The following is a 230,686-nucleotide window of genomic DNA, read 5'->3' on the forward strand; positions in this document are numbered from 1 at the left end:
GCGGAACGGAAACTCACTTTCGTAAACCTGCCCGATATCATCAATCAGGTGAGCTTTGATACGTAAAGGTAACATCGCTGGCGGGGGTGTCTTGACCACCACGGTATAGCGTTTTTCGCCGTAGGGCGACACCATCATGTCTGGCTGTTGCTCAACGGCGTAGACCTTATCTCCTGCCATTAACGACAAACCCGCAAACGAGACATACCAGGGTGATGCATTCCGGCAAATAATCTCGATTTTTTCGCCGTTGCTTACCCGGCTGAAGCTGATTTTTTTGCTGATATCTTCTGGTTCGCCAAGATTTTTCGGACGCCAGAAGATTTTCATTTGCGTATTCATCGTCAGGGTCACGCTCTGCATATGTGGCTCAGGCGTAGTGGACTTGGGCGGGATCTCATACAAATTAAGCCAGAACACGGATTCACGATCTTCCGGCAATGCTTGCTGGTTATACACCAGCCGCAGCCCCTGCATCTGCTGCGGTTCCAGTGAAAATAGCGTGGGAATAGAGACAAATGGTGTTTTGATGCGACTGGGTGACGCGACATCAATATCACCGTGATCGACCCAGGTTTGTACCATCACCGGCCAGCTATTGGTGTTTACTAACATTAGACTCTGTTGTGTCTGGCCTTCTTTAAAAATTACGCGCGTTGAGGCTGCAATCAGCCCCGCGTGAGTGGAAAAGGCGGTCGTGAATAAGACCGCCATCAGTAACGCAGCAAAACGAAACGTCATTGTACTTTCACCAGCACTTGCGCACTGGCGTCCACTTTACCGGCGGTAACCGTTTGACCAGCAATACGTGTCAGATAAGCATTGAAATTGACGACATACTCGCTAATCCCTTGCGAACCGCCGTTAGTGATCATTGTTGCCCCATCTCTTACCGCATACCAACCGCCGTTATTGCCCGGCAGACAAGTACCTGTCTGGCAATGATTCCAGCCAAGAAAATTGCGCAGCGTACCGCTGTTGGCGTTCGCAATCCGTATGCCAACGCCACCCGCCACGCCTGGCTGACCGTAATTGGGAGGAAGCAGATAGCTCACACCGCCCGACGCGTTCACCAGATTCAGTCTGTTTGCGGCCAGATAACTGTCGTACGGTACCTGGAGACCCAGCGCCGTCGTCCCTTGAACCGTGTGGCTAACTGAACGGCCCTCACAGAGAATACGCACGTCAAAATTGCTTTGAACACTTTGGCCATTGTTCAGGTCGGTAATGGAAATTGTGGGAAATAACACCACGGGTGTAACACTTTTTGCTACGCACGTTGGCGTCGCCACCAGCGTTGCCCCCGGGACAGTGGCGTTCCCCATATTGACTGCCATCCAGTTATCCATTAACCAACCGTTCCAGTCATAGGCAGAATCTCCAGCATCACAATAGGCTTGCGTACTACCGGGCGAGCAGAAGGAGACATACGCATTGGGCTGGACACAGGTATAGGTACCGGTTGTTATTTGGTATCTTTTGGCGCACCAATCAGTAGGTGCGACCCCATAAGGTGATTCAGAGCTCAAACGAATGAGATCGGCACGTATGGGGCTAAAATCCTTAACGCGAATATAAATCTGCGTGCCATCGGGTGAAACGAGATAGTTTTTCATCGGGATACGCTGGAAGTAGCGTGTAAAGGGCGTGCCTGAATTAACATGTATCAGACGTATCCCTACGTGGCTAAACAGCGTGCCATAGTAGTTGGGATAACCATCGGCGGCGCCTAAATCAAAGAAACCCCCGTTACGATCATCACCATTGGTGGCAATAATCTCAAAAATGTTGTTTTTATCTGCAATGTCACAGACCCATAAAACACTGTCCGGGCCTTTGTAACGCGGGTTATTTGCAAAAGTCACAACACTTGCGCCCAGCGGAGTGCCCACCGGATGTATCGCCAGACTGGAGACGTTAACGGTGCCCAGCCCTAGCCCAACACCCCATGCATCTAATTCTGTCCGGACAAAATCCGGCCCTTTTTTGCACAGTGCGCCAACGGGCAAGCTAATCAACAAAATCAAGTTCAGCAAAATGATGCGTATAAGTGTCATAAATAACTTCATTTATTAGCGACAAAGCAGATCCATCAGAAGTAACGGTTTGCGGGGTGGCGTAATAAGCCATGCAATCTGGCAACTTTCTTCAGTGCTATCACCCCACTGAACCCGTAGCTCCCCTTTTTTGTCGTTAGTACGCAGATAGATTTGATTGGCTTGCCCTACCATGCCGGTATAGTTGCCATAGCCGTCATATACGGCAGTGCCCATTGGAATGTTTTTTGGGTGCTTCGCGGTAATGAGCATTGCTTGCCCACTCAAGGTGTTAAAACGCAGCCGTACTGTCGCCCCGGCATAAGGCGCGATGCGCTGTTGAGAGGTTTGCAGTTCAGCATCATCATTCATATTGCGGGGATCCAGACCAATGCTGTTGAATTGATACGCACCCAGTGACGGCGCAATCGCATAGCCAAACGCGTCAACGCGCGTCCCCTGACCTCCGATGATTTCCGCCCCGCTGGCACCTGGCGCATCAATCAAGGCAAAGCTGTCACCTACCCAGTGTCCGAGCGTCACGCCGCCTTTATGGGCGACCAATGAGCCCTGTAGTGAACCGGAGGCTTGCCAGTAATTTTTCGACGTGGACCAGGACATTCCGCCATTGGCATAAGAGAAACTTTTTTGCAGACCACCGCCAAATACCGACTGCTCTCCTCTGTTATCCGTTGAGTAGTTCAGGTTATAGCTCAGAGGATTATGCTCGCCATACACACCGCTAAGCGTCGTCTGATAGCCACCGTCGCGGCTGTTGCTGTCGCTCGAACGATGCGCGCTGGTCGATAGAATAGGCGAGTAACGCTGGCTACCGAGCGGTATGGAGACTGAGAGCGACCACATGGTTTGCATCCGGTTGCGCAAAGAGAAAGTGGGCAGGGAACCGCTGCCTTGCCACGAATGATCACCCATACCACTTGGCACAACGTTATAGGTACGCGCGATACCAAGTGTTAGCGCAATGCCGTGCTTGAAGGTTTTACTCCAGTTGAATTGAAGCTGTTTATCGCGCTTTTTACTGTCGCGATAATCTTGTGATGATGCAGAGAGATTAATATCCCCAAATTCCCCTAAGGTTTGGCCGGCAGAGATCTCTATGCGATTGCGCTGTCTCCAACTGCGTGACTGCCACTGTGCGCCGTGCTTGAACGCTTCGCGCGAACCTAAAGCATCATAAAGTTCGGCATAGCCCTCCGTTGAATAGCGGTAGCCTGCCAACGTAACTGAGGTACCTGTTCGCGGAATAAATTTGCTGTAGTTCGCACGCAACGTCCAGCCACTCTGGTAGCCTCGATTCGTCGTCTTCGCACGAGAAAACATGGTGTTCAGACCGAATGCCCCGGCGACGGTACTGTATACGCCCCCCAGCGAATAACTCATGTAACCTTTAGCGAGTTGGTTACCCATATTGAGGGTAAGCGAATTTGTCAGCCCTTGCCGCCAGGCGATTTCGCTGAACAGATCGTTATCGCCAACGTCGCGCGCGCGGCCAAGGGTATAAACATAGCCAAAAGCGCCGGGACGCATGGATTCTGCCAACGCGGAGAAAGGCACGTTAAATGTGCTTTCGCTACCGTCAGCCTCACTGACAAGAACCGTTAAATCCCCCGCAAAACTTGTCGGGAACAGACTATCAATGGCAAATGGACCCGGCGCAACGGTCGTTTCATACAAGGTAGTGTTGCCCTGCATGATAGTGACTTTTGCGTTGGTTTTAGCGATCCCCCGGACAACCGGCGCATAGCCACGCCGGGAGTTCGGTAACATTCGGCTATCTGATGAGAGCTGCAAACCGCGAAAACCCATACTGGAAAAAAACTGCCCATCCGTATAGCCTTCGCCAAGCAATAGCTCGCTGCGTAATGGGTAGATGGCACGTTGAACATAACGCCGGACGGTGCTCCAACGGCTGCCTTCATGCTTGCTATAACTGAGGTTGGATTGCTGCCGATAGCGCCACATTCCCAGGTTGATACCGCCATTAAGATTCAGCCAGCTTGAATCCATACTGCCTGCGTGGCCTTGTCGAGATTTAACGTGATATTGGTTGGCAATGTAGTTGAGAAATAACATGCTTTCCCCGGCATCAAGACTCGCCTCGCTTACGCTGCCCGGAGGAACAGTTGTTAATAATGCCTGCGGCACAATAAAATCCATGCGCAGTTGCGCAAAATCGTCTTTGTGTTTAACGCCGTTCAGCACCACGTCACCGATCCAATAACACGACGATTTCGCTTCCGGTGGCAGTGATTTAAGACCTAACGTTGTTAATAATTCATGGGATAAGCAGGGTTCAACTTTCTCACCCCGGCGGGAATATTCTATATCGCTGTGAGTAATGAATTTTCCATTAAGAAAAATATCCAGAGAGTGTAGTCCTGGAGGAATCAGTTGATCCTTATTTAAACGCTTCAGGTCTTCAGCGGATAATCCGCTCTCTCTCAATAATGAAGAATCAAAATAGAAATCATGATTTTCTGCCGACGCCGCCCATGAAAAAACAGAAACCAGCCCTATAAATGTACGAAAACGAGGAAAAAAGAAATGCATGATAATCATCCATGTTGATTAATATTTCCGTATTATCAAGCGGGGATTTTTATTGAACCAAAGTGTAGGTTTTACTAAATACCCCGCCATAATCATTTATTGCATTAATTGTTAATTTTTTGCCTGCGCCAGAAGGCATCACCCATTGCGCAGTAGAATACGGCTTGATGACCTCCGAAGATTTAACGGTGTTTTTACGCTGGCCTTCCTCAATGAAAGCGTTAGCAACGGAAATAAACCAGGGACTTGCATTCTTGACTTCTATGTTTTTGCCATTCAGGCTAACTTTCACATCATCAAGCGACTTATTTGCATTCCCTGCAAGGCCTGAAGGGCGATATAAAATCTTTACCCGACTTTTGATCATGAGAATTAGACTATTTTTACCTTTATCGGACTCTTTTTTTGCCGGATATTGAAGAAAATTCAACCAAAAAAGAGATTCACGATCTTGTGGTAAATCGGCTCCGGTAAACTTCAGCCGCAAGTTATGCTTAACGGTGGGATTGATACGGAAAATCGGCGGCATCACAAGGAAAGGCGCGTCAGCCGTTTCTGCCGTTGAATCTGGATTATTAATATCCGTCCAAACCTGTAACAAAACAGGATCATTGCCCGTATTAGTAAAAACTAATGACTTTTCTTTTACATCAGCAGGATAAATAACACGAGTTCCCAGCATCATCACACTTGCAGATGCATTGCTGAACGTAAATGAAAGCAGAAAAAGCGAAAGCAGAGCGGAAAGTAATTTATATTTTGGCATATTGATTTAAACCGCATATAAGCGCTGCACAAGGCAGCGCTTTTAATAAAATTACATGTAGGTAACGGCGAAATGCGCTTGTGCTTCAACGTTACCTGAAGTAACAACACCGGTCGCAACATAACGCGCGGTCAGGTCAAAAGCAGCAGAAGTATTGCTACCACCGACAGACTGCTTAGCGGTTTCAGCTTTATTGTTAACAAAGTCTAATACCGTCGGACCTTCTAACAACTGGATCGCGACATTAGTTGCCGGAGCCGTTGCAGCAGTATTTTTCAAATTCACCCCTTCAGTATGGTTAGAAATAAACACGATACCGGCATTTGCTACTTGCGGGCCACAACCAGAAAGGGTCACGGTGAAAGGAGTTTCCCCAGCAGTTGCACCAACGCTGGTAAGTTGGCTATTACTTACGGTAGGTAAAAGTACAACCGGAGAGGTAGTGCTACCATTAAGGTCAATATTACAAGTTTGCTCGCTCACTTCACCCATAAAACGCACGGTATTACTTGCGTTTGCTGCAAAAGCTGAACTACTTACGCCAAGAGCAAAAATAGTTGCTGCGGCACAAATGCTTTTCATCCTGAACATAAATCACCTCATAGTTTATTATTTACAGCCGAAAAATAGATTGACTTAATATCAATCATCATAACCCTCAAATAAAGTACAACGAGACAAAGCATGATGTAAATACGCCAATATCCGCCTAAAAAATGAAATATCTTTATTAATATAGCAATAACGAATAACACATTTGAGAATATTTGAGGAAACAATAGGAAAAATAGTTAACTCGTTGAAAAAACATAGAATTAATGAAGCAAGCAGAAAATCTATAAAAATAAAGGGAATATTTTGAAAACATTATTAATCAGAGTTTTAATCAGAAATGAGACCATTATTAATTGCGAAAGTATAGATTTTGAAAATAGTAGAAGCAGGAAAGATTAAGTATTATTAATACGACTTAACTTTCCCGAAACTCTGCGATGTGGAAAGTGCCTGAATACGCTTAATTTTGTTCCGCCACCAGAATGGCTTGCGTATCCGGCTCCAGTGCTTTGAAGATGTGTTCCCGATCCCCGGGGTAACAGATGTAATCCCCTTCGTTTAATTCCTCCGGTGCTTCTGTCAGCCCAACCAGCGCACGACCTTGTGTCACAATTATATGCTCGACTGAACCTGTCGGGTGGGGCTGTGAAATACGATCCGCGCCGGGTTGCGTCAGCAGAAAGTAGATATCGCGCCGCGCGCCGGGCGGGCACGATGCCAGTAAAATGGCCTGGTAATGCGCCAGCTCGGCAACCACCTTGGTACCTTCTCCCCGGCGGATCACCTGGGTTTTAGGCTTTTGTGGCTCCAACAGGCGCGCGAAGGGAATATCCAGTGCGACACACAGCGCCCAGAGTGTTTCCAGACTAGGATTACCGTTTCCGGCTTCCAGCTGTGATAGCGTCGATTTCGCGATACCGGCACGGCGAGCGATTTCGGCCAATGATAGCCCGGTTCGCTGACGTTCACGCACCAGGCTTTTGGCGATGATGCTGATGGGTTGTGTCATACACGACCTCAGTGTTCATTTAATCGAACATTACGTTCGTCTTGAAAAACGGTTTTGATGTGTTCATTATAATGGATACACGTTCGATATGGCTAAAAAACGATGTTTACACGACACTTTGCGTCCCTTGAAGGCGACACCATAAAAGCAATTATCCTTGTTTGTCTGGCAGTCGGCGTTGTTGCTGTCTCGTATGGATCGCTGGCGATGGCGTACGGTTTTCCGCTGTGGGTTCCCCTTGCGCTCTCAACGCTGGTGCTGGCCGGTGCATCCGAATTTATGTTTATAGGTATTGTCGCCAGCGGCGGCAATCCGCTGGCTGCGGCGGTTGCGGGATTACTGGTGAACGCCCGCCATGTGCCTTTCGGTGTAACAGTGCGTGAGCTGGTCGGCAAACGTGCGGTAGGTTTAGTGGGTTGTCACATTATGAATGATGAAAGTGTGGTCTTCGGCTTATCGCAAAAGACGCCGGAGCAGCGCAAAGCCGCTTACTGGCTGTGCGGGCTGGGAGTTGCGCTGCTGTGGCCCGCTGGTGTGCTGATTGGCGCATCGCTCGGCAAATTACTTCCCGCACCGGAGACCATCGGGCTGGATGCGGTTTTCCCGGCCATCTTGCTGGCGCTGGTGTTACCGGCGTTGAAAAAGCGAACCACGCTGGTGCGCGCCTCCAGTGGCGCGGCATTATCGCTGGCCGCAGTCCCATTTGCTCCGGTCGGGTTACCGGTGTTGCTCTCTTTGCTGGGCTTACTGACGAGGAAGAAATAATGGCCAGTGTTGCGCTTACCCTCGGCGGCATCGCCATTCTTTCCATCGGTACTTATTTGATGCGCCTTGGCGGTGCAAAACTTGGCGGTCGGCTTGCCCTTTCTGAGCGCGCCCAGGCGCTACTGTCCGATGCAGCCACAACGCTGCTGTTCGCTGTTGCCCTGGCGTCGATGTTATACGAAGGCGACCATTTTGCCGGCATGGCGCGCGTATCAGGCGTGTTGTTCGCGCTATTTCTCGCCTGGCGCAAAATGCCGTTGATTGTGGTTATCCTCTCAGCGGCGGTGGTGACAGCATTGCTGCGTCTGGCGGGGCTGCATTAAGGCATAAAAAACGCCCTACAGTCCCTTAAGACGCTGCGGATGGGTATAGATTGTCGCCCTGCCCGGCTTGCAAAAACCCACCAGCGTCAGGTTACAACGCTGCGCCACTTCCACCGCCAGAGTAGTCGCCGCAGAAACCGCAAACAGGATCTCCACGCCGCACATGGCCGATTTCTGCACCATCTCATAGCTGGCCCGGCTGGAAACCAGCACTGCGCCAGACGACCAGCGATCCTCTTCACGGGCACGGTGACCAAGCAACTTGTCCAGCGCCACATGACGCCCGACATCTTCATGGCCGCCAATCAGATCACCAGATGGCAGCATCCACGCGGCGGCGTGTGTGCAACCGGTAAGCTGGCCAACAGGCTGAACGTCGGTTAAGCGCGCCAGGCCATTATCCAGCGCGGCTAAATCAAAAGTCTGGCTGAACGGCAGCGGGACAATAGGTTTGCCAATATCATTCAGTTGCTCAACGCCGCAAACGCCGCAACCGGTGCGCCCGGCCAACGCACGGCGGCGCTCTTTCAGCCCCATAAAACGGCGGCTGGAGAGTTCAATCTGCACCTCAAGACCATTACAGGATGGCACCACATCCATGCCATAAATTTCTGAGTGGCTTTCGATAATCCCTTCGGATAACGAGAAGCCAAGAGCAAAAAATTCGAGATCTTTTGGCGAGGCCATCATCACCACGTGGGAAATACCGTTGTACACCAGCGCAACGGGCACCTCTTCCGCCAGCATATCGGGTTGGGCATGTTGCAAGTCATCACGCTTCCAAAGCGAAACCTGGCGTGCGCCTGTGACTGATGTTGCATTTTCGTGCTTTTTAGTATGCAAATTGTTCACTTTGTATTAACTACCCTCGAACAAGCGTACCAACATTGTGGTATCCTCCGCGCATATCCTTCTGGAGCAGAGGGATAAACAGCGATTCTGAACCTTTGTGAAAATCACCGCAAAGAAAAAACGATAAGAGTAATGTCAACCCAGGAGTAAACCATGCAGGTCAGCAGAAGGCAGTTCTTTAAGATCTGCGCTGGCGGTATGGCAGGTACAACGGCAGCAGCACTGGGCTTCGCCCCAAATATCGCGCTTGCGGAGACACGGCAATATAAGCTGTTACGCACCCGCGAAACCCGTAATACTTGCACATATTGCTCCGTTGGCTGCGGGCTATTGATGTATAGCCTCGGCGACGGTGCAAAAAACGCCAAAGCGTCAATTTTTCATATCGAAGGGGATCCGGATCACCCGGTAAACCGTGGGGCGCTCTGCCCGAAAGGTGCAGGCCTGGTGGATTTCATCCACTCCGAAAGCCGCCTGAAATACCCAGAATACCGCGCACCAGGCTCCGATAAATGGCAACGCATCACCTGGGAAGATGCTTTTGAACGCATCGCCAAACTGATGAAAGCCGATCGCGACGCCAACTATATTGCGCAAAACGCCCAGGGTACCACCGTCAACCGCTGGCTGAGCACCGGGATGCTGTGCGCATCCGCCTCCAGTAACGAAACCGGTTATTTAACGCAAAAATTTACCCGCGCACTCGGCATGTTAGCCGTCGACAACCAGGCGCGTGTCTGACACGGACCAACGGTAGCAAGTCTTGCTCCAACATTTGGTCGCGGTGCGATGACCAACCACTGGGTCGACATAAAAAACGCCAACCTTGTCGTTGTGATGGGGGGGAACGCGGCAGAAGCGCATCCGGTGGGATTCCGCTGGGCGATGGAAGCCAAGATCCACAATGGCGCGACGACATAAAAAACGCCAACCTTGTCGTTGTGATGGGGGGGAACGCGGCAGAAGCGCATCCGGTGGGATTCCGCTGGGCGATGGAAGCCAAGATCCACAATGGCGCGAAGCTGATTGTTATCGATCCGCGCTTTACGCGTACCGCCTCTGTTGCGGATTTTTATACGCCGATTCGTTCCGGTACTGACATCGCTTTCCTGTCAGGCGTGTTGCTGTACCTGATGACCAACGAAAAATACAACCGCGAATATACCGAAGCCTATACCAACGCCAGCCTGATCGTGCGTGAAGATTTTGGTTTCGAAGATGGCCTGTTCACCGGCTACGACGCGGACAAGCGTAAGTACGACAAAACCACCTGGAACTACGAACTGGATGAGAAAGGTTTCGCCAAACGCGATAAAACCCTCAGCCATCCGCGCTGCGTGTGGAATTTGCTGAAACAGCACGTTTCCCGCTATACGCCGGAGGTAGTGGAAAACATCTGCGGGACGCCAAAAGCGGACTTCCTGAAGGTGTGCGAATATATCGCCGAAACCAGCGTACACGATAAAACCGCCTCGTTCCTTTATGCCCTGGGCTGGACGCAGCACTCTGTGGGTGCGCAAAACATTCGCACCATGGCGATGATCCAGTTGCTGCTTGGCAATATGGGGATGGCGGGCGGCGGCGTGAACGCCCTGCGCGGTCACTCCAACATCCAGGGTCTGACGGATCTCGGCCTGCTGTCACAAAGCCTGCCGGGCTATATGACACTGCCAAGCGAACAACAGACCGATCTCCAGACTTACCTGACCGTCAACACGCCAAAACCGCTGCTGGAAGGCCAGGTGAACTACTGGAGCAACTACCCGAAATTCTTCGTCTCGATGATGAAAGCCTTCTTTGGCGACAAAGCGACAGCGGAGAACAGTTGGGGCTTTGACTGGCTGCCGAAGTGGGATAAAGGTTACGACGTTCTGCAATACTTCGAAATGATGAGTCAGGGCAAGGTCAATGGCTATCTCTGCCAGGGCTTTAACCCGGTCGCGTCGTTCCCGAACAAGAACAAGGTTGTGGCTTCCCTGTCGAAACTGAAGTTCCTGGTCACCATCGATCCGCTGAATACGGAAACGTCGACGTTCTGGCAGAACCACGGCGAGTCAAACGATGTCGATCCGTCGACTATCCAGACCGAAGTGTTCCGCCTGCCGTCAACCTGCTTCGCGGAAGAGAACGGCTCTATCGTTAACTCCGGTCGCTGGTTGCAGTGGCACTGGAAAGGCGCGGACGCCCCGGGTGAAGCGCTGAACGATGGTGAAATTCTGGCCGGTATCTTCTTACGTCTGCGTAAGATGTACGCGCAAGAAGGCGGCGCGAATCCGGAGCCGGTTCTGAACATGACCTGGAACTACTCCACGCCGGAAAATCCGTCAGCGGAAGAAGTGGCGATGGAGAGCAACGGTAAGGCGCTGGCGGATATCATTGATCCGGTGACTGGCGATGTGCTGGCGAAAAAAGGCAATCAGTTGGGTACCTTCGCGCATCTGCGTGATGACGGTACGACATCAAGCGGTTGCTGGATCTTTGCCGGAAGCTGGACGCCAGACGGTAACCAGATGGCGCGCCGCGATAACGCCGATCCGTCGGGTCTCGGCAATACGCTGGGCTGGGCATGGGCGTGGCCGCTGAACCGCCGCATTCTGTACAACCGTGCATCTGCCGACCCACAGGGAAATCCGTGGGATCCGAAACGCAAACTGCTCAGCTATGCAAATGGCAAATGGGTCGGGGCGGATATTCCGGACTACAGTACCGCCGCACCAGGCAGCGAAGTCGGGCCATTTATTATGCAGCCCGAAGGTATGGGTCGTCTGTTCGCCCTCGATAAGATGGCAGAAGGGCCGTTCCCGGAACATTACGAGCCGTTTGAAACACCGCTCGGCACTAACCCGCTGCACCCGAAGGTGGTCTCTAACCCGGCCGCCCGCGTCTTTAAAGACGACCTGGATGCGATGGGTAAAGCCGATAAGTTCCCGTATGTCGGTACAACGTACCGTCTGACCGAGCACTTCCACTACTGGACCAAGCACGCGTTGCTGAACGCTATCGCGCAGCCGGAACAGTTTGTGGAGATCGGTGAAAAACTGGCGGGCAAGCTGGGCATTACTCAGGGCGATACTGTGCGCGTCTCCTCCAACCGTGGCTATATCAAAGCCAAAGCGGTAGTGACCAAACGTATTCGCACTCTGAAGGTGGACGGCAAAGACGTCGATACTATCGGTATTCCTATTCACTGGGGTTATGAAGGTGTGGCGAAGAAAGGTTTTATCGCTAACACGCTGACGCCGTTCGTTGGCGATGCAAATACCCAAACGCCGGAATTTAAGGCGTTCCTGGTGAATGTGGAAAAGGTGTAACGGAGACGACTTATGGCTTATCAATCGCAAGACATCATCCGTCGTTCCGCGACTAACGGTTTCACCCCCGCGCCCCAGGCGCGGGATCACCAGCAGGAAGTGGCGAAGCTTATCGACGTCACCACCTGTATCGGCTGTAAAGCCTGTCAGGTGGCCTGTTCCGAGTGGAATGACCTTCGTGATGAAGTGGGAAACAACGTCGGGGTGTATGACAACCCGGCGGATCTGACTGCCAAATCATGGACGGTGATGCGCTTCTCGGAAGTGGAGCAGAACGACAAACTGGAGTGGCTGATTCGTAAAGACGGCTGCATGCACTGCGCCGATCCTGGCTGTCTGAAAGCATGTCCGTCAGAAGGGGCTATCATTCAGTATGCTAACGGCATTGTCGACTTCCAGTCTGAGCAGTGCATTGGCTGCGGTTACTGCATCGCCGGTTGTCCGTTCGATGTGCCGCGTCTGAACCCGGAAGACAACCGCGTCTACAAATGTACGCTGTGTGTTGACCGTGTGACTGTGGGCCAGGAACCGGCCTGTGTGAAAACCTGCCCGACCGGCGCTATCCACTTTGGCTCCAAAGAGGATATGAAAACCCTGGCGGGCGAACGCGTGGCAGAGCTGAAAACCCGCGGTTACGATAACGCAGGCCTGTACGATCCGGCCGGTGTGGGCGGTACGCACGTGATGTACGTGCTGCACCACGCTGATAATCCGAATCTGTACCATGGCTTGCCGGAAAACCCGCAGATCAGCGAAACCGTGAAGTTCTGGAAAGGTATCTGGAAACCTCTTGCGGCGGTCGGCTTTGCCGCGACCTTCGCAGCCAGCATCTTCCACTATGTCGGTGTCGGTCCGAACCGTGCAGAAGAGGAAGACGATAACCTGCATGAAGAGAAAGACGAGGTGCGCAAATGAAAAGACGTGACACCATCGTGCGCTACACGGCTCCCGAGCGCATCAACCACTGGGTCACCGCCTTCTGCTTCGTGCTGGCGGCGGTGAGCGGACTGGGGTTTTTCTTCCCGTCCTTCAATTGGTTGATGAATATTCTGGGGACACCGCAGCTGGCGCGCATTCTTCATCCGTTTGTCGGCGTGGTGATGTTTGCGTCCTTTATAATCATGTTTTTCCGTTATTGGCACCATAACCTCATCAATCGGGATGATATCTTTTGGGCGAAGAATATTCGTAAGATCGTCGTCAATGAGGAAGTGGGTGACACCGGGCGCTATAATTTCGGTCAGAAGTGTGTGTTCTGGGCGGCGATTATATTCCTGGTGTTGCTGTTGGTAAGTGGCGTGGCTATCTGGCGTCCTTACTTTGCACCCGCGTTTCCCATCCCGGTGATCCGTTTGGCGTTGATGGTGCATTCATTTGCCGCAGTCGCGTTAATTGTGGTTATCATGGTGCACATTTATGCCGCCTTGTGGGTTAAAGGCACCATAACCGCAATGGTGGAAGGCTGGGTTACCAGCACGTGGGCGAAGAAACATCACCCGCGCTGGTACCGGGAAGTTCGCAAGACAACGGAAAAATCGACTGAATGAGTATTCGCATAATCCCGCAAGATGAGCTGGAGAAGAGCGACAAACGCACGGCGGAAGTTATTCCGCCGTTGTTATTCCCCAGACTGAAAAATCTCTATAACCGTCGCGCGGAACGTCTGCGCGAGCTTGCAGAGAGCAATCCACTGGGTGATTACCTGCGTTTCGCTGCGCTTATCGCCCATGCGCAAGAAGTGGTGCTGTATGACCACCCTTTGCATCTCGACCTGACGGCGCGTATTAAAGAAGCCGCCGCGCAGGGCAAACCACCGCTGGACATTCACGTGCTGCCGCGCGATACGCACTGGCACAAGCTGCTGCATTCGCTGATCGCCGAACTGAAGCCGGAGATGAGCGGCCCGGCGCTGGCGGTGATCGAAAACCTGGAAAAAGCCTCTGCGCAAGAGCTGGAAGCAATGGCAAGCGCCCTGTTTGCCGCGGATTTCACCTCCGTCAGCAGTGATAAAGCGCCCTTTATCTGGGCAGCGTTGTCGCTTTACTGGGCGCAAATGGCCAGCCTGATCCCCGGAAAAGCCCGCGCTGAATATGGTGAGCAACGCCAGTTCTGTCCGGTGTGCGGCTCAATGCCGGTCTCCAGTATGGTCCACATTGGTAGCAGCCAGGGGCTACGCTATCTGCACTGCAATCTGTGTGAAACCGAATGGCACGTCGTGCGCGTGAAATGCAGCAACTGCGAGCAAACGCGCGATCTGCACTATTGGTCACTGGATAACGAGCAGGCGGCAATCAAAGCGGAAAGCTGCGGCGACTGCGGCACTTACCTGAAAATTCTTTATCAGGAAAAAGACCCGAATGTCGAACCCGTGGCCGATGATTTGGCTTCGCTGATTCTGGATGCCCGCATGGAGCAGGAAGGTTTCGCCCGTAGCTCCATCAACCCGTTCTTATTCCCTGGCGAAGGGGAATAACACCGCCCAACCCTTGCCGCTTTTGGCAAGGGCTATTCCGCTCACGCACCTCATCTATTCTGCTTCCCATGGTTTTTTGCCGCGCACATTATTACCCCCCGACGTTCACATTTAACAAAAACCAGGCTATAAGAACTGGATATTTATCCAGACAAGGGAATGAAAAATGGCACTGGAAAAAGGTATCGCCGGACTGGTGAACGACTTTATCGCCGCAGGGCGCCCATCCTCTCGCGCAATGAGTATTGATGACCGGCGCGCGAGTTACCTCTCCAGCACGGTGCTGGCCGGGGAAACGGAAACCCGCGTTGAGGTGGCGGATTTTACACTGGAAGACAGGGTGTTTCGTCTCTTCTCACCGCAAAACGCCAGCGGTAATCTGCCCGCTTTGATTTACTATCACGGCGGCTGCTTTGTGAGCGGCGGTTTCGAAACCCATGATAACCCATTGCGTCAGCTCGCTTTTTTAAGCGGGTGCCGGGTAATCGCCGTGCAGTACCGGCTCGCACCAGAGCACCGCTGGCCCGCCGCACATGATGACGCACAAACAGGTGCTGATCTGGTGTGGAAGAACGCAGAAAAGTTCGGTATTGACAGAAATCGCATCACGCTGGCAGGCGATAGCGCGGGTGGACATCTGGCGTTAGTTACCGCGCTACGATTAAAAGCAGCGGCGGCCTGGCAACCCGCGCAACTGATGTTGATCTACCCGATGCTCGACGCAACGGCTTATTTCGACAGCTATACCCTTAACGGCGTGCATTATGTCATCACCCGCGACACGCTGTTATCCGGCTATGAAATGTATCTTGGGGATACCGATCGTTTGCTGCCGGATGTCAGCCCACTGTGGCGCGATGATTTTGCTGGCCTGCCGCCGGTGCACATTATCACCGCCGAGTTTGATCCGCTTTGTGACGAAGGTGAGGCGCTGTATCAGCATATGACCGAACAGGGCGTTGCCTGTACCTGTTCGCGCTATCTCGGTGTGATACACGGTTTCTTCCAGCTTGCTGGCATCAGCCGGACAGCGCAGAACGTGATTAAAGATGTCGCGGCGCGCGTTGCCTGCGCATGAAAAGAGGAGAGCCGGCGCGTAGTCGGCTACTCTTCTTCGTTGCCGCCCTCTTCAAACGAACCGAAGGGTTTTGCTGGCAGAACAATATAGATGCCTTCGAAAATCGCGCCATGCTTATCATCGCCAAACAGCTCGACCTGAAGCTGTACGCGCGCTTTTCGCCCACGCGCCAGGCGATCGAGATCGCCACTTAGCGAACCAAGATCGGCAATCGCGCTCGGTTTACCCGTGATTGGCGTGCTATAGCGGATATGTGCGTCGGCAAGAATAATGGTGCCGCCAAGATGGCGTTCGCGCAGCATCAACCAGATAAGGCCCCAGCCTGTCAGCGTCGCCAGTGAAAACAGGCTACCGGCAAACAGCGTGTGGTGCGGATTCTGGTTGCCAGTCTCCGGCATGGTGGTAATAAATTTCTGCCCGGTGTACTGCTGAATACGCACGCCCATCTTTTCGCTCAGCGGAATATGCTGATACCAGGCCTGCTGCAACTGCCCGCACCAGTCGCCGCGATGGAGAATGTCATCCAGCGAGGCAATAGGTTTGATCATCAAAAAATGGCGTATCGGCGTGGTTTGCGGCGCGGTGATTTCGCCTTCATTGATAAACCCAAGCTTGGCGAAAAAGGCCACGGCGTCTTCGCGGGCGCTACAGGTCACGCGTTTCACCCCTTCCTGGCGCGCAACGGATTCCAGCGTCATCGCCATTAATGTGCCCAGACCTTTATCCTGCACAGAAGGGTGCACCGCCATAAAACGGATCGAGCCTTCGTTATCGGCATTGATATAGAGCCGCCCCACGGCCACGAGATTTCCCTCTTCATCGACAACCATCTGGTGATGCGCCATGGCATCCCAGGCATCGCGCTCGGAACCTTGTGGTTGGTGCAGCGGTTTACGCAGCATTTCCCAGCGGAACTGGTAATAGAGTTCTAACTCTTCTTCCGTTTGCGGTACGCGAAGGTGATACATAGCTGCACTCTCTCTTGTAACCCGGGGCCACGTCGCAAGCTGGCTCATACCTGCAACCAGAAGGTGACAGGACCGTCATTGACCAGCGAAACCTGCATATCAGCGGCGAAGCGCCCGGTTTGTGTTTCCATCTGCTGGCTGCGGCATCGTTCGACAAAATAGTCGTACAGCGCTTCGGCTTTTTCCGGGGCGGCTCCTCGTGAGAACCCCGGACGCATGCCGCGCTCTGTATCCGCCGCCAGCGTAAACTGCGATACCACCAGCACGCTCCCACCGGCTTGCTGGACGTTAAGATTCATCTTTCCATCGGCATCACTAAAAATACGGTACCCCAGCACGCGTTCGCACAGGCGGTTCGCTTTTTGTTCATCGTCATCCTTTTCGACCCCTAACAACACCAAAAGTCCCGGGCCGATTTCACCCGTCACGTCCCCCGCCACGCTAACGCTCGCACGGGCAACGCGTTGAATTAATGCAATCATGGTTGGCTTACTTCTTCTTGTTGTGCTGCTTCTTTGAGTTTGCGGTAGTCACCGAGAGTGACAGTAATTTCCGCGCCAAGCAAGACGATACACCAGGTCCAGTAGACCCAGAGAAACAGAATCGGGATGACAGCCAGCACGCCATAAATCAACTGATAAGAAGGAAAGGTGGTGATATATAAAGCAAAACCTTTTTTACCGAGTTCGAAAAGCACCGCCGCCACAAACGCGCCGAGGATAGCATCCCGGTTCGGCACTCGCGTGGTGGGGACGATACTGTACAGCAACCAAAACGAGAGCCAGGAGAGGATCAGCGGGAATATCCGCAGCACATCATCAATCATGCTATTCAATTCGCTGGCCCAGCGCAGCGACAGCAAATAGGAGCTGATCGCCAGGCTCGCCCCGGCCAGCAACGGACCAAGCGTGAGGATCATCCAGTAAACCGCAAACGAGTAAACATGGGGACGCACGCGGGTACTGCGCCAGATGGTATTCAGCGCGCTATCGATGGAGTACATCAGCAGGAGCGAGGTCACAATCAGCCCGCACGCGCCGACCGCCGTCATTTTGGTGGAGTTGGCGACGAACTGCTCAATGTAGTTCTGGATAACATCCCCGGTGGTGGGAATGAAATTGGCGAAAATGAAGTGACGCAGCTGAACGCTAATATCAGAAAACATCGGAAAAACGGCGAATAGCGCAAATACCACGGCGATCAGCGGCACCAGCGAGAGCAATGAGACGTAGGCGAGGTTACCCGCCAGCGTCGTCATATTGTCTTCGTTAATATGCCGCCAGAGCAATTTCAGCCACGCCCGTAACGGACGTGTATGTTGCTGCGCGGTATGTTTTACGTTTTTTAGCATAACTGCTTCGAAAAATAGTCCGGGATGGTCGCCTTGCTTGTCACTAGAATGGCGGTGATCCCTAACTGGTTTGCACCCGCGATATTGTCGGCATTGTCGTCGAAAAAGACGGCATCTGCGGCTGAAAACCCTTCCTGCGCCAGAACTTGCTGATAAATACGCGCTTCCGGTTTACGCATTCCCATATCTTGTGAAAGATAAATATGGTCAGCGGCAGCACGGATTTCCGGGTATTGTTCCGGCCAGAACGTAGTGTGCAGGCGGTTGGTATTCGATAGCACCACTACACGATGTCCTTGCTCGCGCAGTTTATGCATGATGTCGATAACGTCCGGGCGCAGCGCAACAAATACCGCCTGCCAGCCCGTGGAGAATTGCTCATAGCTCAGCGGCAATTCCAACTCTTCACACAGGGCTTTAGCGAACTCTTCATCGCTGATTTCTCCGCGCTCATGCAGGTGAAACGGCTCGCCCATCGCGAAATTCTGTTTTAAGGTCGCCAACGGCACACGACTGAAATCGCTCCAGGCACCCAACACCCGGTTAAAGTCGATGTCGATAATCACGTTACCTAAATCAAAGATATAGAGCATTTCCCTCTCCTTGCCTGCCATGGAGAGTTAACTGTAGCGGGAAAGTGCTGAATTGAATAGCTGACCGCCTCACGCGCAGAAGCGACAGCCATAAAAAAAGCCGCTGATAATCAGCGGCTTTTTCATAGATTGAAAGAATATATTATTCTTCTTTCGCACCACGCATTGCGCGTTTACGGTCGTTCTCGGTCAGATAACGTTTACGAATACGAATGGACTGAGGCGTTACCTCTACCAGTTCGTCATCATCAATGAACTCCAGCGCTTGTTCCAGCGTCATCTTGATCGGCGGAACCAGAACCGTTGCTTCGTCCGTACCGGACGCACGCATGTTGGTCAGTTTTTTACCGGTCAGGCAGTTTACTGTCAGGTCGTTAGAACGGCTGTGAATACCGATGATCTGGCCTTCATAAACTTCCGCACCGTGACCCAAGAACAGCTTACCGCGATCCTGCAAACCGAACAGCGCGAACGCAACCGCTTTACCCTGACCGTTGGAGATCAGTACGCCGTTGTTACGCTGGCCCACTTCGCCCGGACGGATATCGTCGTAGTGGCTGAAGGTGGAGTACAGCAGGCCGGTACCGGAGGTCATGGTCATGAACTCAGAACGGAAGCCGATCAGGCCACGGCTTGGGATCACGTAGTCAAGACGTACGCGGCCTTTGCCGTCCGGATTCATGTTTTTCAGGTCGCCTTTACGCTCGCCCAGCGCCTGCATCACAGAACCCTGGTGCTGCTCTTCAACGTCCAGCGTTACGTTCTCAAACGGCTCTTGTTTGCGGCCGTCGATTTCGCGGAAGATAACTTTCGGACGGGAAACCGCCATTTCGAAACCTTCACGACGCATGTTCTCAATCAGAACAGACAGGTGCAGTTCACCACGACCAGACACGCGGAAGGCATCAGCGTCTTCGGTTTCTTCAACGCGCAGCGCAACGTTGTGCACCAGCTCTTTGTTCAGGCGGTCAAGGATCTGACGAGAGGTAACGTATTTACCTTCTTTGCCACAGAACGGAGAGGTGTTGACGTTGAAGAACATAGTTACGGTCGGTTCATCAACAGAGAGTGCCGGCAGCGCTTCAACATTCTGCGGATCGCAGATGGTGTCGGAGATGTTCAGCTCGCCAAGACCGGTGATAGCGATGATATCACCCGCTTCTGCGATGTCGCTCTCGATACGCTCCAGCCCCAGGTGCGTCAGTACTTTACCGACTTTACCGTTACGGGTTTTGCCTTCGCTATCGATGATAGTAACCTGCTGGTTCGGCTTCACTTTACCGCGCTTGATACGACCAATGCCGATTACGCCAACGTAGTTGTTGTAATCAAGCTGGGAGACCTGCATTTGCAGCGTCCCGTCGAGATCAACATTTGGCGCCGGTACATGGTCAACAATCGCCTGATACAGCGGGGTCATGTCTTCCGCCATATCTTCGTGGTCCAGACCCGCGATACCGTTCAGCGCAGAAGCGTAAACGATCGGGAAGTCCAGCTGCTCGTCGGTCGCGTCGAGGTTAACGAACAGGTCGAACACCTGATCAACAACCCAGTCAGGACGCGCGCCAGGACGGTCAACTTTGTTGATTACCACAATCGGTTTCAGGCCATGGGCAAATGCTTTTTTGGTCACGAAGCGCGTCTGCGGCATCGGGCCGTCAAATGCGTCAACCACCAGCAGCACGGAATCGACCATGGACATTACACGCTCAACTTCACCACCGAAGTCGGCGTGCCCTGGGGTATCAACGATGTTGATACGGTAATCATTCCATTTGATAGCGGTGTTTTTCGCGAGGATGGTAATCCCACGCTCTTTCTCCAAATCGTTGGAGTCCATCACACGCTCTTGTGTTTCAGCACGTTCGTCGAACGTACCGGATTGCTGTAGCAGCTTGTCAACCAGGGTCGTTTTACCATGGTCAACGTGAGCAATGATGGCGATGTTACGCAGATTTTCGATCACAACTTTGCCTCAGGCATTAGAAATAGCGCGTTATTGTACACGTATTAATCGAAGGACTAAACAGGATCACAAACATCCTCCGCAAACAAGTATTGCAGAGTTGCTTTGTGATCGCTTTCACGGAGCGTGAAAAGGGGCAATTAACGAAAATTGCACCAATACGGTGCTCTATGTTCACATAAGAGCACTATATTGGTGCAACATAACCATCATGGTGCAGCCCTTTTGCACTATGCCGAGCATAATAACGCCTTTTTAGGGTGATTTAAAAGTTGGCATAGATTTCGCTTATCCATTGTACGGCAACTACGCCACGTTTACGTAGTAATTAGAAGACCTCGTTACCACGACGACAATGACCATTCCGGGAGAGTTTAAGTATGTCCGCTGAACACGTTTTGACGATGCTGAATGAGCACGAAGTGAAGTTTGTTGATTTGCGCTTCACAGATACCAAAGGTAAAGAACAGCACGTCACTATCCCAGCCCATCAGGTAAACGCCGACTTCTTCGAAGAAGGTAAAATGTTTGATGGTTCTTCGATTGGTGGCTGGAAAGGCATCAACGAATCCGACATGGTGCTGATGCCGGACGCAACTACCGCTGTCATTGACCCGTTCTACGAAGAGTCTACGCTGATTATCCGCTGCGATATCCTCGAACCAGGTACCATGCAGGGCTACGATCGTGACCCGCGTTCCATCGCCAAACGTGCTGAAGAGTATCTGCGCTCTACCGGTCTTGCAGACACCGTTCTGTTTGGGCCAGAGCCGGAATTCTTCCTGTTTGACGACGTGCGTTTCGGCAGCTCCATTTCCGGTTCCAGCGTGGCTATCGACGATATCGAAGGCGCATGGAACACCACCACCAAATACGAAGGTGGTAACAAAGGTCACCGTCCGGCAGTAAAAGGCGGTTACTTCCCGGTTCCGCCGGTTGATTCCTCCCAGGATCTGCGTTCCACCATGTGTCTGGTGATGGAAGAGATGGGCCTGGTTGTTGAAGCTCACCACCACGAAGTGGCAACTGCGGGTCAGAACGAAGTGGCAACCCGCTTCAACACCATGACCAAAAAAGCGGACGAAATTCAGATTTACAAATATGTGGTACATAACGTTGCGCACCGCTTCGGCAAAACCGCGACCTTTATGCCGAAACCGATGTTCGGTGATAACGGTTCCGGTATGCACTGCCATATGTCTCTGTCCAAGAACGGTACCAACCTGTTCTCTGGCGACAAATATGCTGGCCTGTCTGAAATGGCGCTGTACTACATTGGCGGCGTAATCAAACACGCTAAAGCGATCAACGCCCTGTCTAACCCGACCACCAACTCTTATAAGCGTCTGGTCCCGGGTTACGAAGCGCCGGTCATGCTGGCTTACTCTGCACGTAACCGTTCTGCTTCTATTCGTATCCCGGTTGTGGCTTCTCCGAAAGCACGTCGTATCGAAGTGCGTTTCCCGGACCCGGCCGCTAACCCGTACCTGTGCTTTGCTGCGCTGATGATGGCTGGTCTGGATGGTATTAAGAACAAAATCCACCCGGGCGAAGCAATGGACAAAAACCTGTATGACCTGCCGGCTGAAGAAGCGAAAGAGATCCCGCAGGTTGCAGGCTCTCTGGAAGAAGCGCTTAACGCGCTGGACGCTGACCGCGAGTTCCTGACCGCAGGTGGCGTATTCACCAATGACGCTATCGATGCTTACATCGCCCTGCGTATTGAAGAAAACGACCGCGTTCGCATGACGCCGCACCCGGTAGAGTTCGAACTGTATTACAGCGTTTAATAAATTTAATACTCGGCGGATTTCTTGTCGTAGCAAGGCGGCAACTGAGCGAATCCCCGGGAGCATAGATAACTATGTGACCGGGGTGAGCGAAGGCAGCCAACGTAGCGACGGCGAGAAAGAGGCCAGAGGATTTGTTGTCGTGGAATTTTGGCCCGTCGAAAGATGGGCTTTTTTCTCCACCAACAACCTGATCTAACGCGCTTTTTCCTTATAAAAAGCTATACTGCACTAAATTGGTGCATATCTCCGGGAGACTGCTAAATGGCAAGCGGCGCGCTGCCCGATGCTGGGCAGATCCTCAATTCTTTGATCAACAGCATCTTGCTGGTTGATGATGACCTGGCGGTACATTACGCCAACCCTGCGGCACAACAACTGCTGGCACAAAGCTCACGCAAACTGTTCGGCACACCGCTGCCCGAACTCCTGAGCTATTTTTCGCTGAACATCGATTTACTGCGTGAAAGCCTGCACGCCGGACAAGGGTTTACCGATAACGAAGTGACGCTGGTCATCGACGGACGTTCACACATTCTTTCACTGACCGCGCAACGCTTGCCGGACGGGTTAGTGCTGCTGGAAATGGCTCCGATGGATAATCAGCGGCGTCTGAGCCAGGAGCAACTGCAACACGCCCAGCAAGTGGCGGCGCGTGATCTGGTGCGCGGTCTGGCTCATGAAATTAAAAACCCGCTTGGCGGTTTGCGCGGTGCGGCGCAGTTATTGAGTAAAGCGCTGCCCGATCCGGCACTTATGGAATACACCAAAGTGATCATTGAGCAGGCCGATCGCCTGCGCAATCTGGTGGATCGCCTGTTAGGCCCGCAACAACCGGGAATGCACGTTACCGAAAGCATTCATAAAGTTGCCGAGCGTGTGGTGAATCTGGTGTCGATGGAATTGCCGGATAACGTCACGTTAACCCGCGATTACGACCCAAGCTTGCCGGAATTCGCACATGATCCCGACCAAATCGAGCAAGTTTTATTAAATATCGTTCGCAATGCCTTGCAGGCGCTGGGTCCGGAAGGGGGCGAGATCATTCTGCGTACCCGTACGGCTTTCCAGTTGACACTGCACGGTGTGCGCTATCGTCTGACGGCGAGAATTGATGTAGAAGATAACGGCCCGGGTATCCCGCAAAATCTCCAGGATACGCTGTTCTATCCCATGGTAAGTGGCCGTGAAGGCGGCACCGGACTTGGGTTATCTATCGCGCGCAGCTTGATTGATCAACATTCGGGCAAAATTGAATTTACCAGTTGGCCAGGCCATACCGAGTTCTCGGTATTCCTGCCTATTCGGAAGTAGAGGTGTTTATGCAACGAGGGATAGTCTGGATCGTTGATGACGATAGCTCCATCCGTTGGGTGCTGGAACGCGCGCTCACCGGGGCAGGTTTAAGTTGTACAACGTTTGAAAGTGCCAATGAAGTACTGGATGCGCTCACCACCAAAACCCCGGATGTACTGCTTTCGGATATTCGTATGCCAGGCATGGACGGGCTTGCGTTACTAAAACAGATTAAGCAGCGCCATCCGATGCTTCCGGTCATCATAATGACGGCACACTCCGATCTGGATGCGGCAGTCAGCGCTTATCAGCAAGGGGCATTCGATTACCTGCCCAAACCGTTTGATATTGATGAAGCTGTTGCGTTAGTCGAACGCGCTATCAGCCACTATCAGGAACAGCAGCAGCCACGCAACGTGCAGGCCAGCGGCCCAACCACCGACATTATCGGCGAAGCACCGGCAATGCAGGATGTGTTTCGCATTATTGGTCGTTTGTCGCGCTCATCAATAAGCGTGCTGATTAATGGCGAATCCGGGACGGGTAAAGAGCTGGTCGCGCATGCGCTACATCGCCACAGCCCACGGGTAAAAGCGCCGTTTATTGCTCTAAATATGGCGGCCATTCCAAAAGATTTGATCGAATCGGAACTGTTTGGTCACGAGAAAGGGGCGTTTACCGGCGCGAATACCATTCGTCAGGGCCGTTTTGAACAGGCCGACGGCGGAACGCTATTCCTTGATGAAATTGGCGATATGCCGCTCGATGTGCAAACACGTTTACTGCGCGTACTGGCTGACGGCCAGTTCTATCGCGTCGGTGGTTATGCGCCGGTGAAGGTTGATGTGCGCATTATTGCCGCAACGCACCAGAACCTGGAGTTGCGCGTGCAGGAAGGCAAATTCCGCGAGGATTTGTTCCATCGCCTGAACGTTATTCGCGTACATTTGCCACCGCTGCGTGAACGTCGGGAAGACATTCCGCGTCTGGCGCGCCACTTTTTGCAAGTCGCCGCCCGGGAACTGGGCGTGGAAGCGAAGCTGTTGCACCCGGAAACGGAAGCCGCATTAACCCGTCTGGCATGGCCGGGAAACGTGCGCCAACTGGAAAACACCTGTCGCTGGTTAACGGTGATGGCAGCAGGCCAGGAAGTGCTGATTCAGGATTTACCGGGCGAACTGTTTGAAGCCACCGTGCCGGATAGCCCGTCGCAAAGCCTGCCAGATAGCTGGGCAACGCTGTTAGCGCAATGGGCCGATCGCGCACTGCGTTCCGGTCATCAAAACCTGCTCTCTGAAGCGCAACCGGAGATGGAGCGTACCCTGCTGACCACTGCGCTGCGTCACACTCAGGGGCATAAACAGGAAGCGGCTCGCCTGCTCGGCTGGGGCCGTAACACCCTGACGCGCAAGTTGAAAGAGCTGGGAATGGAGTAAGCGCAGGCAATATGTAAAGATTGATTCGCGGGTGCAAATTGCTGTTATTTTGCGCTTTACTGTTACCCGCAGTGCAGTATGATCTTGCCGGTTCATGGGGGGTTATCATGCTGGAATCATTAATTCATATGGCCACGGCTGGCGCCTCAGCCAGCCACACGCCGCAAACCGCCATCGCAGCTGTACTTTGTGCTGCGCTGGTTGGGCTGTTTAGCTAGCCCGCTGCGCTTAGCAGGCCTACGATGTTTTGTAGGCCTGCTAAATCACCCTTGAGAACTGCTGCAATCGTGCTTTCTGGCGTAAATAGGCGTCGAAACACATGCAGATATTGCGAATCAACAAACGCCCTTTGGGAGTTACCTGTAATCCCTGCTCATTCATCGCCACCAGCCCATCGTTCACCAACGGCGCTAACAGGCGTAAATCTTCGGCGAAGTAATCGCGAAAATCGAGATCCCAGGCGCTTTCCACCGCATTAAAATCCAGCCGGAAATTACAGATAAGCCCTTTAATCACATCGCGGCGAATACAGTCATCACGGGTTAACGCAATACCGCGCCACAGGGCATCACCACGTTCATCCACTTGATGGTAATAGTGTTTTAGCTCTTTTTGGTTTTGCGCGTAACTATCGCCAATCATGCTGATCGCAGAAACACCGAGGCCAAGCAGGTCGCTGTCACCCTGCGTGGTGTAGCCCTGAAAGTTGCGGTGCAGCACACCGTTACGCTGCGCCACTGCCAGTTCGTCATCCGGGCGGGCAAAGTGATCCATACCGATAAACTGATAACCAGAACCGGTCAGGGAAGTGATGGTTTGCTGCAAGATATCGAGCTTTTGCTGCGCCGAGGGCAGATCCGCGTCTTTAATTTTGCGCTGGGCGGCAAACAGCGTGGGTAAATGGGCATAGTTGAAAACGCTCAAGCGATCGGGGTTGAGCGCCGCGACGCGTTGCAGCGTAAAGGCAAAACTTTCTGGCGTCTGTTTTGGCAGGCCATAAATCAGATCGATATTGGTCGAGGTAAAACCAATTTCACGGGCATGATTGAGAAGCGCGAAGATAAACTCTTCATCCTGCTCACGGTTGACCAGCCGCTGCACCTCTTTATTGAAATCCTGCACGCCCATGCTCAGGCGGTTAAAACCTTCACCGCGTAAATGATCGAGCACATCCAGTTCGATTTCACGGGGATCGACTTCGATGGAGATTTCCGCATCAGCGTTAAACTCAAAATGGCTGCGTAACAGCGCCATTAAACGGCTGATTTGCGCTTTATTCAGGTAGGTTGGCGTACCGCCACCCCAGTGTAACTGGCTGACATGGCGGCCCTGAAATAGCGGTGCACGATGCGCTATCTCTTGCTCCAGCGAATCCAGATATTGGTCAGCTTTATGCTGCTGGCGGGTGACAATTTTATTGCAGCCGCAGAAATAGCAGAGCTTATGGCAAAACGGGATATGAACGTACAGCGACAGTGGACGTTCAGGATAACGCGCGACCGCACGGCGAAAATCGTCTTCACCGTAGGCATCGGAAAACTCCAGCGCGGTAGGATAGGACGTGTAACGCGGCCCGGAATAGTTATATTTCTGGATCAGGGCCAGGTCCCAGTCGATAACATGCTCAGACATTACTTACTCCTTCCGATGACACCGCCGGCGTCGCTGGCGGCCCGGCCTGACCCCATTTTTGGTCATAAGCCGGTTGCGCAGCCACAGTTTGCGCCGCGACAACCGTTGTAGTTTAACGAATAACCACACCAGATAACATATAACCGGAAGGGTTATAAGCAGGACGGGAAGCCCCATAAGAAGGGATTAATTGCCGCCTTTCAGCAGGCGCATCATATCTTCCTTACCTTCTTCTTCCTCTTCTTCGTCATCATCGTAAGAGAGGCCGAGTTTCTGCATCAGCTCATCAATGCGGTCGAGTTTGGCATCAACCCACGCCTGATCTTCAGCGCTCAGGGTTTCGCCCTCTTCCAGACGTTCCAGTAGCGCATCCAGGCGCTCATCCGTTTCCAGCATCTCCAACTCAGCCTGCGGTGAAAGCATAGGTTTCTCGCTCTTAGGTTTGTGCTGCTTGTTGACTGGCTTGTCTGCGACAGCCAGCGGAATCGGTTTTTTACTGCCAATACGCGGGTCTTTTTGCGATTTGCCCTTTCCGGAGCCAGATGCATCACCGCCACCGTTCGCGCGGCTACCTGAAGCATTACCACGATGCTTTTTCTCACGCTTGCGCTCGCGGCCTTCCTGATTCATCTCTTCACGTGTTTTACGGTGCACTTTGCTGCGCGGACTGGTGGCTGGTTTTTTCATAATAGGAGTCTTACGTCGTTTTTCATCAGTATAGAATTGCGGCGGAATCTAGCAGAAAGCAAGCAAAGAAAAAAGGCGACAGTGCAAACTGTCGCCTTTTTTCTTGACCCTAACCCGTAATGGGTTCTACGTTCCGTGTTAGCTGTCAACGTGCCCTGTTTTTCCTTTAGCGTAAACGCTCCTTGTTACGGTCCTTTTTTCCCTTTGCAACGTCTCCTGACGTTATCGTCCTGTCTTCGCCTCCTGGCGCTCCCGACTCCTCTATCCTTGAGTCATCCTTTCCTGAAAAGCTTCCGGCCTTGAGGAATTACTCTACCGATCTGTATAAACCTGACAAGTGCGAATAGTCTTAAGATCCATAAATTAGGACAATTCTATAATTTCAACTTATTGATTTTAGATGATTTAGCTATTTTTTAACCTGCAACTTCTCTGAAATTTCGCAAGGCATAAAGGGCAAATATCTTACAAGACTGAAGGTAATGGCTTACAGCGGAGTTAATTGCGAGAAAAACAGCCTTTTGCGTGGGTTCAGGTATAATCGCCGCATGCTTTGATGATGGAGACGACCGTTTTGACTAACCTGAATTACCAACAGACGCACTTTGTCACCAGTGCGCCTGATATTCGCCACTTACCCGCCGATACCGGCATCGAAGTGGCATTTGCTGGCCGCTCCAACGCAGGAAAATCGAGCGCACTCAATACGCTAACGAATCAAAAGAACCTGGCGCGCACATCGAAAACACCTGGCCGTACGCAGTTGATTAACCTTTTTGAAGTCGCCGATGGCAAGCGCCTTGTCGACCTGCCGGGCTACGGTTATGCGGAAGTGCCGGAAGAGATGAAAATCAAATGGCAGCGCGCGCTGGGTGAATATCTTGAAAAACGCCAATGCTTGCAGGGCCTGGTTGTGCTGATGGATATTCGCCATCCGCTGAAAGATCTCGATCAACAAATGATCCATTGGGCAGTGGAAAGCAATATTCCGGTGCTGGTGTTGCTGACGAAAGCCGACAAACTCGCCAGCGGCGCGCGGAAAGCACAACTTAATATGGTGCGGGAAGCGGCGCTCGCTTTTAACGGTGACGTGCAGGTTGAAGCGTTTTCATCGTTGAAAAAACAGGGCGTGGACAAATTGCGCGAGAAACTGGATAGCTGGTTCACTTCTCTTCCGCCGGTTGTAGAAGCCGAAGAATAACCCTTCTGGCGCGGCATTCGCTGCGCTTTTTATTTCTTTCGCGCAATAAAAAACGCCCCAGTCATTTCTGACTGGGGCGGCTAAATATTCAGCCAAATCCGATTACGTGAAGTAAAAGGTCTGAAAGATAGAACATCTTACCTCTGTACCCTACGCGAATAACTCTACTCCCTTTTTGGATCCGGACAAAGCACTTTTTGTAATTTCTTTTCACTTTTTACATAGGGAATTCTAATGATCGTCACAAAATAGTGCCGATATGTTGCTTACTTACAGAAAACTCCCTTGCCCGCCACACACTTAGTGCGCCTGATCCCAGTTTGGCCCGGTTCCCACTTCAACCAGCAGCGGCACATCAAGTTTGGTGCTGCTTTCCATGAGCTCATGGATCTTTTTCGACACCGCCTCGACATCATCTTTATGCACTTCAAACACCAGTTCATCGTGCACCTGCATGATCATACGTACGCGGGGTTTTTCGGTTTGCAGCCATTTATCAACCGCGATCATTGCGCGTTTAATAATGTCTGCCGCCGTTCCCTGCATCGGGGCGTTGATCGCCGCGCGTTCAGCGCCTGCACGCCTGGCCGCATTGCTGGATTTGATGTCCGGCAGATAAAGACGACGCCCGTCCAGCGTTTCAACGTAGCCGCTCTCTTTCGCCTGCGCCCGGGTTCGCTCCATATATGCCAGCACACCAGGGTAGCGCTCAAAGTAGAGATCCATGTACTTTTGCGACTCTTTACGCGGAATATTAAGCTGGCGCGATAACCCAAATGCGCTCATGCCGTAGATGAGACCAAAGTTAATGGCTTTCGCGCTGCGGCGCTGCTCGTTGCTCACGCTCTCCAGCGGCAGGCCAAACACTTCCGCTGCCGTCGCCCGGTGAATGTCTTTGCCTTCAGCAAACGCGGTCAGCAAGCCTTTATCACGCGAAAGGTGCGCCATAATACGCAGTTCAATTTGCGAGTAGTCTGCGGAGACGATCACATAATCTTTCGGCGCGATAAATGCCTGGCGAATACGACGGCCTTCCTCATTACGCACCGGAATATTTTGCAGGTTCGGATCGGTAGAAGATAAACGCCCGGTCGCCGTGACTGCCTGGTGATAAGAGGTGTGAACACGCCCGGTTTTCGGGTTGATCATCAACGGCAGCTTGTCTGTGTAGGTTGATTTCAGCTTCGCTAACCCGCGGTGCTCCAGAATCACTTTCGGTAATGGATAATCCAGCGCCAGCTCTTCCAGCACCTCTTCCGACGTGGACGGCGCACCGCCCGGCGTTTTCTTCAGCGGCTTAATACCCTGTTTTTCAAACAGAATAGTTTGCAATTGCTTGGTGGAAGCGAGGTTAAACGCCTCACCCGCGATCTCGTGTGCTTTTTTCTCCAGCTCCGCCAGACGCAACGTCAGCTCTTCAGAGTGTTTGTGCAGCACGGCGGGATCGATATTGACCCCGTTACGTTCAATGCGCGAAATCACCGGCACCAGCGGCATTTCAATATGCTGGAATACATTGAGCGGCCCGGCGTTTTTTTGCAGCTCTGGCCACATTGCCAGATGCAATTGCAGCGTGACATCCGCATCTTCCGCCGCGTAAGGCCCGGCTTGCTCCATAGCTATCTGGTTGAAGGTAAGCTGATTTTTTCCTTTGCCGGCAATTTCTTCAAAGGTAATGGTTTTGTGCTTCAGCCAGCGCTCAGAGAGGCTGTCCATATCATGGCGGCCAACCACGCTATTCAACGTGTAGGACTCCAGCATGGTATCAAACGCAATTCCACGCAGTTCAATACCGTAATTTTCCAACACGCCACGATCGTATTTCAGGTTCTGGCCGACTTTAAGCGCCTTTTCGTCTTCCAGAAGCGGTTTCAACAACTCAAGGGCACGATCGCGCGGGATTTGCTCCGGCGCGTCAAGGTAATCATGCGCCACCGGTACATATGCCGCGACACCGGGCTCCGTCGCAAAGGAAAGCCCAACCAGGTTAGCACTAATATTGTCGAGGCTGTCCGTTTCGGTATCAAACGCAAACAGCGGCGCGTTTTTCAATTTGCCAATCCATGCTTGCAGGGTCTCTTCATCAAGAATGGTGACGTAATTTTCCGCAGAGAGCGTAGCAGCGGGAATATCGGCCTCGGCTTCGATCACAATGGTTTCTTGCGGTTTCGCGGCGGGTTTGCTTCCTTTCGCTTGCAGCCATTTACCGGCTTCTACATCCGCCGTCCAGCGCTTAAATTCGTATCGCTTAAACAGCTCAAGCAACTCTTGCGTCGCGGGCTGCTGCACTTCCAGTTGCTCACACGTCAGATCCAGCGGGACATCAGTTTTGATGGTCGCCAGTTGATAAGAGAGATACGCGACTTCTTTATTCTGCTCCAGCTTTGCCGCCATAGTTTTGGCACCGCGGAAAGTTAACCCGGCGATTTTTTCTGGCTCGGCATACAACGCATCCAGCCCGCCCAACCCTTGTAGCAGCGCCTGTGCTGTCTTTTCGCCAACGCCAGGTACGCCGGGGATGTTATCCGAAGAGTCGCCCATCAGTGCGAGGAAATCGATGATCAGTTCTGGTGGCACGCCATATTTGATGGCAACTTCTGCCGGACCAAGAATGGTGTTGGTCATGGTATTGATCAACGTGATATTTGGCGTCACTAACTGCGCCATATCTTTATCACCGGTGCTGATCAGCACCGGGCGGCCATTTTTGTCTGCTTCACGCGCCAGCGTACCGATCACGTCATCTGCTTCTACGCCAGAAACCGCCAGCAGCGGCAAGCCCATTGCTTTAACCATGGCGTGTAACGGTTCGATTTGCGCACGCAAATCATCCGGCATCGGCGGTCGATGAGATTTGTAATGTTCAAATAGTTCATCACGGAACGTCTTGCCCTTCGCATCGAACACCACGGCGACATGCGTCGGCTGATACTGCAACAACAGGCTGCGCAGCATATTCAACACACCGTACATTGCGCCGGTAGGTTCCCCGACGCTGTTGGTCAGAGGAGGAAACGCATGGTAAGCGCGATAAAGGTAAGACGAGCCGTCAACAAGAATGAGTGGGTTTTCTGGGATCTGAACCATGATATCCATGCCTGTTTATCAATTTATGGCTAAAGGATGCCACAGACAGGGGGGAAAACATGAGTTTTTCCCGGTAAATGCCGGAAAAGATTTCGTGATCGACGGGATCGCTCGCACTTTCATCCTGTGGATAAGTTTGTGAATAGTTTCTTATGGGCTGGATTTTTGTGGCTTGTCGTTGATCGTAAAATTATACAAACCCTTTAAATTCAAAAAGTTAAAATCGTCAGAAAGATCGTTATTGCCCTTTGGTGACAATTTGCTCTATGTGGATATAAGAAAAGATGATTTGCCTTTGCCCTCATCTTGTCCCGGCAGCTTTGCAAGGTTTACACATTGCTGTGAAGCGTTTTCTGGTAAAATCAGCGCCTTGCGCTTTCTTTAGTGTGCTTTAAGCAGCTAACTTTCTGAATACTATTATCATGTCGAGATTGCTTGCAGTAACCACTCTGATTTTGAGTGTCCTGCTTACCATACTGATTACTATTGTTTGCTCCGTGCCGATTATCATTGCCGGGATAATAAAATTATTGCTCCCTATCCCGGCGCTGTGGCGCGTGATTTCTGCCTTTTGTAATTTTACGATGTATTGCTGGTGTGAAGGGCTTTGCTGGCTGCTATATCTCAATCCACATCTGAAATGGGACATTCAAGGTCTGGAAGGGCTGAATAAAAAGAACTGGTATTTGCTGATCTGCAATCACCATAGCTGGTCAGATATCGTGGTGTTATGTGTCCTGTTTCGCAAACATATTCCAATGAATAAATATTTCCTCAAACAGCAATTGGCCTGGGTTCCATTTATTGGGCTGGCGTGTTGGGCGCTGGATATGCCGTTTATGCGCCGCTATTCCAGAAATTACCTTATTCGCCATCCGGAACGACGCGGCAAAGATGTCGAAACAACACGTCGTTCATGCGAGAAATTTCGCCTTCACCCCACCACAATTGTGAATTTTGTTGAAGGCTCACGCTTTACTGAAGAAAAACGTCGTCAAACACGTTCCTCCTTTAAGAATTTGTTGCCGCCCAAAGCAGCGGGCATTGCTATGGCGCTAAATGTGTTAGGTAAACAATTCGATAAATTGCTGGATGTCACGCTGTGCTACCCCGAAAACGACCGGACGCCATTTTTGGATATGCTCAGCGGCAAACTGACACGTATTGTCGTGCGTATTGATTTGCTGCCGATAAATAAAGAACTGCATGGGGATTATGTCAATGATAAAAACTTTAAGCGTGGCTTTCAGCAATGGCTGAATAAGCTATGGCTCGCTAAAGACGAACGCATCGATGCTATTAAAAACGCCGGTCATTAACCGGCGTTATTTTTACTTCTTCTCAATCAGATACTTCACCGTATCCGCGTAACTTTTCACGAAGGCATCCAGGCTGCTGCCATCCATACCTTGTTGATTAACCTGGTATTTACCATTCACGAACATGGCCGGAACGCCCTGAAGCTGCAAATCAGCAGCGGCTTTCTCTTGCTGAGCAACCAGCGATTTCACCACAAAGCTGTTCCACGCCGCGTCATACTCTTCGCCTTTCACACCCGCACTGATGAATACGTCACGAATATCAGCAACGGACTGTACCGTCTGGGTTTTTTGTACCGCTTCGAACATCGGAGAAGTAATTTTATCTTCCACACCAAGCGCCATCGCAACGGCCCAGGCTTGAGTCAGCTCTTTACCCAGCGGCCCGAGGAACTCAACGTGGTATTTGGTCATTTTTGTACCCTGTGGCAACTTTTGCTTAACCGCATCAGAAACGTGCCATACCTGTTCAAAATCGTAGCAGTGCGGGCAATAGAACGAGAAAAACTCCAGAACCTGCGGCTCACCCGCAACAGGTTTATCCAGAGTTATGAACTGCTTGCCGTCAGTAATATCTGCCGCTGAGGCGCTAAAAGCCAGAATCATTCCTGCCAGCGCCAGCCAAATCTTCTTCATGGTTAACTCTCTCCGTTTAATACATGGGTGTTAATGCTAAAGGTGGTTCTTGCAGAACGTTCACCTGTTCAAGAAAAATCAGCGTCTGCCTGCGCCAGTGATCTTCACTGTTCAACCAGGGGAAATTTTTAGGAAAGGCAGGATCATCCCAACGACGGATAAGCCACGCCAGATAATAAACCAGGCGCATAGCACGCAGTGGCTCAATCAGGCCAAGCTCAGCGGTATTGAATTCGCAAAACTCTTCGTAAGCCTCGACGATCATCTCCAGCTGCATGCGCTGCTCGGCTTTATCGCCATGCAGCAACATCCATAAATCCTGAACCGCAGGGCCGTTACGCGCATCGTCCAGGTCAACGAACATGGGTCCGTCACGCCAGAGAATATTCCCGGCATGGCAATCCCCGTGCAGACGCAGGTGGTTAAAGCGACTGTGCCATTGCGCCATTACTGCATCAATAAGTTTATCTACCGCACGCAGAAACGCGTCTTTTAATCCTGCCGGGATAAGCGTGGTTGTTTCGAAAAGCTGTCGCGGTTCAATCAGATACTCTTTTACGCCAATATCCGGGCGGCTAGAAAAGCGTTTTTTGCTGCCGGTTTGGTGCAGGCGACCAAGATAGCGCCCGACCCATTCCATTTGATCAAGGTTGTCCGCTTCAAACTGGCGGCCGCCAACGCTTGGGAAAACGGCAAAATAGAAATCCTGATGGGTGAGCAAAGTTTGATGATTAAAGGCGAGCGGTGCAGCGACCGGAACATCATCTTGTTGCAACTCAAGGGCAAATTCATGCTCTTCACGAATCTGGTCTGCTGACCAACGTTGCGGGCGATAAAACTTCACCACAAAGCGACGTCGGTCTTCGTCCTGGAATTGATAGACACGATTTTCGTAACTATTGAGCGGTGTGAGACCGGAGTCGACCCGGATCCCCTGCTCAAACAGCGCATCCATAATGGTATCCGGGTGAAGTGTCTGGAAAGTGAAGGCGTTGCAGGTCATCCTGGGATCCGAAAATTCGACGAATGATTCAGGATATCATTTCATGACGTTTCCGGTGGCACCGCTTACAAGCTTTTACTCTTTAATTACGCCACGGGCGCGCAGTAGCGCGGTTTTGAAATCTTCTTCGTAATCTTTTTGAATGCCCGGGATCACCGCGTCTTTTGAAGAATCACGCATTTTTAGATGATAGATCAGGATGTCATCACTTAAATCCGCCAGTTCGCCGTCATAACCTGACTCTTGCGCCAGTTTCTGTAAAAATTGCACTAAATTAAGCTCAGGCTCTTTCTGCCATGCGGGCTGTAGAAGTTCGATAACTTCATTCAGGCGTTTACATTTCATCGTCGTGCTCCTTTCTTTTGGAACAGACACGTTAGCAGGCTCAAACCCACAATAAAAGAGGCGATATTAGTGGCTGATAGTGGTGCAGTAACTGGCGTGATACTGGCGGGCGGGAAAGCGTCACGTATGGGGGGAAAAGACAAAGGATTGCTGGAACTTAACGGCAAGCCGCTCTGGCAATATGTTGCCCAAAGGCTGAAACCGCAGGTCGACAGTGTAGTGATTAGCGCCAATCGCAATCTCGACATTTATCGTGTCAGCGGTCTGCCTGTTGTAACAGACATGATGAATGGTTTTCCTGGCCCACTGGCGGGCATATCGTCTGTTTTACAGCACTATCCGGGGGAATGGTTTCTCTTTTGCCCATGCGATACACCACATGTGCCCGAGGATCTTTTGGCGCGCTTATGGAAGGGATGTTTGCAGGTTCCAGCTGTATGGGTGCACGATGGCGAACGCGATCATCCAGCGATTGCGCTGGTGCATCGTGATGTTTTGCCACCTTTACAGGCGTATCTGGCACAGGGTGAGCGTCGGGTAATGGTATTTTTGCGTCAGGTAGGTGGCCATTCGGTGGATTTTAGTGATGTCAAAACTGCGTTTGCCAATGTGAATACGCCTGAAGATCTCGCTCATTGGCAGGAGAAACCATGATTCCATTGCTTGCTGTTGCCGCCTGGAGCGGAACAGGTAAAACGACACTGCTGAAAAAACTAATCCCAGCGCTGTGTGTTCGCGGCATTCGTCCAGGATTAATTAAACATACTCATCATGATATGGATGTCGATAAACCCGGCAAGGACAGCTACGAGTTACGTAAAGCAGGAGCCGCACAAACGCTGGTTGCCAGCTCACAACGCTGGGCATTGATGACGGAAATGCCAGAAGAAACAGAGCTGGATCTCGCCTGGCTGGTCAGCAGGATGGATGAGACAACGCTGGATGTGGTGCTTGTGGAAGGTTTTAAACATGAGCAGGTGCCAAAGATCATGCTCTGGCGGCAGGACTGTGGGCATCACCTGGAAGAACTGACGCTGGATGATCACGTTATCGCCATTGCCAGTGATGTTGAACTGACACTGGATGTTCCGCTGCTCGATTTAAATGACATTGATCAGATTGCGGAATTTGTACTGCTCTGGCTTCACCAAACCCGTTAGTTTGACGGCTTTTTCTGGCGCTAAAAAGCAAAAAACCCCAACCTTTCGGTCGGGGTTCTTCTTATTTGATGCCTGGCAGTTCCCTACTCTCGCATGGGGAGACGCAGGGGGTCGCGGGTTCGAGTCCCGTCCGTTCCGCCACCCTAATTAGGGGCGTAGTTCAATTGGTAGAGCACCGGTCTCCAAAACCGGGTGTTGGGGGTTCGAGTCCCTCCGCCCCTGCCAGAAATAATCCTTAGCATCTGCTAAGGATTTTTTTTTGCCTTTTTCCAGACTTTCCTTCACTAATAAAGGTGCGCACAGCGTCCTTGCTATGCGCATTTAATCAATCACGTTGATTTTCAAAAGATCTCTGATCTGATTCTGTTTGTCGCTATTTTGTAACCAAATAGCGTAAAGCGGACGGGAAAGGGTTTCGGTGTCAGCAACAAGGTGCAGTTTCTCTTTTTGCTCTGCCCACGAGACGGGCAACCATGTGCAACCGTTCAACTGAGGTAATTGTTGATGCGCTACTTCTGCTGAACTGGTCGTTAACGTTGGCACATCATCAGTAGCGATCAGCTCAGATTCATGCTGCTGAAAATCAGGCCCCCATTCCAGGCGCAGGTAGTTTAATTCAGCTTTATTCTTTTCAGGCGCGGCGCAGTAGAGCGCGAGTGTGAAATGCCCCAACAATTGGCTGCTGAACTCATCCATTTTAGGCGTTTCAGTAGTTATCAGTAGATCCAGTTGTCTCTCATGTAGCTGTTTAACTAGCGATTGTCGTTGAGCAATACGTGCTTCAAATTGTAAATTCCCCTGCCGATCGTAGAGGCGGCTAAGCCAGTCACTTAGCATGCACTCCCAAAGCGACGCGCTGGCACCAATCGAAAACTGATGATGCCGTGAAGTATGCGCCACCTCTTTTCGCGCCGCCTGCCAGGTGCTCATTAGCGTCTCTGCATAGGGGAGAAGCTTCTCTCCTGCTGCTGTCAGGCGGATGTTATTACGATGGCGGGTAAAAAGATTGACCCCAAGTTGGTTCTCTAATTGGCGAATACGAAAACTCACCGCGGACTGTGTCAGATAGAGTGCTTCGGCTGCACGCCCGAAGTGACGAGTCCTGCTTACTTCGAGGAAAGTTTTTAATAATTCCGTATCCAAGGTTTTCTCCACAAAAAAATTTGTCGTAATGATTTAAATGTTTTGTTTTACACTCTGTCAAGCGTAACTAATACTCCGCGCCATAATTAGCTCGGCCAAAGAATTAGGAGCGTGCAGGATGGCGGAAAGCTTTACGACGACGAATCGTTTTTTCGACAACAAAAATTATCCACGCGGGTTCTCTCGCCACGGTGATTTCACCATCAAAGAGGCGCAGCTGCTTGAACGCCATGGTTATGCATTTAACGAGCTGGAACTCGGTAAACGCGAACCGGTGACTGAAGAAGAGAACCAGTTCGTCGCAGTATGTCGTGGTGAGCGTGAGCCCAACACAGAAGCTGAACGCGTGTGGATCAAGTATATGGCACGTATTAAGCGTCCGAAGCGTTTTCACACTCTGTCAGGTGGTAAACCCCAGATGGAAGGCACTGAAGACTACACGGATTCTGACGATTAAAGGGAAAAAGGGGCGATGGCCCCTTTTTTTACGCCAGCATTTTTTGCAGGTGGATGAGTAACCTATCCATAGCGCGATAGCTTAGCGCTTCCTGCAAATGCGTTCGATGGATGTTCTCCTGCTGTTCCAGATCTGCAATAGTTCGCGCTACCTTCAACAGCCTTTGCCAGGCGCGGGCAGACAAACCCAGCCGCGATAAAGTTTCTTCCAGCCAGCGTCCATCCTCTCTACTCAGTAAACAAAACTGCTTCGTTTCACTGCTCTCAAGCCGCGCATTCAATTTCTTCTGGCGATTATGTTGTCGCGCCTGTGCTGTCATCACGCGCGCCCTTACGGTTTCACTACTTTCACCTTTTTGTTGTGGTTCACTCATCAGACCCCGTGCGGGCAACGGTACTTCCAGCGAAAGGTCGAAACGGTCGAGAAAGGGGCCGGATAACTTCCCAAGGTAACGTAACGTTTGTTCCGGTGAACAGCGGTTATGGTTGCCCTGGTAATGCCCGGTTGGGCTGGGGTTCATCGCGGCAATTAATTGGAAACGCGCGGGGTAAGTGACCTTCGCTCTTGTCCGTGAGATATGAATTTGTCCAGATTCAATCGGCTCACGCAGTGCATCCAGAACGCGGCGTTCAAATTCCGGTAACTCATCCAGAAAGAGTACCCCATTGTGTGCCAGCGAAATTTCACCAGGACCGGGTATTGAACCACCGCCCACCATTGCGGTTAATGAGGCGCTATGATGGGGAGCCCGAAACGGGCGGCGCTTCCAGTGGTGGGTGAGTGCTGTGGTATTCACCACGCTCATTACAGCTGCGCTTTCCAACGCTTCACGATTATTTAATGGAGGCAGCAAACCGCCCATCCGGCTGGCCAGCATAGTTTTGCCCGTACCCGGCGGCCCAATGAGCAGCAGGTTGTGACCTCCTGCTGCGGTTATCTCTAATGCCCGTTTCCCTTGCTCCTGCCCGATAATGTCACTTAAATCCTCACTATGTACTTCTTCGCAGAACGTTAAAGGTTCCGGAGGAGATAACGTCTTTTTACCTTCAAGAAATGCGCATACTTCCAGCAAATGGTTTGCCACCAGGCACGCCGGTGTTTCGGCCAGGCTCGCTTCCGCTTCGTTCTCTTTTGCAATAATGATTTGCCTGCTTGCATTCACTGCATCAATAACACATGAGATAGCGCCGGGAACTCCCCGCAAAGCGCCTGTAAGAGCAAGCTCGCCGACGAACTCGTAATGACTGAGTTCTGATACGTTTATCTGTTCAGAGGCCGCCAGAAGCGCGATAGCGATAGGTAAATCGTATCTTCCTCCTTCTTTTGGCAAATCGGCTGGCGCGAGATTAATGGTGATCCGCTTCGCCGGAAACTCATAGCCGCTGTTGATCACGGCACTACGGACCCGGTCGCGCGCTTCTTTAACGGTGGTTTCTGGCAGACCAACAATGGTCAGCCCCGGAAGCCCATTGCTGATATGCACCTCAACTGTTACCAGTGGTGCCGTCACGCCCAGAACCGCCCTTGTATAAATTACAGACAACGCCATAAGCCCTCCTTGTCTTTCGTATTATCTGTTTTGAGCTTGATCATTTCATGGCTGAAATGGCAGATTTACGTGAAACTTCGCAACTTTTAGCAGCAAGATTTAGCCATTTTCATTTCATTGGAAGCGTGTTCGCATCACGTGTATTGCCCGGTAAAGCGTGAAATATTTTCACCATACTTTTTTGTCATATAAAACAACGGTTTTTTTGCAAATTTTCAGACCAGCCATAAAACCCGGCATAATTTTTTCTTGTGTCATGTCGCAAATCTGTGTTACCTCTTTAGGCATTCCTTCGAACATGAAGCCAGAACGAACAAATATGAAAACCCTTCTACGAGTGATTAGCCTTGTCGTGATTAGCGTGGTGGTGATTATTATCCCACCGTGCGGGGCTGCACTTGGACGAGGAAAGGCTTAAAAAACAAGCCTTAACGAACTAAGACCCCCGCACCGAAAGGTCCGGGGGTTTTTTTATGACTTAAAAACATATAGGGAGAACAGAGAATGGCTGGTAGCACAAAATTCTGTTTCTCCAGTTATACAACGGGGAAGTAGCTATGAATGGAGCACAATGGGTTGTACATGCGTTGCGGGCACAAAAAGTCGATGCTGTTTTCGGCTATCCGGGTGGCGCAATCATGCCGGTTTACGATGCACTGTATGACGGCGGCGTGGAACACCTATTGTGCCGACATGAGCAAGGCGCAGCGATGGCGGCTATTGGCTATGCCCGTTCTACCGGTAAAACTGGCGTGTGCATTGCCACCTCTGGACCTGGCGCGACCAACTTAATCACAGGTCTTGCCGATGCGCTGCTGGATTCCGTTCCGGTTGTGGCGATCACCGGTCAGGTTGCTGCCCCGCTTATCGGTACCGACGCGTTTCAGGAAGTGGATATATTAGGTTTATCCCTGGCGTGCACGAAACACAGTTTTCTCGTCGAATCACTGGAAGAATTGCCGCGCGTGATGGCTGAAGCTTTCCACGTGGCTAATTCCGGGCGTCCTGGCCCGGTTCTGGTTGATATTCCAAAAGATATCCAACTGGCCGTTGGCGATCTGGAACCGCATTTCGCCATGGTCGCTGAGGACATATCTTTTCCTCAGACCGAAGCGAATCAAGCATTTCAAATGCTCGCTCAGGCTAACAAACCGATGCTATATGTCGGCGGCGGCGTTGGCATGGCGCAAGCCGTTCCTGTGTTGCGTGAATTCTTGGCTGTAACGCAAATGCCCGTAGCCTGCACGTTGAAAGGGTTGGGCGCCGTTGAACCTGATTATGCGTATTACCTCGGTATGTTGGGCATGCACGGGACGAAAGCGGCAAACTTTGCCGTGCAAGAATGCGATTTGCTGATTGCTGTTGGCGCACGTTTTGACGATCGCGTTACGGGCAAGCTGAATACCTTTGCCCCGCATGCCAGCGTTATCCATATGGATATCGACCCGGCGGAAATGGGCAAGCTGCGCCAGGCGCACATTGCCCTGCAAGGTGATTTAAATACGCTGCTGCCCGCATTGCAGCAGGCACTGGCCATTGACGAATGGCGTCAATACAACGCAGATCTGCGCTGCGAGCATGCCTGGCGTTACGACCATCCTGGCGAGTCTATCTACGCGCCGCTGTTGTTAAAGCAGCTTTCCGAGCGCAAGCCGGAAAACAGTGTTATCACGACCGATGTGGGTCAGCATCAGATGTGGTCTGCCCAGCATTTGAGTTTTAATCGCCCGGAAAATTTCATCACATCCAGTGGGTTAGGCACGATGGGCTTTGGGTTGCCTGCCGCCGTGGGGGCGCAAGTCGCGCGCCCGGACGATACGGTTATCTGTATCTCCGGTGACGGCTCCTTCATGATGAATGTTCAGGAGTTGGGCACCGTAAAACGCAAACAATTACCGCTGAAGATCGTTTTATTGGATAACCAGCGCTTAGGAATGGTTCGTCAATGGCAGCAACTGTTTTTCAACGAGCGTTACAGTGAAACCACCCTGACCGATAACCCCGATTTTCTCATGCTGGCCAGCGCCTTCGGCATCCCAGGCCAGCACATTACCCGTAAAGACCAGGTTGAAGCGGCACTCGACACGATGCTTTCGAGCACTGGGCCTTACCTGCTTCATGTCTCAATCGACGAACTTGAGAATGTCTGGCCACTGGTACCACCGGGTGCCAGTAACTCACAAATGCTGGAGAAATTATCATGAAGCAACATCAAGTCGCTGTTGAAGCTCGCTTTAATCCGGAAACATTAGAACGCGTATTGCGCGTGGTACGCCATCGTGGTTTTCAGGTATGCGCCATGAATATGGAAACCGCCAGCGATGCGCAGAATATAAATATCGAATTGACCGTTGCCAGCCCGCGGCCTGTCGAATTACTGTTTAGCCAGTTGAGCAAACTTGTCGATGTTGCCAGGGTTGATATCCGGCAACGCGCCACATCATCACAAACACAACAAATCCGCGCGTAAGCGCAAAAGGAAGAACAATGACGACGAAAAAAGCAGACTACATTTGGTCCAATGGCGAGATGGTACGTTGGGAAGACGCAAAAGTTCACGTGATGTCTCACGCCTTGCACTACGGTACGTCTGTGTTTGAAGGTATCCGTTGCTACGACTCGCACAAAGGCCCGGTTGTTTTCCGCCATCGCGAGCATATGCAGCGCCTGCGCGATTCCGCAAAAATTTACCGTTTCCCGGTATCCCAAAGCGTTGATGAGCTGATGGAAGCTTGCCGCGCAGTTATCCGCAAAAACAATCTGACCAGCGCTTACATTCGTCCGCTGATCTTCGTTGGTGATGTTGGCATGGGTGTTAACCCGCCGGCTGGCTATACCACCGACGTGATTATCGCTGCGTTCCCGTGGGGGGCGTACCTGGGCGCAGAAGCGCTGGATCAGGGGATCGACGCGATGGTTTCTTCCTGGAACCGCGTTGCGCCAAATACCATTCCGACTGCCGCTAAAGCGGGCGGTAACTACCTCTCCTCGCTGCTGGTCGGTAGCGAAGCGCGCCGTCACGGTTATCAGGAAGGGATCGCGCTGGACGTGAACGGTTATATTTCAGAAGGTGCAGGTGAAAACCTGTTCGAAGTGAAAGACGGCATTCTGTTTACCCCGCCGTTCACCTCTTCTGCGCTGCCGGGCATTACCCGCGACGCCATCATCAAGCTGGCAAAAGATCTGGATATCGAAGTTCGCGAACAGGTACTGTCCCGTGAATCCCTCTACCTGGCGGATGAAGTATTTATGTCCGGCACGGCGGCGGAAATCACCCCGGTACGCAGTGTTGATGGTATCCAGGTGGGCGAAGGTCGCTGCGGCCCGGTCACCAAACGTATTCAGCAAGCATTCTTTGGCCTCTTCACCGGTGAAACGGAAGATAAGTGGGGCTGGTTGGATCAAGTTAATCCATAAATACTCGTCATACTTCAGGTTGTAGGTGTGTTGGCTGTACGCGTTCACCCCAGTCACTTACTTATGTAAGCTCCTGGGGATTCGCTCGCTTGCCGCCTTCCTGCAACCCGAATTATTTAGGGTATAGCAAATAAATATGGGATGGCACGCACCACCCCATCGACAAGACAGACGGGAGTAAAAGAGCATGCCTAAGTACCGTTCCGCCACCACCACCCACGGGCGCAATATGGCGGGTGCCCGCGCGCTGTGGCGCGCAACCGGGATGACCGACGCCGATTTCGGCAAACCGATTATTGCCGTCGTGAACTCGTTTACCCAGTTCGTGCCTGGTCACGTTCACCTGCGCGATCTCGGTAAACTGGTTGCGGAGCAAATCGAAGCCGCAGGCGGCGTGGCGAAAGAGTTCAATACCATCGCCGTCGATGACGGCATCGCCATGGGCCACGGCGGCATGCTTTACTCATTGCCTTCCCGCGAGCTGATCGCCGACTCCGTTGAATATATGGTCAATGCCCACTGCGCTGACGCGATGGTGTGCATTTCCAACTGCGACAAAATCACCCCGGGGATGCTGATGGCTTCCCTGCGCCTGAACATTCCGGTGATTTTCGTTTCTGGCGGCCCGATGGAAGCCGGGAAAACCAAACTTTCTAATCAGATAATCAAACTCGATCTGGTCGATGCGATGATTCAGGGCGCGGACCCGAAAGTGTCTGACGATCAGAGCGAGCAGGTTGAACGTTCCGCGTGCCCGACCTGCGGTTCCTGTTCCGGCATGTTTACCGCCAACTCAATGAACTGCCTGACCGAAGCGCTGGGCTTGTCGCAGCCGGGTAACGGTTCGCTGCTGGCGACGCACGCCGACCGCAAGGATCTGTTTATCAACGCGGGCAAACGCATCGTTGAACTGACCAAGCGCTATTACGAACAGGACGATGACTCAGCATTGCCGCGCGCAATCGCCTGTAAAGCCGCGTTCGAAAACGCCATGACGCTGGATATCGCCATGGGCGGTTCCACCAATACTGTTCTGCACCTGTTGGCCGCCGCGCAGGAAGCGGAAATTGATTTCACCATGAGTGATATCGACAAGCTTTCCCGCAACGTACCGCAACTGTGCAAAGTTGCCCCGAGTACGCAGAAATACCATATGGAAGATGTTCACCGCGCCGGTGGTGTACTGGGTATTTTGGGTGAGTTAGATCGCGCAGGCTTGCTGAACCGCGACGTGAAAAACGTGCTCGGTCTGACCCTGCCGCAAACTTTGCAAAAATACGATGTGATGCTGACGGAAGATGAGTCGGTGAAAAAGATGTTCCGTGCCGGTCCGGCGGGCATTCGCACCACACAAGCGTTCTCGCAGGATTGCCGTTGGGACACACTGGATGACGATCGCGCCGAAGGCTGTATTCGTTCGCTGGAACACGCTTACAGCCAGGACGGTGGTTTGGCCGTGCTGTACGGAAACTTTGCGGAAAACGGCTGTATCGTTAAAACCGCCGGCGTGGATGACAGCAACCTGACCTTTACCGGCCCGGCAAAAGTGTATGAAAGCCAGGACGCCGCGGTTGAAGCGATCCTCGGTGGCAAAGTTGTCGCTGGCGACGTGGTAGTGATTCGTTACGAAGGGCCAAAAGGCGGGCCAGGTATGCAGGAGATGCTCTATCCGACCAGCTTCCTGAAATCGATGGGGCTGGGCAAAGCCTGTGCACTGATCACCGATGGTCGTTTCTCTGGCGGTACGTCTGGCCTTTCCATTGGTCACGTTTCCCCGGAAGCGGCCAGCGGTGGCAACATTGGTCTTATTGAAGATGGCGATATCATCGCGATTGATATCCCGAACCGTGGTATTCAGCTGCAACTGAGCGATCGTGAACTGGCTGCGCGCCGCGAAGCGCAGGAAGCCCGTGGCGATAAAGCCTGGACACCGGTTGATCGCGAACGTCAGGTTTCCTTTGCGCTGCGCGCTTACGCCAGCCTCGCGACCAGTGCGGATAAAGGCGCGGTACGCGACAAATCCAAACTGGGAGGTTGATGATGGCCGAATCCCAACCCCTTTCCGCCGCCCCCGAAGGGGCGGAATATCTTCGGGCGGTGCTGCGCGCACCGGTCTACGAAGCGGCGCAAGTCACGCCGCTGCAAAAAATGGAAAAGCTCTCGTCGCGTCTCGATAACGTCATTCTGGTGAAGCGCGAAGACAGACAACCCGTGCACAGTTTCAAACTGCGCGGCGCGTACGCAATGATTGCCGGGCTGACCGCCGAGCAAAAAGCGCACGGCGTGATAACTGCCTCGGCGGGAAACCACGCGCAGGGCGTGGCGATGTCTTCAACGCGCCTTGGTATTAAATCGCTGATCGTGATGCCGGTGGCGACGGCGGATATCAAAGTCGATGCCGTGCGCGGTTTTGGCGGTGAGGTGCTGCTGCACGGCGCGAACTTTGACGAAGCGAAAGCGAAAGCCATTGAGCTCTCTGAACAGCAGGGTTTCACATTTGTCCCGCCGTTCGATCACCCGATGGTGATCGCCGGGCAGGGCACGCTGGCGCTGGAGTTGCTGCAACAGGACGCGCATCTCGATCGCGTTTTCGTGCCGGTAGGCGGCGGCGGTCTGGCAGCGGGCGTTGCGGTGTTGATCAAACAATTAATGCCACAAATCAAAGTGATTGCCGTCGAAGCGGAAGATTCTGCCTGCCTGAAAGCGGCGCTGGATGCCGGGTATCCGGTGGATCTGCCGCGCGTTGGGCTATTTGCCGAAGGCGTGGCGGTAAAACGCATTGGCGATGAAACCTTCCGTCTTTGCCAGACGTATCTCGACGACATTATCACCGTCGATAGCGATGCGATTTGCGCGGCGATGAAAGATCTGTTCGAAGATGTCCGCGCGGTGGCGGAACCGTCCGGCGCGCTGGCGCTGGCGGGAATGAAAAAATACATCGCCAAACACAATATTCGCGGCGAGCGGCTGGCCCATGTGCTCTCCGGTGCGAACGTTAATTTCCACGGCCTGCGTTATGTCTCCGAGCGTTGCGAGCTGGGTGAACAGCGCGAAGCGCTACTGGCAGTGACTATTCCCGAAGAGAAAGGCAGCTTCCTGAAGTTCTGCCAGTTGCTTGGCGGACGCTCGGTAACGGAATTTAACTACCGCTTTGCCGATGCCAAAGATGCCTGCATCTTTGTGGGTGTGCGCCTGAGCCGCGGGCTGGAAGAGCGCAGAGAGATCCTCGACCTGTTGCACGACGGTGGCTACAGCGTGGTGGACCTCTCCGATGATGAGATGGCGAAACTGCATGTGCGCTATATGGTTGGCGGGCGGCCATCGAAACCGTTACAGGAGCGCCTGTACAGTTTTGAGTTTCCGGAATCACCGGGCGCGCTGCTGAAGTTCCTGCATACGCTCGGCACGCACTGGAATATCTCGCTGTTTCATTACCGTAGCCACGGCACTGATTATGGCCGCGTACTGGCCGCGTTCGAACTGGGCGAGCATGAGCCGGATTTTGAAACCCGGCTCAATGAGTTGGGCTACGATTGCCACGACGAAACCCATAACCCGGCGTTCCGCTTTTTTCTTGCGGGTTAATGGCCTGGCAGGATCTGCCAGAACGCACTGACAAGCGGCTCATGCAGCCGCTTTTTTTGCGCACAAACGCCAAGTTCGAACGGCGTTTTCTCATCGCTACGCTCAAGGATCATAACGCGATTGCGCACCGGCTCCGGGCTATTTTCCAGCACGACTTCCGGAATAAGCGCCACGCCGCAGCCCAGCGCCACCATCGACACCATCGCTTCATGCCCGCCCACGGTGGCGTAAATTGCGGGGTTACTGATTTTATGGCGACGGAACCACAGCTCAATGCGGCGCCGTACCGGGCCTTGATCCGGCATGATAAACGGCACGGTTGACCAGTCCGGCTCGGGCTGCGAAACCTGGTTACGCACCGGACAGGGTAGCGCCGGGGCGATCAGCACGACCGTCAGGTTTTCCAGCATGGAAAACGCGACTGCGCCAGGGAGTGTTTCCGGCTTGCCGGCAATCGCCAGATCCGCTTCACCGGTCACCACTTTTTCCATTGCGTCGGCGGCATCCCCAGTGGTGAGTTTAATCTCAACCGAAGGGTGCTCGGCGCGAAAACGGTCAAGGATCGGCGGCAAATGGCTGTATGCGGCGGTCACCGAACAAAACAGATGCAACTCGCCGGAGAGCGACGGGCCTTGTTGATCGATGGTGTGGCGAAGTTGTTGGTACTGCAATAACGTCTGTTGCGCGAAAACGCGTAACTCTTCCCCCGCTTCGGTCAGGGTGACGGTGCGGTTATCGCGGACAAACAGCGGTTGCCCGAGGTCTTCTTCCAGCCGCTGGATTTGACGCGAAAGTGTGGAAGGGCTGACGTGCATGGCGCGTGCGCTGCGGCCAAAATGACGGCTTTCCGCCAGGTGCAGGAATGTTTTTAGATCGCGTAAATCCATGAGACAAGCTCCACAAATTTACATTGCAATAATTGCAATGTCACATTGTTAATATATCAATTTAAGCAACGCATTTCCTGTCATATAGTGGATTCAATCTCGCGCATTAGCGAACCGAACAATAAGCACGACAACACAACATCATGAGGTTTCACCATGGCTAACTACTTTAATACACTGAACCTGCGCCAGCAGCTGGCACAGCTGGGCAAATGCCGCTTTATGGCGCGTGAAGAATTTGCTGATGGCGCGAGCTACCTTCAGGGTAAAAAAGTGGTCATCGTCGGCTGTGGCGCGCAGGGCCTGAACCAGGGTTTGAACATGCGCGATTCCGGTCTGGATATTTCTTATACCTTGCGTGCAGAAGCGATCGCGGAAAAACGCGCTTCCTGGCGTAAAGCGACCGAAAACGGCTTTAAAGTTGGCACTTATGAAGAGCTGGTCCCGCAAGCCGATCTGGTGGTTAACCTGACGCCGGACAAACAGCACACTGACGTTGTACGTGCTGTGCAACCGCTGATGAAAGAAGGCGCGGCGCTGGGTTATTCTCACGGTTTCAACATTGTCGAAGTGGGCGAGCAAATCCGCAAAGATATCACTGTCGTGATGGTGGCGCCGAAATGTCCGGGTACGGAAGTGCGCGAAGAGTACAAACGCGGTTTCGGCGTACCGACCCTGATTGCGGTTCATCCGGAAAACGATCCGAAAGGTGAAGGTATGGCAATCGCTAAAGCCTGGGCAGCGGCGACCGGCGGCCATCGCGCAGGTGTGCTGGAATCCTCTTTTGTTGCCGAAGTGAAATCTGACTTGATGGGTGAGCAGACCATTCTCTGCGGCATGTTGCAGGCCGGTTCCCTGCTGTGCTTTGACAAACTGGTGGCAGAAGGTACCGATCCGGCTTATGCGGAAAAACTGATTCAGTTTGGCTGGGAAACCATTACCGAAGCACTGAAGCAGGGCGGTATTACGCTGATGATGGATAGATTGTCTAACCCGGCGAAACTGCGTGCTTACGCGCTGTCCGAGCAACTGAAAGGCATTATGGCTCCGCTGTTCCAGAAACATATGGACGATATTATTTCCGGTGAGTTCTCTTCCGGCATGATGGCTGACTGGGCTAATGACGATAAAAAACTGCTGACCTGGCGTGAAGAAACCGGTAAAACCGCGTTTGAAACCGCACCGCAGTACGACGGTAAAATCGGCGAGCAAGAGTATTTCGATAAAGGCGTATTGATGATTGCGATGGTGAAAGCGGGCGTTGAGCTGGCATTCGAAACCATGGTCGCTTCCGGCATCATCGAAGAGTCTGCTTATTATGAGTCTCTGCACGAGTTGCCGCTGATCGCAAACACTATCGCTCGTAAACGTCTGTACGAAATGAACGTGGTGATTTCCGATACCGCCGAGTATGGCAACTATCTGTTCTCTTACGCTTGCGTGCCGCTGCTGAAAGAGTTTATGACCACGCTGCAAACCGGTGATCTGGGTAAAGCGATCGCCGAAGGCGCAGTCGACAACGCGCAACTGCGTGATGTGAACGAAGCGATTCGCAGCCACGAAATCGAGAAAGTGGGTCAGAAACTGCGCGGTTATATGACGGATATGAAGCGTATCGCCGTCGCGAGCTAATTCCTCGTCGTCTTTCGACCTGCGGATGCGTTGGCCGAAACCCATAGGGGAATGGAAAGTAGCACGAACGTAGGCCCGGTAAGTGTTAACGCTACCGGGCTTTTTTATTAGTTGCGGTACAGCACTTTAATGATGTGGTAACCGAACTGGGTGTGCAGCGGGCCGGTAGGCTCCAGCACCGGGCAGGAGAACACTACTTTATCGAACGCCGGAACCATCTGGCCCTGGCGGAATTCGCCTAAGTGACCGCCTTTTTTGCCCGACGGGCATGTAGAGTGTTTTTTAGCCAGCTTTTCGAAGTCGGCGCCATTTTTAATCTGTTCCAGCAGATCCAGTGCCAGTTTTTCTTCTTTAACAAGGATATGCAGTGCCGCTGCGGTTTTTGCCATGATCGTGCCTTGAGTGAAGTCAATAAGGCTGGCTATACTACCACGCCTTTATACACTTCGGCCTTCAATCCGCCTCTTTGTTGGCTGCGTCTGTTCACCCCAGTCACTTACTTTTGTAAGCTCCCGGGGATTCACAGTCTTGCCGCCTCGACGCGAATTGAATGACTCGTGTATATTTTTTTCAGCCTTCCATTGAGTAATTTCCTATGCGTTTGAACCCCGGACAACAACAAGCTGTCGAATTCGTCACCGGACCTTGCCTGGTGCTGGCGGGTGCGGGATCCGGTAAAACGCGCGTGATCACCAACAAAATCGCCCATTTGATACGCGGCTGCGGATACCAGGCGAAGCATATCGCGGCGGTCACCTTTACCAACAAAGCCGCGCGGGAAATGAAAGAGCGCGTCGCACAGACGCTGGGGCGCAAAGAGGCTCGCGGGCTGATGATCTCCACCTTTCACACGCTGGGGCTGAACATCATCAAGCGTGAGTTTGCCGCGCTGGGAATGAAATCCAACTTTTCACTGTTCGACGATACCGATCAGATAGCCCTGCTTAAAGAGTTGACCGAAGGGCTGATCGAAGACGACAAAATTGTGCTGCAACAGCTGATCTCGACGATCTCAAACTGGAAAAACGATCTGTTGACGCCACCGCAGGCCGCCGCGCGGGCGATCGGCGAGCGGGATCGTATCTTCGCGCACTGCTATGGCCTGTATGACGCGCACATGAAGGCGTGTAATGTTCTCGACTTCGACGACCTGATTTTACTGCCCACCCTTTTATTGCAGCGCAATCAGGAAGTGCTTGAGCGCTGGCAAAATAAAATCCGCTACCTGCTGGTGGATGAATACCAGGACACCAACACCAGCCAATATGAGCTGGTAAAACTGCTGGTTGGTCAACGCGCGCGCTTTACGGTGGTGGGCGACGACGATCAGTCTATTTACTCGTGGCGCGGTGCCCGCCCGCAAAACCTTGTGCTGCTGAGCCAGGATTTTCCCGCCTTGCAGGTGATTAAGCTGGAACAGAATTATCGCTCCTCCGGGCGAATTTTGAAGGCCGCCAACATTCTCATCGCCAATAATCCACACGTTTTTGAGAAACGCCTGTTCTCGGAGCTGGGCTATGGGCCGGAGCTAAAAATCCTCAGTGCAAATCATGAAGAGCACGAGGCCGAGCGCGTAACCGGTGAATTGATTGCTCATCACTTCATCAATAAGACGCAATATAAGGATTATGCAATCCTCTATCGCGGGAACCATCAGTCGCGCGTGTTCGAAAAATTCCTGATGCAGAACCGCATTCCGTACAAAATTTCCGGCGGTACATCCTTTTTCTCCCGCCCGGAAATCAAAGACTTGTTAGCCTATTTGCGCGTGTTAACCAATACCGACGACGACAGCGCTTTTTTGCGCATCGTGAATACGCCGAAACGTGAAATTGGCTCAGCAACGCTGCAAAAGCTGGGCGAGTGGGCGACGTTGCGTAATAAAAGCCTGTTCGCTGCCAGCTTCGATGTTGGTCTGAACCAGACGCTCAGCGGGCGCGGTTACGATGCATTGACGCGTTTTACCCACTGGCTCGGCGACGTTCAGCGCTTATCGGAGCGTGAGCCGATTGCGGCGGTGCGGGATCTGATCCACGGCATTGATTACGAATCCTGGCTATTTGAAACCTCTCCCAGCCCAAAAGCCGCTGAAATGCGCATGAAAAACGTCAATACCTTGTTTGGCTGGATGACGGAAATGCTCGAAGGCAATGAGCTGGATGAGCCAATGACGCTGGCGGAAGTGGTTACGCGCTTTACCCTGCGCGACATGATGGAGCGCGGTGAAAGCGATGATGAGTCCGATCAGGTGCAGCTAATGACGCTGCACGCCTCTAAGGGTCTGGAATTCCCGTATGTTTTCCTGGTCGGCATGGAGGAGGGACTTTTGCCTCATCAGAGTAGCATTGATGAGGACAATGTTGATGAAGAGCGCCGCCTGGCGTACGTTGGCATTACGCGCGCGCAGAAAGAGCTGATTTTTACGCTGTGCAAAGAGCGTCGTCAGTATGGTGAACTGGTGCGCCCGGAACCGAGCCGTTTCTTGCTTGAGTTGCCGCAGGACGATCTTATCTGGGAACAAGAACGCAAAGTTATCAGCGCTGAAGAGCGCATGCACAAAGGTCAGGCGAATGTCGCGAACATTCGCGCCATGCTGGCGAAAGCAAAGAATCAATAAAATAAACGGAAGCTGGCTAATAAATAATATTGAGAAGCTTCTGTTTTTTCTTACTTTATTCTTATTCGGAATTTTGTTGTGCATTGCAGTATATATATTGCATGCGAATCTTCTGTCTGGTTTTTATCTCGTAATGTACCTCTCATCTTCTTCACTATAAGAAATTTTCCCGTCACTATTCTTTGACATTCAATTGTGCCACTTGTAGCTTTATCTAAGAGTTATCCTGTAGCGTATATTATTTATTTCTACCACTCTGCACATGTTTATAAGGATATAGATATGAACAATGATCTCGATAATTTTCTGAAAACGTTAATTGATAAGTTGACCGATTATGATATTGAGCAACTTAATAGCAACACGCCAATTGAAGCGTTAGATCTCGTAAGCCTCGATTTTGTCACTATTAAAGTGGAAGCAAAAAAAACATTAGATATCGATATTGACTTAAATTCTCTTGCTGATGCGCAACCAGAAACTTATGGCGAATTAGTTGCTTATTTGAAAAGTAAATACGTTGAGGGGAAATAATATGAACACATCTATGCACCACTCTCACCGAGTCGTTATTACTGGCTATGGCGCTATTTGTTCTCTCGGTGAAGATAGCGAGAAAATATGGCAATCCGTCCGCGATAAAAAAATGGGATATGAAGAATGGGATGATCCCGGGAAAGGTATTTCAGCTAAATTTTTTGGTAGAGTTACATATCCTCTTAAACTTGAAAAGTTCTCCAGAAAGATCCTCAAAAATACACCGCGATTCGCTGAATTCGGTTTATTGGCAACTGACGAAGCCCTGACAATGGCATTTGGCGATGAGCAAGATATTTTCTCTTATTATGATTCTCGCGACTGCGGTGTTATTTTTGGCACCGGCTGGGCCGGGTTTGATAGCTCGACTATCAATTATTACGCTTATGCCGATCCCGAATCCCTTTCTGCTTCTGCGCACAGTTGTTTTCACTCGATGCCGAGCATCGGTACGTCTGTCATCTCGGTGAACTGGAAACTCAGGGGCTATCAAAACTCGCCTGTTGCCGCCTGTGCCACCGGGAATATCGCGATTGGCGATGCGTATGAAGTCATTAAAAGCGGTAAAGCGCGGATGATGCTTGCAGGCGGTGGCGAAAGCTTGATGCAGCCATTCACCATCTGGTCAGTGGATATTCTGGGGGCGTTATCGAAGGAGCAGCAGGAAGCCGCAAAAGCATGCTGCCCTTTTAGCCTCGACAGAAGCGGGTTTATTCTTTCCGAAGGCGCTGCAACGGTTTGTCTTGAAAGGCTTGAAGACGCGTTGGCGCGCAACGCAACCATTTACGGCGAAGTTATTGGCTATGCAAATCACAGCGATGCATATGCCAATCTCACTGCCCCGGCACCGGATCTGGTTGGCCGGACAACCACCATTCAACGCGCTATTGAGTATGCACAGCTTGAGATTGACGATATCGACTATATCAATGCCCACGGCACTTCAACGCCGATGAATGATTACAATGAAACGTTGGTATTAAAAGAGGTTTTCGGTTCGCGGATATACGATATTCCTGTCTCCAGTACCAAATCCTACACTGGTCATCTTATTGCCGCGGCGGGAAGCATGGAAACTATCTTCTGCTTAAAAAGCATTACAGATAATATGATTCCGGCAACCATTAATCTTAATAATCCAGACCCCAAATGCGATCTTAATTATGTGCCGAACAACCATCTCTTTGGTCAGCGATTGAATCACGTTGTTAATATCAATTACGGGTTTGGCGGTGCAAATAGCTGTCTGGTTATTAAGAGGTATGAAGAATGATCAGGCGCTATTCTGCACAGGATATAGAGCAGTGGGCGCATTATTCAGGTGACCGAAATCGAGTGCACTTCGATAAAGCCTTTGCCCTGAAAAACGGTCTTAAAGACATTATTGTCCAGGGGATGCTTTCGTTACTCGACGCGAAGTTAATGGTGTCCCCCTGGTTAAACTCTGACTCCAGCCTTAATTTTTATATTAAGAAACCCGTTCTGATTAACACCGATATTCGATTGAGTATTAAAGACGGACGAAGTAAACAGATATTAACCGTTGCGGAATCCCGTGATCCTGAAGATATATGTACGACGGCAACAATCTTGCCGTACCAGCCCCCTGACTCACTAGATAATGCAACCAGGATCCCGGTGTCAGATATTATTATTCAGACTCACCTGCAAACTTTAAAAAGCTATTATCCACACATCGGCTGTCATTGGATAATTCTGGATACGCTATTATTTTCACTTTGCTTTAATCAACGTAAAGATGATTATTTTCATCAGCAGGCCCTGAAAATAGCCAGACATCACCGCTACGATAGCATCACGACTTACCATGTCGCGCATAAACTTTTTGTTTCGCAACGGCTACTAACAAGTGGCGATATTGATTTCCAACATTTCGATTATTTGATTGAAGATAAAGATATCTATATCGATAACGATTCCGCTTATAACACCTTTAATATTCATGTGGTTGAGGGTGATGCAATTATTTTCCAATCTTCTATCGGTTGTTTAACCAAAGCATCCGAATAAAAATTGGAAAAATGAAGGAGATATCAATGGATGATAAAAAATGGGTTTTAGTCACGGCAGGTAGCCGTGGAATTGGTTCGGCGATTGTTAAAGAATTGGTTCGACAAAATTATAACGTGATCTTTACCTATAAAAATAACAGCGCGCAGGCTGCTGTATTAATGCACTCACTTAATGTGGATGGCGAAGTTTGCTGGTGCTATCCCTGCGATGTCGCGAATGTTGAATCGGTAAAAACATTATGTGAAACGATACAGGAAAAACATGGTTCACCTTACGCCGTCATTAATAATGCTGGTATTACCAAAGATGCACTCAGTTTCGCGATGAGCCTGGATGACTGGCTTGAAGTTATTAATACGAATCTCAATTCGCTTTTTTATTTAAACCATTACTTGCTCAACGACATGTTGATGCAGAGAGACGGTTGCATCATCAACATTAATTCCATTGCTGGCTTACGAGGCAATGTTGGACAGGCAAACTATTCGGCATCGAAGTCTGCGCAATATGGCTTTACCAAAACGCTGGCGCGGGAAGTCGGGAATTTCAATATCCGTGTTAACTGTATCGCTCCCGGCCCCGTTATGACCGATATGCTCGCTTCGGTGCCGGAAAAAACGGTGTCTCAGCTCACCAAAATGACCCCTCTGAGGAAAATAGGTGAACCCGAGGATATCGCTCTAATGGTCGCTTTCCTGCTGGGTAAGGGTGGGCGTCATATTACCGGACAGACCTTTGTTATCGACGGTGGGTTGTCCATTTGATCAGAATGTTCAAATGAAAAGGAAAAGTGTATGGATCTGAAATTAAGAGCAGTACCCCAGGAAGTTTATGGCGTGATGGAATTGAATGAGAATTTCAACTTCCAATGGAATCCCGATCCCGTTTCATCGCTTATTGGCTTAGGCACTTCTTATGTTCTTGAATTTTTCGAGTTCTATGGGGAACGCATCGGCGATTATTATGATGAGTTTATCGATGAGTCGCCGCAAAAAGATGAACGCTTCGCTGTGTTTGTTACGCAAGAGAAACGACACGCGGCCGCGCATCGTAAATTAAATAACTTTATTACCAAGGGAATTACCCCACCGGCCAGAGAACAATATCACCCGCGCGTTTATGATTTTCTGTACGGTGCTTATAAAGAGCTGGCAGAACCCGTGATTGGTGGGATTGAGCGGGAAAAGGCCGCCGGTAAAAAAGCCGATGGTGCTTCTTTCAAGGAAGCCGTCCGTAGTATCGGAATATTTGAAAGCCAGGTGTGCATGACCGGTCTCTCCTTCTTCGACAATCTCTTTGATAATGGCCGTTTTGATCTGGTAACCGGTATGTCCGGTAATCTCGGCGTGCTTTATTTACTGGGCTATCACTATACCGAAGAGATGGAACATTGCTGCGTCTCTATCGAAGCCTACGAAACCATTTATCAGGAGAAGCTGTGGACCAAAGAACTCGTTGAGAAGCATATCCATAACCGCGATTTGCTCTCCAGCCAGGTTCTTCTCTCTACGCTCCATGTTGCCAAAATGCTCAATCAGGATCTTACCGTTGAGCAGATAACCAACAGCATTGGCTACCAGTACCGCGATCGGGTGGCGAAGAAATATATCGTCGAAGGCTTTAACGCCCGAGAACCTGAAATTTTGGCGCGTCGTAAAGCCCTGGTAGAGCGTTGGGATAACGAATGGGAGCCGTTGCTGCTGGACAAAATAAAGCAGCGCATCCGTACAGGGGCGTAATTGCTCAGTTCCCACTATCGCTGATGCTCAATGGCCGTTTTGCATCAGCGGATTACACGGAAGAATCACTATGCCGCAGACAGATCAGATGCACCACTTTGTCAGCCATGACAGCCAGCAAATCACTTACCGCTATTTTCCGGCGCGTTCACAAAATGGGCCTTCACACGCCATCATTCTGTTTTACCGTGAAAGAGACTTTTGTGAAGACGTCGTTGCGTTTGTCGGGACGCTGGGTCTGGCGGATTGCGCTGTATTTGTTATTGATTTTGATAGCAATGACATCATGCCCGGGACGGCAGATGGTTCGTCTGCTATCTCCCATGAGGGCTATTATTTTCAGCAATTTATCGATCACATCACGACGCACTATTCCATTCGAGCCCAGGATATTGCCCTTATTTCCCATGGCGATCGCGCCGTGGTGATCGCCGCCTGGATGACCGATTACGCCCTTGATATCCGGTCGGTGGTTTTTTACTCGCCGAAATTTTTCTTTCGAAAAAGGGACGCGCTTTTGTACCGGTTGAAAGGTGTCGCCAAACGCCAGTTGCCCCCTTATCCCGCCATTAACGATCTTCTCTATTCCAGCCAGCGAGTTTTCAGAAGCGCATTTGCATGGTCAACGCCAACGCAGTTCGTTCTGACGAAAGACGATCGCAAAACGAGACTCGCCCCGCTGATGACGTTTTATGCCAATCTGGGTAGTCGTATAAAAGCGCTTCTGATGATGCCGGACACTGGATTTGGTTGCCCGGAGCAGGAGTGGAATACAGAGAAAATGGCGCAAACCCGGTCATTTTTAGCGGCGCATTTTTTACAGACGACGCCGGCTCCTTCATTATTCGACTCTCATCTGCGCGGGGCCACGCAGGATGAGTATGAAAAGCTGCGCTTGCCTGAGCAAAATGTATTCAAGCGCCTGTACTGGATGCTCGCCGCGTTTGCACTGCGACGGGTGGGAAAGCTATCGACAGGCGTTCAACTGGGTCTGGAAACTGGCTTTGATTCCGGTGCTTCACTGGAATATGTCTATGAAAATCAGCCCAGCGGCAAAAATGCACTGGGGACGACCCTTGACCGCTATTATTTGAACAATATTGGCTGGCACTGCACAAGGATGAGAGAGAAACATGTTGAAGAACTTATCTCTCTCGCTGCGACCAGGCTAGCGGAGCAGGAGCAGACTGTGCGGATTCTGGATGTTGCCGCCGGTCATGGCCGATATGTGCTTAACGCTATTGAAAAAATCCAGCAGCCGATTACCCATATTTTGATGCGTGATTTTGAGCTTTCTAATGTTCAGGAAGGGGAAAAATTGCTGATGCAGAGGGGATTGATGGATATTGCGCGGTTTGAACAGGGCGATGCGTTTTCTCCTGACGATTTAGCGACGTTGCCAGGCGATCGCACCTTGTCTGTCGTCTCAGGCTTTTATGAACTGTTCAGTGATAACAACCTGGTGCTGACATCCCTGAATGGGATTGCCAACGCAACGAAAAAAGGGGGTTATCTTGTTTATACGACCAAGTTCTGGAATCCAAAACTGGCATTGATGGCTCGTGTACTTCCCAGCCATAAAAAAGGGGAACACTGGCTGCTGCGTCGGCGAACTCAGCGTGAAATCGATCAGCTCGTAAAGCGCGCAGGCTTTGCCAAAATCACGCAGCGTGTCGATCCGTGGGGGATGTTTAGCGTGACGCTAGCGAAAAAAGTCAGGTGATAGCGGGTGATTTTCTGACAAGAGGCGGGTCGGTTGCTGCGATAAGGCCAATCTCAGCAATGTTCCTGGCGGATTTCCAGCGGCCAGTGGACATAACTTTGCCACTGACTTTCCTGTTCGATCAACTCCGCGCCAAGCGGATGGCTTGCCAGCCAGTCCTGCGGCAGTGCCAGCGTTAACGTCTCGCCTTCTGCCGAGACGGTAATATCTGGCAGCAGATCGTCACGACGGCGGCTGGCAAAAATAATCGCCAGACGTAACAGGCGGCACAAATGTTCCGCGACGCGCGGCGGCACGGCGTTTTGCTGATGCAAAGAGGAGAGATCAACAGCGTTAGTCTGGTTAAGCAGCAACGTCGCGAGCAGTTTCTTTTGCGCGGGAGTGAAACCCGGCAGATCGAGATTGCGTACCAGCCAGGCCGCATGCAGTGGCGCTTGTTTAAATTCGATACTTAAACCAATTTCATGCAGTTCGCAGGCAACATGCAGGATTTCACTACTGTAAGCATCCAGTTCCCACTCTTTCGCCACATTTTGAGTAAAACGTTGCGCCAGCGTGGAGACTCGTCTGGACTGGTCAATATCAATCATAAAGCGGCGTTGAATATTGCGCAGTGTGCGACTGCGGATATCCTGGTCAACCGCCAGATGAAGCATGCCGTAGACCAGGCCTTCACGCAGTGCGCCACCGGCCAGTGTCATGCTTTCAATATTCATTTCGGTGAAAATGGCGATCAGGATCGCTAAACCGCTGGGGAAGACCAGTGCGCGCTCCAGCGTCAGGCCTTCGATTTCCAGCTCTTCAAGCCGCCCGCACTGGATCGCGCGCTGCTTGAGTTGCTGCAATTTAGCGAGGGTAATGCGCTCATCCATCCCCTGCGCCATCATGATCTCTTGCAGGGCTTGCACCGTGCCGGATGCGCCAACGCAGACTTTCCAGCCGTGATGACGTAGCTCATCGGCGACCGGGCGCAGTACGTCACGCGCGGCCAGTTCTGCGGTATCGAAGTTTTCCTGGCCGAGATTGCGGTCGGTAAAAAAACGTTCAAGCCAGGTGACACAGCCCATCGACAGGCTGAATAACGAGGTGGTTTGTGCTCCTGTGCCGGTGACAAGTTCCGTGCTCGCTCCGCCAATATCCACCACCAGACGCTGATCCGCGCCGCCGGTTGTATGGGCAACGCCCTGATAAATCAGGCGCGCTTCTTCTTCGCCGCTAATAACCTGCACTGGGCAGCCGAGAATTTCTCGCGCTTTGTCGAGGAAGTCCTGCGCATTAACGGCCAGACGCAGCGTGGCGGTTGCCACTACGCGGATTTGTTCCGGGGGGATATCTTGCAGACGCTCGGAAAAGAGGCGCAGACATTGCCAGCCGCGCTCCATCGCTTCCTCAGAGAGGCGATTTTCAGGGCTCAGGCCCGCCGCCAGGCGGACCTTGCGCTTAATGCGGGAGAGGGTTTGAATACTTCCCGCCACCTCGCGCACAACCAGCATATGAAAACTATTGGAACCGAGATCAATGGCTGCATAGAGCGAGGCGGAACCGAGCATATTTTTAACCTGAACGACGACGATTACGTGGAGCACCACCGCTACGACGCGGACCATTACCGGAGCGCGAGCGCGTCAGACGCTTCGGCGGCGGCAGTTCGCTGAGCAACGCTTCCGGATCGTATTTACTGACCGGAATGGAGTGACCAATATAGCTTTCAATCGCTGGCAGGTTCAGCGCGTACTCTTCACAGGCCAGGCTGATGGAGCTACCACTGGCACCGGCGCGACCAGTACGGCCAATACGGTGAACGTAATCTTCACAATCGTCCGGCAGATCGTAGTTAAAAACGTGCGTGACAGCGGGAATGTGCAAACCGCGCGCGGCAACATCTGTCGCCACCAGAATATCGAGATCGCCACGGGTGAATTCATCAAGAATGCGCAGGCGTTTTTTCTGCGCCACATCACCCGTCAACAACCCTACACGGTGACCATCTGCGGCAAGGCTTCCCCAGATATCTTCACAGCGGTGTTTAGTATTAGCGAAAATAATGGCGCGATCGGGCCACTCTTCTTCGATCAGGGTTTGCAGTAAGCGCATTTTCTCGTCATTAGACGGATAGAAAAGCTCTTCTTTAATGCGGTGGCCGGTTTTCTGTTCCGGTTCCACTTCAACATATTCCGCGTTGTTCATCTGCTCAAATGCCAGTTCACGCACCCGATAAGAGAGGGTGGCAGAGAACAGCATATTCAGGCGCTGATCTGTTGCTGGCATACGGCGGAACAGCCAGCGAATATCTTTAATAAAACCCAGATCGTACATGCGATCGGCTTCGTCCAGCACCACGACCTGAATCGCGCCCAGGTTAATGTGGTTCTGCTTGGTGTAATCGATCATACGACCCGTGGTGCCGATAAGAATATCGACGCCGCTTTCCAGCACTTTCAGCTGTTTGTCGTAGCCATCACCGCCATAAGCCAGCCCCAGCTTCAGGCCAGTTGCCTGCGCCAGCGGCTCTGCATCAGCGTGAATTTGCACCGCCAGTTCACGCGTCGGAGCCATAATAATGGCGCGCGGCTGGTTAACTTTGCGGTCTTCGATTGCCGGGTGAGAGAGGAGATAATGGAACGTTGACGTTAAAAACGCCATCGTTTTACCGGTACCGGTTTGCGCCTGACCTGCAACGTCACGGCCCGCCAGCGTCAGCGGAAGAGCCAGAGCCTGTATAGGCGTGCAATTATGAAACCCTTTATTTTCAAGGGCTTCAATAACTTTTGGGTGCAGGGCGAAGTCGGAAAACTTCTGTTCTGTCAAATGTGTTTTGCTCATAGTGTGGTAGAATATCAGCTTACTATTGCTTTACGAAAGCGTATCCGGTGAAATAAAGTCAACCTTTAGTTGGTTATTGCGGCATCAACACGTTGCTGTTTTATGCTACACCAACATACCAGGCTTATTCCTGTGGAGTTATATATGAGCGATAAAATTATTCACCTGACTGACGATAGTTTTGACACGGATGTACTCAAAGCGAACGGGCTTGTACTCGTTGATTTCTGGGCAGAGTGGTGTGGACCGTGCAAAATGATCGCCCCGATTCTGGATGAGATCGCTAATGAGTACGAAGGCAAGTTGACCATTGCGAAACTGAACATCGACCAGAATCCAGGCACTGCGCCGAAATATGGCATTCGTGGTATCCCGACCCTGCTGCTGTTTAAAAATGGCGAAGTGGCGGCAACCAAAGTGGGTGCACTGTCTAAAGGCCAGTTGAAAGAGTTCCTGGACGCCAACCTGGCGTAATTCCAGACTCCGTCGGTGCGGTCAGCGATCCTAAATTCTTAGGATCGCTGGACGCCCGCCTCCAGCCGTGCTAATTTAGTTTTGACTTCGTTTTGAACATCCTTTAGTTGTTTGAATCTTGCATTACCCCGATACTTCCCGCTGAGCGATACCGCTGCGTAGAGAAGTAGACAGATTCCGGGCTTGTCACTCATTCCGTCTCATCGTTTCAGTTCTGCGTACTTTCCTGTGACCAGGCACCGATCAGACATGAGTTGATGGCCGTTAACAGGCATGGATGACCCTGCCATACCATTCACAACATTAAGTTCGAGTATCACCCCGAGTTTAAGAACCCACACCATTATGAATCTTACCGAATTAAAGAATACGCCGGTTTCTGAGCTGATCACTCTCGGCGAAAATATGGGGCTGGAAAACCTGGCCCGTATGCGCAAACAGGACATCATTTTCGCCATCCTGAAGCAGCACGCGAAGAGTGGCGAAGATATCTTTGGCGACGGTGTGCTGGAGATTTTGCAGGATGGATTTGGTTTCCTCCGTTCCGCAGACAGCTCCTACCTCGCCGGCCCTGACGACATCTACGTATCCCCCAGCCAAATCCGCCGTTTCAACCTCCGCACCGGTGACACCATTTCAGGTAAGATTCGCCCGCCTAAAGAAGGTGAACGTTACTTTGCCCTGCTGAAAGTTAACGAGGTGAACTACGATAAACCGGAAAACGCGCGTAATAAGATTCTGTTCGAGAACTTAACGCCGCTGCACGCGAACTCTCGCCTGCGTATGGAACGTGGTAATGGCTCCACCGAAGACTTAACCGCTCGCGTACTGGATCTGGCGTCGCCAATCGGCCGCGGCCAGCGTGGTCTGATCGTGGCACCGCCGAAAGCCGGTAAAACCATGCTGCTGCAAAACATCGCGCAGAGCATCGCATACAACCATCCTGACTGTGTGCTGATGGTGCTGCTGATTGATGAACGTCCGGAAGAAGTAACAGAAATGCAGCGCCTGGTGAAAGGCGAAGTGGTTGCGTCAACCTTCGATGAACCTGCTTCCCGCCACGTGCAGGTTGCTGAAATGGTTATTGAAAAAGCCAAACGCCTGGTTGAGCACAAGAAAGACGTTATCATTCTGCTCGACTCCATCACCCGTCTGGCTCGCGCTTACAACACCGTCGTTCCGGCGTCCGGTAAAGTGTTGACCGGTGGTGTGGATGCCAACGCCCTGCATCGTCCGAAGCGTTTCTTCGGTGCTGCGCGTAACGTGGAAGAGGGCGGTAGCCTGACCATTATCGCGACCGCGCTTATCGATACCGGTTCGAAAATGGACGAAGTGATTTACGAAGAGTTTAAAGGCACCGGTAACATGGAGCTGCATCTCTCGCGTAAAATCGCTGAAAAACGCGTCTTCCCGGCGATTGATTACAACCGCTCCGGTACCCGTAAAGAAGAGCTGCTTACCACTCAGGAAGAACTGCAAAAAATGTGGATCCTGCGCAAAATCATTCACCCAATGGGTGAGATCGATGCGATGGAGTTCCTCATCAACAAGCTGGCTATGACGAAGACTAATGACGAGTTCTTCGACATGATGAAGCGCTCTTAATTTAAATAAACCTCAGAAGCGCCACGTTTTTACGTGGCGTTTTTCATTTATGGGCTATACGCTATATGCACTGAGACAGGTATTGTCCGACGCTGGCGTCACCCGATAGGTTATTAATCAGCTGAATATCCTACCTGGTTGAAAAGTAAACAATAATACCCGCGTAAGACCTGCATTCTCCTTTTATGGGGCATGGCAACGTCGTTATACTGTCAGGATAAACATTAGCTGAGAGCATGCATTGTGAATCTACTCACTGCTTTTACTGAATTATTCAGTATTTTTTTGTTTACTACGCTTTTCTTATTTATTGCCCGTAAAGTGGCAAAACGGATTGGTCTGGTAGACAAACCCAACTTTCGCAAACGCCATCAGGGACTGATTCCGTTAGTTGGGGGCATTTCAGTCTATGCCGGGATTTGTTTTACCTTTGGCATTACCAATTATTATATTCCGCACGCCGCCCTCTATCTTCTTTGCGCTGGTGCGCTGGTGTTCATCGGTGCGCTGGACGATCGTTTTGATATTAGCGTTAAATTCCGCGCGTCTGTTCAGGCGCTTGTCGCTGTCGTGATGATGGTGGTCGGCAAACTTTATCTGAGTAGTCTGGGGTACATCTTCGGCTCGTGGGAGATGGTGCTCGGCCCCTTTGGTTATCTGCTCACGTTGTTTGCCGTTTGGGCTGCCATCAACGCTTTCAATATGGTCGATGGTATCGATGGCCTGCTGGGCGGACTCTCTTGCGTTTCATTCGCCGCTATCGGTTTTATTTTATGGTTCGACGGGCAATCAAGCCTCGCGCTCTGGTGTTTTGCCATGATCGCCGCAATCCTGCCGTACATTTTGCTAAACCTTGGCGTGCTGGGACGCCGCTACAAAGTCTTTATGGGTGACGCTGGCAGTACGCTCATCGGCTTTACTGTGATCTGGATTTTACTGGAAACGACTCAGGGCAAAACTCATCCCATCAGCCCGGTGACTGCATTGTGGATTATTGCCATTCCGCTGATGGATATGGTCGCGATTATGTATCGTCGCCTGCGTAAAGGCATGAGTCCTTTCTCACCCGATCGCCAGCACATTCATCATCTCATCATGCGTGCAGGTTTTACTTCCCGTCAGGCATTCGTGCTGATCACGCTGGCTGCGGCTCTGCTTGCCAGCATCGGTGTGGTGACGGAGTATCTCCGCCTCATCCCAGAATGGGTAATGTTGGCATTATTCTTGCTAGCGTTCTTTTTGTATGGCTACTGTATTAAACGTGCGTGGAAAGTGGCGCGTTTTATCAAACGGGTAAAACGCAGAATGCGCCGTAACAGAGGTCAAAAATCAACACTAACCAAGTAAAATCGGGAAAGCGATGATTCAACAAGCGTCGGAAACACCTTCAGCGGTTACAGAAAATGAACTGGATATTCGGGGTTTGTTTCGTACTTTGTGGGCTGGAAAATTTTGGATCGCAGGCGTCGCGCTGCTCTTCGCCTTGCTCGCGCTGGTCTGGACCTTCTTTGCCCCTCAGCAATGGGGAGCTACCGCCGTTACCGACCGTCCAACCGTCAACATGCTTGGCGGATACTATTCCCAGCAGCAGTTTTTACGCAATCTGGATGTGAAAGCGAACCTTGCGCCCGCCGATCAAATTTCGGTCATGGATGAAGCGTACAAAGAGTTCATCATGCAGCTTGCCGCCTGGGATACGCGTCGCGATTTCTGGTCGCAAACGGATTACTACAAGCAGCGACAAGTCGGCAACAGCAAAGCCGATGCCGCCATGCTTGATGAGTTAATCAACAATATCCAGTACACGCCCGCAGATATCGTTCGCAACCAGAACGATAACGTGAAGCTGATTGCCGAAACCGCCCCGGACGCGAATAACCTGCTGCGTCAGTATGTTGCTTTCGCCAGCCAGCGCGCCGCCAGCCATCTTAATGACGAACTGAAAGGTGCATGGGCAGCACGGACTATCCAGATGAAAGCGCAGGTGAAGCGTCAGGAAGAGGTGGCAAAAGCGATTTACAACCGGCGTCTGCACAATGTTGAGCAAGCGTTGAGAGTCGCTGAGCAACATAATATCTCGCGCAATGAGACTGAGGTTCCGCCGGACGAGCTGCCGGATTCAGAGCTGTTTATGCTTGGCCGCCCGATGCTCCAGGCACGCCTGGAAAACCTGCAAGCGGTGGGGCCACAGTTCGATCTGGACTATGATCAAAACCGGGCAATGCTAAATACTCTTAACGTTGGCCCAACGCTGGATCCGCGTTTTCAGACTTATCGTTATTTGCGTACACCGGAAGAGCCGGTAAAACGCGACAGCCCGCGTCGTGCTTTCCTGATGATCATGTGGGGTATTGTCGGTGCGTTAACCGGAGCTGGAGTGGCATTAGCGCGCCGCCGTTCGAACTAAACGCCGTCTGAGATGAAGGCGCTGCGCCTTCATCTTCTAACCAAAGAGAATCGTTGTGAAAGTACTGACCGTATTTGGCACACGCCCAGAAGCCATAAAAATGGCTCCTCTGGTACATGCGCTGGCAAAGGATCCTGACTTTGAGGCAAGAGTTTGCGTCACGGCACAGCATCGGGAGATGCTCGATCAGGTGCTAAACCTCTTTTCTATCGTCCCGGATTACGACCTGAATATTATGCGCCCCGGGCAAGGGTTGACGGAAATTACCTGCGGTATCCTCGAAGGTCTGAAACCTATTCTTGAATCATTTCACCCGGATGTGGTGTTAGTTCATGGCGATACGACAACCACTATTGCCGCGAGCCTTGCCGCGTTTTACCAGCGTATTCCCGTTGGTCATGTCGAAGCGGGCCTGCGTACCGGGGATCTCTCTTCCCCCTGGCCTGAAGAAGCTAACCGTACTCTGACGGGTCACCTGGCGATGTACCATTTTGCGCCAACGGAGAACTCTCGTCACAATCTGCGGCGTGAAAATGTCGCCGACAATCGCATTTTCGTTACTGGTAATACGGTCATTGATGCACTCTTCTGGGTGCGCGATAGCGTGATGAACGATCCCTCACGTTACGAAGAGCTGGCGGCGCGTTACCCGTTTCTCGACAATGATAAGAAACTTATTCTGGTCACCGGTCATCGCCGCGAAAGCTTTGGGCGCGGGTTTGAGGATATTTGTCATGCCCTGGCTGACATCGCCGCCGGGCATCAAGATGTGCAAATCATCTACCCGGTGCATCTCAACCCCAACGTTAGCGAGCCGGTAAACCGCATTCTGGGCCATGTTGAAAATGTCTTTTTGATTGAACCACAGGATTACTTGCCGTTCCTGTGGTTGATGAATCACGCCTGGCTGATCCTCACTGATTCCGGCGGCATTCAGGAAGAAGCGCCTTCGCTGGGTAAACCGGTGCTGGTGATGCGTGATACCACCGAGCGTCCGGAAGCTGTGGATGCCGGTACCGTTAAACTTGTCGGCACGGATCGCCAGCGCATTGTGGAAGAGGTGACACGCCTGCTTTATGACAACGATGCCTGGCAGGCCATGAGTCACGCGCACAATCCGTATGGAGACGGGCAGGCATGTGGTCGCATTTTGCACGCACTCAAAAACAATCGGGTAACACTATGAGCTTTACAACCATTTCCGTCATTGGCCTTGGCTATATTGGTCTGCCTACCGCTGCGGCGTTTGCCTCCAGACAAAAGCAGGTGGTTGGCATTGATATCAACGCGCGCGCCGTGGAAACCATTAACCGGGGTGAAATCCACATTGTCGAGCCGGAACTGGATAACGTCGTTAAAGCGGCCGTGGAGGGCGGTTATCTGCGCGCCAGCACCACGCCTGTGGCGGCAGATGCTTACCTGATTGCTGTACCGACGCCGTTCAAAGGCGATCATGAGCCTGACATGGCCTATGTTGAAGCGGCGGCAAAATCCATCGCGCCCGTGCTGAGCAAAGGGGCGCTGGTCATTCTTGAATCCACTTCTCCGGTAGGCGCGACGGAAAAAATGGCCCAGTGGCTTGCCGACGCGCGCCCGGATCTCTCTTTCCCGCAGCAAGCGGGCGAAAACGCTGACGTCAATATCGCCTACTGCCCGGAGCGTGTCTTGCCGGGGCAGGTGATGGTCGAACTGATTAAAAACGATCGGGTGATTGGCGGTATGACGCCGGTTTGTTCCGCCCGTGCCAGCGAGCTGTACAAGATCTTTCTCGAAGGCGAATGTGTGGTGACCAACTCCCGCACGGCGGAAATGTGCAAACTCACCGAAAACAGCTTCCGCGACGTGAACATCGCTTTTGCCAATGAACTGTCGCTGATTTGTGCCGATCAGGGGATTAACGTGTGGGAATTGATTCGCCTGGCGAACCGCCATCCGCGCGTTAATATCCTGCAACCTGGTCCTGGCGTCGGCGGTCACTGCATCGCGGTCGATCCGTGGTTTATTGTGGCGCAAAACCCGCAGCAGGCGCGGCTGATCCGTACCGCGCGGGAAGTGAACGATCACAAACCACATTGGGTGCTGAATCAGGTGAAAGCGACCGTTGCCGATTGCCTGACGGCGAGCGGCAAGCGCGCCAGCGAGGTTAAAATTGCCTGCTTCGGGCTGGCATTTAAACCGAATATCGACGATCTGCGTGAAAGCCCGGCGATGGAAATTGCCCATGACATCGCGCAGTGGCACAGCGGACAAACGCTGGTGGTCGAACCGAATATCAACGAACTGCCGGCGAAACTGGCCGGGCACAGCACGCTGGTCAATACCCTTGATGCGCTGGATCAGGCCGATGTGCTGGTGATGCTGGTCGATCATAAACAATTCAAAGCGGTCGATGCTGCCAGCATCACGCAACCCTGGGTTGTGGATACCAAAGGCGTCTGGCGCTAATACGCGAAGGAAACGGCATGGCTGTTCACGGCACGGTAGAAGAACTGGCATGGGAAAGCGCCTTTTTTGGCCTGCGCAGCGCCATTATTCGCCTCAACCCTGCGGCTCCCACGCTGAGTGGTGCGGATTTTGCACCCTGGGATCGGGTACAGGTAAAACTGGCAGCCGCACACACCCCGCAACTCGACGCCCTGCAACAGCTTGGTTTTCAACTGGTGGAAGGGGAAATCGATCTCGCTTTGCCCGTGCCTGAACAGGGCATCGATCCTGCCGCCAGTGTTGCCACCATTGAGGATATTCCCGCGCTTCGTCAGATGGCGGCGGAGATCTTTGTGCAGAGCCGTTTTCGTACGCCCTGGTATGCGCCCGACGCGAGCGGTCGCTTCTACGCGCAGTGGATAGAAAACGCCGTGAAAGGGGTTTTTGACCACCAGTGCTTACTTTTTCGCGCAGAAAACAGCGACATCAGCGGTTTTGTCTCGCTTCGCCAACTTAATGAGCAAGAAGCACGTATCGGCCTGTTGGCCGGGCGCGGTGAGGGGAAAAAATTAATGCAGGCGGCGTGCCAGTGGGCGCGGCAGCGGCAGTTAACGCTTGTGCGTGTGGCAACCCAGCTTGGGAACACCGCCGCACTTAAACGATACATTCAGAGCGGTGCGAATGTGGAAAGCACTGCCTTTTGGCTATACAGGTGACTCTATGATCCCTTTCAACGCACCACCGGTGGTGGGAACGGAACTCGACTATATACAGTCGGCGATGGGCAGCGGAAAGTTGTGCGGTGATGGCGGTTTTACCCGACGCTGCCAGCAATGGATGGAGCAGCGTTTTCACAGCGCGAAAGTGTTGTTAACCCCATCCTGCACCGCCTCGCTGGAGATGGCCGCGCTGTTGCTGGATATCCAGCCCGGCGACGAAGTGATCATGCCGAGTTATACCTTCGTTTCCACCGCCAATGCCTTTGTGCTGCGCGGTGCGAAAATCGTCTTTGTCGATATCCGCCCGGATACGATGAACATGGATGAAACGCTGATTGAAGCGGCAATCACCGACAAAACCCGCGTTATTGTGCCGGTGCATTACGCGGGTGTTGCCTGCGAGATGGACACCATCATGGCGATCGCCAAAAAGCATAATCTGTTTGTGGTGGAAGATGCCGCGCAGGGCGTGATGTCCACCTACAAAGGGCGGGCGCTGGGCACTATCGGGCATATTGGCTGTTTCAGTTTCCACGAAACGAAAAACTACACCGCTGGCGGCGAAGGCGGCGCGACGCTGATTAACGATCGCGCACTGGTTGAACGCGCTGAGATCATTCGCGAAAAAGGCACTAATCGCAGTCAATTTTTCCGTGGACAGGTCGATAAATACACCTGGCGGGATATCGGTTCGAGTTATTTAATGGCGGACTTGCAGGCGGCTTACTTGTGGGCACAACTGGAATCGGCAGAGCGCATTAACCAGCAGCGTCTGGCGCTCTGGCAAACTTATTACGATGCCCTGACGCCGCTTGCGCGCAGTGGTCGCATTGAGTTGCCATCCATTCCGGCGGATTGCAGCCATAACGCGCACATGTTTTACATCAAGCTGCGCGATGAAGCGGATCGCAGCAAACTGATCGCCTTCCTGAAAGAGGCGGAAATCCTTGCGGTGTTCCACTACATTCCGCTGCATGCTTCACCGGCAGGCGAAAAGTTCGGCGAGTTCCACGGCGAAGACCGCTACACCAGCAAAGAGAGTGAGCGTTTGCTTCGCCTGCCGCTGTTCTACAATCTGGCACCGGTTAATCAGCGTACGGTTATCAGCACTCTGCTGAGTTATTTCAACTGACATGTCGCTGGCAAAAGCATCGGTATGGACTGCCGCAAGCACGCTGGTCAAAATTGGCGCGGGCTTGCTGGTGGTCAAACTCCTTGCGGTGGCTTTCGGGCCATCCGGTGTTGGGCAGGCAGGTAACTTTCGCCAGTTAATTACCGTGCTGGGCGTGCTGGCCGGCGCCGGGATCTTTAACGGCGTTACGAAGTTTGTCGCGCAACATCATGACGATCCCGCGCGCTTACGCGTGGTTGTTGGCACCTCTTCCGCCATGGTGTTGGGGTTCTCAACGCTGCTGGCGCTGGTGTTTCTCTTCGCCGCCGCGCCCATCAGCCAGGGGTTATTCGGCCATACGCAGTATCAGGGGCTGGTGCGGTTAGTCGCGCTGGTTCAAATGGGGATTGCGTGGGCGAACCTGCTGTTGGCAGTGATGAAAGGCTTTCGCGATGCGGCGAGTAACGCGCTGTCGCTGATTATCGGCAGCGTGATTGGCGTGCTGGCGTGGTATCTCTGCTTTAAAGTCGGCGGTTATCAGGGCGCACTGCTGGGGATGGCGCTGGTGCCCGCGCTGGTGGTGATCCCGGCGATGTTGATGCTGATCCGGCGCGGCGCAGTACCGGTGAATTTTTTCAAACCGCAGTGGGATGGCGCACTGGCCGGGCAGCTCAGCAAATTCACCGTGATGGCGTTGATTACTTCGGTGACGCTGCCGCTGGCGTATGTGATGATGCGAAACCAACTGGCGGCGCATTATAGCTGGGATGAAGTTGGTATCTGGCAAGGGGTAAGCACCATTTCCGATGCTTATCTGCAATTTATTACCGCCTCGTTTAGCGTTTATCTGCTGCCTACATTGTCACGGCTGGCGACAAAGCAGGCTATTTCGCGCGAAATTATCAAGTCACTGAGCTTTGTGTTACCGGCGGTGGCAGCCGTGAGTCTCGGTGTCTGGCTGTTGCGCGATGTGGCGATTTGGCTGCTGTTTTCCGATAAATTCGCCGCCATGCGCGATCTGTTCGCCTGGCAGCTGGTCGGGGATGTATTGAAAGTAGGTGCTTACGTATTTGGTTATCTGGTGATAGCCAAAGCGTCGCTGCGCTTTTATATTCTGGCGGAGATTAGCCAGTTCGCGCTGCTAACGCTGTTTTCGCGCGCCTTGATCCCGGTGCACGGCGCGGCAGGCGCGGCGCAGGCGTATATGGCCACTTACATTATTTATTTCGCCCTCTGTTGCGGCGTTTTTTTGATTTGGCGTAAAAAGGCATGACTGCACTGATTCACGTACTGGGATCGGATATCCCACACCATAACCAAACTGTGCTGCGCTTCTTTAACGACACACTTGCGGCCTCGGGAGAGCATGCCCGCGAGTTTATGGTCGTCGGGCGCGATGACGAGCAGCGTGCGGCGTATCCCGCGCTGACGCTGCATTTTTACCCGGATAAAAAAACGCTGGCGAAAGCGCTTATCGCACAGGCGAAAGCCCAGCGTCAGCAGCGATTCTTCTTCCACGGCCAGTTTAATTTTGATCTCTGGCTGGCCTTGCTGCGGGGCGCCATCAAGCGCGATCAGTTTTACTGGCACGCCTGGGGCGCCGATCTGTATGAAGTCTCCCGCAGCCTCAAATTCCGCCTCTTTTATCCGCTGCGCCGCCTGGCCCAGCGCCGCGTTGGTTGCATTTTTGCCACGCGCGGCGATCTGGCGTGGTTCGGCCAGCGCAATCCTTTGGTTCGCGGTGAACTGCTCTATTTCCCGACGCGGATGGATCCGGCGCTGAACACCCTGGCGCATGATGTGCAGCGGGACGGCAAACTGACGATTCTGGTGGGTAACTCCGGCGATCCAAGCAATGAACATATAGCCGCTTTGCAGGCTGTCCATCGCCAGTTTGGCGATACGGTGAATGTGATTGTGCCCATGGGTTACCCGGCCAATAACGGCAGCTATATCGATGCGGTGCGCAGTGCCGGGCTGGCGTTATTCAGCGCGGAAAACTTACGCATCCTGCACGAGAAAATGGCCTTTGATGACTATCTCGATCTGCTGGGGCAGTGCGATGTGGGCTATTTCATCTTTGCCCGCCAGCAGGGGATCGGCACGATGTGTTTGCTGATTCAGGCGGGGGTTCCGTGTGTGTTAAATCGCGAAAATCCGTTCTGGCGTGATATGGTGGCCGAAGGTATTCCGGTGCTGTTTACCGGCGATGAACTGAACGATGCGGTGATCCGCGAAGCCCGCCGCCAACTGGTGGCGGTGGATAAAAACGCCATCACCTTCTTTAGCCCAAATTACGAAACGCTCTGGCATAAAGCGCTGCGTACTGCTGCGGGGATCACCGGATGAGCCCACTCGAATTTTGCGGATTGTTTATTCTCTGGCTGGTGGCGACGCTGTTTATCGCCACGCTGACCTGGTTTGAATTTCGCCGCGTGCGGTTTAACTTTAACGTCTTTTTCTCGCTGCTCTTTTTACTGACCTTCTTCTTCGGCTTCCCGCTCACCAGTATCCTGGTGTTCCGCTTCAACGTGGGCGTTGCACCGCCCGGCGTGCTGATGCAGACGTTGCTGGCGGCGATGTGCTTCTACGGCATCTATTACGTGACCTACAAAACCAGGCTGCGAACCCCGTCGTCGCTTACGCCGCGTCGGCCGCTGTTCACCATCAACCGGGTCGAAGCGCATCTGACGTGGGTAATGCTGATGGCAATCGCGTTGGTAAGCGTCGGTATCTTCTTTATGAACAACGGTTTTCTGCTGTTTCGCTTACAGTCTTATAGCCAGATTTTCTCCAGTGAAGTCTCCGGCGTGGCGCTTAAGCGCTTCTTCTACTTCTTTATTCCGGCGATGCTGGTGGTTTATTTTCTGCGCCAGAACGCGCAGGCGTGGCTCTTCTTCCTGGTGAGCACCGTGGCGTTTGGTCTGCTGACCTATATGATCGTTGGCGGCACGCGCGCCAATATTATTATCGCCTTTGCGATCTTCTTGTTCATCGGCATTATTCGCGGCTGGATTTCGCTGTGGATGCTGGCGGCGGCGGGCGTGCTCGGTATTGTCGGCATGTTCTGGCTGGCGCTGAAACGCTACGGGTTGAATGTCAGCGGCGATGAAGCGTTCTATACCTTTTTGTACCTGACGCGCGACACCTTTTCGCCGTGGGAAAACCTCGCGCTGCTGCTGCAAAACTACGACAAGATTGAGTTCCAGGGCCTTGCGCCTATCGTACGGGATTTCTATGTTTTTATTCCGTCCTGGCTGTGGCCTTCGCGCCCTGGCATCGTGCTTAACACGGCAAACTACTTTACGTGGGAAGTGCTGAATAACCACTCCGGGCTGGCTATTTCACCGACGCTTATCGGCTCATTACTGGTAATGGGCGGCGTCTGGTTTATTCCGCTTGGCGCGGTGGTGGTTGGGCTTATCATCAAATGGTTCGACTGGTTGTATACGCTGGGCAACCGGGAGACGAATCGCTATAAAGCGGCAATTCTGCATAGCTTCTGCTTTGGCGCGATTTTCAACATGATTGTGCTGGCGCGTGAAGGGCTGGATTCGTTCGCTTCCCGGGTGGTGTTTTTCCTCGCCATCTTTGGCTTCTGCCTGCTGGTGGCGAAATTGCTGTACTGGCTGTTTGATAGTGCGGGTCTGATACAACGCCGCGAGGCGCGTGCAGTAAAACCTCTCTCCCAGGTGTGAAAAGGATGAAACATGACGGATAAGACGGCGGCGGCGCTGTACGACCTGCGCGGCCTGAAGTTGATCGGCTGGCGTGATATGCAACACGCGCTGGATCACCTCTATGCGGGCGGCAGACTTAAGCAGGGTACGCTGGTGGCGATCAACGCCGAAAAGATGCTGACCATTGAGGATGACGCGCAGGTGCGTGCGCTTATCGAGGCGGCGGAATTTAAATATGCCGACGGCATTAGCGTGGTGCGCTCCGTGCGTAAAAAGTTCCCGCAGGCGCAGGTCTCGCGCGTTGCCGGGGCTGATTTATGGGAAGCGTTAATGGCGCGGGCAGGAGAGACGGGCACGCCGGTGTTCCTTGTCGGCGGCAAGCCCGAGGTGCTGGCGCAAACCGAGCAGAAACTGCGTACGCAGTGGCAGGTCAATATCGTTGGCCGCCAGGATGGTTACTTTAAACCGGAGCAGCAACAGGCGTTGTTTGAGGCAATCCGCGACAGCGGCGCAAAAATCGTGACGGTAGCGATGGGGTCGCCGCGCCAGGAGATTTTTATGCGTGATTGCCGCGCCGTTTACCCGGATGCGCTCTATATGGGCGTGGGCGGCACTTACGATGTTTTTACCGGGCACGTAAAGCGCGCCCCGAAAGTCTGGCAGCATTTGGGGCTGGAGTGGCTATACCGCTTGCTGTCGCAGCCTTCCCGCCTGAAACGCCAGCTGCGCCTGCTGCGTTATTTGCGTTGGCACTACAGCGGAAAACTCTGAACATCCCCGGCGGCGTAATGCGCTGCCTTTTCCCTTCTTATTGTTGCTTTATTGTGCATCATGCCGTTTTTTTTGATACATCGTTTGCCATTTTCCTCAATTTAAGAAACCATTCGCTCACTCATTGCAACGCCGTAGTGTTTTTTGCGCCACCCCTTTTCGGGTCGGTGCAGCATGGCCTGTTATGAGCCGAGGAAAACTCATAACAATAACCCGCAGAGCGGGGAGAAAGAAGCAAACACAACAGAGGATTTATGGCCGAAAAACAACCAGAACTTCAGCGTGGACTGGAGTCTCGTCATATCGAATTAATCGCCCTGGGCGGCACTATCGGCGTTGGTCTGTTTATGGGCGCTGCCAGCACGTTGAAATGGGCGGGCCCGTCAGTACTGCTGGCCTATATCATTGCCGGTCTTTTCGTCTTCTTTATTATGCGTTCGATGGGCGAAATGCTGTTTCTTGAGCCGGTAGCCGGTTCGTTCGCTGTCTACGCACACCGTTATATGAGCCCGTTCTTTGGCTATCTCACCGCCTGGTCCTACTGGTTTATGTGGATGGCGGTGGGGATTTCGGAAATTACCGCCATTGGCGTTTACGTCCAGTTCTGGTTCCCGGATCTTGCTCAGTGGATACCCGCGCTTATTGCGGTGGGGCTGGTGGCGCTGGCGAACCTGGCGGCCGTGCGGCTGTACGGTGAGATTGAGTTCTGGTTCGCGATGATCAAAGTCACCACCATTATCGTGATGATTGTGGTGGGTCTGGGCGTTATCTTCTTTGGTTTCGGCAACGGCGGGCATTCCATTGGTTTCAGCAATCTGACTGAACACGGCGGCTTCTTTGCCGGTGGCTGGAAAGGTTTTTTGACTGCGCTCTGTATTGTTGTCGCCTCTTACCAGGGCGTTGAGCTGATCGGTATTACCGCCGGTGAAGCGAAAAACCCGCAGGTCACTTTGCGCAGCGCAGTAAGCAAAGTGCTGTGGCGCATCCTGATTTTCTATGTGGGCGCGATTTTCGTTATCGTGACTATCTTCCCGTGGAACCAAATCGGTACCCATGGCAGCCCGTTTGTGCTGACCTTCGCGAAGATCGGCATTGCCGCTGCGGCAGGGATCATCAACTTTGTGGTACTGACGGCGGCGCTTTCCGGTTGTAACAGCGGGATGTATAGCTGCGGGCGTATGCTTTATGCGCTGGCGAAGAACCGCCAGTTGCCGGCTGCGGTGGCAAAAGTGTCCAAAAGCGGCGTTCCGGCGATGGGCGTGACGATTTCCATCATTATTCTGCTGGTCGGCTCGTGCCTGAACTACATCATTCCTAACCCGCAACAGGTGTTTGTTTATGTTTATAGCGCCAGCGTATTGCCGGGCATGGTGCCGTGGTTCGTGATCCTGATTAGCCAACTGCGTTTTCGTAAAGTGCATAAAGCCGCAATTGCCAGCCATCCGTTCCGCTCAATACTGTTCCCGTGGGCGAACTGGCTCACCATGGCGTTCCTGGTGTGCGTGTTGATCGGCATGGGTTTCAATGAAGATACCCGTATGTCACTGTTTGTTGGTGTTATCTTCCTTGCTGCGGTGACCCTTGCGTATAAGGTGTTTGGCCTCAATCGGCATGCGGTAACACAGCGGGTGGGTGAATAAGAGGCAAAGTGCGCAAAGCATAACCAAACGCGCATTTTCTTCAAAAAAGCACTAGACAGCCGCGCCCGAAGTCCGTACTATCCACCCCCGCAACGGCGCTACGCGCCCGTAGCTCAGCTGGATAGAGCGCTGCCCTCCGGAGGCAGAGGTCTCAGGTTCGAATCCTGTCGGGCGCGCCATTTTAACCCGGCGCTTGAGCTGCGGTGGTTCGTGAATTTACGATACCGCGTGAACAGATTTACAGTGGTGGCTATAGCTCAGTTGGTAGAGCCCTGGATTGTGATTCCAGTTGTCGTGGGTTCGAGTCCCATTAGCCACCCCATTATTTTGCAGTAAAAGTTTCGTGGAAATGCGAAGGTGGCGGAATTGGTAGACGCGCTAGCTTCAGGTGTTAGTGTCCTTACGGACGTGGGGGTTCAAGTCCCCCCCCTCGCACCACAACTTTGATTGAACAAAAAAGTCAAAAAGCAGTAAAAACGGCGAGTAGCGCAGCTTGGTAGCGCAACTGGTTTGGGACCAGTGGGTCGGAGGTTCCAACTTTGATTGAACAAAAAAGTCAAAAAGCAGTAAAAACGGCGAGTAGCGCAGCTTGGTAGCGCAACTGGTTTGGGACCAGTGGGTCGGAGGTTCGAATCCTCTCTCGCCGACCAATTTTGAACCCCGCGCAAGCGGGGTTTTTTGTTTTCTGTTATCCGCCATCTCCCCTTTTGCTTTCTGTTGCTTATATACGACACATCTCGTTTATCTTGTCTCTTATCAGAGACATTTAACTTCCTGATTTATAAATATTTATATAATTACCCTGGTATATGTCGTTCTGTGGCGACAAATTAACGGGTGGAAAGCGGGAGAAGGTCTCTCCAGGGGAATTAGAAGGCCTGAATTTCCTGATTTCTTAAAAGATTGCATGATGCACGGTTTGTTAATGCGATGTTGGCACGGTATATGCAATAATACAGGCGTAGATGCTCATTCCATCTCTTATGTTCGCCATCTGGCCTCATAAACTCAGGAATGATGCAGAGCCGTTTACGGTGCTTATCGTCCAAAGAGAGATGTCGCTTCGGCCTCATCAAACACCATGGGCATAACGTTGAGTGAAGCACCATTTAGTTGTCACAAGACCTGTTTTAACGCCTGTCAGTGAATACCGACAGGCGTTTTTTTATATCAGGAAGGCGGGTTGTTTTGCAGGGTCAACAGCAAGCCATCACGACGCATAATTGCGGCTTCTTCGGGTTGACGTAAACGGTCGAGGCAATCGGCGAGCCATGCGTAATCGAACGGGTCAGGACGCTGTTTCAGCGCGGCGCGAAAAGCCAACGTTGCTTCCTGCCACTCTCCATGTTTCATCAGCGATTGACCGAGTGTGCTCCACAGCAGCGGGCGATCGCCCTGGGTTTTGATCTGCTGGCGCAGCACTTTTTCGATCTGTTCCGGGTTATTGGTTTTGAGACGCGGGATCACCATCACCAGACGATCGTCATACTGACGTTTCAGGCCGTCGAGAATAATTCCCTGCGCGGTATCGTGATCGTCGCATTCAATCAGATGCTCTGCCATCGCTACCTGCAACACCACCTGCTGGCGGGTTTTGCGGCTCTGGTTTTTCCACCAGCTTTTCAGCCCTTCACTGCCCTGATCGGCGCGCGCCTGATCCATAATGCCAATCCACGCCTGCTGTTGTAGCGCATCGCGATGATCATCATCACCGACATTGGCTTTGGCCATCGACGGAATGATGTCCAGCAGCGACGTCCAGGCTCCGGTACGAATGTAGGCCTGCTCAGCCAAACGCAGCACTTCTGGATGGCGCGGCGCGACTTCCAGCAGCTTATCTACGCCATGGCGCGCAGCATGGTTTTCATTGCGTGCCAGTTGCAGGCGTACGCGGGTGATCTCCACCGGAATCGGATCGCTTTCCGCCAATTCTGCCGCACGCTGTAAATGTTGATTAGCCCGCATTTCATCGCCGCGCTGCTGGGCCGCTTCCGCTGCCAGCAAATAGTTCACCACCGGTTGCTCAGCGTGATCGGCATTTTTCGACATCAGCTTCTCAACCTGCTGATAATCGCCCTCTGCCAGTTTCAGCAAAGCTTGCTCCGTTTGCTTACGGGCGCGGCGACGCTTACGGCCAACAAACCAGCCGCGGGTATGCGCACCGGTACGAAAAATGCGACGCAGCAGCCATTCAAGAGCAAACATCACCACCAGCGTCAGCACCAGAATGATCACAAGTCCCGTGACGCTGGTTTCAATGTTGTAATTATCGGTCTGGATCAGCACATAGCCCTGATGCCCGGCGAGCATCGGGCCGAGCACAATCCCGGCCATTAACAGTGCAAAGAGTAACAGTACTTTCAACATGCTTATTCTCCCTGCGCTGCATCGGCGGGCGCGGCCGGTGCCTGTTCAGACGCCGCTGCTGGCTGCGCAAGCAGGTTGCGTACGCGGGTCTGCATCAGTTTTTCCAGAATGGGCTGGCTTTGCAGCGACTCCGGCAAATCCATGGCGATGGTTTGCTGGCTCAGCTTGTCCACTTCTTCAAGAAACGCTTTGGTCGCGGCATCATCGGTGTCGTAGTAAGCGCGCACCCAGGTAGAAACATTATCCAGCGCCTGTTTGTAGGTCTCTTCCTGGTGGCGCGGTACCGCCTGCGCGGCCACCAGCAGTCGGGAGCGAATATTCTCGCGCAGATAGATGTCCTGATTCGGGGCTAACAACGGCACGGCGGTTTCATCACGGCGGCGAATGGTAATAAAGCTGTCCATAAAGTTCTGCCAGCTTTTTTGCAGGTTCACACGCCATTCGCTGATAGAACTGGACAGCTCATCACTGTCGGCGTCCATCGGCGAATCATCATCGTTATTATCGGCAAGGCGCAGGTTATCAATCTGGTTGGAGAGCTGATTCAGCTTGAGGATTGCGCCGTCGTAATCCACCTGCGAAATGGTTGACAGGCTGGCGATATCATCGGTAATGGCGCGACGTGCGGTAATCAGGCTCGGGTCGTTCATATCCGCCAGGCTGGCATCGGCGCTTTTCAGCAGTGCCGCTGCGGTAGTGACATCTTGATCGCTCCACAATTTACGGCCAGCCAGTTTCACCAGGAAATCGGCCTGCGCAAGCTGCCAGGTTTTGGCGTCGGAGCCAGAAATGGTGGCGACTTTCTGCTGAACTTCATCCAGTTGCTTCGCCAGCGCATCGTTCTGGCGCTTTGCCGCTTCAAGCTCAGTGGCCTGCTGTTTGATAACGCCTTCCAGCTCGCTGCGCTGCTTATCCTGCGCCTGCTGTAGAGCGATAACCTGGTCGGCTATCTCACCATTATTGGTATGCAGGGCTGCTGTTTGCTGTTTTACCCAGCCATAAAGCCCAGCGCCCGATGCCAGCGCAATGGCGATGGCAATCGCGCTTAGCGCAAGGCTGGTCCTGTTAGCGCGTGTATTCTTCTCTGCTTTCTCCGGCGGCGGCGTTGCGCCGTCAGCCGCTTTGGTCTCTTCAACCACGGCGGAGGAGTTTTCGTGTTCCGTCATTATGGCTTCCCATTATGAGAGTTATTGTAATGCGCGAAGCAGCGCATCGTTGTCGGCATTGTCAGCGACCCGAATGTCTTGCCAGCCCAGTTCCCGGGCGAGGTGCGCCAGACGTTCGCTTACCACAACCAGGCGGCAGCGAAGTAACCAGTTCTCCCGATACCAGGGAGGAATAAGTGAAAACAGTTGCCGCATCATTTCGCCGCTGGTGACCACAAGTGTCGTCACACCGCGGGTATGCCAGCGCATCGCTTCTTCTGCACCGTCATATAATTTCGCACTGCGTTGATAACATTCGCAAAATTCAACCTGCGCACCGCGCTCTGCCAGGGTTTCCGCCAGCAATTCGCGCCCGCCGTTTCCCCGTAAGATTAGCGCATGCTTGCCATGAATACTTTGCAATTCAGGTAATTGTAGCAACACTTCACTGATTTCCCGATCGTGCGGGTAGCGCACATTAATGCCGCTTACCGTATGCTGCGCCAGCGCTGTGCTGCGGCCAATGGCGAAATAGTGCGGTTCGGCTGGAAAACGCAGGCCCGCCTGTTGCAGATACGCATGGGCGAAAGCCACCGCATGCTGCGACAGAACAAAAACCATATCGTCTGCGCGTAATGCGATGAGCCGTTCAGGCAGGGAAGGTAATTCACGGCCCGGCGTGAATTCAATCAACGGAAAGCTCCAGGCCACCAGCCCCAGTGTGCGCAGTCGGCTCACTAATTCTTCCCCGGCGGGGGATGGGCGGGTGACCAGGATACTCATGCGGGGGCATCTCCGTTGTAAATTTCAGCGAGAATAGCGCGCGCGCCATTATCCAGTAACTCTTCCGCCAGCGAGATACCCAGCTTTTCGGCATCCTCCGGGCGGCCACGACGCTCGCCGCGTACCATGATGGTGCCATCCGGCGCGCCGACCAGACCGCGCAGCCAGATCTCGTCACCAACAAGTTCAGCATAGCTGCCGATCGGCACCTGGCAGCCGCCTTCAAGCCGGGTGTTCATTGCCCGCTCGGCTTTAACGCGAATGGCCGTGTCATCGTGATTCAGCGGCTGAAGCAGTGCGCGTGTCCGCGCATCATCAAGGCGACATTCAACGCCGACCGCGCCCTGGCCCACCGCGGGCAGCGAGATTTCAGGCGGCAGCGCCCAACGTACGCGAGCGTTCAGGCCCAGGCGGTTGAGACCTGCGACCGCAAGAATAATGGCGTCGTATTCACCGTTATCCAGTTTGCTCAGCCGGGTCCCGACGTTACCGCGCAGAGAGCGGATCACCAGATCCGGGCGCAGCTCCGCTAATTGACACTGGCGGCGTAAACTCGACGTGCCAACGATGCTGCCAGCGGGCAGTTCGTCCAGCGAGTTATAGCGGTTTGACACAAACGCATCGCGCGGATCGTCGCGCTCACAGATGGTGACCAGACCAAGCCCTTCGGGGAAATCGACCGGGACATCTTTCATGGAATGCACGGCGATATCGGCGCGGTTTTCAAGCAGTGCCAGCTCGAGTTCTTTCACGAACAGTCCTTTGCCGCCTACTTTCGCCAGCGGTGTATCGAGGATCACGTCACCGCGCGTGACCATGGGCACCAGTTCAACCGTTAATCCCGGATGGCTCGCTTCGAGGCGCTCTTTAACGTAATGTGCCTGCCAAAGCGCAAGAGGGCTTTGCCGTGTGGCAATTCTTAAAACATTGTCTAACATGCTTGGTACCGTCGTTATCGTCCGTTGACCATCCTAACATTGTTGCATTAGGGTGTCAGTGCTCACGGTTGATTGCTGGCGGCACCCCGCCAAACAAGCGCAGCGCGGGCTGTAATTCGGAATTTACAGAATGCATTTAATGCTACACTGGTTTGTAGCGCATCTTTCTTTACGGTCAATGAGCAAGGTGTTAGATTGATCACGTTTTAGACCATTTTTTCGTCTGTCCTCACATAACGATAAAGTCGAAAAAATGGCAACGGCTACTTTGGATTTTCTGTATACACAACGTTATTCAAGCTACAGCCTACAAAACATCAGCTTGAAAGACGTGTATAAACATCAGGCGATATGTCTTGTACCTCTATATTGAGACTCTAAAACAGCGACTGGATGCCATTAATCAACTGCGTGTGGATCGCGCGCTTGCTGCCATGGGCCCTGCCTTTCAGCAGGTATACAGTCTGCTGCCGACATTACTGCACTATCACCATCCGCTGATGCCGGGCTACCTCGAAGGTAACGTTCCCCAGGGCATTTGCCTTTACACGCCTGATGAAAACCAACTTCACTACCTGAACGAACTTGAGCTGAACCGTGGCCTGCCCGCGCAGGAGTCGCCGCAAGGCGAACTGCCGATTACGGGCGTTTACTCCATGGGCAGCACCTCTTCGGTTGGGCAAAGCTGTTCTTCTGACCTGGATATCTGGGTCTGTCATCAATCCTGGCTCGATAACGAAGAGCGCCAACTGTTACAGCGCAAATGCAGCCTGCTGGAAAGCTGGGCTGCCTCGCTGGGCGTTGAAGTCAGTTTCTTCCTGATTGATGAAAACCGTTTCCGCCATAACGAAAGTGGCAGTCTCGGCGGCGAAGATTGCGGCTCAACGCAGCATATCTTATTGCTGGACGAGTTTTACCGCACCGCCGTGCGCCTGGCCGGTAAACGTATTCTGTGGAATATGGTGCCGGGCGACGAAGAAGAGCATTACGACGATTATGTGATGACGCTTTACGCGCAGGGCGTGCTGACGCCGAATGAATGGCTGGACCTGGGCGGCTTAAGCTCGCTCTCTGCGGAAGAGTATTTCGGTGCCAGCCTGTGGCAGCTCTATAAAAGTATCGATTCACCGTACAAAGCGGTGTTGAAAACCCTGCTGCTCGAAGCCTATTCCTGGGAATATCCCAATACGCGCCTGCTGGCGAAAGACATCAAACAGCGCCTGCATGATGGCGAGATCGTCTCGTTCGGTCTCGATCACTACTGCATGATGCTGGAACGCGTAACTCATTACCTGGAAGCCATTGAAGACACCACGCGTCTCGACCTGGTGCGTCGATGTTTCTATTTAAAAGTGTGCGAGAAACTGAGCCGCGAGCGCGCCTGCGTTGGCTGGCGTCGTGAAGTAATCACGCAATTGGTGAGAGAGTGGGGTTGGGACGACGCGCGCGTTGCAATGCTTGATAACCGCGCAAACTGGAAAATCGATCAGGTACGCGAAGCGCACAACGAACTGCTCGATGCGATGATGCAGAGCTACCGTAACCTGATCCGCTTCGCCCGCCGCAATAACCTGAGCGTTTCCGCCAGTCCGCAGGATATCGGGGTGTTGACCCGTAAACTGTACGCGGCGTTTGAAGCTCTGCCGGGGAAAGTCACGCTGGTGAACCCGCAAATTTCACCGGATCTTTCCGAACCGAATTTGACCTTTATTCATGTGCCGCCGGGTCGTGCCAACCGTACGGGTTGGTATCTCTACAACCGCGCGCCGAACATGGACTCCATCGTCAGCCACCAGCCGCTGGAATATAACCGCTACCTGAACAAACTGGTGGCCTGGGCCTGGTTCAACGGCCTGCTGACATCGCGTACGCATCTGTTTATTAAAGGCAACGGCATTGTTGATTTGCCGAAGTTGCAGGAAATGGTGGCGGATGTTTCCCATCACTTCCCGCTGCGTTTGCCCGCGCCGACGCCGAAAGCACTCTATAGCCCCTGCGAAATTCGCCATCTGGCGATCATTGTTAACCTGGAATACGACCCGACTGCGGCGTTCCGTAACCAGGTGGTGCATTTTGATTTCCGCAAGCTTGATGTCTTTAGCTTCGGTGAGCAGCAAAACTGCCTGGTGGGCAGCGTGGATCTGCTGTATCGCAACTCGTGGAATGAAGTGCGAACCCTGCACTTCAACGGCGAGCAGGCGATGATCGAAGCGCTGAAAACGATTCTGGGCAAAATGCACCAGGACGCTGCGCCGCCGGATAGCGTCGAAGTGTTCTGCTATAGCCAGCATTTGCGCGGCCTTATCCGCACGCGCGTACAGCAACTCGTTTCCGAATGTATTGAACTGCGCCTTTCCAGTACGCGCCAGGAAACGGGGCGCTTCAAAGCCCTGCGCGTAGCCGGTCAGACCTGGGGCCTGTTCTTTGAGCGCCTGAATGTTTCGGTACAAAAACTGGAAAACGCCATCGAATTTTACGGCGCGATTTCCCACAACAAGCTGCACGGGCTGTCGGTACAGGTGGAAACCAATCACGTCAAATTACCGGCGGTGGTAGACGGTTTTGCCAGCGAAGGGATTATTCAGTTCTTCTTTGAAGAGGCGGGCGAAGAGGGCTTTAACATCTATATTCTGGATGAGAGCAATCGCGCGGAAGTCTATCACCACTGCGAAGGCAGCAAAGAGGAACTGGTGCGTGACGTGAGCCGCTTCTTCTCGTCTTCCCATGACCGTTTCACCTACGGCTCAAGCTTTATCAACTTCAACCTGCCGCAGTTCTACCAGATTGTGAATGTTGAAGGGCGTGCGCAGGTGATCCCATTCCGCAATCAAACGATCAGCACCGCGTCTCCGGCAAATCAGGATAACGACGCGCCACTGTTGCAGCAGTACTTCTCTTAAAAATCTTAAAAAGATGCCCGGACACCCGGGCATGCGTGATTAACGGAACGTTACTGTTTCGCCCGCTTGCTGGCTTGCTGCCTGCTCCAGTAGATCCCAGAACGTTTCGCCACTGCGGTCGCACACCCATTCGTCACCTTGCAGATCAAAATGGTAACCGCCCTGTTTGGTTGCCAGCCACACCTGGTGCAGCGGCTCCTGGCGGTTAATGATGATTTTACTGCCATTTTCAAAGCTGATGGTTAACACGCCGCCATTGATTTCGCAGTCGATATCGCTATCGCCGTCCCAGTCATCCAGGCGTTCTTCAATGGTGAGCCACAGGCCGTCGGCGAGGCGATGAAATTCACTGTCGTTCATTCTGATTTCCCGTTTTTTTACGTTGGCAGCAGTATAACGCGAAACATTTCCCGGTGTCCTGAACGCGCAAACTCTTGCTTTTGTGTCTTCTCCTGCGATGATAGAGCGCAGAAAGAACGAACTTACAGGCAACGATAATGAAAGATGTGTTCCGCACGCTGGCCGTCCTGCTGACTCTGTTCAGCTTAACGGGTTGTGGTCTGAAAGGGCCGCTTTACTTCCCTCCGGCAGATAAAAACGCGCCGCCGCCCACCAAAAATCAGGAAAGCACCATCGAGACGACGATCCCGGATAGCAACGATCGGGGCGATACCGGCTCGCCGACCCAGGTGAATTATTGACGTTACCGTTCTGTATCCGCGTAAATGGAGTAGATGATGCAGTTCTCAAAAATGCATGGCCTTGGCAACGATTTTATGGTCGTCGACGCGGTGACGCAGAATGTCTTTTTCTCCCCGGAGTTGATCCGTCGTCTGGCGGATCGTCACCTTGGCGTAGGGTTTGATCAACTGCTGGTAGTTGAACCCCCTTATGATCCTGAACTTGATTTTCACTACCGCATTTTCAACGCCGATGGCAGCGAAGTATCGCAGTGCGGCAATGGCGCGCGCTGTTTCGCTCGTTTTGTTCGTCTGAAAGGCTTAACCAATAAACGTGATATTCGCGTCAGTACGGCGAACGGGCGTATGGTATTGAGCGTAACGGAAGATGAACTAGTGCGCGTGAATATGGGCGAGCCCAATTTCGAGCCGTCGCAGGTGCCGTTTCGCGCGAACAAAGCGGAAAAGACCTATATCATGCGCGCGGCGGAGCAAACCGTGCTGTGCGGCGTTGTATCAATGGGCAATCCGCACTGCGTACTTCAGGTGGACGACGTGGATACTGCACCGGTGGAAACGCTGGGGCCAGTGCTGGAAAGCCATGAGCGTTTTCCAGAACGTGCCAATATCGGTTTTATGCAGGTCGTCAACCCAGATCATATCCGCCTGCGCGTCTTTGAGCGCGGCGCGGGTGAAACACAGGCCTGCGGAAGCGGGGCCTGCGCCGCTGTTGCCATCGGCATTCAGCAGGGTTTACTGGCGGAAAACGTTCGCGTGGAATTACCAGGCGGTCGACTTGATATCGCATGGAAAGGCCCGGGCCAACCGTTGTTTATGACTGGCCCGGCGGCACATGTCTATGACGGGTTTATTCATCTATGAAGCAACCAGGGGAAGAATTGCAGGAGGCGCTGACGGAGCTGGAAGAGCAGGCCGTTGCGGAGTACTTACGGCATAATCCTGACTTCTTTATCCGTAATTCGCGGCTGGTGGAACAGATGCGCGTGCCGCATGCGGTGCGCGACACGGTTTCTCTGGTGGAATGGCACATGGCGCGCTCGCGTAACCACATCAATGTGCTGGAAGAGAACATGACGCTGCTGATGGAACAAGCCAGCGCAAACGAAGGCCTGTTCTATCGCCTGCTACGTCTGCAAGGGCGACTGGCGTCCGCCACGAGCCTTGATGAGATGCTTAGCCGCTTTCATCGCTGGGCGCGTGATTTGGGGCTGGCAGGCGCAACGATTCGTCTGTTCCCGGACCGCTGGCGTCTGGGCGCGCCCTCAAGCTATACCCATCTCGCTCTCTCGCGTCAGGCCTTTGAGCCGCTGCGTATCCAGCGTTTGGGCCATCAACATCACTATCTCGGGTCGCTAAACGGGCCGGAACTGTTGCTACTGTTGCCCGAGGCAAAAGCCATTGGATCGGTGGCGATGTCATTGATGGGGCCGGACGGCTCGCTTGGCGTCGTGCTGTTCAGTAGCCGGGACATACACCACTATCAACCAGGCCAGGGCACCCAGTTGCTGGAGGAGATCGCGCAGATGCTGCCGGATCTGCTGGAGCGCTGGATCGAACGCGTATGACCGGTTCCCCGCTGCTTTTGCCCGTTAGCCGTTTTCTGCGCTATCTCGGCGTCGAACGCCAGCTTAGCCCTGTCACTTTGCTCAATTATCAGCGTCAGCTTGATGCCATCATCGCGCTGGCCGACGACATCGGCCTGAAAAGCTGGCAACACTGTGACGCTGCGATGGTGCGATCGATTGCCACCCGCAGTCGGCGTAAAGGCCTGGGCGCGGCAAGCCTCGCATTGCGCCTCTCGGCGCTGCGCAGCTTCTTCGACTGGATGGTGAGCCAGGGCGAGCTGTCTGCAAACCCGGCGAAAGGCGTTTCAGCGCCGAAAGCGCCGCGTCATCTGCCGAAAAACATTGATGTCGATGATGTGAACCGGCTGCTGGATATTGATATTAACGATCCGCTGGCGGTGCGTGACCGCGCAATGCTGGAAGTGATGTACGGCGCGGGCCTGCGTTTATCGGAACTGGTCAATCTGGATATTAAGCATCTGGATCTGGAAAGCGGTGAAGTGTGGGTGCTGGGCAAAGGCAGCAAAGAGCGCCGTTTACCGATTGGTCGTAGTGCTGTCACCTGGATTGAGCACTGGCTGGATCTCCGCGAACTGTTTGGCGCAGACGACGACGCCCTGTTCCTGTCGAAACTCGGCAAGCGTATCTCGGCGCGCAATGTGCAAAAACGCTTCGCCGAGTGGGGCATCAAACAGGGGCTGAACAGCCATGTGCACCCGCACAAGCTGCGCCACTCTTTTGCTACCCATATGCTGGAATCGAGCGGCGATCTGCGCGGCGTGCAGGAGCTGCTCGGCCACGCCAATCTGACCACCACCCAAATTTATACCCACCTTGATTTTCAACACCTTGCTTCGGTCTACGATGCGGCGCATCCGCGCGCAAAACGGGGGAAATAATGCGTTTTTACCGCCCATTAGGTCACATCGCTGCGATGACGTTTGACCTGGACGACACTCTTTATGACAACCGGCTGGTTATTCAGCGAACAGAGCAAGAGGCGCTGGCGTTTGTGCGGGGTTACCATCCGGCGCTGAGCAGCCTGGAAAACAGTGAGTTTCAGCGCCTGCGCCAGTCGCTGCGTGAAACCGAACCGGACATTTATCACGATGTGACGGAGTGGCGGCGACGCGCGGTTGAGCGTGCAATGCTCGACGCCGGGCTGAGCGCTGAAGACGCCGCAGCGGGCGCGGAAGCCTCAATGGTCAACTTTGCTAAATGGCGCAGCCGCATTGATGTCCCGGATGAAACCCACGAAACACTGGCAAAGCTGGCAGAAAAATGGCCGCTGGTGGCGATCACCAATGGCAACGCGCAGCCGGCGCTTTTCGGCCTGGGTGAATACTTCAAATTTGTGCTGCGCGCCGGGCCGGACGGGCGTTCAAAACCGTTTCGCGATATGTATCACCTGGCCGCGGAGCGTCTTGGCGTGGCGCCTGGGGATATTCTGCATGTCGGCGACGATCTGACGACCGATGTTGCCGGGGCGATCCGCTGCGGTATGCAGGCCTGCTGGATCAAACCCGAAGGGGCCGATCTGCTGCAAGCCAGCGACAGCCGCCTGTTACCGCATGTGGAAATTTCGCGGTTGGCATCCCTCACGACGCTGATATAATCACCAATTGTTCTGTATAAAATACCAGGGTTTTTGGCGGATGGCGCTACGCTTATCCGCCCTGCGGTAACGTAGGCCCGGTAAGCGAAGCGCCACCGGGCGTTTCGTTCAATTCCTGATGACTACGCGACGGTACCTATGGACGTTTCTTATCTGCTCGACAGCCTCAATGACAAACAGCGCGACGCCGTAGCGGCGACACGCAGCAATATGCTGGTGCTGGCGGGCGCGGGGAGCGGCAAGACGCGCGTGCTGGTGCACCGCATCGCATGGCTGATGACCGTCGAAAACTGTTCGCCATTCTCAATTATGGCGGTCACCTTTACCAACAAAGCGGCGGCGGAAATGCGCCACCGCATCGGTCAGTTAATGGGTACCACCCAGGGCGGCATGTGGGTCGGTACTTTCCACGGCCTGGCGCACCGCCTGCTGCGTGCGCACCATATGGACGCTAACCTGCCGCAGGATTTCCAGATCCTCGACAGCGAAGATCAGTTGCGCTTGCTCAAGCGCTTGATCAAAGCCATGAATCTCGACGAGAAGCAGTGGCCGCCGCGTCAGGCGATGTGGTACATCAACGGCCAGAAAGATGAAGGTATCCGCCCGCATCATATTCAAAGCTTCGGTAATCCGGTGGAGCAAACCTGGCAGAAAGTCTACCAGGCCTACCAGGAAGCCTGCGATCGCGCCGGGCTGGTGGATTTTGCCGAGCTGCTGCTGCGCGCGCATGAGCTGTGGCTGAACAAGCCGCATATTTTGCAGCACTACCGCGAACGCTTTACCAATATCCTGGTGGACGAATTCCAGGATACCAACAACATTCAATACGCGTGGATCCGCCTGTTGGCGGGCGATACCGGCAAAGTGATGATCGTCGGCGATGACGATCAGTCCATTTACGGCTGGCGCGGCGCGCAGGTGGAGAACATCCAGCGCTTCCTCAATGATTTTCCCGGTGCACAAACCATCCGCCTGGAGCAGAACTACCGCTCCACCAGCAATATTCTGAGCGCCGCTAACGCCCTGATTGAAAATAACAACGGGCGTCTGGGTAAAAAGCTGTGGACCGAAGGTGTTGATGGCGAACCGATTTCGCTCTACTGCGCCTTTAACGAGCTGGATGAAGCGCGCTTTGTGGTTAACCGTATCAAAGCCTGGCAGGACAATGGCGGGCAACTGACGCAGTGCGCCATTCTCTATCGCAGCAACGCCCAGTCGCGCGTGCTGGAAGAGGCGTTATTGCAGGCGAGTATGCCGTACCGCATTTATGGCGGTATGCGCTTCTTCGAGCGTCAGGAAATCAAAGACGCGCTCTCCTATCTGCGTCTGATTGCCAACCGCAATGACGATGCCGCGTTTGAACGCGTGGTGAATACGCCGACGCGCGGGATTGGCGATCGCACGCTGGATGTGGTGCGTCAGACGTCCCGTGAACGACAGTTGACGATGTGGCAGGCAACGCGTGAGCTACTGCAAGAAAAGGCGCTGGCGGGCCGCGCAGCCAGCGCGCTGCAACGGTTCCTGGAATTGATTGATGCGCTGGCGCAAGAGACAGCCGATATGCCGCTGCACGTGCAGACCGACCGGGTTATCAGTGATTCCGGCTTGCGGTCAATGTACGAGCAGGAAAAGGGCGAGAAAGGCCAGACGCGTATTGAGAACTTAGAGGAACTGGTTACCGCGACGCGCCAGTTCAGCTACAACGAAGAAGATGAAGATTTAATGCCGCTACAAGCGTTCCTCTCTCACGCTGCGCTGGAAGCGGGCGAAGGGCAGGCGGACACCTGGCAGGACGCGGTGCAATTAATGACAATGCACTCGGCAAAAGGCCTTGAGTTCCCGCAGGTGTTTATCGTCGGTATGGAAGAGGGAATGTTCCCGAGCCAGATGTCGCTGGATGAAGGCGGGCGTCTGGAAGAGGAGCGTCGCCTGGCTTACGTCGGCGTGACGCGCGCGATGCAAAAACTGACCTTAACCTACGCGGAAACGCGCCGACTGTACGGCAAAGAGGTGTATCACCGCCCGTCGCGCTTTATCGGCGAGCTGCCGGAAGCGTGTATTGAGGAGGTGCGTTTGCGCGCCAGCGTCAGCCGCCCGGTAAGCCATCAGCGTATGGGAACCCCGATTGTGGCGAGCGATACCGGCTATAAACTCGGCCAGCGTGTGCGTCATGCGAAATTTGGCGAAGGCACGGTGGTGAATATGGAAGGCAGCGGCGAACACAGCCGCTTACAGGTGGCGTTCCAGGGGCAGGGCATCAAGTGGCTGGTCGCCGCTTACGCGAAGCTGGAAACCGTGTAACTTTCAGAAAAATATCATTATTTTGTAATGTTCTGCTAGCCTTATACGTTGAAGGGCAAATATTGTTCTTTAGCGTTTCGTTGCGTGTTGACGCCTTATGAGTGCTGGCGTAACATGCGCGCACGATCACGCTAAGAGGACATTCGCCTTGGACACACCCAGTAGATGCTGGCTCAATTTCCTGGATTTCAGGAACAACTCCTAAGGCTTTCTCCTCACGCTGATGGCCTTAGAGGTTGTCAGCGACCCGCTTTATCCCCGTCGCGCTGAGTCAGACTGTTTAATGGTCTGAAACCCAATTCGTTTCTTGTGTGCCCTGCGAACTGTCCGATATTTTTTGCATTGGGAGTCCCGGCCATGCTGAGCGCATTTCAACTGGAAAATAATCGTTTAACCCGCCTTGAGGCTGACGAAATCAAACACCTCGCCAGCTCTGTTTGGGTTGATTTGGTCGAGCCGGACGATGAAGAACGTACCCGCGTGCAAACGGATTTGGGCCAGAACCTGGCCACGCGACCTGAACTGGAAGACATCGAAGCATCGGCGCGTTTTTTTGAAGACGAAGACGGCCTGCACATCCACTCCTTCTTTTTTTATGAAGATGCGGACGATCACGCAGGTAACTCAACGGTAGCATTCACCATCCGCGAAGGCCGCCTGTTTACCCTGCGCGAGCGCGAGTTGCCCGCGTTTCGCCTGTACCGTATGCGCGCCCGCAGCCAGGAAATGGTGGACGGCAACGCGTATGAACTGCTGCTTGATCTGTTCGAAACCAAAATCGAACAGCTGGCAGATGAAATCGAAAACATTTACAGCGATCTGGAAAAGCTGAGCCGCGTCATTATGGAAGGCCAGCAGGGCGACGAGTACGACGACGCGCTGTCAAAACTGGCAGAGCAGGAAGACGTTGGCTGGAAAGTCCGTTTGTGTTTGATGGATACCCAGCGCGCGCTGAACTTCCTTGTGCGTAAGGCGCGTTTACCGGCAGGTCAGCTTGAGCAAGCGCGTGAGATCCTGCGCGATATCGAATCCCTGTTGCCGCACAACGAATCCCTGTTCCAGAAAGTGAACTTCCTGATGCAGGCGGCAATGGGCTTTATCAATATCGAGCAGAACCGCATTATCAAAATCTTCTCGGTGGTTTCGGTGGTGTTCCTGCCGCCAACGCTGGTGGCTTCCAGCTACGGTATGAACTTTGAGTTTATGCCCGAGCTGCACTGGAGCTTCGGCTACCCCGGCGCGATTATCTTTATGATCCTCGCGGGCCTTGCGCCCTATCTCTACTTCAAACGCCGTAACTGGCTGTAATAGTAAAAGACCACCTCCTGAGGAGGTGGTCTTTTATTTGACGTGTAAAGAAAATTAGCGGCTTTTGCGCAAACCGCGCTGGGTATAAATTGCATCCAGGATAAAAATGGCCAGCGCCAGCCAGATAAAGCCAAAGGTCACCATTTTGTCCGGGCCAGGATGCTCACCATAGAAAGCGACCGCCAGCAGGAACATCAGCGTCGGGCCAATATACTGGAAGAAACCGAGCGTCGAGAGGCGCAGACGCGTTGCCGCACCGGTAAAGCACAGCAGCGGAATGGTCGTCACCACGCCTGCCGCCATCAGCAGCAGGTTCAGCGACAGACTGTTTTGTCCCATATGGCTGGTCGGGCTGTCGGTAATGCCGAACAGCCAAATTGCCGCGACCGGCAGTAGCCACAACGTTTCCACCAACATGCCGGTTTGTGCATCCACCGCAATCTTCTTACGCAGCAGGCCGTAAAAGGCGAAGCTAAACGCCAGACCAAGCGCGATGATAGGCAGCGAACCGAATGTCCAGAGTTGAACCAGCACGCCGATCGCCGCCAGCAACACCGCCAGCCACTGCATACGGCGAAAACGCTCACCCAAAAACAGCATCCCCAGCAGAATATTCACCAGCGGGTTAATAAAGTAACCGAGGCTGGCTTCCAGCATATGGTTATGGTTAACCGCCCAGATAAACAGCAACCAGTTGCCGCCCACCAGTACCGCCGAGAGCGCCAACAGCAGGATCTTTTTCGGTTTTTGCAGCAGGGCTTTTACGCTTTTCCACTGACGGCTGACGCTAATCAGGGCCAGCATAAAGAAGAATGACCAGATAACGCGATGGGTCAGGATTTCATCGGCCGGAACGTACCAGATCAGTTTGAAATAGGCCGGGGCAACGCCCCAAATAAAATAAGCGGCGAGGGCGAGTAACACGCCGAGCCGCGTCTGTTTAGCATCCATCAGGAACACTCTTTGCTGAAAAGTAAACGCATGTTACCTGAATTCTCAGGCCCACTCACCCCACCATATAGGTAGCCGTTGCGCTGGCGATATGGACTTGCTCTTCGTTATGCAGCTCTACACGGGCGACGGCGACTTTATTGCCTGCGCGCAACAAACTGCTGCTGGCGGTAAAGCGCGTGCCGCGTCCGGGGCGCAGGTAATCGACGCGCAAATCAATAGTTCCCATGCGCGACAAACGCTGGCGCAGCTCATCTTCGCTAATGGTTTCATGGCGGGTTAAGGTGCTGCCAACGCAGACCAGGCCTGCGGCGACATCCAGCGCGGAGGCGATAACACCGCCGTGGAGAATACTTTGCGCCCAGTTGCCGACCATCATAGGTTGGTTATTAAAATTCAACTGCGCGTACTCTTTTTCATACCGCTCCAGCTCAAGGCCTAACGCACGGTTAAAAGGCATGTGATAGACAAAAATCTCGCCCACCAGTTGTAGGGCTTGCTCGGCTGTGAGAACCGCTGACATAACGATCTGATCCGATGAGTTAAAAGAGTGTTAATTTTATGCTCATTGTTTGTTGATTTCTACTCAAACAATCGATTCATGAGCAGTGACTCAATAAATATGTAGAATACGTGCGGAGAAATTCTTTAATTCAACAATAATCCGGGAGCATAAAACCGATGCGGACATGGCTGGGTTGGTTTTGCGCAGTGCTTGCACTGCCGTTTATGGCATACGCACAAGAAGCGACAGTTAAGGAAGTGCACGACGCGCCTGCCGTGCGCGGCAGCATCATCGCCAATTTATTGCAGGAGCATGACAATCCGTTCACGCTCTATCCCTATGAATCGAATTACCTTCTCTATAGCTATACCAGCGATCTGAACAAAGAGGCGATTCGCACCTACAACTGGTCTGATAACGCGCGTAAAGATGAAGTGAAGTTCCAGCTCAGCCTGGCGTTCCCGTTCTGGCGCGGCATTCTCGGGCCAAACTCGGTTCTGGGGGCGTCCTATACGCAAAAATCCTGGTGGCAGCTCTCCAATAGCGGCGAATCTTCCCCGTTCCGTGAAACCAACTATGAACCGCAACTGTTCCTCGGTTTCGCGACAGATTATGAACTGGCGGGCTGGACGCTGCGCGATGTGGAGTTTGGCTATAACCACGACTCAAACGGCCGCTCCGATCCAACTTCCCGTAGCTGGAACCGCGTTTACAGCCGTTTAATGGCGCAAAACGGTAGCTGGCTGGTGGAAGTGAAGCCCTGGTATGTTGTCGGCTCGACCGATGACAACCCGGATATCACCAAGTACATGGGCTATTACCAACTCAAAATCGGTTATGAAATTGGTGATGCTATTCTCAGCGCCAAAGGCCAGTACAACTGGAACACCGGCTACGGCGGCGCGGAAATCGGCCTGAGCTACCCGGTCTCTAAACACGTTCGCCTCTATACTCAGGTTTATAGCGGCTATGGCGAATCGCTGATTGACTACAATTTCAATCAGACGCGCGTCGGCGTAGGCGTGATGCTCAACGATCTGTTTTAAGCATTGCAGTTTCCATCGCAGGCGCTGAAAATAGCGCCTGTTTTTATTTCAGGCAAATGGGGTCATTGTGGCGCAGGCGGAAGTATTAAATCAGGAATCGCTGGCTAAACAGGTTTTGCAAGAGACCTTTGGCTACCAGCAATTCCGCCCTGGCCAACAGGATATTATCGACACCGTACTCGGCGGTCGCGATTGCCTGGTGGTAATGCCAACCGGCGGCGGCAAATCGCTGTGCTATCAAATTCCGGCGCTGGTGCTGGATGGCCTGACGGTGGTCGTTTCCCCGCTTATTTCATTGATGAAAGATCAGGTCGACCAGTTGCTCGCCAACGGCGTGGCGGCGGCTTGTCTGAACTCCAGCCAAAGCCGTGAACAGCAGTTTGACGTGATTAACGGCTGTCGTAACGGGCAGATTCGTCTGCTTTATATCGCCCCCGAGCGCCTGATGCTCGACAACTTCCTTGACCAGTTGCGCCAGTGGAACCCGGTCCTGCTCGCCGTGGACGAAGCGCACTGTATCTCGCAGTGGGGCCACGATTTCCGCCCGGAATATGCCGCGCTCGGTCAACTGCGCCAGATGCTGCCGTCTGTGCCGTTTATGGCCTTGACCGCCACTGCCGATGACACCACGCGTCGCGATATCGAACGTCTGCTGGGCCTCAACGATCCGCTGATTCAGGTCAGCAGCTTCGACCGCCCGAACATCCGCTACATGCTGATGGAAAAATTTAAGCCGCTCGATCAACTGCTGCGTTACGTGCAGGAGCAGCGCGGCAAATGCGGCATCATTTATTGCAACAGTCGGGCGAAAGTGGAAGACACCGCCGCGCGCCTGCAAAGCCGGGGTTTTAGCGCGGCGGCCTATCACGCCGGGCTTGAGAATACCGTGCGCGCGCGGGTGCAGGAGCAGTTCCAGCGCGACGATTTGCAAATCGTGGTGGCAACTGTCGCCTTCGGCATGGGCATCAACAAGCCCAACGTGCGCTTCGTGGTGCATTTCGACATTCCGCGCAATATCGAATCCTATTACCAGGAAACGGGCCGCGCCGGGCGCGATGGCCTGCCAGCGGAAGCGATGCTGTTTTACGATCCGGCAGATATGGCCTGGCTGCGCCGCTGCCTGGAAGAGAAAGCCGCCGGGCCGCTTCAGGATATCGAACGTCATAAACTCAACGCGATGGGGGCGTTTGCCGAAGCGCAAACCTGCCGCCGTCTGGTGTTGCTCAACTATTTTGGTGAAGGGCGTCAGGAGCCGTGCGGCAACTGCGATATCTGTCTCGATCCGCCGCGCCAGTACGATGGTTTGCAGGATGCGCAAAAAGCGCTGTCGGCCATTTATCGCGTTAACCAGCGCTTCGGCATGGGTTACGTGGTGGAAGTGCTGCGCGGGGCGAATAATCAGCGTATCCGTGAGATGGGCCACGACAAACTGCCGGTGTACGGGATTGGGCGCGATCAAAGCCACGAACATTGGGTAAGTGTGATCCGCCAGTTGATCCATTTAGGTTTCGCCACGCAAAACATCGCTCAATATTCAGCGCTACAGCTTACGGAAGCCGCGCGTCCGCTACTACGTGGTGAAGTGCCGCTAAAGCTGGCGGTACCGCGCATGGTCGCGCTGAAATCAAAAGTGATGCAGAAAGCGGCGGTCGGCAACTATGACCGCAAGCTGTTTGCCAAGCTGCGCAAATTGCGCAAAGCGATTGCTGACGAAGAAAACATCCCGCCTTACGTGGTGTTTAACGATGCAACGCTGATTGAAATGGCGGAGCAGATGCCGTTGTCACCAGGCGAAATGCTCAGCGTGAACGGCGTGGGAATGCGCAAACTCGAGCGTTTCGGCCAGGAGTTTATGGCGCTGATCCGCACGCATGTGGACGGCGAAGAAGAGTAGTCAGCCCCAGGGAAAAGTGCCAGGATAGTGGCTCACTGAATCATTCCCCGCGAGTTATTTATGTTAATGCTATTTCTCACCGTGGCGCTGGTGCATTTCGTTGCGCTGATGAGCCCCGGACCGGATTTTTTCTTTGTCTCTCAAACCGCCGTGAGCCGCTCGCGCAAAGAAGCGATGATGGGCGTGCTCGGCATTACCACCGGTGTGATGGTGTGGGCCGCCGTCGCGCTGCTTGGCCTGAACCTGATCCTCGCAAAAATGGCGTGGCTGCATAACATCATTATGGTTGGCGGCGGGCTTTATCTGTGCTGGATGGGCTACCAGATGCTGCGTGGCGCGCTGCAGAAAGAAGAGAGCAGCAGCGATGCGCCGCAGGTTGAACTGGCGGCGGGTGGCCGTAGCTTTGTGAAAGGCTTGCTGACCAATCTCGCCAACCCGAAAGCGATTATCTATTTTGGCTCGGTGTTCTCGTTGTTTGTCGGCGATAGCGTTGGTGCCAGCGCGCGTTGGGGTATTTTTGTGCTGATTGCGCTCGAAACGTTCGCCTGGTTCGCCATTGTTGCCAGCCTGTTTGCCTTACCGCAAATTCGCCGCGGCTACCAGCGCCTGGCGAAGTGGATCGACGGCTTTGCGGGCGCGCTGTTCGCTGGGTTCGGCATTCATTTGATTATTTCGCGTTAATCTTCCCTAAGAGGTTCGCTCTGGCAGGACATGAGAAAAGAGCGATCTGTTGCAGGTCGCTCCGCTTTGCCCCTCGCACGAAGCTCCACTAAAACTCATACTTCACGCTACCCTCACGGGTGCGCCAAATCATCATGAGGATGTTCTTATCGATGCAATTCCGGGGTGGTTTTACATCATGAAAACATAGCCTGTCTTCCTTCCCCTCCTCTTTGTACCCATCCCCGAAAGCGTAGACAGTGATCAGAAATGGGCCCGTATCGCCGGAAGGAATATGGTATTTACCTCGAATTTGATCCTCGTTGCTCCTCCACCAGGCAATCTTTTTCGATTTAGTGAAAGGCAATCCATCAACGATGACCTGCGCCGTACTTCCGTCATAATGCGCATCGATAACAGTAACTGCCCGCTCCCCAAGAAAGAGTGAGTAAAAAAAGCCCAGTAAAGCGACCAGAACTGCGATAACGAATATGCGCATCAAAGCTTTCTTACTTTATCCGAATAATTAAAGAACGTAATTTACCATAGCCATAGCATTGTGCCGTCTCCCGTCCCAGACACCCTCGCCGCGCCGATGCGTTTTCGGATTTCAACAATCCACTCTCATGCATGCCTTGCCGACGCCAGCAGTGCGCCGACCAGCATAAACAACGACCCAAATACTTTGTTTAATGCCTTCATCTGGTGCGGGCCTTTGATCCATCCCGCAATGCGCTGCGCCAGCGTTGCATAACCAATCATCACGATAATATCGACCACAATGGTGGTCACGCCGAGCACGACGTACTGCATCACCTGGGGCTGATGCGGCACGATAAACTGCGGGAACAGGGCGGCGAGAAAGACAATACTCTTCGGGTTGGTCAGGTTGACAAACACCGCGCGTTTAAACAGTCGCCCGCGCGATTGGGTCTGCGCCAGGGTATGCAGATCGATAGCGCCCGCCGCGCGCCACTGTTGAATGCCGAGCCAAATCAGATACGCTGCGCCCGCCCATTTCAGCACTTCAAACGCCAGCACCGAACGCGAAAACAGCGTTCCGAGACCGACACCTACCAGCACAATATGCAGACCTAGCCCGGTTTGCAGCCCGGCAATCGATGCCGCCGCGCCGCGATAGCCGTGGCTGATGGAGGTGGTCATGGTGTTAATCGCGCCGGAGCCGGGAGAGAGGCTCAAAATTAAAGATGTCAGCAGATAGGCGAACCACCATTCGAAAGTCATGAGAAATTCCTGATTGGTTGAATTTGTGCCACAATACGCCATTGTCTGTGGAATTTGCTATTGGTCACAAAAAAACGATTTTACATGGCTAAAAGGGGCAAAATCCCGATGTATCGGCAAAAGAAGGCCTGGGAAACCAGAGAAAAAGCGTTCGCCGCTTTTACCATGGGCCCGCTGATGGATTTCTGGCGCTCGCGTGAAGAAGCGGTTTTTACTGGCGTGGACGATGTGCCGGTCAGCTTTGTCCGCTTTCGCGCGCAAAGTAACGATCGCGTGATTGTGATTTGCCCTGGCCGTATCGAAAGCTACGTCAAATACGCCGAACTGGCCTATGACCTGTTCCACCTCGGTTATGACGTGCTGATTATCGATCACCGGGGGCAGGGGCGCTCCGGGCGCATTTTACCCGACGCGCATCGCGGCCATGTCGTAAATTTCAGTGATTATGTCGACGATTTGGCGGCGTTCTGGGATCAAGAAGTGGCCAACGGGCCGTGGCGAAAACGCTATATTCTTGCCCATTCGATGGGCGGCGCGATCTCAACACTGTTCTTACAGCGCTATCCGCATGCTTGCGACGCGATTGCGCTGTGTGCGCCGATGTTCGGCATTATCATCCATCTGCCGGATTGGGTCGTACGCCCCTTGCTTGACTGGGCCGAAAGCTACCCGCGCATTCGCGACGGTTATGCCATCGGCACCGGAAGCTGGCGTGCGCTGCCTTTTGCCATTAATGTGCTGACCCACAGCCGCGAACGTTACCGCCGTAATTTGCGTTTTTATGCCGATGAACCCACACTGCGCCTCGGCGGGCCGACCTGGCACTGGGTGCGGGAAGGGATTCTGGCCGGTGAACACGCGCTGGCGGGCGCAGAAAAAGATGCCACGCCAACATTGATTATTCAGGCAGAAGAGGAGCACGTGGTGGATAACCGCATGCATCAACGCTTCTGCGAACGCCGCGCCGCAGCCGGTCACCCTTGTGAAGGGGGTAAACCGCTTGTCATAGAGGGCGCGTACCATGAGATCCTTTTCGAAAAGGACGCCATGCGCTCGGTCGCGCTTAACGCCATCGTCGATTTTTTCGATCGGCATAACTGATGAATTATTGAGGTTAAATTTTCTTATGTACCAGGTTGTTGCGTCTGATTTAGACGGTACGTTGCTTTCTCCCGATCACACACTGTCGCCTTTCGCCAAAGAAACGTTAAAACTGCTGACCGCGCGCGGCATCAATTTTGTTTTTGCCACCGGCCGCCATCACGTCGATGTCGGGCAGATCCGCGATAATCTTGGCATCAAGGCTTATATGATCACCTCTAACGGTGCGCGCGTGCACGATACGGATGGCAATCTGGTCTTTACGCATAATCTGGATCGCGATATCGCCGCCGATCTGTTTGGCATCATGCATAACGAGCCTGGCATCGTTACCAATGTCTACCGCGATGATGAGTGGTTTATGAACCGCCACCGCCCGGACGAGATGCGTTTCTTCAAAGAAGCGGTGTTCCAGTATTCGCTGTATGAGCCGGGTCTGTTGGAGCCGGAAGGGATCAGCAAAGTCTTTTTCACCTGCGAAAGCCACGAAAAATTGCTGCCGCTGGAGCAGGCGATCAACGCCCGCTGGGGCGATCGCGTTAACGTCAGTTTCTCGACCTTAACCTGCCTGGAAGTGATGGCGGGCGGCGTGTCGAAAGGCCATGCCCTGGAAGCGGTAGCCGGTGCGTTGGGTTACAGCCTGAACGAGTGCATCGCCTTTGGCGACGGCATGAACGATGCGGAAATGCTGTCGATGGCGGGCAAAGGGTGCATTATGGCTAACGCTCATCAGCGTCTGAAAGAACTCCACCCGGAACTGGAAGTGATTGGCACCAACGCCGACAACGCCGTGCCGAAATATTTGCGTAAGTTGTTCCTGGAATAAGATTGACATCTGTTTATAAAACAAACAGACGTCAACCAAATACTCAAACTTTGCGCAACCGAGTCCGCTACAATGCGTGTTCTTTCCCCTGAGAGACATTCATTGTGGCGTTACTGATCATCACCACTATTCTGTGGGCCTTCTCGTTTAGCCTGATTGGCGAATACCTTGCCGGTCACGTCGACAGCTACTTTTCCGTGCTGATGCGCGTGGGGCTGGCGGCGCTGGTCTTTATTCCTTTCCTGCGTACGCGCGGGCATAGCCTGAAAACCATCGGCTTGTATATGTTGGTGGGCGCGCTGCAACTGGGCATCATGTATCTGCTCAGCTTCCAGGCTTATCTCTATTTAACGGTGTCGGAATTCCTGCTGTTTACGGTGTTCACGCCGCTCTATATCACCCTGATTTACGATCTGCTGAGCAAGCGCGGCCTGCGCTGGAGCTACGCCCTGAGCGCCGGGCTGGCGGTGATTGGCGCGGCGATTATCCGCTACGACAAAGTGAGCGATCACTTCTGGATTGGCCTGATTCTGGTGCAACTGGCGAACATCAGCTTCGCCATCGGCATGGTGGGCTATAAGCGCCTGATGGAGACGCGCCCGATGCCGCAGCACAACGCGTTTGCCTGGTTTTACCTTGGCGCATTTGTGGTGGCCGCTATCGCATGGTTTGCCATGGGCAACCCGCAGAAACTGCCAACCACCACGTTGCAGTGGGGCATTTTGGTCTGGCTGGGCGTGGTGGCTTCCGGGCTGGGTTACTTTATGTGGAATTACGGCGCCACGCAGGTGGATGCGGGTACGCTCGGCATTATGAACAATGTGCACGTGCCTGCCGGATTGCTGGTTAACCTCGCTATCTGGCAGGAACAGCCGCACTGGCCGAGTTTTATTATTGGTGGGGCGGTGATAATGGCCTCGTTATGGGTACATCGGCGTTGGGTCGCTCCGCGCTCCGCACAAACGGCAGATGATCGCACGCGTGATTCCGCGTTGAGCGAATAAACGCTTCCGTCACCGGCTGACGCTGTTCGCCATCGCGCACGGCGGCGTACAGCCGGCTCCACAATCCTTCGCCCAGGGTTTTGGTGACTACCAGACCCTGGCGCTCAAAACTCTCCACCACCCAGTGCGGCAGCGCCGCAATCCCCATGCGGGCCGCGACCATCTGAATCAGCAGCAGGGTGTTATCGACGCTTTTCAGCGACGGGCTGACGCCAGCCGGTTGTAAAAAGTGACGCCAGATATCCAGCCGACTGCGCTGCACCGGGTAGATCAGCAGCGTTTCGCTGGCGATATCTTCCGGCGTGATGCGCGCTTTTGCCGCCAGCGGATGATCCGGAGCCAGCACGAGTCGCACTTCAAAATCAAACATCGGTGAATAGTGCAGACCGCTGCGCGGCAGAATGTCGGAGGTCATCACCAGATCCAGCTCGCCCTGTTGCAGCGCAGGCTGTGGGTCAAATGTCACACCGGATTTGAAATCCATCTCCACTTGCGGCCAGCCCTGGCGGAAGTTTTCAAGCGCGGGTGTCAGCCACTGAATGCAGCTATGGCACTCAATGGCGATACGTAATGAGGTTTGCTGCGGCTCGTTGCAGGCTTGCAATGCGCGGCTGATTTGCGGCAGCACCTGGTTTGCCAGTTGCAGCAGGATCTCGCCCTGCGGCGTAAAACGCAGCGGCTGGCTTTTACGCACAAATAACCGGAAACCGAGGCGCTGTTCCAGATCGCTGAACTGATGGGAAAGCGCGGATTGCGTTTGATGCAGCGTGGCAGCCGCCGCAGCGAGCGATCCGCTGTTTCGTAACGCTTGTAGCGTTTTCAGGTGTTTAATCTCGATCATGAAAGTCCTTCACTCCGGCATGAACATTTTGCGCTTGAGGTATACACAGTACCTTCACATTATGGATGTGTAAACATCTGGACGTCCAAAACTCGTCGTATTTCAACTTGCAGGTGCGTTGGCTGCCTCGCTTACCCTGGTCACTTACTTCAGTAAGCTCCCAGGGATGCGCTGCGTTGCCGCCTTCCTGCCAGCTGAACTACTTAGAGTTTTGCCTTCAGAATCAGATAAATAAAAGAGGAAGGAACATGACAATTATTAATCACACCCTCGGTTTTCCTCGCGTTGGCCTGCGTCGCGAGCTGAAAAAAGCGCAAGAAAGTTACTGGGCGGCTAATTCTTCCCGTGAAGAACTGCTGGCGGTTGGCCGCGACCTGCGTGCCCGCCACTGGGATCAGCAAAAACAGGCCGGGATTGATCTGCTGCCGGTCGGCGACTTTGCCTGGTACGACCATGTTCTGACCACCAGCCTGCTGCTTGGCAATGTTCCGGCTCGTCATCAGAACAACGACGGCTCTGTGGATATCGACACTCTTTTCCGCATTGGTCGCGGTCGCGCACCGACCGGTGAACCGGCTGCCGCAGCGGAAATGACCAAATGGTTCAACACCAACTATCACTACATGGTTCCCGAGTTCAGCAAAGGCCAGCAGTTCAAACTGACCTGGACCCAACTGCTGGATGAAGTGGACGAAGCGCTGGCGCTCGGTCACAACGTCAAACCTGTACTGCTCGGCCCGGTAACGTACCTGTGGCTGGGTAAAGTCAAAGGCGAACAGTTCGACCGTTTAAGCCTGCTGAACGATATTCTGCCGGTTTACCAACAGGTGCTGGCCGAACTGGCAAAACGCGGTATCGAGTGGGTGCAAATCGACGAACCCGCGCTGGTGCTGGAGTTGCCACAAGCGTGGCTGAACGCCTTCAAACCGGCGTACGACGCGCTGAACGGCCAGGTAAAGCTGCTGCTGACCACCTATTTCGAAGGCGTAACGCCAAACCTGGATACCATCACCGCGCTGCCGGTGCAGGGTCTGCATATCGATCTGGTACACGGTAAAGATAACGTTGCCGAACTGCATCAGAGCCTGCCTGCCGACTGGCTGCTCTCCGCCGGGCTTGTCAATGGCCGTAACGTCTGGCGCGCCGATCTGACAGAAAAATATGCGCAAATCAAAGATGTGGTTGGCAAACGCCCACTGTGGGTCGCTTCTTCCTGCTCGCTGCTGCACAGCCCGATCGATTTAAGCGTCGAAACCCGTCTTGATGAAGAAGTAAAAAGTTGGTTTGCCTTCGCCCTGCAAAAATGCCAGGAACTGGCGCTGCTGCGCGATGCGCTGAACAGCGGCAACACCGAAAAACTCACCGAGTGGAGCGCCCCGATTCAGGCGCGTCGCCACTCGACACGCGTGCATAACTCGGCGGTAGCACAGCGCCTGGCGGCAATCACCGCACAGGATAGCCAGCGTCAAAGCCCTTATGCAGAACGCGCTCAGACGCAGCGCGCACGCTTTAATCTGCCGGCCTGGCCGACCACCACTATCGGTTCATTCCCGCAGACCACCGAAATCCGCGGCCTGCGCCTGGAGTTCAAAAAAGGCAATCTGGATGCGGCGAACTACCGCACCGGTATCGCGGAACATATCAAACAAGCGATTGCCGAGCAGGAACGCCTGGGGCTGGACGTGCTGGTGCACGGCGAAGCCGAGCGTAACGACATGGTGGAGTACTTCGGGGAAAATCTTGACGGTTTCGTCTTTACGCAAAACGGCTGGGTGCAGAGCTACGGTTCCCGCTGCGTGAAGCCGCCGGTGGTGATCGGCGATGTCAGCCGCCCGCAGCCGATCACAGTGGAGTGGGCGAAGTACGCGCAATCCCTGACCGACAAACCGGTGAAAGGCATGCTGACCGGCCCGGTGACCATTCTCTGCTGGTCCTTCCCGCGTGAAGATGTCAGCCGCGAAACCATCGCCAAACAGATTGCGCTGGCGTTGCGTGATGAAGTGGCGGATCTGGAAGCGGCAGGAATTGGCATCATTCAGATTGATGAACCGGCCTTGCGTGAAGGTTTACCCCTGCGTCGTAGCGACTGGGATGCGTACCTGGCGTGGGGCGTGGAAGCGTTTCGCATTAACGCCGCCGTGGCGAAAGATGACACGCAGATCCATACCCACATGTGCTACTGCGAGTTCAATGACATCATGGATTCCATCGCCGCGCTGGATGCCGACGTGATCACTATTGAAACTTCGCGTTCGGATATGGAACTGCTGGAGTCGTTCGAAGAGTTCGAATACCCGAACGAAATTGGGCCGGGCGTGTATGACATTCACTCGCCAAACGTGCCGAGCGTCGAATGGATCGAAGCGCTGTTGCAGAAAGCGGCGCAGCGCATCCCGGCAGAGCGCCTGTGGGTAAACCCGGACTGCGGCCTGAAAACCCGCGGCTGGCCGGAAACGCGCAGTGCGCTTGCGAACATGGTGAAAGCCGCGCAGAACCTGCGTCAGCAGTAATCGCTTTACCGCGCCGCCCGTTGCCAAACCGGCGGCGCATCTTCCCTTCGGTAACATTTTTGTCAAATTCCCTTGTTTTAATCGACGCAACGAAAACACAGGGGAGTGAACCATGAGTAAAAAAAGTGCGCTGGCGGCGGTACTGCTGGCAATAATGAGCACCTCGGCATTCGCAAAATCGACACTGACGCTTTACACCAGCCAGCCCAATGAAGATGCACAGATGACCGTCAGCGCGTTTGAAAAAGCGCACCCGGACGTAGAAGTGAAATGGATCCGCGACGGCACCACCAAACTGACCGCCCGTTTACAGGCGGAATTAGCCGCTGGTGGCGCTGCGCCGGATGTGCTGCTGATTGCCGACAGCGTGACCATGGAATCTCTCAAACAACAAAACCTGCTGGCAGCTTACAAATCACCACAAGCCGCGCGTTTCGATGCACAACTGTATGACAAAGACGGGTATTACTACGGCACCAAACTGATCACCACCGGCATTGCGTACCACAGCAAAGCGCCGGTCAAACCTACCTCCTGGCAAGATCTGCTCAAACCAGAACTGAAAAACATGACCACCTTGCCAAGCCCGTTGTACTCCGGCGCGGCGCAGATCCATCAAGCAACATTGATGAATGACCCGGCGCTCGGCTGGCGCTATTACGAGAAGCTAAAAGAGAACGGCGCGATGCCGCAAAGCGGTAACGGCGCGGTGATGAGCGCGATTGCGTCTGGCAGCAAAGCTTATGGCGTGCTGGTGGATTACATGGCGATCCGCGAAAAAGCCAAAGGCGCGCCGATTGAATTTGTGTTCCCGAAAGAGGGTGTCAGCATCGTGACCGAACCGGTGGCGATGATGAAGAGTGCGAAAAACCCCCAAGCGGCAAAAGAATTCATCGACTTTGCGCTGTCGCAAGAGGGGCAAAAACTGGTGCTGCAACAAGGTTATCTGCCTGCGGATGCCAAACTGCCAGTGCCGAAAGGCTTCCCACCGCGCGACAGCATCAAGCTGATGCCGTTCGATGCGGCGAAAGCCCTGGCCGATACCGAGGCCAATAAAAAGCGCTTTGCCGACCTGTTCGGAAACCGCTAATTGATGACCAGTATGTCACTGCGTCAAACCGCCAGCGGCGGCCCGACAAAAGGGCTGCTCTGGTTATTGTTGTGCCTCGTGGCGCTGCTTAGCCTGTTGCCCAGCCTGCGGTTGCTGGTTTCCGCACTGATTGACTGGCGACAGGGTTGCGACAGCAGTTTATGGCGTGTGCTGAGCAATGCATCTACCTGGACCGCGCTCTGGCACAGCCTGTATACCAGCGGGTTGGGCACACTGCTTTCCCTGCTCCTGGGCAGCCTGTTCGCCTTTTGCCTTGCGCTGACCAACATCCGCATGAAACACGTCTGGGTGTTCCTGTTTATGCTGCCGATGATGATCCCGCCGCAGGTTACCGCGCTGAGCTGGCTGCAACTCTTCGGCCCGAGCAGCATTTTGCTCAATAGCATTGGCCTTGCGCCGGGGTTCGGCAGTATAAATCCGCTCTATTCGGCTGAAGGCATCGCGCTGTTGCTTGGCATTCAACATGCGCCGTTGGTGTTTCTCGCGCTGCGCACTCAGCTTCAGTGCCTGCCAAAAGAGCATATTGAAGCCGCAAGACTGAACGGCGCGTCATTGTGGCGGGTGTTTTTCGATATTGTGCTGCCGCTGTGCCGCACCGCGCTATGGGCGGGCGCAGCCATCGCCTTTGTCTCCGCGCTTGGCAACTTCGGCATTCCGGCAATGCTCGGCATTCCCATTTCCTATTTCGTTTTGCCGATCCATATCTACCAGACGCTCTCCAGCTTTGGCCCGTCGATGCTCAATGAAGTGGCGGCGCTGTCGGTGCTGATGGGCGTGCTGGCGATTGGCATTGTGACGTTACAAGGTCGGATGCAGCGGCGATACGCACTGCCGCTGATCGGCATGGCGGGGCGCACGCTGGGCTTTACACTTGGCAAATGGCGTCTGGCGACCGAACTGCTGCTCGGTGCGGTGCTGTGCGCCATTCTGCTTGCGCCGCTATTGGCCCTGGTTGCGACGTCGCTGGTTCCCACACTCGGCGTGCCGCTAAATAGCGAAACGCTCACGTTCGCGGCCTGGCGGGGAATTTTTGATGCGCAGAGCGCCACGCTACGGGCGTTAAGTAATAGCCTGTTTTTATCGATCTCCGCCGCCGTGGTGCTGATGCTATTAAGCCTGCCGCTGGCGTGGTTGCTGGTGCGTTACCCAAGCCGACCGCTGCGCTGGCTGCACAGTATGATCGACATTCCTTATACCTTGCCTGGCGTGGTGCTGGCGATCGCCTGCATTCTGCTGTTTGCTCGCCCGTTGCCGCTGGTGGACATAAGCCTTAGCGGCACGCTGACAATTATTTTCTTCGCCTACCTGGCGCGCTTTTTGACGGTCTGCCTGAAGCCGGTGCACAGCAGCATGCTGCAACTGGATCCGGCAATGGAAGAGGCCGCCAGCCTGGCGGGTGCGAATTTCTCCCAGCGGTTACGCCATATTGTGCTGCCGCTGCTGGCTCCCGCCGCGTTTGCCGGTGCGTTGTTGGTGTTCCTGACCGCCGTCAATGAACTGACCGTCTCGGCGCTGCTATGGAGCGCCGGGAAAGAGACCATTGGCGTGGTGATTTTTAACCTTGATGAGAGCGGCAACAAAGTGCTGGCATCGGCTCTTTCTGTGCTGGTAGTGGCACTGGTCGCGCTGGTCATGTTGCTGCTCAGCGCACTTGGGCGCTATTTACCGAAAGGAGTTATTCCGTGGCAGAACTGAGACTCGAACGGCTAAGCAAAGCCTTTGACGAGCAAACGGTGGTGCGGGATCTCACCTTAACCATCCCGCAAGGTGCATTCACTGCACTGCTGGGGCCAAGCGGCTGCGGCAAAACCACCACGCTGCGCATTCTTGCCGGGCTGGAGCAATTGAGCGACGGGCGTTTGCTGCTGGGCAATCGTTTACTGGCCGATAAAACCACACATATGCCGCCGGAGCAGCGTGATATGGGCATGGTATTTCAGTCCTACGCACTGTGGCCGCATATGACGGTGGCGGAGAACGTCGGTTACCCACTGAAATTGCGCAAAATAAACGGCGCGGCGCGACAAAAGCAGGTGATGGCCGCGCTGGACGTGGTTGAACTTGGCGCTTACGCCGCACGTTCGCCGCAAGCGCTGAGCGGTGGGCAACGCCAGCGAGTCGCACTGGCGCGCTGTCTGGTCTCTGAACCGCAAGTCGTGCTGCTGGATGAGCCACTGGCAAATCTCGATCGCCATCTGCGCGCCACCATGGAGCAGACATTTCGTGAGTTTCATCGCCGCACCGGCGCGACGTTTGTTTATGTCACCCACGATCAGGCAGAAGCAATGGCGCTGGCGAGCCATATCGCGGTAATGCATCAGGGTGAATTAATGCAGTGGGGCGCGCCGCAGGAACTTTACCAGCATCCGCAAAATGGCTGGGTTGCGCGCTTTATTGGTAAAGGCAGCGTGCTGACGCTGGCAACGCCCGCTGGCATTCAACATCTTGATTATGCATTGCTGCATGACGGCTTTACATGCGTCGGTAGCCGCCCTCAACAGCCGGTGTTGGTGCGCCCGGAGCATGTTCAGGTGGCAGAAAAGGGGATAGGTGCCCTCGTTGAAAGCTGCATCTATCAGGGCGAACGCTACTTGCTGGCGTTGCGCTTGCTGGATGGGCAAACGCTTACCGCGTTTCACCATTCACCGGTGCAATTGCAACAAACGGTGTATGTGCGTTTGACGCAGGGCTGGAGTCTGGAGGCAGCGTAACGTGCCGCCTCCGGCGCAAAACTTTACTTTTTACCGTACTGCGCAAACCAGGCCAGCATCCGATGCCAGCCATCTGCGGCCGATTCGGGGTGATAGCTTGGCCGGTAATCGGCGTTAAACGCATGTCCCGCTTCGGGATAGACAATAATCTCCGCGTTGGCATTCGCCGCCCGCAGCGCCTGGCGCATGGTTTCCACGCTCTCCTGCGAAATACCGGTATCCTGCGCACCGTATAAACCCAGCACTGGCGCGGTCAAATCCGTGGCGATATCTACCGGATGCTTCGGCGAATTTAGCGTTTTTTCTCCCGTCAGTTTGCCGTACCAGGCGATGGCCGCTTTCAGTTGCGGGTTATGCGCGGCATACAGCCACGCGATGCGGCCGCCCCAGCAAAAACCAGTCACCATCAGCTGATGTGCGTTGCCACCGTTTCGCGCCGCCCAGTTGGCAACGTGATCGAGGTCGGCAAGGACCTGCGCATCCGGCACTTTACTCACCAGAGCGCTGAACAACGTAGGAACATCGGCAAAATCATTCGGATCGCCCTGGCGGAAATAGAGTTCCGGTGCGACGGCAAGATAGCCTTCCAGGGCAAGGCGGCGACAGATATCGCGAATATGTTCATGCACGCCGAAAATTTCCTGTATGACGATCACTATCGGTAGCGGGCCATCCGCATTTTTTGGGCGTGCGTGAAAAGCGGGCATATTGTCGCCCTGCGTTGGAATCGTGGTTTCGCCGGCGATTAAGGCATCTTCCGGCGTGTGGACAATCGTTGAAGCATGAGGTGAAGCCGCAGGTGCAAAGCCCGGCTGGTCGTTGGTTGTCATGGCATTCTCCCTACCCTTTATTAGCGCTTCAATAACTATAGTCGGGAAGACCTGGCCGTGCGCAACTCCCCGTTTTCCAGGCTATCTTTGCTGCTGAGTTGATGGATACAACCTGTTAATGTGATTCGCGTCACTATTTTATGGAACTAGAGTGCAACCATTTTCATTCATGGTGATTTCTATCACGAAATCAAGCGCGTGGCTTCTGTAAAGTACCTCTTTACCTCTCCTGATAAAACCGACCACAAGGAGTCTGTTATGTCCAAGTCTGATGTTTTTCATCTCGGCCTCACCAAAAACGATTTACAAGGGGCTACGCTGGCTATCGTCCCTGGCGATCCTGAGCGTGTGGAAAAGATCGCCGCGCTGATGGATAAGCCGGTCAAACTGGCCTCTCACCGTGAATTTACCAGCTGGCGTGCAGAGCTTGATGGCAAATCAGTGATTGTTTGTTCCACCGGTATCGGCGGGCCGTCCACTTCTATTGCGGTGGAAGAGCTGGCTCAACTCGGTATCCGTACCTTCCTGCGTGTCGGCACAACCGGCGCGATTCAGCCACATATCAACGTTGGCGACGTGCTGATCACTACCGCTTCCGTGCGCCTCGACGGCGCCAGCCTGCACTTTGCGCCGATGGAATATCCGGCCGTTGCTGATTTCGCCTGTACCACTGCGCTGGTTGCTGCGTCAGATGCGATTGGCGCGACCAAACACATCGGCGTCACCGCCTCTTCCGACACCTTCTATCCGGGCCAGGAGCGTTACGACACCTTCTCTGGCCGCGTGGTGAACCGCTTTAAAGGCTCCATGGAGGAGTGGCAGTCGATGGGCGTGATGAACTACGAAATGGAGTCCGCAACGCTGCTGACCATGTGTTCAAGCCAGGGTCTGCGCGCCGGGATGGTTGCCGGGGTGATCGTTAACCGCACCCAGCAGGAGATCCCGAACGCCGAAACCATGAAGCAAACCGAAAGCCACGCGGTGAAAATCGTCGTTGAAGCCGCGCGTCGGCTTTTGTAATTCTTAATCGCGTCATACCTTGACGGCTCCCATCCGGGAGCCGTTTTTTATTCTGGCTTTTATTGACTCTGTTTATGTGAAGTTCATACTATCTCAAAATCAAATAAAATTGAGATAGTATGCGATGGGTATCAAACGGCCACCTGCTTTAACGCCTCTTGCCGCTATCAGCGGTGAGCAAATGGAGAAATACCATGCCTGGGCGCGCGTGCTTGATGATAAAGGACGGTATTTGCCCTGGGATGAGTTCCAGTTTCGGGTTAAAGGAGCGGATCCCGTCCTGGCATGGAGTTTTACCCGGCGGGCGCGCAGTTCTGCCATGCAATTTATTGACTATGCCAATGAACAGGGACAACAGGCCGGCTTCAATAAAACCAGCAGAATCGATGCGCTCTGTGAACAAGTAGATAAATACACCACAGCGCAAGCGCTAAATCAGCAACATGAACGTTTACAAGGTATCGGCGTGGCGCTTAGCCAACTCCAGTTTGACGAGGCGATCACAAGTAGCCAACTGGAAGGGGCAAATACCACCACGCTCATTGCGCGCAACATGCTGGCAACCGGACGTAAGCCACGCACTGAAAGCGAACAAATGATTGTGGGGAATGCCCGTTTGATGGCTGAGATTTCTGCACATTTAGCGGAGCCGTTAACCCCCGCTCTGATTCGCCATTTTCATGCTGTCGGCATGGCGGGTATTGATGATGCAAAATATACGCCGGGGGACTATCGCATCACGGATGACATTGTTATTGCCGATTACGATGGCAATATCGTGCATCAGCCTCCCGCAGCCTCGCAGATTGCTATGCGTCTGGAAAAAGTGTGCCACTGGGTTAACAACCGCGATGTGTATGTTCACCCGCTTATCCGCGCATGTAGCCTGCATTTTATGATTGCCCATGAGCACCCGTTTCGTGATGGGAATGGTCGCACCAGCCGCGCACTATTTTACTGGTACATGCTGAAATCGGGTTACGACGTGTTCCGCTATATCTCGATCAGCCGCTTGCTTTATGCCGCGCCAGTGAAATATGCGCACAGTTATCAGCACACCGAAACCGACAACATGGATTTGACCTACTTTCTGGATTATCAGGCCGACATTATCAGCCGGGCGATAAATCATTTTTACAAATATATTGAATCACTTATTAGACGGCGTGTGGAGATGGATCAGCGTCTTTTCGCCTCCGGTGCAATATCGCGCTTGAGTCAGCGTCAGGTGACGCTATTCAATATCATGCTTGCTCAGCCCGGTATGGCGATTACTGCCGCGCGGGTTTGTGAAAGCCTTGGGGTCTCGGATAATACAGCGCGTAATGATTTGCGTGCGCTGGTGCGGGAAGGCCTTGTCGAAGAGCGCAAGATTAATGGCCAACTGACCGAGTATGTCGCCAGAGGCTATTCATAGCCTTAAGCTTCTCGTTCTGCGTACTTCTTCGCAGAAAATCCCCTTTCAAACTGGACGTTTATACAGCACAATCCCGACTGGTATGCGTTATGAAGAGGGAGCGGGATGGAGACTTCAATCATCGTCTTGGCAGCGGTTGCGCTGGCAGGATTACTGGTCGGCTGGCTGGCCGCAAGCTGGCGCGGGGCGCAACAGCAGGCGGAATTGCTCGCTGAGCAGCGCGACGTCTTTAGTGAGTTGAGTGCCGCACGCCAGCAAATCAGCCAGAACGAACACTGGCGCGAGGAGTGCGAACTGCTCAATAACGAGCTGCGCAGCCTGCAACATATCAACAGTTCACTGGAAGCGGATCTGCGCGAAGTCACCACCCGGCTGGAATCCACTCAGCTTCATGCCGAAGAAAAATTGCGTCAGATGCACAGCAGCGAGCAGCGTCTGAGTGAGCAGTTTGAAAACCTTGCCAACCGTATTTTTGAGCAGAGCAATCGCCGCGTTGATGAACAGAATCGCCAAAGCCTTAATGGCTTGTTAATGCCACTGCGCGAGCAACTCGACGGTTTTCGCCGCCAGGTGCAGGAGAGCTTTGGCCAGGAAGCGCGTGAACGCCACACGCTGGCCCATGAAATCCGCAACTTGCAGCAATTGAACGCCCAAATGGCGCAAGAAGCCATTAACCTCACCCGCGCGCTGAAAGGCGATAACAAAACCCAGGGTAACTGGGGCGAAGTGGTTCTCACCCGCGTGCTTGAAGCCTCTGGCCTGCGCGAAGGCTATGAATACAAAACCCAGGTCAGCATAGAAAATGAGAGCCGCGCCCGCATGCAGCCGGACGTTATCGTGCGTCTTCCGCAGGGCAAAGACGTGGTGATTGATGCCAAAATGACGCTGGTGGCCTATGAGCGTTACTTCAATGCCGACGATGAGTTCACCCGCGAAAGCGCGGTACAAGAGCACGTCGCCTCTGTGCGCAACCATATACGCTTGCTGGGCAGGAAGGATTACCAGCAGTTGCCCGGTCTGCGTAGCCTGGATTATGTACTGATGTTTATTCCGGTCGAACCGGCTTTCTTAATCGCCCTCGACAAACAGCCAGAACTGATCACCGAAGCTCTGAAAAATAACATTATGCTGGTCAGCCCGACCACGTTACTGGTGGCGCTACGCACCATTGCCAACCTGTGGCGCTACGAGCACCAGAGCCGCAACGCCCAGCAAATTGCGGAGCGGGCGAGTCGCCTGTATGACAAGATGCGCCTGTTTGTCGACGACATGACAGCCATTGGGCAGGGGCTTGATAAAGCGCAGGATAATTACCGCCAGGCGATGAAAAAACTCAGTTCCGGGCGCGGTAACTTGCTGGCGCAGACTGAAGCATTCCGCGGGCTTGGCGTCGAGATCAAACGCGAGATTAATCCGGAATTAGCCGCAGAAGCGCAGGCGCAGGACGAAGAATTTCGTCTGCGGGCAGGACAAGATGCGTTTAACGATCATAATGAAGACAACGCATTAGACACCGCACTGCCGGGCGATGAACCTGCGGCGAAGGCCTCGTCGGGTGGTTGAAACGTAGGGCAAACGCGTCCAATCTGATACACTTCATCAACAAATTCTTCAATAGCAGGCACTAAGATGGCGGAAGATTCAAAAGATACGACACACTTTGGTTTTCAGACCGTCGCCAAGGAAAATAAAGCCGATATGGTGGCGCATGTTTTCCATTCGGTTGCGTCAAAATACGATGTCATGAACGACTTAATGTCGATGGGTATTCACCGTTTATGGAAGCGGTTCACCATCGATTGCAGCGGTGTTCGTCGTGGGCAAAAAGTCCTCGATCTGGCTGGCGGTACAGGCGATCTCACCGCTAAGTTTTCCCGCCTGGTCGGGGAAACTGGTCAGGTTGTGCTGGCCGATATCAACGATTCAATGCTGAAAATGGGGCGCGAAAAACTGCGCAATCTCGGCGTGATTGGCAATGTTGAATATGTTCAGGCAAATGCCGAAGCGCTGCCTTTCCCGGATAACACTTTCGACTGCATCACCATCTCTTTTGGTTTGCGTAACGTCACCGACAAAGAGAAAGCGCTGCGCTCTATGTTTCGCGTGTTGAAACCGGGCGGTCGACTGCTGGTGCTGGAGTTTTCCAAACCGGTTATCGAGCCGCTGAGCAAAGCCTACGACGCATACTCTTTCCATGTCCTGCCGCGTATTGGCCAGATGGTTGCAAACGATGCGGAAAGCTATCGCTATCTTGCTGAATCCATCCGTATGCATCCCGATCAGGACACCCTGAAAGCCATGATGCAGGACGCAGGTTTCGAAAACGTTGACTACTACAATCTGACTGCCGGTATCGTTGCTCTGCACCGTGGCTATAAGTTCTGACAGGAGTGCGTATGCCCTTTAAGCCGATGGTGGCCGCGGGAATCGAACGCGTGCTGAATACGTTTTTATACCGCGAAGGTGCGCTGAAACCGGCGCGTCAGCGTCTGCATGGCAAAGTTTTGCGTGTTGTCCTGCAAGAGTTCGCTTCACCGTTTGTGCTGGTGTTCAGCGAACGGCAAGTTGATGTGCTGGGGGAATGGGAAGGCGAAGCCGACTGTTCCGTCATCACGCAACTGCGGGTGTTGCCGAAACTGCGCGACCGCCAGCAGCTCACTGCGCTAATTCGCAGTGGCGAGCTGGAAGTGCAGGGGGATATTCAGGTGGTGCAAAACCTGGTCTCGTTGATGGATCTGGCTGAATTCGACCCCGCAGAAGTGCTCGCGCCGTGGACCGGTGACATCGCCGCTGAAGGCATTAGCAAGTTCCTGCGCGGCGGCGCACGCCTTTTTCGTCACGGCTTTCAGCGCCAGCAACGCTATGTTTCTGAAGTTATAACGGAAGAGTGGCGTCTCGCACCTGGCGCGCTGGAAGTTGCCTGGTTCGCAGAGGAGACGGCAGCCGTGGAACGTGCTGCGGATGCCTTAGCCAAACGCCTGGATAAACTGGAGGGCAAATGACGCCTGGAGAACTACGGCGGCTCTATTTCATCATCCAGACTTTTTTGAGTTACGGGCTTGATGAGCTCATTCCTAAAATGCGTATCACCCTGCCGCTGCGACTCTGGCGCAGGACGCTGTTCTGGATGCCCAACCGGCATAAAGAGAAGCAGCTTGGTGAACGTCTGCGGCTTGCGTTGCAGGAGCTGGGTCCGGTATGGATTAAATTCGGGCAAATGCTGTCAACCCGTCGTGATTTATTCCCCCCGCTTATCGCCGATCAACTGGCTATGTTGCAGGATCGCGTTGCGCCTTTTGATGGTCATCTGGCCAAAAAACAGATTGAAAAAGCGATGGGCGATCAACCGGTTGAAACCTGGTTTGACGATTTTGACATCACACCGTTGGCTTCTGCGTCCATTGCGCAGGTACATACCGCGCGGCTGAAAGAGAACGGCAAAGAAGTGGTGATCAAAGTGATCCGCCCGGACATTTTGCCGATCATCAAAGCGGATTTGCGCCTTATTTATCGTCTGGCTGGCTGGGTTCCGCGCCTGTTGCCGGATGGTCGCCGTCTGCGCCCGCGTGAAGTAGTGCATGAATATGAAAAGACGCTGATCGATGAACTCGATTTGCTGCGCGAATCAGCAAACGCTATCCAGCTGCGTCGCAATTTTGAAAACAGCCCAATGCTCTACGTCCCGGAAGTTTATTCTGACTATTGCAGCCAGGACATGATGGTGATGGAGCGCATCTACGGCATTCCGGTTTCCGATGTTCCGGCGCTGGAGAAGAACGGCACCAACCTCAAGCTGCTGGCGGAGCGCGGCGTGCAGGTGTTTTTCACCCAGGTCTTTCGCGACAGCTTCTTTCATGCCGACATGCACCCGGGCAATATCTTTGTCAGCTACGATCACCCGGAAGATCCGCAATACATCGGGATTGACTGCGGCATTGTTGGCTCGTTGAACAAAGAAGATAAACGCTATCTGGCGGAAAACTTTATCGCCTTCTTTAACCGCGACTACCGCAAAGTGGCGGAACTGCATGTGGATTCTGGCTGGGTACCGCCAGACACCAACGTTGAAGAGTTCGAATTTGCCATCCGCACGGTCTGCGAGCCTATCTTTGAAAAGCCTCTGGCGGAAATCTCCTTCGGCCATGTTCTGCTTAACCTGTTCAATACGGCGCGTCGCTTCAATATGGAAGTGCAGCCGCAACTGGTGCTGCTGCAAAAAACACTGCTCTACATTGAAGGCGTTGGTCGCCAGCTTTATCCGCAGCTCGATTTATGGAAAACGGCGAAACCTTTCCTTGAAACATGGATCAAAGATCAAGTCGGCATTCCTGCGCTGGTCAGGGCTATCAAAGAGAAAGGCCCGTTCTGGATTGAAAAAATGCCGGACGTACCTGAACTGATCTTCAACGGATTGCAGCAAGGAAAACATTTGCAGCAAAGCGTTGATAAAATCGCCCATGAGTTAGAAGTCAACCGTGTCCGGCAGGGGCAGTCTCGTTATCTGTTTGGTATTGGCGCAACACTGCTGTTAAGCGGCACGCTATTGCTGATTAGCCGACCAGAGTTGGGCAATAATCCCTTATGGCTGATGGTGGGTGGTCTTGCCGTATGGCTGCTGGGCTGGCGCAAGACGCGTTGAGCGAATGTCGCTTGCGCAATGCCGGGTCGACACATGCAGCCTGAGGGATAACGTGTATACTGGGGCCTGTTTTTAAACCTTATCTCTTTCAGGGGAATCTCTATGGGTGGTATCAGTATTTGGCAGTTGGTGATTATTGCGGTTATCGTCGTGCTGCTGTTCGGTACAAAAAAACTCGGTTCAATTGGATCCGATTTAGGTGCATCGATCAAAGGCTTTAAAAAAGCCATGAGCGACGATGATAAAAAAGAGAGTCAGGATAAATCGGCAGAAGCAGAAGATGCAGATTTTACCGCGAAAACGCTCTCTGATAGCCGTAGCCCCGACGATGCTAAAAAAGACGAAAAACGTCACGACAAAGAGCAGGTGTAATTCGTGTTCGATATAGGTTTTGGCGAACTGTTACTCGTTTTTGTGATAGGCCTCGTAGTGCTCGGGCCGCAACGCTTGCCCGTGGCTGTGCGTACGGTTGCTGGCTGGGTTCGCGCGTTGCGCTCGCTGGCAACCACCGTGCAAAACGAATTGACGCAGGAACTTAAGCTACAGGAATTTCAGGACAGCCTGAAAAAGGTTGAGAAAGCGAGCCTGGATAACCTGTCGCCAGAGTTAAAAGAGTCAATGGACGAATTGCGTCACGCGGCGGAATCGATGAAGCGCTCATACAGCGCCAACGATGCAGAAAAAGCGAGTGACGAAGCACATACCATCCATAATCCGGTGGTGAAAGATAGCGAAGCGCAGCACGAAGGCGTCACGCCTACCGCGGCTGAACATCAGGCGAGTTCCCCCGATCAGGTTCCCGACGTCGTGGCTGAGAAAAAAGCGCCGGTAGTGAACCCAGCAGTAAAAGAGGCCGCGCCGGTTTCCGACTCCACACCTTCTGCAAGTGATAAATCCTGAACATGGCTGTAGACGATACTCAACCGCTGATCGCACATCTTATCGAGCTGCGTAAGCGTCTGCTGAACTGCATTATCGCGGTGATGGTGATTTTCCTCGCGCTGGTCTACTTCGCGAATGATATTTACCAACTGGTCTCCGCGCCGCTGATTAAACAGATGCCGCTGGGCGCGACGATGATCGCCACCGATGTGGCATCGCCGTTTTTCACACCGATCAAGCTGACCTTTATGGTGTCGTTGATCCTCTCCGCCCCGGTAGTTCTGTACCAGGTGTGGGCCTTTGTCGCCCCGGCACTGTATAAGCACGAGCGCCGCCTGGTGGTGCCGCTGCTGGTTTCCAGTTCGCTGCTGTTTTACATCGGCATGGCATTCGCCTATTTCGTGGTCTTCCCGCTGGCGTTTGGTTTTCTGACGCACACAGCGCCGGAAGGCGTGCAGGTTTCCACGGATATCGCCAGTTATCTCAACTTCGTGATGGCGTTGTTTATGGCTTTTGGCGTGTCGTTCGAAGTGCCGGTCGCCATCGTTTTGCTGTGCTGGATGGGCGTCACGACGCCTGCCGATCTGCGGCAAAAACGCCCGTACGTATTAGTTGGCGCGTTTGTCGTCGGCATGCTGCTAACGCCGCCGGATATTTTCTCTCAGACGCTGCTGGCGATCCCAATGTACTGCCTGTTTGAGGTCGGGATATTTTTCGCCCGCTTCTATGTAGGTAAACACCGCGTCCCGGACGACGAGAACGAAACAGAGACCAGCGAAGAGTAATATTCAGCCGCCCGACAGGGCGGTTGTTGTATGGGGAAAAGCATGTTTGATATTGGCGTGAATTTAACCAGTTCCCAGTTCGCTAAAGACCGCGATGAAATCGTTGCACGAGCCCAGGCGGCAGGCGTGACGGGGATGTTGATAACCGGCACCAACCTGCATGAAAGCCGACAGGCGCAGCAACTGACGCAACGCTATTCAGACAGTTGGTCTACCGCCGGGGTACATCCTCATGACAGCAGTAGCTGGACGGAGGAAACCGCGCAGGCCATTCGTGCGTTAGCGGCGATGCCAAATGTTGTGGCGATCGGCGAATGCGGGCTGGATTTCAACCGTAATTTCTCCACGCCACAGGCGCAGGAAGTCGCGTTCAGCGCGCAGCTGGCGCTGGCTGCGGAATTGAATATGCCGGTTTTTCTGCACTGCCGTGATGCGCATGAGCGTTTCCTGGCGCTGCTGGATCCGTGGCTGGATAAACTGCCCGGCGCGGTATTGCACTGTTTTACCGGGCCGGCGCAGGAAGCAAGAGAGTGCATCGAGCGTGGGCTTTATCTTGGGGTGACCGGTTGGGTTTGCGATGAGCGTCGCGGGCAGGAACTGCGTGAAGTGGTACCGTTGATCCCCGCTGAGCGCTTATTGATTGAAACCGACGCGCCGTACTTATTACCGCGCGATCTCAACCCAAAACCTGAATCCCGGCGTAATGAACCCGCCTGGCTTGGCCATATTCTCGCCACTGTTGCCGGGCTGCGCGGTGAAGAACCTTACTGGCTGGGCACGGTGACGGACCAGAATGTGCAGCAGCTTTTTGGCATTGATTTTTAAGCCGGCGTCAGGCTTTGCGGAAATCGGTATTTTTAACGCTTTGCAGCACCTGTTTATTAAGCAGATGTAGCAGAAGCATTGAACGCGCTTCGCCATCCGGCTCTTTAAAGATGGCCTGCAATCCTTCAAGCGCCCCTTCCGTAATGACCACGTCATCGCCGGGGTAGGGTGTTTGCGGATCGGTGATGCCTTCCGGTTGCCAGGCTTCGAGCTGTTGGATAACGGCGTAAGGGACACTTGCCGGATGCATGCCAAAACGCACGAAGTGGCTGACGCCGCGCGTCGCGTTAATCGTAGTGGTATGAATGACCTCGGGATCGAATTCCACAAACAGATAGTTCGGGAAGAGCGGCTCCCTCACCGTTGTTCGTTTACCGCGAACGATTTTTTCCAGGGCGATCATCGGCGTCAGGCAGGCGACTGACTGGCGCTCCAGATGTTCCTGGGCACGCTGAAGTTGGCCTCGTTTGCAGTAGAGTAGATACCAGGATTGCATAATGACTCTTTTCCGTAAGTTCGGGCGCAAGAATACCAAAACCACCGCATGATGGCTAAGTTGATTATAACGCTCACTTACCAACGTCGTTGTATTTCACGCAGATTTAACAAAAATACAGCAACCTCAGGACGAACACCGTATAATAAAGCGCTTATCTGGAGGCGATAATACACCGCATGAAATACAACGATCTTCGCGACTTTCTGACACTACTCGAACAACAAGGCGAGCTGAAACGCATCGCTCTTCCGGTTGATCCTCACCTGGAAATGACGGAAATCGCCGATCGCACGCTGCGTGCGGGTGGCCCGGCGCTGTTGTTTGAGAATCCGAAAGGGTATGCGATGCCGGTGCTGTGTAACTTGTTTGGCACGCCGCGTCGTGTTGCGTTAGGCATGGGCCAGGACGACGTCAGCGCTCTGCGGGAAGTGGGTAAACTGCTGGCGTTCCTGAAAGAGCCAGAGCCGCCAAAAGGTTTCCGCGATCTCTTCGATAAACTGCCGCAGTTTAAGCAAGTACTGAATATGCCAACCAAACGGCTGCGCGGCGCACCTTGCCAGCAGAAAGTAGTGCAGGGTGATGATGTCGATCTGACGACAATCCCGATTATGCAGTGCTGGCCGGAAGATGCCGCGCCGCTGATTACCTGGGGGCTGACGGTAACACGCGGGCCGCATAAAGAGCGGCAGAATCTGGGGATTTACCGTCAGCAATTGATTGGCAAAAACAAACTGATTATGCGCTGGCTCTCTCATCGTGGCGGTGCACTTGATTTTCAGGAGTGGCAAGCCGCTCACCCTGGTGAACGTTTTCCCGTTGCCGTGGCGCTGGGAGCCGATCCGGCGACCATTCTTGGCGCGGTCACGCCGGTGCCGGACACGCTTTCTGAATACGCATTTGCCGGGCTTTTACGCGGGACCAAAACCGAAGTCGTGAAGTGCGTGTCGAACGATCTGGAAGTGCCCGCCAGCGCCGAAATTGTGCTGGAAGGTTATCTTGAACCCGGCGAGATGGCGCCGGAAGGGCCGTACGGCGATCACACCGGTTATTACAATGAAATCGATAATTTCCCGGTGTTTACCGTTACCCATATTACCCAGCGCGAAGATGCGATTTATCACTCCACGTATACCGGGCGGCCGCCGGATGAACCCGCGGTGCTGGGCGTGGCGTTGAACGAAGTGTTCGTGCCGATCCTGCAAAAGCAGTTCCCGGAAATCGTTGATTTTTATCTGCCGCCGGAAGGCTGTTCTTACCGCCTGGCGGTGGTCACCATTAAGAAGCAGTACGCAGGCCACGCCAAACGCGTGATGATGGGCGTCTGGTCTTTCCTGCGCCAGTTTATGTACACCAAATTTGTGATCGTGTGCGATGACGATGTTAACGCCCGCGACTGGAATGATGTGATTTGGGCGATTACCACCCGGATGGATCCCGCCAGGGACACGGTTCTGGTGGAAAATACGCCGATCGATTATCTGGATTTTGCCTCGCCAGTTTCCGGGCTGGGTTCAAAAATGGGACTGGATGCCACCAATAAATGGCCTGGCGAAACCCAGCGTGAATGGGGACGACCAATCAAGAAGGATCCCGATGTAACGGCGAGAATCGACGCTATTTGGGATGAACTGGCCATACTGGATACCGAAAAATAGACCCGACAGAGAGAGCGCATGACAACCTTAAGCTGTAAAGTGACCTCGGTAGATGCCATCACTGATACCGTATATCGTGTCCGTTTAGTGCCGGAGGCGGCTTTTTCTTTTCGCGCTGGCCAGTACTTGATGGTGGTGATGGATGAGCGAGATAAGCGCCCCTTCTCAATGGCCTCCACGCCGGACCAGCATGACTTTATTGAGTTGCACATCGGCGCATCTGAACTGAATCTTTACGCGATGGCGGTGATGGATCGCATTCTGAAAGACAGAGAAATCGTGATTGATATTCCCCATGGCGATGCCTGGCTGCGCGAAGACGAAGAACGTCCAATGATGCTGATTGCGGGCGGGACCGGTTTCTCTTATGCGCGCTCGATCCTGCTAACATCCCTTGCGAAAAACCCGAACCGCGACATCACTATTTATTGGGGGGGTCGTGAAGAGAAGCATCTTTATGATTTGGCCGAGCTGGAAGCGTTGTCAGTTGATCACCCAAATTTGCGGGTGGTGCCGGTAGTCGAACAGCCGGAAGCCGACTGGCGTGGTCGCTCAGGCACTGTGCTGGCAGCGGTGTTGCAGGATTTCGGTTCCCTTGCCGAGCATGACATCTACATTGCTGGCCGTTTTGAGATGGCGAAAATCGCCCGTGACCTGTTCTGCAATGAGCGCGGCGCGCGTGAAGACCGCCTGTTTGGCGATGCGTTTGCGTTTATCTAAGCAATAAAAAGCCCGCCCCTGACAGGCGGGAAGAACGGCAACTAAATCCTCTCTCTTCGCATTTCGTAGGCCGGGCAAGCGAAGCGCCCCCGGCAAACATGCCGGATGGCGGCGCAAGCGCCTTATCCTGCCTACGGTTACGTTTAAAGCGTTAAACGCGCTCAAACACCGTGGCGATCCCCTGACCTAAACCGATACACATGGTCGCCAGACCTAGCTGCGCATCGTTGCGCTCCATCAGATTCAGCAGCGTGGTGCTGATACGCGTACCGGAGCAGCCCAGCGGGTGACCAAGGGCGATCGCGCCGCCGTTGAGGTTGATCTTCTCGTCAATCTGCTCCATCAGCCCCAGATCCTTAATGCATGGCAGGATCTGCGCGGCAAACGCTTCATTCATCTCAAACAGATCGATATCGCTGGCGGTCAGACCGGCCTTTTTCAGCGCCAGTTGCGACGCCGGAACCGGGCCATAGCCCATGATCGACGGATCGCAGCCAACCACGGCCATCGAACGAATGCGCGCGCGCGGCGTTAAACCCAGCTCGCGGGCGCGGCTGGCGCTCATTATCAGCATTGCCGACGCGCCATCCGACAGCGCCGACGACGTCCCGGCGGTGACGGTGCCGCTCACCGGATCAAACGCCGGACGCAGCGCTGACAACGCTTCTACCGTGGTTTCCGGGCGGATCACTTCGTCATAGTTAAACTGTTTCAACACGCCATCGGCGTCGTGGCCACCCGTTGGAATGATTTCGTTTTTAAATGCGCCCGACTGTGTGGCAGCCCAGGCGCGGGCATGAGAGCGGGCGGCGAAAGCATCCTGCATTTCACGGCTGATACCGTGCATGCGCGACAGCATTTCGGCGGTCAGCCCCATCATTCCCGCCGCTTTGGCGACGTTACGGCTCATGCCTGGGTGGAAATCAACACCGTGGCTCATTGGCACATGGCCCATATGCTCCACGCCGCCCACCAGGCAGACCTGCGCATCGCCAGTCATGATCATGCGTGCCGCGTCGTGTAACGCTTGCATCGACGAACCGCACAAGCGGTTAACGGTCACCGCCGGTACAGAGTGCGGGATCTCCGCCAGCAGCGCGGCGTTACGGGCGATATTGAAACCCTGCTCCAGCGTTTGCTGCACGCAGCCCCAATAAATGTCGTCGATGGCGCTCGCTTCCAGCGCCGGGTTACGCGCCAGCAGGCTACGCATCAAATGGGCGGAGAGATCTTCTGCACGTACATGGCGAAAGGCGCCGCCTTTTGAACGGCCCATCGGGGTACGCACTGCATCGACAATGACAACCTGTTCCATTGTGACTCCTTAAGCCGTTTTTAAATCGCCCACCGGGCGCGCAGGTTCAACCGCAGGATAGTAAGGCTCGTTGTGTTGCGCCTTTTCACGTAACCCGGCCGGGACTTCATACAGCGGCCCAAGGTGCTGGTACTGCTGCGCCATATCGAGGTATTTCGCGCTGCCGATGGTGTCCAGCCAGCGGAACGCGCCGCCGTGGAACGGCGGGAAGCCCAGGCCATAGACCAGCGCCATATCTGCTTCGGCAGGGCTGGCGATAATGCCTTCTTCCAGGCAGCGCACCACTTCATTGACCATCGGGATCATCATGCGGGCGATAATCTCGTCGTCAGAGAAATCATGTTTGCCCTGGCTGACTTCGCTTAACAGGCCATCGACGGCGCTGTCTTCCTCTTTCTTCGGTTTGCCTTTGCTGTCTTCTTTATAGCGCCAGAAACCGAGGCCGTTTTTCTGCCCAAAACGATTAGCGTCGAACAGCGCGTCGATCGCATCACGATAATCTTTCTGCATACGCTGCGGGAAACCGGCTGCCATCACCGCCTGGGCGTGGTGCGCGGTATCGATGCCGACAACATCGAGCAGATAGGCCGGGCCCATCGGCCAGCCAAACTGCTTCTCCATCACTTTGTCGATTTTGCGAAAGTCCGCGCCGTCGCGCAGCAACTGGCTGAACCCGGCAAAATAGGGGAACAGGACGCGGTTAACAAAGAAACCGGGGCAGTCATTGACCACAATCGGCGTTTTGCCCATTTTGCTCGCCCAGGCCACCACTTTGGCGATGGTCTGGTCTGAGGTTTTCTCACCGCGGATCACTTCAACCAGCGGCATCCGGTGCACCGGGTTAAAGAAGTGCATACCGCAGAAGTTTTCCGGGCGCTTCAGCACGCTGGCGAGTTCGCTGATAGGAATAGTCGAGGTGTTCGATGCCAGCACGGTATCCGGGCGAACTTTCGCTTCCGTTTCTGCCAGCACCGCTTTTTTCACTTTCGGGTTTTCGACCACCGCTTCGACGACAACATCGACGCGATCAAAACCGGCATATTCCAGCGTCGGTTGAATGGTCGCAATCACGCTCGCCAGTTTCAGGCCATCGATCTTGCCGCGCTCAAGCTGTTTATTCAGCAACTTGCTCGCTTCATTGATGCCAAGGCTGAGTGACTTCTCATTAATATCCTTCATGAGTACCGGCACGCCCTTCCAGGCAGACTGGTAGGCAATGCCGCCGCCCATAATGCCCGCGCCGAGCACCGCAGCTTGTTTCGGCGTTTCACTATCTTTGGTGAGTTTCTTCGCCTTACCTTTTACGTACTGGTCATTGAGGAAGATCCCAACCAGTGCGCGGGCTTCATTGGTATGCGCCAGCGGGACAAAGCTCTGATTTTCCAGCTTCAGCGCCTCATCGCGGCCAAACTTCGCGGCGGCTTCGATGGTTTTCACTGCCGTGATCGGTGCCGGGTAATGTTTACCGGCGGTTTGCATCACCATGCCTTTAGCGATGGTAAAACTCATGGCGGCTTCAATTTTGCTGAGCTTCAATGGCTCCAGCTTCGGCTGGCGCTTCGCTTTCCAGTCGAGATCGCCATTAATCGCCTGGCGCAGAACGGCGAGTGCGCCTTCGCGCAGTTTTTCCGGCTTCACGATGCCATCGATCAAACCTATTTTCAGCGCCTGATCGGCATCAACGTCTTTTCCGGCGGCGATAATTTCCAGCGCGCTGTCCGCCCCGAGCAGGCGCGGCATACGCACCGAACCGCCAAAACCCGGCATGATGCCGAGTTTTGTTTCCGGCAGGCCAATGCGCAGATCCGGTGTCGCCAGGCGGTAATCTGTAGCCAGCACACATTCACACCCGCCGCCGAGGGCATAACCGTTAACGGCGGAAAGGGTCGGCACCGGTAAATCTTCCAGACGGTTAAACACGCTATTGGCGAAATGCAGCCACTGGCTCAGTTGTTCTTCCGGCACCAGGAAGAGGGAAAGGAATTCGGTGATATCGGCACCGACGATAAAGGCCGCTTTTTCTGAGCGCAGCAGCAGCCCTTTTAAATCTGTTTGCTTTTCCAGCACGCCCAGCGCCTCGCCGAGGCTGGCGACCGTAGCGGTATCAAGCTTGTTAACTGAGCCAGGCGCATCGAACACCAGTTCGGCTATGCCATCTTCCAGCCAGTCGAGGTACAGGTTATTGCCTTTGTAAAGCATGTCAGTCTCCTGAATCCAGCAGTGATCTGGTCGTACCAGATGAAGCGGAGTGTGGTTTTTATGTTAATAAAATGCAAATGACACATTAAAAAATTGCAGCGCCGATCACGCTCGGCGGAAATCACTCAGTTATTGGCAGGTGTGCTAAGATGCGAAAACTTGAGGTCGCAAAAAACAGAAGGAAAAATGATGGACTCGCTGGCAGCACTTTATAAAAATCATATTGTTACGTTGCAAGAACGCACCCGCGATGTGCTGGCGCGTTTTAAGCTCGACGCGTTACTTATTCACTCTGGTGAGCTGTTTAATGTCTTTCTTGATGACCATCCCTATCCGTTTAAAGTGAACCCGCAATTCAAAGCCTGGGTACCGGTGACGCAAGTCCCGAACTGTTGGTTGCTGGTCGATGGCGTGAATAAACCGAAGCTGTGGTTCTACCTGCCAGTCGATTACTGGCACAACGTCGAACCGCTTCCGACCTCCTTCTGGACCGAAGAGGTGGAAGTGATTGCGCTGCCGAAAGCCGATGGCATCGGCAGCCAGTTGCCCGCCGCGCGCGGCAATATTGCCTATATTGGGCCGGTCGCGGAACGTGCGCTGGGCCTTGATATCGCCGCCAGCAACATCAACCCGAAAGGTGTTATCGATTACCTGCATTACTACCGCGCCTATAAAACCGATTATGAACTGGCCTGTATGCGTGAAGCGCAGAAGACTGCCGTTATTGGTCATCGCGCGGCGCATGAGGCTTTCCAGTCCGGCATGAGCGAGTTCGATATCAACCTGGCGTATCTGACCGCCACCGGCCACCGCGATACGGATGTGCCGTATGGCAATATTGTGGCGCTCAACGAACATGCCGCCGTGCTGCATTACACCAGGCTCGATCACCGCGCCCCTGCCGAAATGCGCAGCTTCCTGCTGGATGCCGGTGCGGAATATAACGGTTATGCCGCCGATCTGACGCGCACCTGGGCGGCGAACAGCGACACCGATTACGCGCAGTTAGTGAAAGATGTGAATGAAGAGCAGTTAGCGCTGATTGCCACCATGAAAGCGGGCGTGAACTACGTCGAGTACCATATTCAATTCCATCAGCGCATCGCCAAACTGCTGCGTCGCCACCAAATCATCACCGATATCAGCGAAGAGGCGATGGTGGAGCAGGACATCACCGGGCCATTTATGCCGCACGGTATTGGTCACCCGCTCGGTTTGCAGGTGCATGATGTCGCAGGCTTTATGCAGGACGACACCGGTACGCATCTGGCGGCTCCGTCGAAATACCCGTACTTGCGCTGCACGCGTGTGATGCAGCCGCGCATGGTAGTGACCATTGAGCCGGGCATTTATTTTATCGAATCGTTGCTGGCACCGTGGCGCGACGGCCCGCTCGGCAAACACTTTAACTGGCAGAAAATCGAGGCGCTGAAACCGTTTGGCGGGATTCGTATTGAAGATAACGTCGTCATTCATGAACATGGCACTGAGAACATGACGCGGGATCTGAAGCTGGCGTAATGGAAAGTTGGTTAATTCCGGCGGCTCCGGTCACCTTTAGCGAGGAGATCAAAAAGAGCCGTTTTATTACGTTACTGGCCCATACGGATGGCGTGGACGCAGCAAAAGCGTTTGTTGATTCTGTACGGGCGGAACATCCGGATGCGCGCCATCACTGCGTGGCATGGGTTGCCGGGCCGCCGGATGATTCGCAGCAGTTGGGCTTTTCTGACGATGGCGAACCCGCAGGTACGGCGGGCAAACCGATCCTCGCTCAGTTGATGGGCAGCGGCGTTGGCGAAATCACGGCGGTAGTGGTGCGTTATTATGGCGGCGTGCTCCTTGGAACCGGCGGGCTGGTTAAAGCCTATGGCGGTGGTGTGCAGCAGGCGTTAACGCGGCTTACCACAACCCGCAAAATGCCATTAACCGAATATACTTTGTGTTGCGATTATGCACAGCTTGCCGGTGTCGAAGCCTTACTTGGGCAATTTGAGGGGAAGATTGTCACAAGCGACTATCAGGCAGCCGTGCAGTTACGCGTGGCGCTTCCTCACAGCAAACTGGATGCATTTTCGGCAAGACTGGCAGATTTTAGCCGTGGCGCATTGCAATTGTTAAAAACTGAAGAATAATCCCCACCTGATTTTCTGAACACCTAAGGAAGCGGCAGAGATGCATTTTCGCGCCATAACCCGAATCGTTGGACTGCTGGTCATCCTCTTTTCCGGAACGATGATCTTACCTGGACTGGTAGCCCTTATTTACCGTGATGGCGCGGGGCGTGCATTTACCCAGACCTTCCTCGCTGCGCTGGTGATTGGCTCTGTATTGTGGTGGCCAAACCGTCGTGAAAAAGGGGAGCTGAAATCCCGCGAAGGCTTTTTAATTGTGGTGCTGTTCTGGACAGTGCTGGGAAGCGTGGGTGCGCTGCCGTTTATCTTTTCCGAAAGCCCCAACCTGACAGTAACGGACGCCTTTTTTGAATCCTTTTCCGGCTTGACGACGACAGGCGCCACCACGCTGGTGGGTCTGGATTCGCTGCCGCACGCTATCCTTTTCTATCGCCAGATGTTGCAGTGGTTCGGCGGGATGGGGATCATCGTGCTGGCCGTTGCTATCCTGCCGATTCTCGGCGTCGGTGGTATGCAGCTTTATCGCGCGGAGATGCCGGGTCCGCTGAAAGATAACAAGATGCGCCCGCGTATCGCGGAAACGGCAAAAACGCTGTGGCTTATCTATGTTTTGCTAACGGTGGCCTGCGCGCTGGCGCTGTGGTTCGCCGGGATGCCGGCTTTTGATGCCATTGGTCACAGTTTCTCGACTATCGCCATCGGCGGCTTCTCGACCCATGATGCCAGTGTGGGCTATTTTGACAGCCCGACCATCAACACCATTATTGCTATTTTCTTACTGATCTCCGGTTGTAACTACGGTCTGCACTTCTCTTTGCTGAGCGGGCGCAGCCTGAAAGTGTACTGGCGCGATCCTGAGTTTCGTATGTTTATCGGCGTGCAACTGACGCTGGTGGTGATCTGCACCGTAGTGCTCTGGTTCCACGATGTTTACAACTCGGCGTTGACGACCCTAAACCAGGCCTTCTTTCAGGTGGTGTCGATGGCAACCACTGCCGGGTTCACCACCGATAGCATTGCCCGCTGGCCGCTCTTTTTGCCGGTGCTTTTGCTCTGTTCAGCTTTTATTGGCGGTTGTGCCGGGTCGACCGGTGGTGGCCTGAAAGTGATCCGTATTTTGCTGCTGTTCAAACAGGGGAACCGCGAGTTGAAACGCCTGGTGCACCCGAACGCGGTATATAGCATCAAGCTGGGCCATCGCGCGCTGCCGGAACGTATCCTCGAAGCGGTGTGGGGTTTCTTCTCTGCCTATGCGCTAGTGTTTATTGTCAGCATGCTGGCGATTATCGCCACCGGCGTGGATGATTTTTCGGCTTTCGCCTCGGTCGTGGCTACGCTCAATAACCTGGGGCCAGGGCTGGGCGTTGTGGCGGACAACTTCGCGAGCATGAATCCGGTTGCGAAGTGGGTTCTCATCGCCAATATGCTGTTTGGTCGTCTGGAGGTCTTCACCCTACTGGTGTTGTTTACCCCCACTTTCTGGCGCGAGTAAGGGAGCGTTACGTGAAAACATTGATTCTATTTTCTACCCGGGATGGGCAAACGCGGGAAATCGCCTCTTATCTGGCTTCCGAGCTTAACGAGATGGGAGTGTATGCCGATGTGGTGAATCTGAACCGCACGCCAGATATTGACTGGGAAAAATATGATCGGGTGGTGATCGGTGCATCTATTCGCTACGGGCATTTCCACCCGGCGCTGGCGAGTTTTGTGAAAAAACATCTGCAAAAGCTGAACGCCCTGCCGAGCGCCTTCTATTCCGTCAATCTGGTGGCGCGCAAGCCAGAGAAGAGTACCCCGCAAACCAACAGTTATACGCGCAAGTTTCTGCTTTCGTCGCCATGGCAACCCGATCAGTGCGCGGTGTTCGCCGGCGCGCTGCGCTACCCGCGCTATCGCTGGTATGACCGCTTGATGATTCAACTCATCATGAAGATGACCGGGGGAGAAACGAACCCCAGCCAGGAAGTTGTCTACACCGACTGGCAGCAGGTAGCGCATTTCGCCCGTGAAATCGCTCAGTTAAAGAGCAAATCGGCTGTTTAACGGGCATCGCGGCCGAAAATTAAGCGAACGAAAACTTTTTTGAAATTAGGGGTTGTCAGCGGAAATTAACCACTGCGGTTGTCCACAGGGCACTAATTTTCTCATCGCGCCCGGCACCGTTGAAGTTAATACCCCTTCTTGGACTATAGCGCCAGTAGAGCCAGTGCAGCACGCCCAAGTAGCGAAGAAGCAAAACAGCTTTGCTGACACCTGCAAGCCAGAAGATAACCAGCTATTGAACGGCGTTTACATCTGGACAGAAATCACCGATGCAGGACACGCTTTCGTTTCAGTGCATGAAAACAACTCAATTTATGTTTACACCTACGGACGCTTTGGTCGAAGAGGTCCAGCTAACTTTACAGGCGATGGAATACTTAACTTCTTTACCGGAGAGGATGCTCGTAGCTACTACCGTGAAGAACTTTATAAAGTTAATGCTCGGGTATTCAAGATTGATGATGCATCCATAGCTGAGACACGCTCATTGTTTGAAAACCTTTGGAACTCAGGAGCAAAGCCAATCCCTACAGAGAAAATGGGTGAAAGAACCAAACGCAGGGGGAGAGTAATTGACGTCTATGATCTGACTGGTAGCAACTGTACAACGCATACTGTTCAGGTAATTCGTAAATCAGGCTCAAACATTTTCGAAACAAGCTACACATCGACTACAACGCAATTACCGATTGAAAGCGAGGAAGATTTTGCAGTGCCTTTGTCTCTACAAAATTATCTTATTCGCAAAAGCAGTAGCCTAAGTTCGATGCAAGTAACTGAAGTTACCAACGAATTCAAAGAACAGTATCCAAACATAGACAATTACACTGCTGGTGAAGAAAACGCTATGGAGAAAAACCTTGCAGCGGGAGCCTCAAAATTAGGTTCAGCTTCTGGTTATTCTGGCGGTACGGTTGGTGGCTTCTTGGGTGGTTCATATGACCTTGACGAGTAGAACAAAATTTATCATCCGATGGGGAAGCATAATCACGATTTCTTTCATTTACATAGCATCCATTTTGGTCATTGTTTTAGATTATGGGATAACGAGAAAATACACAGACATACTCAACGAAAAGACGATCACGACTGAAGCCTGTAATGCTGTGGTTGCTGAATTTGATCAGTATTACGACAGACTGATTGATGTTTCGCTCTTCGGTTACGTTGTTTCTACCGTGTTGATTCTGCTCATTTTCAAGAAAGTGAGATGACCGCCAAGGCTGGATCTCTCCAGCCTTGCCCCATTCTCCCTGATTTTAGGCATAACAAGCCTAATGCCCGATTGGTGATACAGCATCAAGCGGAGCGGCGCGACATCATCAGGGTTATGTCATTACAGCGAGATTTATCAGGGCGCTCGTGTATCGCTTAGGAACCGTGAGCCAGACGGAGACAGAGCCTGCATATCGTGTGCAGGTACGAATATCACCATAAACCTGTTTATTCCCTGCAACGTCATCTCGACGTGTGGCATAAGGGAGCATCGGGCGGAATGCGCCTCGCTGTAAGTTTCAGGGAATCATGCCGGGTGTGCGGCTTTCTGTTCATGTTGGGCTATCGCGGTATGACAAGTGGAACGACCGCCAGCGCTTTGCTAAACTCCCTGTTCACCGTTCAACAAATCGCGGCAACTTTCAGGGTAAATAGCGGTACTTTGGTCACATTACCTTATAGTTAACTCATTGAGTTATAAGGATTTTAAAGGGCTGGAGCGGGCGAAGGGAATCGAACCCTCGTATAGAGCTTGGGAAGCTCTCGTTCTACCATTGAACTACGCCCGCCTTGGAGTGCGTTACGCATTATAGACTTTACATTGCGTCTGACAACCCACCGAAACGCTAACAGGTTAATTTATGGCCTGTTAGCGCCGAAATTAACACTTCGGTGCGCTGCCCTGCGGCGGCAAATAGCGCAGCGGATCAATTGCCGTCGCCCGGTAACGCAGCTGGAAGTGCAGGCGCACGGAGTCGGCGTCGCTGCTGCCCATGGTGGCAATTTTCTGCCCGGACTTCACGCTCTGCCCATTATTTACCAGCAACGTATCGTTATGCGCGTAAGCGGTGATGTAATCTTCGCTGTGCTTAATCATGATCAGATTGCCGTAGCCGCGCAGTTGGCTACCAACATAGACCACTTTGCCCGCGCCGGCGGCGTAAATCGGCTGTCCGCGCGAACCGGCAATATCAATGCCTTTATTACCGCCATCAGATGTGGAATAGGTCAGGATCACTTTCCCGGTAGTCGGCCAGCGCCAGCAACGTTGGCCGACCGGCGGCCATGACGATTGCGGAACGGCGGAAGACGGCCTGGCTTTGGCTAATTTCCCGGAAGATGACGACGCTTTCGTCGAACCTTTCACTTTCAGCCGCTGCCCCACTTCAATGGTGTACGGCGGTGAAATACCGTTCATGCTCGCCAGCTCTTTCACACTGGTGCCGGTCATGCGAGAAATGCGGTACAGCGTATCGCCGCGCTTCACCGTATAGGTAGAGCCGGAATAGCTGCCGGAGGATTTATTCCCGGCGCAGCCCGCCAATAGCAAAGCTATTACCAGGCAAATGACCATATGAAATGGATTTCTCATCAGGCGTCCTGCGCGCAAAACAGATCCTCGAATGAAATAAAGGGCGTCATATGATAACAGCCATAAGTTTGATGCCAACCCTTTCACGCCGCCTGACGCGCAATCAGATAACCCTGGGCAATATTTCCCATAAATTGATGCCATTTTCCGCTCTGTAAGCAAAATTTTTCGCCGGAGACCTGGATATAATTATGACCACACGGTGGCGCTGCGCCTGCCGGGCCTGCACAGATGTTTATGCCACGGGCCGGGTAAACGTAGCGCCATCGGCATTTTCAGTACGGGAGTCGTTATGGACACACAAGAACATGTCTTATTAGTTAACGACGAAGGAACCGTCATCGGCAGACAGGAAAAATACGCCGCGCACACATCACAAACACCGCTACATCTGGCCTTCTCCTGCTGGCTTTTTAATGCGTCGGGCGAATGCCTGGTTACGCGGCGCGCCATGAGCAAAAAGGCCTGGCCGGGCGTCTGGACTAACTCCGTTTGCGGTCATCCGCAAACAGGCGAAACCACCGGGCAGGCAATTATCCGCCGCTGCCGTCATGAAGTCGGTGCCGAAATCACCCGCATCACACCGATCGCCACCGATTTTCGCTATCGCGAAACCGACCCGTCCGGCATTGTCGAAAACGAGATTTGCCCGGTTTCAGCCGCACAGGTTATTACGCCGGTGAAGATCAACTACGATGAAGTAATGCAATATCAATGGGTTGAACTGGAAGCGCTGCTGCGTGCGCTGGAGGCGACGCCTTGGGCGTTCAGCCCGTGGATGGCGGCAGAAGCCGCGAGCGCAAAAGAGAAACTGCGGCAATTTGTTGCCGAATTACAGCCATAAAAAAGCCCCGGCGCGTAAACGTCGGGGCTTTTAGCGCGTTGTGATTATTTCACCGGACGCATCGCCGGGAACAGGATCACGTCACGAATGGTGTGGCTGTTGGTAAACAGCATCACCATACGGTCGATGCCAATGCCCAGACCGGCAGTCGGCGGCAAACCGTGTTCCAGCGCGGTAACATAATCTTCGTCGAAGAACATCGCTTCGTCATCACCTGCGTCTTTCGCCGCGACCTGGTCAGCAAAGCGCTGCGCCTGGTCTTCGGCATCATTCAGTTCGCTAAAGCCGTTACCGATTTCACGACCGCCGATAAAGAACTCGAAGCGATCGGTGATTTCCGGGTTCTCGTCATTACGGCGCGCCAGCGGCGAAACTTCTGCCGGGTATTCCGTAATAAAGGTCGGCTGGATCAGGTGCGCTTCCGCCACTTCTTCGAAGATCTCGGTCACGATGCGCCCCAGACCCCAGCTTTTTTCTACCTTGATACCGATGCTTCCAGCAATGGCTTTTGCGCTGTCGAAGTTATCCAACTCCGTCATCTCGGTTTCCGGACGGTATTTTTTGATGGCTTCGCGCATGGTCAGTTTTTCAAACGGCTTGCCGAAGTCGAAAACCTGATCGCCATACGGCACTTCTGTGGTGCCGAGAATGTCCTGTGCCAGGGTACGGAACAGGGATTCGGTCAGTTCGATCAAGTCTTTGTAATCCGCGTACGCCATGTAGAGTTCCATCATGGTGAACTCAGGGTTATGACGCACGGAGATGCCTTCGTTACGGAAGTTGCGATTGATTTCGAACACACGCTCAAAACCGCCAACCACCAGACGCTTAAGGTACAGTTCCGGCGCGATACGCAAGTACATGTCGAGGTCGAGCGCGTTGTGATGGGTGATAAACGGACGCGCGGACGCCCCGCCTGGGATCACCTGCATCATTGGGGTTTCCACTTCCATAAAGTCGCGGCCAACCATGAACTGGCGGATACCGGCCATGATACGGGAGCGAATTTTGAAGGTGTTGCGCGACTCTTCGTTGGCAATCAGATCGAGATAGCGCTGACGATAACGCGCTTCCTGATCCTGCAAGCCGTGGAATTTATCCGGCAGCGGGCGCAGGGCTTTGGTCAGCAGACGCAGCTCGGTGCAGTGGATGGAGAGTTCACCGGTCTTGGTTTTGAACAGCTTGCCGCGCGCGCCGAGGATGTCGCCGAGATCCCATTTTTTGAACTGCTCGTTGTAAACGCCTTCCGCCAGATCGTCGCGGGAAACATATAACTGGATGCGACCACCCACGTCCTGCAAGGTAACGAAAGAGGCTTTACCCATAATGCGGCGCGTCATCATACGACCCGCAACGGAAACCTCAATGCCGAGCGCTTCCAGCTCTTCGTTCTCTTTGGCATCGAATTCGGCGTGCAGCTTGTCAGAGGTCTGGTCACGACGAAAATCGTTCGGGAACGGAACGCCCTGCTCGCGCAGCAGCGCCAGCTTCTCGCGGCGGTTTTTCAGTTCATTATTAAGTTCAACTGCCGCGTCAGCGCCCTGTGCTTGTTGTTCAGACATGTTGGTTCCTCATAACCCTGCTTTCAAACTTGCTTCAATAAATTGATCCAGGCTGCCGTCCAGCACCGCCTGCGTATTGCGGGTTTCAACCCCGGTGCGCAGATCTTTGATGCGGGAATCATCCAGGACATAAGAACGGATCTGGCTACCCCAGCCGATGTCGGACTTGGTATCTTCCATCGCCTGCTTCTCGGCATTTTTCTTTTGCATCTCCAGTTCATAAAGCTTCGCTTTCATCTGCTTCATGGCCTGGTCTTTGTTTTTATGCTGAGAGCGGTCATTCTGGCACTGTGTCACCAGCCCGGTCGGAATATGGGTAATACGTACTGCGGATTCAGTACGGTTAACGTGCTGACCGCCCGCGCCGGACGCGCGATAAACGTCGATACGCAGATCCGCCGGGTTGATTTCGATATCGATATCGTCTTCCACTTCCGGGTAAACAAACGCGGAGCTAAAAGAGGTATGACGGCGACCGCCGGAATCGAACGGGCTCTTACGCACCAGGCGGTGCACGCCGGTTTCGGTACGCAGCCAGCCGTAAGCGTAATCGCCAATAATCTTGATGGTGACGGATTTGATACCCGCAACTTCGCCTTCAGACTCTTCGATAATTTCCGTCTTGAAGCCGCGCGCTTCCGCCCAACGCAGGTACATACGCATCAGCATGCTGGCCCAGTCTTGCGCTTCGGTGCCGCCAGAACCAGCCTGGATGTCCAGGTAGCAATCGGCGCTGTCGTACTCGCCAGAGAACATGCGACGGAACTCAAGCTGCGCCAGTTTCTCTTCCAGCACATCTAATTCGGCGACGGCTTCGTTGAAAGTCTCTTCGTCGTCGGCTTCAACGGCCAGCTCCAGCAGGCCTGCCACATCTTCCAGGCCCTGGCGCATCTGATCCAGCGTATCAACGATGGCTTCGAGTGATGAACGTTCTTTGCCCAGCGCCTGTGCGCGCTCTGGCTCATTCCATACGTCCGGCTGTTCCAGCTCGGCGTTTACTTCTTCCAGACGCTCTTTCTTGGCGTCATAGTCAAAGATACCCCCTAAGAACGTCGGAGCGCTCCGTGAGGTCCTGAATGCGATTTTTTACCGGGTTAATTTCAAACATGGTCTGATTTCTTTTAATTGACTTGTCAAAAAGCGGTGATAAGGGCGTGAGTCTACCGGATCTACGCCCTTATTTGTAGCGAATACTGGCGCTAAAGTGGCCAGAGATTTTCGATGATCAGCTGCACGCTACGGTTGCCGCGAAACTCGTTTACATCAAGTTTATAAGCAATATTCACCTGCCGCACGCCGTTGTCTGGCCAGCAGGTGGTATCGACATTAAACGCGATACCGTCGAGCAGCGGCCCGCCACCGACCGGCTCGAGCATCACCTTCAAATGGCGCTCGCCCACCAGCCGCTGCTGCAACAGACGAAACTCGCCGTCGAACAGCGGTTCCGGGAACATCTGCCCCCAGGGGCCGGCTTCGCGCAGCATCTCTGCGACGTCAAGGGTCATCTCCTGTGCCGTGAGCGGCCCATCAGAGATAATTTCACCCTGCAACAGCGCCGGATCCAGCCACTCGGTGACCAGTTCGCCAAAGCGCTGCTGGAACACGTCAAAATGCACTTCTTCCAGCGTCAGCCCTGCTGCCATCGCATGACCGCCGAACTTCAGCATCATACCGGGATAAAGGGTATCGAGCCGCTCCAGTGCATCGCGCATATGCAGCCCCTGCACAGAACGGCCAGAGCCTTTCAGCACCCCCTCTCCGGCAGGTGCAAAGGCGATTACCGGGCGGTGAAAACGCTCTTTGATACGCGAAGCGAGAATACCGACCACGCCCTGATGCCACTCGGGATGGTACATCGCAAGACCGCCAGGCAACGTTTCACTGCTGCGTTCAAGCTGTTCGCACAGGGTCAGCGCTTCCGCCTGCATGCCCTGCTCAATCTCTTTGCGCGTCTGGTTGAGGGCATCGAGATCGCTGGCAAGCTGGCGCGCTTCGCCGAGGTTATCGCACAGCAATAGCGCGACACCAACAGACATATCGTCCAGCCGGCCTGCGGCGTTGAGACGCGGGCCGAGCGCAAAACCTAAGTCACTGGCCGCCAGTTTTTGCGCGTCGCGATTGGCAATCTCCAGCAGGGCTTTAATACCGGGGCGGCAGCGCCCGGCGCGAATACGGCTCAGCCCCTGCCAGGTCAGAATGCGGTTGTTGGCATCCAGCGGCACCACATCCGCCACCGTGCCAAGCGCCACCAAATCGAGCAGTTCGGCCAGGTTTGGCATGGCTAAACCGCGTGATTCAAACCAGCCGTTGTCGCGCAGAAATGCGCGCAGCGCCAGCATCAAATAGAACGCCACGCCAACGCCTGCCAGCGATTTCGATGGGAAATCGCAGTCGCGCAGGTTCGGGTTAACGATGGCTTCCGCATCCGGTAGCGTATCGCCCGGCAGGTGGTGATCGGTCACGACCACCGGAATGCCCAGCGCATGTGCCCGCGCAACCCCCGCGTGGGACGAAATGCCGTTATCCACCGTGAGGATCAGCTGTGCACCACGAGCATGGGCCTGATCGACCACTTCCGGGCTCAGGCCATAGCCATCATCAAAACGGTTCGGCACCAGGTAACTGACGTTTTCACAACCCAGCGAGCGCAACGCCAGCACGCTGAGTGCAGTGCTGGTTGCGCCATCGGCATCGAAATCACCGACCACAATAATGCGCAACCCTTCGCGTAGCGCGTTATAGAGGTGCGTTACCGCATCATCAATGCCGGTCAGTTGCTGCCACGGCAGCATGCCTTTTACGCTACGCTCCAGTTCGCTGGCATTACGCACACCACGGCTGGCGTATAAGCGGCGCAGCAGCGGCGGTAACGAATCCGCCAGTTCTACGGAGTCATCCACCTCACGGCGGCGAAGTTGTATCTGAGCTTTCACGCGAATTATTTACCGCCAGTGGCTTTTTGATGTTGATCGAGGAAGGCTTTCATTTCAGAAGGAGCCTGATAACCCGGAACGAGGTAGCCATCGTTCAGCACGATAGCCGGGGTGCCGTTAACGCCAAACTGCACGCCGAGCGCGTAGTGGTTAGCGATATCGATATCGCAGCTGGCAGGTTTCACGCCTTTGCCGGCCATCGCATCATCGAAGGCTTGCTTCGGATCTTTCGCACACCAGATAGCCTTCATCTGTTTTTCCACTTCACTCGGTACGCCCTGACGCGGGAAAGCAAGGTAGCGCACGGTGATACCCAGCGCGTTGTAGTCCGCCATTTCGCTATGCAGCTTCTGGCAGTAACCGCAGGTGATATCGGTAAAGACGGTAATAACATGTTTTTCTTGCGGCGCTTTGTAAACAATCATCTCTTTTTCCAGCGCATTGAGATGCGGCAGCAGCATTTTGGTGGTGACGTTGACCGGGTGCGCGCCGCTGACATCGTACATCGGCCCCTGGATGATATGTTTGCCATCTTCGGTGACATACAGCACGCCGCTATTAGTCAATACGGCTTTCATTCCGGTAACGGGAGCGGGCAGAATTTCGGAACTCTGAACACCCAGTTTCGCCAGCGACTGCTTGATAGAGGCGTCGTCGGCCTGCGCTGCACCGGTAAAGGCGGCGGCCAGGAGGGTGAAGAGGATTAAACCATTTTTCATAACACATCCTTAGATTGTCAGCATTCACGCCCGCGGGTGATGCTGTTGATGAAGCTTGCGCAGTCGCTCGGTGGCGACATGCGTATAAATTTGCGTAGTGGAAAGATCCTGATGCCCCAATAACATCTGCACCACGCGCAGATCCGCGCCGTGGTTGAGCAGATGGGTGGCAAAAGCATGGCGCAAAACGTGGGGTGATAACTTTTCGCTGTCGATCCCCGCAAGTGTTGCGTAGTGCTTGATACGATGCCAGAAAGTCTGGCGCGTCATCTGCTGCGCGCGCTGGCTGGGGAAAAGCACATCGATTGACGCCCCGTTAAGCAGCCACGGACGACCATATTCCAGAAACTGTTCCACCCAGTAAACCGCTTCTTCTCCCAGCGGCACCAGACGCTCTTTATTACCTTTACCGATCACCCGCAACACGCCCTGGCGCAGGCTGATATCACTCATCGTCAAACTCACCAGTTCCGTGACGCGTAACCCGGTGGCATATAACACCTCAAGCATCGCTTTATCGCGTAACTCCAGCGGCTGGTCAACCGTGGGGGCTTGTAAAAGCCTGCCCACCTGCGCTTCGCTTAAGTCTTTCGGCAGACGCTGGGGCAGCTTGGGGGAGGCCAGCGACGCGCTGGGATCGTCACTGCGAATTTTTTCCCGGTAGAGATACTGAAAAAACCGCCGCACGGCGCTCAGCAAACGCGCGGAGCTGGTGGCTTTATAACCGCCGTCGACGCGCTCGGCCAGAAGCGTTTGCAGATCATCGGGCTGCGCGCGCTCAAGGCTGCTTTCCCGGTGATGTAGCCATTCCACAACGCTCTTCAAATCGCGGCGATAGGCGCTGAGCGTATTTTCCGCCAGATTGTTCTCAAGCCAGAGCGCATCAAGAAATTGTTCGATACGTGCGAGATCCTGTTCCATCCGCTCTCTCCTTCTCTCAATCGCTGCATTATGCCTGATTGACGGACGATTCTGGTACACTGCGTGAAAAGACACATCAAGAATCGAGATGTTTACGTTATGAATATTGGTCTGTTTTATGGTTCCAGCACGTGTTACACCGAGATGGCAGCGGAAAAAATCCGCGACATTATCGGGCCGGAACTGGTGACGCTACACAACCTGAAAGACGATGCCCCCGCCCTGATGGAACAGTATGATGCGCTGATCCTCGGCATTCCAACCTGGGATTTTGGCGAACTACAGGAAGACTGGGAAGCCATCTGGGAGCAGCTCGACACCCTTAATCTTGAGGGCAAAATTGTTGCTTTATATGGCATGGGCGATCAGCTCGGTTATGGCGAGTGGTTCCTCGACGCGCTGGGTATGCTGCATGACAAACTGGCACCGAAAGGCGTCAACTTCATTGGCTATTGGCCAACCGAAGGCTACGAGTTCACCAGCAACAAGCCGGTTATTGCCGATGGGCAACTGTTTGTCGGCCTGGCACTGGATGAAACCAATCAGTACGATCTGAGCGAGGCGCGCATTGAGTCCTGGTGCGAGCAAATCCTGACGGAGATGGCAGAACGCTTTGCCTGAACCGCAGCCGTTATTAATGCAGCCCCTGTGCCGGTTTTTGCAAAATCATCCGGCGCAGATCGCGCCACTCCTGCGCATCCATACTGTCTGCGGCCAGCCATAAATGCTGGCGACGCCCGTCTTCTTCGCGGCGTAAACGCAGCATCATTCCGCTGCGCACCATCCAGGGCGTGCCGACAATATCCCATTCAACACCCTGCCAGCGCAGACGGGAGTCCATCAACAATTTGATCTCACCGTGGCAAGCGTTAATCCGCCGCTGGCTGCGTACGCAGTCAAACACCACCAGCGACAGTAACAAAAGCCACAGCGGCGTATAGCTCAGCGGCCAGGGCATCAACAAAACAAGCGCGGCCACCAGACCGTGCAGCAGTAAGGAAAGCCATTGTGCGCGCCACGAGACGCGTAACTCAGATTGCCACAGGACCACGATCCCGATTCCGTGTCTGGATTAACAGCACCATTCTTTGCAACTCCGCATCCTGGGGTTTGCCATGATTCATTAGCCAGTTGAATAAGTCCGGGTCGTCGCTTTCCAGCAAACGGACAAAAAGATGCTTGTCGTCATCGCTCAGCGAGTCGTACTCATGTTCGAAAAAAGGCATGATGGAAATATCGAGCTCGCGCATTCCGCGACGGCAAGCCCAGTGAATACGGGCTTTGTTATTAATATCCATGTGTTTCTCCCTGTATCGGCATGATGGCCACATTGTAACGTGTTTTTAATATTCCTTTTGTGGAATATTTCGCTTCACGAGCCCGCTTCCAGAATAAGTCGCATGGTTTGCAAAAATATCATTCATCTGCGTAACGTTTCGCAAGAAACGCACAATGGCACAAATCGCATGCTTTAGCGCTTGCAATGAACAACGGCTCTTTTACCATTAAGTACCCACACAGCGTTAAGCTAATCAGGACATTATTATGGCTTTTACTCCATTTCCTCCGCGCCAGCCGACCGCCTCGGCTCGTCTGCCGCTGACGCTTATGACCCTTGATGACTGGGCCCTGGCGACCATCACCGGTGCTGACAGTGAGAAATACCTGCAAGGCCAGGTAACAGCAGATGTCTCAACGATGGCGGCTGAACAGCACCTGCTGGCGGCGCACTGTGATTCTAAAGGCAAAATGTGGAGCAATATGCGGTTGTTCCACTATAAAGACGGGTTCGCATGGATTTTGCGCCGCAGCGTGCGTGACATGCAGCTTCGCGAACTGAAAAAATATGCCGTCTTCTCCAAAGTCGCCATTGCGCCTGACGACGAGCATGTCCTGCTCGGTGTGGCCGGTTTTCAGGCTCGCGCCGCGCTGGCAAACCTGTTTACAACGCTGCCGGACAGCGAAAAGCAGGTTGTTCAGGAGGGTGAAACGACCCTGCTGTGGTTTGCGCATCCCGCCGAGCGCTTCCTGCTGGTCACCGATGTAGCCAGCGCAGAAGCGGTCACCGAGAAACTGCGCGGCGAAGCACAGCTCAACAATAGCCAGCAGTGGCTGGCGTTGAATATCGAAGCGGGTTTGCCGGTAATTGATGAGCCGAACAGCGCGCAGTTTATCCCGCAGGCAACCAACCTTCAGGCGCTGGGCGGAATTAGCTTTAAAAAAGGGTGCTATACCGGGCAGGAAATGGTCGCTCGCGCGAAATTCCGCGGTGCCAATAAACGTGCGCTGTGGTATCTGGCAGGAGCCGCCAGCCGTGCGCCGGAGGCGGGTGAAGATCTGGAGCTGAAGATGGGCGAAAATTGGCGTCGTACCGGAACCGTGCTGGCTTCGGCACAACTGGATGACGGGCGAGTGATCGTTCAGGTGGTGATGAACAACGATATGGAGCCAGGCAGCGTATTTCGCGTACGCGATGATGCCAATACCTTAAGCATCGAACCGCTGCCCTATTCGTTGGAAGAGTAAGTCGCTGGAAGCATAAATACGTCTGAGCCGGGCTGGCAAAAAGCGTCACCCGGCATGTTTGCTTAAATCTGCCCCACGTACAAATAAATGGCCAGGAAATGGCAGACACTGCCGCCGAGCACAAAACCGTGCCAGATGGCATGGTTATAAGGGATGCGCTTGCAGACGTAAAAAATCACGCCGAGCGAATAAACCAGACCACCCACCGCTAGCAGCGTTACGCCGCCAACTGACAGCCGCGTAGCAAGTTGATAAATCACAATCAGTGACAGCCAGCCCATCATCAGGTAAGTCACCAGTGACAGCACTTTGAAACGGTGAGCAATGGTGAGCTTAAACAGGATCCCCACCAGAGCGAGGCTCCAGATAACAATCATCAGCCCGCGCGCCAGCGGCGAATCCAGCCCGACCAGTAAAAACGGAGTGTAGGTTCCGGCAATCAACAGATAGATGGCGCAGTGGTCAAATTTCTTCAGCCAGGCTTTGGCCCGCTGATGCGGAATGGCGTGGTAAAGCGTCGAGGCCAGAAACAGCAGGATCATGCTGCCGCCATAAAGTGCATAACTGGTAATGGCTATGGTACTGGCATTGCTGTCTACCGCCTGCACCAGCAGCAGCACCAGACCCACAATCCCGAACACCAGCCCGATACCGTGACTGATGCTGTTGGCAATCTCCTCTGCCAGTGTATATCCCTGTGCGATTAATGGTTGCTTAACCATAAATTAACTCCAGGAGAACTCAAAAAATGTCGCGATACCAGCTTAGCTGAGAATGATTCCAGTGCACACCTGTACGCTAAAAAATATCATGTCCAAATGTGCAATTGCCTGTACAACGCAAAAGACGGGGCAAGCCAGCCAGAGTTATGGCAGCATGTGGGCACATTTGCATGCCACGCTTCGCAGGGCGGGCTACGTTATCTGAAAGCAAAGGACACCGCCGTGACGATGTTTACTCACTCTGCCATTGCCAGCCTCAACAACCTGGAGATGATGGTTTATAACTTTGTGGTCAAAAATCGCGACAAAGTGATGTATATGACGATCCGCGAGCTGGCCGACGCAGCAGGTGTCTCCACAACCACGGTGCTGCGCTTTTGCCGCAAGCTGAGTTGCGAAGGGTACTCGGAATTTCGCGTGCGCTTTAAATTGTATTTAGAGCAGAACGAGCCGCCGCAAGCTAATTTTGGGGCCAGCGAAGTGATGAGCTTTTTTAAAAGCGTGAATAACGATGAATTTGACACATTATTAGATAACACCGTCGACATCATATTATCTTCCGAACGCATTATATTTGTCGGTGCAGGAACATCTGGTGCACTGGCGAAATATGGCGCACGCTTCTTTTCTAATATTGGTAAATTCAGTAACCATATCGATGATCCTTATTTTCCGGTCACCAATGATATGGCGAAAAACGCGCTGGCAATTGTCCTTTCTGTCTCTGGCGAGACCGAAGAGATCCTGCGTTTCGCCAGCCAGTTCAGCCTGCACCACTGCAAAGTGCTCTCCATTACCAGCCATGAACATTCGCGCCTGGCAAAACTGGCCGACTTTAATATTTCCTGGCATGTGCCACAAATGCGTATTTCCGGTGGTTACGATATTACAACGCAAATACCGGTGGTTTATATTCTGGAGTCTCTGGGGCGTAAACTGGCGAAGAAAATAGCATAAAAAAACAGGATGTTTTTTCGCGGTAACAAATTACCACAGCGGCAATTTGTTATATCGTGACATTCATTTCGCCTTTGCTAGACTCGTTCACAGCCAATATGACGAGAAGAGCAACGATGAAAAAATTGACCTTACCGAAAGATTTTTTATGGGGCGGCGCTGTCGCCGCGCATCAGGTTGAAGGCGGCTGGAATAAAGGCGGCAAAGGCCCAGGCATTTGCGATGTGCTGACCGGTGGCGCACATGGCGTACCGCGAGAAATCACCCAGCAAGTGGAAGCCGGAAAATACTACCCGAACCACGAAGCCATCGATTTTCATGGTCATTATAAAGAAGACATCAAGCTGTTCGCCGAGATGGGCTTCAAATGCTTCCGGACTTCTATCGCCTGGACCCGCATCTTCCCGAAAGGTGACGAGCAACAGCCTAACGAAGAAGGGCTGAAATTCTACGACGACATGTTTGATGAATTGCTGAAATACAACATCGAACCGGTAATCACCCTTTCTCACTTCGAAATGCCGTTGCACCTCGTGCAGGAATATGGCGGCTGGACCAACCGCAAAGTGGTTGATTGCTTTGTGCGTTTCGCCGAAGTCGTGTTCGAGCGCTATAAAAACAAGGTCAAATACTGGATGACCTTCAACGAAATTAATAACCAACGTAACTGGCGCGCACCGCTATTTGGCTACTGCTGTTCCGGTGTGGTCTATACCGACCATGAAAACCCGGAAGAGACCATGTATCAGGTGCTCCATCACCAGTTTATTGCCAGCGCGATGGCGGTGAAAATCGGTCACCGTATCAACCCGGCGATGAAAATTGGCTGCATGCTGGCAATGGTGCCGCTCTATCCCTTCTCCTGTAAGCCAGAAGATGTGATGTATGCGCAGGAATCCATGCGCGAGCGCTATGTGTTCACCGACGTGCAACTGCGCGGTTACTATCCATCTTATGTGCTGAACGAATGGGAACGCCGCGGCTTCGATATCAAAATGGAAGCGGGCGATGAAGCGATCCTGCGCGAAGGCTGCTGTGATTACCTTGGTTTCAGCTATTACATGACCAACGCGGTGAAAGCCGAAGGCGGCTCCGGCGATGCGCTGTCAGGTTTCCAGGGCAGCGTGCCGAACCCGCATGTGAAAGCTTCCGACTGGGGCTGGCAGATTGACCCGGTTGGCCTGCGCTACGCCCTGTGCGAGCTGTATGAGCGTTATCAGAAGCCGCTGTTTATCGTGGAAAACGGTTTTGGCGCTTACGATAAAGTCGAAGAGGACGGCAGCATCAACGATGATTACCGTATCGACTACTTGCGCGCACACGTCGAGGAGATGATGAAAGCGGTCACCTGGGACGGCGTAGATCTGATGGGTTATACACCGTGGGGCTGTATCGATTGCGTCTCTTTCACCACCGGTCAGTACAGCAAGCGTTACGGTTTTATCTACGTGAACAAACACGATGACGGCACCGGCGATATGTCGCGCTCCCGTAAGAAGAGCTTTAACTGGTACAAAGAAGTGATCGCCAGCAATGGCAAAAACCTCTGATGTGACAGGGCTTTTTGCCAGATCGAGAAAGCTACCCGCAATAAAGGACGCCGAAGCGTCCTTAAAAGATAGCTGAATCAGGGGATTACTGATATTCGCTCATCGGCACACAGGAGCAGAACAGGTTACGGTCGCCGTAAACATCATCCAGACGTTTCACGGTCGGCCAGTATTTGTTGGCTGCGCCTGCCGGGAACACCGCCAGTTCGCGGGTATACGCGTGTTGCCACTCGCTGACCAGCTCATTCTGGGTGTGCGGCGCGTTAACCAGCGGGTTATCCTCCAGCGTCCATTCGCCCTGCTTCACACGATCGATTTCACCGCGGATCGCCAGCATCGCATCAATAAAGCGATCCAGTTCCACTTTGCTTTCTGATTCCGTCGGTTCAACCATCAGCGTGCCCGCTACCGGGAACGACATGGTCGGCGCATGGAAGCCGTAGTCGATCAGGCGCTTGGCAATATCCAGTTCGCTGATGCCGGTTTCCTCTTTCAGTGGGCGAATATCGAGGATGCATTCGTGCGCCACGCGGCCATCGCGGCCGGTATAGAGCACCGGGAACGCGTCTTTCAGGCGGCTGGCAATATAGTTGGCATTGAGGATCGCCACCTGGCTGGCTTTTTTCAGCCCTTCAGCCCCCATCATGCGGATATACATCCAGCTGATCGGCAGGATCGACGCGCTACCAAACGGTGCCGCAGAGACTGCGCCCTGGCGCGTCAGCATACCTTCGATTTGCACCACGCTGTGCCCCGGCACAAACGGTGCAAGGTGCGCTTTCACGCCGATTGGCCCCATACCAGGGCCGCCACCGCCGTGCGGGATGCAGAAGGTTTTGTGCAGGTTGAGGTGTGATACATCCGCGCCGATAAAGCCCGGCGAGGTAATACCCACCTGCGCGTTCATGTTTGCGCCATCCAGATAAACCTGGCCGCCAAACTGATGCACTACTTCGCACACTTCGCGGATCGTCTCTTCATATACGCCATGCGTTGACGGGTAAGTCACCATGATGCAGGAGAGGTTGTCGCCCGCCTGCTCAGCTTTCGCGCGCAGGTCGGCCAAATCAATGTTGCCGTTTTTATCACAGGCCACTACGATCACCTGCATACCGGCCATCTGCGCCGATGCCGGGTTGGTGCCGTGGGCGGAGCCTGGGATCAGGCAGATATCGCGATGCCCTTCATTGCGGCTTTCGTGGTAGTGGCGAATCGCCAGCAGCCCGGCGTATTCACCCTGCGCACCGGAATTTGGCTGCATACAGAGTGCGTCGTAACCGGTCAGTTTCACCAGCCAGTCGGAAAGCTGGGCGATCATCTGATGGTAGCCTTCCGCCTGTTCTGGCGGGCAGAACGGATGCAGTTCTGCAAATTCCGGCCAGGTGATCGGGATCATCTCTGCCGCCGCGTTCAGTTTCATGGTGCAGGAGCCGAGCGGGATCATCGCCTGGTTCAGCGCCAGATCTTTGCGCTCCAGCGAGTGCATATAGCGCATCATCTCGGTTTCGCTGTGGTAGCGGTTGAACACCGGATGAGTCAGGAAATCATCTTCACGCAGCATCTCTTGCGGAATCGAACGGCTATCGAGCGCGACATCTTTATCCAGCGCGTCAATATCCAGCCCGTGGTTCTCGCCCAGCAGCACATCAAACAGCGCCAGCACATCGTCACGGGTGGTGGTTTCATCAAGAGTAATGCCTACCGCGTTCAGAATGTCGCTACGCAGGTTGATTTCATGGGCTTCGGCACGCGCCAGCACCGCCGCTTTATCCGCCACGTCAACGCACAGCGTGTCGAAGTAGTGAGCGTGGCGCAGTTTCAGGCCGTTACGCTGCAAACCAGCGGCCAGAATATCCGTCAGGCGATGGATACGACCGGCGATGCGTTTTAACCCAGCCGGGCCGTGGAACACTGCATACAGGCTGGCGATATTGGCCAGCAGCACCTGCGAGGTACAAATGTTGGAGTTCGCTTTCTCGCGGCGGATATGCTGCTCGCGGGTCTGCATCGCCATGCGCAGCGCCGTATTGCCAGCGGCATCTTTAGAGACACCGATAATGCGGCCCGGCATGGAGCGTTTGAATTCATCTTTCGCGGCAAAGAAAGCAGCATGCGGGCCGCCGTAGCCCATTGGCACGCCGAAGCGTTGCGCGGAGCCAAACACGATGTCGGCACCCTGCTTGCCCGGTGCGGTCAGTTGTACCAGCGCCATAAAATCGGCGGCCACGCTGACCACGATTTTGCGCGACTTCAGTTCATTAATCAGTGCGCTGTAGTTATGCACTTCGCCCGTAGTGCCGACCTGCTGGAGCAGCACGCCGAACAGATCCTGATGATCGAGCGCTTTATCCGCCTCATCGACAATCACATCAAAGCCGAAGGTTTCGGCACGGGTACGTACCACGTCAAGGGTTTGCGGATGTACATCTGCCGCAACGAAGAAGCGGTTCGCGCCTTTTAGTTTGCTGACGCGTTTTGCCATCGCCATTGCTTCGGCAGCGGCGGTTGCTTCATCCAGAAGAGAAGCGGAAGCAATATCAAGTCCGGTCAGATCAAGGGTAACCTGCTGGAAGTTGAGCAGAGATTCAAGACGCCCCTGCGACACTTCCGGCTGATACGGCGTATATGCGGTGTACCAGCCCGGGTTTTCCAGCATATTGCGCAGGATAACCGGCGGTAACTGCACGCCAGCGTAGCCCATGCCAATGTAAGACTTAAAGCGCTTGTTGCGGCGGGCAAGCGTTTTCAGTTCGGCCAGCGCAGCGTATTCGGTGGTGGACTCTCCCACCTGCGGCGGCACGGCAAGCTGAATATCTTTCGGCACGATTTGCGCAATCAACGCATCCAGCGAGTCTGCGCCGACGGTGTTCAGCATCTCCTGCTGTTGCGTTGTGTCCGGACCAATATGCCTGCCAATAAATGCAGCATGATGTTCAAGCTGGCTTAACGTCTGAGTCATGAGCGAGGATTCCTGAAACGTGCAGTGATAGATAAAACGAAGGCCTGGATTGCCGGATGGCGGCTTCGCCTTATCCGGCCTACATCTACGTCAATTTGTAGGCCGGATAAACGCAGTGCCATCCGGCACAAATTTATTCTTCGTCCAGCAGAGCGTTATAAGCGGTTGCGTCTAACAGCGCGTCAACTTCCGCTTCGTCGCTGGCTTTGATTTTGAAGATCCAGCCTTCGCCGTACGGTTCGCTGTTAACCAGTTCCGGAGAGTCATTCAGGCTCTCGTTAACCGCCACGATTTCACCGCCGATCGGTGCGTAAATATCAGAAGCAGCTTTAACAGATTCAGCAACGGCGCAGTCATCGCCCGCGCCGACGGTTGCGCCCACTTCCGGCAGGTCAACAAACACCATATCGCCCAGCAGTTCCTGCGCGTGTTCGGTAATGCCAACGGTATAAGTGCCGTCCGCCTCCTTGCGCAGCCACTCATGTTCTTTGCTGTATTTCAGATCGCCAGGTACATTGCTCATCGTTTTCTCTCCAGAAAAAATAGGTTACGCGACCGCTTTACCGGCGCGCACAAATACAGGTTTGGTCACTTTGACCGGCATTTCGCGGTTGCGGATCTGCACCACCGCCGTTTCGCCGATACCCGCCGGAACACGCGCCAGCGCAATACTGTAGCCAAGCGTCGGCGAGAATGTCCCGCTGGTAATCACACCTTTTTGCACATTGCCCTGTGCGTCGGTGAAGTGCACCGGCAGCTCATTACGCAGCACGCCTTTTTCGGTCATCACCAGGCCAACCAGTTGTTCGGTGCCTTTTTCGCGTTGCAGTTCCAGCGCGTCACGACCGATAAAATCGCGATCCTGCGGCTCCCAGGCAATGGTCCAGCCCATATTGGCCGCCAGCGGAGAAACACCTTCGTCCATCTCCTGACCGTAGAGGTTCATACCTGCTTCAAGGCGCAGTGTGTCGCGCGCGCCCAGGCCACACGGTTTAACGCCCGCATTCAACAATTGCTGCCAGAAGCTGGCCGCTTTTTCATTCGGCAGCGCAATTTCATACCCGGCTTCACCGGTATAACCGGTGGTAGCGATAAACAGATCCCCGGCTTCAACACCGAAGAACGGCTTCATACCCGCCACGGCGTTGCGCTGCCCTTCGCTAAACAGGCTTGCGGCTTTCTCTTGTGCGTGGGGGCCTTGCACGGCGATCAGCGACAAGTCATCACGCACGGTGATGTCGATGGAGAAAGGTTCAGCGTGTTGGGAAATCCAGGAGAGGTCTTTTTCGCGGGTGGCGGAGTTAACAACGAGGCGGAAAAAGTCTTCGGTGAAGTAGTAAACGATTAAGTCATCAATCACACCACCCGAGGCATTGAGCATGCCGGTATAGAGCGCTTTGCCCGGTTTGGTGAGTTTTGCCACGTCATTTGCCAGCAGATAGCGCAGAAACTCCCGGGTGCGGCTGCCTTTGAGGTCAACGATGGTCATATGCGACACATCAAACATCCCGGCATCGGTTCGCACTGCGTGGTGCTCATCAATTTGCGAGCCGTAATGCAGCGGCATCATCCAGCCATGGAAATCGACCATGCGGGCGCCGCTTAGCGTGTGTTGTTCAAATAAAGGGGTCTGCTGAGCCATCTTTTCCTCGTCGAATAAGCTGAGCTATCACGTTTTTTGCGGCGTAAATTTCGCTCAAAAAACCAGGGTCAACGCCGGTATTGGGCGTTGACGCAAACGTTCTCTTTCGCCTGAACTTATCACCGAAAGCAGTGCTTAACCATAAGAGAAAGTGGGCCATCACATTAGCTTATGACCGCGTTAACTAAAGATAACCACCGAATGAAACTCTGAATAATCGCCACTTAAGAACAATAAGATGTCATTAATACGTGCTTATTGCGGCAACAATTAGTATTTCACACCATTTAAGAGCAAAAATCCCCGGCGCGCAAAAAACGTGAGATGAGAAAAACTAATCTGAAAAAGGGGGTGAAATTAGAATATTTCAAATGAGGGGGAAGAGTCCCTTCCCGGAGGTGGGAAGGGAAAGTGTGACGCGGTTAACGTAACCACTCCGGCTGGTCGTTAAGGCCCATCGCCTGACGTAACAACTGTGTTTTAACACCGGGAAGGGTATCGGCCAGTTTCAAACCGATATCGCGCAGCAGCTTTTTCGCCGGGTTTGCCCCGGCAAAGAGTTCACGAAAACCCTGCATCCCTGCCAGCATTAACGCCGCGCTGTGCTTGCGGCTACGCTCGTAGCGACGCAAATAAAGATGCTGGCCGATATCTTTGCCTTCACGGTTCAGGCGGCGCAACTCAGTGGTAAGCTCCGCCACATCCATAAAGCCGAGATTCACGCCCTGCCCTGCTAAAGGGTGAATGGTGTGCGCAGCGTCGCCCACCAGCGCCAGACGGTGCCCGGCGAACTGGCGCGCATAGCGCCCGGTGAGCGGGTAAATCTGGCGTTCGCTCTCGAGGTGGCACAGGCCGAGGCGGTTATCAAAAGCCACGCATAGCGCCTGATTGAAGGATTCGTCGCTGGCTTCCTGCATCGCCTTCGCCTGTTCGGGCGGCAGCGACCAGACAATAGAGCACAAATGCGGGTCGCTGAGCGGTAGAAAGGCGAGAATGCCATCGTTATGAAACACCTGACGCGCCACGGCCTGATGCGGCTCATCGGTGCGGATTGTCGCCACCAGCGCGTGATGATGGTAATCCCAAAAGGTCAGCGGAATATCTGCTTTATTACGCAGCCAGGAGTTTGCCCCATCTGCGCCGACCACCAGCCGGGCGGTCAGCATGGTGCCATCTTTCAGGGTCAGAAACGCATCGTTTTCACCCCACGCCACTTGCTGGAGTTCCGCCGGTGCGATGAGAGTAACATCCTGGCACTGCTGCGCCTTTTCCCACAGCGCCTGGTGAATCAGCGCGTTTTCAATAATGTAGCCAAGATGACTGTAACCCATGCTCTGGTCGTCGAAGGTGATGCGCCCAAAGCTGTCTTTTTCCCACACTTCCATACCGTGATAACGGCCGACACGTCCGGCGATAATCGTCGACCAGACGCCAAGATGCGTCAGCAGCTTTTCGCTGGCGGCGTTAATGGCCGACACGCGCAACGCCGGGGGCGCATCCGCGACCAAAGGTTCAGGAACAGACTGCTCCAGTACTGCAACACGTAAGCCACTGCCCTGTAACCCGCAGGCCAGCGCCAGCCCTACCATGCCGCCGCCAACAATCGCAACATCAACACTCTGCACTCTTAGCTCCTTTGTCCTTAACGGGCGACCCAACCGAGGGTTCGTTGCGCCAGCACATCACGCGCCGGGGTGAATAATTCCATTGCCATTAGCCCAAGATTCCGCCCGACCACCAGCGGTGCCCAGCGGTTGGCGAACAGATGCACCAGCCCGTCGGTCACGCCAATGGTGGCATTTTTATCAGCCTGCCGACGCTGGCGATAACGTAATAGCACCGGATAGCTGCCAGCATCTTTCTGCTCCAGCCAGGCATCGGACAGCGTTTCCGCCAGCGTCATCACATCACGCATGCTGAGGTTAAACCCCTGCCCGGCGATAGGATGCAGCGTCTGCGCGGCATTGCCGACCAGCACGGCGCGATGGGAAACGGGAGAAGATGTGGTGGTCAACGTCAGCGGATAAACACTGCGCTTGCCCGCATGTAAGATGCGCCCAAGACGCCAGCCGAACGCTTTTTGCAGCTCATGGCAGAAACGTTCATCAGACCAGCTTGCCACCTGCTGCTGATTTTCCAGCGGATGGCACCACACCAGTGAACAACGCCCCTGCGACATCGGTAACATCGCCAGCGGACCGTGTTCAGTAAAACGTTCAAACGCGCGCCCCTGATGGGCAACAGACGTGGTGATATTGGCGATAACCGCAGCCTGATGATACGGCGCCTGCTGCCACTCGACACCCAGTTGCCCGGCAATTGCCGAACGGGAACCGTCTGCGGCGACCAGTAATTCACCCGCAAGATGCTCGCCATTTTCCAGCGTCACAGTGACCTGTTGCTCATTACGGGTAAAACTGCTGACCCGCGCAGGGCAATGAAGCGTAACGCCGGGGGCTTCCTGTAACAGGGTAAACAGTCGCTGCCCGACATCGTGTAGCTCAACCACCTGGCCGAGGGCGTCAATACGATAATCTGCCGCCGAAAGCGTGACAAAACCGGCGTGCCCCCGATCGCTGACATGCACGGTGGAAATCGGTGTTGCGCAGGAGGCAAGCGCCTGCCAGATACCAACGCGCGCCAGTTGTTGGCAGGTCCCCGCCGCAAGCGCAATGGCGCGGGCATCGAAACCAGGGTGGTCCAGCGCTCCGGGAGCATTGGCTTCCACCAGATGAACAGCAAGCTTACCTTGCGTCAGATGTGAAATCGCCAGCGCAAGCGTTGCACCAGCCATGCCACCACCAACGATAATCACACTCATGAACGCGCTTTCGCCATCAGCGCCTCAATATCTTCTGCTTTTTTCACCACGCTGGCGGTGAGGTTCTCGTTGCCCTTTTCGGTGATAACAATGTCGTCTTCTACACGAATACCGATCCCGCGATACTGCTCCGGCACATCGGCATCCGGTGCGATATAGAGACCGGGTTCAACGGTCAGCACCATGCCGGGAGCCAGCTCACGAGAGCGATCCTGGCCGTAAACGCCGACGTCATGCACATCCAGCCCCAGCCAGTGGCTCAGGCCATGCATAAAGAACGGGCGATGGGCGTTTTCCGCCACCAACTCGTCCACTTCTCCGTGCAGAATGCCAAGCTTCACCAGCCCGGTAATCATGATGCGCACCACTTCGCCGGTCACTTCCTGAATCGAGGTGCCTGGACGGAAGAGTTCAAGGGCGCGCTCAAGGGAGGCCAGCACAATGTCGTAAATCTCGCGCTGCGCGGGGGTAAATTTGCCGTTTACCGGGAAGGTGCGGGTGATATCCCCGGCATATCCCTGGTATTCGCACCCGGCATCAATCAGCACCAGATCGCCGTCGCGCATCTGGCTTTCGTTTTCCGTGTAATGCAGGATGCAGCCGTTTTCCCCTGCGCCAACGATGGTGTTATAGGAGGGAAAACGTGCGCCATGGCGGTTGAATTCATGCTGAATTTCGCCTTCGAGCTGGTACTCAAACATACCAGGGCGGCACACCTGCATGGCGCGTGTGTGCGCCAGGGCAGAGATTTCGCCTGCGCGGCGCAACACCTCAATCTCTTCAGCAGATTTAAACAGGCGCATTTCATGCACAATCGGACGCCAGTCGGTTAGCGTGGCGGGCGCGGTCATGTTTTGCCGCGACCCTTTGCGCAGCTTATCGAGCGCGGTAAAGACAATGGTGTCCGCGTAAGCGTATTCACCCTGGGCGTGATAAACCGCGTCGAGCCCGTTGAGCAGTTGATAGAGATGATCGTTTATTTCCGGGAAGGCCAGCGCGCGATCAACGCTGAGTTTTTCCGGCGCGGCGTCCTGGCCCAGACGGCGGCCAAACCAGATTTCAGCGGTTTTGTCGCGCACGCGGTTGAAGATCACGCTGTGGTTGTGGGTGTCATCGCTTTTTATCAGCACCAGCACCGCTTCCGGCTCGTTAAAACCGGTGAAATACCAGAAATCGCTGTTCTGGCGATAGGGGTATTCGCTGTCTGCGCTGCGGGTTGCTTCCGGCGCGGCGAAGATTAACGCGGCGCTGCCCGGAACCATCTGCGCCAGTAATGTCTGGCGGCGACGGAGAAACTCAAGCTGGGTCATGACACCTCCTCCTGGAAAATTAGTGTAACGTTGGCTTGCGCACTTCCGGTGCGGTCGGTTGCTGGCGCGTGAAGGTATCGTGGCACAGCAGTGCCGCAACGCGGACGTATTCGATGATCTCTTCAAGCGACATTTCCAGCTCTTCCTGATCTTCGTCTTCGTCGTAGCCCAGTTGCGCGATGTTGCGCAGGTCATCAATCGCTTCGCCGGTTTCGCCCGTTACTTTGTCGAGCTTCGGCTGTGTGACCCCCAAGCCCAGCAGAAAATGGTTCACCCAACCGGCCAGCGCATCGGCGCGGTCAAACACGCTGACGTCATCGCCATCCGGCAAATAGAGCTGAAACAGGAAACCATCGTCTTCGAGGGAGTCGCTGGTGGCGGCATGCACATTGCGCAGCGCCTGCGCCAGTTCGTGGCCAAAAGCCAGCCCCTCGTTGGTTAAATCATGCAGCAGCGGCTGCCATGAACTGTCTTTATTACCGCCGCAGAGTATCCCCGCGATAAGCCCGTGCATTTCAGCAGGAAGCAATCCCACGCCTTGTTGGTTGAGTAACTGGCCTACATCGTTGTAACCAGGCATTTCGTTCTGTATTGACATGCGCATTCGTCGTCGTTGGGGGGAATATTCATGATATGCTACCACTTTGGCCCCTGGTGATATACCCGTGATGGTTCACGTTACATGCCTTTGCATGTACCCTGATTACTTAAGGTATAGACGCAAAAAACTTGAAAGCACGGACCAGGGTCGCTTATAGTGTCGCCCCTTCGCAGCCCAGGGCTCGAATGCGAAGGCAGAGCGCAGTCAAACAGCAGGAAGGTGGCATGTCTGCACAACCCGTCGATATCCAAATTTTTGGCCGTTCACTGCGAGTGAACTGCCCACCTGAGCAGCGAGATGCGCTGAATCAGGCTGCGGAAGATCTGAATCAGCGGTTGCAAGATCTCAAGGTACGCACTAGAGTCACAAATACTGAGCAGTTGGTGTTTATCGCCGCGTTGAACATCAGTTACGAGCTGACTCAGGAAAAGGCAAAAACCCGCGAATACGCCGCCAGCATGGAACAGCGTATTCGGATGTTACAGCAGACCATCGAACAGGCATTGCTTGATCAGGGTCGCATAACAGAAAGGCCGGGACCGAAGTTTGAATAACGCTTCAGGGTCTACTATGGTAGAGTGACCGTGAAGTTAAAAATTTCTCTGAGATGTTTGCAAGCGGGCCAGTCCCCTGAGCCGATATTTCATACCACAAGAATGTGGCGCTCCATGGTTGGTGAGCATGCTCGGTTCGTCCGAGAAGCCTTAAGACTGTGACGACACATTCACCTTGAACCAAGGGTTCAAGGGTTACAGCCTGCGGCGGCATCTCGGAGATTCCCCTCTTTCTTTACAACTACCATGACGCAACTTCCTGATTTACCCTCGTCGTCACGACAAGAAATCCGCAAAATTATTCGCAAGCGTCGCCGGGAAATTACCCGCGAGCAGCAGGTGCATTTTGCCGAGCGCGCCGCAGCCCACATGATGGCCTGGCCGCCAGTGGTAATGGCGCACACCGTTGCGCTGTTTCTCTCGTTTGATGGTGAACTCGACACCCAACCGCTGATAGAGCAACTCTGGCGCAGCGGCAAACGTGTGTTCCTTCCCGTACTGCATCCTTTTAGCCCCGGGAACCTGCTTTTTATGCACTATCATCCGCGCAGCGAACTGGTGATTAACCGCCTGAAAATTCAGGAACCTAAACTGGATGTGCGTGATGTGCTGCCATTAAGCCAGCTTGATGTGTTGATTACGCCGCTGGTAGCCTTTGATAACCAAGGGCAGCGTTTAGGCATGGGCGGCGGTTTTTACGATCGCACCTTACAAAACTGGCGTAGATATAACCTGCAACCGGTCGGCTACGCGCATGATTGCCAGCGCGTGGACACATTGCCCGTCGAGAAATGGGATATCCCGCTGCCTGCGGTAGTGACACCGTCTAAAGTGTGGGAGTGGTAAGTTCCCCTCCCGGACGGGAGAGGAACGTTTAACGCCTGTCAGAACAGCAGACGGCTACGGATGGTTCCCGGAATGGCTTTCATGCTTTGCAGCGCTTTCTGCGCCACGTCTTCATCCGCCTCAATATCCACCACCACATAGCCCATATACGGCGTGGTTTGCAGATACTGCGCCGCGATGTTGATGTTCTGGCTGGCGAAGATTTGGTTGAGCGAGGTCAGCACGCCCGGGCGGTTTTCGTGGATATGCAGCAAGCGGCGGCCACCGTGCAGCGGCAAAGAAACTTCCGGGAAATTCACTGCCGACAGCGTTGAACCATTGTCGGAATATTTGATCAATTTACCGGCGACTTCCAGGCCGATATTTTCCTGCGCTTCCTGCGTTGAGCCACCGATATGCGGGGTCAACAGTACGTTGTCGAACTCGCACAGCGGCGAATCAAACGGATCGCTGTTGGTTGCAGGTTCTGTCGGGAAGACGTCGATCGCCGCGCCCGCCAGATGTTTGCGCTTCAGCGCGTCACACAAAGCCGGAATATCCACCACCGTACCGCGTGCGGCGTTAATCAGCAGCGCACCCGGTTTCATCAGTGCCAGCTCTTCGACGCCAATCATATTTTTTGTCGACGCGTTTTCCGGCACATGCAGGCTCACCACATCGCTCATGTTCAGCAGATCGGAAAGGTGCTGCACCTGGGTGGCGTTACCAAGCGGGAGTTTGTTTTCAATGTCATAGAAGAAAACGTGCATCCCCAGCGATTCAGCGAGGATACCCAGTTGCGTACCGATATGACCGTAACCGATGATGCCCAGTTTTTTACCGCGCGCTTCATACGAACCGGCCGCCAGTTTGTTCCAGATACCGCGGTGCGCTTTAGCGTTTGCTTCCGGGATCCCGCGCATCAGCAGCAGCAACTCGCCAATCACCAATTCGGCGACGGAACGGGTGTTAGAGAATGGCGCGTTGAATACCGGAATGCCGCGTTTGGCAGCCGCATCAAGGTTGACCTGGTTGGTACCGATACAGAAACAGCCGATGGCGACCAATTTTTCCGCCGCGGCGATGACATCTTCAGTCAGTTGAGTACGGGATCGCAGGCCAATAAAGTGAGCATCACGGATGGACTCTTTCAGTTGCGCCGTGTCCAGCGCGCCTTTGTGGAATTCAATGTTGGTGTAACCCGCCGCACGAAGGCTTTCGACCGCTTTCTGGTGCACCCCTTCAACGAGCAGAAATTTAATCTTGTCTTTCTCCAGTGATACCTTTGCCATTTCCCCGACCCTGTTTTTGACTTAGCTGTGATGTTTTGCGAATTGCAAACCGCGTTAGCCAACATATCAAAAAAAACTATTGCGGCAATATGAACGTTTGCGTCAGGTGACTGAAGAAATGTCATCCAGCGGGAAATGGCAGAGAAAAATGCTGAGAAAGAAGAACATAGCGGCAGGGATCTTAGATCAGGAGAAGAAACGTGACAGATATCACCAAATTTGCCGATCGCAGATTTTTTACAGGGAGGCGCGCGCCTCCCCGTCAGATCATTTCACGATGGTTTTGACACCTTCGGCGCTACCAATCAACGCGACATCCGCGCCGCGATTAGCAAACAGCCCGACCGTAACAACGCCCGGAATCGCGTTAATACTGTTTTCCAGCGCAATCGGGTCGAGGATTTCAAGGCCATAAACGTCAAGGATCACATTCCCGTTGTCCGTCACCACATTCTGACGATACTCCGGGCGACCGCCCAATTTGACCAGCGCGCGAGCCACTGCGCTGCGCGCCATCGGAATGACTTCTACCGGCAGCGGGAATTTGCCGAGGATCGCAACCTGCTTGGAGGCATCCGCAATACAGATAAATTTATCGGCTACCGAGGCGATGATCTTCTCGCGCGTCAGCGCCGCGCCGCCGCCTTTGATCATCTGCATCTGATCGTTGATTTCGTCCGCGCCATCAACGTAAATGCCCAGGCGATCCACTTCATTGAGATCAAACACATGAATGCCAAGGTTTTTCAGTTTCTCAGTGGAGGCATCCGAGCTGGAAACTGCGCCTTCGATCTGGCCTTTCATGGTGCCCAGCGCGTCAATAAAGTGTGCCGCGGTGGAGCCAGTGCCTACGCCAACAATAGTGCCGGGTTCAACATACTTGAGCGCTGCCCAGCCCACTGCTTTTTTGAGTTCATCCTGCGTCATGGTCGTTCACCTGTGGTGTGAAATTTCAGGCGCATTATAAAACACCCTGCCCCTAAAAGTCCCTGTGACCCGTGTCACATTACGCGACAGCCAATTTCGTCTGCCACAAACAGAAATTTATGTCATAGTGCGGGAGGCTATTTTTTCAGGAGACTGCGCAAGCAATGAAACGTCCGGACTACAGAACACTACAGGCACTTGATGCGGTTATTCGTGAGCGTGGGTTTGAGCGTGCCGCCCAAAAGCTATGTATTACTCAGTCCGCCGTGTCGCAGCGTATTAAACAGCTTGAGAATATGTTTGGTCAGCCATTGCTGGTGCGCACCGTGCCGCCGCGCCCTACCGAGCAGGGGCAAAAACTATTAGCGCTGCTGCGCCAGGTTGAGTTGCTGGAGGAAGAGTGGCTCGGCGACGAACAAACCGGCTCCACCCCGCTGCTGCTGTCGCTGGCGGTCAACGCCGATAGTCTGGCAACCTGGCTGCTGCCGGCGCTGGCACCGGTTTTAGTTGATTCCCCTATTCGCCTGAATTTGCAGGTAGAAGATGAAACCCGTACCCAGGAACGCCTGCGTCGCGGTGAAGTGGTGGGCGCAGTGAGTATTCAGTCTCAGGCGCTGCCAAGCTGTCTGGTCGATCAACTGGGCGCGCTGGATTACCTGTTTGTCGGTTCGAAAGAGTTCGCTGACCGCTATTTTCCCAACGGCGTTACCCGCCCGGCGCTGCTGAAAGCCCCCGCCGTGGCGTTTGACCATCTCGACGATATGCATCAGGCGTTTTTACAGCAATATTTCGATTTACCGCCGGGCAGCGTACCTTGCCATATCGTCAACTCGTCCGAAGCGTTCGTGCAACTGGCGCGCCAGGGCACGACATGCTGCATGATCCCGCATCTGCAAATTGAAAAAGAGTTGGCCAGCGGCGAGCTTATCGACCTGACGCCGGGCTTGCTGCAACGTCGGATGCTTTACTGGCACCGTTTTGCGCCGGAAAGCCGCATGATGCGTAATGTGACAGACGCGCTGCTGGAGTTTGGGCACAGAGTGTTGCGCCAGGATTGAGAAAAAACCCTCTCCCAGCCAGGAAGAGAGGGCTTACAGGATTACTTCGCCGCCGTTGTGGTCTGTTGCTGCGCCTGTGCAGGCTCAAGCTGGAATACAACATCAACCTGATCATCAAACTGAATTGTTGGTTGTTCGTAGGTTTCCTGCGCGGAAGCCGGTGCCGACGCATCTGCTTTCATCATGCGAACCATCGGGCTCGGCTGATAATTGGAAACGTGGTAGCGAATGCTGTAAACCGGACCGAGTTTGGCATTAAAACCAGAAGCCAGCTGCTGCGCCTGGCGCGTCGCGTCATCGATCGCCGCTTTACGGGCTTTATCTTTGAACGACTCCGATTGTGCAACGCCCAGCGAGACAGAGCGGATTTCGTTCAGACCCGCTTTCAGCGCGCCATCCAGCAGGGAATTGAGTTTATCCAGTTCACGCAGAGTGACTTCCACCGTGCGTACGGCGCGGTAGCCTTTCAGAATGCTTTTGCCGTTCTGGTAATCGTAATCGGGTTGAGTACGTAAGTTCGCAGAGTTGATATCTTTGCGGGCAATGCCGTTTTGCTCAAGGAAGCTCAGGTATTGCGCAACGCGATCGTCCGCCTGTTTTTTAGCTGATGCAGCGTCTTTTGCGGCGACGTTCACTTCAATCGCCAGGGTGGCGATATCCGGGGTTGCATCCACGCTTGCCGTGCCCGTTGTGACAATATGCGGGCCATCCGGCAATTCGTTTGCCTGTACTGCCATTGCGCCAAAACCCATTATTGCCGCCAGGGCTATCACTTTACATTTCACAGTTGCTCCTCCATGTTGCTTAAATACGTCCGCAGACGCCTGGCAGCAAGCTTAGCCGCTCAGTTTTAATTGTCCATCGGACTTACCTTATCTGAATAATTCTTGCAAATGGTGTACGCCTTCCCGCGCCAGTTTAAAGGCGATAAACCACATCACCAGGCCGACCAGCGTATTGATAATCCGTTGCGCTTTTGCGGTGCGCAAACGCGGAGCCAGCCACGCCGCCAACAAGGCCAGGCTAAAGAACCATAGGAATGAGGCGCTGACGGTGCCTAACGCAAACCAGCGCTTCGGTTCTGCCGCCAGTTGGCCGCCCAGGCTGCCGAGCACCACAAAGGTGTCGAGATAAACATGCGGGTTAAGCCAGGTCACCGCCAGCATGGTGGCGATAATGCGCCAGCGCCCCTGCCGCAAGGTTTCCGCACTTGCCAGTTCAATATTGCTGCGCAGCGCCGTTCTCAGCGCGCCAAAACCGTACCACAACAGGAATGCGACTCCACCCCAGGTCACCAGCGCCAGCAACCACGGGGATTGCATCAGCAGCGCGCTGCCGCCAAACACCCCAGCGCAGATCAGCGCCACATCACTCAACGTACACAGCAGCGCCGTCATGATGTGATACTGCCGACGGATCCCCTGGTTCATGACGAAAGCATTCTGCGGCCCAAGAGGAAGGATCAACGCCGCACCCAGCATAAGCCCCTGAAAATAATAAGATAACACGTCATATTTCCGTCAAGTTGTTTCAGGAAGCTGACTATAGCGCGGAGAAATCATTAGAGGAAATTGATAATTTTAATCATTAATCAGTGATACTAATAATGCAGGGTATTAAAAAGGTCGGCAGTGCCGACCTTCAGGGTTATTGCTCAGACTTCTCTTTCACGCGTTTGAAATTCACATCCATCTGCGGGTACGGGAAGCTAATACCATTTTCATCAAAACGGCGCTTAATCTTCTCCAGCACATCCCAGTAGACGTTTTGCAGATCGCCGCTGTTGCTCCAGACACGAATCACAAAGTTGATGGAGGATGCGCCCAGTTCATTCAGGCGTACTGTCATTTCACGATCTTTAAGGATGCGATCGTCGGCCTGAATAATTTCGGTCAGAATGCTTTGGACTTTATCTATGTCCGAGTCATACGCCACGCCAATGATAAATTCGTTACGGCGCACCGGCTCGCGGGAGAAGTTAATAATATTGCCCGCGATAATTTTGCCGTTCGGGATAACAACGATACGACCATCCGCAGTACGCAAGGTAGTGGAGAAAATCTGCACCTGTAACACCGTGCCGGCCACACCGCCCAAATCGACATACTCACCCGAGCGGAACGGACGGAACGTCACCAACAGAACCCCTGCCGCCAGGTTAGAGAGCGAACCTTGCAGCGCCAGACCAATAGCCAGACCGGCGGCACCGAGGACGGCGATCACCGAGGCGGTTTGTACGCCCACGCGCCCCAGCGCAGCAATCAAGGTAAAGGCGATGATACCGTAACGCACCAGTGCGGAAAGAAAATCCGCCACGGTCGCGTCAATGTGTCTTGCACGCATCAGACGATTAACGGCATTCGAGACAATGCGTGCCACAATCATACCGACAACGATGATTGCGATAGCCGCTACGATATTAACGGCATAGCTCAACAGCAGTGCCTGGTTGTTCGCCAGCCAGGAGCCTGCATGATTGATGCTGTCGACAACGTTAAGATCTTCCATTCGTGCTTCCTTCTGTTGTTCCAAAACGGGAAAAACGCCCCTTGCCATCAAGGACAGACCCATAAAGGGTAACCATAAAGCGGCAATTTCGCCAAATCGATCACATTTTCTGTTGGTCGGCAGCCTATTGAATTCTCAATAAAAAAGGCCCGCAAATTGCGGGCCTTTTCATTAAAGCGAGGCGTAAATTACAGAACGTCTACCGCGTTCAGTTCTTTGAAAGCCTGCTCCAGACGAGCGACCATGCTGGTCTGCGCAGCACGCAGCCATACACGCGGGTCGTAGTATTTCTTGTTCGGCTGATCTGCGCCTTTCGGGTTGCCCAGTTGAGCTTGCAGGTAGCCTTCGTTCTCTTTGTAATACTTCAGGATACCTTCCCAGGTTGCCCATTGGGTGTCGGTATCGATGTTCATTTTGATAACGCCGTAGCTTACGGAGTCTTTGATTTCCTGCGCGGAAGAACCGGAACCGCCGTGGAATACGAAGTTCAGGCTGTTGTGCGGCAGGTTATGTTTCTTAGAAACATATTCCTGAGAGTCGCGCAGAATCGTCGGGGTCAGTTTTACGTTACCCGGTTTGTACACACCGTGTACGTTACCGAAGGAAGCAGCGATGGTGAAACGCGGGCTGATTGCATTCAGTTTGGTGTAAGCGTAATCAACGTCTTCCGGCTGGGTGTACAGTGCAGAAGCGTCCATGTGGCTGTTGTCCACGCCATCTTCTTCACCACCGGTGCAACCCAGTTCGATTTCCAGCGTCATGCCCATTTTGGACATACGCGCCAGGTATTTGGAGCTGATCTCAATGTTCTCTTCCAGAGACTCTTCAGACAGGTCAATCATGTGAGAAGAGAACAGCGGTTTACCGGTTGCAGCGAAGTGTTTTTCACCCGCGACCAGCAGACCGTCGATCCACGGCAGCAGTTTTTTCGCGCAGTGGTCAGTGTGCAGAATGACCGGTACGCCGTAATGTTCTGCCATCTGGTGAACGTGATGCGCGCCAGAGATTGCGCCCAGAATCGCCGCACCCTGAGGAACGTCGGTTTTCACGCCTTTACCAGCGATAAATGCAGCACCGCCGTTAGAGAACTGAACGATAACAGGTGCGCGAACTTTCGCTGCTGCTTCCAGAACGGCGTTGATGGAATCAGTACCGACGCAGTTAACTGCCGGCAGAGCAAAGTTGTTTTCTTTAGCTACCTGGAACACTTTCTGAACGTCATCACCGGTGATGACGCCAGGTTTTACGAAATCAAAAATTTTAGACATTTACGTAGCCCTTTATCTTTGGCCTGGAAAAAATGCGTGCCTTAAAGCGCGCTGAAAATAAGGCGGGTTTCCCCGCCCTGTCGGAACTTACTTCTTAGCGCGCTCTTCGAGCATAGCGACTGCCGGCAGTACTTTGCCTTCCACGAATTCGAGGAATGCGCCACCGCCAGTGGAGATGTAGGAAATTTTGTCAGAGATACCGAACAGGTCGATAGCGGCCAGCGTGTCGCCACCGCCTGCGATGGAGAACGCGTCGCTGTCGGCGATAGCGTTAGCCACGATTTCAGTACCTTTGCGGAAGTTCGGGAATTCGAACACACCAACCGGACCATTCCACAGAATAGTTTTGGCGTTTTTCAGGATTTCAGCCAGTTTCTGCGCGGAAACATCGCCCAAATCCAGAATTTGCTCATCATCTTTGATGTCAGCTACAGATTTCAGCGTTGCGGTTGCGGTTTCAGAGAACTCCGTCGCGACACGAACATCAGTCGGAACCGGGATATCACATGTACCCAGCAGGCGTTTTGCTTCGTCTACCAGATCCGCTTCGTACAGGGATTTACCGACGTTGTGGCCTTGCGCAGCAACGAAGGTGTTCGCGATGCCGCCACCCACGATCAGCTGGTCAGCGATTTTGGACAACGAGTCCAGAACGGTCAGTTTAGTAGAAACTTTAGAACCACCGACGATAGCAACCATCGGGCGAGCCGGTTCTTTCAGTGCTTTACCCAGCGCGTCCAGTTCTTCTGCCAGCAGCGGGCCTGCACACGCGATTTCGGCGAATTTACCCACACCGTGAGTAGAAGCCTGCGCGCGGTGCGCAGTACCGAATGCGTCCATGACGAAGACATCGCACAGCGCAGCGTATTTTTTCGACAGCGTTTCGTCGTCTTTCTTTTCGCCTTTGTTAAAGCGAACGTTTTCCAGAACGACCAGCTCACCGGCAGCAACTTCAACGCCGTCGAGGTAATCTTTCGCCAGACGAACCGGGTTAGAGAGTTTGTCTTTCAGGTAGTTAACAACCGGCAGCAGAGAGAATTCTTCGTTGTACTCACCTTCGGTCGGGCGACCCAGGTGAGAAGTGACCATCACTTTAGCGCCCTGTTTCAGAGCCAGTTCGATGGTCGGCAGAGAAGCACGAATACGCGCATCGCTGGTCACTTTCCCTTCTTTAACCGGCACGTTCAGATCCGCACGGATAAGAACGCGTTTACCTGCCAGATCCAGATCGGTCATCTTAATTACAGACATGGTGAATCCTCTCGTTGATTCTTAAAGTTTTGCAGGCACCTACGTGCCTTACCTGAAACTGATTGCCGCCATTGCTAACGTTGTGTCGATCATACGGTTAGCAAAGCCCCATTCGTTGTCGCACCACACAAGGGTTTTAATCAGGTGCGCCCCACTGACCCGCGTCTGGGTACCATCAACGATGGCGCTGTGCGGATCGTGGTTAAAATCGGTTGAAACCAACGGTAATTCCGTATAGTCAACTATACCATGAAATGCTTCCTGCGCTGCTTTTTGCAGCAACGCATTGACTTCAAAGGATTTTACCGGTTTCCTCACCGTAACACTTAAATCAATAGCGGTGACGTTGATCGTTGGCACGCGCACCGCTATCGCTTCGAATCTGTCATTAAACTGCGGGAAAATACGGGTGATGCCCGCCGCCAGTTTGGTATCGACCGGAATAATTGACTGGCTGGCTGCACGCGTACGGCGGAGATCGGGATGGTAAGCGTCAATCACTTGCTGGTCATGCATTGCCGAGTGGATTGTTGTCACCGTTCCCGACTCAATGCCGTAAGCATCGTCGAGCAGTTTTATCACCGGAATAATACAGTTTGTGGTGCAGGAGGCGTTGGAGACGATATGGTCATCGGGACGTAGCGTGTCCTGATTCACGCCGAACACAATTGTCGCGTCGAGATCGTGGCTGCCAGGATGGGAAAAGAGCACTTTTTTCGCGCCCGCCGCCAGATGCGCTTCGCCATCTGCCCGGTTGCCGTATACGCCGGTGCAATCCAGCACCACGTCTACGCCCAGCTCGCGCCAGGGCAGCGCCGCAATGGTTCGCTCATGCAGAATGCGAATAACGTCATCGCCAACATACAGTTGCTCACGCTCCTGGCGAACATCCCAGGCAAAACGTCCGTGGCTGGTGTCATATTTCAATAAATGCGCCATGCCTGCGGCATCCGCCAGTTCATTGATTGCCACCACGGTGATCTCTGCGCGACGCCCGGATTCATATAAAGCACGAACCACGTTGCGCCCGATGCGACCGAAACCATTAATCGCTATGCGTACGGTCATAACTCTCCTGCGAGGCTAGCCGGCCTGAAGTGGATGACAGAGTAATCCAGCAACCACTTGAGGGGAATCCTCGCCTGCCTGAACTGCATCTGTTTGGTTATTTGTCGAACATTTAGTCGACTGAAACGCTTCAGCTAGAATAAGCGAAACGTGGAATAAAAGGAATGATTGTCCAGACGGATTCGCCAGTAATCTGACTTGCGTCACATTTTTGCAGGAATAATTGACAAGACCATGACGAACTTTCTGAAGGGAAAAGGTGAGGGAAATGAGTAATACGCAACAATGCGTCCCTGCAAGATTCATTGACTGGAACAATGTTGCTTCCAGCAAAATCCTTTCTTAATAATGGCTAAAACCAGCTGCGTTCTGGCGTCTTAGGCTCGGTACGTTCTGCTCGCGGCATCTCAACCGGCAACGAAGAGAGCTGTTTTGCCCACAGGTCAGCCACCCATTCCACGCCTTTTGCGGTAAAACGCGCCTGAGACCAACTGCGTTTGTTCTCACCTACGCCGCCATGCACGGTGAAATACCCCGCATCAATGTGATACTGCGGTGGCATCAGCGTACCGTTGACGCGCTGCATGATGTTGCGCTCCAGCAAAAAGCTGCGGAATACCGGTTCCTTCACCCGCAGCATTTTGCAGATTTGGCGAAAACCCAGCGATTCCTCAACCCTGACGTAGCTGTCAAAAAACGCCGCCTTTGGGGCGGAAAGCGCAAGCAACGCTTCCGCACGCTGACGCTTTTCATATTGCTCGGCCCAGGCACGTGCAGCCGCCGCCGGGTTGGTAAAATCAGGCAGGCTGATAAGCTTTTCTTTCTCCTGCCAGCGATCGAGCATTTCCGCAGTAAAGCCCGGCGAGAGGCGCGCAACCGTCAGCAATGAGTCCCGTTTATTGAGCAAAAACTCCTGTCGCATCTCACCTTCTCGCTCGTAAACATTCGCGTTCACCGGCTGGGAAAGACGATGCGCGGTTTCCAGGCTTTTCACCATCCGCTTCACTTCGCCGTGGGTAACGCCTGTTAACGTTGCGATTTCGCGGCTGCTGATGGTTGCCAGTACATTTTGCGAATGCAGATTTTCACCAGGTATCACCATAGGTTTACTCCTTACTTACTCTCACCTCGAATAACATGCAGAATTATTATACAACTTACTGGATGGATATCCAGTATATTTTTTACGCATTGATCAATACCGTGAGTCGTGCTGTGACGAGGGACTAAATCAGAAGTGGCGAAATTGGGAAGGGTATATCGTATGCGTGCCGGATGGCGGCTTTCACCGTATCCGGCACGGGATTTTGTAGGCCCGGTAAGCGAAGCGCCACCGGGCAATGACGATTACAGCAGTTCTTTCGCTTTGGCGACCACGTTATCCACGGTGAAGCCAAACTCTTCGAACAACAGTTCTGCCGGAGCAGACTCACCAAACGTGGTCATACCGACAACCGCGCCGTTCAGGCCGGTGTATTTGCACCAGAAGTCAGCAATACCGGCTTCGATGGCTACGCGCGCGCTGACCGCTTTCGGCAATACCGCTTCACGGTACGCGGCATCCTGTTTGTCGAAAGTATCAGTAGACGGCATGGAAACCACGCGCGCCTTCACGCCTTCGGCAGAGAGACGATCCCAGGCCGCAACCGCCAGTTCCACTTCAGAACCGGTAGCAATGAAAATCAGCTGCGGCTGGCCGTCGCAATCTTTCAGCACGTAGCCGCCGCGAGCGATATCCGCCAGTTGCTGCTCAGTACGCTCTTGCTGGGCCAGGTTCTGACGAGAGAGGATCAGCGCTGTCGGGCCGTCGTGGCGCTCAACACCGTATTTCCACGCCACCGCAGATTCCACCTGGTCACACGGACGCCAGGTGCTGACGTTTGGCGTCAGGCGCAGGGAAGCCACCTGCTCAACCGGCTGGTGCGTCGGGCCATCTTCACCCAGACCAATGGAGTCATGGGTGTAAACCAGCACCTGACGCTGCTTCATCAGCGCCGCCATACGCACGGCGTTACGCGCATATTCAACGAACATCAGGAAGGTGGAGGTGTACGGCAGGAAACCGCCGTGCAGGGAGATACCGTTGGCAATCGCGGTCATGCCGAATTCGCGCACGCCGTAGTGAATATAGTTGCCGGCAGTATCTTCATTAATCGCTTTCGAACCAGACCACAGCGTCAGGTTGGAAGGTGCCAGGTCAGCGGAGCCGCCAAGGAATTCAGGCAACAGCGGGCCGAAGGCTTCAATGGCATTCTGCGACGCTTTACGGCTGGCGATTTTTGCCGGATTCGCCTGCAATTTCGCAATGAATTCATTCGCTTTTGCCGCGAAATCTTCCGGCATGTCACCTTTCATACGACGGGTGAACTCAGCCGCTTGCTGCGGGAAGGCTTTAGCGTAAGCAGCAAACTTCTCATTCCATGCCGCCTCTTTCGCCTGACCGGCTTCTTTCGCATCCCATTGAGCGTAAATTTCAGACGGGATTTCAAACGGCGCGTGGTTCCAGCCCAGTTGCTCGCGAGTCAGTGCGATTTCCGCATCACCCAGCGGCGCGCCGTGGGAGTCGTGAGTGCCAGCTTTGTTCGGCGAGCCGAAACCGATGATGGTTTTGCACATCAGCAGCGACGGTTTGTCCGTCACGCTACGCGCTTCTTCTACTGCGCGTTTGATGGAATCTGCATTGTGACCGTCCACGCCGCGCACCACGTGCCAGCCATAGGCTTCGAAACGTTTTGCCGTATCGTCGGTGAACCAGCCTTCAACGTGGCCGTCGATAGAGATGCCGTTGTCATCATAGAACGCCACCAGTTTGCCCAGCTTCAGGGTACCGGCAAGGGAGCAGACTTCGTGGGAAATGCCTTCCATCATGCAACCGTCACCCATAAAGGCATAGGTGAAGTGGTCAACAATGTCATGGCCCGGGCGGTTGAACTGCGCAGCCAGCGTTTTCTCGGCAATCGCCATGCCGACTGCATTGGCAATGCCCTGCCCCAACGGACCGGTCGTCGTTTCAACGCCTGCGGTGTAACCCACTTCCGGGTGGCCTGGCGTTTTGGAGTGCAGTTGACGGAAGTTTTTCAGCTCGGAGATCGGCAGATCGTAGCCGGTGAGGTGCAGCAGGCTATAAATCAGCATTGAACCGTGGCCGTTGGACAGCACAAAGCGGTCACGGTCAGCCCAGGCTGGATTTGTCGGGTTATGGTTCAGGAAATCACGCCACAGGACTTCGGCGATGTCAGCCATGCCCATCGGGGCTCCCGGGTGACCGGATTTGGCTTTCTGTACCGCGTCCATGCTCAGCGCACGAATAGCATTGGCAAGCTCTTTACGTGAGGACATTTTGACTCCAGATCGGACTGTTTAAGGCTGTTCCCGTAACGACTTGACGACAGCGCGTTTTGGGCTACGCCGGAAAAAAGTGCCAACAATGTAACCCAAGCGGTTAACCATGTACATGGAGCATCCTTTTGCGCTTCAGAAATCTCTGGAAGCAGCTCGCAAGTTGCGCAATCTCCTCGCCCGCCCGTCGTTCTCTTCTTTATACTTACGCTCACCGCCGGTTCGTCCGAATCGGTGAAGGGATAAAAACGACTCATTGATTGCGGAAGATAACAAATGAAAATTCGCCCAGCCCTGCTTGCTCTGGGAATGACAACCCTGCTTGCCGGTTGTCAGAACATGGACTCAAACGGTTTTCTTACGTCGGGCGCGGAAGCTTTTCAGGCTTACACCCTGAGCGATGCGCAAGTAAAAGCGCTGAGTGACGATGCCTGTAAACAGATGGACAGCAAAGCGACTATCGCCCCGGCGAGCAGCGACTACAGCAAACGCCTCGGCAAAATCGCCGCCGCGCTTGGCGATAACATCAACGGTCAACCGGTGAACTACAAAGTTTACGTGGCGAAAGACGTCAATGCGTTTGCGATGGCGAACGGCTGTATCCGCGTCTATAGCGCGCTGATGGATATGATGAACGACAACGAAGTTGAAGCGGTGATTGGTCACGAAATGGGCCACGTTGCGCTCGGCCACGTGAAGAAAGGGATGCAGGTCGCGCTGGGCACCAATGCGGTACGCGCTGCGGCAGCTTCAGCGGGCGGGATTGTGGGGAGTTTATCGCAATCACAGCTTGGCGCACTGGGCGAGCAACTGGTGAACTCGCAGTTCTCCCAACGTCAGGAATCCGAAGCGGATGACTACTCTTACGATCTGTTGCGCAAACGCGGGATCAATCCTTCAGGGCTGGCAACCAGCTTCGAAAAACTGGCGAAAATGGAAGAGGGCCGTCAGAGTACGATGTTTGACGATCACCCGGCATCGGCAGAACGCGCGCAACATATTCGCGATCGCATGGCGGCAGACGGTATTAAATAATGCAGGCGGGAGGCAATATTGCCTCCCCTTTTCCAGATAATGCACAAAATATCACCCGGCATTTAACCGCATTAATGGGCAAATTAAGCGCACAGAATGTTAATGAATAAGTAAAACCGCAAGAGGTAATTATTTTCTGTTACGTTGAGTCGGAGTGAATTATTTCAACATTGCGGCAATGGACATATTATCTGACTTATCAATTGCCAATATAACCTTATAAAAAATAGTCTACCCCTGAAGTTAGAAAACGCCCTACATCTCGCCATTCGTGGCTCACAGCAACACATCGAGCGTCAAAGAAGCATTGATTTCGTGCTCATTTCAGGTAACTATCTTTAATCGCAGTAATTCCATTTGATATTCGACAGACAGAGAAGTTCCCTCAGTGAAAAATAAATTATCATTACTTGCTTTAGGCGTTATCGCCACTGCTCCCGCATTTGCCAGCCAGCAATCGTCCAGCCAGGGGTTTATTGACGACAGCCATTTAGATCTCTTTTTACGCAATGCGTATATTAATCGCGATTATCGCAATGGCGCCGATAATAAAGCCGAATGGGGCCAGGGCATTGTCGCGACATTCGAATCCGGCTTTACTCAGGGGCCAGTTGGTTTCGGCGTCGACGGTATTGCACAATATGGTGTACGTCTTGACGGCGGACGCGGTCGCAGCGGTGCGGGCGGTATCGACTTCTTTGCCCAGGATAACGACGGCAAGGCGAAATCCGACTTAGCGAAATTTGGCGCGACCGCCAAAATGCGTATCTCCAATACCGTGCTGAGCTACGGTACCCAGCGCCCGGAACTGCCGATTGTTAACTCCGACGCCTCGCGCCTGCTGTACGAAACCTACACCGGGACGATGTTGACCTCGAAAGAGATTGACGGTCTTGAGATCAACGCCGGTTATTTCACCGACGAGCAGCGCAAAAGTGACGACAGCCACAACAGCGGCCTGAAAAGCCTGAGCTTCGGCGGCGCAAGCTACCAGTTCAACGACCAGTTCAGCGGCGCGCTGTACGCCTCGCATCTGGAAGATGTGCTCAATAAACAGTACCTCGGCCTGAACTTCAAACAACCGTTCAGCACCGGTCAGCAACTGGTTCTGGATTTCAACGGTTACAACTCCCGCCTCGATGAGAGCTATGCGCAGCGTCTCGATACCGGGCGCAGCAACACCATCTGGAGCCTGGCAGCCAGCTATATCTGGGACATCCACACCTTTAAACTGGCCTATCAGCAGAGCAGCGGCAGCACCGGTTACCACTATGGTAGTTACCAGGATCAGGGCGGCGTCGGCGATGGCGGCAACACCATCTGGCTGGCGAACTCCTACTGGTCTGATTTTAACGGCGAAGACGAGCGTTCCTGGCAGGCCTCTTACGGGCTGGATTTTGCCGGCCTCGGCTTACCGGGCCTGAGCTGGACCACTGCCTACGTGCGCGGCGACAACATCAAAACCGCCGCCACCAGCAACGGCAAAGAGCATGAATGGTTTAACCAGATCCAGTACCAGGTGCAGGATGGCCCGGCGAAAGATCTGAAACTGAAAGTGCGTTACTCCGTACTGCGCGTCTCCAGCAATGCCGGCGACTACAACATCGGCGGCAACGAAGTACGCCTCTTCGCGGAATACCCGTTTAATATCTTCTGATAAAAAAATCCCTTCCGCGCCGCCAGGCGAGGAAGGGATTGCTTTCGTTACCGCTCATTCAGGCGTTAACGTTACTCGTCTTCCAGATAGGTGTAACCGTACAGACCCGCTTCGAACTCTTCGAGGAACTGCTGTTGCAGCGCATCGTCCAGACCGGTCTCTTTCACCTGATCGCGGAATTGAGTCAACAGCTTACCCGGATCAAGCTGCACGTACTGCAACATATCCGCCACGGTGTCGCCTTCGTCAGACAACTCCACTTCAACACTGCCATCCGGGAAGACAAACACGTCAACCGCTTCGGTATCGCCGAACAGGTTATGCATGTTACCGAGGATCTCCTGGTACGCACCGACCATAAAGAAGCCCAGCATTGGCGGGTTCTCCGGATCGTATTCCGGCATCGGCATCGTGGTTGCGATCCCATCGCCATCCACATAGTGATCGATAGCACCGTCGGAATCGCAGGTAATATCCAGCAGTACCGCACGGCGCTCCGGCGCATGGTTCAACCCTTCCAGCGGCAACACAGGGAACAACTGGTCGATACCCCACGCATCCGGCATTGACTGGAACAGCGAGAAGTTGACGTACATTTTGTCCGCCATACGCTCTTGTAGCTCGTCAATAATCGGGCGGTGTGCACGGTTGCTCGGATCGAGCTGCTTCTGCACTTCATGGCACATATTCAAATAAAGCTGCTCAGCCCATGCGCGTTCTTGCAGGCTGAACGTGCCAGAAGAGTAACCGGTGTGGATATCGTGCAGATCCATCTGGCTGTCGTGCAACCATTCGCGCAGCGAGCGGCGCGTACCCGGTTCATGCATCTCCTGCCAGGTTTCCCACATGCTTTGCAGCGCGCGCGGCGCGTCTTCGGCAGGCGGAATAGCGGGCGTATATTCGTTGCGCTCAACACCAATAATGTTGGAGACCAGCACCGTATGGTGCGCAGTTACCGCACGACCGGATTCGGTGATCACCGTCGGGTGCGGCAAACCGTTTTCTTCGCAGGCATCGCCAATCGCCCAGATAATGTTATTGGCATACTCGTTCAGGCCGTAGTTCACCGAGCAGTCAGACTGCGAGCGCGTCCCTTCATAGTCCACGCCCAGACCGCCGCCGACGTCGAAGCACTGAATATTGACGCCCAGCTTATGCAGTTCAACGTAAAAACGAGCCGATTCGCGCACGCCAGTGGCGATATCGCGAATGTTCGCCATCTGCGAACCGAGGTGGAAGTGCAGCAGTTGAATGCTGTCCAGACGACCGCGCTCGCGCAGAATTTCCACCAGTTGCAGCACCTGGGTCGCCGCAAGACCGAATTTGGATTTCTCACCGCCGGAAGATTGCCATTTGCCGGAGCCCTGTGACGCCAGACGCGCACGCACGCCGAGACGCGGCACCACGTTCAGGCGCTCGGCTTCTTCCAGCACAATGGCGATTTCGGTCATTTTTTCAATCACCAGATAGACCTTGTGGCCCATCTTCTCGCCAATCAGCGCCAGGCGAATGTATTCGCGGTCTTTGTAACCATTACAGACGATTACCGAACGGGTCATTCCCGCGTGGGCGAGTACCGCCATCAGTTCTGCTTTTGAACCGGCTTCCAGACCCAGCGGCTCACCGGAGTGAATCAGTGACTCAATCACGCGGCGATGCTGATTAACCTTGATCGGATAAACCAGGAAGTAGTCACCGTTATAGCCGTAGGATTCACGCGCGCGTTTAAACGCAGCGTTAATCGAACGCAGGCGGTGTTGCAGGATCTGTGGGAAGCAGAACAGCGCGGGTAAACGTTGCCCCTGCGCTTCGCGTGCTTTGACCAGTTGCGCCAGATCGACACGGGCCTGGGGGACATCCGGATCGGGGCAAACACTGATGTGGCCCAGCTCGTTGACGTCGTAGTAGTTATTGCCCCACCAGGCAATGTTATAAGTACGTAGCATCTTGCTGGCTTCCTGGGAGCTCATCGCCACCTCCTGCATGGAACGTAATACACCTTGTTCGCCTGCTGACGAAGGCGAAACAGAAGACATGTCGTCAGACATCGCGAACCTCAATATAGGAAAGTGTATACCCTGTAAACATCACGCGGCTTTTGGCGGCCGCGAGACGCAACACAGAGACAAAATAGTTGACTACTATCGCAGTGACACATAGCGATAACAACCCATAAACAGCCTGCTTTTTCGACATAACATGCCAAAGCACCGACTGTGCGACCGGTTTCTGATTCATATCATTGTAAAACACGTATCCGGACCCGAGTATGACAGCCCGGCGAAACCACGAGAAAACTCCTGAAAAATCAGGAGAGCCCTTGTTCAGTTATCACAATGCCTTACCGGCCCTGGAGTCCTGAGAAGCGCCGAAATGGGTATAACATCGGCAGGTTTGCAGATTAGAAATGCAGGTTGCGGGGAATAAACGCACGTCAGAACGACGCGACAGATTCTGCGGAAAACGACGGTTCATTATTTCGTATCACCTCCACGCAAGCCATGACGACCCGCGACAAGCCAAAGCCATTTAATTCACTGCTTAACCCGGCTGGAAGTGGCGACACAGCATCAATGCCGTGCGCTTTTTAGATGAGCCGCGCGCGGCGTTTTATACCGATAACGGGGTGAAAATGCAAAATAAAAAAGCCGTATTTGCCGCATTGCCAGGAAAATTTTCCGTCACCAGTTGTGTCAGGATGTGGCGTACATCAAAAAACGCTGGCAATAAGGTGAATAAGTAACCTAGAATAGCCATCCAGATGTTAATCCGTCCAGACCGATTAACACTCAGACTTCTTGTGTCATTTCCGTGAAGACTTCCGGACACAGAATTCGAGCTAACCGTATTACTCCCAGGGTGAAAATTTACTATGGCAAAACACCTTTTTACGTCCGAGTCCGTCTCTGAAGGGCATCCTGACAAAATCGCTGACCAAATTTCCGACGCTGTACTGGATGCGATCCTTGAGCAGGATCCAAAAGCACGTGTCGCATGTGAAACCTACGTCAAAACCGGCATGGTGCTGGTCGGCGGCGAAATCACTACCAGTGCGTGGGTCGATATCGAAGAGATCACCCGTAACACCGTGCGTGAGATTGGCTATGTGCATTCTGACATGGGCTTTGACGCCAATTCCTGCGCCGTACTCAGCGCAATTGGTAAACAATCTCCGGATATCAACCAGGGTGTTGACCGTGCCGATCCGCTGGAACAGGGCGCTGGCGACCAGGGCCTGATGTTTGGCTACGCCACGAACGAAACCGACGTGCTGATGCCTGCACCGATCACCTACGCTCACCGTCTGGTAGAGCGTCAGGCAGAAGTGCGTAAAAACGGTACCCTGCCGTGGCTGCGCCCGGATGCAAAAAGCCAGGTCACTTTTCAGTATGACGACGGCAAAATCGTCGGCATCGACGCCGTGGTGCTGTCCACTCAGCACTCTGAAGAGATCGATCAGAAATCCCTGCAAGAAGCAGTGATGGAAGAAATCATCAAGCCGATTCTGCCTACCGAGTGGCTGAACACCGCCACTAAATTCTTTATCAACCCGACTGGCCGTTTTGTTATCGGTGGCCCAATGGGCGATTGTGGTCTGACTGGCCGCAAAATTATCGTTGATACCTACGGCGGCATGGCACGCCACGGTGGCGGCGCATTCTCCGGTAAAGATCCATCAAAAGTTGACCGCTCCGCAGCCTACGCCGCGCGTTATGTGGCGAAAAATATCGTGGCGGCTGGCCTGGCTGACCGTTGTGAAATCCAGGTTTCTTACGCTATCGGCGTGGCAGAACCGACGTCCATCATGGTGGAAACTTTCGGTACTGAGAAAATTGCTACTGAGCAACTGACTCTGCTGGTTCGCGAGTTCTTCGACCTGCGTCCATACGGCCTGATTCAGATGCTGGATCTGCTGCACCCGATCTACAAACAAACCGCTGCATACGGTCACTTTGGTCGCGAAACCTTCCCATGGGAAAAAACCGACAAAGCTGCCCTGCTGCGTGATGCTGCCGGCCTGAAATAATCCGCTGACAGTTGTGCATTTAAGGCCAGCCTCGTGCTGGCCTTTTGTCGTTTTATACCGCTTCCTTCCGTCACGTCTCCTATCTGCGGCTATACTCACTTAGCCTGGATTTATTTCATTTGAAAGCGATTACATCAGGCCGTTTCGTTAATATTTCAGATTTTTCTCTTTGAAAAATGAATACGTCATGGTTGTTACATTACGCTTCGGTTTAGTCTGAAACTTGGTCCTTTAACTCACCTTTCATTGTCAATAATTCTATAATATTTAACACTTTTATTTACATTAGCAGTCCGTTAGCAATGTAACCGATTACACTCATGTGATGCATGTCACGTATTTTTGCTTATGAGTGGCCTAACTTTTACCTCGAAAAAACCAATGACATGAATGGAGGGCATAATGCCTGACAATAAAAAACAGAAGCATTCAAATAAGGCGATGACCTTTTTTGTATGCTTCCTCGCTGCACTGGCAGGGTTGCTTTTTGGCCTGGATATTGGCGTGATCGCGGGCGCACTGCCCTTTATCACTGAAGATTTTCAAATTAGCTCACACACGCAGGAGTGGGTGGTTAGCTCCATGATGTTCGGTGCCGCAGTAGGTGCCGTGGGTAGTGGCTGGCTCTCCTGGCGTCTCGGGCGTAAAAAAAGCCTGATGATTGGGGCCATTCTGTTCGTGGCAGGTTCGCTCTGTTCTGCTGCGGCACCGAATGTGGAAATCCTGATTATCTCTCGCGTGCTGCTCGGCCTGGCAGTCGGTGTCGCTTCTTATACCGCACCGCTGTATCTCTCTGAGATCGCACCGGAAAAAATCCGCGGCAGTATGATTTCCATGTATCAGTTGATGATCACCATCGGTATCCTCGGTGCTTATCTTTCCGATACCGCGTTCAGTTACAGCGGCGCATGGCGCTGGATGTTGGGCGTGATCATCATCCCGGCAATTTTACTGCTGATTGGTGTGTTCTTCCTCCCGGACAGCCCGCGCTGGTTCGCCGCGAAACGTCGTTTCCACGATGCCGAACGTGTGCTGCTGCGCCTGCGTGACACCAGCGCGGAAGCGAAAAACGAGCTGGAAGAGATCCGCGAAAGCCTGAAAGTAAAACAGACCGGCTGGGCGCTGTTTAAAGAGAACAGCAACTTCCGCCGTGCGGTGTTCCTTGGCGTCCTGTTGCAGATAATGCAGCAATTCACCGGCATGAACGTCATCATGTATTACGCGCCGAAAATCTTCGAACTGGCGGGTTATACCAACACTACCGAGCAGATGTGGGGCACGGTGATCGTTGGTCTGACTAACGTGCTGGCGACCTTTATCGCCATCGGACTGGTGGACCGTTGGGGCCGTAAACCGACGCTGGTGCTGGGCTTCCTGGTGATGGCGGCAGGTATGGGCGTTCTCGGTACTATGCTGCATCTGGGCATTCACTCGCCGACAGCGCAGTACTTCGCCGTGGCTATGCTGCTGATGTTTATTATCGGCTTTGCCATGAGCGCCGGCCCGCTGATTTGGGTACTGTGCTCCGAAATCCAGCCGCTAAAAGGCCGCGATTTTGGTATCACTTGTTCCACAGCAACCAACTGGATCGCCAACATGATTGTCGGTGCGACCTTCCTGACGATGCTGAATACGCTGGGCAACGCCAATACCTTCTGGGTTTACGGCGGCCTGAACGTGCTGTTCATCATCCTGACGCTGTGGCTGGTGCCGGAAACCAAACACGTTTCGCTGGAGCATATCGAGCGCAACCTGATGCGTGGCCGTCCGCTGCGTGAAATTGGCTCCCACGACTGATCCCTCACCCTTCAGGCTTCCTCTGCGGAGGAAGCCTTTTTTGCCTGTTGCACTCGCTCGTCGCCCGCCCTATTCTCTGCACTTATGAAAAATACCCGCCTCCCTATCGCTCTCCAGCAAGCCGTTATGCGTAGCCTGCGGGATAACCTCGCCCATGCGAACCTGAAACTGGGGCGAAACTACCCTGAACCCAAACTGGTCTATCAACAGCGCGGAACCTCCGCCGGAACAGCCTGGCTGGCGGATTACGAAATTCGCCTCAATCCGGTGTTACTACTGGAAAATCAGCAGGCGTTTATTGACGAAGTTGTTCCCCATGAGCTGGCGCACCTGCTGGTGTGGAAGCACTTTGGTCGCGTCTCGCCCCACGGCAAAGAGTGGAAATGGATGATGGAGAGCGTGCTGGGCGTGCCGGCGCGCCGTACCCATCAGTTCGAACTGGAATCCGTGCGGCGCAATACGTTCCCATACCGCTGCAAATGCCAGCAGCACCAACTGACCGTGCGCCGTCACAACCGGGTGGTGCGAGGCGAGACAGTTTATCGCTGTGTACACTGCGGCGAGCCGCTGATTGCCGACGCGAGTAACTGAATCCATTAAGAAGTTTTATGCGCTAACTGATTGCATCAGGCAACGCCTTCCGCTACGTTGCGGACTCATTTTGACAGGGAGTTCGCTATGTTTCGTTTTTTACCTTTTTTATTCGCGCTGATGTCCGTTCCCGCGCTGGCCGCCCACGGCATTAACAGCTTTGCGCAGGCAAAAGCCGCCGGTGTGAAAGTGAATGCTGACGCGCCGGGTGACTTCTATTGCGGCTGCAAAATTCACTGGCAGGGCAAAAAAGGCGTGGTTGACCTCGCCTCCTGCGGCTACCAGGTGCGAAAAAATAAAAACCGCGCCAGCCGTATCGAGTGGGAACATGTGATGCCCGCCTGGCAGTTCGGCCATCTGCGTCAGTGCTGGCAGGACGGCGGCCGGAAAAACTGCGCCAAAGATCCGCTCTATCGCAAAATAGAAAGCGATATGCATAACCTGCAACCGGCCGTAGGCGAAGTAAACGGCGATCGCGGCAACTTCATGTACAGCCAGTGGAACGGCGGTGAAGGCCAGTACGGCCAGTGCGCCATGAAGGTGGACTTCAAAGAAAAACTGGCTGAACCACCGGCCCGCGCGCGCGGCGCGATTGCCCGCACCTACTTCTATATGCGCGATCAATACCAGCTCAACCTTTCACGGCAACAGACCCAGCTTTTCACCGCCTGGGATAAGCTCTATCCCGTGACGGAGTGGGAATGTAAGCGCGACGCGCGTATCGCCAACGTACAGGGCAACCATAACCCCTATGTGCTGCGCGCTTGCATGGCGCGAAAGAGCTAACCTACACTAGCGCCATTGTTAACATCCGCCCCGTCTGACGGGGCGGTAATCTAAGTGGATTAAAAAAATATGCGCATTCCCCGCATTCATCACCCAGAATTTATCCAGCCGGGCAATGAAATCGCCCTCAGCGAGGATGCTGCAAACCACGTCGGGCGCGTGTTGCGTATGGGGCAAGGCCAGGCCATTCAATTGTTCGATGGCTCTAATCAGGTTTTCGATGCTGAAATTACCCATGCAGACAAAAAAAGCGTGCGGGTCAACATCCTGCGCAGCGAAGTGGAAGATCGGGAATCACCGCTGCATATTCACTTGGGCCAGGTGATGTCGCGCGGCGAAAAAATGGAATTTACTATCCAGAAATCGATCGAGCTTGGGGTAAGCCTCATTACGCCACTTTTTTCTGAACGCTGCGGCGTTAAACTGGACGGCGAACGTCTGAGCAAAAAGCAGCAACAGTGGCAAAAAATCGCCATCGCCGCCTGCGAACAGTGCGGGCGCAACCGGGTGCCGGAAATTCGCCCGGCGATGGATCTCGAAGCCTGGTGCGCTGAAGAAGAGGCAGGATTGAAACTCAACCTGCATCCACGCGCCAGCCAGAGCATCAATACGTTGCCCTTGCCCGTCGAGCGCGTCCGCCTGCTGATTGGCCCGGAAGGCGGGTTAACTGCCGATGAGATTGCCATGACCGCGCGTTATCAGTTTACGGATATTTTGTTAGGCCCCCGCGTGCTACGCACAGAGACAACGGCGCTTACCGCCATCACCGCGCTTCAGGTTCGCTTTGGCGACCTGGGTTGAAAGGAGAAGCAGAATGATTAAGCTCGGCATCGTGATGGATCCCATCGCGGACATTAACATCAAAAAAGACACCAGCTTCGCCATGCTGCTGGAAGCACAGCGCCGCGGCTACGAGTTGCACTATATGGAGATGGCCGATCTCTACCTGATCAACGGTGAAGCCCGCGCCCGGACACGCACGCTCTCCGTCGAGCAGAATTACGACAAATGGTATGAATTCGGTAGCGAGCAGGATATTGCGCTTGCCGATCTCGACACGGTGCTGATGCGTAAAGATCCGCCGTTCGATACGGAATACATCTACGCCACCTATATCCTTGAACGTGCTGAAGAGAAAGGCACGTTGATCGTCAACAAACCGCAGAGCCTGCGCGACTGTAACGAGAAGTTATTTACCGCCTGGTTCCCGGAGTTAACCCCGGAAACGTTGGTCACGCGCGATAAAGCGAAGCTGAAAGCCTTCTGGCAAAAGCATACTGACATCATCCTGAAACCGCTGGATGGCATGGGCGGCACCTCAATTTTCCGCGTTAAAGAGGGCGACCCGAACCTGGCAGTTATCACCGAAACGCTGACGGAACTGGGTAGTCGCTACTGCATGGCGCAGAACTATTTACCGGCAATTAAAGAGGGCGACAAACGTGTGCTGGTGGTGGATGGCGAACCGGTACCGTATTGCCTGGCACGTATTCCGCAGGGTGGCGAAACCCGGGGTAACCTGGCAGCCGGTGGTCGCGGCGAACCGCGTCCCCTGAGCGAAAGCGACTGGGAAATTGCCCGTAAAGTTGCGCCCGTGCTGAAAGCCAAAGGGCTGATTTTTGTCGGTCTGGATATCATCGGCGATCGTCTGACGGAAATTAACGTCACCAGCCCGACTTGTGTACGTGAGATCGAAGCCGAATTCCCAATCTCCATTACCGGTATGTTGATGGACGCTATTGAAAAACGCCTGGGGAAATAACTCACGCGCGCAGGGTGCGGAAAGGAGCCCGTTCCCTGCCAGCTTTAGTAGTGACAGCACCCCGCTTTCCACCCATACTAGGTTGTCGCTTTTTTGAACCAGGAAACAGAACCTCTGACAATGAATTTACAGCATCACTTTCTTATTGCCATGCCTGCTCTTCAGGATCCTCTCTTCCGGCGTTCCGTTGTCTACATTTGTGAGTACAACGACGAAGGGGCAATGGGGCTTATTATCAATAAGCCGCTGGAGAACCTGACAGTTGACGGGGTCCTGGAAAAACTCAAAATCCAGCCAACTGACCGCGATCCGGCCATCCGGCTGGACAAAGCAGTGCTGCTCGGCGGCCCGCTGGCAGAAGATCGCGGCTTTATTTTGCATACTCCTCCGGCCGGTTTTTCCTCCAGTATTCGCGTGTCGGATAACACTGTAGTCACTACCTCGCGAGACGTACTTGAAACCCTGGGTACAGCCCATCAGCCGGGTGAGGTGATGGTGGCGCTGGGGTACGCATCATGGGAAAAAGGTCAGCTGGAACAAGAAATTCTTGATAACGCCTGGCTCACCGCACCGGCGGATCTCAACATTTTATTCAAAACCCCTATCGCCGATCGCTGGCGTGAAGCGGCAAAACTCATCGGCATTGATATTTCAACCATGCCGGGTGTCGCGGGGCACGCCTGATGAGCGGAACCCTGTTAGCGTTTGATTTCGGGACTAAAAGCATCGGCGTTGCTATTGGGCAGCGTATCACCGGCACGGCGCGCGCGTTAAATGCGCTAAAGGCGCAGGACGGCATACCGGACTGGCAGCTTATTGAGAAGCTCTTAAAAGAGTGGCAGCCAGACGCGGTGATTGTCGGTTTGCCGCTGAATATGGACGGCACTGAACAGCCGCTGACCGCCCGCGCCCGCAAATTCGCCAATAAAATTCATGGACGTTTTGGTGTGCAGGTCACTTTACATGATGAACGTCTAAGCACCGTTGAAGCCCGCGCCGGGCTGTTTGAACGCGGCGGTTTTCGCGCCCTCGACAAAGGCCGTGTGGATTCCGCATCGGCGGTGGTGATCCTCGAAAGCTACTTCGAGTTGTTACCCTAAACCGCTCTCCCCTCGTCTTCTCACAGAAAGCCGCGTCCGATCCGCGGCTTTCTGCCGATCGTTCTCACACTTTCCAGACAGGCTTTTTGCATTCCTGTTATTGTTTCTATAAAAGAAACATAAGAGGCAATATGAGTAGTGGTCAGGCTTTTTCCGTCAGGCGCGTAACCAGCGCGTGCAGCGCCTGTAAACGCGTTTCCACTACCGCGTCGTCGATTTGCCACATTCCGGCAAAAGCAAGTGCGGCGGAATGGGCACCGAGCGGTTTCGCCATCGACACTTCACCGTCGTCGTGATGCCAGACGACATGCCCCTGTTCACGCTGTTGGGCGACATGCGGGCCGAGTTGCTGCCATTGCGCGTCGGTAAAGCGTTTTTGCAGGGCTTCATCGCTCTCTGCCGCCAGTAACGACATGCCGATGACGGACTGCCAGGCGGGCAGCATATGAAAACCGGCCAGCGCCTGGCTGACCTGGCTGCCGGGTTCAGAGTGATAGATGTAAATCACCTGATCCTCCCAGAGCACGCCCATCGCCACCACAATCTCTTTCGGGGCGTGGCGCTCCAGCAGGGGCAGCGCGTGGGAAAAGAGGGCTGAACCGCGAATGGCCTGTGCCGCCAGCGCGTGAATGCCAGGCCCCGGAAGATAGCGCCGCTGCGCATCCTGCATCGTCAGGCCGATAGACGCCATCGTCATCAGCAACCGGTTTACGCGGGTGGTGTTAATGCCCATCAGGCGCGCCAGTTCACGACAGCCAATGGCGCGGTCGCTGGAGACCAGATATTGCAGACAGCGAATGCCATCAATCAGGCTTTGATTCGGTTGAGAAGACATTGCAGGGTTCGCTTTTCAGGTGGCTTGAAAAAACGATTCTACCGTCAGTAAAGAAGGAAACAAGGTTATGAAAATCTTTCCCCAAACCGATGCCAGAGTCTTTCCGACACAACATCTGCACGCCGACCTGTTAGTTGCAGGCGGTGGGCTGGCGGGTCTTTGCGCGGCGCTTGCGGCGGCGCGTGATGGTTTGCAGGTGGTGTTGATTCAGGACAGGCCGGTTCTTGGCGGTAATGCCTCCAGCGAAGTGCGCCTGTGGGCGAATGGCGCGACATCACATATGGGGAATAATAACCGCTGGGCGCGCGAAGGCGGCATCATGGGCGAAATCATGGAAGAAAACCTCTGGCGTAACAAAGAGGGCAATCCGGTGATGTTCGATCTGGTGCTGCTCGATCTTGCCAAAAGCCAGCCGGGGCTGACATTACTGCTCAATACCGCCGTGTTTGAGGTGGAAAAAAACGCGCAAACTATCACGCAAGTAAAAGCGTTTAACCCCATCAACGAAACATTTTATACCGTCAGCGCCGAACAGTTTTGCGATGCCACCGGCGATGGCGTACTCGGTTTTCTGGCGGGAGCCGAATACCGCGAAGGCGCGGAAGAAGCCGAAGAACTGGGCGAGAAGATGGCGCCCGGCGATAACTTCGGCCATAAACTCGGCCATTCAATTTACTTCTACACAAAACAAACAAACGGGCCGGTAAACTTTGTGCCGCCCTCTTTTGCCCTGAAAGATATTACCGAGATCCCACGTTACACGCGCCTGACATCGACGCTGAACGGCTGCGATTTATGGTGGCTGGAGTGGGGCGGGCGCCTTGATACGGTGCACGAAAGCGAAGAGATCAAATGGGAGCTGTGGAAAATTGTCTGGGGCGTCTGGGATCACATCAAAAACTCAGGGCAATTCCCCGAAGCCGCCAATATGACCATTGAATGGGTCGGCGCAATTCCAGGCAAACGCGAAAGCCGCCGCTTCGTTGGCGATCATCTGCTGTGCCAGCAGGACATCATCGAGCAGCGCGATCATTACGATGCTGTCGCTTACGGCGGCTGGTCAATTGATTTACATCCGGCGGACGGAGTTTACAGCACCCACGACGGCTGTCGCCAGTTCCACAGCAAAGGCACTTACACTATTCCGTTTCGTAGCCTCTACAGCCGCTCGCTGGATAACCTGCTGCTCACCGGGCGGCTTATTTCCGCCTCGCATGTCGCTTTTGGCAGTGCCCGCGTGATGTGCACCTGTGGCCTGCTGGGCGAAGCGGTTGGTCGCGCCGCCGCGCTGTGTAAAACCCTTAACATGACTCCGCGCGAACTGGCGCAGCGGGAACATGTCGGCGCGCTGCAACAGCATTTGCAGGCCAACGGCTGCTACATTCCCCGCCTGGGGCTGAACGACCCGGCGCAGGGCGCAACCGTCAGCGCCAGCAGTGAATATCAGCTAACGGAGCTTGCCCCCAACGGTCACTGGCAACCGCTGACCGAGCGGATGGCGCTTCTTTTGCCGGTACAGGCGGGTCAGCCGGTGCCGGAAATCACCCTTCGTTTACGGGCGTCAACGCCGCAACAGTTGACCGTTTCTCTGCTTGGCAGCGTGCGCGCCGGGAATTTCACCCCGGATTGCCACTATGACGAGCAGGTGCTGACGATTACCGGCGAAGCCGAGCGCACCGTTGCGTTTAGCTGGCAGAGTGAACGCAGCCAGTATGTGTTTCTCGCCTTCGATGCGCAGGAAGGCATCGACATAGCGCTTACCGATACGCATTTGCCCGGCATGATGACGGTGTTTAACAGCCTCAACGCGCGCGTCGCCAAACATACCCGCCAGATAGCCGATGGCGATTACGGCGTGGATGAGTTCGACTTTTGGCTGCCCCGCCGACGCCCTCATCAAATCATGCCCGCTCTGCGTTGCAACCCGCCGCTTAACGCGTGGAGCGTGCAAAACGTGCTTAATGGTCGTCTGCGCCCGGAACAGCAAATCAACGCCTGGACGCCAGCACCCGATGACGCCGCCCCGGAAATCATCTGGCGCTGGGCTACGCCACAGGCAATCAACCACCTGACGCTGGTGCAGGACAACGACTTCGACAACGCCATGGAGTCGGTGCAGATGGGCCATCACCAGGCGGTGACACCGCACTGCATCACGCGTTATCGCCTGTGGGCCGACGATCAACTCCTGGCCGACGTACACGATAACCATCATTCGGTTTGTCAGCACCGCCTGGAGACCACGATTACCGCACACAGCGTCCGGCTGGAGATCCTCGCGACCGCCGGGGCGCTGCCGGCGGTCTACTCCCTGAACGTCAGCTAAAGCCAGCCCTGGAGCACCCGTTGCTGGCGGCTTTGTGCGAAGGTCTGCATTCCCATCTGCTGCCCGGTTTGCATCACGCCGGGCAGTTGATGCGTCTTGCCTTCGCGAATAAGATTTGCCACCGCAGGTGTATTGACCAGCAACTCAAACAGCGCCACGCGCCCGCCCTGCTTGTCCCTTTCCAGCTTTTGCGCCAGCACCGCCTGTAAGCTGCCCGCAAGCTGGCTGCGTACGGGTTCTTTCTCTTGCGCCGGAAAGCTATCCACCAGCCTCTCGACGGCCTGGGCTGCACCGCGGGTATGTAACGTTGCCAGCACCAGATGCCCGGTTTCGGCGGCAGTCAGCGCCATGCGGATGGTTTCGCTGTCGCGCAACTCACCCAACAGGATCACGTCGGGATCTTCTCGCAGCGCCGCGCGTAGCCCCTCATTAAACGACGCGCAGTGCTGGCCTATTTCTCGCTGCTGGATCAGGCTGCGGGCGCTGGTGTGCACAAACTCAATGGGATCTTCCAGCGTCAAAATATGCGCTTCGGCATGTTGATTAAGGTGCTCCACCATTGCCGCAAGGGTGGTAGATTTGCCGCTGCCGGTGGCCCCGGTGACCAGGATCAGACCGTTTTCCCGCCCGAGTAACTCGGGAAGCGCCGCAGGTGCATCTATTTCATCAAGCAAGGGGCAGCTTTGCGGCAGCAGACGTAGCGCCAGCGAAGCCCCGCCATAGCGGGCAAACGCCCCGGCGCGCAGCCTTCTGCCGCTGGCGGTGGTAAGGGCAAAATCCACCTGCCGCTGTTCGCGCCACTGGCGCTGCTGGAGCGCATTAAGTTGCGCGTCGATAAGTGCTGCGATATCCGGCAGCTCAAAGGGCGCGGTTTCAAGCCGTCCCTGGTGTCGCCAGCGCGGCGGGCAACCATCGCACAGGTGTAGATCCGAGACATTATGCTTTACACTAAGCGCCACTATTTCTTCTATATCCATTACGCCATCCTGGAACCATGAACGATATTGCGCATAACCTGGCACACGTCCGGGACAAAATCTCCGCCGCCGCAACACGTTGCGGCCGTGCTCCAGAAGAAGTTACGTTACTTGCAGTGAGCAAAACCAAACCTGCGAGCGCCGTCGCAGAAGCTATCGACGCCGGGCAACGTGCGTTTGGTGAAAACTATGTTCAGGAAGGGGTGGATAAAATCCTTCACTTTCAGCAGGCGGGTATCAGCGGCTTGCAATGGCACTTTATCGGCCCTTTGCAGTCCAACAAAAGCCGTCTGGTGGCGGAGCATTTCGACTGGTGCCACACCGTCGATCGCCTGCGCATTGCCAGCCGTCTTAGCGAGCAGCGCCCGGCAACGCTACCGCCGCTGAACGTGCTGATTCAAATCAACATCAGTGATGAACAGAGCAAGTCGGGTATTGCGCTCGGTGAACTGGACGCGCTGGCAGCGCAGGTTGTTGAATTGCCGGGGATTCGCCTGCGCGGTTTAATGGCGATCCCGGCACCTGAAGCGGAGTATGAACGGCAGTTTGCCGTGGCACGGCAAATGGCTGTAGCATTTGAAGCGCTTAAAACGCGCTATCCAACGGTGGATACACTGTCGTTGGGCATGACGGACGATATGTCCGCCGCCATTGCGGCTGGCAGTACCATGGTGCGCATTGGTACCGCCATTTTTGGTGCGCGCGATTACACAAAAAATTAAGAGAAACTGAGGAACGCCATGAAGACGTTGACTTTCCTGCTCTCAACAGTGATTGAACTTTACACCATGGTTCTGCTGTTGCGCGTCTGGATGCAGTGGGCACGCTGTGATTTTTACAACCCGTTTTCGCAGTTTGTGGTGAAAGCCACACAGCCGATTGTCGGGCCGTTGCGCCGGGTTATTCCGCCGCTGGGGCCGCTGGATAGCTCCTCGCTGCTGGTGGCCTTTGTGCTGAGCTTTATCAAAGCAATAGTGCTGTTTATGGTGGTGACGTTCCAGCCGATTATCTGGATCTCCGCCCTGCTTATTCTGCTGAAAACCATCGGTCTGATGATCTTCTGGGTGCTGCTGGTGATGGCCATCATGAGCTGGGTCAGCCAGGGCCGTAGCCCGGTGGAGTATGTGTTAATCCAGCTCACCGAGCCGCTGCTGCGCCCCATCCGCAACTTGCTGCCGTCAATGGGTGGGATCGACTTCTCGCCGATGATTCTGGTGTTGCTGCTGTACGTTATCAATATGGGGGTTGCGGAACTGCTGCAATCCACCGGCAATATGCTGCTGCCGGGGCTGTGGATGGCACTATGAGTGCCGTTGAATCCTTCGAAAACGGGCTGGTTTTGCGGCTGTATATTCAGCCGAAAGCCAGCCGGGATACGATTATCGGGCTGCATGGCGACGAACTGAAAGTCGCCATCACCGCCCCGCCAGTGGATGGGCAGGCCAATGCGCACCTGGTGAAATTCCTCGCTAAACAGTTCCGCGTGGCAAAAAACCAGGTCGTGATTGAAAAAGGCGAACTGGGCCGCCACAAGCAAATTAAAATCTCTCACCCGCAACAGATCCCGACAGAAGTCGCGGCGCTGCTAAATTAGGACTCGTTATGCAAAAAGTTGTCCTCGCCACCGGTAATGCCGGTAAAGTGCGCGAGCTTGCCTCGCTGCTCAATGATTTTGGTCTTGATGTCGTCGCGCAAACCGAGCTGGGCGTTGAGTCCGCCGAAGAGACCGGGCTGACCTTTATTGAGAATGCGATTCTGAAAGCCCGCCATGCGGCAAAAATTACCGGTTTACCGGCGATTGCCGATGACTCCGGGCTGGCGATTGACGCACTCGGCGGCGCTCCGGGGATTTACTCCGCGCGCTATGCAGGCCTGGAGGCCAGCGATCAGCAGAATCTGGAAAAACTGCTGGCTACACTTAAAGAGGTGCCAGATGACAAACGTCAGGCGCAGTTCCACTGTGTGCTGGTTTATCTGCGTCATGCAGACGACCCGACGCCGCTGGTGTGTCACGGCACCTGGCCTGGCGTTATCACGCACCAACCGGCGGGCAACGGCGGCTTTGGCTATGACCCGATTTTCTTTGTCCCTTCCGCGGGCAAAACCGCTGCGGAACTGACCCGCGAAGAGAAAAGCGCCATCTCCCACCGTGGGCAGGCGTTGAAATTATTACTGGAAGCAATGCGTAATGGCTGATTTGCCACCTCTGAGTCTTTATATCCATATCCCGTGGTGCGTGCAGAAATGCCCGTACTGCGATTTCAATTCCCATGCGTTGAAGGGCGAAGTGCCGCATGATGACTATGTTCAGCATCTGCTGGCCGACCTGGATACCGATGTTGCTTACGCCCAGGGACGTGAAATAAAGACCATTTTTATTGGTGGTGGTACGCCGAGCCTGCTTTCCGGCCCGGCGATGCAGACGCTGCTGGATGGCGTGCGGGCGCGCCTGCCGCTTGCTGCTGATGCGGAAATTACCATGGAAGCGAACCCCGGCACCGTCGAGGCCGATCGTTTTGTCGACTACCAACGCGCGGGCGTCAATCGCATCTCCATTGGCGTGCAAAGTTTCAGTGAAACGAAGCTTCAGCGCCTGGGGCGCATTCACGGCCCCGAAGAAGCTAAACGCGCGGCGCGGCTGGCAAGCGGGCTGGGGCTGCGCAGTTTTAACCTTGATTTGATGCATGGCCTGCCGGATCAGTCGTTGGAAGAGGCGCTGGATGATTTGCGCCAGGCGATTGCGTTAAACCCGCCACATCTGTCGTGGTATCAGCTCACCATCGAACCTAACACCTTGTTTGGCTCGCGCCCGCCAGTGTTGCCGGACGACGATGCGCTGTGGGATATCTTTGAGCAGGGCCACCAGATCCTGACCGCCGCAGGCTATCAGCAGTATGAAACCTCGGCCTATGCCAAACCTGGCTTTCAGTGCCAGCACAATCTTAATTACTGGCGCTTCGGTGATTACCTCGGCATTGGCTGCGGCGCACACGGTAAAGTGACCTTCCCGGACGGGCGTATTCTGCGCACGGCAAAAACCCGCCATCCGCGCGGCTATATGCAGGGAAAATATCTCGATAAACAGCATGAAGTGGAAATGCAGGATAAACCGTTCGAGTTCTTTATGAACCGTTTCCGCCTGCTTGAACCTGCGCCACGGGCAGAATTTACACGCTATACCGGGCTGAATGAAAGTGCGATTCGCCCGCAAATCGAGCAGGCGCTGGCGCTTAATTATCTGAGTGAAAATGAAGCATACTGGCAGATAACCGAACACGGTAAGCTCTTTCTAAACTCGCTGCTTGAGTTATTTCTTACCGAATAAGTCAAAAATTAGCTGATGCGTTAAGGGGAATATTATTTCCCCTTAACTATTTTAGTGTCGTGATTATTTCTTCCGGAATATTACAGTAAGTTGCGCTGATGCATTCCGTGACGCAACAATACAATTGACGACGAGATAATTAGCCCCAGAATTACCGCCAGCGCCATAATAACAGCCTTGCCTGGGCCCTCTTTTTTGATAGGCAAAGAAGGCGAAAGCTGATATTTGAACGGTGAGAAGTTAACGTCCTTAATATCCACTTTTTGCAGTTCTTCCAACCGGTACTCACGGTTACGGAAATCGGCATTCAACTCGGTGAAGTCCTTCATTGATTGCTCAATTCTGAGTTTTTCCGAAATACCATCCGCGCCTAACGCAATGGAGAAATCCGGGTCATCCTGCACGGCCTGGCCGTTACTGTAGACCGGGCGTTTGATGCCAGCGGCATTCGCCACTTCCAGCGAGTAATTCAGGCGCTTGAGGTTGGCATCATGCTTCGTCGCAATGCGCGCACGATCCATCTCCAGCACGTTTTTTTCGTAATTTTTTTGCAGTTCGACATCGCTGCGCAGCGTCGCCAGCGTCTCACTCACCACTTTGGCGGTAATAAAATCAACGTAGCTTTTCAACACCTGCTGCGCTTCGGTGGCGGTGGGCGCAGTGAAGCTCAGCGTCCAGGAAGCATACGGTGTATTTTCAGCGCTCGCCTGTTTGGCATTACTGGAGACCTTGATCTTTTCTGCCAGCAGGTTCAGCGCCCGGCGCAGTTCGTTCTGATCGATATTGCCCTCTTCCAGTTTGCCGAGTACCAGCGGCGAAGTGGCGAGGAACTCCTCTTTCAGCGACTGCGAAGAGAACTTTTTCAGGAACAAGCTAAAAACATCATTCGCTTTAATAGACGTTTTTACATCAAGAACTTGCAACGTCATTAGCGTTTTTTGCAGCTCCGTCCACTGGATTTTTTCTGCCGGGGTAATTTCGGCCTGGCTGGTCCATTTTTGCGGTAATAACGCGCCAATAAAAAAGCCAACAACAGCAAATAACAGCATTGTCGCCGCTATTATCTTTTTACCTTTCCATAAAAGGCCGACCAGATAGAGTAGATCAATCTCGTTATCTCTGAGTTCCATGGCGGGATCTCCATAAAATGAAGCATCGCCCTTCGGCTGTATCTTTATTGATGACATAAGATTATTTATGCAGGAATCATATCCGTGATTTGAAGCGGCGATATTAACATCAACAAGAACATTCTGAAAGTGTGCAAATGAGATCATGCGCCAGGAATAGATTTATTTCTTAAGTAAAACCCCAAAAATTAGTAGGTTATAAAAGGGAATTAATCATTGCTTTTGCTGCCTGGAGTTAATATTTGATAACGAAAACCACAAAAAGATAATGGAAATTAAATAATTACGTGTGATGCATATTTGGCGGGTAAATAAGCAGAATAATTACAGTCTCTAATATATTCTGCGAACTAGCGGCTTTCTTATCAGGAAAGCCGCCAGGATATATTATTTAAGCGAGGAGGTTAACGCCTTCCGGCTCTCTTCCAGCGAGACCACGCGCTGACAGACATCTTTACCAAACTGCTGGAAATCCGCTTCCTGGTTTTTCCACTCATTCTGGATAGCGGTTTGCAAACCGCCGAGGCTGCCGAGCACACTCTGTAACGGGTTGCCGCCGCTTTTCAGTACCGCTTTTGCGCCCATTTCATTAATGCTGTCCTGCAAAATGCCGCCCATCGCCTGATTCACCAGTTGCTGGCCATCCGCGCGAACCTCGTCAATGGCTTTATAGTGGAACGTCAGCCCATCGCTGCGATGCTCAATAATGCGGTTCATCTGTTCTTTGAGCTGTGCGTCGAGTTTGGTCAGGCGGCTGCGCATACTGCTGTTTTCGCCTGCCTCTTTGACGATGATCTTATCCAGCGCCACGCGGTTTTTATCAACACGGCTACGCGCGCCGTTATCGATCCACGGCAGGGCACTGCGTAATTCCGCCTGGTAATCTTTTGCCTGCTCGCGCTGTGCTGCGCTCAGGGTGGGTTGTTTGCCATTGAACATGACATTGCCATCCGGCGTGATAACCAGGTTACCGTTCTCGCCTTTAACCTGCACGGTTTGCGGGCTGATAATCACATCATCGCGCGGCGTGACACTGCACTGATAATCGGCCTGAGCCGCGAATGCCGTAAGGGTGAGCGTTGCCGCCAGCAGCGTTTTACGCATCATAAAAACTCCTGTAGAGACAAAATGGGCCAGCAAATGCTGGCCCGTTATGTTTGTTTAGTCCCACCAAACGTCGAAAAGTTCGCTGGTGCGCACCTCTTCGAGCTTCTGCTCTTCCAGCCATTTACGCACAATGGCCTGGTGCTCTTCGGTGCATTTGCCGATTTCTTGCAGGCAAATAAGCCCTTCCCAGGCGAGATAACCGCTGCCGTCAAAGGCCAGTTTATTCGGCGCAATCACTTGCTGGATAAAGTTATCGACGGTTTTATCGATCTGCTCTTCAGTGGTGCCTTCCGGGAAGCGCCAGGCAACGGAGAAACCGACTTCCTGGAATTCGTCGATATGCATTTTTTTACGCAAGCGACGGCTGCGGTGTTTAGCCATTATTTCACCCTCTCGAACATTAAGTCCCATACGCCGTGACCAAGACGATGGCCACGCTGTTCAAATTTAGTTACCGGGCGCGATTCCGGGCGCGGCACATAATCGTTGGTCGTCGACAGGTTTTTGTACCCGTCGATAGAAGACATCACTTCCAGCATATGTTCGGCATAGGCTCCCCAGTCGGTTGCCATATGAAACACGCCGCCCAGTTTGAGCTTGCTTTTCACCAGTTCCGCAAAGGGTACCTGAACAATGCGGCGCTTATTATGACGCGCTTTATGCCAGGGGTCCGGGAAAAAGAGTTGCACCATATTTAACGAATTGTCAGGGATCATTTTGTGCAGCACTTCGACCGCGTCATGACACATCACGCGCAGGTTTTCGACACCCTCTTCATGGGCCGAGGAAAGACACGCGCCCACGCCCGGTGAGTGCACTTCAATGCCGAGGAAGTTTTGATCCGGGCGGGTTTTCGCCATTTCGACCAGCGAAGCGCCCATGCCGAAACCAATCTCAAGAGTCACTGGCGCGGTGCGGCCAAACAGCGTGGTGAAGTCCAGCGGCTGTTCCGTGAACTCAACGCCCATCACCGGCCAGTAATTGTCCAGCGCGTGCTGCTGACCTTTGGTCAGACGCCCCTGGCGGCGGACAAAGCTACGAATGCGGCGCAGCGGGCGGCCATTTTCATCAAATTCCGGTGAAATGACGTCGTTATTCATAAAGTTTTCTGCTTGTGAGAGTGTTCAGGAAACGGGCATTATCCAAAGTTCATCGCCCGATGCAAGCACCGGAAAGTTCCGGTTTACAGTGCAGCGCCTCTGTGCTGCAATCTTCGCCCCTGATAACGCGATTCTGGTGACCATGCAAGCGTCTCAATTTTCAGCCCAGGTTCTGGACTGGTACGACAAATACGGGCGAAAAACCCTGCCCTGGCAAATTGAAAAAACGCCCTACAAAGTATGGCTGTCGGAAGTGATGTTGCAACAAACGCAGGTCGCAACCGTTATTCCTTATTTCCAGCGCTTTATGGCGCGTTTCCCGACGGTGATAGATTTAGCCAACGCGCCACTGGATGAAGTGCTGCATCTGTGGACCGGGCTGGGTTACTACGCCCGTGCGCGCAATTTACATAAAGCCGCGCAACAGGTGGCGAATGTACATGGCGGGCATTTCCCCGAAACCTTTGATGAAGTCGCCGCACTGCCGGGCGTTGGCCGCTCAACCGCAGGCGCAATCCTCTCTTTATCGCTGGGTAAACACTTTCCTATTCTTGATGGCAACGTCAAACGCGTGCTGGCTCGCTGCTATGCCGTTGATGGCTGGCCGGGCAAGAAAGAGGTTGAGAAGCGTTTGTGGGATCTCAGCGAGCAAGTGACACCAGCGACAGGTGTGGAGCGCTTTAACCAGGCGATGATGGATCTCGGCGCGATAGTCTGCACCCGTTCAAAGCCGAAGTGCGATCTTTGCCCGTTGCAAAACGGCTGCGAAGCCTACGCCTCCCATTCATGGGCGCTCTATCCGGGTAAAAAGCCGAAGCAAACGCTGCCCGAACGCACAGGTTATCTGCTGTTGATGCAGCATGAAGGGGAAGTTTACCTTGAGCAGCGCCCGCCGAGCGGATTGTGGGGCGGCCTGTTCTGTTTCCCACAGTTTAGCGATGAAGCCGCGCTTCGCGACTGGCTGGCGCAAAGAAAGATTAGCGCCGATACTCTCAGCCAACTTGTGGCATTTCGCCATACTTTTAGCCATTTCCATCTGGATATTGTGCCAATGTGGCTTCGTGTGTCCTCGTTCTCGTCTTGCATGGATGAAGGCGCAGGTCTTTGGTATAACTTAGCGCAACCGCCATCCGTCGGTCTGGCGGCTCCGGTGGAACGCCTGATACAGCAATTACGCGCCGAAGCGGTGTCGCGCGGCGCGCATAAAGAGGAAAGTTTATGAGCAGAACCATTTTTTGTACCTTCCTGCAACGCGAAGCGGAAGGGCAAGACTTCCAGCTCTATCCGGGCGAACTGGGTAAACGCATCTATAACGAGATTTCAAAAGAAGCCTGGAAGCAGTGGCAGCAGAAGCAAACCATGCTGATTAACGAAAAGAAACTCAACATGATGAACGTTGAGCACCGCAAACTGCTGGAAGAGGAGATGGTGAATTTCCTGTTTGAAGGCAAAGACGTGCACATTGAAGGCTATACGCCGCAAGATAAAAAATAAGCTTGATCGCTTACCGTCGCTGGCAATGCCGTAAAAACCAGGGAAGGCATTGCCACTCTGCGAGCGTCACAGGCGCTGTAATCAAACACAACTGCATCCCGGAATGATGAAAAAATATTTAGCGCTAGCGATGATCGCGCCGTTGCTGATTTCGTGTTCCAGTTCTCATAAATCAGGCCAGGACTACAACGAAGCCTGGATCAAAGACACCAACGGCTTTGACATTTTGATGGGTCAGTTCGCCCATAATATTGAGAATTTATGGGGGTTTAACGAAGTCCTCATCGCAGGCCCTAAGGACTACGTTAAATATACCGATCAGTACCAGACCCGAAGCCACATCAACTTCGACGAAGGGACTATCACCTTTGAGACCATCTCCGGCACCGATCCGGCTGCGCACTTACGCGCGGCGATCATTAAAACGCTGTTGATGGGCGACGATCCCGGTTCTATCGATCTCTACTCCGACACCGATGATATCCAGATCTCCAAAGAGCCATTCCTCTATGGCCAGGTGCTGGATAACAACGGCGAAGCGATTCGCTGGCAGTGGCGGGCAGAAAAATTTGCCGATTACCTGCTACAAACGCGGCTGAAAACCCGCAGTAATGGCATCCGCATTATCTCCAGCATCACCATTAACCTGGTGCCCAACCACCTCGATAAACGTGCGCATAAATACCTCGGCATGGTGCGCCAGGCTGCGCACAAATACGGTGTGGAAGAATCATTGATTCTGGCGATTATGCAAACCGAATCGTCTTTCAACCCCTACGCCGTTAGCCGCTCCGATGCACTTGGCTTGATGCAGGTGGTGCAGCACACCGCCGGGAAAGATGTGTTCCGCGCGCAGGGTAAATCCGGCACGCCGGACCGCAGTTATCTGTTTGATCCACAGAGTAATATTGATACCGGCACCGCTTACCTGGCGATCCTCAACAATATTTACCTCTCTGGCATCAGTAATCCGACCTCGCGGCGCTATGCGGTCATTACTGCCTATAACGGTGGCGCGGGCAGCGTGCTGCGCGTCTTCTCTGCGGATAAAATCCAGGCGGCGAATGTTATCAATAACATGTCGCCAGGAGATGTTTACGAGACCCTGACTACCCGCCATCCCTCTGCGGAGTCGCGGCGTTACCTCTACAAAGTGAACTCGGCGCAGAAAACCTACCGCCGGAATTAACGTCTCCGCTTATGCCTTTTTCACCGTCCCGCGTGAAAAGGCATAAGCGTTGCCTTTGGGCGTCGCAAACGGTTGCGTTAAAGTGTGATTCAGATCACTTTATGAGAATGCAATCAGATGAAGTTTGCATTTTTATGTCGTTCATAACAAACATCTCGCCTTCTAAGTGGTAAAGTGCCGCCACAAATAGCAGCAATTCCGCCTATTCCAACAACAACCGTCTCCTTTGCGAGGAAATTAGCATGAATCTTAAGCTGCAGCTGAAAGTCATTATCTTTCTGCAGTTCTGCCTTTGGGGCAGTTGGCTGACTACGCTTGGCTCTTATATGATCGTTACCCTGAAATTCCAGGGTGCGGAAGTGGGCGCAGTCTACAGCTCGCTGGGCATTGCCTCTCTGTTTATGCCAACGCTTTTGGGCATCGTGGCTGATAAGTGGCTCAGTGCGAAATGGGTTTACGCCCTGTGCCATCTGGTGGGCGCAATCACGCTGTTTATCGCCGCAGGTGTGACTACGCCGGGCGCGATGTTCGCCATTATTCTGCTCAACTCGCTGGCCTATATGCCAACGCTGAGCCTGGTGAACTCCATCTCTTACTTCCGCCTGAAATCCGCCGGACACGATATCGTCACTGATTTCCCGCCGATTCGTATCTGGGGCACCATTGGTTTTATCCTCGCAATGTGGGCGGTAAGCTTCTCCGGCTTCGAACTGAGCCATATGCAGCTTTATATCGGCGCGGCATTGTCGCTGTTGTTGAGTATTATTTCGCTGACGCTGCCGCCTATTCCGGTAGCCAATAGCAAAGAGAAGCAGACCTGGGTACAGATGCTCGGCCTGAACGCGTTTGCGCTGTATAAAAACAAACGCATGGCGATTTTCTTTATCTTCTCGATGCTGCTGGGCGCAGAGTTGCAAATCACCAATATGTTCGGCAATACCTTCCTGCATAGCTTTGACGCTAACCCGCTGTTTGCTAATAGCTTCATCGTGACCCATGCGTCGGTAATGATGTCGATTTCGCAGATTTCTGAAACCGCCTTTATCCTCGCTATTCCGTTCTTTATGAGCCGTTACGGCATTAAGAACGTGATGATGATCAGTATCATCGCCTGGGTGCTGCGTTTTGGTCTGTTCGCGTACGGTGACCCAACGCCGTTCGGTACCGTGTTGCTGGTGCTGTCGATGATCGTTTACGGTTGTGCGTTCGACTTCTTCAACATCTCTGGCTCGGTATTTGTCGAGAAAGAAGTTAGCCCGGAAATCCGCGCCAGTGCGCAGGGTATGCTGCTGATGATGACCAACGGTTTCGGCTGTATCCTCGGCGGGATGGTGAGCGGCAAGGTGGTAGAGATTTACACCACCGCAGGCATTACCGACTGGAAAACCGTGTGGCTGATTTTCGCCGCTTACTCGCTGGTGCTGGCCTTCGCCTTCGTGTTGCTGTTTAAGTACAAGCACGTGCGCGAACCGGCAAGCGTCACGCAGAAAGCGTAATCACATAAACCCGGCCCTGAAACGCCGGGTTTTTTATTGGCATTTCGCCGCCCTACGCGATCATTGCCAGAACATACGCCACCGCCAATAAATCGGCGCTGCCGCCGGGGCTTAACCGCCGCGCCATCAGCGCCCTGTCCATCTCCCGCAATGCATCACTGTCCCAGGTCGTTTCTAACAACCTTGCCGCATACTCCTGCACATAACGCAGCCCTGCCATTCCACCGCGCGACACCAGGTTGCTGTCGCGGTTTACCGCCATCAGCCTGAGTAACGCGTTATGTAACCGCCGCTCGCCCTGCTCCTGTTGCCAGAACGGCAACACTGCGTGACGCACAGTGGCAAACCCCTGCTCCGCTTCGCCGCGCGCGCCGGTCAGGCCATAGTCGCGAAACTGCTTTTCCCCGGCGGTAACCGCTTTCGGACGGGCGACCAGCTCGCGCGCCACCAGCCCGCGACAGATTTCGCTCACCTCGCGGCAAAGCGCATCGGCATTAAGCAGACGGTTTTGCCCCTGCAAACGCCCGGCGGCAAAACAGAGCAGCCCCAGGGAGAATATCCCGCCTTTGTGCGTGTTCACCCCGTTGGTGGCGGCAAACATGGCCTGCTCGCAGGCGATGCCTATCGGCCTTATCAGCCGTAGCTGTTCGCTGGCCGATTGATGCGCATGGTTTTTTCCGGCCTGTTCGAAGCGTGAAAACCACGGCGTAAGGGCCGCGATGCTGGCTAAAAACAGTGCGTGATCCATATCCTGGTGTGAGCCGTTGTTCGCCCTGTCCACCAGCCCCGGTTTCGGGGTTAAATCCAGCTCCATGCGCAGCGCCCGCGCCGCCAGCGCTGGCACATACGCCAGAGTGGGTTTAGTCGCGAGCAAACCAGCCATCAATCAACCTCTCCACGCGGTTCACCACCTGTTCCACCGGGTGGCGACGGGAACGGGCGCAACCGTGCGCCGGTTCATCGCACACCAGGCAGCGGCGCGTGCTTAAATCCAACGAATGCCGCCCAACCTGGCCGTTTTGCGGGCAAAAGACGTCAAAATCCCACAGCCTGCCGAGCGGATGGTGCTGTTCCAGATCAACGCACTGCGCTTTGGTTTCTGCCGCAGCATGCTCCACGCACCACAACGCTTCTGCGCCGGTCGGTAACCATAGCACCTGCCTGTCGAGCACCTGCCAGCGGTTTTGCCACAACAGCTGGTCGCAGGCTTGCAGCGCGACACCCATGGTATTGCGATAGCGAATACTGTCTTTAACCGCGCCGGGCGTAACCAGCGTCAGCGAAATAACCGGTTGTTGATAGCGAGCGAGCCAGTCAGCCTGACGCGCGGCGCGGCTCTCTTTCGCCGCCAGTAGCGCCTCGAGGCTGACGCCCGCACTTACGGGCGTCAGTGTGGTCATACATTTTCCTCTTTCACCTGGCGCACAACATCAATCACGCTGCCGTCGCGGTAGCGGATCACGCCGACAATACGGTCGGTAAAGGCGATGGGTTTCGGTTCACCGGTAAGCGAAATCGCCCGCTGGTAGAGCGTATCGATATCAACGATTTTCAGCCCTGCCGCCACTAAACGTTCGCGGATCTCCGGGCGCGCCGGGTTGACTGCAATGCCGTGATCGGTCACCAGCACGTCGATGCTTTCCCCCGGCGTCAGACGGGTGGTCACACGTTTAACCACTGTCGGGATCCGGCTGCGTAGCAGCGGAGCCACAACGATTGTCAGATTCGCCGCCGCCGCGACATCGCAGTGGCCGCCAGATGCGCCGCGCATCACGCCATCGGAACCGGTGATCACGTTAACGTTAAAATCGACGTCGATTTCCAGCGCGCTCAGGATAACCACATCCAGTTGATCGCAACTGGCCGCTTTACCGCCGGGATTGGCGTAAACGTTAGTGGAAATCTCCACATGATTCGGGTTACGGCGCAGGGAGTCTGCCGCTTCACTGTCGAAGCACTGGGTATCGAGCAGTTTCCCGATAAGCCCTTTTTCGTGCAGATCGACGAGGCTGCCGGTAATGCCGCCGAGGGCAAAACGGGCTTTCACACCACGGCGCTCCATCTTCTCTTCCATAAAGCGGGTCGCCGCCGTGGCAGCCGCGCCGGAGCCAGTCTGCATTGAGAAGCCATCCTGGAAATAACCTGAGTACTCAATGACGTCCGCTGCATAGCGGGCGATCATCAGTTCTCGCGGGTTGCTGGTGACACGCGCCGCGCCGACGCTGATTTTCGCCGGATCGCCGACGCTCTCAACCTGCACAATCAGATCCACCCGATCCTGGCCGAGGCTGGCGGGCATGTTCGGAAACGGTACCAGCGCTTCGGTCAGCAGCACCACTTTTTGCGCGAACCCGGCATCCACCATCGCGTAGCCCAGCGAACCGCAGGAAGATTTACCGTGCGTGCCGTTGGCATTGCCGAACTCGTCGCTGCACGGCACGCCGAGGAAGGCGACATCGATTTTCAGTTCGCCGTCCTGCAACAGTTTTACGCGCCCGCCGTGGGAGTGGATCTGCACCGGCTCGTCCATCAGGCCGTGGGATATGGCATCTGCCAGCTTGCCGCGCATCCCGGAGGTGTAAATTTTGGTGATAACGCCGCTCTGAATATGCTCGATCAGCGCATCGTTGCAGGTCATCAGTGAACTGGAGGCCAGCGTCAGATTTTTGAAGCCCAGGCGCGCCAGCGTCGCAACCACGTTGTTGATCACACGGTCGCCTTCGCGAAACGCATGATGGAAAGAAATGGTCATGCCATCTTTCAGGCCGCTGCGGGCAATGGCATCTTCCAGGGATGCACAGAGTTTACGTGTATGTTTGCTGTTGATGTCCGCCAGCCACGGCGTGGCAGTATGGGCGCTATCAAAGGGTTTTAATTCACGCAGATGAGGAAAATTGACGTGAAGAAGTTCTGTCTGATTCATTGTTCTGTCCTTAACGACGCACGCCGGACGCGGCCGCACGTTCCAGCACCATCTGCGCGTGATTAATAATGGGGGCGTCGATCATTTTGCCGTTCAGGGAAACCACACCCAGGCCATTGCGTTCGCCCTCTTCTGCCGCTTCAATCACCACTTTCGCGTGATCAACTTCCTGCTGGGTGGGCGCATAGGCGTTATGCAGCAGATCGATCTGGCGCGGGTTGATCAGGGACTTGCCGTTGAAGCCCATTTTGCGCACCAGCTCGACTTCGCGCAGAAAACCGGCTTCGTCGTTCACGTCGGACCACACCACATCGAAGGCGTCGATCCCGGCGGCGCGCGCAGCATGCAGTACCGCGCAGCGGGCATAAAACAGCTCGGTGCCGTCGCCGCGCTCGGTTTGCATATCCATTACATAGTCAAAGGCTGCCAGCGCAATGCCGATCAGACGTTGGGAACTGCGGGCAATCGCCACGGCGTTGATTACGCCCACTGCGGATTCGATCGCCGCCATCACGCGGGTTGAACCGATTTCACGCCCGCAAGCCAGCTCAATGCGTTCCAGGTGGCGCTCCAGCTCGTAGATATCTTCCGGGGTATCGGTTTTCGGCAAGCGCACCACATCGACGCCAGCGCGGACCACCGCTTCCAGATCCGGCAGGCCAAACGGCGTGTTCAGCGGGTTAATGCGCACCACGGTTTCCATGTCCTGATACATCGGGTGTTGCAGGGCATGAAACACCAGCAGGCGCGCGGTATCCTTTTCACGCAGCGCGACAGCATCTTCCAGATCGAACATGATCGAGTCCGGGCGGTAGATAAAGGCGGTGGAGAGCATGGCGGCGTTTGCGCCCGGCAGAAACAGCATGCTACGACGAAGTTTTTTCACAGCAGTTTCCCCCAGTCGATTTCCGTTCCTTCGGCGGCGCGCAGGACGGCGCTTTGCAGACGGGCGCGGATTACGCAATCCAGTGCGCCTTTATCTTCAATGATGATTAAGCCCTGGCGGACCTCCATCGCACGCAACGTCTCATTGACGACCTTGCGGATCTGGTCGCCAAACTGCTTGATCACTTCACTGTGAACAACCACCTCCAGCTCGCTTTCGGCGGGGGCAATTTTCACCATCAGGTCGCTGGACTCCAGGGTTCCGGCCAGCGCCTCCCTTACAATTTTCATATTTATGATCCTGATTTTTAAGCAACTTCCGCGCTGTAATGGGATTCGAGGTGCGCGAAAGTGGTATCCGGTACAATTTCCCGAATGCGGGAAAACTGGTGTGTTTTGAGTAAACGACGCACTTCCGATGCAGAGATGGCGGTGCCGGTGGCTTTGATGCGCGGGATTTCCACCACCTCCACCGCGCCCGCCAGCAGCTGGTGCATGGTGTCGTTGTATTGGCGGGTAATGGCACAAAAAGGTTCGCTGCCGATAAAGCGATGGGTGATGCCCAGCGCAGGGGCAATGTGATTGCGGAAAATCAGCAAATCGATTTCGCTCCACGCCTGCTGCACTTTGCCGGTCTCTTTCAGGAAATAGGCCGGGAAGGTGGCGCGGGAAATAATGTACTGCGAGCCTTCATGCACCGTGACATTCGCCAGATGCGCCACGCCCGATTTCACCATCTTCAGCCGTGCGGAAAACGGAAAGAACGAGGCGTCTTCCCTCACCACAAACAGATGCAGCCAGTCGCAGGCTTTCGCCGCCTGTTCCACCAGGTGGCGATGGCCGAGAGTGAACGGGTTGGCGTTCATGACAATCGCACCAATATGTTTCCCGGCCACGCGTTTCACCTGTAATGAACGGCAGTAGCGTTGAATGCCCGACGGGGTATTTTCCATTAGCACGGCGTTATTGCCGCTCTGGGCGATTGGCCAAAAACCGCTGTGCTGAAAGCGCTCCCGGTTGCAGGGGCGCGTACAGAGAAACAGATGAAAATATCCGCGCGCCAGCGCCAGGTTCTCGACTTCCGCCAGCAGACGCGCACTGAGGTTTTCCCCGCGTAGCTGCTCATCCACCGCCACACATTTGATGACGTTGGCGGCAAGACCCGCACACCCCACCAGCCGGTTTCCCGACCAGGCTTCAACGAAGGTGGTAATGTCGCTGTCCATGCCTAATCCGCTGTCGGCGAGCAAAGAGCGGATGTTCTCCAGCCGTTGAGTGTTGCCGGTGACTTCCGCAATGCGAAAGTCGATGGGGGGTCGTGTTTGCATCCTGTGGCCTTTGTCCTTAGTGCGCCGTCGCCAGCGCGTGGGCTGGCGCGTCAATGATCACATTGCTGAGATGTCCGATGTTTTCGATCTCCACTTCGATGCGATCGCCCGCTTTCATAAACAGCGGTGGCGTGCGTTTTTTGCCCACACCGCCCGGCGAGCCGGTGATGATGACATCGCCCGGCTTCAGGCTGGTGAAGGTGCTGATGTACTCAATCAGTTCGGCGACCTTATGGATCATGCTGGCGGTGTTGTCGTCCTGTACCATGCGGCCATTCAGCCAGGTACGAATGGCGAGCGTGTGCGGGTCGGGGATTTCATCTGCGGTGGTCATCCACGGGCCGAACGCGCCGGTCTGCCGCCAATTTTTCCCGGCGGTAAACCAGCTGTGCTGCCAGTCACGCGCGGAGCCATCCATATAGCAGCTATACCCGCCGACATGGCTGAGCGCCGCCTCGCGGGAAATATCTTCGCCGCCTTTGCCGATGATCACGGCCAGTTCGCCTTCGTAGTCGAATTCGCTGGAGTGACGCGGTTTCAGTACCGGCGCGTTATGCCCGGTTTGCGAGTCGGCAAAGCGGACAAACAGCGTTGGTGCCGGGTTGTGCTGGTCAAACTCTTTGCGTTTTTCGGCGTAGTTCATACCGACGCAGAGAATTTTCCCTGGGTTATCGATAACCGGCAGGAAGTCGATGTCGTCAACGTGGAGATCTGCCGCTTCGCCGTTTAACTGCTGCGCTTCAGGCAGCGCATCTGCGGCGAGCAGAGATTTCAAATCAGCGTAGCGATCGCCCAGGCGCTGGCCGAGGTTAATTACCCCGTCCGCTTTAACGATGCCGTAGCTGCGGATCCCCTGATGGACAAAGCTTGCGAGTTTCATATCAGTTCCTGTAATGCATGAATCAAATGAGGAAATTGCCGAGCACCAACAGCGATACCGATACGTTGATCGCGCCGCCAATACGGGTAGCAATCTGTGCAAACGGCATCAGGCTCATGCGGTTACCCGCGGTGAGGATGGCAACGTCCCCGGTACCGCCCTGGCCGCTCTGACAGCAAGAAACGATGGCGACATCGATCGGGTGCATACCGATCTTTTTGCCGACGAAGAAGCCGGTGGCAACCAGAGCAGAAACGGTACTGACAATGACCAGCAAATTGTTGATGGTGAAGGCGTTAACCAGTTCTTCCCATGGCGTAATCGCCACACCAACGGCGAAGAGGATCGGATAGGTGACAGAGGTCTGGAAGAATTTGTACACCACCTGCGAGCCTTCCAGCAGGCGCGGAGAAACGCCGTGTGCCAGCTTGATAAGCACCGCAATAAACAGCATCCCGACCGGCGCAGGCAGGCCAATCAGCTTGTGGCCGAGCATGCCAATCATATAAAGCAGCACCGCCAGCAGCGCGCCTGCGGCGATGGTGGTGACATCGGTTTTGCCGGAAAATGCTGGCGCAGCGGGCGCTTGTTCGTCGCCGTTGCTGCGGTTCGGCATCAACTGGCCTTCGCCGGTCAGGTGCGGGAAGCGTTTACCGAGTTGGTTCAGGCAGCCGGAGATGATGATGGCCGTCAAACCGCCGAGCATCACCATGGGCAGAACGCGACCGAGCGCAACGCCCTGATCCATATGAAGCAAGGTGGCGTAACCGATGGAAAGTGGAATTGCGCCTTCGCCCACGCCGCCTGCCATGATCGGCAGAATGATAAAGAAGAAGATCTGGAACGGCTCCATGCCGAGCGCCAAGCCAACGCCCATCCCGACAATCATGCCGACGATTTCACCGCACAGCATCGGGAAGAAAATACGCAGAAAGCCCTGAATCAGCGTGGTGCGATTCATGCTCATGATGCTGCCGACAATAATGCAGCAGATGTAGAGATAGAGAATGTTGGTGGATTTGTAGAACTTAGTTGTGGATTCAACCACCACATCCGGCAGCAAGCCGTAATAGACCATCGCCGAGGGGATAAAGGTGGCGCAAATCGCCGCCGCACCCAGTTTACCGACAATGGGCAGACGCTTGCCGAATTCGCCGCAGGCAAAACCGAAGAATGCCAATGTGGCAACCATCACCACGATATCACTCGGTAACTTACCGCCGAGGCAGTCAATGGCAATTAACGCGCCCGCCAGCAGGAATAATGGCAGTGGAATAATCCCGACCTTCCAGCTATCCATAATGTGCCACCACTTATCTTTCAGTGATGTTTTTTGAATCGCTAGCGATTCAGAGGTAACAGAGAATGAATCGTCAGTTGTGCTCATAATTAAGCCCCTTGGTTATTTTGTGCTTACAGCGTAATGGGCTAAATACGCACTTTATGTGAGGGGAAGCATAATAAAACCGGAGTTTTTAAGGCACCTATGGTTTTTATGGTTTCTTTTATTTTGTGTGATTCACGCCTTAATTACTGGCGTGGTTTTTATGGTTTTTTTAAATAACGGCACAAGGTAATAACATTTCCAAAAGAGAATATTTAACAGTCATTTTTCCCGCCAGCACTGGCTGTGCAAGGGATCACAAGTTTCCAGTAAACTGCGCATGCCCGCGAAAAAAGATGGTACATTGAGTTTTTACTGATTGCCGTGCGTACCGTCATGAAAGTCTCTTTTCAAATCAAGCTGTTTATTTCGTTGGTACTTTTCTTCTCCGGCTTATTCGTCCTGCTGGGCGTTTATTATTACAAGGACGTCGGTCGCCAGCTTTACCAGGAAATGAGCGCAAGAGCAAAAATACAAGCTGAAGAAATAGCGATTATTCCGAATTTACGCGAATCGGTTGCCAATAAAAATATACGAGCAATCGCGCAATTTATGCAGAAAGTGGTGGCGCGCAGCGATGCAAGTTTTATTGTTATCGGCGATGACAAAGGTCTGCATCTATTTCATTCCGTGCATTCTGATGTCGTGGGAAAAACACTGGTGGGCGGTGACAATGCCGACGTATTACAAGGGAAAAGCACCACCACTATTCGCAAAGGAGGGCTGGGTATTTCACTACGTAGCAAAGCGCCAATACTTGATGATGCCGGGCATGTGGTTGGGATTGTTTCCGTTGGCTATCTGACCAGCTATCTCGACACGATTACCCTTGGCAAGGTGATAAATATTTTTATTGCCGCCGTGCTGCTGTTGGTCGCGCTGTTTGTCTTTTCCTGGTTTTTTACCCGCAGCATCAAAAAGCAGATCTTTTCGCTTGAGCCGCGCGAGATTGGCCTGCTGGTGCGCCAGCAAAAAGCGATGATGGAGTCGATTTATGAGGGAGTCATTGCCATTGATAGCGAGTCGCGCATTGAGGTGATTAACCAGGCAGCGCGCAAACTGTTGGGGTTAAGCCAGCCCACCCGCGCCCTGCGCGGGCAGACGATTGGGGACGTCATTGCGCCGGTGCCATTTTTTTCTTCGCCGGCGATGCTGGAACATGATACCCATGACGAGATTTGCCGGTTCAATCAATTAACGGTGATTGCCAGCCGGGTGCGCATCATGCTGGAGGATACGTTGCAAGGGTGGGTAATCACCTTTCGCGATCGCAATGAGATAGATAGCCTGAGCGCGCAGCTTAGCCAGGTGAAGCGCTATGCCGACAACCTGCGCATTATGCGTCACGAGCAGCTTAACCGCATGACCACCCTTTCCGGCCTGCTGCATATGGAGCGTTACGACGAAGCGGTACATTACATTCAGGCGCAGTCGGAACATGCGCAGGAACTGCTGGATTTTATCTCGTCGCGCTTTAGCTCGCCGACAATCTGCGGCCTGCTGCTGGGGAAAGCGGCGCGCGCCCGTGAAAAAGGCGTGGAACTGACGTTCGATCCGCTCAGCCAGATGGACCGCCCCTGCCGGGTGCTGGGCGAAGCGGAGATTATTTCAATCATTGGCAATTTGCTGGATAACGCCATTGAGGCCACACAGCGCGCCGACCTGCCGCACGATCCGGTGGAAGTGCTGATTTTGCTTAACGACAGGGAACTGATTATTGAAGTGGCGGATCGCGGGATTGGTATCGAGCCGGCAATGGGCGATCGCATTTTTGAACGCGGGATGACCACCAAGCGCAGTGGCGACCACGGTATCGGTCTGTACTTGATCGCCAGCTATGTCACGCAGGTTGGCGGGTCGATTGATGTGTCGGCCAACGCGCCTCGCGGCACGATTTTCTCTCTCTTTATTCCTGAAACGGGCAGCGTTCAGCGTCCCGTCGCGACCCTGGAAGCCAAGAATTATGCAATATGAACCGATAGACGTGCTGATAGTAGAAGATGAAGACACGCTCGCGCAGCTTAATGCTGAACTGGTCAGCAAACATCCGCGCCTGCGGCTGGTCGGGATTGCGTCGTCGCTCACTGAAGCGAAAGCGCTGCTGAGCAGCACGCAGCCGCAACTCGTATTGCTCGATAATTATCTGCCGGATGGCAAAGGCATCACGCTTATTGGCGATCCACGGATTATTCATGCTAACTGCTCGGTAATTTTTATTACCGCCGCCAGCGACATGGATACCTGTAGCCTGGCTATCCGCAACGGCGCATTTGACTACATTCTTAAGCCGGTATCGTGGAAACGGCTAAGCCAGTCGCTGGAGCGCTTTGTACAGTTTGCCGAGCAGCAGCGGGTGTGGAAGATAGTCGACCAGCAAAACGTCGATTCGCTCTATCAGTTGCAGGCGAAGAACTACCGCCAGGATAACGGCAGCAAAGGGATTGAAGAGAGTACGCTGGCGCTGATCCAGAAACTGTTTGCCGACGAGATGGAGCGCTGCTTTTCCGTCGATGAGGTAGTCAGCGAGACGGGCTTAAGCAAAACCACTACCCGCCGCTACCTGGAGCACTGCGTAGAAGCCGGTTTTCTGCTGGTGGAGATGCAATACGGCAAAATCGGCCATCCGCGGCGGATGTATCGCCGCGTCGCCGCATAATGATTCCCCCCGGGGCAGTGCGCTACTTCAGCACGTAACCATACAGGCGCTTAATGCCATCGGCGTCGGTTTCAGAATAGACGCCCTGCAACTCGGGTGAAAAGCCTGGCAGCATATTGACGCCCTCTTCCAGCGCAAGGAAGTAGCGTTGCACCGCCCCGCCCCACACTTCACCGGGCACGACGCACAGCACGCCCGGCGGATATGGCAGCGCGCCTTCCGCCGCGATACGCCCTTCGGCTTCGCTGATGCGCACCAGTTCCACATTGCCGCGAATAAATTCGCTGTTGGCATCCTGCGGGTTCATGACGACCGCCGGCAGGCTCGCTTTGCGGAACATCGCTTTTTGCAGATCTTTCACATCAAAGCTGACGTAGAGATCGTGCATCTCCTGGCACAACTCGCGCAGGGTGTAATCGCGGTAGCGCACCGGGTATTTGTTAAAGATGGTTGGCAGCACGTCGGCGAGCGGCGTGTCATCTTCAATATGCTGTTCAAACTGAGCGATCATCGCCACCAGTTGCGCCATCTTCGAAGCGCTTTCGGCAGGAGTCAGCAGGAACAGGATCGAGTTGAGATCGCACTTCTCCGGCACAATGCCGTTTTCACGCAGGAAGTGCGCCAGGATGGTCGCCGGAATGCCGAACTCTGTGTACTCACCGGTTTCAGCATCAATACCCGGGGTGGTGAGCAGCAATTTGCAGGGATCGACAAAATATTGCTCGCGCGCATAACCGTCAAAACCGTGCCATTTGTCGCCGGGTTCGAAGCTGAAGAAGCGGCGCTCGCGGGCGATGATGTCGGTCGGATGATCCTGCCACGGGCGACCGGCAATTTCCGGTGGCACAAAGGGTTTAATCATCTTGCAGTTGGCAATGATCGCTTTGCGCGCCTCAATACCCAGCTCAACGCACTCGGCCCACAGGCGGCGACCGCTCTCCCCCTGGTGGATTTTGGCGTTGATATCCAGCGCGGCAAACAGCGGGTAGAACGGGCTGGTCGAGGCGTGCAGCATAAAGGCATTGTTCAGGCGCTTGTGCGGGCAAAACCGCGCCTGCCCGCGCAGGTGGTTATCCTTTTTATGGATCTGCGAGGTTTGCGAGAAACCCGCCTGCTGTTTATGCACCGATTGGGTGACAAAAATGCCCGGATCGTTCTCGTTCAAATCCAGCAGCAGCGGCGAACAGTCGGCCATCATCGGAATAAACTGCTCATAACCGACCCAAGCCGAGTCAAACAGGATGTAATCGCACAAGCTGCCGATCTTGTCGATCACCTGGCGCGCGTTGTAGACAGTGCCATCGTAAGTGCCGAGTTGGATCACCGCCAGGCGGAACGGGCGCGGCTGGGCGGCTTTTTCCGGTGCCACTTCGCGGATCAATTCGCGCAGGTAGCTTTCGTCAAAACAGTGATCGTCAATGCCGCCGATAAAGCCAAACGGGTTACGCGCTGCTTCCAGATAAACCGGCGTCGCCCCGGCCTGGATCAGCGCGCCGTGGTGGTTGGATTTGTGGTTGTTACGATCGAACAACACCAGATCGCCGCGCGTCAGCAGCGCGTTGGTCACTACTTTGTTGGCGGCAGACGTCCCGTTGAGCACGAAGTACGTTTTATCGGCGTTAAACACTTTCGCGGCAAATTTTTGCGCGTGCTTGGCGGAGCCTTCATGGATAAGCAAGTCGCCCAGTTTCACGTCGGCGTTGCACATGTCGGCACGAAAAACGTTCTCACCGAAAAACTCATAGAACTGGCGTCCCGCCGGATGCTTTTTGAAAAACTCACCGTGCTGATGGCCAGGGCAGGCAAACGTGCTGTTTTTCATTTCAACATATTGGCGCAGCGTGTCGAAAAATGGCGGCAACAGGTTCTCTTCATAGTCGCAGGCAGCGGTTTCCAGCTCCAGCCACTCTTGATCTTTCCCGCTCATCACCGCCATTACACCCTCTGGCGCGGTAACGGGCTCGCTGGAGAATAAAAAGACCGGCACATTAAAACCAGTGCGTTTGAGCAGCGCGAGAATACCGCTGCGGCTCTCTGCCAGTGTGATGACGACTGCCGCCACATCCGTAAAATCGGTACTGTCCAGCGTCACCACTTCACGGTGTGTGGAAAGCAGGGATACCAGCTCACGGCTGACGGCAATTTTCAGTGAGTTCATAAGCACAAATACCCGTTTCAGGGGAGTAAAAAGCCCCAGGCGAAGCCGCGGCCTCGCCCAACAAAGGTGTCTGACTGGAATCAGCTCCGACCGCCAGACATCAGTAAAAGCAGAAAACCGCTGATCTTACTGTTGTCCTACAGTGAGCGTGCGTTACCCTCACCGCATGGTGAGTGAAGTCGGGGATAAAATGACACGGGTGCCCCTTTGCACATGGGCATGAAGCGCGCAGTAAACGGCTGAATTATGCAACATCAGGCGGCCCCGTCAGGTGGATGAAAATTCGCGCAATCATGTCATCTTTCACCTGGAGGCGCAACCTGAGCGGTATTGAGCGCGCATAAAAATGCTATGGTATGCGCCTTGTTATTCATTAATAAACTATTCAGGAGAATCGACGTGTTGACGGGTCCCTTTATTAATGCCGCTGCCGTTCTTATCGGCGGGACGATCGGTGCGCTGCTAAGCCACCGTCTGCCGGAGCGCGTGCGCTCATCAATGCCGTCGATTTTTGGCCTCGCCTCGTTAGGGATTGGTATTTTGCTGGTAGTGAAATGTGTCAACCTGCCGGTAATGGTGCTGGCAACGCTGGTTGGTACGTTAATAGGCGAGCTCTGTTATGTGGAGCGCGGCATCAGCAATGGGGTTAACGCTTTGCGTAATCTGGTGCAAAAGCGCAAATCAGATGAGGCAGCGACCAGCGCGCATGAATCGTTTATCCAGAGCCTGGTAGCGATCATCATTTTGTTTTGCGCCAGCGGCACCGGGATTTTTGGCGCCATGCGCGAAGGGATGACCGGCGATCCCAGCATTCTGATTGCTAAAGCGTTTCTCGATTTCTTCACGGCGGTGATTTTTGCAACCTCGCTCGGGTTTGCCGTGGCGGTGATCTCGGTGCCGATGCTGATTGTTCAGCTTACGCTCGCCACCTGCGCGACGCTTATCCTGCCGTTGACCACGCCCGCCATGATGGGCGATTTCACCGCCGTTGGCGGGGTTTTGCTGCTGGCTACGGGGTTGCGCATTTGCGGAATCAAGATGTTTGCGGTGGCGAATATGCTGCCCGCGCTGGTGCTGGCCATGCCGATTTCCGCCCTGTGGACGGCGCTTTTTGCCTGAGCACACGTGCAACATACGTAAAGTGGTGATAGATTGTGCAGTCTGCGGTGAAATGAAGAAATTTCGTTGACGCAACGCAGTGAATCAGGTTTAATGCGCCCCGTTGCCCGGATAGCTCAGTCGGTAGAGCAGGGGATTGAAAATCCCCGTGTCCTTGGTTCGATTCCGAGTCCGGGCACCACTTCTTCAGAGCCTGTTCGTTAAGGGTTGAGATCCTTAACGGGCAAGACAGTAGTCCCCAGACGGCATGATGATGGTATCAGTGTTACCGCACTTCAGAGCCTGTTCGTTAAGGGTTGAGATCCTTAACGGGCAAGACAGTAGTCCCCAGACGGCATGATGATGGTATCAGTGTTACCGCATCAGTTGAACACGGGACTTAAATCCAGAGGATGTTGCTACCATCCTCTGGGTTTCTCACGTCCACAATTTACTTCGCGAACGTATTTACCCTCAGATCTTCCCTGTGTCAATCTTTTGTAAAGCAAACATCCCTTTTTTCCATTTTTAATTTCATCAACTTAGATTTAACTTAAGATTAGTCCTATGCCGCCTCCAAATCCTCCAGCATGTCCCGGACCTTATCCAGGTCACTTTCAACATACTCCAGCGTGACCGCCGGCGTTGAATGACCGAGCAGATCCTGTGCCATCTTCAGATTACGATCCGGCAAACGCATCAGGTTAGTCGCGATGGTGTGTCGGAACCTGTGCGGGCTGACTGTAAAACCGCATTCTCGTGAAAGTCGTCTGAAAAACGCGCGCAACGGCGGATAATCCATGTTGCTGCTGATTTCATTCTTCCGGCAATCAAAGCGAGATAGATTAAACAACTGTTCCTGCATCTTCGTGCCACGCTCCAAAGAAAGGTTATAGAGCCTTTCAAGTCTGGGGCGGAGGTTTTCAGTAATCGGAACCCGGTGTTCCTTATGGTTCCTGGAACCCTCTGGCCGGAGATTAATCCATCGGTGCTCAAAATTTACATCCTCCAGGCGAATGTGCAGCAGCTGGTTCTGGCGCATTCCCGTCCTCCGCAATGCATCCAGTACAGTTAGCCAGAACCATGCTGGCCGTAAGGCGCTTTTTCTTAACTCCATCATACCAATCCGTTCATCCTCTTCCCTCGTCTGCATGTGCAGATAAATTTTATTCATCTGTACATCTGTCAGTGTTTTTTTGCGTTTGACATCGGGTCGGGTGATTACGCCGTTGAAAGGATTTTCCCTCATCGTAACAAGCCCATTAACGATGGCATGATTAAATATAGCGCGCATATGAGTCACTTTATTATTCCATGTCGTTCTGCTCAGTCCATTCTCTTGGATAATTTTGCCGCGCCACGTTAAAACCAGCGTTTTATCAACCTGCTCAAGTGAAATACCTTCCTGTAGTGGCACACTGAATTTGGCCACCTGAACAGAGGTGATAGCTCATCTCAGAACATGACAGGTGTCCCAATGAAAAGAAGAAATTTCAGCGCAGAGTTTAAACGCGAATCCGCTCAACTGGTCCTTGACCAGAACTACGCCGTTGCAGCTGCGGCCAGTGCTATGGATGTTGGTCTTTCTACCATGACGCGATGGGTAAAGCAGTTGCGGGATGAACGACAGGGTAAAATGCCAAAAGCCTCCCCCATGACCCCGGAACAGATCGAAATACGCGAGCTGAAGAAAAAGCTACAACGCATTGAAATGGAAAACGAAATATTAAAAAAAGCTACCGCGCTCTTGATGTCAGACTCCCTGAACAGTTCTCGTTAATCGGGAAACTCAGAGCGCAGTATCCTGTGGTCACACTCTGCCACGTGTTCGGGGTTCATCGCAGCAGTTACAAATCCTGGAAAAACCGCCCTGAAAAGCCAGACGGCAAACGGGCTGTATTACGCAGTCAGGTTCTGGAGCTGCATAACATCAGCCATGGCTCTGCTGGCGCAAGAAGTATCGCGACCATGGCAACCCTGAGAGGCTTCAGAATGGGGCGCTGGCTTGCTGGCAGGCTCATGAAAGAGCTGGGACTGGTGAGTTGTCAGCAGCCCACCCACAGGTATAAACGTGGAGGTCATGAACACATCTCCCCATGCGAGAGTAGGGAACTGCCAGGCATCAAACAAAGCAAAAGGCCTCGTCGAAAGACGGGGCCTTTTGTCTTTCTGGTGCTTCGAAAATACCTGGTCAGCAAATAAAAAGGCCATCCTTTTGGGATGGCCTGTATCGTTTCACGGTATTGATTAATGAATAACTTGCGACAGAAATGCGCGAGTGCGTTCTGATTTCGGGTTCGCAAAGAACTCATCCGGTGCAGCCTGCTCAACAATTTCACCGCGATCCATAAAGATCACCCGATCCGCAACGGTGCGGGCAAACCCCATCTCATGCGTAACGCACAGCATCGTCATACCTGACTGAGCCAGCCCAATCATGGTATCCAGCACCTCTTTGACCATCTCCGGATCCAGAGCAGAAGTCGGTTCATCGAACAACATTATCTTCGGTTTCATACACAGCGAGCGCGCAATCGCCACCCTCTGTTGCTGCCCACCGGAGATCTGTCCCGGAAACTTATGTGCATGCTCGGCAATGCGCACACGCTCCAGATAATGCATTGCCAACGCCTCCGCTTCCTTTTTTGGCATTTTACGCACCCAAATCGGCGCAAGCGTACAATTTTGCAGTACCGTCAAATGCGGAAATAAATTGAAGTGCTGAAAAACCATACCGACTTCCTGGCGGATCTTTTCGATATTGCGGATATCTTCGTTCAGTTCGATACCATCAACCACAATACGACCCTGCTGATGCTCTTCCAGATGATTGATGCAGCGAATCGTGGTGGATTTCCCCGAGCCAGACGGGCCGCAAAGCACAATGCGTTCGCCCTGTTTCACATTAAGATTAATGTCTTTTAAAACATGAAACTGCCCGTACCATTTATTCACGTTCTCAAGCGTAATCATCGCGTCGCCAGATTGCATAGTTGTATTACTCATCATCATCCTCAGTGCGGTGCACGCCCGGTGTTAAAGCGCTTCTCCAGATGCTGGCTATAGCGCGACATGCTAAAACAGAAAACCCAGTAAACTAACGCAGCGAAGACATAACCTTCGGTAGACATCCCCAGCCAGGCAGGATCAACGGTCGCCTGCTGCACACTGCTAAATAGATCGAACAGACCAATGATGATCACTAGGCTTGTATCTTTGAACAGCGCAATAATGGTGTTCACCAGCCCCGGGATCACCAGCTTCAATGCCTGCGGCAGAATAACCAGCCCCTGCATTTTCCAGTAGCCCAGCGCCAGCGACTCAGCCGCTTCGTACTGGCCTTTCGGCAAGGCCTGCAATCCACCGCGCACCACCTCCGCCACATAGGCTGACTGGAACAAAATCACCCCAACCAGCGCACGGATCAGCTTATCAATACTGGTTCCTTCAGACATGAACAACGGCAGCATCACCGAGGACATAAACAGCACCGTTATCAGCGGCACACCGCGCCAGAACTCGATAAATATTACGGATAAGATACGAACCACCGGCATCTTTGAGCGGCGACCCAGCGCCAACACAATCCCCAACGGCAATGCACCGGCGATGCCCACAGACGCGATAATCAGCGTCAGGGTTAAACCGCCCCATTGACGCGTTTCCACCCGTTCCAGCCCGAAAAAACCGCCAAACATCAGCCACCACACCACAATTGGGTAGATGACAGCCCAGCAGGCAATATAGCGGCCACGGCGCGGCAAACCTTTCCAGAACATCGGCGCAATGGAGAGCAAGCCAACCAACAGCGCCAGGTTGATACGCCAGCGCTGGTCGTGCGGATAAAGGCCATACATAAACTGGCCAAATCGCTGATGGATAAACACCCAACAGGCACCGGCTTTCGTGCAATCAGCTCGGGTTGAGCCAACCCAGTTCGCCTGAAACAGCGCCCATTCCAACAGTGGCGGGATCAACTCCCACATTAGCCACAGGCTCAGCAGCGTCAGTAGCGAGTTTGACCAACTGGAAAACAGGTTTTTTCGCACCCACAACACCGCACCATTACTTCCTGCCGGAACCTGGCGCGTGGAGGGAGACACAATTGCTTTTGTCATTGTCGTTCCTCAGCGCTCAATCAATGCAATGCGACGGTTGTAGATATTCATCAGCAGCGAAATTGCCAGGCTAATAATCAGATAAACCGACATCGTAATGGCGATGGTTTCAATGGCCTGACCCGTCTGGTTCAGCACGGTACCGGCGAACAGCGACACCATATCCGGGTAACCAATCGCAGCGGCCAGCGAAGAGTTCTTCACAATATTCAGATACTGGCTGGTTAGCGGAGGAATAATGACGCGCAGCGCCTGCGGGATGATCACCTGGCGCAACGTCACCGGGTGCGGCAGCCCAAGCGAGCGCGCCGCCTCATGTTGACCATAAGGAACCGCTTGAATACCTGAACGGATGATCTCTGCGATAAACGCAGAGGTATAAACCGACAGCGCAAGGGTTAACGCCGCCAGTTCCGGGATCAACACCATTCCGCCCTGAAAGTTAAACCCGCGCAACTGCGGTACCTCCCAGTGCAGTGCTGCGCCAAACAACCAGTGTGCAAGCAGCGGCAGAACAATAATCAATCCCAGCGCAACGGGCCACGTGCGGCGTAGTTGCCCGGTTTTAATTTGATGCGCTTTATTAAAGCGAAACAGGCAGAGGGTAATGATCACCGCCAGCGCGATAGCGCCGACAAAGGCAAGCAACCCTTCGCCCATTTGCGGCGAGGGGATATACAAGCCGCGGTTGCTCAGAAACACAAGCTCCATTGCATTAACCGCCTGACGCGGGCCGGGCAGGTTGCGCAGTACCGCAAAATACCAGAAGAAGATCTGCAACAGCGGTGGAATATTGCGGAATGTCTCAATATAAATCGTCGACAATTTACGCAGCAGCCAGTTTTCCGACAGGCGCGCAAGCCCAAGGAAAAAGCCGAGAAAGGACGCAAACACAATGCACAGCGCAGAGACCAGCAAAGTGTTAAGCAAGCCAACAAGGAACACCCGACCATAGGTATCGCCCTGTTCGTAATCAATTAAATGCTGAACAATGCCGAAGCCCGCAGCGCGGTCGAGAAAGGCAAAACCGGACGTGATCCCGCGATTGTTCAGGTTAGTAACCGTGTTGTGAATCAAATAGATTGCGACAACAACCACGGCGACAATCGCAAGGATTTGAAACAGCCAGGCGCGAACCGCAGGGTTAGAAAGGGACAGAGAACCTTTCACGGTTGGGCGGCGATGGGACATAGAGAAAACCTCAGTAACCATGACTCTGGGCTGGGCGTCACCCAATGGTGACGCCCGTTACAGCTCGTGCTAATTCTTAACGCACTGGCGGAGCGTATTGAATACCGCCGTTATTCCAGAGGTTGTTCTGACCACGTTTGATTTTCAGCGGGCTCTCAGAACCGACGTTACGTTCGAAGACCTCTGAATAGTTGCCGACTTTCTTAACAATGTTGTAAGCCCACTTGTTATCCAGCTTCAGGTCTTTACCGAAATCACCTTCTTTACCCAGCAAGTGCGCCATATCCGGGGTCGCCGGGTTTGCCGCTTTCTCATCGACGTTCTTCGAGTTAACGCCCATTTCTTCCGCGTTCAGCATGGCAAACAGCGTCCAGCGCACAATGGCAAACCAGTCGTCGTCACCGCGACGAACTACCGGGCCCAGCGGCTCTTTAGAGATGACTTCCGGCAGTACGATCCATTCGGTCGGATTGCTCAGTTTAATACGCAACGCATAGAGTTGAGACTGGTCAGACGCCAGCGTGTCGCAACGGCCAGATTCCAGCGCTTTCGCCGATTCATCAGAGCGGTCAAAGGTCACCGGGGTATATTTCATCTTGTTGGATTTAAAGTAATCCGCCACGTTCAGCTCAGTATCGGTTCCCGCCTGAATACAAACGGTTGCGCCATCAAGCTCTTTGGCACTTTTCAGGCCCGCTTTGTTATGAGTGAGAAAGCCGATACCGTCATAATAAGTTACGCCGGTGAATGACAACCCCATGCCGCCATCGCGGGAAGATGTCCAGGTGGTATTGCGCGAGAGCATATCCACTTCGCCAGATTGCAGCGCGGTAAAGCGCTCTTTGGCCGTCAGCGGGGTGTATTTCACTTTCGTATCGTCACCAAACACGGCAGCGGCAACGCCACGGCATACGTCTACGTCAATACCGGTGAATTTGCCGCTCGCATCCGCATAAGAGAAACCTGGCAGACCATCACTGATACCGCATTGAACAAAGCCTTTCTTTTTTACGGCATCCAGCGTTGCGCCTGCATGTGCCTGGTTTGCGACAGCAAACAGTACACCGGCAGCGGCCAGGCTGGCGATCATCATTTTTTTCATAATGCATCCTGTGTGGCGAAAAATTATCGTTATATAAGAAGGCGTCGTGGGTAACGCCTGAAACCTGTCTGTGGCGATGGCCATAAGAGATAAAGCAAAGGTAATGCCAGTTTTTTACGGGGCGCGTAATTTGGGTATCGAACCCGCATAAGGGAGAGTGTAGACAGAAAAAAATAGAACCATTGCCCTGTGATGGTGCAAAAATACAATGCACTCCACAAAATGGAGCAAAAGCGGTTCATTTTTTACGTTGCATTAACAGACAAGTTTCACAGGTGAATATAAGCACTAAATAGAATGGCGCTAATCTGTGAATTAAATCACGTAAGAGAAGGCGAATATAAAGCTGGGCTGTTTAAGAGAAGAGGAATAACAGCATTGTTTTGGAAACATTGCTCGTTTTTGAGGCCAAAATTTACGACGGCGCAGGGACTTGCACCGTTATAAAGCAAAAAGCGCGGCAAACCGCGCTTTTGATGTTTATCGGGTGAGCGCCACGATACCTAGCGTCAGACCGGCAATTGCAGCCGCGCCGCCAGCAATCGCACCGGCTGTTTCCCAGTTATCCTGAGTGGTCCCTTTCATGCAGGTATTGGTATGTACCAGACGCCCCTGGTCATCATAAACCGGTACGCAAGGAGAATCGTGGGCACAACCTGCAAGGAAGGTTGCCAGCAGAGCCACGGAAATGAATTTTTTCATCATATTACCTCTAAATAATCACGATTCCCGATATCAATAATCGTGATATCTATCCAGAATCGATACAGTTATTTTATCATTCGATAAAATAGATTCTTCACAGTAATAATCTCAAAGTATGTTTATTGTAAATTTTATGAAGATAACTCGGGTCTTCACATTAAATAATGCAGAAAAAATGGAGCGCCAGCGAAAATATATCGTTATTTTACGTAACGTATTGATTAATCATGTTTACCGTTAAAGGGTAGCCATGAAATAAGGCCATAAGAATAATCTAAAACGCGGCGAGGGTAAAATAAAAGCGTCCTCAAACGCTTTTATTAAATGACTTAGCTGATCAGGAATACGTATCCGTAGGGAAGAACTTATTACCCTGGGCGGTAATCGTTTCTGCACTTACCGGTTTGCCCAATAAATAACCCTGTAAGATGTTACAACCCAGCAGCGTAAGAAAAGCCTGCTGCTCCTCTGTTTCTACCCCTTCGGCAACCACCTTCAAATTCAGCGTCCGGGCTAATGCCACAATCGCGGATACGATGGTGGCATCTTCACCCTCCTGACCGAGCTCACGCACAAACGCACGATCGATTTTTAATTCGCAGGCGGGCAGGCGCTTCAGATAAAGCAGGCTGGAATATCCCGTCCCGAAATCATCAATAGAGGCTTTCACGCCCAGATCCGTCAGTTCGGTCAACACCCGTACGCTCTCATCCGGGTTGTTCATCGCTGTCGTTTCGGTGACCTCCAGAATCAACTTTTCTGGCGGTACATCGTGCTTTATCACCGAACCCATAATCGTTTGCACCAGCGTGCTTTGCTCAAACTGCAAGGTGGAAAGATTGACGGCCATCGTCCAATCCTCATAGCCCTGCTTACGCCATTCACTCAGTTGCCGGCAGGCTTCATCCACTACCCAGTTACCGAGCGGCACAATCAGGCCGGTTTTCTCCGCCAGCGGAAGAAACACATCCGGTGAGAGCACGCCCTGATAAGGGTGATGCCAGCGCAGCAGCGCCTCAAAACCGACCACCGGCCCGCAAGGCGCTTTGAATTTGGGCTGATAGACCAGATGAAATTCCTGCTTTTCCAGCGCCATCCACAAATCATTGAGTAATTGCAACTGCGTTTGTGCCAGCGTGTTCATGGAGGGCTGGAAGAAGTGATAGCCGTTACGCCCCATATGCTTGGTGTGGTACATCGCCGCATCGGCATTGAACATCAACTCGCGTTCGTTCTTACCATCATGCGGATAGAGGGCAATACCGACGCTCAAGGTGACCACGACATCGTAAGGATCAATGTTGAACGGTCTGTCGATGACCCGAATCAGCGAGCTGGCAATGGCAGCCGCATCGTCCGGCGCGTTCACTTCCGCCAGCAGCACGAATTCATCGCCACCAATGCGCGCCAGCGTATATTGCCCTTTTAACTGCTGTGTCAGCCGGACGGTGACCGCTACCAGCAATTTATCCCCGACATCGTGACCCCAGGCATCATTTACCGTTTTGAAACCATCAAGATCCATAAACATCAGCGCAAAGAAGGACCCTTCGCGCCTGGCTTTATTGATGGCCTGCTCAAGGCGATCTTCCAGCAATACGCGGTTTGGCAGGTGCGTTAAGGTATCGTGCAGCGCCAGCCGTGCCAGTTCACGGTTTGCTGCTGCCAGTGACGTAGCCAGCAACGAGGTTCGCGCCTGCAAACGGGCGTCAAACATGGAAACCAGTAAGGTAATGCCCAACACCGAAAACGCCATCAGGCTGACCAGAATAGCCAGCCAGCTATTATTAAAACCGTGATGAATCATCGTGGCGTGCTGGTGCTGATAGGGAATTTGTGCGGCTATCATGCCAGTGTAGTGCATACCGGCAATGGCGAAGCCCATCAGATTAGCCGCGCCAAAACGCATCAGCGCTACCTGTGCAGCTTCATGGCGCAGGCGGAAGGTGAGCCACAGCGCGGAAAACGAAGCGGCTAATGCGATCACTACTGAGACCGCTACCCAGCCTTTATGCCAGACGATTGCCGGTGAAACCTGTAGCGCCGCCATACCGGTATAATGCATTGCCGCAATGCCCAGCCCCATCACCATTGAGCCTGGGAGCAGGCGGCGTAAATGCAACGCCGGGGCGCTCACCAACCACAGCGCAAACAGTGACGAGCCAATGGCGATAACCATAGAGACCAGTGTCAGTAACGGTTCATAGCGCATGTTCATCGACATATTCATGGCCAGCATGCCGATAAAGTGCATCGCCCAGATACCGATCCCCATCGCAACGCCGCCGCCGATTAACCACACCCATGAAGACGCACCGGTGCTGGTGGCAACGCGTCCGGCCATATTCAGGGCGGTATAGGAAGCCAGAATGGCGACCACAAAAGAAACAACAACAAGGATATAGTCGTATTGGCTAACCAGCATGATGTCATCAACTCATTCACTAAGGGCGTTACGTATTACTACAGTAGTGCAGGCAAAAAGGGCTGAGACATTATCACCGTATAGAGATGGCTCAAAATGATTTAAATCCCTGCATAAGCCAGGGCGATCGCAGCTTTTTCACGAAATTTCGCTACGAGCAATCACTTACAGAGAATCGCAATTCACCAGTTTGAGCGGATTGACGGAGTTCATATTGCGGCATTTGTCGATGTCAGTGGTCAGAAACTCGATCCACTGCATGAGTAATCCATCCAGCGCAAAGATCGAGAGAGCAAAAATAATCAGCCACCCATATTTGCGAATCATTCCGTCTCTCCCTTTCTTGCAGCCATTTGCAGAAAATATACACGACTCAGATACCTTGCAATGACGAGGAAAGCGGGTTTTTTGCTGTCATTTCAGGTAATAAAAAAGGCGCTTCCCCATGCTGGTTAGCGCCTTTTAATCAATACGACTTATTGATTATTAATCAATTCATGCCGTATTTTTTCAGTTTTTTACGCAGCGTACCGCGGTTGATGCCCATCATCAGCGCCGCACGGGTCTGATTCCCACGGGTGTATTGCATCACCATGTCCAACAGTGGCTGTTCTACTTCAGCCAGTACCAGCTCATACAGGTCATTCACATCCTGACCATTCAGTTGAGCAAAATAGTTCTTCAGTGCCTGTTTTACCGAGTCACGGAGCGGTTTTTGGGTTACCTGATCCTGAGAGTTAACGGTAGAAACGGTCAGTACGTCAGAATTTACGCGTTGTTCGAACATAGTTCTGTCAGCTCTTTATTTCTGTTTACGCAAAATTTTCGAAGTATGCCTCCAACGCCTCCAGCTGTTCGCTGGCATTCTCAATGGCGTTGAATGTGCGCCGAAACTGGTCATTCGGAGCGTGCTCCTGGAGATACCAGGAGACGTGTTTACGTGCAATTCGGTAACCCTTTGCCTGACCATAAAAGTCATGCAGTTCACGAACGTGCGCGCAAAGCAAGCGCTTAACCTCTGCCAGGGGCAGCGGAGCAAGCAGCTCTCCAGTGTCCAGATAATGCTGGATTTCCCGAAAGATCCAGGGTCTTCCCTGAGCTGCGCGGCCTATCATCAGGGCATCTGCCCCCGTATAGTCGAGCACAGCTCTGGCTTTTAGCGGGTCAGTAATGTCGCCATTCGCGATAACCGGAATGGAAACCTTCTGCTTAACTGCCCGAATACTGTCGTATTCAGCGTCTCCATTGAACAAACAGGCGCGGGTGCGTCCATGAATGGTCAGAGCCTGAATGCCACACTCTTCAGCCAGTTGCGCAATTTCTACGCAGTTACGGTGCTCCGGAGCCCAGCCCGTGCGAATTTTCAGCGTAACAGGGACATCCACTGCGCTAATTACCGCGGTCAGGATCGATTTCACCAACGCCGGGTATTGCAACAGGGCGGAACCTGCAAGCTTACGATTCACCTTTTTAGCCGGACAACCCATATTGATATCAATAATTTGAGCGCCACTTTCCACGTTAATACGTGCGGCTTCCGCCATCTCTTCCGGATCGCTACCTGCAATTTGCACGGTGCGAATACCGGGTTCATCAATGTGCACCATCCGCAGCCTGGATTTGTCGCTTTCCCAAACCTGCGGGTTAGACGACATCATCTCGGATACGGTTAAACCGGCTCCCATCTCGTAGCACAACGTCCGGAATGGTCTGTCAGTAATGCCAGCCATTGGCGCTGCGATCAGGCGATTTCTGAGCTGGTGGTGTCCGATGCGCATGAGTTAAGAAATGACCATACTGTGACTGCAAGGCGGCGTATATTACGCATTTTTTGCACGAGATGAAAGGCCAAACTTTGAGCAATCCTCTGTTGTAGATCAAGGAATAGCCAGTCCACAACGGTGGACTAAGCATTACATCATAATTTTCATGCAGTTATGCGGAAGATAAAATTTTCACATTGTTAATAAATTCGCGCAGGTTATCGGTTTTTACGGGATCATAAGCGGCATAACTGATGTTTTTTTGCGCCAAAAAAAGCGAGTTTTGCGAACCCGCTCTCATTTTTTATTGGAAGTTTTCAGTCTGTTATTCGACAACCAAGCGGCCATACAGCGGCTGTAACGGACGGTTATTGTCGTGATGCATGGCTGATTTAAACTGCGCAAGTTGTTGGGAGGAAATTGTCAGAGGATGTTTCATCACCAGCCAGGTGACGCCTTCTGAGCAAGGCGGCGTGGTCAGAGAGCCACTAAAGCGCCAGTAACTCTTCTCGGCGGGTAACAGCGCCGCCAAATCGATGCGATGGTTAATGGGTACAGAAGTATCCACTTTGGTGGGCAACTGCTGCCACAACGCCCCCAGCTCACGGTTAGCTGCACCGGTTTCAAACATCACGGCGATAACGGTGATGTCGCCGTCCGCCGAGGTATGTACCAGGTGCATCTCCAGCGGATAGTGCTTACCGTGGATGGTATTTTCACTGGGGGCGTGGAAGTGGAATTGCTGCAAATTGCTGGTGTTATCGTCCAGCACGAGCGTATTGATATTGTTGAGAAAACTGGCTTGTATTGTGTGGCCATTATTGAGCAATACAGTGGGGCTTTCGCGGTAATGGTTTTCAAAAGGAGTCAGATGGGCGGTGACGGTTTTATCGATATCGACAGGAGATTGGTTTTTACCTGTCTGGCAGGTTTTGAATTCGCTACTCAGTTCGCCCCAGTGTTCCGGTGATGCTTTACCTTCGTAACTCCAGTGAGCCGACCAGGCAAGCGGGGGAAGTAAGCTTGCTACGACAATGGCCGTTTTCGCTATACGTAGTTTCATTTTATTCGTCCGATGAATATTTTTTAAATCAACCCGTTACCACTAATCTTTACATGGCCGCTGATTATAATCGCCGAACAAATTAAACATCAAAAAAACCAGGGTTATATAAAAAAACGTGGCCCGCAGGCCACGTTACACGATTACTTTTTCTTGCCGGTGATACGGCACCACTCTTCTTTCTCAACCACCGGGTCAAGGGCGAACAAGTCAGCGTAGGCTTCACACACGCTATCAGCCTGGCTGGCAAGGATCCCCGAAAGGCCCAGTAAGCCGCCCGAAACGGGCAGCACGCTGATAAGCGGTGCCAGTTCACGCAACGGGCCTGCGAGGATGTTCGCCACCACAACATCGGCTTTCATCTCTGCTGGCTGGTCTTTCGGCAAATACAACTCCAGACGCTCAGAGACGCCGTTGCGCTCAGCATTATCACGGCTTGCCTGAATGGCCTGCGGATCGATATCGATCCCGATCGCTTTTGCTGCGCCGAGTTTCAGCGCCGCGATCGCCAGAATGCCGGAACCGCAGCCAAAATCGATCACCGTTTTTCCCGCCAGATCCAGACCATCCAGCCATTGCAGACACAAAGAGGTTGTCGGGTGCGTACCAGTACCAAACGCCAGACCCGGATCGAGCATCACGTTGACAGCGTTTTTGTCCGGTACATCGCGCCAGCTTGGGCAAATCCACAGCCGTTCGCCAAAGCGCATCGGGTGGAAGTTGTCCATCCACTCGCGCTCCCAGTCTTTATCTTCAAGCTGTTCGATTTTATGGGCAAAACCTTCGCCCAGCAGCGGATGGAAAGAGAGCTGGGCGACAACGTCTGCCATCTCGGTTTCGGCGTCAAACAGGCCGATAACATCGGTATCGCCCCACAGACGGGTCTCACCCGGCAATGGTTCAAAAACCGGCGTATCGTGCGTGTCCTGAAAGGTAATGGACACGGCACCTGCTTCCATCAGAGCATCGCTCAGATCTTCAGCATTTGCGCCGGTGGTGTTCAGTTTCAGTTGGATCCATGGCATGTCTTAACTCTTTATCGATTAACAGAGACAGTTGGAGCCTGCGGCGCGGGGTGACCAAAACGGTTTCCGACGACGAAGGCGAACAAACTTAACAGCAGCGAGGGCACAATCGGATGGAAGCCCAGGTACTGAATATTCAGGGTGGCGAGCACGGCATACAGCACGCCGCCAACAATCATGCCGCTCAACGCGCCCGCCGCATTGGCGCGTTCCCAGTAAAGGCCCAGCACCAGCGGCCACAGGAACACCGCTTCCAGACCGCCAAACGCCAGCAGATTCAGCCAGATTATCATTTCGGGTGGACGCCATGCCGCCAGCATCATCAACACGCCGAGGATCAACGTCGTCGCGGTCGAAATCCGCTTTAAACGCGGCTCATGACGAATTTTAGTCGGCTGTGCGCTTAACCACAGATCTTTGACAATCGTCGCCGAGGCCTGCAACAGATGGGCGTTGACGTTAGACATAATGGCCGCCATGGGCGCCGCGAGAAATAACCCGGCAGCCCACGGAGGCAGCACTTCTACCATTAGCGTCGGGATCACCTGATCCGGCACCGACAGATGCGGCAATACGGCGCGACCCAGCGCGCCCGCCAGGTGCATACCGAGCATTAATAGCGCGATGACGATGGTGCCGATAATAATGCCGCGATGCACCGATTTACTGTCTTTATAGGAGATGCAGCGTACGGCGGTATGCGGCAGACCAATCACGCCAAAGCAGACCAGTACCCAAAATGAGGTCATAAACGCGGGAGAGAGAATATCGCTTGCGCCGTGCGGGCTAACCAGCTTCGGGTCGATCTGCTGGAGCGTATCGACCGCGTGATGTAAACCGCCCGCCGCGTGGATCACGCCTGCCAGCAGCACCAGCGTACCAATCAGCATTACCATGCCCTGCATGGTGTCGTTCAGCACGCTGGCACGAAATCCACCGAATGCGGTGTATAACGCAATGGTGACGCCGAAGATAAGCAGGCCGGATTCATATTTGATGCCGGCTGCGGTCTCCAGCAAGCGCGCTCCGCCGATAAATTGCACCGCAATCGCGCCGACAAACGCCACCAGCAGGCTGATGCTGGCAAGCCAGACAACAGCGCGGCTCTGGTAGCGCGCCATCAGCATGTCGTTCAGGGTAATGGCTTTATAGCGACGGGCGAGAATGGCGAATTTTTTGCCGAGAATGCCCAGCGAAAGCCAGATAGTCGGCACCTGGATCATCGCCAGCAACACCCAGCCCAGGCCAAATTTATACGCTGCGCCCGGCCCGCCAATAAAGGAACTGGCGCTGACATAGGTTGCGGTTAGCGTCATCGCCAGCACAAACCCGCCCATCGAACGGCTACCGAGGAAATACTCGCTCAGGAACGTGCCGCTGCTGCGCTGGCGCATGGCGTAAAAGGAGAGGCCAAAGACAACAATCAGGTAAATAACCAGCACGGCGATAATTTCAGTTTGCATCGTCATCCTCCAGCGAAATATCACGGAAGATAAACCGCACCATCGCCCAGCAAAGTAAAACAAACAGCAGCGGTGTTAACAGGCAGGCCATCTCAAACCAGCGCGGTAAACCGGTGAATCCCTGCGCCGAGCCTGGCAAGTAAGCGCACACTAACCATGCGGCAAGATATAAAAGGGTCAGCCACAGCGCCCAGCGGGCTTCTTTGTGGGCCTGAACAAAACGGTTGTCCATTTTTTTCCCTTGTGGATGAAGAAAGCGGGGATTGTACCCTAAGGGAAAGATGAGAGGAGAGAAAAAGAAAAAAGGCCGGAAGATCCGGCCTTTTGCGCGCAATGCAGATTATTTTTCCTGCAAACCGAGTTTTTTCTCCAGATAGTGGATATTGGTGCCACCATGCTGGAAATTCTCGTCGCTCATAATACGCATCTGCAAATCAACGTTGGTTTTAATCCCGTCGATGATCAGCTCTTGCAGCGCATTTTTCATCCGCGCAATGGCTACGTCACGGCTTTCGCCGTAGCAGATAAGCTTGCCGATCATGGAATCGTAATACGGCGGTACGGTGTAACCGGCGTAAATATGCGATTCCCAACGCACGCCAAAGCCACCAGGCGCGTGGAAGCGCGTGATTTTGCCCGGGCTCGGCAGGAAGGTGTTCGGGTCTTCGGCGTTGATACGGCATTCAACCGCATGACCTTTAACAATCACCTCGTCCTGCTTGATGGACAGCGGTTGACCGGCTGCAATACGCAACTGTTCTTTGATCAAGTCGACACCAGTGATCATTTCCGTTACCGGATGTTCAACCTGAATACGGGTGTTCATCTCAATAAAGTAGAATTCGCCGTTTTCGAACAGGAACTCAAAGGTACCCGCGCCGCGATAACCGATATCCACACAGGCTTTCGCGCAGCGTTCGCCGATGTAGCGACGCAGTTCCGGAGTGATGCCCGGTGCCGGTGCTTCTTCGACCACTTTCTGGTGGCGGCGCTGCATGGAGCAGTCGCGCTCTGCCAGATAGATAGCATTGCCCTGACCATCGGCCAACACCTGGATCTCGACGTGGCGAGGATTTTCCAGGTACTTCTCCATATACACCATGTCGTTGTTGAAAGCGGCTTTCGCTTCCGCACGGGTCATGCTGATGGACTGTGCCAGGTCGGCGTCTTTGCGCACAACGCGCATACCACGACCGCCGCCGCCGCCAGACGCTTTGATGATGACCGGGTAACCGATGCGTTTCGCATGGGCGCGGTTCGCATCCATATCGTCGCCCAGCGGGCCGTCAGAGCCTGGTACGGTCGGAACGCCGGCTTTCTTCATGGCGGTGATCGCGGACACCTTGTCGCCCATCAGGCGGATAGTGTCAGCTTTCGGGCCGATGAAGATAAAACCGGAGCGCTCAACCTGCTCGGCAAAGTTGGCGTTCTCAGAGAGGAAGCCGTAACCCGGGTGAATCGCCACTGCGCCAGTAATTTCAGCAGCGGAAATAATCGCCGGGATGTTCAGGTAGCTTTTGACGGACGGTGCCGGGCCGATACAGACCGTTTCGTCCGCCAGTAATACGTGTTTTAAATCGCGATCTGCCGTCGAGTGCACAGCGACAGTCTTGATGCCCAGCTCTTTACAGGCACGAAGAATACGCAATGCGATCTCGCCGCGGTTGGCGATAACAATTTTATCCAGCATGTGCGCCTCGTTACTCGATGACGACCAGCGGCTCGTCAAATTCAACCGGTTGGCCACTTTCCACCAGAATGGCTTTCACCACGCCTGCTTTATCGGCTTCGATCTGGTTCATCATTTTCATGGCTTCAACGATGCAGAGGGTGTCGCCCACGTTGACTTTCTGGCCAATTTCGATAAAGGCTTTTGCGTCCGGGCTCGGGGTGCGATAGAAGGTTCCGACCATCGGGGAACGTACGATGTGACCACTGATTTCCGCTGCGGCTGCCGGTGCTTCTGCGGCTGTCGGTGCAACAGCGGTAGCCAGAGCGGGCTGTTGTTGCATCATCGGCGCGGCATAAGCCTGCTGCATAAGCGGGAAGCTGGCATTCGGCGCGCTGCGGCTAATGCGTACAGACTCTTCGCCTTCAGAAATTTCCAGTTCAGAGATGCCTGATTCTTCAACCAGCTCGATCAGTTTTTTAATCTTACGAATATCCATGAGTGGGTTCCGTACTCTTGTTTAGTGTGATTGTGACAGGCGTTTGACCGCCGTCTGTAAAGCGTATGAATAACCGTCCGCACCCAGCCCGCAAATAATGCCTGCGGCAATATCCGAAAGATAAGAGTGGTGGCGGAACGGCTCCCGCGCATGCACATTGCTCAGGTGGATCTCAATAAATGGGATACTCACCGCCAACAATGCGTCGCGGATAGCAACACTGGTGTGCGTAAACGCGGCCGGATTGATCAGGATGAAGTCAATATTGTCTTTAGCCTGATGAATACGGTCGATGATTGCGTACTCCGCGTTTGACTGAAAATGCGCCAGTTCCACATCAAGCGACGCTGCTTCAGTGCTCAAGCGGTTAACAATCTCGTCGAGCGTGAGCGTGCCATACTTCTCCGGTTCGCGCGTACCGAGCATATTAAGGTTCGGTCCGTTCAATACCAATATGTGGAACTTATCAGCCATTATGCCGCTATCTCCTGCGATTCTCCGGTAAAAAACAAAATATACCTTCGATTTGCACTTGTCACCTTTTCAAAGGTGGAAAAAATCCGATAAAAAAGCGGAAGTCGCACATTATAACGATTTCGTAGCAATTGGCAGCTAAATACTGGTCTTATCAGGGAAGATTATTAACCACGTCGCGAGATCGGGTGAAGAAAGGTGCGCTTTCTGCGGTGAACTGCACAGAATCGGCGATTAACGCCACCACTGGCGGAACTTCTTATAACGCCACGCTAACAAGGTGAAAGCCGCAACGGCGTAGATGACAGGCTGAGGCGAGAGGATTTTCACCGACCACAGGTAGTGAATCGGCGCGAGGATCGCCACCAGATAGACGAAGTTGTGTAAGTTTTGCCAGCGCTTGCCCAGTTTACGCTGCGCCCACTGCGTTGAGGTCGCCGCCAGCGCGAGCAAAATCAACCAACTGATGGCCCCCAACATTAAATAAGGCCGCGTTGTCAGCTCCTGGCCCAGCAGCATCAGATTATTAATGCCCAGCTCCAGCAAGGCGTAGCTGGTAAGGTGCAACGTTGCCCACGCAAAGCACCATAGCCCGAGCAGGCGCCGGGTGCGAATCAATAAAGGTTGTTTCGCATAACGCGCGAGCGGTGCGACCAGCAGGCTGGCAAGCAGAAACTTCAGCGCCATCCTGCCGGTAAAATGCTGAATATCTTTCGCCGGATCGGCACTGAAATAGCCCTGGTTTGCTGCCCAGAACAACCAGAGGAAGGGCAGCAGGCCTGCCAGATGAAGCGCCACTTTCAGCCAGGTAATCTGTTTTGCTGTTAAACGCACTCAAAAATTCTCCCGCAGATCCAGCCCGCGATAAAGGGATGCCACCTCATCGGCGTAACCATTAAACAGCAAGGTTGGCTGACGTTTTACATCTAATGCGCCGCCCGATCCAATAAAACGTTCGGTCGCCTGCGACCAGCGCGGGTGGTCAACATGCGGGTTCACATTGGCGTAAAAGCCATACTCATCCGGCGCGGAGAGGTTCCAGGTGGTAGGCGGCCGTTTGCTGGTCAGTTTAATACTGACAATCGATTTTATGCCTTTAAAGCCATATTTCCACGGCACCGTCAGGCGAATGGGCGCACCATTTTGCGGCGGCAAGGCTTTGCCGTAGACACCCACGGTAAGAAGGGTCAAAGGGTGCATCGCTTCATCTATACGTAGCCCTTCAACATACGGGTAAGCTAACCCGCCACCGATGAACCGATCTTTTTGCCCCGGCATCTCTTCCGGCGCATAGCGGGTTTCGAAAGCGACATATTTGGCATTGCTGGTGGGTTCTACCAGCGCCAGCAATTTATGCAGCGGAAAACCAATCCACGGCACGACCATTGACCAGGCTTCAACGCAGCGCATGCGATAAATTCGCTCTTCCAGCGGGAAACGCGACGTGAGTGCCGCATGATCAAGCGTGAGCGGTTTTGCCACTTCGCCATCTATCGTTAAGGTCCAGGGATCGGTTTTCAGGCTCCCGGCATTGGCGGCAGGATCGGCTTTATCCAGCCCGAACTCGTAAAAGTTGTTGTAGCCGGTGACCTTATCTTCCGGCGTCAGCGGGAGCGAGTTTTGCCAGTGTTCAGGCTTGCTGAAATCGAGTGGTTTTCCGGCTGGCGCTTTTGGGCGATCGTGGCCTTTAAACCAGCTCAACAAATCGGCATGAGCCGCCGATGAAAAGGTTGCCGCCGTTGCGCCAATGCCCAGCATTTTTAACACCTGGCGGCGCTGCATCATAAAAACGGATTCAGCGGTGATATCAGCTTCGGTCAGTTTTTTCATCATCACATCCTCCGGTTGAATAAAAACTAAGCATGATGCAAGCGGAACGTTAACGCGAGTAGGAGTATGTTACCAAACATTGAAAAAAGCGTGTTAAAGCCATTCTTTAGGCCTATTGATGATTGGAAAATAATTTCTGAAGACTATACTCGCTGGTGTGAAGCGATGTACCAAATTATTCCTAAAATCCGCAGGCTCTTTCGGGTCGCGCTTATGCTTAAAAGTTAGTACTTACTTTATCGACTTTACACAGGTCGATATCGTTTCGTTCTTTAATACCACGGAGTTAACACACGGATGCGATTAACGACGAAGTTTTCTGCTTTTGTGACGCTGCTAACGGGGCTGGCGATATTTGTCACCCTTATTGGCTGCTCATTGAGCTTTTATAATGCCATTCAAAACAAGATTGCCAACCGCGTCCAGGCCGTAGCTGCCGTTATTGATACCCGCTTACTTACCACGCCCATAAATCAGCTTGTACCGCAGCTTGATGAGCTAATGGTGCCGGTGGATATTACCGCCATCGCCATTAAGCAAGGCAGGCATACGATCCTCAGCCATACCCGCAACCAAACGTATCGTCCGGCGGGCAGTAACTACGCCTTTCGGCAAATGCAGATCCCGTCGCTGAAAAACCCCGGTGTCACCTTTTCTCTTACTTACCAGGATCCGATGGCGAACTACTTTCGTTCGCTGTTGACCACCGCGCCGCTGACGGTCGCGATCGGTTTTATGATTGTTATCATCTTTCTCTCAGTACGCTGGCTGCGGCGGCAGCTTTCCGGGCAGGAACTGCTGGAGATACGGGCGACACGGATCCTCAACGGTGAGCGCGGGTCGCAAGTGCGGGGAAGTATTTATGAGTGGCCATCGCGCACCAGTAGCGCACTTGATGTGCTGCTGACGGACATACAATTTGCCAGCGATCAGCGTAGCCGCATGGATACATTGATTCGCTCCTATGCGGCGCAGGACACGCGCACCGGGCTGAATAACCGCTTGTTCTTTGATAACCAGTTGGCAACGCTGCTGGAAGATCAGGAAAAGGTCGGTTCGCATGGCGTGGTGATGATGATCCGCCTGCCGGATTTCGAGTTGCTGCGTAACAGCGATGCGCAGTCGACAGCGGCGGAAGAGTACCTTTTCGCGCTCATCAACTTACTTTCCACCTTTATTATGCGTTATCCCGGCGCGTTGCTGGCACGTTACCACCGCAGCGATTTCGCCGTGCTGCTTCCACACCGCACATTAAAGGAAGCGGAGAGTATCGCCGGGCAGATCCTCAAATCTATCGACGGCCTGCCGCCGACAAAAATGCTGACTCGCGACGATATTATGCATATTGGTATCTGCGGCTGGCGCGGCGGGCAGTCCACGGAACAGGTTATGGAGCATGCGGAAGCCGCCGCGCGCAACGCCGTATTACAAGGGGCTAATGGTTGGTCGATTTATGACGATACTCTACCTGAGCAAGGGCGCGGAAATGTACGCTGGCGAACGCTTATTGAACAGATGCTGAGTCGTGGCGGGCCGCGCGTGTATCAGAAACCGGCCGTTAACCGCGACGGGCAAGTGCATCATCGGGAGTTAATGTGCCGCATTTTCGACGGCGAACAGGAGGTAATATCCGAAGAATATATGCCGATGGTATTACAGTTCGGTCTGGCTGAAGAGTATGACCGTTTGCAGGTGACGCGCGTTATCCCTTTTCTGAGTTATTGGCCGGAAGAGAACCTGGCGATGCAGGTGACCGTCGAGTCACTGATCCGCCCGCGTTTTCAGCGCTGGCTGCGTGATACCCTGATGCAATGCGAAAAATCGCAACGCAAACGGATTATTTTTGAACTTGCTGAGGCCGATGTATGTCAACACATCAGCCGGTTACAGTCGGTTGTGCGTTTAATCAACGCGTTGGGCGCGCGCGTGGCAGTTGTTCAGGCGGGTCTGACGTTGGTTAGCACAAATTGGATTAAAGCGTTGGATGTTGAATTACTCAAGCTGCATCCGGGGTTGGTCAGGAACATTGAGAAACGCACCGAAAACCAGTTGCTGGTGCAAAGCCTTGTCGAGGCGTGCAAAGGGACGCAAACGCGCGTTTTTGCGACCGGAGTACGTTCGCGTGGCGAGTGGCAGATGCTGGTGGAACGAGGTGTTGCGGGTGGACAAGGCGATTTCTTTGCCTCTTCTCAACCGCTCGATACCAATGTGAAAAAATATTCGCAAAGATATTCGGTTTGAACTGCTGTTTGAATCGTTTTCACGTAGAATAATGCGCGCTGCTGTGTTTGGGGGTGTGCGTGCCTGCCCGCCGGATTATTGCAGTGAATAAAAGCCGGTTTGACCTTTGACAGGTTGTAAACGCAACATGCTGGAACAGTTGGTTTTTTTCGCTTCCGGACGAAGTCATGTCGATTTGCAACAAAGGAAACAAACTGCACTAATTTTCACCGTAGCAGAGGCTTCTTGTGCCTTGTCGCTGCTGCGTGTGGTTGGTAAAGTAAGCGGATTTTGTTTCCGCCCCAGCTTTCAGGATTATCCCTTAGTATGTTGAAAAAATTTCGTGGCATGTTTTCCAATGACCTGTCCATTGACCTGGGTACCGCGAATACCCTGATTTATGTAAAAGGACAAGGCATCGTACTGAATGAGCCTTCCGTGGTGGCCATTCGCCAGGATCGTGCCGGTTCACCGAAAAGTGTAGCCGCCGTCGGTCATGAAGCGAAACAGATGCTTGGGCGAACTCCGGGCAATATCGCGGCTATCCGCCCGATGAAAGACGGCGTTATCGCTGACTTCTTCGTGACCGAAAAAATGTTGCAGCACTTCATCAAACAAGTGCACAGCAACAGTTTTATGCGCCCAAGCCCGCGCGTTCTGGTTTGCGTCCCGGTTGGCGCAACGCAGGTTGAACGCCGCGCAATCCGTGAATCTGCACAGGGCGCAGGCGCCCGTGAAGTCTTCCTGATTGAAGAACCGATGGCCGCTGCGATTGGCGCGGGCTTACCGGTTTCTGAAGCGACCGGTTCTATGGTTGTTGATATCGGCGGCGGTACCACTGAAGTCGCTGTTATCTCTCTGAACGGCGTTGTTTACTCCTCTTCTGTGCGCATTGGCGGTGACCGCTTCGACGAAGCCATCATTAATTATGTGCGTCGTAACTACGGTTCCCTGATCGGTGAAGCCACCGCAGAACGTATCAAACACGAGATTGGCTCTGCCTATCCGGGCGACGAAGTGCGCGAAATCGAAGTGCGTGGCCGTAACCTGGCTGAAGGTGTACCGCGCGGTTTCACCCTGAACTCTAACGAAATCCTCGAAGCCTTGCAGGAACCACTGACCGGTATCGTCAGCGCCGTAATGGTTGCGCTGGAACAGTGCCCGCCGGAAC

General features: G+C 53.7%; 211 protein-coding genes, 7 tRNA genes, 1 other RNA gene and 1 pseudogene (2 of these 220 cut by a window edge). 120 read left to right on the forward strand and 100 right to left on the reverse strand.

All coding sequences use genetic code 11. From position 1 onward, the window contains the following. The 6 genes from Q5705_18630 to Q5705_18655 form a co-directional block, all read right to left on the reverse strand. Nucleotides 1-741, reverse strand: the 5' portion of a protein-coding gene (locus tag Q5705_18630; protein ID WLI76565.1) for a molecular chaperone. It extends 3 nt beyond the left edge of the window; only the first 741 of its 744 coding nucleotides appear in the window; the start codon lies at nucleotides 739-741; its stop codon lies off the left edge, out of view. Continuing rightward, entirely contained in the window at nucleotides 738-2,057 is a 1,320-nt protein-coding gene (locus tag Q5705_18635; GenBank protein WLI76566.1) for a fimbrial protein, read from the reverse strand. The genes Q5705_18630 and Q5705_18635 overlap by 4 nt, the downstream gene beginning before the upstream one ends. A gap of 15 nt (nucleotides 2,058-2,072) precedes the next feature. Then, complete coding sequence (locus Q5705_18640) at nucleotides 2,073-4,607, reverse strand: fimbria/pilus outer membrane usher protein (protein ID WLI76567.1); 2,535 nt, start codon at nucleotides 4,605-4,607, stop codon at nucleotides 2,073-2,075. A 49-nt stretch (nucleotides 4,608-4,656) separates the two neighbouring features. Further along, a complete protein-coding gene (locus Q5705_18645) occupies nucleotides 4,657-5,373 on the reverse strand; it encodes a molecular chaperone (GenBank protein ID WLI76568.1) in 717 nt (238 codons plus the stop codon). Nucleotides 5,374-5,424: 51 nt separating this feature from the next. Then, nucleotides 5,425-5,964: a fimbrial protein gene (locus Q5705_18650; GenBank protein WLI76569.1), complete on the reverse strand. Its 540-nt coding sequence runs from the start codon at nucleotides 5,962-5,964 to the stop codon at nucleotides 5,425-5,427. A gap of 424 nt (nucleotides 5,965-6,388) precedes the next feature. Continuing rightward, nucleotides 6,389-6,937: an XRE family transcriptional regulator gene (locus Q5705_18655; protein WLI76570.1), complete on the reverse strand. Its 549-nt coding sequence runs from the start codon at nucleotides 6,935-6,937 to the stop codon at nucleotides 6,389-6,391. Between the two features lie 102 nt (nucleotides 6,938-7,039). On the opposite strand from Q5705_18655, the gene Q5705_18660 reads away from it, so the two are divergent. Together Q5705_18660 and Q5705_18665 are read left to right on the forward strand one after the other, a co-directional pair. Continuing rightward, nucleotides 7,040-7,702, forward strand: a complete 663-nt coding sequence (locus Q5705_18660) for an AzlC family ABC transporter permease (GenBank protein ID WLI76571.1) — start codon at nucleotides 7,040-7,042, stop codon at nucleotides 7,700-7,702. Then, nucleotides 7,702-8,025: an AzlD domain-containing protein gene (locus Q5705_18665; GenBank protein ID WLI76572.1), complete on the forward strand. Its 324-nt coding sequence runs from the start codon at nucleotides 7,702-7,704 to the stop codon at nucleotides 8,023-8,025. Before Q5705_18660 ends, Q5705_18665 begins: the two co-directional genes overlap by 1 nt. A 15-nt stretch (nucleotides 8,026-8,040) precedes the next feature. Here the strand turns inward: Q5705_18665 and fdhD are convergent, their stop codons facing one another. Continuing rightward, nucleotides 8,041-8,877, reverse strand: a complete 837-nt coding sequence (gene fdhD, locus Q5705_18670) for a formate dehydrogenase accessory sulfurtransferase FdhD (GenBank protein WLI76573.1) — start codon at nucleotides 8,875-8,877, stop codon at nucleotides 8,041-8,043. A 153-nt stretch (nucleotides 8,878-9,030) separates the two neighbouring features. On the opposite strand from fdhD, the gene Q5705_18675 reads away from it, so the two are divergent. The 6 genes from Q5705_18675 to Q5705_18700 all read left to right on the forward strand — a co-directional run bounded on the left by Q5705_18675 (nucleotide 9,031) and on the right by Q5705_18700 (nucleotide 15,739). Then, nucleotides 9,031-9,618 (forward strand): molybdopterin-dependent oxidoreductase, encoded by a 588-nt coding sequence (locus Q5705_18675; protein WLI76574.1) that lies wholly within the window; start codon nucleotides 9,031-9,033, stop codon nucleotides 9,616-9,618. Nucleotides 9,619-9,677: 59 nt separating this feature from the next. Further along, nucleotides 9,678-12,188: a formate dehydrogenase-N subunit alpha gene (gene fdnG, locus Q5705_18680; GenBank protein ID WLI79062.1), complete on the forward strand. Its 2,511-nt coding sequence runs from the start codon at nucleotides 9,678-9,680 to the stop codon at nucleotides 12,186-12,188. Between the two features lie 12 nt (nucleotides 12,189-12,200). After that, entirely contained in the window at nucleotides 12,201-13,103 is a 903-nt protein-coding gene (fdxH, locus tag Q5705_18685) for a formate dehydrogenase subunit beta (protein ID WLI76575.1), read from the forward strand. Then, entirely contained in the window at nucleotides 13,100-13,735 is a 636-nt protein-coding gene (gene fdoI / locus Q5705_18690; GenBank protein WLI76576.1) for a formate dehydrogenase cytochrome b556 subunit, read from the forward strand. The genes fdxH and fdoI overlap by 4 nt, the downstream gene beginning before the upstream one ends. Beyond that, nucleotides 13,732-14,661, forward strand: coding sequence for a formate dehydrogenase accessory protein FdhE (gene fdhE / locus Q5705_18695; GenBank protein ID WLI76577.1), 930 nt, complete (start codon nucleotides 13,732-13,734; stop codon nucleotides 14,659-14,661). Before fdoI ends, fdhE begins: the two co-directional genes overlap by 4 nt. 166 nt (nucleotides 14,662-14,827) lie before the next feature. Further along, nucleotides 14,828-15,739 carry an alpha/beta hydrolase gene (locus tag Q5705_18700; GenBank protein WLI76578.1) on the forward strand — a complete coding sequence of 304 codons (912 nt, stop codon included), beginning with the start codon at nucleotides 14,828-14,830 and terminating at the stop codon, nucleotides 15,737-15,739. Between the two features lie 26 nt (nucleotides 15,740-15,765). Here the strand turns inward: Q5705_18700 and fabY are convergent, their stop codons facing one another. From fabY to typA, 5 genes are all read right to left on the reverse strand, one after another. Continuing rightward, nucleotides 15,766-16,707 (reverse strand): fatty acid biosynthesis protein FabY, encoded by a 942-nt coding sequence (gene fabY, locus Q5705_18705; protein ID WLI76579.1) that lies wholly within the window; start codon nucleotides 16,705-16,707, stop codon nucleotides 15,766-15,768. A 44-nt stretch (nucleotides 16,708-16,751) separates the two neighbouring features. Next, nucleotides 16,752-17,189, reverse strand: a complete 438-nt coding sequence (gene dtd, locus Q5705_18710) for a D-aminoacyl-tRNA deacylase (GenBank protein WLI76580.1) — start codon at nucleotides 17,187-17,189, stop codon at nucleotides 16,752-16,754. Further along, complete coding sequence (locus Q5705_18715; GenBank protein WLI76581.1) at nucleotides 17,186-18,058, reverse strand: virulence factor BrkB family protein; 873 nt, start codon at nucleotides 18,056-18,058, stop codon at nucleotides 17,186-17,188. The genes dtd and Q5705_18715 overlap by 4 nt, the downstream gene beginning before the upstream one ends. Beyond that, nucleotides 18,052-18,651 carry a glucose-1-phosphatase gene (yihX, locus tag Q5705_18720; protein WLI76582.1) on the reverse strand — a complete coding sequence of 200 codons (600 nt, stop codon included), beginning with the start codon at nucleotides 18,649-18,651 and terminating at the stop codon, nucleotides 18,052-18,054. The genes Q5705_18715 and yihX overlap by 7 nt, the downstream gene beginning before the upstream one ends. A gap of 142 nt (nucleotides 18,652-18,793) precedes the next feature. After that, nucleotides 18,794-20,617: a ribosome-dependent GTPase TypA gene (gene typA, locus Q5705_18725; GenBank protein ID WLI76583.1), complete on the reverse strand. Its 1,824-nt coding sequence runs from the start codon at nucleotides 20,615-20,617 to the stop codon at nucleotides 18,794-18,796. Nucleotides 20,618-20,997: 380 nt separating this feature from the next. Here typA and glnA point away from each other — a divergent pair, with 380 nt between their 5' ends. From glnA to Q5705_18745, 4 genes are all read left to right on the forward strand, one after another. Continuing rightward, a complete protein-coding gene (gene glnA / locus Q5705_18730) occupies nucleotides 20,998-22,407 on the forward strand; it encodes a glutamate--ammonia ligase (GenBank protein ID WLI76584.1) in 1,410 nt (469 codons plus the stop codon). A gap of 264 nt (nucleotides 22,408-22,671) precedes the next feature. Further along, nucleotides 22,672-23,721, forward strand: coding sequence for a nitrogen regulation protein NR(II) (glnL, locus tag Q5705_18735; protein WLI76585.1), 1,050 nt, complete (start codon nucleotides 22,672-22,674; stop codon nucleotides 23,719-23,721). 8 nt (nucleotides 23,722-23,729) lie between these two features. Continuing rightward, a complete protein-coding gene (glnG, locus tag Q5705_18740) occupies nucleotides 23,730-25,139 on the forward strand; it encodes a nitrogen regulation protein NR(I) (protein WLI76586.1) in 1,410 nt (469 codons plus the stop codon). 107 nt (nucleotides 25,140-25,246) lie between these two features. Next, entirely contained in the window at nucleotides 25,247-25,357 is a 111-nt protein-coding gene (locus Q5705_18745; protein ID WLI76587.1) for a YshB family small membrane protein, read from the forward strand. Between the two features lie 40 nt (nucleotides 25,358-25,397). Here Q5705_18745 and hemN read toward each other — a convergent pair whose 3' ends face one another. Together hemN and yihI are read right to left on the reverse strand one after the other, a co-directional pair. After that, the gene (gene hemN, locus Q5705_18750) at nucleotides 25,398-26,771 is read right to left on the reverse strand and encodes an oxygen-independent coproporphyrinogen III oxidase (protein WLI76588.1); all 1,374 of its coding nucleotides are present in this window, start codon (nucleotides 26,769-26,771) and stop codon (nucleotides 25,398-25,400) included. 186 nt (nucleotides 26,772-26,957) lie between these two features. Then, entirely contained in the window at nucleotides 26,958-27,458 is a 501-nt protein-coding gene (gene yihI, locus Q5705_18755) for a Der GTPase-activating protein YihI (protein WLI76589.1), read from the reverse strand. A gap of 574 nt (nucleotides 27,459-28,032) precedes the next feature. On the opposite strand from yihI, the gene yihA reads away from it, so the two are divergent. Then, nucleotides 28,033-28,659: a ribosome biogenesis GTP-binding protein YihA/YsxC gene (gene yihA, locus Q5705_18760; GenBank protein ID WLI76590.1), complete on the forward strand. Its 627-nt coding sequence runs from the start codon at nucleotides 28,033-28,035 to the stop codon at nucleotides 28,657-28,659. A gap of 300 nt (nucleotides 28,660-28,959) precedes the next feature. Here yihA and polA read toward each other — a convergent pair whose 3' ends face one another. Next, nucleotides 28,960-31,746, reverse strand: coding sequence for a DNA polymerase I (gene polA, locus Q5705_18765; GenBank protein ID WLI76591.1), 2,787 nt, complete (start codon nucleotides 31,744-31,746; stop codon nucleotides 28,960-28,962). Nucleotides 31,747-32,168: 422 nt separating this feature from the next. On the opposite strand from polA, the gene Q5705_18770 reads away from it, so the two are divergent. Next, nucleotides 32,169-33,065, forward strand: coding sequence for an acyltransferase (locus Q5705_18770; GenBank protein WLI76592.1), 897 nt, complete (start codon nucleotides 32,169-32,171; stop codon nucleotides 33,063-33,065). Nucleotides 33,066-33,077: 12 nt separating this feature from the next. On the opposite strand, the gene dsbA is transcribed toward Q5705_18770, so the two are convergent. The 3 genes from dsbA to Q5705_18785 all read right to left on the reverse strand — a co-directional run bounded on the left by dsbA (nucleotide 33,078) and on the right by Q5705_18785 (nucleotide 35,049). Further along, the gene (gene dsbA, locus Q5705_18775) at nucleotides 33,078-33,701 is read right to left on the reverse strand and encodes a thiol:disulfide interchange protein DsbA (protein WLI76593.1); all 624 of its coding nucleotides are present in this window, start codon (nucleotides 33,699-33,701) and stop codon (nucleotides 33,078-33,080) included. A 16-nt stretch (nucleotides 33,702-33,717) separates the two neighbouring features. Beyond that, nucleotides 33,718-34,704, reverse strand: a complete 987-nt coding sequence (locus tag Q5705_18780; protein ID WLI76594.1) for a serine/threonine protein kinase — start codon at nucleotides 34,702-34,704, stop codon at nucleotides 33,718-33,720. Nucleotides 34,705-34,779: 75 nt separating this feature from the next. Beyond that, nucleotides 34,780-35,049: a YihD family protein gene (locus tag Q5705_18785; GenBank protein ID WLI76595.1), complete on the reverse strand. Its 270-nt coding sequence runs from the start codon at nucleotides 35,047-35,049 to the stop codon at nucleotides 34,780-34,782. A gap of 69 nt (nucleotides 35,050-35,118) precedes the next feature. On the opposite strand from Q5705_18785, the gene mobA reads away from it, so the two are divergent. The 3 genes from mobA (at nucleotide 35,119) to Q5705_18800 (ending at nucleotide 36,434) form a co-directional block, all read left to right on the forward strand. After that, nucleotides 35,119-35,703 carry a molybdenum cofactor guanylyltransferase MobA gene (gene mobA / locus Q5705_18790; GenBank protein ID WLI76596.1) on the forward strand — a complete coding sequence of 195 codons (585 nt, stop codon included), beginning with the start codon at nucleotides 35,119-35,121 and terminating at the stop codon, nucleotides 35,701-35,703. Next, nucleotides 35,685-36,209 (forward strand): molybdopterin-guanine dinucleotide biosynthesis protein MobB, encoded by a 525-nt coding sequence (mobB, locus tag Q5705_18795; protein WLI76597.1) that lies wholly within the window; start codon nucleotides 35,685-35,687, stop codon nucleotides 36,207-36,209. Before mobA ends, mobB begins: the two co-directional genes overlap by 19 nt. Nucleotides 36,210-36,358: 149 nt before the next feature. Beyond that, nucleotides 36,359-36,434, forward strand: a tRNA-Trp gene (locus tag Q5705_18800). A 96-nt stretch (nucleotides 36,435-36,530) separates the two neighbouring features. Here Q5705_18800 and hdfR read toward each other — a convergent pair. After that, the gene (gene hdfR / locus Q5705_18805; protein ID WLI76598.1) at nucleotides 36,531-37,364 is read right to left on the reverse strand and encodes an HTH-type transcriptional regulator HdfR; all 834 of its coding nucleotides are present in this window, start codon (nucleotides 37,362-37,364) and stop codon (nucleotides 36,531-36,533) included. Between the two features lie 106 nt (nucleotides 37,365-37,470). On the opposite strand from hdfR, the gene Q5705_18810 reads away from it, so the two are divergent. After that, nucleotides 37,471-37,809, forward strand: a complete 339-nt coding sequence (locus Q5705_18810) for a DUF413 domain-containing protein (protein WLI76599.1) — start codon at nucleotides 37,471-37,473, stop codon at nucleotides 37,807-37,809. Nucleotides 37,810-37,837: 28 nt separating this feature from the next. Here the strand turns inward: Q5705_18810 and Q5705_18815 are convergent, their stop codons facing one another. Then, nucleotides 37,838-39,358, reverse strand: coding sequence for a YifB family Mg chelatase-like AAA ATPase (locus tag Q5705_18815; protein ID WLI76600.1), 1,521 nt, complete (start codon nucleotides 39,356-39,358; stop codon nucleotides 37,838-37,840). A gap of 319 nt (nucleotides 39,359-39,677) precedes the next feature. Here Q5705_18815 and ilvL point away from each other — a divergent pair, with 319 nt between their 5' ends. The 6 genes from ilvL (at nucleotide 39,678) to ilvA (ending at nucleotide 46,360) form a co-directional block, all read left to right on the forward strand. Further along, nucleotides 39,678-39,776 (forward strand): ilv operon leader peptide, encoded by a 99-nt coding sequence (gene ilvL / locus Q5705_18820; protein ID WLI76601.1) that lies wholly within the window; start codon nucleotides 39,678-39,680, stop codon nucleotides 39,774-39,776. Nucleotides 39,777-39,915: 139 nt separating this feature from the next. Beyond that, complete coding sequence (gene ilvG, locus Q5705_18825) at nucleotides 39,916-41,562, forward strand: acetolactate synthase 2 catalytic subunit (GenBank protein ID WLI76602.1); 1,647 nt, start codon at nucleotides 39,916-39,918, stop codon at nucleotides 41,560-41,562. Next, the gene (gene ilvM, locus Q5705_18830; protein WLI76603.1) at nucleotides 41,559-41,828 is read left to right on the forward strand and encodes an acetolactate synthase 2 small subunit; all 270 of its coding nucleotides are present in this window, start codon (nucleotides 41,559-41,561) and stop codon (nucleotides 41,826-41,828) included. The genes ilvG and ilvM overlap by 4 nt, the downstream gene beginning before the upstream one ends. Nucleotides 41,829-41,845: 17 nt before the next feature. Continuing rightward, entirely contained in the window at nucleotides 41,846-42,775 is a 930-nt protein-coding gene (locus Q5705_18835) for a branched-chain amino acid transaminase (GenBank protein WLI76604.1), read from the forward strand. Between the two features lie 187 nt (nucleotides 42,776-42,962). After that, the gene (gene ilvD, locus Q5705_18840; GenBank protein ID WLI76605.1) at nucleotides 42,963-44,813 is read left to right on the forward strand and encodes a dihydroxy-acid dehydratase; all 1,851 of its coding nucleotides are present in this window, start codon (nucleotides 42,963-42,965) and stop codon (nucleotides 44,811-44,813) included. Between the two features lie 2 nt (nucleotides 44,814-44,815). Then, complete coding sequence (gene ilvA, locus Q5705_18845; protein ID WLI79063.1) at nucleotides 44,816-46,360, forward strand: threonine ammonia-lyase, biosynthetic; 1,545 nt, start codon at nucleotides 44,816-44,818, stop codon at nucleotides 46,358-46,360. Here ilvA and ilvY read toward each other — a convergent pair. After that, complete coding sequence (ilvY, locus tag Q5705_18850; protein WLI76606.1) at nucleotides 46,357-47,247, reverse strand: HTH-type transcriptional activator IlvY; 891 nt, start codon at nucleotides 47,245-47,247, stop codon at nucleotides 46,357-46,359. The genes ilvA and ilvY overlap by 4 nt on opposite strands. A gap of 156 nt (nucleotides 47,248-47,403) precedes the next feature. Between ilvY and ilvC the strand changes: the two genes are divergently transcribed. After that, nucleotides 47,404-48,879 carry a ketol-acid reductoisomerase gene (ilvC, locus tag Q5705_18855; GenBank protein WLI76607.1) on the forward strand — a complete coding sequence of 492 codons (1,476 nt, stop codon included), beginning with the start codon at nucleotides 47,404-47,406 and terminating at the stop codon, nucleotides 48,877-48,879. Between the two features lie 107 nt (nucleotides 48,880-48,986). Here the strand turns inward: ilvC and ppiC are convergent, their stop codons facing one another. Further along, entirely contained in the window at nucleotides 48,987-49,268 is a 282-nt protein-coding gene (gene ppiC / locus Q5705_18860) for a peptidylprolyl isomerase PpiC (GenBank protein WLI76608.1), read from the reverse strand. 206 nt (nucleotides 49,269-49,474) lie between these two features. Between ppiC and rep the strand changes: the two genes are divergently transcribed. The 7 genes from rep (at nucleotide 49,475) to Q5705_18895 (ending at nucleotide 57,529) form a co-directional block, all read left to right on the forward strand. Beyond that, nucleotides 49,475-51,496: a DNA helicase Rep gene (gene rep / locus Q5705_18865; GenBank protein ID WLI76609.1), complete on the forward strand. Its 2,022-nt coding sequence runs from the start codon at nucleotides 49,475-49,477 to the stop codon at nucleotides 51,494-51,496. A gap of 282 nt (nucleotides 51,497-51,778) precedes the next feature. Then, entirely contained in the window at nucleotides 51,779-52,030 is a 252-nt protein-coding gene (locus tag Q5705_18870) for a phosphopantetheine-binding protein (protein ID WLI76610.1), read from the forward strand. Between the two features lies 1 nt (nucleotide 52,031). Further along, nucleotides 52,032-53,306 carry a beta-ketoacyl-[acyl-carrier-protein] synthase family protein gene (locus Q5705_18875; GenBank protein WLI76611.1) on the forward strand — a complete coding sequence of 425 codons (1,275 nt, stop codon included), beginning with the start codon at nucleotides 52,032-52,034 and terminating at the stop codon, nucleotides 53,304-53,306. Beyond that, on the forward strand, nucleotides 53,303-54,064 hold the full coding sequence (locus Q5705_18880) for a MaoC/PaaZ C-terminal domain-containing protein (protein ID WLI76612.1): 762 nt from the start codon (nucleotides 53,303-53,305) through the stop codon (nucleotides 54,062-54,064). The genes Q5705_18875 and Q5705_18880 overlap by 4 nt, the downstream gene beginning before the upstream one ends. A gap of 26 nt (nucleotides 54,065-54,090) precedes the next feature. After that, nucleotides 54,091-54,831: a 3-oxoacyl-ACP reductase FabG gene (fabG, locus tag Q5705_18885; protein WLI76613.1), complete on the forward strand. Its 741-nt coding sequence runs from the start codon at nucleotides 54,091-54,093 to the stop codon at nucleotides 54,829-54,831. 30 nt (nucleotides 54,832-54,861) lie between these two features. Further along, nucleotides 54,862-55,806 carry a hypothetical protein gene (locus Q5705_18890; protein ID WLI76614.1) on the forward strand — a complete coding sequence of 315 codons (945 nt, stop codon included), beginning with the start codon at nucleotides 54,862-54,864 and terminating at the stop codon, nucleotides 55,804-55,806. 70 nt (nucleotides 55,807-55,876) lie between these two features. Then, entirely contained in the window at nucleotides 55,877-57,529 is a 1,653-nt protein-coding gene (locus Q5705_18895) for a class I SAM-dependent methyltransferase family protein (GenBank protein ID WLI76615.1), read from the forward strand. Nucleotides 57,530-57,582: 53 nt separating this feature from the next. On the opposite strand, the gene gppA is transcribed toward Q5705_18895, so the two are convergent. Together gppA and rhlB are read right to left on the reverse strand one after the other, a co-directional pair. Then, the gene (gene gppA / locus Q5705_18900) at nucleotides 57,583-59,079 is read right to left on the reverse strand and encodes a guanosine-5'-triphosphate,3'-diphosphate diphosphatase (protein WLI79064.1); all 1,497 of its coding nucleotides are present in this window, start codon (nucleotides 59,077-59,079) and stop codon (nucleotides 57,583-57,585) included. A gap of 4 nt (nucleotides 59,080-59,083) precedes the next feature. Next, the gene (gene rhlB / locus Q5705_18905) at nucleotides 59,084-60,352 is read right to left on the reverse strand and encodes an ATP-dependent RNA helicase RhlB (protein ID WLI76616.1); all 1,269 of its coding nucleotides are present in this window, start codon (nucleotides 60,350-60,352) and stop codon (nucleotides 59,084-59,086) included. A 144-nt stretch (nucleotides 60,353-60,496) separates the two neighbouring features. On the opposite strand from rhlB, the gene trxA reads away from it, so the two are divergent. The 17 genes from trxA (at nucleotide 60,497) to Q5705_18990 (ending at nucleotide 75,833) form a co-directional block, all read left to right on the forward strand. Beyond that, nucleotides 60,497-60,826, forward strand: a complete 330-nt coding sequence (trxA, locus tag Q5705_18910) for a thioredoxin TrxA (GenBank protein ID WLI76617.1) — start codon at nucleotides 60,497-60,499, stop codon at nucleotides 60,824-60,826. Nucleotides 60,827-61,171: 345 nt separating this feature from the next. Next, complete coding sequence (gene rho, locus Q5705_18915; protein WLI76618.1) at nucleotides 61,172-62,431, forward strand: transcription termination factor Rho; 1,260 nt, start codon at nucleotides 61,172-61,174, stop codon at nucleotides 62,429-62,431. A 243-nt stretch (nucleotides 62,432-62,674) separates the two neighbouring features. Beyond that, on the forward strand, nucleotides 62,675-63,778 hold the full coding sequence (gene wecA / locus Q5705_18920; protein ID WLI76619.1) for a UDP-N-acetylglucosamine--undecaprenyl-phosphate N-acetylglucosaminephosphotransferase: 1,104 nt from the start codon (nucleotides 62,675-62,677) through the stop codon (nucleotides 63,776-63,778). 13 nt (nucleotides 63,779-63,791) lie between these two features. Beyond that, on the forward strand, nucleotides 63,792-64,838 hold the full coding sequence (wzzE, locus tag Q5705_18925) for an ECA polysaccharide chain length modulation protein (GenBank protein WLI76620.1): 1,047 nt from the start codon (nucleotides 63,792-63,794) through the stop codon (nucleotides 64,836-64,838). 55 nt (nucleotides 64,839-64,893) lie between these two features. Continuing rightward, complete coding sequence (gene wecB, locus Q5705_18930) at nucleotides 64,894-66,024, forward strand: UDP-N-acetylglucosamine 2-epimerase (non-hydrolyzing) (protein ID WLI76621.1); 1,131 nt, start codon at nucleotides 64,894-64,896, stop codon at nucleotides 66,022-66,024. After that, nucleotides 66,021-67,283 carry a UDP-N-acetyl-D-mannosamine dehydrogenase gene (gene wecC / locus Q5705_18935; GenBank protein WLI76622.1) on the forward strand — a complete coding sequence of 421 codons (1,263 nt, stop codon included), beginning with the start codon at nucleotides 66,021-66,023 and terminating at the stop codon, nucleotides 67,281-67,283. The genes wecB and wecC overlap by 4 nt, the downstream gene beginning before the upstream one ends. 17 nt (nucleotides 67,284-67,300) lie before the next feature. After that, entirely contained in the window at nucleotides 67,301-67,978 is a 678-nt protein-coding gene (rffC, locus tag Q5705_18940) for a dTDP-4-amino-4,6-dideoxy-D-galactose acyltransferase (protein ID WLI76623.1), read from the forward strand. Nucleotides 67,979-67,982: 4 nt separating this feature from the next. Continuing rightward, on the forward strand, nucleotides 67,983-69,113 hold the full coding sequence (gene rffA, locus Q5705_18945; GenBank protein WLI76624.1) for a dTDP-4-amino-4,6-dideoxygalactose transaminase: 1,131 nt from the start codon (nucleotides 67,983-67,985) through the stop codon (nucleotides 69,111-69,113). Nucleotide 69,114: 1 nt separating this feature from the next. Next, on the forward strand, nucleotides 69,115-70,365 hold the full coding sequence (wzxE, locus tag Q5705_18950; GenBank protein WLI76625.1) for a lipid III flippase WzxE: 1,251 nt from the start codon (nucleotides 69,115-69,117) through the stop codon (nucleotides 70,363-70,365). Then, the gene (locus tag Q5705_18955) at nucleotides 70,362-71,441 is read left to right on the forward strand and encodes a TDP-N-acetylfucosamine:lipid II N-acetylfucosaminyltransferase (protein WLI76626.1); all 1,080 of its coding nucleotides are present in this window, start codon (nucleotides 70,362-70,364) and stop codon (nucleotides 71,439-71,441) included. The genes wzxE and Q5705_18955 overlap by 4 nt, the downstream gene beginning before the upstream one ends. Further along, the gene (gene wzyE, locus Q5705_18960) at nucleotides 71,438-72,790 is read left to right on the forward strand and encodes an ECA oligosaccharide polymerase (GenBank protein ID WLI76627.1); all 1,353 of its coding nucleotides are present in this window, start codon (nucleotides 71,438-71,440) and stop codon (nucleotides 72,788-72,790) included. Before Q5705_18955 ends, wzyE begins: the two co-directional genes overlap by 4 nt. A gap of 12 nt (nucleotides 72,791-72,802) precedes the next feature. Next, on the forward strand, nucleotides 72,803-73,543 hold the full coding sequence (gene wecG / locus Q5705_18965; GenBank protein WLI76628.1) for a lipopolysaccharide N-acetylmannosaminouronosyltransferase: 741 nt from the start codon (nucleotides 72,803-72,805) through the stop codon (nucleotides 73,541-73,543). A 254-nt stretch (nucleotides 73,544-73,797) separates the two neighbouring features. Then, nucleotides 73,798-75,183 (forward strand): amino acid permease, encoded by a 1,386-nt coding sequence (locus Q5705_18970; GenBank protein ID WLI76629.1) that lies wholly within the window; start codon nucleotides 73,798-73,800, stop codon nucleotides 75,181-75,183. 102 nt (nucleotides 75,184-75,285) lie between these two features. Next, nucleotides 75,286-75,362: transfer RNA gene (locus tag Q5705_18975), tRNA-Arg, on the forward strand. 67 nt (nucleotides 75,363-75,429) lie between these two features. After that, a tRNA-His gene (locus tag Q5705_18980) sits at nucleotides 75,430-75,505 on the forward strand. A 29-nt stretch (nucleotides 75,506-75,534) separates the two neighbouring features. Beyond that, nucleotides 75,535-75,621, forward strand: a tRNA-Leu gene (locus Q5705_18985). Nucleotides 75,622-75,756: 135 nt separating this feature from the next. Continuing rightward, nucleotides 75,757-75,833: transfer RNA gene (locus tag Q5705_18990), tRNA-Pro, on the forward strand. Between the two features lie 520 nt (nucleotides 75,834-76,353). On the opposite strand, the gene hemY is transcribed toward Q5705_18990, so the two are convergent. The 4 genes from hemY to hemC are packed head-to-tail and all read right to left on the reverse strand — an operon-like array spanning nucleotide 76,354 to nucleotide 80,416. Further along, complete coding sequence (gene hemY, locus Q5705_18995) at nucleotides 76,354-77,550, reverse strand: protoheme IX biogenesis protein HemY (protein WLI76630.1); 1,197 nt, start codon at nucleotides 77,548-77,550, stop codon at nucleotides 76,354-76,356. 2 nt (nucleotides 77,551-77,552) lie between these two features. Then, nucleotides 77,553-78,716 carry a uroporphyrinogen-III C-methyltransferase gene (gene hemX, locus Q5705_19000; protein WLI76631.1) on the reverse strand — a complete coding sequence of 388 codons (1,164 nt, stop codon included), beginning with the start codon at nucleotides 78,714-78,716 and terminating at the stop codon, nucleotides 77,553-77,555. A 21-nt stretch (nucleotides 78,717-78,737) separates the two neighbouring features. Beyond that, complete coding sequence (gene hemD / locus Q5705_19005) at nucleotides 78,738-79,478, reverse strand: uroporphyrinogen-III synthase (protein ID WLI76632.1); 741 nt, start codon at nucleotides 79,476-79,478, stop codon at nucleotides 78,738-78,740. Continuing rightward, nucleotides 79,475-80,416, reverse strand: coding sequence for a hydroxymethylbilane synthase (hemC, locus tag Q5705_19010; protein WLI76633.1), 942 nt, complete (start codon nucleotides 80,414-80,416; stop codon nucleotides 79,475-79,477). Before hemC ends, hemD begins: the two co-directional genes overlap by 4 nt. Before the next feature lie 356 nt (nucleotides 80,417-80,772). Here hemC and cyaA point away from each other — a divergent pair, with 356 nt between their 5' ends. Continuing rightward, on the forward strand, nucleotides 80,773-83,316 hold the full coding sequence (cyaA, locus tag Q5705_19015) for a class I adenylate cyclase (protein ID WLI76634.1): 2,544 nt from the start codon (nucleotides 80,773-80,775) through the stop codon (nucleotides 83,314-83,316). A gap of 39 nt (nucleotides 83,317-83,355) precedes the next feature. Here the strand turns inward: cyaA and cyaY are convergent, their stop codons facing one another. Then, complete coding sequence (cyaY, locus tag Q5705_19020) at nucleotides 83,356-83,676, reverse strand: iron donor protein CyaY (GenBank protein WLI76635.1); 321 nt, start codon at nucleotides 83,674-83,676, stop codon at nucleotides 83,356-83,358. Nucleotides 83,677-83,813: 137 nt separating this feature from the next. On the opposite strand from cyaY, the gene Q5705_19025 reads away from it, so the two are divergent. The 7 genes from Q5705_19025 to corA all read left to right on the forward strand — a co-directional run bounded on the left by Q5705_19025 (nucleotide 83,814) and on the right by corA (nucleotide 90,806). Beyond that, nucleotides 83,814-84,017 (forward strand): lipoprotein, encoded by a 204-nt coding sequence (locus Q5705_19025; protein WLI76636.1) that lies wholly within the window; start codon nucleotides 83,814-83,816, stop codon nucleotides 84,015-84,017. 36 nt (nucleotides 84,018-84,053) lie between these two features. Further along, nucleotides 84,054-84,878 carry a diaminopimelate epimerase gene (dapF, locus tag Q5705_19030; GenBank protein WLI76637.1) on the forward strand — a complete coding sequence of 275 codons (825 nt, stop codon included), beginning with the start codon at nucleotides 84,054-84,056 and terminating at the stop codon, nucleotides 84,876-84,878. Beyond that, nucleotides 84,875-85,582: a DUF484 domain-containing protein gene (locus Q5705_19035; GenBank protein ID WLI76638.1), complete on the forward strand. Its 708-nt coding sequence runs from the start codon at nucleotides 84,875-84,877 to the stop codon at nucleotides 85,580-85,582. The genes dapF and Q5705_19035 overlap by 4 nt, the downstream gene beginning before the upstream one ends. After that, nucleotides 85,579-86,481, forward strand: a complete 903-nt coding sequence (xerC, locus tag Q5705_19040) for a tyrosine recombinase XerC (protein ID WLI76639.1) — start codon at nucleotides 85,579-85,581, stop codon at nucleotides 86,479-86,481. Before Q5705_19035 ends, xerC begins: the two co-directional genes overlap by 4 nt. Beyond that, nucleotides 86,481-87,197 (forward strand): 5-amino-6-(5-phospho-D-ribitylamino)uracil phosphatase YigB, encoded by a 717-nt coding sequence (yigB, locus tag Q5705_19045; protein WLI76640.1) that lies wholly within the window; start codon nucleotides 86,481-86,483, stop codon nucleotides 87,195-87,197. Before xerC ends, yigB begins: the two co-directional genes overlap by 1 nt. A gap of 138 nt (nucleotides 87,198-87,335) precedes the next feature. Next, nucleotides 87,336-89,498 (forward strand): DNA helicase II, encoded by a 2,163-nt coding sequence (gene uvrD, locus Q5705_19050; protein WLI76641.1) that lies wholly within the window; start codon nucleotides 87,336-87,338, stop codon nucleotides 89,496-89,498. A gap of 357 nt (nucleotides 89,499-89,855) precedes the next feature. Next, the gene (corA, locus tag Q5705_19055; protein ID WLI76642.1) at nucleotides 89,856-90,806 is read left to right on the forward strand and encodes a magnesium/cobalt transporter CorA; all 951 of its coding nucleotides are present in this window, start codon (nucleotides 89,856-89,858) and stop codon (nucleotides 90,804-90,806) included. Between the two features lie 54 nt (nucleotides 90,807-90,860). On the opposite strand, the gene rarD is transcribed toward corA, so the two are convergent. Both rarD and yigI read right to left on the reverse strand, forming a co-directional pair. Then, nucleotides 90,861-91,757 (reverse strand): EamA family transporter RarD, encoded by an 897-nt coding sequence (rarD, locus tag Q5705_19060; GenBank protein WLI76643.1) that lies wholly within the window; start codon nucleotides 91,755-91,757, stop codon nucleotides 90,861-90,863. Nucleotides 91,758-91,812: 55 nt separating this feature from the next. Continuing rightward, complete coding sequence (yigI, locus tag Q5705_19065; GenBank protein WLI76644.1) at nucleotides 91,813-92,280, reverse strand: acyl-CoA thioesterase YigI; 468 nt, start codon at nucleotides 92,278-92,280, stop codon at nucleotides 91,813-91,815. Between the two features lie 158 nt (nucleotides 92,281-92,438). Between yigI and pldA the strand changes: the two genes are divergently transcribed. The 3 genes from pldA (at nucleotide 92,439) to rhtC (ending at nucleotide 95,883) form a co-directional block, all read left to right on the forward strand. Beyond that, complete coding sequence (pldA, locus tag Q5705_19070) at nucleotides 92,439-93,308, forward strand: phospholipase A (protein WLI76645.1); 870 nt, start codon at nucleotides 92,439-92,441, stop codon at nucleotides 93,306-93,308. Nucleotides 93,309-93,375: 67 nt separating this feature from the next. Continuing rightward, a complete protein-coding gene (gene recQ / locus Q5705_19075) occupies nucleotides 93,376-95,202 on the forward strand; it encodes an ATP-dependent DNA helicase RecQ (protein ID WLI76646.1) in 1,827 nt (608 codons plus the stop codon). Nucleotides 95,203-95,262: 60 nt separating this feature from the next. Beyond that, a complete protein-coding gene (rhtC, locus tag Q5705_19080) occupies nucleotides 95,263-95,883 on the forward strand; it encodes a threonine export protein RhtC (protein ID WLI76647.1) in 621 nt (206 codons plus the stop codon). 88 nt (nucleotides 95,884-95,971) lie between these two features. Here rhtC and Q5705_19085 read toward each other — a convergent pair whose 3' ends face one another. Then, nucleotides 95,972-96,361 (reverse strand): DUF943 family protein, encoded by a 390-nt coding sequence (locus tag Q5705_19085; protein WLI76648.1) that lies wholly within the window; start codon nucleotides 96,359-96,361, stop codon nucleotides 95,972-95,974. A gap of 125 nt (nucleotides 96,362-96,486) precedes the next feature. Then, a complete protein-coding gene (gene rhtB, locus Q5705_19090) occupies nucleotides 96,487-97,107 on the reverse strand; it encodes a homoserine/homoserine lactone efflux protein (GenBank protein WLI76649.1) in 621 nt (206 codons plus the stop codon). A gap of 108 nt (nucleotides 97,108-97,215) precedes the next feature. On the opposite strand from rhtB, the gene pldB reads away from it, so the two are divergent. From pldB to Q5705_19105, 3 genes are all read left to right on the forward strand, one after another. Then, entirely contained in the window at nucleotides 97,216-98,208 is a 993-nt protein-coding gene (gene pldB / locus Q5705_19095; protein ID WLI79065.1) for a lysophospholipase L2, read from the forward strand. 25 nt (nucleotides 98,209-98,233) lie between these two features. After that, a complete protein-coding gene (gene yigL, locus Q5705_19100) occupies nucleotides 98,234-99,034 on the forward strand; it encodes a sugar/pyridoxal phosphate phosphatase YigL (protein ID WLI76650.1) in 801 nt (266 codons plus the stop codon). Nucleotides 99,035-99,138: 104 nt separating this feature from the next. Beyond that, on the forward strand, nucleotides 99,139-100,038 hold the full coding sequence (locus Q5705_19105) for a carboxylate/amino acid/amine transporter (GenBank protein WLI76651.1): 900 nt from the start codon (nucleotides 99,139-99,141) through the stop codon (nucleotides 100,036-100,038). Here the strand turns inward: Q5705_19105 and metR are convergent. Next, entirely contained in the window at nucleotides 99,926-100,879 is a 954-nt protein-coding gene (gene metR / locus Q5705_19110; GenBank protein WLI76652.1) for an HTH-type transcriptional regulator MetR, read from the reverse strand. The genes Q5705_19105 and metR overlap by 113 nt on opposite strands. Before the next feature lie 248 nt (nucleotides 100,880-101,127). Between metR and metE the strand changes: the two genes are divergently transcribed. The 4 genes from metE to Q5705_19130 all read left to right on the forward strand — a co-directional run bounded on the left by metE (nucleotide 101,128) and on the right by Q5705_19130 (nucleotide 107,211). Further along, nucleotides 101,128-103,389, forward strand: a complete 2,262-nt coding sequence (gene metE, locus Q5705_19115) for a 5-methyltetrahydropteroyltriglutamate--homocysteine S-methyltransferase (protein WLI76653.1) — start codon at nucleotides 101,128-101,130, stop codon at nucleotides 103,387-103,389. 112 nt (nucleotides 103,390-103,501) lie between these two features. Then, complete coding sequence (locus tag Q5705_19120; GenBank protein WLI76654.1) at nucleotides 103,502-104,479, forward strand: ABC transporter substrate-binding protein; 978 nt, start codon at nucleotides 103,502-103,504, stop codon at nucleotides 104,477-104,479. 12 nt (nucleotides 104,480-104,491) lie between these two features. Further along, nucleotides 104,492-106,195, forward strand: a complete 1,704-nt coding sequence (locus Q5705_19125; protein WLI76655.1) for an iron ABC transporter permease — start codon at nucleotides 104,492-104,494, stop codon at nucleotides 106,193-106,195. Next, complete coding sequence (locus Q5705_19130; GenBank protein ID WLI76656.1) at nucleotides 106,183-107,211, forward strand: ABC transporter ATP-binding protein; 1,029 nt, start codon at nucleotides 106,183-106,185, stop codon at nucleotides 107,209-107,211. The genes Q5705_19125 and Q5705_19130 overlap by 13 nt, the downstream gene beginning before the upstream one ends. Before the next feature lie 23 nt (nucleotides 107,212-107,234). Here Q5705_19130 and Q5705_19135 read toward each other — a convergent pair whose 3' ends face one another. Further along, the gene (locus Q5705_19135) at nucleotides 107,235-108,041 is read right to left on the reverse strand and encodes a dienelactone hydrolase family protein (GenBank protein WLI76657.1); all 807 of its coding nucleotides are present in this window, start codon (nucleotides 108,039-108,041) and stop codon (nucleotides 107,235-107,237) included. Nucleotides 108,042-108,299: 258 nt separating this feature from the next. On the opposite strand from Q5705_19135, the gene udp reads away from it, so the two are divergent. The 10 genes from udp (at nucleotide 108,300) to tatD (ending at nucleotide 117,609) form a co-directional block, all read left to right on the forward strand. Continuing rightward, nucleotides 108,300-109,061, forward strand: a complete 762-nt coding sequence (gene udp / locus Q5705_19140) for a uridine phosphorylase (GenBank protein ID WLI76658.1) — start codon at nucleotides 108,300-108,302, stop codon at nucleotides 109,059-109,061. A 124-nt stretch (nucleotides 109,062-109,185) separates the two neighbouring features. Continuing rightward, entirely contained in the window at nucleotides 109,186-110,478 is a 1,293-nt protein-coding gene (locus tag Q5705_19145) for a Fic family protein (GenBank protein ID WLI76659.1), read from the forward strand. Between the two features lie 105 nt (nucleotides 110,479-110,583). After that, a complete protein-coding gene (gene rmuC / locus Q5705_19150; GenBank protein ID WLI76660.1) occupies nucleotides 110,584-112,041 on the forward strand; it encodes a DNA recombination protein RmuC in 1,458 nt (485 codons plus the stop codon). A 66-nt stretch (nucleotides 112,042-112,107) separates the two neighbouring features. Beyond that, nucleotides 112,108-112,863 carry a bifunctional demethylmenaquinone methyltransferase/2-methoxy-6-polyprenyl-1,4-benzoquinol methylase UbiE gene (ubiE, locus tag Q5705_19155; protein WLI76661.1) on the forward strand — a complete coding sequence of 252 codons (756 nt, stop codon included), beginning with the start codon at nucleotides 112,108-112,110 and terminating at the stop codon, nucleotides 112,861-112,863. A gap of 11 nt (nucleotides 112,864-112,874) precedes the next feature. After that, complete coding sequence (locus Q5705_19160; protein WLI76662.1) at nucleotides 112,875-113,480, forward strand: SCP2 domain-containing protein; 606 nt, start codon at nucleotides 112,875-112,877, stop codon at nucleotides 113,478-113,480. Further along, nucleotides 113,477-115,117: a ubiquinone biosynthesis regulatory protein kinase UbiB gene (ubiB, locus tag Q5705_19165; protein WLI76663.1), complete on the forward strand. Its 1,641-nt coding sequence runs from the start codon at nucleotides 113,477-113,479 to the stop codon at nucleotides 115,115-115,117. The genes Q5705_19160 and ubiB overlap by 4 nt, the downstream gene beginning before the upstream one ends. 102 nt (nucleotides 115,118-115,219) lie before the next feature. Beyond that, complete coding sequence (gene tatA, locus Q5705_19170) at nucleotides 115,220-115,489, forward strand: Sec-independent protein translocase subunit TatA (GenBank protein ID WLI76664.1); 270 nt, start codon at nucleotides 115,220-115,222, stop codon at nucleotides 115,487-115,489. 3 nt (nucleotides 115,490-115,492) lie between these two features. Next, nucleotides 115,493-116,017 carry a Sec-independent protein translocase protein TatB gene (gene tatB, locus Q5705_19175; protein ID WLI76665.1) on the forward strand — a complete coding sequence of 175 codons (525 nt, stop codon included), beginning with the start codon at nucleotides 115,493-115,495 and terminating at the stop codon, nucleotides 116,015-116,017. A gap of 2 nt (nucleotides 116,018-116,019) precedes the next feature. Next, on the forward strand, nucleotides 116,020-116,784 hold the full coding sequence (gene tatC / locus Q5705_19180) for a Sec-independent protein translocase subunit TatC (GenBank protein ID WLI76666.1): 765 nt from the start codon (nucleotides 116,020-116,022) through the stop codon (nucleotides 116,782-116,784). A 42-nt stretch (nucleotides 116,785-116,826) separates the two neighbouring features. After that, nucleotides 116,827-117,609 carry a 3'-5' ssDNA/RNA exonuclease TatD gene (gene tatD, locus Q5705_19185; GenBank protein ID WLI76667.1) on the forward strand — a complete coding sequence of 261 codons (783 nt, stop codon included), beginning with the start codon at nucleotides 116,827-116,829 and terminating at the stop codon, nucleotides 117,607-117,609. Nucleotides 117,610-117,616: 7 nt separating this feature from the next. Here tatD and rfaH read toward each other — a convergent pair whose 3' ends face one another. Then, nucleotides 117,617-118,105: a transcription/translation regulatory transformer protein RfaH gene (rfaH, locus tag Q5705_19190; GenBank protein ID WLI76668.1), complete on the reverse strand. Its 489-nt coding sequence runs from the start codon at nucleotides 118,103-118,105 to the stop codon at nucleotides 117,617-117,619. A 170-nt stretch (nucleotides 118,106-118,275) separates the two neighbouring features. Here rfaH and ubiD point away from each other — a divergent pair, with 170 nt between their 5' ends. Both ubiD and fre read left to right on the forward strand, forming a co-directional pair. After that, nucleotides 118,276-119,763, forward strand: coding sequence for a 4-hydroxy-3-polyprenylbenzoate decarboxylase (gene ubiD, locus Q5705_19195; protein ID WLI79066.1), 1,488 nt, complete (start codon nucleotides 118,276-118,278; stop codon nucleotides 119,761-119,763). Nucleotides 119,764-119,781: 18 nt separating this feature from the next. Continuing rightward, a complete protein-coding gene (gene fre, locus Q5705_19200; protein ID WLI76669.1) occupies nucleotides 119,782-120,483 on the forward strand; it encodes an NAD(P)H-flavin reductase in 702 nt (233 codons plus the stop codon). A gap of 151 nt (nucleotides 120,484-120,634) precedes the next feature. Here the strand turns inward: fre and fadA are convergent, their stop codons facing one another. Next, complete coding sequence (fadA, locus tag Q5705_19205) at nucleotides 120,635-121,798, reverse strand: acetyl-CoA C-acyltransferase FadA (protein WLI76670.1); 1,164 nt, start codon at nucleotides 121,796-121,798, stop codon at nucleotides 120,635-120,637. Nucleotides 121,799-121,807: 9 nt separating this feature from the next. Beyond that, entirely contained in the window at nucleotides 121,808-123,997 is a 2,190-nt protein-coding gene (gene fadB, locus Q5705_19210) for a fatty acid oxidation complex subunit alpha FadB (protein WLI76671.1), read from the reverse strand. A gap of 189 nt (nucleotides 123,998-124,186) precedes the next feature. Between fadB and pepQ the strand changes: the two genes are divergently transcribed. From pepQ to Q5705_19235, 5 genes are all read left to right on the forward strand, one after another. Next, nucleotides 124,187-125,518, forward strand: a complete 1,332-nt coding sequence (gene pepQ, locus Q5705_19215) for a Xaa-Pro dipeptidase (GenBank protein ID WLI79067.1) — start codon at nucleotides 124,187-124,189, stop codon at nucleotides 125,516-125,518. Further along, nucleotides 125,518-126,132: an IMPACT family protein gene (locus Q5705_19220; protein ID WLI76672.1), complete on the forward strand. Its 615-nt coding sequence runs from the start codon at nucleotides 125,518-125,520 to the stop codon at nucleotides 126,130-126,132. Before pepQ ends, Q5705_19220 begins: the two co-directional genes overlap by 1 nt. 40 nt (nucleotides 126,133-126,172) lie before the next feature. After that, nucleotides 126,173-127,624, forward strand: coding sequence for a Trk system potassium transporter TrkH (gene trkH, locus Q5705_19225; GenBank protein ID WLI76673.1), 1,452 nt, complete (start codon nucleotides 126,173-126,175; stop codon nucleotides 127,622-127,624). 11 nt (nucleotides 127,625-127,635) lie between these two features. Then, nucleotides 127,636-128,178 (forward strand): menaquinone-dependent protoporphyrinogen IX dehydrogenase, encoded by a 543-nt coding sequence (hemG, locus tag Q5705_19230; protein WLI76674.1) that lies wholly within the window; start codon nucleotides 127,636-127,638, stop codon nucleotides 128,176-128,178. 163 nt (nucleotides 128,179-128,341) lie between these two features. Continuing rightward, a complete protein-coding gene (locus Q5705_19235; GenBank protein WLI76675.1) occupies nucleotides 128,342-129,133 on the forward strand; it encodes a PAAR domain-containing protein in 792 nt (263 codons plus the stop codon). A gap of 755 nt (nucleotides 129,134-129,888) precedes the next feature. Here the strand turns inward: Q5705_19235 and Q5705_19240 are convergent. Continuing rightward, a tRNA-Gly gene (locus Q5705_19240) sits at nucleotides 129,889-129,962 on the reverse strand. A 92-nt stretch (nucleotides 129,963-130,054) separates the two neighbouring features. Continuing rightward, the gene (actS, locus tag Q5705_19245) at nucleotides 130,055-130,765 is read right to left on the reverse strand and encodes an amidase activator ActS (protein WLI76676.1); all 711 of its coding nucleotides are present in this window, start codon (nucleotides 130,763-130,765) and stop codon (nucleotides 130,055-130,057) included. 292 nt (nucleotides 130,766-131,057) lie between these two features. Between actS and idi the strand changes: the two genes are divergently transcribed. Next, entirely contained in the window at nucleotides 131,058-131,609 is a 552-nt protein-coding gene (gene idi, locus Q5705_19250; protein WLI76677.1) for an isopentenyl-diphosphate Delta-isomerase, read from the forward strand. A gap of 44 nt (nucleotides 131,610-131,653) precedes the next feature. Here idi and lysS read toward each other — a convergent pair whose 3' ends face one another. From lysS to xerD, 5 genes are all read right to left on the reverse strand, one after another. Then, complete coding sequence (lysS, locus tag Q5705_19255) at nucleotides 131,654-133,171, reverse strand: lysine--tRNA ligase (protein ID WLI76678.1); 1,518 nt, start codon at nucleotides 133,169-133,171, stop codon at nucleotides 131,654-131,656. A gap of 9 nt (nucleotides 133,172-133,180) precedes the next feature. After that, nucleotides 133,181-134,279, reverse strand: a protein-coding gene (gene prfB, locus Q5705_19260) for a peptide chain release factor 2 (GenBank protein WLI76679.1) whose coding sequence is annotated in 2 segments (ribosomal slippage) — nucleotides 133,181-134,203 and nucleotides 134,205-134,279 — 1,098 coding nt in all. Because the reading frame shifts where the segments join, the coding sequence is not laid out codon by codon here. 91 nt (nucleotides 134,280-134,370) lie between these two features. After that, a complete protein-coding gene (gene recJ, locus Q5705_19265) occupies nucleotides 134,371-136,104 on the reverse strand; it encodes a single-stranded-DNA-specific exonuclease RecJ (GenBank protein ID WLI76680.1) in 1,734 nt (577 codons plus the stop codon). A gap of 5 nt (nucleotides 136,105-136,109) precedes the next feature. After that, entirely contained in the window at nucleotides 136,110-136,823 is a 714-nt protein-coding gene (gene dsbC, locus Q5705_19270) for a bifunctional protein-disulfide isomerase/oxidoreductase DsbC (GenBank protein ID WLI76681.1), read from the reverse strand. A gap of 24 nt (nucleotides 136,824-136,847) precedes the next feature. Next, on the reverse strand, nucleotides 136,848-137,744 hold the full coding sequence (gene xerD, locus Q5705_19275) for a site-specific tyrosine recombinase XerD (protein ID WLI76682.1): 897 nt from the start codon (nucleotides 137,742-137,744) through the stop codon (nucleotides 136,848-136,850). 99 nt (nucleotides 137,745-137,843) lie between these two features. On the opposite strand from xerD, the gene fldB reads away from it, so the two are divergent. Beyond that, nucleotides 137,844-138,365 (forward strand): flavodoxin FldB, encoded by a 522-nt coding sequence (fldB, locus tag Q5705_19280; GenBank protein WLI76683.1) that lies wholly within the window; start codon nucleotides 137,844-137,846, stop codon nucleotides 138,363-138,365. A 13-nt stretch (nucleotides 138,366-138,378) separates the two neighbouring features. On the opposite strand, the gene Q5705_19285 is transcribed toward fldB, so the two are convergent. Further along, nucleotides 138,379-138,795, reverse strand: coding sequence for a protein YgfX (locus tag Q5705_19285; GenBank protein WLI76684.1), 417 nt, complete (start codon nucleotides 138,793-138,795; stop codon nucleotides 138,379-138,381). Continuing rightward, nucleotides 138,776-139,042, reverse strand: coding sequence for an FAD assembly factor SdhE (gene sdhE / locus Q5705_19290; GenBank protein WLI76685.1), 267 nt, complete (start codon nucleotides 139,040-139,042; stop codon nucleotides 138,776-138,778). The genes Q5705_19285 and sdhE overlap by 20 nt, the downstream gene beginning before the upstream one ends. A gap of 247 nt (nucleotides 139,043-139,289) precedes the next feature. Here sdhE and ygfZ point away from each other — a divergent pair, with 247 nt between their 5' ends. Next, nucleotides 139,290-140,270 (forward strand): tRNA-modifying protein YgfZ, encoded by a 981-nt coding sequence (gene ygfZ, locus Q5705_19295; protein ID WLI76686.1) that lies wholly within the window; start codon nucleotides 139,290-139,292, stop codon nucleotides 140,268-140,270. Between the two features lie 62 nt (nucleotides 140,271-140,332). Here ygfZ and Q5705_19300 read toward each other — a convergent pair whose 3' ends face one another. Continuing rightward, nucleotides 140,333-140,992, reverse strand: coding sequence for a hemolysin III family protein (locus Q5705_19300; protein ID WLI76687.1), 660 nt, complete (start codon nucleotides 140,990-140,992; stop codon nucleotides 140,333-140,335). Nucleotides 140,993-141,220: 228 nt separating this feature from the next. Between Q5705_19300 and Q5705_19305 the strand changes: the two genes are divergently transcribed. Beyond that, entirely contained in the window at nucleotides 141,221-141,949 is a 729-nt protein-coding gene (locus Q5705_19305) for a MurR/RpiR family transcriptional regulator (GenBank protein ID WLI79068.1), read from the forward strand. Nucleotides 141,950-142,065: 116 nt separating this feature from the next. Then, nucleotides 142,066-143,499 (forward strand): 6-phospho-beta-glucosidase, encoded by a 1,434-nt coding sequence (locus Q5705_19310; GenBank protein ID WLI76688.1) that lies wholly within the window; start codon nucleotides 142,066-142,068, stop codon nucleotides 143,497-143,499. Between the two features lie 85 nt (nucleotides 143,500-143,584). Here the strand turns inward: Q5705_19310 and gcvP are convergent, their stop codons facing one another. The 7 genes from gcvP to Q5705_19345 all read right to left on the reverse strand — a co-directional run bounded on the left by gcvP (nucleotide 143,585) and on the right by Q5705_19345 (nucleotide 152,829). Beyond that, a complete protein-coding gene (gcvP, locus tag Q5705_19315) occupies nucleotides 143,585-146,458 on the reverse strand; it encodes an aminomethyl-transferring glycine dehydrogenase (GenBank protein WLI76689.1) in 2,874 nt (957 codons plus the stop codon). Nucleotides 146,459-146,591: 133 nt separating this feature from the next. Then, entirely contained in the window at nucleotides 146,592-146,981 is a 390-nt protein-coding gene (gcvH, locus tag Q5705_19320; protein ID WLI76690.1) for a glycine cleavage system protein GcvH, read from the reverse strand. Nucleotides 146,982-147,005: 24 nt separating this feature from the next. Continuing rightward, the gene (gcvT, locus tag Q5705_19325; protein ID WLI76691.1) at nucleotides 147,006-148,100 is read right to left on the reverse strand and encodes a glycine cleavage system aminomethyltransferase GcvT; all 1,095 of its coding nucleotides are present in this window, start codon (nucleotides 148,098-148,100) and stop codon (nucleotides 147,006-147,008) included. A gap of 422 nt (nucleotides 148,101-148,522) precedes the next feature. After that, nucleotides 148,523-149,725, reverse strand: a complete 1,203-nt coding sequence (gene ubiI, locus Q5705_19330) for an FAD-dependent 2-octaprenylphenol hydroxylase (protein ID WLI76692.1) — start codon at nucleotides 149,723-149,725, stop codon at nucleotides 148,523-148,525. Between the two features lie 17 nt (nucleotides 149,726-149,742). Beyond that, nucleotides 149,743-150,921: a 2-octaprenyl-6-methoxyphenyl hydroxylase gene (ubiH, locus tag Q5705_19335; GenBank protein WLI76693.1), complete on the reverse strand. Its 1,179-nt coding sequence runs from the start codon at nucleotides 150,919-150,921 to the stop codon at nucleotides 149,743-149,745. Beyond that, entirely contained in the window at nucleotides 150,918-152,231 is a 1,314-nt protein-coding gene (gene pepP, locus Q5705_19340; GenBank protein ID WLI76694.1) for a Xaa-Pro aminopeptidase, read from the reverse strand. Before pepP ends, ubiH begins: the two co-directional genes overlap by 4 nt. Before the next feature lie 19 nt (nucleotides 152,232-152,250). Next, nucleotides 152,251-152,829: a YecA family protein gene (locus tag Q5705_19345; GenBank protein ID WLI76695.1), complete on the reverse strand. Its 579-nt coding sequence runs from the start codon at nucleotides 152,827-152,829 to the stop codon at nucleotides 152,251-152,253. Between the two features lie 227 nt (nucleotides 152,830-153,056). On the opposite strand from Q5705_19345, the gene zapA reads away from it, so the two are divergent. The 3 genes from zapA to Q5705_19360 all read left to right on the forward strand — a co-directional run bounded on the left by zapA (nucleotide 153,057) and on the right by Q5705_19360 (nucleotide 154,232). Beyond that, nucleotides 153,057-153,386, forward strand: a complete 330-nt coding sequence (zapA, locus tag Q5705_19350; GenBank protein ID WLI76696.1) for a cell division protein ZapA — start codon at nucleotides 153,057-153,059, stop codon at nucleotides 153,384-153,386. Between the two features lie 42 nt (nucleotides 153,387-153,428). Further along, nucleotides 153,429-153,612: non-coding RNA, 6S RNA (gene ssrS / locus Q5705_19355), on the forward strand. Between the two features lie 20 nt (nucleotides 153,613-153,632). After that, on the forward strand, nucleotides 153,633-154,232 hold the full coding sequence (locus Q5705_19360; GenBank protein WLI76697.1) for a 5-formyltetrahydrofolate cyclo-ligase: 600 nt from the start codon (nucleotides 153,633-153,635) through the stop codon (nucleotides 154,230-154,232). Nucleotides 154,233-154,270: 38 nt separating this feature from the next. Here Q5705_19360 and serA read toward each other — a convergent pair whose 3' ends face one another. After that, entirely contained in the window at nucleotides 154,271-155,503 is a 1,233-nt protein-coding gene (serA, locus tag Q5705_19365) for a phosphoglycerate dehydrogenase (GenBank protein ID WLI76698.1), read from the reverse strand. A 267-nt stretch (nucleotides 155,504-155,770) separates the two neighbouring features. Continuing rightward, entirely contained in the window at nucleotides 155,771-156,430 is a 660-nt protein-coding gene (gene rpiA, locus Q5705_19370; GenBank protein WLI76699.1) for a ribose-5-phosphate isomerase RpiA, read from the reverse strand. A gap of 164 nt (nucleotides 156,431-156,594) precedes the next feature. Here rpiA and argP point away from each other — a divergent pair, with 164 nt between their 5' ends. Then, complete coding sequence (gene argP, locus Q5705_19375) at nucleotides 156,595-157,488, forward strand: DNA-binding transcriptional regulator ArgP (protein ID WLI76700.1); 894 nt, start codon at nucleotides 156,595-156,597, stop codon at nucleotides 157,486-157,488. Between the two features lie 41 nt (nucleotides 157,489-157,529). On the opposite strand, the gene Q5705_19380 is transcribed toward argP, so the two are convergent. From Q5705_19380 to tkt, 8 genes are all read right to left on the reverse strand, one after another. Beyond that, the gene (locus Q5705_19380) at nucleotides 157,530-158,273 is read right to left on the reverse strand and encodes an oxidative stress defense protein (protein WLI76701.1); all 744 of its coding nucleotides are present in this window, start codon (nucleotides 158,271-158,273) and stop codon (nucleotides 157,530-157,532) included. Nucleotides 158,274-158,360: 87 nt separating this feature from the next. Beyond that, nucleotides 158,361-158,996 (reverse strand): arginine exporter ArgO, encoded by a 636-nt coding sequence (gene argO / locus Q5705_19385; protein WLI76702.1) that lies wholly within the window; start codon nucleotides 158,994-158,996, stop codon nucleotides 158,361-158,363. Between the two features lie 139 nt (nucleotides 158,997-159,135). Beyond that, nucleotides 159,136-159,996: a small-conductance mechanosensitive channel MscS gene (locus tag Q5705_19390; protein ID WLI76703.1), complete on the reverse strand. Its 861-nt coding sequence runs from the start codon at nucleotides 159,994-159,996 to the stop codon at nucleotides 159,136-159,138. A gap of 188 nt (nucleotides 159,997-160,184) precedes the next feature. Next, nucleotides 160,185-161,264, reverse strand: coding sequence for a class II fructose-bisphosphate aldolase (gene fbaA, locus Q5705_19395; GenBank protein WLI76704.1), 1,080 nt, complete (start codon nucleotides 161,262-161,264; stop codon nucleotides 160,185-160,187). 87 nt (nucleotides 161,265-161,351) lie between these two features. Then, nucleotides 161,352-162,515 (reverse strand): phosphoglycerate kinase, encoded by a 1,164-nt coding sequence (pgk, locus tag Q5705_19400; protein ID WLI76705.1) that lies wholly within the window; start codon nucleotides 162,513-162,515, stop codon nucleotides 161,352-161,354. 48 nt (nucleotides 162,516-162,563) lie between these two features. Continuing rightward, nucleotides 162,564-163,583 (reverse strand): erythrose-4-phosphate dehydrogenase, encoded by a 1,020-nt coding sequence (gene epd, locus Q5705_19405; protein ID WLI76706.1) that lies wholly within the window; start codon nucleotides 163,581-163,583, stop codon nucleotides 162,564-162,566. Nucleotides 163,584-163,935: 352 nt separating this feature from the next. Then, nucleotides 163,936-164,685 (reverse strand): phage antirepressor KilAC domain-containing protein, encoded by a 750-nt coding sequence (locus Q5705_19410; protein WLI76707.1) that lies wholly within the window; start codon nucleotides 164,683-164,685, stop codon nucleotides 163,936-163,938. 245 nt (nucleotides 164,686-164,930) lie between these two features. Beyond that, nucleotides 164,931-166,922, reverse strand: a complete 1,992-nt coding sequence (tkt, locus tag Q5705_19415) for a transketolase (protein ID WLI76708.1) — start codon at nucleotides 166,920-166,922, stop codon at nucleotides 164,931-164,933. Nucleotides 166,923-167,198: 276 nt separating this feature from the next. On the opposite strand from tkt, the gene Q5705_19420 reads away from it, so the two are divergent. Both Q5705_19420 and Q5705_19425 read left to right on the forward strand, forming a co-directional pair. Continuing rightward, nucleotides 167,199-167,957 (forward strand): M48 family metallopeptidase, encoded by a 759-nt coding sequence (locus Q5705_19420; GenBank protein WLI76709.1) that lies wholly within the window; start codon nucleotides 167,199-167,201, stop codon nucleotides 167,955-167,957. A 388-nt stretch (nucleotides 167,958-168,345) separates the two neighbouring features. Further along, nucleotides 168,346-169,614: an OprD family outer membrane porin gene (locus Q5705_19425; protein WLI76710.1), complete on the forward strand. Its 1,269-nt coding sequence runs from the start codon at nucleotides 168,346-168,348 to the stop codon at nucleotides 169,612-169,614. Nucleotides 169,615-169,685: 71 nt separating this feature from the next. On the opposite strand, the gene speA is transcribed toward Q5705_19425, so the two are convergent. Next, complete coding sequence (gene speA / locus Q5705_19430; GenBank protein WLI76711.1) at nucleotides 169,686-171,662, reverse strand: biosynthetic arginine decarboxylase; 1,977 nt, start codon at nucleotides 171,660-171,662, stop codon at nucleotides 169,686-169,688. Nucleotides 171,663-172,486: 824 nt separating this feature from the next. Between speA and metK the strand changes: the two genes are divergently transcribed. From metK to ruvX, 8 genes are all read left to right on the forward strand, one after another. Then, nucleotides 172,487-173,641, forward strand: coding sequence for a methionine adenosyltransferase (metK, locus tag Q5705_19435; GenBank protein ID WLI76712.1), 1,155 nt, complete (start codon nucleotides 172,487-172,489; stop codon nucleotides 173,639-173,641). 402 nt (nucleotides 173,642-174,043) lie between these two features. Continuing rightward, nucleotides 174,044-175,438: a sugar porter family MFS transporter gene (locus Q5705_19440; protein ID WLI76713.1), complete on the forward strand. Its 1,395-nt coding sequence runs from the start codon at nucleotides 174,044-174,046 to the stop codon at nucleotides 175,436-175,438. Between the two features lie 84 nt (nucleotides 175,439-175,522). Next, on the forward strand, nucleotides 175,523-176,029 hold the full coding sequence (locus tag Q5705_19445; protein WLI76714.1) for a SprT family zinc-dependent metalloprotease: 507 nt from the start codon (nucleotides 175,523-175,525) through the stop codon (nucleotides 176,027-176,029). 87 nt (nucleotides 176,030-176,116) lie between these two features. Further along, nucleotides 176,117-176,815, forward strand: coding sequence for a deoxyribonuclease I (endA, locus tag Q5705_19450; protein ID WLI76715.1), 699 nt, complete (start codon nucleotides 176,117-176,119; stop codon nucleotides 176,813-176,815). A 69-nt stretch (nucleotides 176,816-176,884) separates the two neighbouring features. Next, a complete protein-coding gene (gene rsmE / locus Q5705_19455) occupies nucleotides 176,885-177,616 on the forward strand; it encodes a 16S rRNA (uracil(1498)-N(3))-methyltransferase (protein ID WLI76716.1) in 732 nt (243 codons plus the stop codon). Nucleotides 177,617-177,629: 13 nt separating this feature from the next. After that, nucleotides 177,630-178,577 carry a glutathione synthase gene (gene gshB / locus Q5705_19460; GenBank protein ID WLI76717.1) on the forward strand — a complete coding sequence of 316 codons (948 nt, stop codon included), beginning with the start codon at nucleotides 177,630-177,632 and terminating at the stop codon, nucleotides 178,575-178,577. Between the two features lie 120 nt (nucleotides 178,578-178,697). Continuing rightward, nucleotides 178,698-179,261: a YqgE/AlgH family protein gene (locus Q5705_19465; GenBank protein ID WLI76718.1), complete on the forward strand. Its 564-nt coding sequence runs from the start codon at nucleotides 178,698-178,700 to the stop codon at nucleotides 179,259-179,261. Next, on the forward strand, nucleotides 179,261-179,677 hold the full coding sequence (ruvX, locus tag Q5705_19470) for a Holliday junction resolvase RuvX (GenBank protein WLI76719.1): 417 nt from the start codon (nucleotides 179,261-179,263) through the stop codon (nucleotides 179,675-179,677). The genes Q5705_19465 and ruvX overlap by 1 nt, the downstream gene beginning before the upstream one ends. A 142-nt stretch (nucleotides 179,678-179,819) precedes the next feature. Here ruvX and Q5705_19475 read toward each other — a convergent pair whose 3' ends face one another. Further along, on the reverse strand, nucleotides 179,820-180,512 hold the full coding sequence (locus Q5705_19475; GenBank protein WLI76720.1) for an IclR family transcriptional regulator: 693 nt from the start codon (nucleotides 180,510-180,512) through the stop codon (nucleotides 179,820-179,822). Between the two features lie 67 nt (nucleotides 180,513-180,579). On the opposite strand from Q5705_19475, the gene Q5705_19480 reads away from it, so the two are divergent. Continuing rightward, entirely contained in the window at nucleotides 180,580-182,838 is a 2,259-nt protein-coding gene (locus tag Q5705_19480) for an FAD-dependent oxidoreductase (GenBank protein ID WLI76721.1), read from the forward strand. On the opposite strand, the gene Q5705_19485 is transcribed toward Q5705_19480, so the two are convergent. Beyond that, nucleotides 182,835-183,815: a type IV pilus twitching motility protein PilT gene (locus tag Q5705_19485; protein ID WLI76722.1), complete on the reverse strand. Its 981-nt coding sequence runs from the start codon at nucleotides 183,813-183,815 to the stop codon at nucleotides 182,835-182,837. The genes Q5705_19480 and Q5705_19485 overlap by 4 nt on opposite strands. A gap of 17 nt (nucleotides 183,816-183,832) precedes the next feature. Between Q5705_19485 and Q5705_19490 the strand changes: the two genes are divergently transcribed. The 5 genes from Q5705_19490 to hemW are packed head-to-tail and all read left to right on the forward strand — an operon-like array spanning nucleotide 183,833 to nucleotide 187,140. Continuing rightward, entirely contained in the window at nucleotides 183,833-184,537 is a 705-nt protein-coding gene (locus tag Q5705_19490) for a YggS family pyridoxal phosphate-dependent enzyme (GenBank protein WLI76723.1), read from the forward strand. An 18-nt stretch (nucleotides 184,538-184,555) separates the two neighbouring features. Next, nucleotides 184,556-185,122 carry a YggT family protein gene (locus Q5705_19495; protein WLI76724.1) on the forward strand — a complete coding sequence of 189 codons (567 nt, stop codon included), beginning with the start codon at nucleotides 184,556-184,558 and terminating at the stop codon, nucleotides 185,120-185,122. Next, nucleotides 185,119-185,409: a DUF167 family protein YggU gene (gene yggU / locus Q5705_19500; GenBank protein WLI76725.1), complete on the forward strand. Its 291-nt coding sequence runs from the start codon at nucleotides 185,119-185,121 to the stop codon at nucleotides 185,407-185,409. Before Q5705_19495 ends, yggU begins: the two co-directional genes overlap by 4 nt. An 8-nt stretch (nucleotides 185,410-185,417) precedes the next feature. Beyond that, nucleotides 185,418-186,011, forward strand: a complete 594-nt coding sequence (locus Q5705_19505) for an XTP/dITP diphosphatase (protein ID WLI76726.1) — start codon at nucleotides 185,418-185,420, stop codon at nucleotides 186,009-186,011. Next, nucleotides 186,004-187,140: a radical SAM family heme chaperone HemW gene (hemW, locus tag Q5705_19510; protein WLI76727.1), complete on the forward strand. Its 1,137-nt coding sequence runs from the start codon at nucleotides 186,004-186,006 to the stop codon at nucleotides 187,138-187,140. The genes Q5705_19505 and hemW overlap by 8 nt, the downstream gene beginning before the upstream one ends. An 80-nt stretch (nucleotides 187,141-187,220) precedes the next feature. On the opposite strand, the gene wzz(fepE) is transcribed toward hemW, so the two are convergent. From wzz(fepE) to trmB, 4 genes are all read right to left on the reverse strand, one after another. Then, on the reverse strand, nucleotides 187,221-188,327 hold the full coding sequence (wzz(fepE), locus tag Q5705_19515; protein WLI76728.1) for an LPS O-antigen length regulator Wzz(fepE): 1,107 nt from the start codon (nucleotides 188,325-188,327) through the stop codon (nucleotides 187,221-187,223). Nucleotides 188,328-188,657: 330 nt separating this feature from the next. Then, nucleotides 188,658-189,377: a DUF2884 domain-containing protein gene (locus Q5705_19520; GenBank protein WLI76729.1), complete on the reverse strand. Its 720-nt coding sequence runs from the start codon at nucleotides 189,375-189,377 to the stop codon at nucleotides 188,658-188,660. A 54-nt stretch (nucleotides 189,378-189,431) separates the two neighbouring features. Further along, complete coding sequence (locus Q5705_19525; protein ID WLI76730.1) at nucleotides 189,432-189,758, reverse strand: YggL family protein; 327 nt, start codon at nucleotides 189,756-189,758, stop codon at nucleotides 189,432-189,434. Continuing rightward, nucleotides 189,758-190,477, reverse strand: coding sequence for a tRNA (guanosine(46)-N7)-methyltransferase TrmB (gene trmB / locus Q5705_19530; GenBank protein WLI76731.1), 720 nt, complete (start codon nucleotides 190,475-190,477; stop codon nucleotides 189,758-189,760). The genes Q5705_19525 and trmB overlap by 1 nt, the downstream gene beginning before the upstream one ends. 142 nt (nucleotides 190,478-190,619) lie before the next feature. Between trmB and mutY the strand changes: the two genes are divergently transcribed. The 4 genes from mutY to Q5705_19550 all read left to right on the forward strand — a co-directional run bounded on the left by mutY (nucleotide 190,620) and on the right by Q5705_19550 (nucleotide 194,656). Further along, nucleotides 190,620-191,699 carry an A/G-specific adenine glycosylase gene (mutY, locus tag Q5705_19535; GenBank protein WLI76732.1) on the forward strand — a complete coding sequence of 360 codons (1,080 nt, stop codon included), beginning with the start codon at nucleotides 190,620-190,622 and terminating at the stop codon, nucleotides 191,697-191,699. Next, nucleotides 191,696-191,971, forward strand: coding sequence for an oxidative damage protection protein (locus tag Q5705_19540; protein WLI76733.1), 276 nt, complete (start codon nucleotides 191,696-191,698; stop codon nucleotides 191,969-191,971). Before mutY ends, Q5705_19540 begins: the two co-directional genes overlap by 4 nt. A gap of 106 nt (nucleotides 191,972-192,077) precedes the next feature. Next, entirely contained in the window at nucleotides 192,078-193,160 is a 1,083-nt protein-coding gene (gene mltC, locus Q5705_19545; protein ID WLI76734.1) for a membrane-bound lytic murein transglycosylase MltC, read from the forward strand. Between the two features lie 242 nt (nucleotides 193,161-193,402). Continuing rightward, on the forward strand, nucleotides 193,403-194,656 hold the full coding sequence (locus tag Q5705_19550; protein ID WLI76735.1) for a nucleoside permease: 1,254 nt from the start codon (nucleotides 193,403-193,405) through the stop codon (nucleotides 194,654-194,656). Between the two features lie 52 nt (nucleotides 194,657-194,708). On the opposite strand, the gene citG is transcribed toward Q5705_19550, so the two are convergent. The 8 genes from citG to Q5705_19590 are packed head-to-tail and all read right to left on the reverse strand — an operon-like array spanning nucleotide 194,709 to nucleotide 202,059. Beyond that, complete coding sequence (gene citG, locus Q5705_19555) at nucleotides 194,709-195,539, reverse strand: triphosphoribosyl-dephospho-CoA synthase CitG (protein ID WLI76736.1); 831 nt, start codon at nucleotides 195,537-195,539, stop codon at nucleotides 194,709-194,711. After that, the gene (gene citX, locus Q5705_19560) at nucleotides 195,517-196,056 is read right to left on the reverse strand and encodes a citrate lyase holo-[acyl-carrier protein] synthase (GenBank protein ID WLI76737.1); all 540 of its coding nucleotides are present in this window, start codon (nucleotides 196,054-196,056) and stop codon (nucleotides 195,517-195,519) included. The genes citG and citX overlap by 23 nt, the downstream gene beginning before the upstream one ends. Continuing rightward, a complete protein-coding gene (citF, locus tag Q5705_19565; GenBank protein ID WLI76738.1) occupies nucleotides 196,053-197,579 on the reverse strand; it encodes a citrate lyase subunit alpha in 1,527 nt (508 codons plus the stop codon). Before citF ends, citX begins: the two co-directional genes overlap by 4 nt. A 10-nt stretch (nucleotides 197,580-197,589) precedes the next feature. Beyond that, a complete protein-coding gene (citE, locus tag Q5705_19570) occupies nucleotides 197,590-198,465 on the reverse strand; it encodes a citrate (pro-3S)-lyase subunit beta (protein ID WLI76739.1) in 876 nt (291 codons plus the stop codon). Next, nucleotides 198,462-198,755, reverse strand: a complete 294-nt coding sequence (citD, locus tag Q5705_19575) for a citrate lyase acyl carrier protein (protein ID WLI76740.1) — start codon at nucleotides 198,753-198,755, stop codon at nucleotides 198,462-198,464. Before citD ends, citE begins: the two co-directional genes overlap by 4 nt. Nucleotides 198,756-198,772: 17 nt before the next feature. Then, complete coding sequence (gene citC, locus Q5705_19580; protein WLI76741.1) at nucleotides 198,773-199,792, reverse strand: [citrate (pro-3S)-lyase] ligase; 1,020 nt, start codon at nucleotides 199,790-199,792, stop codon at nucleotides 198,773-198,775. A gap of 16 nt (nucleotides 199,793-199,808) precedes the next feature. Beyond that, nucleotides 199,809-200,672 (reverse strand): fumarylacetoacetate hydrolase family protein, encoded by an 864-nt coding sequence (locus Q5705_19585; protein ID WLI76742.1) that lies wholly within the window; start codon nucleotides 200,670-200,672, stop codon nucleotides 199,809-199,811. A gap of 22 nt (nucleotides 200,673-200,694) precedes the next feature. Then, nucleotides 200,695-202,059, reverse strand: coding sequence for a 2-hydroxycarboxylate transporter family protein (locus Q5705_19590; protein ID WLI76743.1), 1,365 nt, complete (start codon nucleotides 202,057-202,059; stop codon nucleotides 200,695-200,697). Nucleotides 202,060-202,392: 333 nt separating this feature from the next. On the opposite strand from Q5705_19590, the gene Q5705_19595 reads away from it, so the two are divergent. Next, nucleotides 202,393-204,030 carry a sensor histidine kinase gene (locus tag Q5705_19595; GenBank protein WLI76744.1) on the forward strand — a complete coding sequence of 546 codons (1,638 nt, stop codon included), beginning with the start codon at nucleotides 202,393-202,395 and terminating at the stop codon, nucleotides 204,028-204,030. Then, complete coding sequence (locus Q5705_19600; GenBank protein ID WLI76745.1) at nucleotides 204,020-204,712, forward strand: response regulator; 693 nt, start codon at nucleotides 204,020-204,022, stop codon at nucleotides 204,710-204,712. Before Q5705_19595 ends, Q5705_19600 begins: the two co-directional genes overlap by 11 nt. Before the next feature lie 22 nt (nucleotides 204,713-204,734). Here the strand turns inward: Q5705_19600 and Q5705_19605 are convergent, their stop codons facing one another. Then, entirely contained in the window at nucleotides 204,735-206,870 is a 2,136-nt protein-coding gene (locus Q5705_19605) for an ornithine decarboxylase (GenBank protein WLI76746.1), read from the reverse strand. A gap of 399 nt (nucleotides 206,871-207,269) precedes the next feature. Between Q5705_19605 and Q5705_19610 the strand changes: the two genes are divergently transcribed. Together Q5705_19610 and Q5705_19615 are read left to right on the forward strand one after the other, a co-directional pair. After that, nucleotides 207,270-207,989: a DUF554 domain-containing protein gene (locus tag Q5705_19610; protein ID WLI76747.1), complete on the forward strand. Its 720-nt coding sequence runs from the start codon at nucleotides 207,270-207,272 to the stop codon at nucleotides 207,987-207,989. 105 nt (nucleotides 207,990-208,094) lie between these two features. Continuing rightward, nucleotides 208,095-208,170 (forward strand) — tRNA-Phe (locus Q5705_19615). 363 nt (nucleotides 208,171-208,533) lie between these two features. Here Q5705_19615 and Q5705_19620 read toward each other — a convergent pair. Further along, a complete protein-coding gene (locus Q5705_19620) occupies nucleotides 208,534-209,385 on the reverse strand; it encodes a tyrosine-type recombinase/integrase (protein ID WLI76748.1) in 852 nt (283 codons plus the stop codon). Nucleotides 209,386-209,445: 60 nt separating this feature from the next. Here Q5705_19620 and Q5705_19625 point away from each other — a divergent pair. Next, nucleotides 209,446-210,062 (forward strand): annotated as a pseudogene (locus tag Q5705_19625) (transposase). Between the two features lie 153 nt (nucleotides 210,063-210,215). Here Q5705_19625 and Q5705_19630 read toward each other — a convergent pair. From Q5705_19630 to msrP, 18 genes are all read right to left on the reverse strand, one after another. Beyond that, entirely contained in the window at nucleotides 210,216-210,974 is a 759-nt protein-coding gene (locus Q5705_19630) for an amino acid ABC transporter ATP-binding protein (GenBank protein WLI76749.1), read from the reverse strand. Nucleotides 210,975-210,982: 8 nt separating this feature from the next. Further along, complete coding sequence (locus Q5705_19635; GenBank protein ID WLI76750.1) at nucleotides 210,983-212,086, reverse strand: amino acid ABC transporter permease; 1,104 nt, start codon at nucleotides 212,084-212,086, stop codon at nucleotides 210,983-210,985. Between the two features lie 9 nt (nucleotides 212,087-212,095). Continuing rightward, nucleotides 212,096-213,277 carry an amino acid ABC transporter permease gene (locus Q5705_19640; GenBank protein ID WLI76751.1) on the reverse strand — a complete coding sequence of 394 codons (1,182 nt, stop codon included), beginning with the start codon at nucleotides 213,275-213,277 and terminating at the stop codon, nucleotides 212,096-212,098. Nucleotides 213,278-213,353: 76 nt separating this feature from the next. Then, complete coding sequence (locus Q5705_19645; GenBank protein WLI76752.1) at nucleotides 213,354-214,379, reverse strand: amino acid ABC transporter substrate-binding protein; 1,026 nt, start codon at nucleotides 214,377-214,379, stop codon at nucleotides 213,354-213,356. A gap of 480 nt (nucleotides 214,380-214,859) precedes the next feature. Further along, nucleotides 214,860-215,081 (reverse strand): hypothetical protein, encoded by a 222-nt coding sequence (locus tag Q5705_19650; protein WLI76753.1) that lies wholly within the window; start codon nucleotides 215,079-215,081, stop codon nucleotides 214,860-214,862. 340 nt (nucleotides 215,082-215,421) lie between these two features. Next, nucleotides 215,422-217,509 (reverse strand): bifunctional diguanylate cyclase/phosphodiesterase, encoded by a 2,088-nt coding sequence (locus tag Q5705_19655; protein ID WLI76754.1) that lies wholly within the window; start codon nucleotides 217,507-217,509, stop codon nucleotides 215,422-215,424. A gap of 165 nt (nucleotides 217,510-217,674) precedes the next feature. Continuing rightward, the gene (locus Q5705_19660; protein ID WLI76755.1) at nucleotides 217,675-217,836 is read right to left on the reverse strand and encodes a DUF2556 family protein; all 162 of its coding nucleotides are present in this window, start codon (nucleotides 217,834-217,836) and stop codon (nucleotides 217,675-217,677) included. 163 nt (nucleotides 217,837-217,999) lie between these two features. Beyond that, nucleotides 218,000-218,296: a DNA-binding transcriptional regulator Fis gene (fis, locus tag Q5705_19665; GenBank protein ID WLI76756.1), complete on the reverse strand. Its 297-nt coding sequence runs from the start codon at nucleotides 218,294-218,296 to the stop codon at nucleotides 218,000-218,002. A 25-nt stretch (nucleotides 218,297-218,321) separates the two neighbouring features. Then, entirely contained in the window at nucleotides 218,322-219,287 is a 966-nt protein-coding gene (dusB, locus tag Q5705_19670; protein WLI76757.1) for a tRNA dihydrouridine synthase DusB, read from the reverse strand. A 310-nt stretch (nucleotides 219,288-219,597) separates the two neighbouring features. Then, on the reverse strand, nucleotides 219,598-220,335 hold the full coding sequence (locus tag Q5705_19675) for a carbonic anhydrase family protein (GenBank protein ID WLI76758.1): 738 nt from the start codon (nucleotides 220,333-220,335) through the stop codon (nucleotides 219,598-219,600). A gap of 143 nt (nucleotides 220,336-220,478) precedes the next feature. Continuing rightward, complete coding sequence (gene prmA / locus Q5705_19680; protein ID WLI76759.1) at nucleotides 220,479-221,360, reverse strand: 50S ribosomal protein L11 methyltransferase; 882 nt, start codon at nucleotides 221,358-221,360, stop codon at nucleotides 220,479-220,481. An 11-nt stretch (nucleotides 221,361-221,371) separates the two neighbouring features. Next, nucleotides 221,372-222,823 (reverse strand): sodium/pantothenate symporter, encoded by a 1,452-nt coding sequence (gene panF, locus Q5705_19685; GenBank protein ID WLI76760.1) that lies wholly within the window; start codon nucleotides 222,821-222,823, stop codon nucleotides 221,372-221,374. Then, nucleotides 222,813-223,055 carry a YhdT family protein gene (locus Q5705_19690; GenBank protein WLI76761.1) on the reverse strand — a complete coding sequence of 81 codons (243 nt, stop codon included), beginning with the start codon at nucleotides 223,053-223,055 and terminating at the stop codon, nucleotides 222,813-222,815. Before Q5705_19690 ends, panF begins: the two co-directional genes overlap by 11 nt. Before the next feature lie 108 nt (nucleotides 223,056-223,163). Then, entirely contained in the window at nucleotides 223,164-224,513 is a 1,350-nt protein-coding gene (accC, locus tag Q5705_19695) for an acetyl-CoA carboxylase biotin carboxylase subunit (protein ID WLI76762.1), read from the reverse strand. Between the two features lie 10 nt (nucleotides 224,514-224,523). Further along, nucleotides 224,524-224,991 (reverse strand): acetyl-CoA carboxylase biotin carboxyl carrier protein, encoded by a 468-nt coding sequence (accB, locus tag Q5705_19700; GenBank protein ID WLI76763.1) that lies wholly within the window; start codon nucleotides 224,989-224,991, stop codon nucleotides 224,524-224,526. Between the two features lie 21 nt (nucleotides 224,992-225,012). Beyond that, a complete protein-coding gene (aroQ, locus tag Q5705_19705) occupies nucleotides 225,013-225,465 on the reverse strand; it encodes a type II 3-dehydroquinate dehydratase (protein ID WLI76764.1) in 453 nt (150 codons plus the stop codon). A gap of 234 nt (nucleotides 225,466-225,699) precedes the next feature. Continuing rightward, nucleotides 225,700-226,299: a protein-methionine-sulfoxide reductase heme-binding subunit MsrQ gene (gene msrQ / locus Q5705_19710; protein WLI76765.1), complete on the reverse strand. Its 600-nt coding sequence runs from the start codon at nucleotides 226,297-226,299 to the stop codon at nucleotides 225,700-225,702. Beyond that, entirely contained in the window at nucleotides 226,300-227,295 is a 996-nt protein-coding gene (gene msrP / locus Q5705_19715) for a protein-methionine-sulfoxide reductase catalytic subunit MsrP (GenBank protein WLI79069.1), read from the reverse strand. A 297-nt stretch (nucleotides 227,296-227,592) separates the two neighbouring features. Here msrP and csrD point away from each other — a divergent pair, with 297 nt between their 5' ends. Then, a complete protein-coding gene (csrD, locus tag Q5705_19720) occupies nucleotides 227,593-229,536 on the forward strand; it encodes an RNase E specificity factor CsrD (protein ID WLI76766.1) in 1,944 nt (647 codons plus the stop codon). Between the two features lie 306 nt (nucleotides 229,537-229,842). Next, on the forward strand, nucleotides 229,843-230,686 hold the 5' portion of the coding sequence (gene mreB, locus Q5705_19725; protein ID WLI76767.1) for a rod shape-determining protein MreB. 200 nt of this gene lie beyond the right edge of the window; the window shows 844 of its 1,044 coding nt (coding positions 1-844); its start codon is at nucleotides 229,843-229,845; its stop codon lies off the right edge, out of view.

It is taken from the genome of Kosakonia sp. H02, from assembly GCA_030704225.1.
Taxonomy (GTDB): domain Bacteria; phylum Pseudomonadota; class Gammaproteobacteria; order Enterobacterales; family Enterobacteriaceae; genus Kosakonia.

Excerpts from the sequence above, each read along its gene's own strand:
- Q5705_18635 (WLI76566.1), bottom strand. The coding sequence starts at position 2,057 with ATGACACTTATACGCATCATTTTGCTGAACTTGATTTTGTTGATTAGC.
- Q5705_18640 (WLI76567.1), bottom strand. The coding sequence starts at position 4,607 with ATGCATTTCTTTTTTCCTCGTTTTCGTACATTTATAGGGCTGGTTTCT.
- Q5705_18645 (WLI76568.1), bottom strand. The coding sequence starts at position 5,373 with ATGCCAAAATATAAATTACTTTCCGCTCTGCTTTCGCTTTTTCTGCTT.
- Q5705_18650 (WLI76569.1), bottom strand. The coding sequence starts at position 5,964 with ATGTTCAGGATGAAAAGCATTTGTGCCGCAGCAACTATTTTTGCTCTT.
- Q5705_18655 (WLI76570.1), bottom strand. The coding sequence starts at position 6,937 with ATGACACAACCCATCAGCATCATCGCCAAAAGCCTGGTGCGTGAACGT.
- Q5705_18660 (WLI76571.1), top strand. The coding sequence starts at position 7,040 with ATGTTTACACGACACTTTGCGTCCCTTGAAGGCGACACCATAAAAGCA.
- Q5705_18665 (WLI76572.1), top strand. The coding sequence starts at position 7,702 with ATGGCCAGTGTTGCGCTTACCCTCGGCGGCATCGCCATTCTTTCCATC.
- Q5705_18675 (WLI76574.1), top strand. The coding sequence starts at position 9,031 with ATGCAGGTCAGCAGAAGGCAGTTCTTTAAGATCTGCGCTGGCGGTATG.
- fdxH (WLI76575.1), top strand. The coding sequence starts at position 12,201 with ATGGCTTATCAATCGCAAGACATCATCCGTCGTTCCGCGACTAACGGT.
- fdoI (WLI76576.1), top strand. The coding sequence starts at position 13,100 with ATGAAAAGACGTGACACCATCGTGCGCTACACGGCTCCCGAGCGCATC.
- fdhE (WLI76577.1), top strand. The coding sequence starts at position 13,732 with ATGAGTATTCGCATAATCCCGCAAGATGAGCTGGAGAAGAGCGACAAA.
- Q5705_18700 (WLI76578.1), top strand. The coding sequence starts at position 14,828 with ATGGCACTGGAAAAAGGTATCGCCGGACTGGTGAACGACTTTATCGCC.
- fabY (WLI76579.1), bottom strand. The coding sequence starts at position 16,707 with ATGTATCACCTTCGCGTACCGCAAACGGAAGAAGAGTTAGAACTCTAT.
- dtd (WLI76580.1), bottom strand. The coding sequence starts at position 17,189 with ATGATTGCATTAATTCAACGCGTTGCCCGTGCGAGCGTTAGCGTGGCG.
- Q5705_18715 (WLI76581.1), bottom strand. The coding sequence starts at position 18,058 with ATGCTAAAAAACGTAAAACATACCGCGCAGCAACATACACGTCCGTTA.
- yihX (WLI76582.1), bottom strand. The coding sequence starts at position 18,651 with ATGCTCTATATCTTTGATTTAGGTAACGTGATTATCGACATCGACTTT.
- glnA (WLI76584.1), top strand. The coding sequence starts at position 20,998 with ATGTCCGCTGAACACGTTTTGACGATGCTGAATGAGCACGAAGTGAAG.
- glnL (WLI76585.1), top strand. The coding sequence starts at position 22,672 with ATGGCAAGCGGCGCGCTGCCCGATGCTGGGCAGATCCTCAATTCTTTG.
- glnG (WLI76586.1), top strand. The coding sequence starts at position 23,730 with ATGCAACGAGGGATAGTCTGGATCGTTGATGACGATAGCTCCATCCGT.
- Q5705_18745 (WLI76587.1), top strand. The coding sequence starts at position 25,247 with ATGCTGGAATCATTAATTCATATGGCCACGGCTGGCGCCTCAGCCAGC.
- hemN (WLI76588.1), bottom strand. The coding sequence starts at position 26,771 with ATGTCTGAGCATGTTATCGACTGGGACCTGGCCCTGATCCAGAAATAT.
- yihI (WLI76589.1), bottom strand. The coding sequence starts at position 27,458 with ATGAAAAAACCAGCCACCAGTCCGCGCAGCAAAGTGCACCGTAAAACA.
- polA (WLI76591.1), bottom strand. The coding sequence starts at position 31,746 with ATGGTTCAGATCCCAGAAAACCCACTCATTCTTGTTGACGGCTCGTCT.
- Q5705_18770 (WLI76592.1), top strand. The coding sequence starts at position 32,169 with ATGTCGAGATTGCTTGCAGTAACCACTCTGATTTTGAGTGTCCTGCTT.
- dsbA (WLI76593.1), bottom strand. The coding sequence starts at position 33,701 with ATGAAGAAGATTTGGCTGGCGCTGGCAGGAATGATTCTGGCTTTTAGC.
- Q5705_18780 (WLI76594.1), bottom strand. The coding sequence starts at position 34,704 with ATGACCTGCAACGCCTTCACTTTCCAGACACTTCACCCGGATACCATT.
- Q5705_18785 (WLI76595.1), bottom strand. The coding sequence starts at position 35,049 with ATGAAATGTAAACGCCTGAATGAAGTTATCGAACTTCTACAGCCCGCA.
- Q5705_18810 (WLI76599.1), top strand. The coding sequence starts at position 37,471 with ATGGCGGAAAGCTTTACGACGACGAATCGTTTTTTCGACAACAAAAAT.
- Q5705_18815 (WLI76600.1), bottom strand. The coding sequence starts at position 39,358 with ATGGCGTTGTCTGTAATTTATACAAGGGCGGTTCTGGGCGTGACGGCA.
- ilvL (WLI76601.1), top strand. The coding sequence starts at position 39,678 with ATGAAAACCCTTCTACGAGTGATTAGCCTTGTCGTGATTAGCGTGGTG.
- ilvG (WLI76602.1), top strand. The coding sequence starts at position 39,916 with ATGAATGGAGCACAATGGGTTGTACATGCGTTGCGGGCACAAAAAGTC.
- ilvM (WLI76603.1), top strand. The coding sequence starts at position 41,559 with ATGAAGCAACATCAAGTCGCTGTTGAAGCTCGCTTTAATCCGGAAACA.
- Q5705_18835 (WLI76604.1), top strand. The coding sequence starts at position 41,846 with ATGACGACGAAAAAAGCAGACTACATTTGGTCCAATGGCGAGATGGTA.
- ilvD (WLI76605.1), top strand. The coding sequence starts at position 42,963 with ATGCCTAAGTACCGTTCCGCCACCACCACCCACGGGCGCAATATGGCG.
- ilvA (WLI79063.1), top strand. The coding sequence starts at position 44,816 with ATGGCCGAATCCCAACCCCTTTCCGCCGCCCCCGAAGGGGCGGAATAT.
- ilvY (WLI76606.1), bottom strand. The coding sequence starts at position 47,247 with ATGGATTTACGCGATCTAAAAACATTCCTGCACCTGGCGGAAAGCCGT.
- ilvC (WLI76607.1), top strand. The coding sequence starts at position 47,404 with ATGGCTAACTACTTTAATACACTGAACCTGCGCCAGCAGCTGGCACAG.
- ppiC (WLI76608.1), bottom strand. The coding sequence starts at position 49,268 with ATGGCAAAAACCGCAGCGGCACTGCATATCCTTGTTAAAGAAGAAAAA.
- rep (WLI76609.1), top strand. The coding sequence starts at position 49,475 with ATGCGTTTGAACCCCGGACAACAACAAGCTGTCGAATTCGTCACCGGA.
- Q5705_18870 (WLI76610.1), top strand. The coding sequence starts at position 51,779 with ATGAACAATGATCTCGATAATTTTCTGAAAACGTTAATTGATAAGTTG.
- Q5705_18875 (WLI76611.1), top strand. The coding sequence starts at position 52,032 with ATGAACACATCTATGCACCACTCTCACCGAGTCGTTATTACTGGCTAT.
- Q5705_18880 (WLI76612.1), top strand. The coding sequence starts at position 53,303 with ATGATCAGGCGCTATTCTGCACAGGATATAGAGCAGTGGGCGCATTAT.
- fabG (WLI76613.1), top strand. The coding sequence starts at position 54,091 with ATGGATGATAAAAAATGGGTTTTAGTCACGGCAGGTAGCCGTGGAATT.
- Q5705_18890 (WLI76614.1), top strand. The coding sequence starts at position 54,862 with ATGGATCTGAAATTAAGAGCAGTACCCCAGGAAGTTTATGGCGTGATG.
- Q5705_18895 (WLI76615.1), top strand. The coding sequence starts at position 55,877 with ATGCCGCAGACAGATCAGATGCACCACTTTGTCAGCCATGACAGCCAG.
- gppA (WLI79064.1), bottom strand. The coding sequence starts at position 59,079 with ATGCTCGGTTCCGCCTCGCTCTATGCAGCCATTGATCTCGGTTCCAAT.
- rhlB (WLI76616.1), bottom strand. The coding sequence starts at position 60,352 with ATGAGCAAAACACATTTGACAGAACAGAAGTTTTCCGACTTCGCCCTG.
- trxA (WLI76617.1), top strand. The coding sequence starts at position 60,497 with ATGAGCGATAAAATTATTCACCTGACTGACGATAGTTTTGACACGGAT.
- rho (WLI76618.1), top strand. The coding sequence starts at position 61,172 with ATGAATCTTACCGAATTAAAGAATACGCCGGTTTCTGAGCTGATCACT.
- wzzE (WLI76620.1), top strand. The coding sequence starts at position 63,792 with ATGATTCAACAAGCGTCGGAAACACCTTCAGCGGTTACAGAAAATGAA.
- wecC (WLI76622.1), top strand. The coding sequence starts at position 66,021 with ATGAGCTTTACAACCATTTCCGTCATTGGCCTTGGCTATATTGGTCTG.
- rffC (WLI76623.1), top strand. The coding sequence starts at position 67,301 with ATGGCTGTTCACGGCACGGTAGAAGAACTGGCATGGGAAAGCGCCTTT.
- rffA (WLI76624.1), top strand. The coding sequence starts at position 67,983 with ATGATCCCTTTCAACGCACCACCGGTGGTGGGAACGGAACTCGACTAT.
- wzxE (WLI76625.1), top strand. The coding sequence starts at position 69,115 with ATGTCGCTGGCAAAAGCATCGGTATGGACTGCCGCAAGCACGCTGGTC.
- Q5705_18955 (WLI76626.1), top strand. The coding sequence starts at position 70,362 with ATGACTGCACTGATTCACGTACTGGGATCGGATATCCCACACCATAAC.
- wzyE (WLI76627.1), top strand. The coding sequence starts at position 71,438 with ATGAGCCCACTCGAATTTTGCGGATTGTTTATTCTCTGGCTGGTGGCG.
- wecG (WLI76628.1), top strand. The coding sequence starts at position 72,803 with ATGACGGATAAGACGGCGGCGGCGCTGTACGACCTGCGCGGCCTGAAG.
- Q5705_18970 (WLI76629.1), top strand. The coding sequence starts at position 73,798 with ATGGCCGAAAAACAACCAGAACTTCAGCGTGGACTGGAGTCTCGTCAT.
- hemY (WLI76630.1), bottom strand. The coding sequence starts at position 77,550 with ATGTTGAAAGTACTGTTACTCTTTGCACTGTTAATGGCCGGGATTGTG.
- hemX (WLI76631.1), bottom strand. The coding sequence starts at position 78,716 with ATGACGGAACACGAAAACTCCTCCGCCGTGGTTGAAGAGACCAAAGCG.
- hemD (WLI76632.1), bottom strand. The coding sequence starts at position 79,478 with ATGAGTATCCTGGTCACCCGCCCATCCCCCGCCGGGGAAGAATTAGTG.
- hemC (WLI76633.1), bottom strand. The coding sequence starts at position 80,416 with ATGTTAGACAATGTTTTAAGAATTGCCACACGGCAAAGCCCTCTTGCG.
- cyaY (WLI76635.1), bottom strand. The coding sequence starts at position 83,676 with ATGAACGACAGTGAATTTCATCGCCTCGCCGACGGCCTGTGGCTCACC.
- Q5705_19025 (WLI76636.1), top strand. The coding sequence starts at position 83,814 with ATGAAAGATGTGTTCCGCACGCTGGCCGTCCTGCTGACTCTGTTCAGC.
- dapF (WLI76637.1), top strand. The coding sequence starts at position 84,054 with ATGCAGTTCTCAAAAATGCATGGCCTTGGCAACGATTTTATGGTCGTC.
- Q5705_19035 (WLI76638.1), top strand. The coding sequence starts at position 84,875 with ATGAAGCAACCAGGGGAAGAATTGCAGGAGGCGCTGACGGAGCTGGAA.
- xerC (WLI76639.1), top strand. The coding sequence starts at position 85,579 with ATGACCGGTTCCCCGCTGCTTTTGCCCGTTAGCCGTTTTCTGCGCTAT.
- yigB (WLI76640.1), top strand. The coding sequence starts at position 86,481 with ATGCGTTTTTACCGCCCATTAGGTCACATCGCTGCGATGACGTTTGAC.
- uvrD (WLI76641.1), top strand. The coding sequence starts at position 87,336 with ATGGACGTTTCTTATCTGCTCGACAGCCTCAATGACAAACAGCGCGAC.
- corA (WLI76642.1), top strand. The coding sequence starts at position 89,856 with ATGCTGAGCGCATTTCAACTGGAAAATAATCGTTTAACCCGCCTTGAG.
- rarD (WLI76643.1), bottom strand. The coding sequence starts at position 91,757 with ATGGATGCTAAACAGACGCGGCTCGGCGTGTTACTCGCCCTCGCCGCT.
- yigI (WLI76644.1), bottom strand. The coding sequence starts at position 92,280 with ATGTCAGCGGTTCTCACAGCCGAGCAAGCCCTACAACTGGTGGGCGAG.
- pldA (WLI76645.1), top strand. The coding sequence starts at position 92,439 with ATGCGGACATGGCTGGGTTGGTTTTGCGCAGTGCTTGCACTGCCGTTT.
- rhtC (WLI76647.1), top strand. The coding sequence starts at position 95,263 with ATGTTAATGCTATTTCTCACCGTGGCGCTGGTGCATTTCGTTGCGCTG.
- Q5705_19085 (WLI76648.1), bottom strand. The coding sequence starts at position 96,361 with ATGCGCATATTCGTTATCGCAGTTCTGGTCGCTTTACTGGGCTTTTTT.
- rhtB (WLI76649.1), bottom strand. The coding sequence starts at position 97,107 with ATGACTTTCGAATGGTGGTTCGCCTATCTGCTGACATCTTTAATTTTG.
- pldB (WLI79065.1), top strand. The coding sequence starts at position 97,216 with ATGTATCGGCAAAAGAAGGCCTGGGAAACCAGAGAAAAAGCGTTCGCC.
- yigL (WLI76650.1), top strand. The coding sequence starts at position 98,234 with ATGTACCAGGTTGTTGCGTCTGATTTAGACGGTACGTTGCTTTCTCCC.
- metR (WLI76652.1), bottom strand. The coding sequence starts at position 100,879 with ATGATCGAGATTAAACACCTGAAAACGCTACAAGCGTTACGAAACAGC.
- metE (WLI76653.1), top strand. The coding sequence starts at position 101,128 with ATGACAATTATTAATCACACCCTCGGTTTTCCTCGCGTTGGCCTGCGT.
- Q5705_19120 (WLI76654.1), top strand. The coding sequence starts at position 103,502 with ATGAGTAAAAAAAGTGCGCTGGCGGCGGTACTGCTGGCAATAATGAGC.
- Q5705_19125 (WLI76655.1), top strand. The coding sequence starts at position 104,492 with ATGTCACTGCGTCAAACCGCCAGCGGCGGCCCGACAAAAGGGCTGCTC.
- Q5705_19135 (WLI76657.1), bottom strand. The coding sequence starts at position 108,041 with ATGACAACCAACGACCAGCCGGGCTTTGCACCTGCGGCTTCACCTCAT.
- udp (WLI76658.1), top strand. The coding sequence starts at position 108,300 with ATGTCCAAGTCTGATGTTTTTCATCTCGGCCTCACCAAAAACGATTTA.
- Q5705_19145 (WLI76659.1), top strand. The coding sequence starts at position 109,186 with ATGGGTATCAAACGGCCACCTGCTTTAACGCCTCTTGCCGCTATCAGC.
- rmuC (WLI76660.1), top strand. The coding sequence starts at position 110,584 with ATGGAGACTTCAATCATCGTCTTGGCAGCGGTTGCGCTGGCAGGATTA.
- ubiE (WLI76661.1), top strand. The coding sequence starts at position 112,108 with ATGGCGGAAGATTCAAAAGATACGACACACTTTGGTTTTCAGACCGTC.
- Q5705_19160 (WLI76662.1), top strand. The coding sequence starts at position 112,875 with ATGCCCTTTAAGCCGATGGTGGCCGCGGGAATCGAACGCGTGCTGAAT.
- ubiB (WLI76663.1), top strand. The coding sequence starts at position 113,477 with ATGACGCCTGGAGAACTACGGCGGCTCTATTTCATCATCCAGACTTTT.
- tatA (WLI76664.1), top strand. The coding sequence starts at position 115,220 with ATGGGTGGTATCAGTATTTGGCAGTTGGTGATTATTGCGGTTATCGTC.
- tatC (WLI76666.1), top strand. The coding sequence starts at position 116,020 with ATGGCTGTAGACGATACTCAACCGCTGATCGCACATCTTATCGAGCTG.
- tatD (WLI76667.1), top strand. The coding sequence starts at position 116,827 with ATGTTTGATATTGGCGTGAATTTAACCAGTTCCCAGTTCGCTAAAGAC.
- rfaH (WLI76668.1), bottom strand. The coding sequence starts at position 118,105 with ATGCAATCCTGGTATCTACTCTACTGCAAACGAGGCCAACTTCAGCGT.
- fre (WLI76669.1), top strand. The coding sequence starts at position 119,782 with ATGACAACCTTAAGCTGTAAAGTGACCTCGGTAGATGCCATCACTGAT.
- fadA (WLI76670.1), bottom strand. The coding sequence starts at position 121,798 with ATGGAACAGGTTGTCATTGTCGATGCAGTGCGTACCCCGATGGGCCGT.
- fadB (WLI76671.1), bottom strand. The coding sequence starts at position 123,997 with ATGCTTTACAAAGGCAATAACCTGTACCTCGACTGGCTGGAAGATGGC.
- pepQ (WLI79067.1), top strand. The coding sequence starts at position 124,187 with ATGGACTCGCTGGCAGCACTTTATAAAAATCATATTGTTACGTTGCAA.
- Q5705_19220 (WLI76672.1), top strand. The coding sequence starts at position 125,518 with ATGGAAAGTTGGTTAATTCCGGCGGCTCCGGTCACCTTTAGCGAGGAG.
- trkH (WLI76673.1), top strand. The coding sequence starts at position 126,173 with ATGCATTTTCGCGCCATAACCCGAATCGTTGGACTGCTGGTCATCCTC.
- actS (WLI76676.1), bottom strand. The coding sequence starts at position 130,765 with ATGAGAAATCCATTTCATATGGTCATTTGCCTGGTAATAGCTTTGCTA.
- idi (WLI76677.1), top strand. The coding sequence starts at position 131,058 with ATGGACACACAAGAACATGTCTTATTAGTTAACGACGAAGGAACCGTC.
- lysS (WLI76678.1), bottom strand. The coding sequence starts at position 133,171 with ATGTCTGAACAACAAGCACAGGGCGCTGACGCGGCAGTTGAACTTAAT.
- dsbC (WLI76681.1), bottom strand. The coding sequence starts at position 136,823 with ATGAAAAATGGTTTAATCCTCTTCACCCTCCTGGCCGCCGCCTTTACC.
- xerD (WLI76682.1), bottom strand. The coding sequence starts at position 137,744 with ATGGAACAGGATCTCGCACGTATCGAACAATTTCTTGATGCGCTCTGG.
- fldB (WLI76683.1), top strand. The coding sequence starts at position 137,844 with ATGAATATTGGTCTGTTTTATGGTTCCAGCACGTGTTACACCGAGATG.
- sdhE (WLI76685.1), bottom strand. The coding sequence starts at position 139,042 with ATGGATATTAATAACAAAGCCCGTATTCACTGGGCTTGCCGTCGCGGA.
- ygfZ (WLI76686.1), top strand. The coding sequence starts at position 139,290 with ATGGCTTTTACTCCATTTCCTCCGCGCCAGCCGACCGCCTCGGCTCGT.
- Q5705_19300 (WLI76687.1), bottom strand. The coding sequence starts at position 140,992 with ATGGTTAAGCAACCATTAATCGCACAGGGATATACACTGGCAGAGGAG.
- Q5705_19305 (WLI79068.1), top strand. The coding sequence starts at position 141,221 with ATGTTTACTCACTCTGCCATTGCCAGCCTCAACAACCTGGAGATGATG.
- Q5705_19310 (WLI76688.1), top strand. The coding sequence starts at position 142,066 with ATGAAAAAATTGACCTTACCGAAAGATTTTTTATGGGGCGGCGCTGTC.
- gcvP (WLI76689.1), bottom strand. The coding sequence starts at position 146,458 with ATGACTCAGACGTTAAGCCAGCTTGAACATCATGCTGCATTTATTGGC.
- gcvH (WLI76690.1), bottom strand. The coding sequence starts at position 146,981 with ATGAGCAATGTACCTGGCGATCTGAAATACAGCAAAGAACATGAGTGG.
- gcvT (WLI76691.1), bottom strand. The coding sequence starts at position 148,100 with ATGGCTCAGCAGACCCCTTTATTTGAACAACACACGCTAAGCGGCGCC.
- ubiH (WLI76693.1), bottom strand. The coding sequence starts at position 150,921 with ATGAGTGTGATTATCGTTGGTGGTGGCATGGCTGGTGCAACGCTTGCG.
- pepP (WLI76694.1), bottom strand. The coding sequence starts at position 152,231 with ATGACCCAGCTTGAGTTTCTCCGTCGCCGCCAGACATTACTGGCGCAG.
- Q5705_19345 (WLI76695.1), bottom strand. The coding sequence starts at position 152,829 with ATGTCAATACAGAACGAAATGCCTGGTTACAACGATGTAGGCCAGTTA.
- zapA (WLI76696.1), top strand. The coding sequence starts at position 153,057 with ATGTCTGCACAACCCGTCGATATCCAAATTTTTGGCCGTTCACTGCGA.
- Q5705_19360 (WLI76697.1), top strand. The coding sequence starts at position 153,633 with ATGACGCAACTTCCTGATTTACCCTCGTCGTCACGACAAGAAATCCGC.
- serA (WLI76698.1), bottom strand. The coding sequence starts at position 155,503 with ATGGCAAAGGTATCACTGGAGAAAGACAAGATTAAATTTCTGCTCGTT.
- rpiA (WLI76699.1), bottom strand. The coding sequence starts at position 156,430 with ATGACGCAGGATGAACTCAAAAAAGCAGTGGGCTGGGCAGCGCTCAAG.
- argP (WLI76700.1), top strand. The coding sequence starts at position 156,595 with ATGAAACGTCCGGACTACAGAACACTACAGGCACTTGATGCGGTTATT.
- Q5705_19390 (WLI76703.1), bottom strand. The coding sequence starts at position 159,996 with ATGGAAGATCTTAACGTTGTCGACAGCATCAATCATGCAGGCTCCTGG.
- fbaA (WLI76704.1), bottom strand. The coding sequence starts at position 161,264 with ATGTCTAAAATTTTTGATTTCGTAAAACCTGGCGTCATCACCGGTGAT.
- pgk (WLI76705.1), bottom strand. The coding sequence starts at position 162,515 with ATGTCTGTAATTAAGATGACCGATCTGGATCTGGCAGGTAAACGCGTT.
- epd (WLI76706.1), bottom strand. The coding sequence starts at position 163,583 with ATGACCGTACGCATAGCGATTAATGGTTTCGGTCGCATCGGGCGCAAC.
- Q5705_19410 (WLI76707.1), bottom strand. The coding sequence starts at position 164,685 with ATGGTGATACCTGGTGAAAATCTGCATTCGCAAAATGTACTGGCAACC.
- tkt (WLI76708.1), bottom strand. The coding sequence starts at position 166,922 with ATGTCCTCACGTAAAGAGCTTGCCAATGCTATTCGTGCGCTGAGCATG.
- Q5705_19420 (WLI76709.1), top strand. The coding sequence starts at position 167,199 with ATGAAAATTCGCCCAGCCCTGCTTGCTCTGGGAATGACAACCCTGCTT.
- speA (WLI76711.1), bottom strand. The coding sequence starts at position 171,662 with ATGTCTGACGACATGTCTTCTGTTTCGCCTTCGTCAGCAGGCGAACAA.
- metK (WLI76712.1), top strand. The coding sequence starts at position 172,487 with ATGGCAAAACACCTTTTTACGTCCGAGTCCGTCTCTGAAGGGCATCCT.
- Q5705_19440 (WLI76713.1), top strand. The coding sequence starts at position 174,044 with ATGCCTGACAATAAAAAACAGAAGCATTCAAATAAGGCGATGACCTTT.
- Q5705_19445 (WLI76714.1), top strand. The coding sequence starts at position 175,523 with ATGAAAAATACCCGCCTCCCTATCGCTCTCCAGCAAGCCGTTATGCGT.
- endA (WLI76715.1), top strand. The coding sequence starts at position 176,117 with ATGTTTCGTTTTTTACCTTTTTTATTCGCGCTGATGTCCGTTCCCGCG.
- rsmE (WLI76716.1), top strand. The coding sequence starts at position 176,885 with ATGCGCATTCCCCGCATTCATCACCCAGAATTTATCCAGCCGGGCAAT.
- gshB (WLI76717.1), top strand. The coding sequence starts at position 177,630 with ATGATTAAGCTCGGCATCGTGATGGATCCCATCGCGGACATTAACATC.
- Q5705_19465 (WLI76718.1), top strand. The coding sequence starts at position 178,698 with ATGAATTTACAGCATCACTTTCTTATTGCCATGCCTGCTCTTCAGGAT.
- ruvX (WLI76719.1), top strand. The coding sequence starts at position 179,261 with ATGAGCGGAACCCTGTTAGCGTTTGATTTCGGGACTAAAAGCATCGGC.
- Q5705_19475 (WLI76720.1), bottom strand. The coding sequence starts at position 180,512 with ATGTCTTCTCAACCGAATCAAAGCCTGATTGATGGCATTCGCTGTCTG.
- Q5705_19480 (WLI76721.1), top strand. The coding sequence starts at position 180,580 with ATGAAAATCTTTCCCCAAACCGATGCCAGAGTCTTTCCGACACAACAT.
- Q5705_19485 (WLI76722.1), bottom strand. The coding sequence starts at position 183,815 with ATGGATATAGAAGAAATAGTGGCGCTTAGTGTAAAGCATAATGTCTCG.
- Q5705_19490 (WLI76723.1), top strand. The coding sequence starts at position 183,833 with ATGAACGATATTGCGCATAACCTGGCACACGTCCGGGACAAAATCTCC.
- Q5705_19495 (WLI76724.1), top strand. The coding sequence starts at position 184,556 with ATGAAGACGTTGACTTTCCTGCTCTCAACAGTGATTGAACTTTACACC.
- yggU (WLI76725.1), top strand. The coding sequence starts at position 185,119 with ATGAGTGCCGTTGAATCCTTCGAAAACGGGCTGGTTTTGCGGCTGTAT.
- Q5705_19505 (WLI76726.1), top strand. The coding sequence starts at position 185,418 with ATGCAAAAAGTTGTCCTCGCCACCGGTAATGCCGGTAAAGTGCGCGAG.
- hemW (WLI76727.1), top strand. The coding sequence starts at position 186,004 with ATGGCTGATTTGCCACCTCTGAGTCTTTATATCCATATCCCGTGGTGC.
- Q5705_19520 (WLI76729.1), bottom strand. The coding sequence starts at position 189,377 with ATGATGCGTAAAACGCTGCTGGCGGCAACGCTCACCCTTACGGCATTC.
- Q5705_19525 (WLI76730.1), bottom strand. The coding sequence starts at position 189,758 with ATGGCTAAACACCGCAGCCGTCGCTTGCGTAAAAAAATGCATATCGAC.
- trmB (WLI76731.1), bottom strand. The coding sequence starts at position 190,477 with ATGAATAACGACGTCATTTCACCGGAATTTGATGAAAATGGCCGCCCG.
- mutY (WLI76732.1), top strand. The coding sequence starts at position 190,620 with ATGCAAGCGTCTCAATTTTCAGCCCAGGTTCTGGACTGGTACGACAAA.
- Q5705_19540 (WLI76733.1), top strand. The coding sequence starts at position 191,696 with ATGAGCAGAACCATTTTTTGTACCTTCCTGCAACGCGAAGCGGAAGGG.
- mltC (WLI76734.1), top strand. The coding sequence starts at position 192,078 with ATGAAAAAATATTTAGCGCTAGCGATGATCGCGCCGTTGCTGATTTCG.
- Q5705_19550 (WLI76735.1), top strand. The coding sequence starts at position 193,403 with ATGAATCTTAAGCTGCAGCTGAAAGTCATTATCTTTCTGCAGTTCTGC.
- citG (WLI76736.1), bottom strand. The coding sequence starts at position 195,539 with ATGGCTGGTTTGCTCGCGACTAAACCCACTCTGGCGTATGTGCCAGCG.
- citX (WLI76737.1), bottom strand. The coding sequence starts at position 196,056 with ATGACCACACTGACGCCCGTAAGTGCGGGCGTCAGCCTCGAGGCGCTA.
- citF (WLI76738.1), bottom strand. The coding sequence starts at position 197,579 with ATGAATCAGACAGAACTTCTTCACGTCAATTTTCCTCATCTGCGTGAA.
- citD (WLI76740.1), bottom strand. The coding sequence starts at position 198,755 with ATGAAAATTGTAAGGGAGGCGCTGGCCGGAACCCTGGAGTCCAGCGAC.
- citC (WLI76741.1), bottom strand. The coding sequence starts at position 199,792 with ATGCAAACACGACCCCCCATCGACTTTCGCATTGCGGAAGTCACCGGC.
- Q5705_19585 (WLI76742.1), bottom strand. The coding sequence starts at position 200,672 with ATGAAACTCGCAAGCTTTGTCCATCAGGGGATCCGCAGCTACGGCATC.
- Q5705_19590 (WLI76743.1), bottom strand. The coding sequence starts at position 202,059 with ATGAGCACAACTGACGATTCATTCTCTGTTACCTCTGAATCGCTAGCG.
- Q5705_19595 (WLI76744.1), top strand. The coding sequence starts at position 202,393 with ATGAAAGTCTCTTTTCAAATCAAGCTGTTTATTTCGTTGGTACTTTTC.
- Q5705_19600 (WLI76745.1), top strand. The coding sequence starts at position 204,020 with ATGCAATATGAACCGATAGACGTGCTGATAGTAGAAGATGAAGACACG.
- Q5705_19605 (WLI76746.1), bottom strand. The coding sequence starts at position 206,870 with ATGAACTCACTGAAAATTGCCGTCAGCCGTGAGCTGGTATCCCTGCTT.
- Q5705_19630 (WLI76749.1), bottom strand. The coding sequence starts at position 210,974 with ATGAGTAATACAACTATGCAATCTGGCGACGCGATGATTACGCTTGAG.
- Q5705_19635 (WLI76750.1), bottom strand. The coding sequence starts at position 212,086 with ATGACAAAAGCAATTGTGTCTCCCTCCACGCGCCAGGTTCCGGCAGGA.
- Q5705_19640 (WLI76751.1), bottom strand. The coding sequence starts at position 213,277 with ATGTCCCATCGCCGCCCAACCGTGAAAGGTTCTCTGTCCCTTTCTAAC.
- Q5705_19645 (WLI76752.1), bottom strand. The coding sequence starts at position 214,379 with ATGAAAAAAATGATGATCGCCAGCCTGGCCGCTGCCGGTGTACTGTTT.
- Q5705_19650 (WLI76753.1), bottom strand. The coding sequence starts at position 215,081 with ATGAAAAAATTCATTTCCGTGGCTCTGCTGGCAACCTTCCTTGCAGGT.
- Q5705_19655 (WLI76754.1), bottom strand. The coding sequence starts at position 217,509 with ATGCTGGTTAGCCAATACGACTATATCCTTGTTGTTGTTTCTTTTGTG.
- Q5705_19660 (WLI76755.1), bottom strand. The coding sequence starts at position 217,836 with ATGATTCGCAAATATGGGTGGCTGATTATTTTTGCTCTCTCGATCTTT.
- fis (WLI76756.1), bottom strand. The coding sequence starts at position 218,296 with ATGTTCGAACAACGCGTAAATTCTGACGTACTGACCGTTTCTACCGTT.
- dusB (WLI76757.1), bottom strand. The coding sequence starts at position 219,287 with ATGCGCATCGGACACCACCAGCTCAGAAATCGCCTGATCGCAGCGCCA.
- Q5705_19675 (WLI76758.1), bottom strand. The coding sequence starts at position 220,335 with ATGAAACTACGTATAGCGAAAACGGCCATTGTCGTAGCAAGCTTACTT.
- prmA (WLI76759.1), bottom strand. The coding sequence starts at position 221,360 with ATGCCATGGATCCAACTGAAACTGAACACCACCGGCGCAAATGCTGAA.
- panF (WLI76760.1), bottom strand. The coding sequence starts at position 222,823 with ATGCAAACTGAAATTATCGCCGTGCTGGTTATTTACCTGATTGTTGTC.
- Q5705_19690 (WLI76761.1), bottom strand. The coding sequence starts at position 223,055 with ATGGACAACCGTTTTGTTCAGGCCCACAAAGAAGCCCGCTGGGCGCTG.
- accC (WLI76762.1), bottom strand. The coding sequence starts at position 224,513 with ATGCTGGATAAAATTGTTATCGCCAACCGCGGCGAGATCGCATTGCGT.
- accB (WLI76763.1), bottom strand. The coding sequence starts at position 224,991 with ATGGATATTCGTAAGATTAAAAAACTGATCGAGCTGGTTGAAGAATCA.
- aroQ (WLI76764.1), bottom strand. The coding sequence starts at position 225,465 with ATGGCTGATAAGTTCCACATATTGGTATTGAACGGACCGAACCTTAAT.
- msrP (WLI79069.1), bottom strand. The coding sequence starts at position 227,295 with ATGAAAAAACTGACCGAAGCTGATATCACCGCTGAATCCGTTTTTATG.
- csrD (WLI76766.1), top strand. The coding sequence starts at position 227,593 with ATGCGATTAACGACGAAGTTTTCTGCTTTTGTGACGCTGCTAACGGGG.